The 173,412-nt window shown below is 63.8% G+C and carries 150 protein-coding genes, 1 tRNA gene, 3 pseudogenes and 1 riboswitch; of the genes and pseudogenes, 94 read left to right on the forward strand and 60 right to left on the reverse strand.

The features are described 5' to 3' along the window. The 4 genes from F3J17_RS24050 to F3J17_RS24065 form a co-directional block, all read right to left on the reverse strand. Positions 1–337, reverse strand: a 337-nt coding sequence (locus F3J17_RS24050) for an acetyl-CoA carboxylase biotin carboxyl carrier protein (RefSeq protein WP_167064826.1), incomplete at its 3' end; no start/stop codon positions are given. Positions 338–439: 102 nt separating this feature from the next. Continuing rightward, positions 440–892, reverse strand: a complete 453-nt coding sequence (gene aroQ / locus F3J17_RS24055) for a type II 3-dehydroquinate dehydratase (protein WP_167064829.1) — start codon at positions 890–892, stop codon at positions 440–442. 194 nt (positions 893–1,086) lie between these two features. Continuing rightward, the gene (locus tag F3J17_RS24060; protein WP_167064832.1) at positions 1,087–1,653 is read right to left on the reverse strand and encodes a TlpA disulfide reductase family protein; all 567 of its coding nucleotides are present in this window, start codon (positions 1,651–1,653) and stop codon (positions 1,087–1,089) included. 20 nt (positions 1,654–1,673) lie between these two features. Further along, positions 1,674–2,315, reverse strand: coding sequence for a UDP-N-acetylmuramate--alanine ligase (locus F3J17_RS24065; RefSeq protein ID WP_167064835.1), 642 nt, complete (start codon positions 2,313–2,315; stop codon positions 1,674–1,676). A 244-nt stretch (positions 2,316–2,559) separates the two neighbouring features. Here F3J17_RS24065 and mpl point away from each other — a divergent pair, with 244 nt between their 5' ends. The 5 genes from mpl (at position 2,560) to mtgA (ending at position 8,465) form a co-directional block, all read left to right on the forward strand. Continuing rightward, positions 2,560–3,951, forward strand: coding sequence for a UDP-N-acetylmuramate:L-alanyl-gamma-D-glutamyl-meso-diaminopimelate ligase (mpl, locus tag F3J17_RS24070; RefSeq protein WP_167064837.1), 1,392 nt, complete (start codon positions 2,560–2,562; stop codon positions 3,949–3,951). Beyond that, positions 3,948–4,523: a YqiA/YcfP family alpha/beta fold hydrolase gene (locus tag F3J17_RS24075; protein ID WP_167064840.1), complete on the forward strand. Its 576-nt coding sequence runs from the start codon at positions 3,948–3,950 to the stop codon at positions 4,521–4,523. The genes mpl and F3J17_RS24075 overlap by 4 nt, the downstream gene beginning before the upstream one ends. Positions 4,524–4,642: 119 nt before the next feature. Further along, positions 4,643–6,781: an RNB domain-containing ribonuclease gene (locus F3J17_RS24080; protein WP_167064843.1), complete on the forward strand. Its 2,139-nt coding sequence runs from the start codon at positions 4,643–4,645 to the stop codon at positions 6,779–6,781. Beyond that, positions 6,778–7,641 carry a shikimate dehydrogenase gene (gene aroE, locus F3J17_RS24085; RefSeq protein ID WP_167064846.1) on the forward strand — a complete coding sequence of 288 codons (864 nt, stop codon included), beginning with the start codon at positions 6,778–6,780 and terminating at the stop codon, positions 7,639–7,641. The genes F3J17_RS24080 and aroE overlap by 4 nt, the downstream gene beginning before the upstream one ends. A gap of 20 nt (positions 7,642–7,661) precedes the next feature. Beyond that, positions 7,662–8,465, forward strand: a complete 804-nt coding sequence (gene mtgA, locus F3J17_RS24090; RefSeq protein ID WP_167064848.1) for a monofunctional biosynthetic peptidoglycan transglycosylase — start codon at positions 7,662–7,664, stop codon at positions 8,463–8,465. Between the two features lie 53 nt (positions 8,466–8,518). On the opposite strand, the gene queF is transcribed toward mtgA, so the two are convergent. From queF to ilvA, 3 genes and pseudogenes are all read right to left on the reverse strand, one after another. Continuing rightward, positions 8,519–9,343: an NADPH-dependent 7-cyano-7-deazaguanine reductase QueF gene (gene queF / locus F3J17_RS24095; RefSeq protein ID WP_167064851.1), complete on the reverse strand. Its 825-nt coding sequence runs from the start codon at positions 9,341–9,343 to the stop codon at positions 8,519–8,521. Between the two features lie 110 nt (positions 9,344–9,453). Continuing rightward, positions 9,454–10,353: pseudogene (locus F3J17_RS24100) on the reverse strand (5'-nucleotidase); the annotation flags it as partial. Between the two features lie 18 nt (positions 10,354–10,371). Beyond that, the gene (gene ilvA, locus F3J17_RS24105; RefSeq protein WP_167064857.1) at positions 10,372–11,898 is read right to left on the reverse strand and encodes a threonine ammonia-lyase, biosynthetic; all 1,527 of its coding nucleotides are present in this window, start codon (positions 11,896–11,898) and stop codon (positions 10,372–10,374) included. 637 nt (positions 11,899–12,535) lie between these two features. Here ilvA and F3J17_RS24110 point away from each other — a divergent pair. The 12 genes from F3J17_RS24110 to F3J17_RS24165 all read left to right on the forward strand — a co-directional run bounded on the left by F3J17_RS24110 (position 12,536) and on the right by F3J17_RS24165 (position 26,410). Beyond that, the gene (locus F3J17_RS24110; protein WP_167064859.1) at positions 12,536–16,582 is read left to right on the forward strand and encodes an FAD/FMN-binding oxidoreductase; all 4,047 of its coding nucleotides are present in this window, start codon (positions 12,536–12,538) and stop codon (positions 16,580–16,582) included. 42 nt (positions 16,583–16,624) lie between these two features. After that, a complete protein-coding gene (locus tag F3J17_RS24115; RefSeq protein ID WP_167064862.1) occupies positions 16,625–17,074 on the forward strand; it encodes an HIT family protein in 450 nt (149 codons plus the stop codon). A 114-nt stretch (positions 17,075–17,188) separates the two neighbouring features. Next, positions 17,189–17,602 (forward strand): DUF971 domain-containing protein, encoded by a 414-nt coding sequence (locus F3J17_RS24120; RefSeq protein WP_167064865.1) that lies wholly within the window; start codon positions 17,189–17,191, stop codon positions 17,600–17,602. A gap of 101 nt (positions 17,603–17,703) precedes the next feature. Then, positions 17,704–18,435: a bifunctional demethylmenaquinone methyltransferase/2-methoxy-6-polyprenyl-1,4-benzoquinol methylase UbiE gene (gene ubiE, locus F3J17_RS24125; protein ID WP_167064868.1), complete on the forward strand. Its 732-nt coding sequence runs from the start codon at positions 17,704–17,706 to the stop codon at positions 18,433–18,435. Positions 18,436–18,471: 36 nt separating this feature from the next. Continuing rightward, positions 18,472–19,461 (forward strand): TIM44-like domain-containing protein, encoded by a 990-nt coding sequence (locus F3J17_RS24130; RefSeq protein ID WP_167064871.1) that lies wholly within the window; start codon positions 18,472–18,474, stop codon positions 19,459–19,461. A gap of 130 nt (positions 19,462–19,591) precedes the next feature. Further along, positions 19,592–20,248, forward strand: a complete 657-nt coding sequence (locus F3J17_RS24135; RefSeq protein WP_167064874.1) for an SCP2 sterol-binding domain-containing protein — start codon at positions 19,592–19,594, stop codon at positions 20,246–20,248. Positions 20,249–20,251: 3 nt separating this feature from the next. Continuing rightward, positions 20,252–21,832, forward strand: a complete 1,581-nt coding sequence (ubiB, locus tag F3J17_RS24140; protein WP_167064877.1) for a ubiquinone biosynthesis regulatory protein kinase UbiB — start codon at positions 20,252–20,254, stop codon at positions 21,830–21,832. A gap of 47 nt (positions 21,833–21,879) precedes the next feature. Beyond that, positions 21,880–22,518 carry a thiopurine S-methyltransferase gene (locus tag F3J17_RS24145; RefSeq protein WP_167064879.1) on the forward strand — a complete coding sequence of 213 codons (639 nt, stop codon included), beginning with the start codon at positions 21,880–21,882 and terminating at the stop codon, positions 22,516–22,518. A 252-nt stretch (positions 22,519–22,770) separates the two neighbouring features. Then, entirely contained in the window at positions 22,771–23,139 is a 369-nt protein-coding gene (locus F3J17_RS24150; RefSeq protein WP_167064882.1) for an FmdB family zinc ribbon protein, read from the forward strand. A gap of 80 nt (positions 23,140–23,219) precedes the next feature. Next, complete coding sequence (locus F3J17_RS24155) at positions 23,220–23,849, forward strand: DUF502 domain-containing protein (protein WP_167064885.1); 630 nt, start codon at positions 23,220–23,222, stop codon at positions 23,847–23,849. Positions 23,850–23,924: 75 nt separating this feature from the next. Beyond that, entirely contained in the window at positions 23,925–25,730 is a 1,806-nt protein-coding gene (gene aspS, locus F3J17_RS24160; RefSeq protein ID WP_167064888.1) for an aspartate--tRNA ligase, read from the forward strand. Positions 25,731–25,882: 152 nt separating this feature from the next. Further along, positions 25,883–26,410, forward strand: coding sequence for a hypothetical protein (locus F3J17_RS24165; protein ID WP_167064891.1), 528 nt, complete (start codon positions 25,883–25,885; stop codon positions 26,408–26,410). Between the two features lie 47 nt (positions 26,411–26,457). Here the strand turns inward: F3J17_RS24165 and F3J17_RS36490 are convergent, their stop codons facing one another. Continuing rightward, complete coding sequence (locus F3J17_RS36490; protein WP_275692924.1) at positions 26,458–26,580, reverse strand: hypothetical protein; 123 nt, start codon at positions 26,578–26,580, stop codon at positions 26,458–26,460. Here F3J17_RS36490 and nudB point away from each other — a divergent pair. The 7 genes and pseudogenes from nudB (at position 26,528) to F3J17_RS24200 (ending at position 35,900) form a co-directional block, all read left to right on the forward strand. Then, positions 26,528–27,037: a dihydroneopterin triphosphate diphosphatase gene (gene nudB / locus F3J17_RS24170; protein WP_167064893.1), complete on the forward strand. Its 510-nt coding sequence runs from the start codon at positions 26,528–26,530 to the stop codon at positions 27,035–27,037. The two genes, F3J17_RS36490 and nudB, sit on opposite strands and share 53 nt — an antisense overlap. 86 nt (positions 27,038–27,123) lie before the next feature. After that, positions 27,124–28,452, forward strand: a pseudogene (locus tag F3J17_RS24175) (phospholipase D-like domain-containing protein); the annotation flags it as partial. Between the two features lie 272 nt (positions 28,453–28,724). Next, positions 28,725–29,324 carry a TetR/AcrR family transcriptional regulator gene (locus F3J17_RS24180; RefSeq protein ID WP_027817932.1) on the forward strand — a complete coding sequence of 200 codons (600 nt, stop codon included), beginning with the start codon at positions 28,725–28,727 and terminating at the stop codon, positions 29,322–29,324. Between the two features lie 72 nt (positions 29,325–29,396). Next, a complete protein-coding gene (locus tag F3J17_RS24185) occupies positions 29,397–31,184 on the forward strand; it encodes an acyl-CoA dehydrogenase C-terminal domain-containing protein (protein WP_167064896.1) in 1,788 nt (595 codons plus the stop codon). Positions 31,185–31,344: 160 nt separating this feature from the next. Beyond that, positions 31,345–33,786: a 3-hydroxyacyl-CoA dehydrogenase/enoyl-CoA hydratase family protein gene (locus F3J17_RS24190; RefSeq protein ID WP_167064899.1), complete on the forward strand. Its 2,442-nt coding sequence runs from the start codon at positions 31,345–31,347 to the stop codon at positions 33,784–33,786. A 34-nt stretch (positions 33,787–33,820) separates the two neighbouring features. After that, entirely contained in the window at positions 33,821–35,020 is a 1,200-nt protein-coding gene (locus tag F3J17_RS24195) for an acetyl-CoA C-acyltransferase (RefSeq protein ID WP_167064903.1), read from the forward strand. Between the two features lie 109 nt (positions 35,021–35,129). After that, a complete protein-coding gene (locus F3J17_RS24200; protein WP_167064906.1) occupies positions 35,130–35,900 on the forward strand; it encodes an enoyl-CoA hydratase in 771 nt (256 codons plus the stop codon). Positions 35,901–35,912: 12 nt separating this feature from the next. On the opposite strand, the gene fdhD is transcribed toward F3J17_RS24200, so the two are convergent. Further along, complete coding sequence (fdhD, locus tag F3J17_RS24205; RefSeq protein WP_240161151.1) at positions 35,913–36,719, reverse strand: formate dehydrogenase accessory sulfurtransferase FdhD; 807 nt, start codon at positions 36,717–36,719, stop codon at positions 35,913–35,915. A gap of 239 nt (positions 36,720–36,958) precedes the next feature. On the opposite strand from fdhD, the gene F3J17_RS24210 reads away from it, so the two are divergent. Next, positions 36,959–37,441, forward strand: a complete 483-nt coding sequence (locus F3J17_RS24210) for a nitrate reductase associated protein (RefSeq protein ID WP_167064911.1) — start codon at positions 36,959–36,961, stop codon at positions 37,439–37,441. Between the two features lie 195 nt (positions 37,442–37,636). Beyond that, positions 37,637–41,269, forward strand: coding sequence for an EAL domain-containing protein (locus F3J17_RS24215; protein WP_240161147.1), 3,633 nt, complete (start codon positions 37,637–37,639; stop codon positions 41,267–41,269). A gap of 31 nt (positions 41,270–41,300) precedes the next feature. Here F3J17_RS24215 and F3J17_RS24220 read toward each other — a convergent pair whose 3' ends face one another. Then, positions 41,301–41,693, reverse strand: coding sequence for an acyl-CoA thioesterase (locus tag F3J17_RS24220; protein WP_167064913.1), 393 nt, complete (start codon positions 41,691–41,693; stop codon positions 41,301–41,303). Between the two features lie 257 nt (positions 41,694–41,950). On the opposite strand from F3J17_RS24220, the gene F3J17_RS24225 reads away from it, so the two are divergent. Further along, positions 41,951–43,831 (forward strand): ABC transporter ATP-binding protein/permease, encoded by a 1,881-nt coding sequence (locus tag F3J17_RS24225; RefSeq protein WP_167064915.1) that lies wholly within the window; start codon positions 41,951–41,953, stop codon positions 43,829–43,831. A 530-nt stretch (positions 43,832–44,361) separates the two neighbouring features. On the opposite strand, the gene murU is transcribed toward F3J17_RS24225, so the two are convergent. Further along, complete coding sequence (gene murU / locus F3J17_RS24230) at positions 44,362–45,075, reverse strand: N-acetylmuramate alpha-1-phosphate uridylyltransferase MurU (protein WP_240161148.1); 714 nt, start codon at positions 45,073–45,075, stop codon at positions 44,362–44,364. A 30-nt stretch (positions 45,076–45,105) separates the two neighbouring features. Continuing rightward, positions 45,106–46,155: a phosphotransferase gene (locus tag F3J17_RS24235; protein WP_167064917.1), complete on the reverse strand. Its 1,050-nt coding sequence runs from the start codon at positions 46,153–46,155 to the stop codon at positions 45,106–45,108. A 257-nt stretch (positions 46,156–46,412) separates the two neighbouring features. On the opposite strand from F3J17_RS24235, the gene F3J17_RS24240 reads away from it, so the two are divergent. From F3J17_RS24240 to rsmA, 4 genes are all read left to right on the forward strand, one after another. Beyond that, positions 46,413–48,800: an LPS-assembly protein LptD gene (locus tag F3J17_RS24240; RefSeq protein WP_167064919.1), complete on the forward strand. Its 2,388-nt coding sequence runs from the start codon at positions 46,413–46,415 to the stop codon at positions 48,798–48,800. A 110-nt stretch (positions 48,801–48,910) separates the two neighbouring features. Then, positions 48,911–50,284, forward strand: a complete 1,374-nt coding sequence (locus F3J17_RS24245) for a peptidylprolyl isomerase (RefSeq protein WP_345891242.1) — start codon at positions 48,911–48,913, stop codon at positions 50,282–50,284. Between the two features lie 22 nt (positions 50,285–50,306). Further along, positions 50,307–51,332, forward strand: a complete 1,026-nt coding sequence (pdxA, locus tag F3J17_RS24250) for a 4-hydroxythreonine-4-phosphate dehydrogenase PdxA (protein WP_167064923.1) — start codon at positions 50,307–50,309, stop codon at positions 51,330–51,332. A gap of 9 nt (positions 51,333–51,341) precedes the next feature. Then, positions 51,342–52,190: a 16S rRNA (adenine(1518)-N(6)/adenine(1519)-N(6))-dimethyltransferase RsmA gene (gene rsmA / locus F3J17_RS24255; protein ID WP_167064925.1), complete on the forward strand. Its 849-nt coding sequence runs from the start codon at positions 51,342–51,344 to the stop codon at positions 52,188–52,190. A 24-nt stretch (positions 52,191–52,214) separates the two neighbouring features. On the opposite strand, the gene panE is transcribed toward rsmA, so the two are convergent. Then, complete coding sequence (gene panE, locus F3J17_RS24260) at positions 52,215–53,162, reverse strand: 2-dehydropantoate 2-reductase (RefSeq protein WP_167064928.1); 948 nt, start codon at positions 53,160–53,162, stop codon at positions 52,215–52,217. A gap of 221 nt (positions 53,163–53,383) precedes the next feature. On the opposite strand from panE, the gene gloA reads away from it, so the two are divergent. From gloA to F3J17_RS24310, 10 genes are all read left to right on the forward strand, one after another. Beyond that, positions 53,384–53,767: a lactoylglutathione lyase gene (gloA, locus tag F3J17_RS24265; RefSeq protein ID WP_167064931.1), complete on the forward strand. Its 384-nt coding sequence runs from the start codon at positions 53,384–53,386 to the stop codon at positions 53,765–53,767. Between the two features lie 678 nt (positions 53,768–54,445). Beyond that, positions 54,446–55,855, forward strand: a complete 1,410-nt coding sequence (locus tag F3J17_RS24270) for an undecaprenyl-phosphate glucose phosphotransferase (RefSeq protein WP_167064934.1) — start codon at positions 54,446–54,448, stop codon at positions 55,853–55,855. A gap of 28 nt (positions 55,856–55,883) precedes the next feature. After that, the gene (locus F3J17_RS24275; RefSeq protein WP_240161149.1) at positions 55,884–57,092 is read left to right on the forward strand and encodes a polysaccharide biosynthesis/export family protein; all 1,209 of its coding nucleotides are present in this window, start codon (positions 55,884–55,886) and stop codon (positions 57,090–57,092) included. A gap of 49 nt (positions 57,093–57,141) precedes the next feature. Then, positions 57,142–58,767 carry a hypothetical protein gene (locus F3J17_RS24280; RefSeq protein ID WP_167064937.1) on the forward strand — a complete coding sequence of 542 codons (1,626 nt, stop codon included), beginning with the start codon at positions 57,142–57,144 and terminating at the stop codon, positions 58,765–58,767. Between the two features lie 61 nt (positions 58,768–58,828). Continuing rightward, complete coding sequence (locus tag F3J17_RS24285; protein ID WP_275692923.1) at positions 58,829–59,302, forward strand: low molecular weight phosphotyrosine protein phosphatase; 474 nt, start codon at positions 58,829–58,831, stop codon at positions 59,300–59,302. Beyond that, positions 59,299–61,545, forward strand: a complete 2,247-nt coding sequence (locus tag F3J17_RS24290) for a polysaccharide biosynthesis tyrosine autokinase (protein WP_167064943.1) — start codon at positions 59,299–59,301, stop codon at positions 61,543–61,545. Before F3J17_RS24285 ends, F3J17_RS24290 begins: the two co-directional genes overlap by 4 nt. Continuing rightward, on the forward strand, positions 61,542–63,734 hold the full coding sequence (locus F3J17_RS24295; protein WP_167064946.1) for a glycosyltransferase: 2,193 nt from the start codon (positions 61,542–61,544) through the stop codon (positions 63,732–63,734). The genes F3J17_RS24290 and F3J17_RS24295 overlap by 4 nt, the downstream gene beginning before the upstream one ends. Before the next feature lie 46 nt (positions 63,735–63,780). After that, complete coding sequence (locus F3J17_RS24300; RefSeq protein WP_167064949.1) at positions 63,781–64,821, forward strand: EpsG family protein; 1,041 nt, start codon at positions 63,781–63,783, stop codon at positions 64,819–64,821. 7 nt (positions 64,822–64,828) lie between these two features. Then, positions 64,829–66,007, forward strand: a complete 1,179-nt coding sequence (locus F3J17_RS24305) for a glycosyltransferase (protein ID WP_167064952.1) — start codon at positions 64,829–64,831, stop codon at positions 66,005–66,007. Further along, a complete protein-coding gene (locus tag F3J17_RS24310; protein ID WP_167064955.1) occupies positions 66,004–67,206 on the forward strand; it encodes a polysaccharide pyruvyl transferase family protein in 1,203 nt (400 codons plus the stop codon). Before F3J17_RS24305 ends, F3J17_RS24310 begins: the two co-directional genes overlap by 4 nt. A gap of 90 nt (positions 67,207–67,296) precedes the next feature. On the opposite strand, the gene F3J17_RS24315 is transcribed toward F3J17_RS24310, so the two are convergent. The 7 genes from F3J17_RS24315 to F3J17_RS24345 all read right to left on the reverse strand — a co-directional run bounded on the left by F3J17_RS24315 (position 67,297) and on the right by F3J17_RS24345 (position 75,823). Further along, positions 67,297–68,196: a SprT family zinc-dependent metalloprotease gene (locus F3J17_RS24315; RefSeq protein WP_167064958.1), complete on the reverse strand. Its 900-nt coding sequence runs from the start codon at positions 68,194–68,196 to the stop codon at positions 67,297–67,299. A gap of 121 nt (positions 68,197–68,317) precedes the next feature. Further along, positions 68,318–69,079: a lysophospholipid acyltransferase family protein gene (locus tag F3J17_RS24320; protein WP_167064961.1), complete on the reverse strand. Its 762-nt coding sequence runs from the start codon at positions 69,077–69,079 to the stop codon at positions 68,318–68,320. Between the two features lie 59 nt (positions 69,080–69,138). Beyond that, positions 69,139–69,702 (reverse strand): D-glycero-beta-D-manno-heptose 1,7-bisphosphate 7-phosphatase, encoded by a 564-nt coding sequence (gene gmhB / locus F3J17_RS24325; RefSeq protein ID WP_167064964.1) that lies wholly within the window; start codon positions 69,700–69,702, stop codon positions 69,139–69,141. Between the two features lie 35 nt (positions 69,703–69,737). Further along, complete coding sequence (glyS, locus tag F3J17_RS24330; protein ID WP_167064967.1) at positions 69,738–71,837, reverse strand: glycine--tRNA ligase subunit beta; 2,100 nt, start codon at positions 71,835–71,837, stop codon at positions 69,738–69,740. A gap of 17 nt (positions 71,838–71,854) precedes the next feature. Beyond that, the gene (glyQ, locus tag F3J17_RS24335) at positions 71,855–72,862 is read right to left on the reverse strand and encodes a glycine--tRNA ligase subunit alpha (RefSeq protein ID WP_167064970.1); all 1,008 of its coding nucleotides are present in this window, start codon (positions 72,860–72,862) and stop codon (positions 71,855–71,857) included. Between the two features lie 183 nt (positions 72,863–73,045). Further along, on the reverse strand, positions 73,046–74,701 hold the full coding sequence (gene lnt, locus F3J17_RS24340) for an apolipoprotein N-acyltransferase (protein WP_167064973.1): 1,656 nt from the start codon (positions 74,699–74,701) through the stop codon (positions 73,046–73,048). Between the two features lie 228 nt (positions 74,702–74,929). Beyond that, positions 74,930–75,823, reverse strand: a complete 894-nt coding sequence (locus F3J17_RS24345) for an HlyC/CorC family transporter (protein WP_167064976.1) — start codon at positions 75,821–75,823, stop codon at positions 74,930–74,932. Positions 75,824–76,108: 285 nt separating this feature from the next. Here F3J17_RS24345 and F3J17_RS24350 point away from each other — a divergent pair, with 285 nt between their 5' ends. The 3 genes from F3J17_RS24350 to F3J17_RS24360 are packed head-to-tail and all read left to right on the forward strand — an operon-like array spanning position 76,109 to position 77,903. Continuing rightward, positions 76,109–76,804 (forward strand): CsgG/HfaB family protein, encoded by a 696-nt coding sequence (locus F3J17_RS24350; protein WP_167064979.1) that lies wholly within the window; start codon positions 76,109–76,111, stop codon positions 76,802–76,804. Positions 76,805–76,848: 44 nt separating this feature from the next. Beyond that, positions 76,849–77,223: a DUF4810 domain-containing protein gene (locus F3J17_RS24355; protein ID WP_167064982.1), complete on the forward strand. Its 375-nt coding sequence runs from the start codon at positions 76,849–76,851 to the stop codon at positions 77,221–77,223. 8 nt (positions 77,224–77,231) lie between these two features. Further along, positions 77,232–77,903 carry a DUF799 domain-containing protein gene (locus tag F3J17_RS24360; protein WP_167064984.1) on the forward strand — a complete coding sequence of 224 codons (672 nt, stop codon included), beginning with the start codon at positions 77,232–77,234 and terminating at the stop codon, positions 77,901–77,903. A 68-nt stretch (positions 77,904–77,971) separates the two neighbouring features. Here F3J17_RS24360 and F3J17_RS24365 read toward each other — a convergent pair whose 3' ends face one another. The 5 genes from F3J17_RS24365 to F3J17_RS24385 form a co-directional block, all read right to left on the reverse strand. Beyond that, a complete protein-coding gene (locus tag F3J17_RS24365; RefSeq protein ID WP_167064987.1) occupies positions 77,972–78,697 on the reverse strand; it encodes a gamma-glutamylcyclotransferase in 726 nt (241 codons plus the stop codon). 45 nt (positions 78,698–78,742) lie between these two features. Then, a complete protein-coding gene (gene ybeY, locus F3J17_RS24370) occupies positions 78,743–79,204 on the reverse strand; it encodes an rRNA maturation RNase YbeY (protein WP_027817898.1) in 462 nt (153 codons plus the stop codon). 25 nt (positions 79,205–79,229) lie between these two features. After that, positions 79,230–80,309 carry a PhoH family protein gene (locus F3J17_RS24375; protein WP_167064990.1) on the reverse strand — a complete coding sequence of 360 codons (1,080 nt, stop codon included), beginning with the start codon at positions 80,307–80,309 and terminating at the stop codon, positions 79,230–79,232. Between the two features lie 53 nt (positions 80,310–80,362). Then, positions 80,363–81,736 carry a tRNA (N6-isopentenyl adenosine(37)-C2)-methylthiotransferase MiaB gene (gene miaB / locus F3J17_RS24380; protein ID WP_167064993.1) on the reverse strand — a complete coding sequence of 458 codons (1,374 nt, stop codon included), beginning with the start codon at positions 81,734–81,736 and terminating at the stop codon, positions 80,363–80,365. 241 nt (positions 81,737–81,977) lie between these two features. Further along, positions 81,978–83,006: a LysR family transcriptional regulator gene (locus F3J17_RS24385; protein WP_167064996.1), complete on the reverse strand. Its 1,029-nt coding sequence runs from the start codon at positions 83,004–83,006 to the stop codon at positions 81,978–81,980. Positions 83,007–83,145: 139 nt separating this feature from the next. Between F3J17_RS24385 and F3J17_RS24390 the strand changes: the two genes are divergently transcribed. The 4 genes from F3J17_RS24390 to ribB all read left to right on the forward strand — a co-directional run bounded on the left by F3J17_RS24390 (position 83,146) and on the right by ribB (position 86,960). After that, the gene (locus F3J17_RS24390; protein ID WP_167064999.1) at positions 83,146–83,523 is read left to right on the forward strand and encodes a VOC family protein; all 378 of its coding nucleotides are present in this window, start codon (positions 83,146–83,148) and stop codon (positions 83,521–83,523) included. Between the two features lie 46 nt (positions 83,524–83,569). Next, positions 83,570–84,763 carry an MFS transporter gene (locus F3J17_RS24395; protein WP_167065002.1) on the forward strand — a complete coding sequence of 398 codons (1,194 nt, stop codon included), beginning with the start codon at positions 83,570–83,572 and terminating at the stop codon, positions 84,761–84,763. A 279-nt stretch (positions 84,764–85,042) separates the two neighbouring features. Next, the gene (locus F3J17_RS24400; protein ID WP_345891245.1) at positions 85,043–85,765 is read left to right on the forward strand and encodes an XRE family transcriptional regulator; all 723 of its coding nucleotides are present in this window, start codon (positions 85,043–85,045) and stop codon (positions 85,763–85,765) included. 128 nt (positions 85,766–85,893) lie between these two features. Further along, positions 85,894–86,058, forward strand: a riboswitch (FMN riboswitch). 182 nt (positions 86,059–86,240) lie between these two features. Continuing rightward, positions 86,241–86,960 (forward strand): 3,4-dihydroxy-2-butanone-4-phosphate synthase, encoded by a 720-nt coding sequence (gene ribB, locus F3J17_RS24405; RefSeq protein ID WP_167065005.1) that lies wholly within the window; start codon positions 86,241–86,243, stop codon positions 86,958–86,960. Positions 86,961–87,044: 84 nt separating this feature from the next. On the opposite strand, the gene F3J17_RS24410 is transcribed toward ribB, so the two are convergent. Beyond that, positions 87,045–87,731 (reverse strand): HAD family hydrolase, encoded by a 687-nt coding sequence (locus F3J17_RS24410; protein ID WP_167065007.1) that lies wholly within the window; start codon positions 87,729–87,731, stop codon positions 87,045–87,047. 198 nt (positions 87,732–87,929) lie between these two features. On the opposite strand from F3J17_RS24410, the gene F3J17_RS24415 reads away from it, so the two are divergent. Continuing rightward, the gene (locus F3J17_RS24415; protein WP_167065010.1) at positions 87,930–88,328 is read left to right on the forward strand and encodes a hypothetical protein; all 399 of its coding nucleotides are present in this window, start codon (positions 87,930–87,932) and stop codon (positions 88,326–88,328) included. Between the two features lie 253 nt (positions 88,329–88,581). On the opposite strand, the gene F3J17_RS24420 is transcribed toward F3J17_RS24415, so the two are convergent. Continuing rightward, complete coding sequence (locus F3J17_RS24420; protein ID WP_167065013.1) at positions 88,582–88,779, reverse strand: hypothetical protein; 198 nt, start codon at positions 88,777–88,779, stop codon at positions 88,582–88,584. Between the two features lie 367 nt (positions 88,780–89,146). Between F3J17_RS24420 and F3J17_RS24425 the strand changes: the two genes are divergently transcribed. Continuing rightward, a complete protein-coding gene (locus tag F3J17_RS24425) occupies positions 89,147–89,353 on the forward strand; it encodes a hypothetical protein (RefSeq protein WP_167065016.1) in 207 nt (68 codons plus the stop codon). 349 nt (positions 89,354–89,702) lie between these two features. Beyond that, a complete protein-coding gene (locus tag F3J17_RS24430; RefSeq protein WP_167065019.1) occupies positions 89,703–90,536 on the forward strand; it encodes a ferritin-like domain-containing protein in 834 nt (277 codons plus the stop codon). 98 nt (positions 90,537–90,634) lie between these two features. Here the strand turns inward: F3J17_RS24430 and F3J17_RS24435 are convergent, their stop codons facing one another. The 5 genes from F3J17_RS24435 to F3J17_RS24455 all read right to left on the reverse strand — a co-directional run bounded on the left by F3J17_RS24435 (position 90,635) and on the right by F3J17_RS24455 (position 96,076). Further along, positions 90,635–92,290, reverse strand: coding sequence for a DEAD/DEAH box helicase (locus F3J17_RS24435; RefSeq protein ID WP_167065022.1), 1,656 nt, complete (start codon positions 92,288–92,290; stop codon positions 90,635–90,637). A gap of 263 nt (positions 92,291–92,553) precedes the next feature. Beyond that, a complete protein-coding gene (locus F3J17_RS24440) occupies positions 92,554–93,174 on the reverse strand; it encodes a hemolysin III family protein (protein ID WP_167065025.1) in 621 nt (206 codons plus the stop codon). A 289-nt stretch (positions 93,175–93,463) separates the two neighbouring features. After that, complete coding sequence (locus F3J17_RS24445) at positions 93,464–94,759, reverse strand: cytochrome c (protein ID WP_167065028.1); 1,296 nt, start codon at positions 94,757–94,759, stop codon at positions 93,464–93,466. Between the two features lie 21 nt (positions 94,760–94,780). After that, the gene (locus tag F3J17_RS24450; protein ID WP_167065031.1) at positions 94,781–95,536 is read right to left on the reverse strand and encodes a c-type cytochrome; all 756 of its coding nucleotides are present in this window, start codon (positions 95,534–95,536) and stop codon (positions 94,781–94,783) included. Between the two features lie 201 nt (positions 95,537–95,737). Next, on the reverse strand, positions 95,738–96,076 hold the full coding sequence (locus F3J17_RS24455; RefSeq protein ID WP_167065034.1) for a hypothetical protein: 339 nt from the start codon (positions 96,074–96,076) through the stop codon (positions 95,738–95,740). A gap of 28 nt (positions 96,077–96,104) precedes the next feature. Between F3J17_RS24455 and F3J17_RS24460 the strand changes: the two genes are divergently transcribed. Then, positions 96,105–97,031: a CopD family protein gene (locus F3J17_RS24460; protein ID WP_167065037.1), complete on the forward strand. Its 927-nt coding sequence runs from the start codon at positions 96,105–96,107 to the stop codon at positions 97,029–97,031. A gap of 68 nt (positions 97,032–97,099) precedes the next feature. Here F3J17_RS24460 and F3J17_RS24465 read toward each other — a convergent pair whose 3' ends face one another. Together F3J17_RS24465 and dgoD are read right to left on the reverse strand one after the other, a co-directional pair. Beyond that, positions 97,100–97,399, reverse strand: a complete 300-nt coding sequence (locus F3J17_RS24465) for a hypothetical protein (RefSeq protein WP_167065040.1) — start codon at positions 97,397–97,399, stop codon at positions 97,100–97,102. Between the two features lie 321 nt (positions 97,400–97,720). Next, positions 97,721–98,869, reverse strand: a complete 1,149-nt coding sequence (dgoD, locus tag F3J17_RS24470; RefSeq protein ID WP_167065043.1) for a galactonate dehydratase — start codon at positions 98,867–98,869, stop codon at positions 97,721–97,723. A 148-nt stretch (positions 98,870–99,017) separates the two neighbouring features. On the opposite strand from dgoD, the gene F3J17_RS24475 reads away from it, so the two are divergent. The 5 genes from F3J17_RS24475 to F3J17_RS24495 all read left to right on the forward strand — a co-directional run bounded on the left by F3J17_RS24475 (position 99,018) and on the right by F3J17_RS24495 (position 102,367). Continuing rightward, positions 99,018–99,671: an FCD domain-containing protein gene (locus tag F3J17_RS24475; RefSeq protein ID WP_167065050.1), complete on the forward strand. Its 654-nt coding sequence runs from the start codon at positions 99,018–99,020 to the stop codon at positions 99,669–99,671. Between the two features lie 168 nt (positions 99,672–99,839). Further along, positions 99,840–100,850, forward strand: coding sequence for a sensor domain-containing diguanylate cyclase (locus tag F3J17_RS24480; RefSeq protein WP_167065053.1), 1,011 nt, complete (start codon positions 99,840–99,842; stop codon positions 100,848–100,850). A gap of 242 nt (positions 100,851–101,092) precedes the next feature. Then, entirely contained in the window at positions 101,093–101,602 is a 510-nt protein-coding gene (locus tag F3J17_RS24485; RefSeq protein WP_167065056.1) for a hypothetical protein, read from the forward strand. Positions 101,603–101,663: 61 nt separating this feature from the next. Beyond that, the gene (locus F3J17_RS24490) at positions 101,664–101,945 is read left to right on the forward strand and encodes a type II toxin-antitoxin system HigB family toxin (RefSeq protein WP_167065059.1); all 282 of its coding nucleotides are present in this window, start codon (positions 101,664–101,666) and stop codon (positions 101,943–101,945) included. Further along, on the forward strand, positions 101,933–102,367 hold the full coding sequence (locus tag F3J17_RS24495) for a transcriptional regulator (RefSeq protein WP_167065062.1): 435 nt from the start codon (positions 101,933–101,935) through the stop codon (positions 102,365–102,367). The genes F3J17_RS24490 and F3J17_RS24495 overlap by 13 nt, the downstream gene beginning before the upstream one ends. A 94-nt stretch (positions 102,368–102,461) precedes the next feature. Here the strand turns inward: F3J17_RS24495 and F3J17_RS24500 are convergent. The 4 genes from F3J17_RS24500 to F3J17_RS24515 form a co-directional block, all read right to left on the reverse strand. Beyond that, positions 102,462–102,538, reverse strand: a tRNA-Met gene (locus F3J17_RS24500). Between the two features lie 104 nt (positions 102,539–102,642). Further along, complete coding sequence (locus F3J17_RS24505; protein WP_167065065.1) at positions 102,643–104,301, reverse strand: MFS transporter; 1,659 nt, start codon at positions 104,299–104,301, stop codon at positions 102,643–102,645. A gap of 284 nt (positions 104,302–104,585) precedes the next feature. Beyond that, entirely contained in the window at positions 104,586–106,130 is a 1,545-nt protein-coding gene (locus F3J17_RS24510) for a sensor histidine kinase (RefSeq protein ID WP_167065068.1), read from the reverse strand. Positions 106,131–106,139: 9 nt separating this feature from the next. Next, on the reverse strand, positions 106,140–106,904 hold the full coding sequence (locus F3J17_RS24515; RefSeq protein WP_167065071.1) for a response regulator transcription factor: 765 nt from the start codon (positions 106,902–106,904) through the stop codon (positions 106,140–106,142). A gap of 282 nt (positions 106,905–107,186) precedes the next feature. Here F3J17_RS24515 and recA point away from each other — a divergent pair, with 282 nt between their 5' ends. The 8 genes from recA to F3J17_RS24555 all read left to right on the forward strand — a co-directional run bounded on the left by recA (position 107,187) and on the right by F3J17_RS24555 (position 115,792). After that, positions 107,187–108,263 carry a recombinase RecA gene (gene recA, locus F3J17_RS24520; protein ID WP_167065074.1) on the forward strand — a complete coding sequence of 359 codons (1,077 nt, stop codon included), beginning with the start codon at positions 107,187–107,189 and terminating at the stop codon, positions 108,261–108,263. A gap of 39 nt (positions 108,264–108,302) precedes the next feature. Next, positions 108,303–109,121, forward strand: coding sequence for a recombination regulator RecX (gene recX / locus F3J17_RS24525; protein ID WP_167065077.1), 819 nt, complete (start codon positions 108,303–108,305; stop codon positions 109,119–109,121). Between the two features lie 126 nt (positions 109,122–109,247). Beyond that, positions 109,248–109,940, forward strand: coding sequence for a DUF2889 domain-containing protein (locus tag F3J17_RS24530; protein ID WP_167065080.1), 693 nt, complete (start codon positions 109,248–109,250; stop codon positions 109,938–109,940). 51 nt (positions 109,941–109,991) lie between these two features. Continuing rightward, positions 109,992–111,158 (forward strand): ADP-forming succinate--CoA ligase subunit beta, encoded by a 1,167-nt coding sequence (gene sucC / locus F3J17_RS24535; protein ID WP_167065083.1) that lies wholly within the window; start codon positions 109,992–109,994, stop codon positions 111,156–111,158. 93 nt (positions 111,159–111,251) lie between these two features. Next, the gene (gene sucD / locus F3J17_RS24540; protein ID WP_027817870.1) at positions 111,252–112,133 is read left to right on the forward strand and encodes a succinate--CoA ligase subunit alpha; all 882 of its coding nucleotides are present in this window, start codon (positions 111,252–111,254) and stop codon (positions 112,131–112,133) included. Between the two features lie 180 nt (positions 112,134–112,313). Continuing rightward, entirely contained in the window at positions 112,314–113,024 is a 711-nt protein-coding gene (locus tag F3J17_RS24545) for a TerC family protein (protein ID WP_167065086.1), read from the forward strand. A 140-nt stretch (positions 113,025–113,164) separates the two neighbouring features. Then, on the forward strand, positions 113,165–113,803 hold the full coding sequence (locus F3J17_RS24550) for a pilin (RefSeq protein WP_167065250.1): 639 nt from the start codon (positions 113,165–113,167) through the stop codon (positions 113,801–113,803). A 171-nt stretch (positions 113,804–113,974) separates the two neighbouring features. Then, positions 113,975–115,792, forward strand: coding sequence for a Wzy polymerase domain-containing protein (locus tag F3J17_RS24555; RefSeq protein ID WP_167065089.1), 1,818 nt, complete (start codon positions 113,975–113,977; stop codon positions 115,790–115,792). Between the two features lie 423 nt (positions 115,793–116,215). Here F3J17_RS24555 and F3J17_RS24560 read toward each other — a convergent pair whose 3' ends face one another. Together F3J17_RS24560 and moaC are read right to left on the reverse strand one after the other, a co-directional pair. After that, positions 116,216–117,154 carry a restriction endonuclease gene (locus tag F3J17_RS24560; protein WP_167065092.1) on the reverse strand — a complete coding sequence of 313 codons (939 nt, stop codon included), beginning with the start codon at positions 117,152–117,154 and terminating at the stop codon, positions 116,216–116,218. Between the two features lie 61 nt (positions 117,155–117,215). Further along, positions 117,216–117,695: a cyclic pyranopterin monophosphate synthase MoaC gene (gene moaC, locus F3J17_RS24565; RefSeq protein WP_167065095.1), complete on the reverse strand. Its 480-nt coding sequence runs from the start codon at positions 117,693–117,695 to the stop codon at positions 117,216–117,218. A gap of 177 nt (positions 117,696–117,872) precedes the next feature. Between moaC and F3J17_RS24570 the strand changes: the two genes are divergently transcribed. Next, entirely contained in the window at positions 117,873–119,705 is a 1,833-nt protein-coding gene (locus F3J17_RS24570) for a M48 family metalloprotease (RefSeq protein ID WP_167065098.1), read from the forward strand. Here F3J17_RS24570 and F3J17_RS24575 read toward each other — a convergent pair whose 3' ends face one another. From F3J17_RS24575 to F3J17_RS24600, 6 genes are all read right to left on the reverse strand, one after another. Next, positions 119,706–120,308, reverse strand: a complete 603-nt coding sequence (locus F3J17_RS24575; protein ID WP_167065101.1) for a DUF2946 family protein — start codon at positions 120,306–120,308, stop codon at positions 119,706–119,708. It abuts the gene before it with no gap. Further along, positions 120,301–121,362, reverse strand: a complete 1,062-nt coding sequence (locus F3J17_RS24580) for a hydrolase (RefSeq protein ID WP_167065104.1) — start codon at positions 121,360–121,362, stop codon at positions 120,301–120,303. The genes F3J17_RS24575 and F3J17_RS24580 overlap by 8 nt, the downstream gene beginning before the upstream one ends. A 99-nt stretch (positions 121,363–121,461) precedes the next feature. Beyond that, positions 121,462–121,908 carry a nuclear transport factor 2 family protein gene (locus F3J17_RS24585; RefSeq protein ID WP_167065107.1) on the reverse strand — a complete coding sequence of 149 codons (447 nt, stop codon included), beginning with the start codon at positions 121,906–121,908 and terminating at the stop codon, positions 121,462–121,464. Positions 121,909–122,177: 269 nt separating this feature from the next. Next, positions 122,178–123,203, reverse strand: a complete 1,026-nt coding sequence (waaF, locus tag F3J17_RS24590) for a lipopolysaccharide heptosyltransferase II (RefSeq protein ID WP_167065110.1) — start codon at positions 123,201–123,203, stop codon at positions 122,178–122,180. 314 nt (positions 123,204–123,517) lie between these two features. Then, a complete protein-coding gene (locus tag F3J17_RS24595; RefSeq protein ID WP_027817860.1) occupies positions 123,518–123,712 on the reverse strand; it encodes a zinc-finger domain-containing protein in 195 nt (64 codons plus the stop codon). A 54-nt stretch (positions 123,713–123,766) separates the two neighbouring features. Further along, positions 123,767–124,687: a branched-chain amino acid transaminase gene (locus F3J17_RS24600; RefSeq protein WP_167065113.1), complete on the reverse strand. Its 921-nt coding sequence runs from the start codon at positions 124,685–124,687 to the stop codon at positions 123,767–123,769. Positions 124,688–125,356: 669 nt separating this feature from the next. Here F3J17_RS24600 and F3J17_RS24605 point away from each other — a divergent pair. From F3J17_RS24605 to F3J17_RS24635, 7 genes are all read left to right on the forward strand, one after another. After that, on the forward strand, positions 125,357–126,556 hold the full coding sequence (locus tag F3J17_RS24605; protein WP_167065116.1) for a phosphoglycerate kinase: 1,200 nt from the start codon (positions 125,357–125,359) through the stop codon (positions 126,554–126,556). Positions 126,557–127,003: 447 nt separating this feature from the next. Next, the gene (gene pyk / locus F3J17_RS24610) at positions 127,004–128,440 is read left to right on the forward strand and encodes a pyruvate kinase (RefSeq protein ID WP_167065119.1); all 1,437 of its coding nucleotides are present in this window, start codon (positions 127,004–127,006) and stop codon (positions 128,438–128,440) included. A gap of 375 nt (positions 128,441–128,815) precedes the next feature. Further along, positions 128,816–129,880 (forward strand): class II fructose-bisphosphate aldolase, encoded by a 1,065-nt coding sequence (gene fba, locus F3J17_RS24615; RefSeq protein WP_167065122.1) that lies wholly within the window; start codon positions 128,816–128,818, stop codon positions 129,878–129,880. Positions 129,881–130,102: 222 nt separating this feature from the next. After that, positions 130,103–130,993, forward strand: a complete 891-nt coding sequence (locus F3J17_RS24620; protein ID WP_167065125.1) for a phosphoribosylaminoimidazolesuccinocarboxamide synthase — start codon at positions 130,103–130,105, stop codon at positions 130,991–130,993. Positions 130,994–131,034: 41 nt separating this feature from the next. Further along, entirely contained in the window at positions 131,035–131,553 is a 519-nt protein-coding gene (gene purE / locus F3J17_RS24625; protein ID WP_167065128.1) for a 5-(carboxyamino)imidazole ribonucleotide mutase, read from the forward strand. A 114-nt stretch (positions 131,554–131,667) separates the two neighbouring features. Then, the gene (locus tag F3J17_RS24630) at positions 131,668–132,885 is read left to right on the forward strand and encodes a 5-(carboxyamino)imidazole ribonucleotide synthase (protein WP_167065130.1); all 1,218 of its coding nucleotides are present in this window, start codon (positions 131,668–131,670) and stop codon (positions 132,883–132,885) included. A gap of 13 nt (positions 132,886–132,898) precedes the next feature. After that, positions 132,899–133,945 (forward strand): L-threonylcarbamoyladenylate synthase, encoded by a 1,047-nt coding sequence (locus F3J17_RS24635; RefSeq protein WP_167065133.1) that lies wholly within the window; start codon positions 132,899–132,901, stop codon positions 133,943–133,945. A gap of 101 nt (positions 133,946–134,046) precedes the next feature. Here F3J17_RS24635 and F3J17_RS24640 read toward each other — a convergent pair whose 3' ends face one another. The 3 genes from F3J17_RS24640 to dacB all read right to left on the reverse strand — a co-directional run bounded on the left by F3J17_RS24640 (position 134,047) and on the right by dacB (position 138,532). Continuing rightward, on the reverse strand, positions 134,047–135,393 hold the full coding sequence (locus F3J17_RS24640; RefSeq protein ID WP_345891243.1) for an acylhydrolase: 1,347 nt from the start codon (positions 135,391–135,393) through the stop codon (positions 134,047–134,049). A gap of 207 nt (positions 135,394–135,600) precedes the next feature. Further along, a complete protein-coding gene (locus tag F3J17_RS24645) occupies positions 135,601–136,539 on the reverse strand; it encodes a sterol desaturase family protein (protein ID WP_167065139.1) in 939 nt (312 codons plus the stop codon). A 334-nt stretch (positions 136,540–136,873) separates the two neighbouring features. Continuing rightward, positions 136,874–138,532 carry a D-alanyl-D-alanine carboxypeptidase/D-alanyl-D-alanine-endopeptidase gene (gene dacB, locus F3J17_RS24650; protein ID WP_167065142.1) on the reverse strand — a complete coding sequence of 553 codons (1,659 nt, stop codon included), beginning with the start codon at positions 138,530–138,532 and terminating at the stop codon, positions 136,874–136,876. Positions 138,533–139,012: 480 nt separating this feature from the next. Here dacB and F3J17_RS24655 point away from each other — a divergent pair, with 480 nt between their 5' ends. The 4 genes from F3J17_RS24655 (at position 139,013) to F3J17_RS24670 (ending at position 143,492) form a co-directional block, all read left to right on the forward strand. Then, positions 139,013–139,675 carry a response regulator gene (locus F3J17_RS24655; RefSeq protein ID WP_167065145.1) on the forward strand — a complete coding sequence of 221 codons (663 nt, stop codon included), beginning with the start codon at positions 139,013–139,015 and terminating at the stop codon, positions 139,673–139,675. Between the two features lie 16 nt (positions 139,676–139,691). Further along, the gene (locus tag F3J17_RS24660; protein WP_167065148.1) at positions 139,692–140,993 is read left to right on the forward strand and encodes an ATP-binding protein; all 1,302 of its coding nucleotides are present in this window, start codon (positions 139,692–139,694) and stop codon (positions 140,991–140,993) included. A 201-nt stretch (positions 140,994–141,194) separates the two neighbouring features. After that, positions 141,195–142,712 carry a DegQ family serine endoprotease gene (locus F3J17_RS24665; protein WP_167065151.1) on the forward strand — a complete coding sequence of 506 codons (1,518 nt, stop codon included), beginning with the start codon at positions 141,195–141,197 and terminating at the stop codon, positions 142,710–142,712. Positions 142,713–143,081: 369 nt separating this feature from the next. Further along, complete coding sequence (locus tag F3J17_RS24670; RefSeq protein ID WP_167065253.1) at positions 143,082–143,492, forward strand: carboxypeptidase regulatory-like domain-containing protein; 411 nt, start codon at positions 143,082–143,084, stop codon at positions 143,490–143,492. Between the two features lie 24 nt (positions 143,493–143,516). Here F3J17_RS24670 and F3J17_RS24675 read toward each other — a convergent pair whose 3' ends face one another. Next, on the reverse strand, positions 143,517–143,885 hold the full coding sequence (locus F3J17_RS24675) for a hypothetical protein (RefSeq protein ID WP_167065154.1): 369 nt from the start codon (positions 143,883–143,885) through the stop codon (positions 143,517–143,519). Between F3J17_RS24675 and F3J17_RS24680 the strand changes: the two genes are divergently transcribed. Next, positions 143,859–144,224: a DUF427 domain-containing protein gene (locus F3J17_RS24680; protein ID WP_167065157.1), complete on the forward strand. Its 366-nt coding sequence runs from the start codon at positions 143,859–143,861 to the stop codon at positions 144,222–144,224. The two genes, F3J17_RS24675 and F3J17_RS24680, sit on opposite strands and share 27 nt — an antisense overlap. A gap of 70 nt (positions 144,225–144,294) precedes the next feature. Beyond that, a complete protein-coding gene (locus F3J17_RS24685) occupies positions 144,295–145,092 on the forward strand; it encodes an SRPBCC domain-containing protein (protein WP_167065160.1) in 798 nt (265 codons plus the stop codon). 21 nt (positions 145,093–145,113) lie between these two features. On the opposite strand, the gene F3J17_RS24690 is transcribed toward F3J17_RS24685, so the two are convergent. Next, complete coding sequence (locus F3J17_RS24690; RefSeq protein ID WP_167065163.1) at positions 145,114–145,752, reverse strand: TetR family transcriptional regulator; 639 nt, start codon at positions 145,750–145,752, stop codon at positions 145,114–145,116. A gap of 429 nt (positions 145,753–146,181) precedes the next feature. Here F3J17_RS24690 and F3J17_RS24695 point away from each other — a divergent pair, with 429 nt between their 5' ends. Genes F3J17_RS24695 through F3J17_RS24705 form a run of 3 tightly spaced genes read left to right on the forward strand, consistent with a single transcriptional unit; the run spans position 146,182 to position 152,257 of the window. After that, complete coding sequence (locus F3J17_RS24695) at positions 146,182–147,465, forward strand: efflux RND transporter periplasmic adaptor subunit (RefSeq protein ID WP_167065166.1); 1,284 nt, start codon at positions 146,182–146,184, stop codon at positions 147,463–147,465. 15 nt (positions 147,466–147,480) lie between these two features. Next, positions 147,481–150,735, forward strand: a complete 3,255-nt coding sequence (locus F3J17_RS24700; RefSeq protein ID WP_167065169.1) for an efflux RND transporter permease subunit — start codon at positions 147,481–147,483, stop codon at positions 150,733–150,735. Between the two features lies 1 nt (position 150,736). After that, entirely contained in the window at positions 150,737–152,257 is a 1,521-nt protein-coding gene (locus tag F3J17_RS24705) for an efflux transporter outer membrane subunit (RefSeq protein WP_167065172.1), read from the forward strand. An 84-nt stretch (positions 152,258–152,341) separates the two neighbouring features. Here the strand turns inward: F3J17_RS24705 and F3J17_RS24710 are convergent, their stop codons facing one another. The 4 genes from F3J17_RS24710 to F3J17_RS24725 form a co-directional block, all read right to left on the reverse strand. After that, the gene (locus tag F3J17_RS24710; RefSeq protein ID WP_167065175.1) at positions 152,342–153,163 is read right to left on the reverse strand and encodes a prohibitin family protein; all 822 of its coding nucleotides are present in this window, start codon (positions 153,161–153,163) and stop codon (positions 152,342–152,344) included. Between the two features lie 35 nt (positions 153,164–153,198). Then, entirely contained in the window at positions 153,199–153,666 is a 468-nt protein-coding gene (gene yiaA, locus F3J17_RS24715; RefSeq protein WP_167065178.1) for an inner membrane protein YiaA, read from the reverse strand. Positions 153,667–153,841: 175 nt separating this feature from the next. After that, a complete protein-coding gene (locus F3J17_RS24720) occupies positions 153,842–155,284 on the reverse strand; it encodes a hypothetical protein (protein WP_167065181.1) in 1,443 nt (480 codons plus the stop codon). A gap of 345 nt (positions 155,285–155,629) precedes the next feature. Then, a complete protein-coding gene (locus tag F3J17_RS24725) occupies positions 155,630–157,087 on the reverse strand; it encodes a nucleobase:cation symporter-2 family protein (RefSeq protein WP_167065184.1) in 1,458 nt (485 codons plus the stop codon). A gap of 606 nt (positions 157,088–157,693) precedes the next feature. Here F3J17_RS24725 and F3J17_RS24730 point away from each other — a divergent pair. The 5 genes from F3J17_RS24730 to F3J17_RS24750 all read left to right on the forward strand — a co-directional run bounded on the left by F3J17_RS24730 (position 157,694) and on the right by F3J17_RS24750 (position 162,096). Further along, the gene (locus F3J17_RS24730; protein ID WP_167065187.1) at positions 157,694–159,178 is read left to right on the forward strand and encodes an FGGY family carbohydrate kinase; all 1,485 of its coding nucleotides are present in this window, start codon (positions 157,694–157,696) and stop codon (positions 159,176–159,178) included. 52 nt (positions 159,179–159,230) lie between these two features. Continuing rightward, a complete protein-coding gene (gene fghA, locus F3J17_RS24735) occupies positions 159,231–160,076 on the forward strand; it encodes an S-formylglutathione hydrolase (RefSeq protein WP_167065190.1) in 846 nt (281 codons plus the stop codon). Positions 160,077–160,185: 109 nt separating this feature from the next. After that, positions 160,186–160,569, forward strand: a complete 384-nt coding sequence (locus F3J17_RS24740) for a hypothetical protein (RefSeq protein ID WP_167065193.1) — start codon at positions 160,186–160,188, stop codon at positions 160,567–160,569. A gap of 62 nt (positions 160,570–160,631) precedes the next feature. After that, positions 160,632–161,090 carry a hypothetical protein gene (locus F3J17_RS24745; RefSeq protein WP_167065196.1) on the forward strand — a complete coding sequence of 153 codons (459 nt, stop codon included), beginning with the start codon at positions 160,632–160,634 and terminating at the stop codon, positions 161,088–161,090. Between the two features lie 4 nt (positions 161,091–161,094). Further along, positions 161,095–162,096, forward strand: a complete 1,002-nt coding sequence (locus F3J17_RS24750; protein WP_167065199.1) for a patatin-like phospholipase family protein — start codon at positions 161,095–161,097, stop codon at positions 162,094–162,096. 74 nt (positions 162,097–162,170) lie between these two features. Here the strand turns inward: F3J17_RS24750 and F3J17_RS24755 are convergent, their stop codons facing one another. The 3 genes from F3J17_RS24755 to F3J17_RS24765 are packed head-to-tail and all read right to left on the reverse strand — an operon-like array spanning position 162,171 to position 164,812. Next, a complete protein-coding gene (locus tag F3J17_RS24755) occupies positions 162,171–162,953 on the reverse strand; it encodes a metal ABC transporter permease (RefSeq protein WP_167065202.1) in 783 nt (260 codons plus the stop codon). Next, entirely contained in the window at positions 162,946–163,899 is a 954-nt protein-coding gene (locus F3J17_RS24760) for an ABC transporter ATP-binding protein (protein ID WP_167065205.1), read from the reverse strand. Before F3J17_RS24760 ends, F3J17_RS24755 begins: the two co-directional genes overlap by 8 nt. A 46-nt stretch (positions 163,900–163,945) precedes the next feature. Further along, a complete protein-coding gene (locus tag F3J17_RS24765) occupies positions 163,946–164,812 on the reverse strand; it encodes a metal ABC transporter solute-binding protein (RefSeq protein ID WP_240161153.1) in 867 nt (288 codons plus the stop codon). Between the two features lie 517 nt (positions 164,813–165,329). On the opposite strand from F3J17_RS24765, the gene F3J17_RS24770 reads away from it, so the two are divergent. From F3J17_RS24770 to F3J17_RS24800, 7 genes are all read left to right on the forward strand, one after another. Further along, positions 165,330–166,133, forward strand: coding sequence for an L-iditol 2-dehydrogenase (locus tag F3J17_RS24770; RefSeq protein ID WP_345891244.1), 804 nt, complete (start codon positions 165,330–165,332; stop codon positions 166,131–166,133). Between the two features lie 85 nt (positions 166,134–166,218). Next, the gene (locus F3J17_RS24775) at positions 166,219–167,541 is read left to right on the forward strand and encodes a sugar ABC transporter substrate-binding protein (RefSeq protein WP_167065214.1); all 1,323 of its coding nucleotides are present in this window, start codon (positions 166,219–166,221) and stop codon (positions 167,539–167,541) included. A 122-nt stretch (positions 167,542–167,663) separates the two neighbouring features. Continuing rightward, positions 167,664–168,611: a sugar ABC transporter permease gene (locus F3J17_RS24780; RefSeq protein ID WP_167065217.1), complete on the forward strand. Its 948-nt coding sequence runs from the start codon at positions 167,664–167,666 to the stop codon at positions 168,609–168,611. Then, positions 168,608–169,480, forward strand: coding sequence for a carbohydrate ABC transporter permease (locus F3J17_RS24785; RefSeq protein WP_167065220.1), 873 nt, complete (start codon positions 168,608–168,610; stop codon positions 169,478–169,480). The genes F3J17_RS24780 and F3J17_RS24785 overlap by 4 nt, the downstream gene beginning before the upstream one ends. Beyond that, entirely contained in the window at positions 169,480–170,175 is a 696-nt protein-coding gene (locus tag F3J17_RS24790; RefSeq protein WP_167065223.1) for an HAD family phosphatase, read from the forward strand. Before F3J17_RS24785 ends, F3J17_RS24790 begins: the two co-directional genes overlap by 1 nt. A 93-nt stretch (positions 170,176–170,268) precedes the next feature. Continuing rightward, positions 170,269–171,378: a sn-glycerol-3-phosphate ABC transporter ATP-binding protein UgpC gene (ugpC, locus tag F3J17_RS24795; protein ID WP_167065226.1), complete on the forward strand. Its 1,110-nt coding sequence runs from the start codon at positions 170,269–170,271 to the stop codon at positions 171,376–171,378. 173 nt (positions 171,379–171,551) lie between these two features. Further along, positions 171,552–172,181, forward strand: a complete 630-nt coding sequence (locus tag F3J17_RS24800) for a hypothetical protein (RefSeq protein ID WP_167065229.1) — start codon at positions 171,552–171,554, stop codon at positions 172,179–172,181. A 6-nt stretch (positions 172,182–172,187) separates the two neighbouring features. Here F3J17_RS24800 and F3J17_RS24805 read toward each other — a convergent pair whose 3' ends face one another. Next, complete coding sequence (locus tag F3J17_RS24805; RefSeq protein WP_167065232.1) at positions 172,188–173,141, reverse strand: sugar-binding transcriptional regulator; 954 nt, start codon at positions 173,139–173,141, stop codon at positions 172,188–172,190. A gap of 91 nt (positions 173,142–173,232) precedes the next feature. Next, positions 173,233–173,412 (reverse strand): annotated as a pseudogene (locus F3J17_RS24810) (xylulokinase); the annotation flags it as partial.

The following is a 173,412-nucleotide window of genomic DNA, read 5'->3' on the forward strand; positions in this document are numbered from 1 at the left end:
GGCCTTCCTTGACCGTGTCGCCAACCTGCACGAACGGGTCAGCGCCCGGCGACGGTGCGCGGTAGAACGTGCCGACCATCGGCGACGTCACGACGTGGCCTTGCGGCACGGCCGGCGCGGCAGCGGCGGGCGCTGCGGCTTCGCCAGCGGCGGCCGGTGCGGCGGCAACCGGTGCGCCGGCCATCGGCGCTGCGAATTGTGCTGCGGTCGGTTGTACGTAGACCGGCGGCGCGTTCTTGACGATGCGCACCTTGCCTTCGCCCTCGGTGACTTCGAGTTCCGAGATGCCCGATTCGGAGACGAGGTCGATCAGAGTCTTCAGCTTACGTAGATCCATGGTGCAGCCCCTTTGCTTGAATACGTGAGGTGCCGGGGCGCAAGCGTCCCGGCACGGGATAAGAGTTGTCTTTCAGAGTGCGTCGGTCATCCGGCGCCGAAGTTACGACGCCGACCGGGCAGCGAGCCGGTCAAGCGCGTATTCGAGCGCGTAGAGATAACCCTTCCAGCCGAGGCCGCAGATAACGCCTTCGGCCTGGTCGGAAAAATACGAGTGATGCCGGAAGGCTTCGCGGCGATGCACATTCGAGAGATGGATCTCCACGAACGGAATGCCCACGCCTGCCAGCGCATCCCGGATCGCCACGCTGGTGTGCGTGTACGCCGCCGGGTTGATCAGGATGAAATCCGTCTGTTCCGTGCGGGCCGCCTGGATGCGGTCGACCAGCGCGCCTTCGTGATTGCTCTGGAACGTTGCAAGCTCCACGCCTGCGTCGGCGGCACGGTCGGCGAGCGCCTGATCGATCTGCGGCAGCGTCACGCGCCCATAGACCTCCGGTTCCCGGGTGCCGAGAAGATTGAGGTTGGGTCCGTGCAAAACCAGCAGTCGCGTCATGGTCGCTTCTTTTTCCGTGGAATTGCGCGAACTTTAGCGCTGATTAGAGAAATTTGTCTAGTTTTCCAAACGGCTGATATGACCCCGAGATCGCGCAGTAAGGCGCGGTGAGGTCGATCTTCAGTCAATTTCGTCAAATCGAGCGGCAAAAAGTGCTCTACGGCTGTTAAGCCCCGGTCAATTGTTCAGCCGCGTCAAAGTGCGTCAAGCGTGTGGCGCAGCTCGTCCGGTTTGATTTGGCCTAATTTTGTCGCACGAACGGCGCCGTTCGCGTCGATTACGACCGTGTAAGGCAAGCCGCCGGCGGTATTGCCGAAAGCGCGCGCCACGTCTGCGCCGCCGAAACCGGCGATATAGATCGGGTAATCGACCTTGACCTTGCCGAGGAAAGTCTTGATGTTGGCCGCCGAATCCACGCCCAGACCGACAAACTGGATGCCTTTCTTCGCATACTCGCGATGCAGGGCGGACAGTTCAGGCATTTCCTCGACGCACGGGCCGCACCACGAGGCCCAGAAGTTCACCACGATCGGGTGACCTTTATAGATGGCGAGCGACTGCGGCTTGCCGTCCGGGTTGGTGACGGCGGCGGTCCAGAGCTGGTCCACCGCGCTTTGCTTACCGTTGACGGTGGCGGCGTCCGCGTTCGTGATGCCGGCGCTGCCTTCGTGTCCGCCGCTCGCAAAATGTCCTGCAAGAATGCCGCCGCAGGCTGCCACCGCCGCGACTGCGACGCCGGCCAGAATCCGCTTTGTGTTCATTGCTGCGCTATCTATATGAGTCAGGTGGTGGAGGTGGCGCCGCTCTCGTCGATCAGCGCCTGGAGTGCCTGCGCATTCGCGCGCGGCAGACGCCCGCGCGCATCGGCACGCACCGCGCCGCGCAGGTCGTCGGTATTGTAGAGCGCGACGTGAATGCCGACCGGCTCTTCGGTACGCGAGGGCTTCCACAGGAAGCTGAGCGTTTCCACGTCGCCGCGCGCGGCAAAGTGGCGGGTTTCCGAAACGTCGTACTGCACGTTCGCGTTCAGCAGCCAGATGGCGACATCCTTGGTGTTATCGCAAAAGATCTGCAGATGGATGTCCGAATGCTCGCCCGCCGTGCCGTTGAGCACCGCGCCCGTGAGGAACGGGTTGAAGGCCGCGAGCTTGAGCATCCAGTCGAGCGCGATCTCGCGCAGACGCCGCAGCACCGCCGGCTGGCTATCGCCCTGAAAAAGGGCCTGATATTCGCGGATTTCGTCTTCGATCTGGTCGTTGTCGGGCAACCAGATGCCTTCGATACGGGTGTCCCCCACCACCTGCCGCGCGGCCTTGCGCTTGGCGGTGGCGTAATCGAGGCCGTCTTCGGCAATCATTCTTGCTGCCGCGATGGCGATTTCCTCGCGCACGCGCTGGGGATCGAAATGAGCTCTGCGAATCATGCGTCCATCATACTAGAGAACGCAAGGCGCTCCCGGCGGCCGCCCCGGCGCAGCGGCGCGCTGCAATGCCGATGCGTCGCGCATGAGGCCAGCCCTGGCCCGCTGCGGCGAAAAAGGCCCAATGGCTCGGGTACAATACCGTTCTTTGCTCCGGCGGTCCCACACGAAGGCGCCGCCGTCCCGCTTCACCCATCCCAAAAAACCGATCAACCCGTTCACGACGCCCGCGCGGCGCGACAGGCTTATGCACATCCATATCCTCGGCATCTGCGGCACGTTCATGGGCGGTCTCGCCGTGCTCGCGCGCAGTGCGGGCCACACGGTCACCGGCTGCGACGCGGGCGTGTATCCGCCGATGAGCACGCAGCTCGAAGCGCAGGGTATCCGCCTGATCGAAGGTTACGACGCGAGCCAGACCGAGTTGAATCCCGATCTCTACGTGATCGGCAACGTGGTGTCGCGCGGCAATCCGCTGATGGAAGAGATCCTCAATCGCGGCCTGCCGTACACGTCGGGCCCGCAGTGGCTCGGCGAGCATGTGCTGCGCGACAAGTGGGTGCTCGCGGTGGCGGGCACGCACGGCAAGACCACCACCAGCTCCATGCTCGCGTGGCTGCTGGAAGATGCGGGCATGAACCCGGGCTTTCTGATTGGCGGCGTGCCGCTGAACTTCGGCATTTCGGCGCGTCTGACCGATTCGAGCTTCTTCGTGATCGAAGCCGATGAATACGACACAGCGTTCTTCGACAAGCGTTCGAAGTTCGTCCATTACCGTCCGCGCACGGCGCTGCTCAACAACCTCGAATTCGATCACGCCGATATCTTCCCCGATCTCGCTGCCATCGAAACGCAGTTCCATCATCTGATCCGCACGGTGCCGGGCGTGGGCCGCGTGGTCTCGAACGGCCGCAGCGACGCGCTGGAGCGCGTGCTCACGCGCGGCGTGTGGAGCGATGTCGAGCGTTTTGGCGTAGATGGCGGCTGGCAGGCGTTGCCGGCCGAAGATGGCGTGACCGTGGACGAGCGTTTCGCGGTCTATCACAACAGCGAGCGCGTGGGCGTGGTCGACTGGCAGATCCAGGGCGAGCACAACCGCCTGAACGCACTCGCGGCGATTGCCGCCGCGCGCAGCGTGGGCGTGCCGCCGGCGCAGGCCGCGCAATCGCTGGCAGGGTTCCGCAACGTGAAGCGCCGCATGGAAGTGCGCGGCAGCGTGGACGGCGTGACCGTCTATGACGATTTCGCGCACCATCCCACGGCGATCGAAACGACCATCGCGGGTCTGCGCACGCGCGTGGGCAAGGACAACACCCGCATCCTGGCCGTGCTGGAGCCGCGCTCGAACACCATGAAGCTCGGCGTGATGAAGGCGCAACTGCCTGCAAGTCTCGCCGACGCCGATCTGGTGTTCGGTTATGGCGCGCCCAGCGGCAAGGACGCGCTGGGCTGGGACCTGGCGGGCGCGCTCGCGCCGCTCGGCGAGAAAGCGCACGCGTTCCACGATCTCGACGCGCTGGTGAAGGCGGTCGCCGCCGCCGCGCGTCCGGGCGATCAGGTGCTGGTGATGAGCAACGGCGGTTTCGGCGGCGTGCATCAGAAGCTGCTCGATGCGCTCGCGGCGCGGAGCGCGGCGTGATCATCTATCTGCACGGTTTCCGCTCGTCGCCGCAGTCGTTCAAGGCGCGTTTGCTGGCGGAACGTCTGGACCAGACCGGCCGCGCAGCCGAGTGGTTGTGCCCGACGCTGCCGGTTTCGCCGTTCGAGACCGTCGCGCTGATCGAGCAGGACATCGCCGCGAAAGCCCAGCCAGGCGAGCGGATTACGCTGATCGGCAGTTCGCTGGGCGGCTACTTCGCCACGCATCTGGCTGAAAAGCACGACTGGCGCGCCGCGCTGCTGAACCCGGCGGTCGTGCCGGAACGCGATCTGTCGAAGTATCTGGGCGAGCAGCCGCTCTGGCATGGCGGCGGCAGCATCGTCGTCGAGCCGCGCCATCTCGACGAATTGCGTGCGCTGGCCGTTGCGCAGATCACGCAGCCGCAGCGCTACTATCTGCTCGCCGCTACCGGCGACGAAGTGCTCGATTACCGCGAGATGCTGGCGCACTATCCGGGTGTCGCGACGCACCTGATCGAAGGCAGTGACCACGGCATCAGCGAATTCGCCGATTACGTCGACGAAGTGATCCGGTTCTGCGACGCAGCTTAGGGAAGAACCCACGCGTCGCACGTTCGCGCCTTGGCGCGCGAGCGCCTATATGTATACAGCAGCACCGCCCGCGCGCCGCGCGCGTGGTCGGTGATAGCAAGACTGAACGAGAGTGTTGAGTGAACGTTTTCTTTGAGGAATCGGGCAGTTTCAAGGCCGGCAGCGTGCTGTCGAAGCAGGGCGACGCGTTTCAGGTCGAGTTGCCGGGCGGACGGCGCGCGAAAGTGCGCGCCAAGGACGTGCTGATCGAATTCGACAAACCCGCCGCCGGCGAACTGCTGGAACAGGCCGACGCCGCCGCGCAGGAGATCGATCTCGATTTCCTGTGGGAGTGCGCGCCCGCCGACGAATTCGCCTACACGGCGCTCGCCACCGAATACTTCGGCGCGACTTACGGCCCGGTCGAGCGCGCTGCGCTCGTGCTGCGCCTGCACGGTTCGCCCGTGTATTTCCGCCGCAAGGGCCGCGGCCAGTATCAGCGCGCGCCCGAAGAGCAGCTCAAGATGGCGCTCGCGTCGCTGGAGCGCAAGCGTCAGCAGGCGCTGGTGCAGGCGGGCTACGAAGAAGAGATGAAGGCGGGCAAGCTGCCTGAAGCGCTCAAGGACAAGGCGCTGGGCCTGCTCACCAAGCCGGACAAGAACTCGATCGAATACAAGGCGCTCGAAGCCGCCGCTGCGGCGCGCGGGATTTCGATGCCGCGCCTGATGCTCGAATGCGGCGGGATTTCGTCGCCGCGCGCGCTGCACGAAGCGCGCTTCCTGGCGGAATTCTTCCCGCACGGCACCGGCTTCCCGCCGGTCGAAGTGGGCGCGCTGCCCGAAGACCTGCCCGATGCGGGCGATCACGTGCAGGCGTTCTCGATCGACGACGTCACCACGACCGAAATCGACGATGCGTTCTCCATCGAGCATCTGGCCGATGGCCGCGTGCGCATTGGTATCCACATCGCCGCGCCGGCGCTGGGCATCGCGCGTGGCGACACGGCCGACACGATTGCGCGTACGCGCCTGTCGACGGTCTACATGCCGGGCGACAAGATCACCATGCTGCCCGACGATTTCGTCGATGCCTTCACGCTCAAGGAAGGCGGCCTGCGCCCGGCGCTGTCGCTGTACAGCATCGTGAACCGCGAGACGCAGGAAATCGTCGCCAGCGAAACGCGTGCCGAGCGCGTGTTCGTGAAGAGCAATCTGCGCCACAACACGCTCGACGAGGTCGTCACGGAAGAAACGCTGGCCGCGGGCACGGGCGACTATCCGCACAAGGACGACATCGCCGTGCTGTGGCCGTTCGCGCAGGCGCTGTTCGAAAAGCGCCAGGCGGCGCGCGCGGGCTACGGCCTGCGCCGCGAAGTGCAGCGCAACACCGACTACAACTTCTACGTGGAAGGCGAGCAGGTCAGCATCACGCCGCGCCGTCGCGGTTCGCCGCTGGACATGATCGTCGCCGAACTGGCGATTCTCGCGAACTCCACGTGGGGCGCGTTCCTCAACGATCACGGCGTGCCGGGCATCTATCGCTCGCAGCGCGCGTTCGGTGCGCCCACTGGCCCCAAGCGCACGCGCATGCAGACCAACGCCGCGCCCCACGAAGGCCTGGGCGTCGCGCAGTACGCGTGGAGCACCTCGCCGCTGCGCCGTTACGTCGACCTCGTGAACCAGTGGCAATTGCTTGCGTGCGTGGAACACGGCGTGGCGGCCAAGCTGGTCGCGCCGTTCAAGCCCAAGGACGCGGATCTGTTCGCCGTCGTGCAGGGCTTCGACGAAACCTACACGGCCTATGCCGATCACCAGCGGCGCATGGAGTACTTCTGGTGTCTGCGCTGGCTGCAGCAGGAAATGCGCGGTGACAGCGGTGAACCGCGCCGCGAATTCCCGGCTACGGTCGTCAAGGACGATCTGGTGCGCTTCGAAGAAGTGCCGCTGCTGATGCATGTGCCGGCGCTCGGCGTGCATGCGCGCGGCACGCGCCTGATGATGGAAGTGATGTCGATCGACGAACTGACCATCGAGGCGTCGGTGCGCATGCTGCGCGTGCTGGACGCGCCGGTCGTGACGAGCGGCGAGCAGCCGGAAGAAGAGGCGGGCGAAGACGAAGAACTGATCGACGCCGCCGACGAATCGGCGGAAAGCGAAGCCGAAGCGCAAGCCGAAGCCGACGCAGGCGCCGAGGCGAGCGCCGAAGGCAACGCAGCGCAGGAAGGCGGCAGCGAAGAAGTGCAGCAGTCGGAACAGCACGCCACGGAGCCGCGCGAATGAGCGCCGATCAAGCAAAGCATCGTGACCGATACGCCGTGATCGGCAACCCGATTGCGCACAGCAAGTCGCCGTCGATCCACGCGCAATTCGCCGCCGAGACCGGCGAGCCGGTCGAGTACGAGCGTCTGCTTGCGCCGCTCGATGGCTTCGTCGAACACGTGCAGGCGTTTCGCGCCGCGGGTGGACGCGGCCTGAACGTGACCGTGCCGTTCAAGCTCGAAGCGCATGCGCTCGCGCATCGACTGTCGCCGCGCGCGGCGGCGGCGGGCGCAGTCAACACGCTGCGCTTCGACGAAGACGGCATTTTCGGCGACAACACCGACGGATTTGGCCTCGTTCGCGACATCGAAGTGAATCTGGGCGTGCCGCTCAAGGGCAAGCGCGTGCTGCTGCTGGGCGCGGGCGGTGCGGCGCGCGGCGTGGTGTTGCCGATGCTGGAGCGTCATCCGCTCGAAATCACCATCGTCAATCGCACCGCGCAGAAGGCGCATGCGCTGATCGAGCAATTCGAAGGCGCGGCGCGCGAGTTCGGTTGCGCGATCAACGGCGGCGGTCCTGAAGCCGTAGACCCGAAGCCCTACGACGTGATCGTCAACGCGACAGCCGGCAGTCTCGACGCCGCGCTGCCCGAATGCGACGCACGTGCTTTCGGCGCGGGCACGCTCGCCTACGACATGATGTACGGCGCGGAACCGACGGTCTTCATGCGTCACGCCGAATCGCTCGGCGCGCGTGCATCGGACGGCCTGGGCATGCTGGTCGAGCAGGCCGCCGAGTCGTTCTTCGTCTGGCGCGGCGTGCGTCCGGACGGTGCGCCGGTGCTGGCCGGTCTGCGCGCGCAGCTGGCGGCGCAGGTCTGAGCGAGCGGGAACGCGAAGCCATGCGCAGAGATGCGGCGGGACCGCAGACCGCAAGCGAGTATGTGCGCGGCTTCGCCCAGCGCGCCGGTGCGGCGCGCGGCCAGCAGGCGGTGAAGCGGCCCGGCGCGCTGCGCTGGCTGATCTACGCGGCTTCGGTGACGGTGGTGTCGTGGCTCGCGCTGCAACTGTTCTACTTCGCGCAGATTGCGACATGGAACGTTGTCGATCCGCAGAGCACGGCGTTCATGCGCTCGGACGCCGCTTATCTGCAGGCGGATCATCCCGGTCTCGACATCCAGCATCAATGGGTGCCGTACGACCAGATTTCGCGCAATCTCAAGCGCGCGATCATCGCGTCCGAGGACGCGAACTTCGTCAACAACAACGGCTACGAAACCGACGCCATCCTGCAGGCGTGGGAGCGCAACAAGAAGCGCGGCCACATCGTGCGCGGCGGATCGACGATCACGCAGCAACTCGCGCGCAATCTGTTTCTATCGCGCGAGAAAAGCTATATCCGCAAAGGCCAGGAGCTGATTATCACGTGGATGCTGGAGACGCTGCTCGACAAGGAGCGCATCTTCGAGATCTATCTGAATTCGGTGGAGTGGGGCAACGGCGTCTACGGCGCGCAGGCCGCCGCGCAGCATTACTACAAGACGAATGCGACGAAGCTGACCGCGTGGCAATCGGCGCGGCTGGCGGTGATGCTGCCGCGTCCCAAGTTCTTCGACGATCACCGGAATTCGGCTTATCTGTCGCAGCGTTCGGGCGTGATCGCACGGCGCATGGGGGCGGCGGAGTTGCCGCAATCTTCGCAGTAAAAAGCGCCGGCAAGACCGGCGCTTTTTTCATGCAACTTCCATTTACCTGGCGCTTACTGACGCGCCAGCCGCGCGTTATCCGGCATCGGCATGTTGAAGTTGGTGCGGAACGGGTTGATGTCCAGCCCGCCGCGGCGCGTGTAGCGCGCGTAGACCGCGAGGCGGTCGGGTTTGCACTCGCGCAGGATGTCCATGAAGATGCGCTCGGCGCATTGCTCGTGGAAGCCCGTGTGGTTGCGGAACGAAATGATGTAGCGCAGCAGGCCCGCCTGGTCGATCTGCGGTCCCACGTAGTGAATCTGCACGCTGCCCCAGTCGGGCTGGCCCGTCACCGGGCAGTTCGATTTGAGCAGGTTCGACACCAGCGTTTCTTCCACCGGCGACTCTTCGTGCGCCGCCTTCAGCAGCGTCGGGTCCGGGTGATAGACCTCGGCGTCCAGATCGAGACGGTCGATCGACAGACCCTCGAATTCCTCGAACGCGATCTTGCCGAATGCGCCCGGCTGATCCAGTTTCACCGATACCGACGCGCCGCACGCCGCCGACACATCGCGCTTGAGCACGTCGCGCACTTCATCGGTGGAGTCGAACTTCGTCTGCGCGAACGAGCCGAGATACAGCTTGAACGACTTGGATTCGACGATGTTGGGCGAATCGGCGGGAATGAAGAACGTGGCGATGGCGATCTGCGGCTTGCCGCGCGCATTGAGCCACGACAGTTCGTAGGCGTTCCAGATATCGGTGCCGAAGAAGGGCAGTTGCGCGCCGATGCCGATCTGTTCGCGCGCGCCGATGCGCGGGATCGGGAACAGCAGCGTTGCGTCGTATTGCTCGGTGTAGCTCGACGCTTTGCCGAGCGGGGATTGTTCGGGAGTCATGATGCGCTGGTTTCGGAGGTTGCGTCGGTAGTTGCGTCGGTAGTTGTGTCGCTTGATGCGTCGTTCGTGGCGTTGGCGCGCGCTGCGCGCACTTCCGCCACCGGATTGGCCACGCCGCTCGCCACATGCCCGGTCGCCGTGACCGAGCGGGCCGATTCGCAGTGGCGAATCTGGTCGTCGAAGAAAAAATCGGGTTCGAACTCGCGCAGGAACGGGCCTTTGTCGAGTCCGCCCAGGAACATCGCTTCGTCGATTTCGATGTTCCAGGCCATCAGCGTGCGGATCGCGCGCTCGTGCGCCGGAGCGGAGCGGGCGGTCACGAGCGCCGTGCGGATGCGCATCTGCGCGTTGGCGTCCGCGAGTTTTTGCAGCCGGTGCAGCGCGGCGAGCAGCGGCTTGAGCGGGCCTTGCGCGAGCGGCAGTTCGCGGTTGTCGCGCTCATGGCTCACGAAGGCGGAAAGGCCGTCGCGCTGGAAGATCTGCTCGGCTTCGTCGGAAAACAGCACCGCATCGCCGTCGAACGCGATGCGAATCTCGTGCGCCGTATGCTCCGCCATTGTCGCCGATTCCGGAAACACGCGTGCGGCGGGGAAACCGGCGTCCAGCGCGCCGCGCACGTCCTCGGGATTCGCCGACAGAAACAGCGACGCGTTGAGCGGCTTGAGGTAATGCCAGGGCTCGCGGCCGCGCGTGAACACGCCGCGCTGGATATCGAGCCGATGCTCGCGGCATGAACTGAACGCGCGCAGCCCGCTGATGGGATCGCTGCGCGAGAGGATCACCACTTCCACGTGATGCGCGCCGGTGCTTTCACGCGAGTTGAGCGCGAGCAGCTTGCGGATCAGCGCGAACGCCACGCCGGGCCGCGCGGGCACGGTCAGACGCTCGCGCTGCAAGGCCTCGTAGGCGCGCAGGTCGCCGGTCTCGTAGACGCGGTTCTCTTCCTCGAAATCGAAGAGCGCGCGCGAGGAGATCGCGACGACGAGTTTGTCGGAAAGCGATACGGACACGGTGCGAGTCCCGAGTGGTTAGGAGAGGAACAGGCGATACGCCGGATTCTGCGTTTCTTCCCAATGCGGATAACCGAGCGTCGCGAGGAAGCGGCGGAACTCGGCGTCTTCAACTGCAGGCACCTGAATGCCGACCAGGATCGAGCTGTAGTCCGCGCCCTGGTTGCGGTAGTGGAACAAGCTGATGTTCCAGTTCGGCGCCATCGACGAGAGGAAGCGCATCAGCGCACCCGGACGTTCCGGGAACTCGAAGCGGAACAGGCGCTCGTCATGCGCCAGCGGCGAGCGGCCGCCCACCATATAACGGATGTGCTGCTTCGAGAGTTCGTCGCCGGTCAGATCGACGCTCGGGAAGCCGTGCTCGACAAAAGTCGAGGCGATCTGCTGCGATTCGCCGCGGTTGCGGATCTGCACGCCCACAAAAATATGCGCGCGCTCGGCGTCGTCGATGCGGTAGTTGAATTCGGTGACGCTGCGCGTGCCGACCAGTTCGCAGAAGCGCTTGAAGCTGCCGCGCTCTTCGGGAATCGTCACCGCGAAGACCGCTTCACGCGCCTCACCCACTTCGGCGCGTTCGGCCACGAAGCGCATGCGGTCGAAGTTCATGTTCGCGCCCGAGGTGATCGCAATCAGCGTCTTGCCGTCGATGCCTTCGCGTTCGGCGTACTGCTTTGCGCCCGCCACGGCCAGTGCGCCTGCGGGTTCAAGCACGCTGCGCGTGTCCTGGAAGACGTCCTTGATCGCGGCGCAGAGCGCGTCGGTGTCCACCGTGAGCACGTCATCCAGATATTCCTGGCAGAGGCGGAAGGTTTCTTCGCCCACCAGTTTCACAGCCGTGCCGTCCGAAAACAGACCAACCTCGCTCAACTCCACACGCTTGCCCGCCTTGAGCGATTGCGCCATCGCGCACGAATCGTCGGTCTGCACGCCGATCACACGGATTTCCGGGCGTATCGCCTTGACGTAAGCGGCAACGCCGGCCGCCAGACCACCGCCGCCGATCGGCACGAAGATCGCATGAATCGGGGCCTGATGCTTGCTGAGAATTTCCATCGCAACCGTGCCCTGACCGGCGATCACGTACGGATCGTCGAACGGATGCACGAAGGTCAGGCCGCGTTCTTCCTGAAGGCGCACGGCGTGGGCGTAGGCATCGCTATAGGACTCGCCGGCCTGCACGACTTCGACCATCGATCCGCCATGCGCGCGCACGGCATCGACTTTCACTTGCGGCGTCGTAATCGGCACGCAGATCACTGCCTTCACGCCCAGGCGCGCAGCCGAAAGCGCCACGCCCTGCGCATGATTGCCCGCCGAAGCGGTGATCACGCCACGCTGCAGCTGCTCAGCCGACAGATGCGCCATCTTGTTGTACGCGCCGCGCAGCTTGAACGAGAAAACCGGCTGGTTGTCCTCGCGCTTGAGCAGGACCGTGTTGCGCAAACGCGTCGAAAGATTCGGCGCGCGCTCGAGTTCGGTCTCGCGGGCAGCGTCGTAGACACGGGCGGTGAGGACTTTCTTGAGGTAATCGTCGTGGGAAGCCATGCGGAGGGCGCGCCGGGCGCGGCAGTATGATCGGGAAAGGCGGAGCGTGCGCGAAAAGCCAAAAACGCGGCAAATGACGCGAAAACGTCAATGATAGCGCCAACGGCGCACGCGCTGGCCGCAAGGGCAGGGCGGCATGGCGGACATACGTGGCGCACGCAAATGCTCATGATGAACCGATCCTGGCCATTGACCGACCTTCTGGACGGCGAATCAATTCGTCTCCGAATGACAAAAAATGAAAGTTATATGTCCGTACAGTTCCCGAGGACCGTCAGCGCGTGGGCGGATCATGCGTTAAAATCGCGTTTTGAAACAAGGATCGGAAGATGCACTGGCAACCCCGGACAGCCCATTTGATGCCCGCACGGCGCGAGACCCGCCCCGCGGCGCAGCGGCATGCCCGCCACGCACGATCGTGTCGCTAAGTCCGAGCGCCGGGGAACCATCGGCGTGAGCGCTGCCGCCATGCTTCCCCACCCCCTTCGTCCGCTATCAGCCACCGCACGCCATCCGCGAGCCACCGGCGGACTCGATTTCAGAATAGCGCCCCACGCGCCCCGTCAGCTTCCGCCATGCAGGCCGCTTGCCCACCAGGCAGCCCACTGAGCGGGACTGGCTCAAAGAGTCGTCCAACATGAACGCACCTCAAGTTTTCGATCCTCACGGCGCAGCCGCCGCCGTGGCCGCCGACATCGAACCGCGCCTGCGCGAGATTCCGTACAACTACACGTCCTTTTCGGACCGTGAAATCGTCATTCGCCTGCTGGGCGAAGAGGCGTGGAGCGCGCTGGCCGAACTGCGCGCCGAACGCCGCACCGGCCGCTCGGCACGCATGCTGTACGAAGTGCTCGGCGACATCTGGGTCGTGCGCCGCAATCCGTATCTGCAGGACGATCTGCTCGACAACCCCAAGCGCCGCGCGCTGCTGATCGAGGCGCTGAATCACCGCATCGCTGAAATCGAGAAGCGCCGCAAAGCCGACCTCGTCGAGCATAGCGATCAGGAAGGTCTGGAGCGCGCCGCGCGCGTGGGGACGCTGATCTCGTCGGCGCGCCGTGCGATCGATGCTTTCGCCGCCGAATTCGAGAAGATGGCCGATCTGCGCCGCCGCGCCACCAAGGTGCTCGGCAAGTGCACGCAGAAGGACAACATCCGCTTCGATGGCATCGCGCGCGTCTCGCACGTGACCGACGCCACCGACTGGCGCGTCGAATATCCGTTCGTGGTCCTCACGCCCGACACCGAGGCCGAAATCGCCGGTCTCATCAAGGCGTGTTTCGAACTGGGCTTGACCGTGATTCCGCGCGGAGGCGGCACGGGCTACACGGGCGGCGCGGTGCCGCTCACGCCGTTCTCGGCCGTCATCAACACCGAAAAGCTTGAACAGCTCGGCCCGGTCGAAATGACCGATCTGCCGGGCGTCGACCGCAAGGTGGCGACGATCTTCTCGGGCGCAGGTGTCGTCACGCGCCGCGTGACCGAAGCCGCGGACGCCGCGGGCTTCGTGTTCGCCGTCGATCCGACCTCGCTCGATGCCTCGTGCATCGGCGGCAACGTGGCCATGAACGCGGGCGGCAAGAAGGCCGTGCTGTGGGGCACGGCGCTCGACAATCTCGCCTGGTGGCGCATGGTCGACCCGCAGGGCAACTGGCTCGAAGTCACGCGTCTTGACCACAACATGGGCAAGATCCACGACATCGAAGTCGCGCGCTTCGAGCTGAAGTGGTTCGACGGCGAGCACGCGCCGGGCGAAAAGCTGCTGCGCACCGAATCGCTCGATATCGCCGGCCGCGTGTTCCGCAAGGAAGGTCTGGGCAAGGACGTGACGGATAAGTTCCTCGCGGGCCTGCCGGGCATCCAGAAGGAAGGTTGCGACGGTCTCATCACGTCGGCGCGCTGGGTGCTGCACAAGATGCCCGCGCACACGCGCACGGTCTGTCTGGAGTTCTTCGGTCAGGCGCGCGAAGCGATCCCGAGCATCGTCGAAATCAAGGATTACCTGTTCGAAACCTCGAAGCAGGGCGGCGCGATTCTCGCGGGTCTGGAGCATCTGGACGAGCGCTATCTGCGCGCGGTCGGCTATGCGACCAAGAGCAAGCGCAACGCGTTTCCGAAGATGGTGCTGATCGGCGATATCGTCGGTGACGATGCCGATGCGGTGGCCACCGCCACCTCGGAAGTCATCCGCATGGCCAACGGCAAGAGCGGCGAAGGCTTCGTGGCGGTGTCCGCCGAAGCGCGCAAGCGCTTCTGGCTCGACCGCAGCCGCACGGCCGCGATCGCCAAGCACACCAACGCGTTCAAGATCAACGAAGACGTCGTGATTCCGCTCAACCGCATGGGCGAGTACACCGACGGCATCGAGCGCATCAACATCGAACTGTCGATCAAGAACAAGCTGCAACTGATCGACGCGCTGGAAGCGTTCTTCAAGGAAGGCAAGCTGCCGCTCGGCAAGACCGACGACGCGAATGAAATTCCGTCGGCGGAACTGCTCGAAGACCGTGTGCAGCAGGCGCTCGATCTGCTCAAGCGCGTGCGCGAGCGCTGGACCTTCGTGGGCGACAAGCTCGACATGCCGTTGCGCGAAGCGCAGCACTATCTCGTGCAGCTGGGCTACGAAGCGCTGGCGGAAAAATTCGCCGACCGCTGCGATGTGCAGCCCGACGTCAACGTCTTCCATGTGACACAAGATCGCACCGTGCGCATCTCGTGGAAGCAGGAAATCCGCGCCGAACTGCGCCAGATTTTCAATGGCGGCGCGTTCAAGCCGATCCTCGACGAAGCCCAGGCGATCCACAAGAAGGTGCTGCGCGGCCGCGTGTTCGTGGCGCTGCACATGCACGCCGGCGACGGCAACGTGCACACCAACCTGCCGGTCAACTCGGACAACTACGAGATGCTGCAGGACGCGCACGTTGCGGTGGCGCGCATCATGAAGCTCGCGCGTTCGCTCGACGGCGTGATTTCGGGCGAGCACGGCATCGGCATTACCAAGCTCGAATTCCTCACGGAAGACGAGATCGCCGAATTCCGCGCCTACAAGCAGCGCGTCGATCCGGAAGGGCGCTTCAACAAGGGCAAGCTGCTCGAAGGCGCCGATCTGCGCAACGCCTACACGCCGTCGTTCGGCCTGATGGGCTACGAATCGCTGATCATGCAGCAGTCCGATATTGGCGCCATCGCCGAATCGGTCAAGGACTGCCTGCGCTGCGGCAAGTGCAAGCCGGTGTGCGCCACGCACGTGCCGCGCGCGAACCTGCTGTACAGCCCGCGTAACAAGATTCTCGCGACCTCGCTGCTGGTCGAAGCCTTCCTGTACGAAGAGCAGACGCGCCGCGGCGTGTCGATCAAGCACTGGGACGAGTTCAACGATGTCGCCGACCACTGCACGGTCTGCCACAAGTGCGTGACGCCGTGCCCGGTCAAGATCGACTTCGGCGATGTGACGATGAACATGCGCAATCTGCTGCGCAAGATGGGCAAGAAGAAGTTCAACGCGGGCAACGCGGCGGGCATGTTCTTCCTGAACGCCACCAATCCGCAGACCATCAACCTCGCGCGTACCGCGATGATGGGCGTGGGTTACAAGGCGCAGCGTCTGGGCAACGACGTGCTGAAGAAGTTCGTCAAGAAGCAGACGGCGCATCCGCCCGCAACCACGGGCCGTGCGCCGGTGGTCGAGCAGGTGATCCACTTCGTCAACAAGAAGATGCCGGGCAACCTGCCGAAGAAGACGGCGCGCGCGCTGCTCGACATCGAAGACAACAAGATCGTGCCGATCATCCGCAATCCGAAGACCACCAATGTGGATTCGGAAGCGGTGTTCTACTTCCCGGGTTGCGGCTCGGAGCGTCTGTTCTCGCAGGTGGGTCTGGCCACGCAAGCGATGCTCTGGGAAGCGGGCGTGCAGACCGTGCTGCCGCCGGGCTATCTGTGCTGCGGTTATCCGCAGCGCGGCTCGGGCCAGTTCGACAAGGCCGAGAAGATCGTGACGGACAACCGCGTGCTGTTCCACCGCATGGCGAACACGCTCAACTACCTCGACATCAAGACGGTCGTGGTGTCGTGCGGGACGTGTTACGACCAGCTCGCTGGTTATGAATTCGACAAGATTTTCCCGGGCTGCCGCATCATCGACATCCACGAGTTCCTGCTCGAAAAGGGCATCAAGCTCGATGGCGTGTCGGGGACGCGCTACATGTACCACGACCCGTGCCACACGCCGATCAAGACGATCGATCCGGTCAAGCTCGTCAACGAACTCATGGGTTCGGAAAAGGACGGCTACAAGATCGAGAAGAACGATCGTTGCTGCGGCGAGTCGGGCACGCTCGCGGTGACGCGTCCGGATGTGTCGACCCAGGTGCGCTTCCGCAAGGAAGAGGAAATCCGCAAGGGCGCGGCCAAGCTGCGTGACATTCCGATCATCGGCAACGGTGCGAACGGCGTGCAACCGGCGACGCAGCAGGAAGCCGGCGGCCAGGGCAAGGTGCAGGACGTGAAGATCCTGACGTCGTGCCCGTCCTGCCTGCAAGGTCTGTCGCGTTACAACGAGGATGCCAATGTGGAAGCCGATTACATCGTGGTGGAGATCGCGCGCCACGTGCTCGGCGAAAACTGGATGGCCGACTACGTGAACCGCGCGAACAATGGCGGAATCGAACGCGTGCTGGTTTAATGGCAGCGCCAAATTTTCCGTAACACGGGTTCGAGGACAACGATGGGATGCGTATTCTGTAATGAGGAAGGCGGGGAAGTGCTGTGGGAAGACGAGCGTATGCGCGTCGTTCTTGCGACCGCCGAAGCCGAATATCCCGGCTTTTGCCGCGTGATCTGGAATACGCATGTCGCCGAGTTCTCGGATCTCGCCGATGCGGATCGGGAACACCTTATGCGCGCCGTGTATGCGGTCGAGCGGGCGCTGCGCCGCATCATGCAGCCGTCGAAGGTGAACCTGGCGAGTCTCGGCAATCAGGTGCCGCATGTGCACTGGCACGTGATTCCGCGCTTCACCAACGACGCGCATTTTCCGATGTCGGTGTGGTCGCCGCGTCAGCGTACGGTGTCCGAAGCGATGCTCGGGCAGCGTCGCGCGCAGGCCACGCTGCTGCGCGAAGCGGTGAGGCAGGAAATGACGTCAGCGGGCGCAGCGGGGCAGTCGCAGGATTGAGCGCACGCGCATGAAGCGGCGAAGCCGTTCGTGCGCGTTCCTGAGCGCGCGGGCCATGAGCGACGACGCTCAAAACGCTCGCAATGCTCGCGCATTGCTCAAAAAGGGACAAACATGAGTGGACTGAAATCCGATACGCCGATTCCGACCGGCGTCGTGGTGCATGCGCTGTCGCGCGTGCTCGAACTGCAGTACGCGAACGGCGAGAGCTATCGCATTCCGTTCGAACTGATGCGCGTCTATTCGCCCTCCGCCGAGGTGCGCGGCCACGGCCCCGGCCAGGAGACGCTGCAGACCGGCAAGCGCGAAGTGACGATCACGGCGCTCGAAGGCGTCGGGCATTACGCGCTGCAGCCCACTTTCTCCGACGGCCACAATACCGGCATCTACTCCTGGGACCAGCTCTACGAGCTGGCGACGCGTCAGGACGCACTCTGGGCCGAGTATTTCGCGAAGCTCAAGGCCGCAGGCGTCGAGCGCGACGCGCCAATGGTTGCCGCGCCTGCCGCGCACGGCCACTGCCACTGACGCTTCCTGTTACGATCCAGCCGCCGCGCGAGGGGCGCGGCGCACTCCATCAAAAAGAGCCGGACACGATCCGGCTCAAGACCCGCGAAAGGACGAGCGCGATGAGCAAAACCCACTTCGGCTATCAGACAGTCGACGAACAGGACAAGGCGAAGAAGGTGGCCGGTGTGTTCCACTCGGTCGCCTCGAACTACGACCTGATGAACGATCTGATGTCGGGCGGGTTGCACCGCGCCTGGAAAGCGTTCACGATCGCGCAGGCCAATATCCGTCCGGGCGCGAAGGTGCTCGACATCGCGGGCGGCACGGGCGATCTGTCGATGGCGTTCGCGAAGAAAGCCGGCCCGACCGGCGAAGTCTGGCACACCGACATCAACGAATCGATGCTGCGCGTGGGCCGCGACCGTCTGATCGACAAGGGCGTGATTACGCCCGCGCTGCTGTGCGACGCCGAAAAGATCCCGTTCCCGGATAACTACTTCGACCTGGTGACGGTCGCTTTCGGCCTGCGCAACATGACGCACAAGGATCGCGCGCTGGCCGAAATGCGCCGCGTGATCAAGCCGGGTGGCCGCGTGATGGTGCTCGAATTCTCGAAAGTCTGGGAACCGCTCAAGAAAGCGTACGACGTCTATTCGTTCAAGGTGCTGCCGTGGCTGGGCAAGCGCTTCGCCCAGGACGCGGACAGCTACCAGTACCTGGCCGAATCGATCCGTATGCATCCGGACCAGGAAACATTGAAGACGATGATGGAACAAATCGGCCTCGACGCCGTCAAATATTACAATTTGTCAGCTGGCGTGGTAGCCTTACACGTCGGGACAAAGTACTAATGTTCCTAAATCACTGTCTTTAAAGGAAATTCCGCCATGCCTGAGACCTGCAACACAGCTTCCAAAAAGCTTTCAATGTCTTGGGCGAGGCGGATTGGCACTTTCGCAGTGATTGGCGCGATCGTGGCCGGCAGCCTGGCTTCGCTCGACGCTGAAGCAAAACGCATGGGCGGCGGCCGCAGCTTTGGCCGTCAGTCGACCACCGCTACGCAGCGCAGCACCACGCCGCCGCCGGCGCAACCCAGCCCCACGCAGCAGGCCGGCGCGCAGCGCGCGCCCGGTACGCCCGCGCCGACGCCCGCACCCGCACCGGCGCGTAACCGCTGGCTCGGGCCGATCGCGGGTCTCGCGGCCGGTCTCGGTATTGCGGCGCTGCTGTCGCACTTCGGTCTGGGCGAAGCGTTCGCCGGCATGATGGCGAACATGATCGTGATCGCGCTGATCGCGTTCATCGCCATCTGGCTGATCCGCAAGTTCATGAACCGCCGCCGCGCCGCGGAGCCCGCGTATCAAACGGGTGGGGCAAGTCTGAATCAGGGCGGCTATCGTCCTTCTGAGCCGCGTTACACCGCGCCGCCCACGGGCCAATACCTCGCGCCCGAAGCGCAGCCGCTCACCACGCCGCAGATCAACACCGCGCCGGACGTCCCGGCAGGCTTCGACACGGAATCCTTCCTGCGCAACGCCAAGGTGTACTTCGTGCGTCTGCAGGCCGCATGGGACGTGGGCAATATCGAGGACATCCGCGAATTCACCACGCCGGAGATGTTCGCCGAAGTGCGCGTGGATCTCGCGAGCCGTGGCACGCAGGCCAACCAGACCGACGTCGTGCAGCTCAACGCCGATCTGCTGGCAGTCGAGGAGCGCGGCAGCGAATACCTCGCGAGCGTGCGCTTCTCGGGCCTGATCCGCGAAGAAGCGGGCGCGGCGGCCGAGCCGTTCGTCGAAATCTGGAATCTGTCGAAGTCGCGCTCGACGGGCGAGGGCTGGTTGCTTGCGGGCATCCAGCAGGTCGAGTCGCACTGAAGGAGCTTGCGGCGCCAACGGCGCGGCAAAATAGCTCGCGCCCCGCGGCGGCGCGGCTTTGCGCCTCGAACGCTACAATAGGAACCCGCGCGAGCTCGATGCCCGCGCGGGTTTTTTTATTTCCAAGCCGATGACTCTCGCCGCCAAGCCCTTCGCCGCCGCTGTCAATCACCTGCTCGCCCGCGAATCGTGGGCTCGCGAGCGCCTCGCTCCCTACGCAGGCAAGACCGCGCGTCTGTCCTGTCCGCCCGTCGTTCTCACCTTGCTCGTGCAGCCCGATGGCTATCTCGCAGCCGTCGAGGAACAGGACGCGGGTCACGCGGACGTCGCGCTTTCGCTGCCTGCGGGTGCGCTGTCCTCATACGTGCAGGGCGGTCAGTCGGCCGTCATGAAGCACGTCAAGATCGAGGGCGACGCCGAATTCGCGCAGATCATCGGCAAGCTCGCCGAACACCTGCGCTGGGAGCCCGAAGAAGACCTCGCGAAGCTGATCGGCGACGCGCCGGCCTCGCGCATCGCCTCGTTCGCGCGCAGCCTGCACACGCAGGCGCTGCGCACGGGCCGCAACGTGCTGGGCTCCGTCACCGAGTATCTGCTCGACGAACAGCCGCAACTCGTGCGGCACGCCGAGCTGGACAGCTTCAACACCGAGCTGTCCCGCGCGCGCGATGCACTGGCGCGCGTCGAAAAGCGCATCGAGCGCCTTGAACAAAAAACACAAGCGCGCGGCGCGGGCGGGGTGCAGCACCCGGCCTCGCGCGGCCCGAGCCCGCTACAAGGCAATTAAGACATGCGTTTTCTGCGTTTCCTGAAGATTTTCTTTACGGTCATCCGCTTCGGTCTCGACGAAATGATGTTGAGCCGGATCAATGACCGGCGCGTCAGAGTATTGCTCCGCATCACCACGATTGGCCGCAAGTTCGATCAACCGCCCGGCGTGCGTCTGCGTCTCGCGCTCGAAAGCCTGGGTCCCATTTTCGTGAAGTTCGGCCAGGTGCTGTCGACGCGGCGCGATCTGCTGCCGCTCGATATCGCCAACGAACTCGCCAAGCTCCAGGATCAGGTGCCGCCGTTCGAATCGCAGGTGGCGATCGACATCATCGAAAAATCGCTGGGCGCGCCTGTCGACACGTTGTTCGACGACTTCGAGCGGGTGCCGGTGGCGAGCGCGTCGATCGCGCAGGTGCACTTCGCGAAGGTGAAGTCGGGCCAGCATGCGGGCAAGGCGGTCGCCGTGAAGGTGCTGCGCCCGAATATGCGTCCGGTGATCGATTCCGATCTGTTGCTGCTGCGCGATATCGCCGTGTGGGCCGAGCGTTTGTGGGCCGACGGCAAGCGCCTGAAGCCGCGCGAAGTGGTCGCCGAATTCGACAAATATCTGCACGACGAACTCGACCTGATGCGCGAGGCCGCCAACGGCAGCCAGCTGCGCCGCAACTTCGCGGGCCTCGATCTGCTGATGGTGCCGGAGATGTACTGGGAGTTCAGCACCGCCAACGTGCTGGTGATGGAGCGCATGGTGGGCGTGCCGATCAGCCAGGTGGACCGGCTGCGCGCGGCGGGCGTGGATATTCCCAAGCTCGCGCGCGAAGGCGTGGAAATCTTCTTCACGCAGGTGTTCCGCGACGGTTTTTTCCACGCCGACATGCACCCCGGCAACATTCAGGTGAGCCTCGATCCGGCGCATTTCGGGCGTTATATCGCGCTGGATTTCGGGATCGTCGGCGCGCTGTCGGACTTCGATAAAAACTATCTCGCGCAGAACTTCCTCGCCTTCTTCAAGCGCGACTATCACCGCGTGGCGACACTGCATATCGAATCGGGCTGGGTGCCGCCCACGACGCGCGTGGAGGAGCTGGAAAGCGCGATCCGCGCGGTCTGCGAGCCGTACTTCGACCGCGCGCTCAAGGATATTTCGCTCGGCCAGGTGCTGCTGCGCCTGTTCCAGACTTCGCGCCGCTTCAACGTGGAAATCCAGCCGCAGCTGGTGCTGCTGCAAAAGACCATGCTGAACGTGGAAGGGTTGGGGCGCTCGCTAGATCCCGAACTCGATCTCTGGAAAACGGCCAAGCCGTATCTGGAGCGCTGGATGACCGAGCAGATCGGCTTGCGCGGCTGGTTCGAGCGTCTGAAGATCGAAGCGCCGCAGTGGAGCAAGACGCTGCCGCAACTGCCGCGTCTCGTCCATCAGGCGCTGCTGCATCGGCAGGAGCCGGGTCACGCCAACGACGAGGCAATCCGACAGATTCTCGCCGAACAGCGCCGCACCAATCGTCTGCTTCAGGGCCTCGTGGTGTTTGGCGTGGCGGTGGGCGTGGGCATGGTGGCGACGCGCATGTGGCTCGCGCTGGCTTACGGATACGGCGGCTGAAGCGCTTGAGCGCGGTCGTCAGGTAGTCAGAGATCAGGAGTGAGACGATGAGCGATCCAACGGAAGGCAGCGCACCCCAGAACAACGCGCCCGAATTCGATACCCGTGACCCCGCCGCACCCGCGTTCTGGGACGAGCGTTTCGAGCGCGGCTTCACGCCGTGGGATCAGGCGGGCGTGCTGCCCGCTTTCGAGGCGTTTGCTCAGGCGCACCCCGACGCCGCCGTGCTGATTCCCGGCTGCGGCAACGCCTGGGAGGCGCGCTGGCTGGCCGGGCGCGGGCGCCAGCTGCGCGCTATCGACTTCGCGCCGTCGGCGGTTGCGCGTGCGCGCGCGCTGCTGGGCGAGCACGCAGACGTGGTGGAGGAAGCCGACTTTTACACCTACGCGCCGCCTTTTACGCCGGGATGGATTTTCGAGCGCGCCTTCCTGTGTGCGCTGCCGAAGTCGCAACGTGCGGACTACGCGCGCCGCATGGCCGAACTGCTCGCGCCGGGCGCGTTGCTGGCGGGCTATTACTTCCTCGGCGAGACGCCCAAGGGGCCGCCGTTCGGTATCGCGCGCGCCGAACTCGACGCGCTTCTGGAGCCGTATTTCACGCTGATCGACGATCAGCCTGTGGAAGGCTCGTTGCCCGTTTTTCAAGGCCGCGAACGCTGGCTGACGTGGCGGCGCAACGGTAGCTGATCGGTAAATAACGGCAACTGATCGGTAACCGCGTGAGCGCGCACGCCGCGCCGCTCGCCCGCAAAGCAGCGCAGGCCCTTGATCGGACGCAAGCCGTCCCCATCTACGCGCGAGTGCGCTGCGTTCCCCTGCCTAGACTCCGTCCCGGCAAATCCCGGGCCAGGGGAGCGTTTGCGGCTATAATTCAAGGCTTTGCAAGCATTTGTCAGGTTTTTGTGCCTGACTTTCACTCGTTTCATCAGGAAAGAGATCATGCCGATCTACGCTTACCGCTGCGAGTCGTGCGGCTTCGACAAGGACTGTCTGCAGAAGATCAGCGATGCGCCCCTGACGCAGTGCCCCAGCTGCGGCGCGGATACGTTTCGCAAGCAGGTTACCGCTGCCGGCTTCCAGCTGAAGGGCTCGGGCTGGTACGTCACCGACTTCCGTGGCGGCAATAGCAATAGCAACGGCGGCAACAACGGCGCGAGCGCCGCTGCGTCTGGCGCAAAAGCCGAAGGCGCGTCCTCCGAAGCCAGCAAGCCGGCCGCCGACAGCGCGCCTGCAGCGGCTCCCGCAGCCGCGTCGGCGTCGAGCGGCGCAAGCACGACGAGCAGCACGAGCACGGCAGGCTCGACCTGAAACCCTGCGGCCTGGGTCCGGTTTTCCGGGGCCAGGCCGCACAAGCGCCGCGCCACCCGCGCGGCCTGGATGGCGTGTACATGACGATCAAGAAAGCGACGTTAAAATCGGTATTCCTGACCGGCCTGCTCGTGCTGGTGCCGCTGGCCCTCACGCTGTGGGTCCTGAATCTCGTCATCAGCACGATGGATCAGACCTTGCTGTTGCTGCCGGAGTCGTGGCGGCCGTCGTTCCATCTGCCGGGCCTGGGCGCGGTGCTCACGCTGGCGTTCATTTTCGTGGTGGGCCTGCTCACGCATAATTTCATCGGCCAGAAGCTGGTGGAATGGTGGAATGCGCTGGTGCGCCGCATCCCGATCATCGGTCCGCTGTATGGAAGCATCCAGCAGGTTTCCGATACACTGCTTTCCAGCAACGGCAATGCCTTTCGCAAGGCGCTCCTGATCGAGTACCCGCGCAAGGGCTCGTGGACCATCGCGTTCCTCACCGGCATTCCGGGCGGCGACGTGGTGAACCATCTGCAGGAAGATCACGTGAGCGTGTATGTGCCGACCACGCCCAATCCCACCTCGGGCTTTTTCCTGATGGTGCCGAAGAGCGAAGTCGTCGAACTCGACATGACGGTCGATGCCGCGCTCAAGTATATTGTTTCGATGGGCGTTGTCGCGCCAGCCGCGACCCCGCGACGCCCCATCGATCCCCCGCTTTAAATACCGGATGCCACGTCGGGTCTCAAACACGCGTGGCCTTCCTGTTTAATTTACGCATAACGAAAGACGAACATCATGTCGATGAGATCTGAATACTGCGGTCTGGTGACCGAACAGCTGCTGGGCCAAAACGTTTCGCTGTGCGGATGGGTGCAGCGCCGCCGCGACCATGGCGGCGTTATCTTCATCGACCTGCGCGACCGCGAAGGCCTCGTTCAGGTCGTGTGCGACCCGGACCGCGCAGAGATGTTCAAGGTCGCCGAAGGCGTGCGCAACGAGTTCTGCGTGCAGGTCAAGGGCGTGGTTCGCAATCGTCCGGAAGGCACGGTCAACGCCAACCTGAAGAGCGGCAAGATCGAAGTGCTGTGCCACGAACTCGTGGTGCTGAACGCGTCGGTTACGCCGCCGTTCCAGCTCGACGACGACAACCTCTCGGAAACCACGCGCCTCACGCACCGCGTGCTGGATCTGCGTCGCCCGCAGATGCAGCACAACCTGCGCCTGCGTTACCGCGTGGCGATGGAAACGCGCAAGTATCTGGATTCGCTCGGCTTCATCGACATCGAAACGCCGATGCTCACCAAGAGCACGCCGGAAGGCGCACGCGACTACCTCGTGCCGTCGCGCACGAACGCGGGCCAGTTCTTCGCGCTGCCGCAGTCGCCGCAGCTCTTCAAGCAGCTGCTGATGGTGGCGAACTTCGATCGCTACTACCAGATCGTCAAGTGCTTCCGCGACGAAGACCTGCGCGCCGACCGTCAGCCGGAATTCACGCAGATCGACTGCGAAACGTCGTTCCTCGGCGAGCAGGAAATCCGTGACCTGTTTGAAGACATGGCGCGTCACGTGTTCAAGGAAACGATCGGCGTCGAACTCGACGCGAAGTTCCCGGTCATGCCGTACTCGGAAGCCATGAGCCGTTTCGGTTCGGACAAGCCGGACCTGCGCGTGAAGCTCGAATTCACGGAACTCACGGACGCCATGAAGGACGTGGACTTCAAGGTGTTCAGCACGCCGGCCAACAGCAAGGACGGCCGCGTGGCCGCACTGCGCGTGCCGAAGGGCGCCGAACTCTCGCGTGGCGACATCGACGGCTACACGGAATTCGTGCGCATCTACGGCGCGAAGGGCCTGGCCTGGATCAAGGTCAACGAAGTCGCGAAGGGCCGTGACGGTCTGCAAAGCCCGATCGTCAAGAACCTGCACGACGCGTCGATCGCCGCCATCCTCGAGCGCACCGGCGCACAAGACGGCGACATCATCTTCTTCGCGGCAGATCGCGCCAAGGTGGTGAACGACAGCCTGGGCGCACTGCGCCTGAAGGTCGGCCATTCGGAATTCGGCAAGGCCAACGGTCTGGTCGAGAAGGGCTGGAAGCCGCTGTGGGTGATCGACTTCCCGATGTTCGAATACGACGAGGAAGAAAACCGCTACGTGGCTGCTCACCACCCGTTCACGAGCCCGAAGGACGAGCACCTGGAATATCTGGAAACGGATCCGGGCCGCTGCCTCGCGAAGGCTTACGACATGGTGCTGAACGGCTGGGAAATCGGCGGCGGTTCGGTTCGTATCTATCAGGAAGAGGTGCAGAGCAAGGTGTTCCGCGCGCTGAAGATCGGTCCGGAAGAAGCGCGTGCGAAGTTCGGCTTCCTGCTGGACGCGCTGCAATACGGCGCGCCGCCGCACGGCGGTATCGCATTCGGTCTGGACCGCATCGTCACGATGATGGCCGGCGCCGACTCGATCCGCGACGTGATCGCGTTCCCGAAGACGCAACGCGCACAGTGTCTGCTCACGCAGGCGCCGAGCGAAGTTGACGAGCGTCAACTGAAGGAACTGCACATCCGTCTGCGTCAGCCCGAGCAGAAGACGGCGCAGTAAGGCTGCGCAGTTAGCCCGATTAAACGGTGTGAAGAAGAGGCGCGCGAGCGCCTCTTTTTTTTCGCTTGGCGTTTGCTGTTGTCATCCCGTTGAGCGTCCGATTCACGCCGATTTGCTAGACTGCGCGGCCATCGATCTGCAAAGACCCTGCCATGCCGCCACGCGTGATTCGTGCCTTGATTCTGCTTGTCGCGCTCGCCACTGCGGCGCTCGCGCACGCACAGCAAGTCGGCTTTATCTCGAACGGCGTCTACTATTCGGTGAATCCGCAACTGGCGAACGGCACGACCCTGCAGATCGTGCCAGACGTCGACCATCCCGCCGTGCAATGCTGCGCGACCATCAGCGGCCGTGCGCACGCCAATCCCAATGTCTTTGACGACCTGCGCGACCGCGCCGTGACGGCTTACGCGATCAAGCTGCCGCCCGCGCTCGATAAGGACGTTTCCGGTTTCGGCGTAACCGGCGAGGCGCATTTCGCACATGTGGGCAAGACCGCCGATGCCACGCTGGAGGGTGGCCTCATGGTGCGCCTCGCGACCTGCACGTCGGGCGAGGGCGTGCATTACCTCGGCAAGCGCATCGGCGATGGCAAAACGCTGGTGCATCTGTCCCAGCACTTTGACGCCGATTTCGAGCCAACTTGCAGCGACGCCGATCTGGAACCGTCCGCGAAATGAGCGCGGAGTGAGTGCCGGATGAGCGCAAAATCGGCGCACCAAGCGCCTCATGCCCCTTTTGCGTTAAATTCTGACAAGACCGTCGCAAACATCGCGGCCCCCACCTGTTTTATCGCCATGCCGATTTCACCGAAGCCGCCGAAGATCCCTGAATCCGTACTCGTCGTCATCCATACGCCGCCTGTGGCGGGGCAGATGGATGTGCTGATCATCGAGCGCGCCGACCGCGCCGGTTTCTGGCAATCGGTCACGGGTTCAAAGGATCGCGTCGACGAGCCGTTTCTGGAGACGGCCGTGCGCGAGGTGGCCGAGGAGACGGGCATCGCTGTCGGGACGCCGGAAGTGCCCGCGCAGGCGCTGCGCGACTGGGATCACGAAATCGACTACGAGATCTATCCGGTCTGGCGTCACCGTTACGCTGAGGGCGTCACACGCAACACCGAGCACTGGTTCAGCCTCGAAGTGCCGAAGGGCACGCCGGTGACGCTCGCGCCGCGCGAGCACACCGCGTATCTGTGGCTGCCGTTCGAAGAGGCCGCGGCGAAGTGTTTCTCGTCGTCCAATCGAGAGGCGATCCTGCAATTGCCCGCGCGCCTGGCCGCCGATCATTCGGGAGAGCGTCCGTGAGCGATACCCGCGCCGATCCCGAAGCAGAACTCGAACCGCGCCGCGTCATGCGGCTGCGCGAGGCGCTGCTGGGGCGGCGCTACCGTTCGCGCTACCGCTTCACGAGCGGCAACGAGGTGCGCCTGTTCCATTCCGGCGAGGGGCTTTTTGGCGCGATGATCGAGCGCATCGACGCCGCCCGGCGCGACGTCGCGCTCGAAACCTATATCTTCTGCAAGGACGCCACGGGCCAGGCGCTCTCCGAGGCGCTGATGCGCGCGGCGCGTCGCGGCGTGCGCGTGCGCGTCATCACCGACGGCGTGGGCACCGCGCGTCTCGATCTGTTCAACGCGTGGCCGGGCGCGGGCATCGAGCATCGCATCTATAACCCGCACATCTTCGGGCGCTTCGGTTTTTCGCGCACGCACCGCAAGCTCGCCGTGATCGACGACCAGTTCGCCTATTGCGGCGGCATCAACGTCGTCGACGACATGGAGAACGATGGCAAGCCGCTGCCGTTCGCGCGCTGGGATTTCGCGGTGGAACTGGCGGGGCCGGTGGTGGTGGATGTGCGCGAGGCGATCGAGATGCAATGGCGGCGCATCCGTCTTGGCCATCGGCCGCCGCTCGCGGGCGCCGGTGCGCCTGACGCGCTGGCCGGGCTGTCGCCGGGCGTGCCGGCGAGCGCGGGCTTTCTCGCACCGCATCCCACGGGGCACACGGTGATGCAGCCCGCCAAGGCCGTCAACGAGGTGCTGCGCGAACTCGCGCCGGTGGTCCGCACGGGCCGCGCCCAACGCATCATCGCGCGGCTGCGCGAGCGTCTGCGTGCGGGCGTGCCCGATCCGCGCACCGCGCACGTGCCCTGCGTGGCCTTCGTCGCGCGCGATAACGTGGTGAATCGTCGGGCCATCGAGAAAGCGTATCTGGACGCCATCGGCGAGGCGCGCAAGGAAGTGCTGCTCGCCAATCCCTACTTCATGCCGGGGCGGCGTCTGCGCCGCGCGCTGGTGGAGGCGGCGGCGCGCAACGTCACGGTCAAGCTTCTGATCGGACGAAAAGAGTTCAAGGTGCTCGACTACGGCACGCCGTTTCTCTATCACCAGCTGCTGAGCGCTGGCGTGCAGATTGCCGAGTACGAAAAGACCATGCTGCACGGCAAGGTGGCGGTGGTGGACGACGTGTGGGGCACGGTCGGCTCGTCGAATCTGGATGCGCTCAGTCTCGTGCTCAACAACGAAGCCAACGTGCTGCTCGTGCAGCATCCGCAGATCGGCCAACTGCGTGAAGCGATCCTGAGCGCCTTCGATGAATCTCCGAAGATCGACCGCGCCCGCTATGAGGCGCGTCCGTGGCATGTGCGCGCGGTCAACTGGCTCGCCTGGAACTCCTATCGCGTGGTCATGAAACTGCTCACCGTGGGCGGTTACGACTAGCTTTCTGATGCGCCGCAGCACGCGAAGCCGCGCGATCCGGCAAGCGGCGCGTCTGCCATATCCAGCGCCCCCTGTGCAATCGAGAAATGTTCGCTTGTGTGCTTTGCGCGAACCCCCAAAATTAGAGTACCGGTTAGAAATCGGTTTCTAATAAAGTCCTTGTTTCGCGGGCGGCTGTCCTCAACAATAGTACGGCCGTTCGATTTAATTCAGGCCGAGATGTCAGCAGATAAAGCCAACATCGCGGCCACATCGTCACGGTAAATAAAGCTATGCGTAAAGGCGAACAGACACGAGCCGCCATTCTGGATGCAGCACTCGACCTCGCGAGCCGGGACGGACTGGAAGGTCTGACCATCGGATTGCTGGCCGAGCGCATGCAGATGAGCAAGAGCGGCGTCTTCGCGCACTTCGGTTCGCGCGAAGACCTGCAGGTCGAGGTGGTGCGTGAGTACCATCGCAGATTCGAGGAAGAAGTCTTCTTTCCGAGCTTGCGCGAACCACGCGGTTTGCCTCGTCTGCGTGCGATGCTGTCGCGATGGTTCGAAAAGCGCATCCACGAAGTCACGACCGGCTGCATTTACATCAGCGGCGCGGTCGAGTACGACGACCGCGCGGACAGCCAGGTGCGCGAGCAACTGGTGGCGAGCGTGACGATGTGGCGTGCCGCGCTGCTGAGGGCCATTGCGCAGGCGATTGAAGAAGGGCATCTGCGACGCGATACCGATCCCGCGCTGATGCTGTTCGAACTGTATAGCGTGACACTCGGCCTGCATCATGACGGCCGCTTCCTGCACCTGCCGGACGCGGTCGAGCATACGTGGGCCGCGTTCGAAAAACTGATTGTTTCGTACCAGAGCGTGAGCGAATAGCGAGCGCCGCGCACAGCGTCGCGGCGGTACGCGAAAGCCCGGACTCTAATGCTCTATCAAGGGAGATAAAACATGGGACAGTACACCGCGCCGCTGCGCGACATGCAATTCGTGCTGCACGAGCTGCTGAACGTGGAAGGCGAAGTCAAGCAGATGCCGAAGCACGCTGACCTCGACGCCGACACCATCAACCAGGTGCTGGAAGAGGCGGGCAAGTTCTGCTCGGAAGTGCTGTTTCCGCTGAACCAGACCGGCGACCGTGAAGGTTGCACGTACGCCGGCGATGGCGTCGTCACCACGCCCACGGGCTTCAAGGAAGCGTACAAGCAGTACGTTGAAGCCGGCTGGCCCGCACTGGGCTGCGATCCCGAATACGGCGGCCAGGGCCTGCCCGCGTTCGTGAACAACGCGCTCTACGAAATGCTCAATTCGGCGAACCAGGCGTGGACCATGTACCCGGGTCTCTCGCACGGCGCCTACGAATGTCTGCACGCGCACGGCACGCCGGAGCTGCAGCAGACCTATCTCCCGAAGCTGGTCGAAGGCGTGTGGACCGGCACGATGTGTCTGACCGAGCCGCACTGCGGCACGGACCTGGGCATCCTGCGCACCAAGGCCGAGCCGAACAGCGACGGCTCCTACGCGATCACCGGCACGAAGATCTTCATTTCGAGCGGTGAGCACGACATGGCGGAGAACATCATCCACCTCGTGCTCGCCCGCCTGCCGGACGCGCCGCAAGGCACCAAGGGCATTTCGCTGTTCGTGGTGCCGAAATTCATCCCCAACGAATCGGGCGCGCCGGGCGCGCGCAACGGCATCAAGTGCGGCTCGATCGAGCACAAGATGGGCATCCACGGCAACGCCACCTGCGTCATGAACCTGGACGGCGCGACGGGCTGGCTCGTCGGCGAGCCGAACAAGGGCTTGAACGCCATGTTCGTGATGATGAACGCCGCGCGTCTGGGCGTCGGCATGCAAGGCCTGGGTCTCACCGAAATCGCTTACCAGAACTCGCTGACCTACGCGAAAGAGCGTCTGCAGATGCGTTCGCTGACCGGCCCGAAGGCGCCCGAAAAGGCCGCCGACCCGATCATCGTGCATCCGGACGTGCGTCGCATGCTGCTCACGCAGAAGGCCTGGGCTGAAGGCGCGCGCGCCTTCACGTACTGGTCGGCGCTGCAGATCGACAAGGAACTCTCGCACGGCGACGAAACCGAGCGCAAGGAAGCTGCGGATCTGGTCGCGCTGCTCACGCCGATCATCAAGGCCTTCCTGACCGACAACGCGTTCGAGAGCACCAACCTCGGCATGCAGGTGTACGGCGGCCACGGCTTCATCTCCGAGTGGGGCATGGAGCAATACGTGCGCGACGCGCGTATCAACCAGATCTACGAAGGCACCAACACGATCCAGTCGCTCGACCTGCTGGGCCGCAAGGTGCTGGGCGACATGGGCGCGAAGCTCAAGAAGTTCGGCAAGCTGGTGACGGATTTCGTCGAAGCCGAAGGCATCAAGACGGAAATGCAGGAGTTCGTGAATCCGCTCGCTGACATTGGCGACAAGATGCAGAAGCTGACGATGGAAATCGGCATGAAGGCGATGCAGAACCCGGACGAAGTGGGCGCGGCGGCCGTGCCGTACCTGCGCACGGCGGGTCATCTGGTGTTCGCGTACTTCTGGGCGCGCATGGCGCGCATCGCGCTGGACAAGGAAAGCTCGGGGGATCCGTTCTACAAGTCGAAGCTGGCCACGGCGCGCTTCTACTTCGCCAAGCTGCTGCCGGAAACGGCGACTGCGATCCGCCAGGCGCGTGCGGGTTCGAAGACGCTGATGGAAGTCGACGAAGCGCTGTTCTAAGCGCCTCGGTGGTGCGCTGCGCCTTCGGGCGAGCGCACCACTCAACACCGAATCTCTCAAGCGGCGCACCGGTTAGAAGAACAACACACCGGTCCGCGCCGCAAAAACATCCCGCTATTTCCCGTTTCGCTCGACATTGCATATCCGCTGGAGGAACAACGTGAGCAATCTAAATATTCGCAAGGTCGCCGTGCTCGGCGCCGGCGTGATGGGCGCGCAAATCGCCGCGCACCTGATCAACGCCCGCGTGCCCGTGCTGCTGTTCGATCTGCCCGCGAAGGAAGGTCCCAAGAACGCCATCGCGCTCAAGGCCATCGAGACGCTGAAGAAGCTGTCGCCCGCGCCGTTCGGCGTGAAGGACGACGCGCAGTACATCACGCCCGCGAACTACGAAGACGATATCGCGAAGCTGGCGGAATGCGACGTGGTGATCGAAGCGATCGCCGAGCGCATGGACTGGAAGCACGACCTGTACAAGAAGGTCGCGCCGCACCTCGGTCCGAAGGCGATTTTCGCCAGCAATACCTCGGGCCTGTCGATCACGGAACTGTCGCAAGGTTTCGACGACAACCTCAAGGCGCGCTTCTGCGGCGTGCACTTCTTCAATCCGCCGCGCTACATGCACCTGGTCGAGCTGATCCCGACCGTGCACACGCAGCCTGAAATCCTCGACCAGCTCGAATCGTTCCTCACGAGCGTGGTGGGCAAGGGCGTGGTGCGCGCGAAGGATACGCCGAACTTCATCGCCAACCGCGTCGGCATTTTCTCGATCCTCGCGGTCATCACCGAAGCGAAGAAGTTCGGACTGCGTTTCGACGAAGTCGACGATCTGACGGGCGCGCGTCTGGGCCGCGCGAAGTCGGCGACGTTCCGCACGGCGGACGTCGTGGGCCTCGACACGATGGCGCACGTCATCAAGACGATGCAGGACAACCTGAAGGACGATCCGTTCTTCGCGGTTTATGAAACGCCGGCCGTGCTGGCGGGTCTGGTGGCGAAGGGCGCGCTCGGCCAGAAGACGGGCGGCGGTTTCTATCGCAAGGAAGGCAAGGCCATCAAGGTGCTCGACGGCAACACCGGCGAGTACGTGGACGGCGGCGCGAAGGCCGACGATCTGGTGGGCCGCATCCTCAAGCGTCCGCCCGCTGAACGTCTGAAGCTGCTGCGCGAATCGCAGCACCCGCAGGCGCAGTTCCTGTGGTCGATTTTCCGCGACGTGTTCCATTACATCGGCGTGCATCTGGAATCGATCGCCGATAACGCGCGCGACGTCGATCTGGCGATCCGCTGGGGCTTCGGCTGGAACGAAGGTCCGTTCGAAGGCTGGCAGGCCGCAGGCTGGAAGCAGGTCGCGGAGTGGGTGAAGGAAGACATCGACGCGGGCAAGACGCTGTCGAGCGCGCCGCTGCCGGCCTGGGTGTTCGAAGGCCCGGTCGCCGCGAATGGCGGCGTGCACGGTGCGGAAGGTTCGTGGTCGCCTGCGGCTGCACGCTTCGAGCCGCGCTCGACGCTGCCGGTCTACGAGCGCCAGGTGTTCCGCGCCGCGCTGTTCGGCGAATCGGGTGCGCGCGATCCGAAGACCTACGGCAAGACGCTGTTCGAGAACGAGCATCTGCGCGCGTGGGTCGATGACCGCGCGGGCGAGGACGATGTCGTGATCGTCTCGTACAAGAGCAAGATGAACACGATGGGCCCGGGCGTGCTCGATTCGCTGTCCAAAGCGATCGATATCGCCGAAGACGGCTACAAGGGCGTGGTGATCTGGCAACCGACGTCGCTCAAGCTGGGCGCGCCGGGCGGCCCGTTCTCGGCGGGCGCGAACCTCGAAGAAGCCATGCCGGCCTTCATGATGGGCGGCGCGAAGGGCATCGAGCCGTTCGTGAAGAAGTTCCAGGACACGATGATGCGCGTGAAGTACGCGAACGTGCCGGTCGTGGCGGCCGTGTCGGGCATCGCGCTCGGCGGCGGTTGCGAAATCATGCTGCACAGCGCCAAGCGCGTGGCGCACATCGAAAGCTATGTGGGTCTGGTGGAAGTGGGCGTGGGCCTCGTGCCGGCGGGCGGCGGTCTGAAGGAAGCGGCCGTGCGCGCAGCCGAAGCGGCCGCACAGATCGGCGCCGTGCCCAGCGACCTGCTGCGTTTCCTGCAGAAGTCGTTCGAAAACGCGGCGATGGCCAAGGTTTCCGGTTCGGCGATCGAAGCGCGCACGATGGGTTATCTGAAGCCGTCGGACACGATCGTCTTCAACGTGTTCGAACTGCTCGACACGGCGAAGAAGGAAGTGCGTGCGTTGAACGCATCGGGCTACCGTGCGCCGCTGCGCGCGAAGCAGATTCCGGTGGCGGGCCGCTCGGCGATTTCGACCATCAAGGCGTCGCTCGTCAACATGCGCGATGGCCGCTTCATCAGCGATCACGATTACCTGATCGCGGGCCGCATCGCCGAAGCGGTGTGCGGCGGCGATGTCGAAGCGGGTAGCCTGGTCGACGAAGAATGGCTACTCACGCTGGAGCGCCGCGCCTTTGTCGATCTGCTCGGCACGCAAAAGACGCAGGAACGCATCATGGGCATGCTGCAAACCGGCAAGCCGGTGCGCAACTAAGCGGCACGACGCATACGAGATACTGGAGTCAAAGATGAGCAAACAGTTGCAGGATGCATACATCGTCGCCGCGAGTCGCACGCCCATCGGCAAGGCGCCGCGCGGCGTGTTCAAGAACACGCGCCCGGACGAGCTGCTGGTGCACGCGATCAAGTCGGCCGTGGCGCAGGTGCCTGGCCTCGACACCAGCGTGATCGAAGACGCGATCGTCGGCTGCGCGATTCCGGAAGCCGAGCAAGGCCTGAACGTGGCGCGTATTGGCGCGCTGCTCGCGGGCCTGCCGCAGAGCGTGGGCGGCGTGACCGTCAACCGCTTCTGCGCTTCGGGCCTGACGGCGCTGGCGATGGCGGCGGACCGCATTCGCGTCGGCGAATCGGACGCGATGATCGCCGCCGGCTGCGAATCGATGAGCATGGTGCCGATGATGGGCAACAAGCCGTCGCTCTCGCCGCATATCTTCGATCGCAACGAAGACGTGGGCATCGCTTACGGCATGGGTCTGACGGCGGAAAAAGTCGCTGAGCGCTGGAAGATCAGCCGCGAAGCGCAGGACGCGTTCTCGGTGGAATCGCACCGCCGCGCGCTGGCTGCGCAACAGGCGGGCGAGTTCAAGGACGAAATCGCGCCGTACATGCTCAGCGAGCGTTTCCCGGATCTCGCCACCGGCGAAGTGAAGGTGAAGGAACGCCTGATCGAGCTGGACGAAGGCCCGCGTGCGGACACCACGCTCGAAGGCCTCGCGAAGCTGCGCGCCGTGTTCGCCAACAGGGGTTCGGTGACGGCGGGCAATAGCTCGCAGACCTCGGACGGCGCGGGTGCACTGATCGTCGTCTCGGAAAAGATGCTCAAGCAGTTCAACCTCACGCCGCTCGCGCGCTTCGTGAGCTTCGCGGTGCGCGGCGTGCCGCCGGAAATCATGGGCATCGGCCCGAAGGAAGCGATTCCGGCAGCGCTGAAGGCCGCGGGCCTGAAGCAGGACGATCTGGACTGGATCGAGCTGAACGAGGCATTCGCCGCGCAATCGCTGGCGGTGATCCAGGATCTGGGCCTCGATCCGTCGAAGATCAATCCGCTGGGCGGCGCGATTGCACTGGGTCACCCGCTGGGCGCAACGGGCGCGATTCGTGCGTCGACGGTGGTGCACGGCCTGCGCCGCCGCAACTACAAGTACGGCATGGTGACGATGTGCGTCGGCACCGGCATGGGCGCGGCAGGCATCATCGAGCGGCTGTAACGCGTTCGGGCGCTGGCGCTTGAAGCAATCGACACGGTTCGCAGGCTTGACGGTCTGCGAACCGTTTTTCGTATCCGGCTGCGAAGTGGCAAAGCAAGGAGACAAGACAATGAGCAACGAAATCCTGATCGCACGCGAAAACGGCGTGCTGACGATCACCATCAACCGCCCGGAGCGCAAGAACGCGCTCACGCCCGCGATGTATCAGGCGATGGCCGATGCGCTGGCATCGGCGCAAGAAGATGGCGGCGTGCGCGCCGTGCTGCTGCGCGGCCACGCGGAAATCTTCACCGCTGGCAACGATATCGAGGATTTTCTGAAGAACCCGCCGACCGGCGGCGATTCGCCCGTGATGACGTTCCTGCATACCATCGCGGCGTTCGAGAAGCCGCTGGTCGCGGCGGTCGCGGGCGCGGCCATCGGCGTGGGCACGACGCTGCTGCTGCATTGCGATATGGTCTATGCGGCCGATACGGCGCGCTTTGCGATGCCGTTCGCGCAGCTGGGCCTGTGCCCGGAGGCGGCTTCGTCGCTGTTGCTGCCGCGCATTGCGGGCTATCAGGGCGCGGCGGAAAAGCTGCTGCTCGGCGAGAGCTTCGATGCGGCGGAAGCGCATCGCATGGGCTTCGTGAACCGCGTCGTGGCGGCAGCCGAACTGGAAGCGTTTGTTAGCGCGCAACTGGCGAAGCTGGTGTCGCTGCCGGCGTCGTCGCTGCGCGTCACCAAGTCGCTGATGAAGCGCGCAGGCGAGCACGAGATCAAGACGCAGATGAGCGAAGAGTCGGTGCACTTCGGCAAGATGCTGCTCGCGCCCGAAGCGCGCGAGGCGTTCACGGCTTTCCTGCAAAAGCGCAAGCCGGATTTCCGGCAGTTCGATTAAGCGCTAGCGCGATCAGGCGGCGCTGGTCGTCGCACTCGCCGCCGTGTCGTAATCGACGAAACCGGACTCGCGGCAAAAGCTCACCAGCCGCAGTCCGGCGCGCTTCGCGATCGTGATCGCCAGCGAGGAGGGCGCGGAAATGGTCGCCACCATCGGCATGCCCACGCGCGCGGCCTTGCGCACCAGCTCGTAGCTCGCGCGGCTGGAGAGGAACACGAAGCCCTGCTGCGTATCGGCGCGATCGAGCACCAGCTGGCCGATCAGCTTGTCGAGCGCATTGTGGCGCCCGACGTCCTCGAAGGCACGCAGGATCTGGCCATCGGCATCGCACCAGGCGGCGGCATGCAGCCCGCCGGTGAGTTTGGTGAGCGCCTGATGCTGCGGCAACTCGCGCGCGGCGCGGGCGATCGCATCGGGCGCGAGACGCGCGAGAAAGCCGGTATCGGGCACGATTTCGGGTTCGAGATCGAGCAGGTCGATGCTCTCGATACCGCACACGCCGCATCCGCTGCGTCCGGCCAGCGCGCGGCGCTTCTCTTTCAGTTCGACGAAGGCCTGCTGCACGACCGTCAGATGGACTTCGGCGTGCGGGATCTCCGCTTCGGCGTGCCAATACACCTCGATATCCTGGATATCGGCATTGCGCCCGACGATGCCTTCCGAAATCGCAAAACCCACCGCGAAGGCTTCCAGATCGCGCGGCGTGCACATCATCACCGCATGCGAGATGCCGTTGAACACCAGCGCGACGGGCCATTCCTGGCCGACGTGGTCGTCGCGCGTTTCGACGCTTTCGCCGCGATGGCGATGCACGCGCAGCGCTTGTGCGCCGGACTGCTCTTCGTTGTCTTGAGCGTGATGCGGGGGCGTGGTGGGGGAGAGCGGGGAATTCAAGCGAAACTCCAGTGAAGCTTGTGCGGCAAGGCGTGGCGCGGCGGCGGGCCGGTGGCAACCTTTGCAGGCTGGCCGGCCCCCGGCGCGGAAGGTTCTAAAATACCTCAAGCGGGCATATTTCGCATAAACCCTTCGCCCCGGCCCGCTTCGCGAGGATTAACGCCATGGCATTGACCGAAGCTCCGCTCCTGTTCCAGTTCGAGGTCGTCTCATCCGAGGATCTCACTTTCATCCCCATGTGCGTGCGCTTCAACCTGGACCGTTTCGGGCTGCGCATCTCGCTGGCGCAGTGGCAGTTGCTGCCTTACGAGGACCGCCGCCTGCTGGCGCGTTTTCCCGTCGACGAAGACACCGAAATCGAGCCGAACTTCGATCACGCGCTGTTCGAAATGCTGCGTACCCATGCCAATGTCGAGCCGGAATGGTTCTCGCCCGAGGAAGCGCCCGCGTGGCGCGACGTCAACGCCGTGCCGAACGGCATCGGCAATCAGGCGACGCTCGCGAACCTGCAGACGCCCGGCATCGAGGACTGGGCGCAGCTCGCGCCGTTCCAGCGCTACGTGCTGGCCAAGCTCGCACGCAAGCCCGAGGCCAACCACGATTTCGTTCCGGCGATGCGGGAGTTCGGCCTGGCTGTGCCGCGTTGATCGATGTCGGGGCGGCCGGTTTAGAGCGTTCACCCTAAATCCGCCCCGCGCAGACGAAATTCGGCAATTTCCCCTCAAGCCTTGCCTTTAAGTGCCGTTATCCGGAAGGGCGCATCGCGCGCCAGCCTGTAGCGCGCAGGTCGTTAGCATTCATCCCATGCCCGCCGTACGGCGACGAACGACGTTCCGGCATTCATGAACCTTCATTTTTCGAAGCGGCACCTCATCAACCTCGTGGTGGTGGTGGCAGCCGTCGGCGCAAACGCTTTCGTGGCATGGACGCAGATTGGCGGGCAACGCGAAATCGACCAGCGCGCCTCGCAGGCCGCCCGTGTGCGCCATGATCTGGACCATTTTCGTGACTTGCTGGGCGGGGGACTTGCCGCGTTAGGCCGATTCGGCTCCGATGGCGACGCCGAATCCGCCGACGCGCGCGAAGGCCGCGCCGCCGAACTCGACGATACGGCGCAGGCGCTGCACGCCGAACTGGCGAGCGATCCGGCGCTCGCGCGCCGCTTCGACGCGGTCGCGACCGAAGGCATCCTGCTTGCCCGCGAGATCGACGAGACGCTGGCGCGCGCCGAACAGCGCGTCGCCGATGCGCGTGTGCAGGCGAGTGCGGCAGCGGCATCGGCTGCGGCAGCGGCGGCAGTGCCTGCGAGTGCGGCTTCGGGTGTGGCTGCGCCCGCCGCGCCCGCACCGAACGCCAACACGGGCAACGCGCCCGCGCGCACGTTGCATCGCGGCAAGTTCATGGGCGTGGCGGCGCATATCGGCATGAGCAAAGCGCACGCACACAAGGCGCATCCGCACGATCTGTCTTCGCCGTATGCGGCGAGTTCGGGCGGGCAGCAGGCCGCAAAAAATCTCGCTGATCCGTATGCGTCGGGGACGGTGGCCAACGCGAATCTCGCCGCGCCGTATGCCAGTCCGGCCGCGCCGCTGGCCGCTGCGTCGGGTTCGCTGGCAGAACCGTACGCCGCCGCATCGGGCGCAGCGCCGAATGAAGCGAACGCACCTTCGCTCGCCGCCTCCGCAGATACGGCCAGCGCAGCCGCGGCAAACACGCCGCAGGCGTCCATCGCCATTCCATTCGGCACCGCCGCGTGGATTGCCAACGAATACATCCGCCTCGACACCCGTGTCGATCGTGTCGACGCCAAGCTCTCGGCGCTGCAAGGCGAGCAGGATCTCGCGCTGGCGGCCGCGCTGGCCGAATCGACGCGGGCGGGCAGCCGCGCCTCGATCCTGCTGATCGTGACGATGCTCGCGGGCGCGACGCTCCTCATCTACACCTTCGGCGCACGCGAAAACGCCGCGCGCGAAAAGCTGCGCGCGCTCGCCGGCATGCGCACGCGCAACGAGCGCTTCCAGGGCCTGTTCGACGCCCATCCGGTGCCGATGTACGTGTTCGACCGCGAAACGCTGCGCTTTCTCGCCGTCAACGCGGCCGCGATCCAGCAGTACGGCTATAGCGAGGAAGAATTCCTCGATATGACGATCCGCGACATCCGCCCGAACGAGGATGTCTCGCGGCTCGAACAGCATCTCGCGCGCTCGGACATGATCACGCCGAACGTGCGCACGATGGCCGGCATCTGGCATCACGCGCGCCGCGACGGCACGCTCGTCAGCGTGGATATTTCGCACCACGTGCTCACCTTCATGGGCCGTGCGGCGGTATTCGTGCTCGCCGACGACGTTACCGAGCAGATCAAGGCCGAAGTCGAAGCGCAGCGCTCGAACCAGATGCTCGAAACGGTGATCGACAACATCCCGCAGCGCATCTACTGGAAGGACGCCGAATCGCGCTATCTGGGCTGCAACATGACCTTCGCGCGCGACGCGGGGCTGTCGTATCCCGAACAGATCGTCGGCCGTACCGACGACGATCTGCCGTGGCGCGCCTATGCAAACACCATGCGCGCGCAGGATCGCGAGGTGATCGACGCCGGCTTGCCGCGCCTGAATTACGAAGAAGATCTGACGATCGACGGCCTGCACCGCACGACGATCACCAGCAAACTGCCGCTGCTCGACGGCGATGGCCGCGTGATGGGCGTGCTCGGCACGTATTCGGATACCACCGAGAGCAAGCGTGCCGACCTCGCGCTGCGTCTGCAAAGCCGCGCGCTCGACGCCTGCGTGAACGCGATTCTGATCACCGGGCCAGGACCCGGCGGCAGCAATCTGATCGAGTACGCGAATCCGGCGTTCCGCCGCATCACCGGCTACGATCCCGCCGAGGTGATTGGCCTCGACTGCCGCCTGCTGCAACGCGATGACCGCGATCAGGACGGGCTCGTCGCGATCCGCCAGGCGCTGATCGGCAACCGCGAAGTGAGCGCCGTGCTGCGCAATTACCGCAAGGACGGCGCGCTGTTCTGGAATCAACTGCTGATTGCGCCGGTGCCCGATCTCGACGGCCGCATCACGCATCACATCGGCATCATCAACGATGTGACCGAGCTGATCCGCTATCAGGAGCAGCTCGAATATCAGGCGAATTACGACAGCCTCACGCTGCTGCCCAACCGCAATCTGCTGCGCGACCGCCTGCAACAGGCGCTGGTGGCGGCGCAGCGTCACGAGCGCGGCGTGGCGGTGGTGTTCATCGACCTCGACGGTTTCAAGAACGTCAACGACAGCCTGGGCCACAGCGTGGGCGACCGGCTGCTGGGCGTGGTGGCCGAGCGCCTCACGCGCTGCACGCGCACCAGCGACACGGTGGCGCGCCACGGCGGCGACGAATTCGTGATCGTGCTCACCGACACCATCGACGAAAAATCGCTGATCGGCTGGATGGAGCGGGCGCGCGCGATGATTTCGGAGCCGGTGATGATCGACGGCACCGAGCTGTACGTGGGTTGCAGCATGGGCGCGAGCGTGTTCCCGCAGGACGGCAACGACGCCGAAGCGCTGCTCAAGAAGGCTGACGTGGCGATGTACCGCGCCAAGGAACTGGGCCGCAACACCTTCCAGTTCTATGAGCCGGAGATGAACGCCGCGGCGGGCGCGCGCATGAATCTGGAGCGGCGTCTGCGTCGCGCGCTGCGCGACAGCGAATTCCTGCTGCACTACCAGCCGCAGGTGGAAATCGAGAGCGGACGCATCGTCGGCATGGAGGCGCTGGTGCGCTGGCACGATCCGGAAGCGGGTCTGGTGTCGCCGTCGCAGTTCATTCCGGTGGCCGAAGAAAGCGGGCTGATCGGGCCGCTGTCCGACTGGGTGCTGCGCGAGGCCTGCCGACAGAATCGCGAATGGCAGGATGCGGGATTGCCGCCCGTGCGTGTGTCGGTGAATCTGTCGGCCAAGACTTTCCATCAGCGCGACATCTCGCAGCAGGTGAGCGACGTGCTGAAGGAGACGGGGCTCGACCCGTGCTGGCTCGAAGTCGAACTCACCGAAAGCACGCTGATGCGCAACACGGAAGAAGCGGTGCAGATGCTCAACGCGCTGCATGAGCAGGGCGTGGGCATTGCCATCGACGACTTCGGCACCGGCTATTCGAGCCTGAGCTATCTGAAGCGTCTGCCGGTGGATCGGCTGAAGATCGACCGTTCCTTCGTGGCCGATATCGGCACCAGCACCGACGACGAAACCATTACGGCGGCCATCATCGCGCTCGCGCACGAGTTGCGGCTGCAGGTGATCGCGGAAGGCGTGGAGACGTCGCAGCAGTTCGCATTCTTGCGCGAACGCGCGTGCGACGAGTTGCAGGGTTACTTCTTCGCGCCGCCGTTGCCGGGGCCGGAGGTAGCCGCGCTGTTGTCGGCGAGCGCGGCCTGGGAAGAGGGCGCCGGACTCGCCTGGGCGACCACCACTTGAGGTCGGGCCGCGCCGATGTCGCTGGGACGTGTTACGCGGCGGGCAGCGGGCGCGGACGGCGGTCGTTGCCGGTCGCCACGTAGGTGAGCGTCGCTTCCGTGACCTTGACGACTTCCTCCTGCAGGCGCATGCGCTGCGCGTAGACCTCGACCTGCACGGTCACCGACGTCGTGCCAGTTTTGACGATATCGGCGTAAAAGCTCAGCAGATCGCCGACGAACACCGGCTGCTTGAACAGAAACGAGTTCACCGCGACGGTCGCGACGCGGCCGTTGGCGCGGCGGCTGGCCGGGATCGAACCGGCGATGTCCACCTGCGACATGATCCAGCCGCCGAACACGTCGCCGTGGACGTTGGCGTCCGAAGGCTGCGGCACGACGCGCAGCGCCGGCGACTTCTGGGGAAGCGGATAAGAGTCGGTCATGGGGAATCCAGAAAAAGGGCAGAAGCGGGGCGGCAGTGCAGCGCGAGGCCCGCGGTTCGGGCGCGCCCAGCGGCGCATGCCGCCTTCTGCGACAATACAGCGATCAGGAATTGTACGGGAAAGCGCCATGCGCAGCGGGTAGGCCAGCAGGCCTGCGCGCTGGAGTAGACATTCACGCCTAACCCGTCATTAGCCGTTTTTTGCATCCCCCATACTCGCCGTGTCGCGCATTCGCCTGCGTGGCGCGTTCAATGCCCATGCGCCGCTTTTCAGCCTCCAACGAACCCGCGCCTGCCGCCACCGGCCCGCGCAACGACTGGCAGACCATCGTCTCGCTGCTGCCGTATATCACTGCGTACAAATGGCGTGTCGCGTTCGCGCTGACCTGCCTGATCGGCGCGAAGGTCGCCAATCTGGGTGTGCCGATCGTGATGAAGCATATCGTCGACGGTCTGGCGCCCGTGCAGCATCTCACCGCGCTCGGCCGCGCGGAGCACGCACCGGGTATCGTCCTGATGGGCGGCATCGGCCTGATGGTGGTCGCGTATGCGGCGGTGCGGCTATCGACCTCGCTGTTCACCGAACTGCGCGAAATCCTTTTTTCGAAGGTGACGGAAAGCGCGGTGCGCCAGCTTGCGCTCAAGGTGTTCCGCCATCTGCATGCGCTGTCGCTGCGCTTTCATCTGGACCGGCAGACGGGCGGCATGTCGCGCGACATCGAGCGCGGCACGCGCGGCATCACGCAGCTGATCTCGTATTCGCTTTACAGCATCTTGCCGACGCTCGTGGAAGTCGGACTCGTGCTGGGCTTTTTCACGGTGAAATACGAGGCGTACTACGCGCTCGTCACGCTGTGCGCGCTGGTGGCGTACATTGTCTTCACGGTGAAGGTGACCGAGTGGCGCACGCATTTCCGCCGCACGATGAACGAGCTGGATTCGCGCGCCAATTCACGTGCGATCGACTCGCTGCTCAATTACGAGACGGTGAAGTACTTCGGCAACGAAGAGTGGGAGACGCGCCGATACGACGAGAATCTGCATCGCTATCGGGCTGCGGCGATCAAGTCGCAGCATTCGCTGTCGGCGCTGAACTTTGGGCAGCAGGCGATTATCGGCACGGGGCTGGTGTTTATTCTCTGGCGCGCGACGCAAGGCGTGATGGCGGGCAAGCTCACGCTGGGCGATCTGGTGCTGATCAACACGTTCATGTTGCAGCTGTATATCCCGCTGAATTTTCTGGGCGTGGTGTACCGCGAACTTAAGCAAAGCCTCACCGATATGGATCGCATGTTCACGCTGCTCACCGTCGAGCGCGAAGTGCCCGATTTGCCTGATGCGCGCGCGCTTGCCGTGCGTGGCGGCGAGGTGCGGTTTTCGCATGTGAATTTCGCGTATGAGCCGGCGCGGCAGATCCTGCATGACGTGAGTTTCACGATTGCGGCGGGGACGACGACGGCTGTGGTCGGGCATAGCGGATCGGGGAAGTCGACGCTCGCGCGCCTGATGTTCCGCTTTTACGATCTCGATCGCGCATCGGGTGGCGCGATTACGATCGATGGACAGGATATTCGTGATGTGACGCAGGATTCGCTGCGCGCTTCGATCGGCATCGTGCCGCAGGATACGGTGCTGTTTAACGATTCGATTTACTACAACATTGCTTATGGGCGGCCTACGGCGAGCCGCGACGAAGTGATTGCGGCGGCGCGGGCGGCCCATATTCATGCGTTTATCGAGAGCTTGCCGAAGGGGTATGAGACGGCTGTTGGGGAGCGTGGGTTGAAGCTATCGGGTGGGGAGAAGCAGCGGGTGGCGATTGCGCGGACGCTGCTGAAGAATCCGCCTGTCTTGCTGTTTGATGAGGCTACTTCGGCGCTGGATTCGAGGTCGGAGCGGGCTATTCAGCAGGAGCTTGATCTCATTGCTCGGGAGCGGACTACGCTGGTGATCGCGCATCGGCTTTCTACTGTCGTGCATGCGCAGCAGATTATTGTGATGGATCGTGGGCGGATTGTTGAGCGTGGGACCCATGCTGAGTTGCTGTTGGTGCAGGGGCTTTATGCGCAGATGTGGGAGTTGCAGCAGCAGCGCGCTACTGTCGCGCCTGATGTTGAGCATGCTCCTGAGCGGTCCTAAGGCGGTGTTGGCATTTCCTTGATTTGATTTCGGTATGCACGCGTTGCCCCTGTGCGGGGCGGCACCCACTTTTCTTTGCAGCGGCAAAGAAAAGTGGGCAAAAGAAAGCCGCTACCACCGCCAGTGCTTCGCGGTACACCTACAGCCCCAAAACGGAGTGGCGCCCGGGCAGCGCCCGCACCACTGGCCTAATAACAGAGTGGTGCCACCCGCACATCCGGGGGCGCTTCGCGCCCCGTCGGGCATAACGCAAACCGAAGGTTTGCGCTTTCCTTCGCATACCGAACCGTTGCGAGCGGAGCGAGCAACGGGATGAATGACTGCCTTGTCACTTCGTTATTGGGCGCGTGGTGCGCGCAATGTCCAGTCACCACTCTGTTGGTGGGCGAGTGGTGGACGGCGTCACATTGGCGGTGTTAGCGGCTTTCTTTGCTTACCTTTCTTTGCCGCGGCAAAGAAAGTAAGTGCCGCCCCGCACAGGGGCAACACTGGCAGACCGAAATCAAATCAAGGAAATGCCAACCCCAGCATCAACCACCCCGAAGCTCAGCATCCAGCGCAGCCAACTGCGCCACAGTCCCCACATTCTCCCATCGCCCTTCAAAAAGCTCGCCGGTCGCACGCCGCGCGGCAATCGCGGCCTTGTAGTAGGGCGTGAGCGCCCGCCTCGTACCAGGTTCCAGATCCCGAAACATCCGCGAGTCATAAAGCCCAATACTGCCAAAGGTAAGCCGCTCATCACCTTCAGCAGAAAGCACCCCATCAGCCCCCAGCGCGAAGTCCCCACGAGGATGAAAAGCGGGATTCGGCACCATCACCAGATGCATCCCCGGCTCATCACGCGCCGCGAGTGCCGCAGCCGGCTCATCCAGCCGCGCGAAATCGAAGTCACTAAACACATCACCGGCGACAGCAAGAAACACGCACGGCGCGCCGTCCAGCTCAAGTAACGGCAACGCCTGCGCAATACCCCCAGCCGTCTCCAGCGCCTCGCGCTCAGCCGAATACAGCAATTGCACGCCATATCGCGCACCATCACCGAGCGCCGCCTCGATCTTCTCCCCCAGCCAAGCATGATTAATGACGATGTGCGTATAGCCCGCCGCAGCCAGCCTTTCGATCTGCCAGACGATCAGGGGCTTGCCGCCCGCTTCGAGCATCGGCTTGGGGCAGGTATCGGTGAGCGGTCGCATGCGCTCGCCGCGCCCGGCGGCGAAGATCATTGCCGTGCGGGCGGGCGTCATCGGTTCATCCTCGTCATGAATTGAACGCGCTCAGAAGGTATAGCCGGTTTCAGTCTGCGTGCCCCGCAGCTCGTCCAGGAAACGCGCGAACGGCGCGAGCGGCCTATAACGGTGCGCCACCTTGCTCGCGTAGTCCAGGAAGCGCGGCAGGTCGGCCATGTAATGCGGCTTGTTATCGCGATAGTTGATGCGGCAAAACAGTCCCAGTACCTTGATGTGGCGCTGCAGTCCCATCCATTCGAGCTGGCGATAAAACTCGCCGAAGTCCGGATCGACGGGCAGGCCGGCCTTTTTCGCGCGTTCCCAGTAGCTCACGAAGCAATCCAGTTCGAATTCTTCGTCCCAGCTCAGGAAGGCGTCGCGCATCAGCGAGGCGATGTCGTAGGTGATCGGCCCGTACACGGCGTCCTGGAAGTCGAGCACGCCAGGATTGGGCGTCGCGATCATCAGGTTGCGCGGCATGTAATCGCGCAGCATGAACACCTGCGGCTGCGAGCGGGCGCTCGCGATCAAAAGCGCAAAGGTGCGGTCGAGCATCGCGCGGGTGGCGTCGTCGATCTTGCGGCCCAGGTGCCGTTCCAGATACCACTCGGGCATCAGTTCCATTTCGCGGCGCAGGAAGGCTTCGTCAAAGGCCGGCAGCACGCCTTCGCGCGAGCTGGCCTGGAAGCGGATCAACGAGTCGATGGCGTCGCGCATCAGCTCGCGCGAGCGCGGGCCGGGGCCGGCTTCGACGAGCGCCTGGAGGTAGGGCGCCGTGCCCAGGTCGGTCACCAGCATGAAACCGGCGTCCAGATCGACTTCGAGCACGCGCGGCACATGCACGCCCGCAGCTTCGAGCAGGCCGGCGACTTCGACGAATTCGCGGCACTTTTCGGGCGGCGGGGCGTCCACGGCGATCAGCGTTGCGCCGTGCTGGCCCGCGCTTGCGAGGCGGAAGTAGCGCCGGAAGCTCGCGTCGGCGGAGGCCGGGGCGAGCGTGGCAAGATCCAGGGCGTAGGTGGCGGCGTGGCCGGCAAGCCAGGCGGCGAGCTGGTCGCGGCGGGCGTCGGCAGGGGAGGACGGCTCGGAGAAGGTCATGTAAACCAGAGGCAAAATCAGTGGATCAACGTCTTGCCATATAATACCCCACGACTTTTTTGACGCGACTCGCGCCAAAGCCTGCATGACGGTTCGCCTGCCGCACTTATCTTCAGTCCATCGTCCGATGAATTGTAAATAAATGCGCGCAACCTTGCCTCGATCGACGTGGTTCCGGTTTCTCGCCCGGAGCGCGCTGAACGCCGGCAAGTCAGCCATCATGGGCATCCGGCCGGGCCGATACGCCAAAACCATACATGCCGCCCAGACAGTTTTTCCAGACGATCTCCAACAGTGACGACGGCGTGCCGGGCAAGCGGCGGCTCATCGCGGCACTCGTGGCCGTGCCGGGCTTCATGCCCGCGTTCGCGCACGCCCAGCTCTCGGGCGCAGCCGCGCAGGCCGAGCGGCTGGACGACGCGTGGAGCCTGCGCCTGGCTCCCCAGCTCGGCGACACGCCCAACGCGCCAGGCCAGCATCCGGCGACCTTCGTACTCGGCGATTCGACCACCGGCACGTCGGGCACCGACGCCGCCGTCAAGGGCTCAGCCGAACTGCGCCAGGGCACCAACATCGTCAAGGGCGATGCGCTCCACTACGACGAAGACACCGACATGGCCGATGCTTACGGCCAGGTGGTGGTGGTGCAGAACGGCGCGACGTTTGCCGGCCCCGAAGCGCACCTGAAGGTCGAAGCCAATGAAGGCTTCATGACCACGCCGAAGTATCACTTTACGGTCACAGGCGGCTCGGGCAGCGCCGAGCGCGCGGACATGCTCGACAACGAGCGCTCCGTGCTCACGAACGGCACCTACACGGCCTGCCAGTGTTCGACCGATCCGGCGTGGTACATCAAAGGCACCGAGTTCGACTTCGACACCGGCGCCGACGAAGGCGTGGCGCACAACAGCGTGCTGTTCTTCCAGGGCATGCCGATCTTCGCGAGCCCGTGGATTTCGTTCCCGCTCTCGGGCGACCGCCGCAGCGGCCTGTTGCCGCCGACGTTCTCGGTGAGTTCGACCAACGGCTACGAAATCTCGCTGCCGTATTACTTCAACATCGCGCCGAACCGCGACTTCACGTTCACGCCCGAACTGATCTCGAAGCGCGGCGTGTTCCTGCAGGGCACCTACCGGTATCTGTCGAGCAATTACTCGGGCTCGATCACCGGCACGTTCCTGCCCGACGACGCGATCACGAAGACCAACCGCTACGCGCTGTTCATCCAGCACAACCAGAACTTCGGCAACGGGTTCGGCGGTTACATCTACTACAACAAGGTCTCGGACAATACCTATCCGGAAGACCTTGCGTCGCCCGCCAACCAGTTCCTGAACGGCACGCAGATGCTGTATCAGCAGGAAGCGGGCGTCACATACAACAACGGTCCGTGGTCCGTGCTCGGCCGCTGGCAGCACTGGCAGACGCTGGCGCCGTCAGTCGCGCCGTATGGCCGCGAGCCCGAACTGAACGTGAAGTACGCGAAGTACAACGTTGACGGTTTCGACTACGGCGCGGAAGCCGATTACTCGCGCTTTCGCATCACCACGGAAGACGCGACCGAAGGTGATCGCGTCGTCTTCAATCCGTATCTGTCGTACTCGCTTACGGGGCCGGGTTACTTCGTCACGCCGAAGGTGCAATGGCACTTCGCGTCGTACAACCTGAGCAATATCGGCACGCCGGGCACGACCTTCGGTTCGCCCGCGGGTACGCCCAAGAGCTTCACCGAATCGATCCCGACCTTCAGCTTCGATACGGGGCTGGTGTTCGACCGCTCGGTGCACATCTTCGGCACGGATTACATCCAGACCCTGGAGCCGCGCCTGTACTACGTGTACACGCCGTATCGCAACCAGGCGGACGCACCGTTGTTCGATACCGCAGAAGCCGACTTCGGGCTCGCGGAAATCTTCACGCCGAACACCTTCGTCGGCGACGACCGCATCGCGGACGCGAACCGCATCACCGCCGCCCTGACGACGCGCTTTATCGACGCGGCGTCGGGCGACGAGCGCGCGCGCTTCGTGCTTGCGCAGCAGTACTACTTCCGCGACCAGCGTGTCACGCTGACGGGCGATCCGTCGACCACCGGCGCGGCGCATTCGGACCTGATCGCGGGCATGTCGCTGAAGATCGGGGGCGGTTTCGCGTCGGAAACTGCGTTCCAATATAATGCGGACGACAACCAGCTGGAGAAAGCGAGCGTCGGTTTCGGCTACAGCCCGGGCCCGAGCCGCGTGCTGAATGTCGCGTACCGCTACACGCGCGAGAACAGCAGCACGCTGGACAACCAGCCGATCAACCAGATTCTGATTTCGGCTCAATGGCCGTTCTCGCATCGGGTGTTCGCGGTGGGTCGTTTCAACTACGATCTGAACGGTCACAGAATCGTCGACGGTCTGCTCGGCATGCAGTACGACGCCGATTGCTGGGCGCTCGGTATCGGCATCCAGCGCTATGCGAACGGGATCAACACGACGGGCGGCAACAACTCGGCAACGCGTTTCCTTGCGCAGCTCACGCTCAAGGGCCTGTCGAACGTGGACAACGGTCTGGTTGCAGCCTTCCGTGCCGGCGTGCCGGGCTACACGCAGCTGCCTGGTCAGCCGCCGGCGCCGTCGCGATTCACGGATTATCAATAACGCGTGATCCGGCTGATGCGGCTTTTCGACAGTTCGAATCGCCGCGCTCCGGTGCAGCGCGGGTCGGTGCTTAGAGACGGGCGAAGCTGCCCGCCAACTTTGGAGTATCTGTGGGAATCATGAAAAAGCTTCGCCTGGCAGCGTACGCTGCGAGTCTCTTCGCCGTCGCAGGCATGATGCCGGCAGCCCCGGCCTATGCGCAGCAGCTTTCGATGAGCGGCAGCGGCCAGACGGTCGATCTGATCGCCGCTGTCGTGAATGACGGCGTGATCACACAGCGTGAGCTCGACGAACGCGTCGCGCTCATCTCGCGCCGCCTGAGCCAGCAAAACGCGCCCGTTCCGCCGGCTGACCAGTTGCGCGCCCAGGTGCTCAACCAGATGGTGCTCGAACGCATCCAGCTCCAGAAAGCCAAGGAAGACGGCATCACCGTCGACGATGCGGCGGTCAACCGCACGCTTGAGCGCCTCGCGCAATCCAACGGCATGGACCTGAATACCTACCGCACGCGTATCGAAGCCGCCGGTGTGCCGTGGTCGACCTTCACGAAGGACGCACGCACGGAACTGACGCTCTCGAAGCTGCGCGAGAAGGAAGTGGACAGCAAGATTTCGGTGTCGGACGCCGAAGTCGCGAACTACATCGCCAGCCAGCGCGGCCCGAACGCCGGTCAGCAAAGCGACCTGCACTTCGAGCACATCTTCATCAAGGCGCCGCTGAACGCGTCGGAAACCGACATCGAAGCCGCGCAGAAGAAGGCTGATGCGCTGCTCAAGCAAGCGCAGTCGGGCAGCAAGTTCTCAAGCCTCGCGAAGTCGAATTCGCAGGCCGCCGACGCCAGCAAGGGCGGCGACATGGGCTTCCTGTCGCCGTCGAAGCTGCCGCCGGAATGGGTGACGGCCGCTTCCACGCTGCGTCCGGGCGAAGTGAATCCGGCCGTGATCCGCACCAACGACGGCTTTGAAATCGTCCGTCTGGTTGAGCGCCGTCAAGGGCAGGGCACGAGCGCAGCCGCGCCGCAGCTCACGCAGACGCACGTGCGCCACATCCTGCTGCGCGTGGGCGACGGCATGTCGGAACCGCAGGCGCGCCAGAAGCTGCTAGAAATCCGCCGTGAAGTGGCGGCCGGCGGCGACTTCGCCAAGTTCGCGCGTACCTACTCGCAGGACGGTTCGGCTTCGCAGGGCGGCGACCTCGGCTGGATCAGCCCGGGTGAGACGGTGCCTGAATTCGAGCGTGCCATGAACACGCTGCAGGACGGCCAGTTGAGCGAGCCGGTGCGCACCGAATACGGCTACCACCTGATCCAGGTGCTTGGCCGCCGCGAAGCGGAAGGCTCGGTGGCGCAGCAGATGGATCTCGCGCGCCAGGCCATCGGTCAGCGCAAGGCCGAACAGGCTTACGCCGACTGGCTGCGCCAGTTGCGCGACACGGCCTATGTCGACTACAAGATCAGCGGCATGACGCCGCCGCAGCAACACTGATCCGCCTGAAAGGAACCGCGCCGTGAATGTCCCCGCATCTTCGTCTTCAGCGCCGCGGGGACCGCGGCCGATCCGTATTGCCATCACGACCGGCGAGCCCGCCGGTGTCGGCCCCGAGCTGACGCTGGCGGCGCTGGCGGGCGCTTCGGCGCACTGGCCGGATGCCGAATTCGTCGTACTCGGCGACCGTGCGCTGCTCGAAGCGCGCGCAGGCGCAGTGGGCGTCGATCTGGCGGCTGTGCAGGCAGCCCAGAAGGTGAGCGTCGAACATCTGGCGCTCGCCGCGCCCGCGAAAGCTGGCAAGCTCGATGCCGCCAACGGCCCCTATGTGCTCGCGCTGCTCGACCGCGCGATCGACGGCGCCGTGGCGCAGGAATTCGACGCCATCGTCACTGCGCCCTTGCAAAAGAGCACGATCAACGACGCGGGCGTGTCCTTCACCGGCCACACCGAATACCTCGCTGAGCGCACTCACACGCCGCGCGTGGTGATGATGCTGGCGGGCACGGGCGCGCGGCCCTTGCGCGTCGCGCTGGCGACCACGCATCTGCCGCTCAAGGACGTATCCGCTGCAATCACCATCGACGGCTTGCTGGAAACGCTGCGCATCATTAATCATGATCTGCGTCAGCATTTCGGCGTGCCGACGCCGCGCATCCTTGTCACCGGTCTAAACCCGCACGCGGGCGAAAACGGCTATCTGGGCCGCGAGGAAATCGACACGATTTCGCCCGCGCTGGCCAAAGCCGCAGCCGAAGGCATCGACGCACGCGGCCCGTATCCCGCCGACACGCTGTTCCAGCCGCGTTATCTCAACGAGGCCGACTGCGTACTGGCGATGTTCCACGATCAGGGCCTGCCGGTCCTGAAATACGCGACGTTCGGCGAAGGCATCAACGTGACCTTGGGCCTGCCGATCGTGCGCACTTCGGTCGATCATGGCACCGCGCTCGACCTCGCCGGCACTGGCCGCGCGGACGCGGGCAGCCTGATTGCCGCCATCGACACCGCCGTTTCGATGGCGCGCCACCGTCGCGCCATTCAATAGAAGATCAAGATGTCCAATAGCAGCAAAGCCAGCAGCAAACATCAGGGCCACTTCGCGCGCAAGCGCTTTGGCCAGAACTTCCTCGTCGATACGCATATTATCGACTCGATCGTCGACATCATTCGCCCGCAGCGCGGCGAACGCATGGTCGAGATCGGCCCGGGTCTGGGCGCGCTCACCGAGCCGCTGATCGGGCGTCTGTCCACGCCTGAAGCGCCGCTGCACGCGGTGGAACTCGACCGCGACCTGATCGGACGTCTGACGAAGAAGTTCGGGCCGTTGCTCGAACTGCATGCGGGCGACGCGCTCGCGTTCGACTTCGGCTCGCTGGCGGCGCCGGGCGACAAGCCGTCGCTGCGCATCGTCGGCAACCTGCCGTACAACATTTCCAGCCCGCTGCTGTTTCACCTCGCCACTTTCGCGGAACGTGTGATCGACCAGCATTTCATGCTGCAGAACGAAGTGGTCGAGCGCATGATCGCGGAGCCGGGCACCAAGGCGTTCAGCCGCCTGACGGTGATGCTCCAGTACCGCTACGTGATGGACAAGGTGCTGGACGTGCCGCCGGAGTCGTTCCAGCCGCCGCCGAAGGTGGATTCGGCGATCGTGCGGATGATTCCGTTCGCGCCGCATGAGTTGCCGAAGGTGGACGAGAAGATTCTCGGCGAGATGGTGACGGCGGCGTTCTCGCAGCGCCGCAAGATGCTGCGCAACACGCTGGCCGACTACCGCGAGCGCGTGGATTTCGACGCGCTGGGTTTCGATCTCCAGCGTCGCGCGGAGGATGTGCCGGTCGAGGAATACGTGCGCGTCGCGCAAGCGCTGGGCGCAGCGGCAGGAGAGGCGGCGCCGCAGTGAGCGCCGCTTTCCTTGGGGCAAGGCTTAGGCGGCGCGCTGCGCCTCGTAAGCCTTGAGCTGGCTGTAGACGATGCGCAGCACCGACAGCTCGCTCGACGCGCGTTGCGCCGCGCCGCCACGGCGGATCAGATCGCCAAGGATGTGATCCGCCTCGATGCGCGAACCGTTCTGGACATCGCGCAGCATCGACGCCGTGAGCGTCGAACCCGTTGCGAACAGCATCGAGCGCGAACGTTCGAGAAAACTGTCTCGCACCGCATGACCGTGTTCGGCGGCCACGGCGCGGCATTCCGCGAATAGACGCTCGACCGTTGCCGCGCCGTCTGGCGTAGCGACGATGACGCCCACCGGCGCGCGGAAGAGGCACGTGCTGCCCGCGAGCGATGCCAGAAACACCCACTTTTCCCACATCTCCTGCAGGATGCGCTCGCTCGCCTTCAGGTTGAAGCCGGCGTTGCTGAACGCCGCGCTGATCGCTTCCACACGCGCTGAGACGCCGCCGCCGAGTTCGCCGAAGGTGATCGCATGGGCGTCATTCAGATGGACGATCTCGCGCTTCTCATTGAGCGTCGAGGCGATCAGACAGACGCCGCCGAGCACCGCCTGGGTGCCGAAGCGCGCCTGCAGGATATCCAGATGGCGCATGCCGTTGAGCAGGGGCAGGATCACCGTTTCAGGACCGACGGCGGCGGCGAAGGATTCGATCGCGTCGTCGAGGTCATAGGCCTTGCAGCTCAGCAGCACGAGATCGAAGGGCTGCACGCCGGGCGCGGCGAGCGCTTCGCGCGTGAGCGTCTGCGGATCGCGCAGCGTCAGATCGCCGCCGGCCGGACTGCGGATCACGAGACCATCGGCGCGCAATTGCGCCGCGCGCGCCTCGCGCACCAGAAACGTGACGTCGCGCCCAACGGCGGCAAGCCGCCCGCCGAAATAGCCGCCCGTCGCGCCTGCACCCACTACCAGAATCCGCATGTCCACTCCTATGTTTTCTGTCGTCGTTCGCAAAACTGGCTGCACGGCGTTGCCTGTTGCGTGGCTGCGCGCACGGCCATTTCGGGATGGCGATCATCCTAGAACAAATCGGGCCGGTTTGCCGGAGACGGCTCGCGCGCGCCAGCGGCCCGGCGTCGGCAGGGCAGGAAAGATTTTGGTAGAGTCCCGCTTTTGACGATGGCAAAAAACTGGAGTCCCCCATGCGCCTTTTGCACACGATGATCCGGGTCGGCGACCTGGACCGCTCGATCAAGTTCTACACCGAATTGCTCGGCATGAAGCTGCTGCGCCGCGAAGACTATCCCGATGGCAAGTTCACGCTGGCTTTCGTCGGCTACACCGATGAGCGTGACGGTGCGGTGATCGAGCTTACGCACAACTGGGATACGCCTTCGTATGACCTCGGTACGGGCTTCGGCCATCTGGCTGTCGAGGTGGAAGACGCTTACGCGGCTTGCGCGAAGATCAAGGAGCAGGGCGGCACGGTAGTGCGCGAAGCCGGCCCGATGAAGCACGGCACGACGGTGATCGCGTTCGTGACCGACCCGGATGGGTACAAGATCGAGTTTATTCAGAAGAAGTAAGGCGGTTTTTAGGGGCGGGATGGGAGAGATCCGATGCCGCTCGCAATGAACGTTGCCAAGTCGACGAAAAATTCCGGATGGGCCGAAAATAGAATGAGAATATTGGCCTGATCTGAAGAAATTTAATATTTGATTTAAGAAGTTAAAATCTGGATTTGTAGATTCAACACCCATATCAGAGCGTGTTGAGCTTGTCGCGAGGCAGCCCAGGCCGCTGATGACGACTTTCTCTGACTTTTTCTAAAACTTTTCGGCATCCTTATTTATAGATAGTGCGCGTGTTCGCCATTCTCGATGGCTACACATCGAATCAATATTTGAGATATCTCGATTGAATCCGAAGGTAATTCGGAGTCGTCCTATATACGTGAAATCGGTGGAAGACGAGAATTGCCCTTTCAGTATGCGAGCAGAAGGGCACTTAATGATGTCATCACTTTCCCAGCCATCGTGTTGCGCAGCGCTTAAGAATCATTTTGTGTTTCGGGAGATTAATGGCGCAACGTTGAACGGTCAGTCCGTGCCATATCTGGCTGGTGAGATCTCTGCGAATCGTGCGAAGCAGGATACGTCATCTAGCGTTCATGTCTGCCCTGGCTTGACCCGCATGATCGCCTGAATCAGACCAGCGCAATTTCTACGGATATGCCGCGACTTTATCTCTCAGAAAAAAATCGTATGCACCTGGCAACTCCCGGTAATGCTTCTGTCTTCGTCCGAAATGGCGGCATGTTTGCGCGCCTGTCGGATGTGATGGCGATCGCGGGCGGCGCATTCATTGCGACGCATACACCTAGTTTTGACGGTGGCGACGGATATGACAGCGCGCTCGTTGCAATCGCGATGTTGCTGGCGCTCATGATCTGTCCGTCACTCGGTCTGTATCAAATCGGCCGTCGTCATCTCTTCTGGCGCTGCGTGTGCCTGCCCGTCTTGGTTTGGCTGTCTGTGCTCGCCGCAGCATGCGCATGCGTCGTGGTCCTTCACAAGCCATATCGGTTCAATTGGGGATGGCTTGGAGAATGGGCGATCCTCACTAGCGCTGGCGTGGTCGGCTGCAGGCTCGCGGCGCACGCGTTCTGTCTACGCCTTGGCGGTCTGGATGTAGAAACCAGGGGCGTTGCTGTGGTGGGAAGCGCGGCGTATTGCAGAAATCTTATACGCAAGGTGGACACGACATCCGGCTCCGTCTACCGGGTTTCCGCCGTTTTCAACACGAAACCGGCAACAGACGCGCTCGCGACTGGTTTGCCGACATTCAGGGATCGCGAAGCGTTTGCCTCGTACATCCGCAAACTTCAGATCGCCGAGATCTGGCTGGCGCTTCCGCTTTCGGAAGAGCAAACGATGCTCGAATTCATCGAGTTGTTCCGCAATGACCTGATCAACATCCGCTTCATTCCGGATGTCAGCGCGCTGGTTCCGTTCGACTCCGGAATGGCGGATCTCGATGGTACGTCGGCGATCAACTTGGTGGCATCGCCTATCGCGGCACATTCTCTATTGGGCAAGGAAGTATTCGACCGCCTGTTCGCGCTGTGCGTAGTGTGTGGGCTTTCGCCGATCCTGCTGGTGATCGCTCTTGCGGTGAAGCTGACGTCGCATGGGCCGGTGTTTTTCAAGCAGCGTCGCAAGGGCGCGAATGGGAAGATTTTTAATATCTACAAGTTTCGGAGCATGCGCGTGCATACCGAGGTCGCCGGCATGGTCAGGCAGGCGACGCGAAATGATCCGCGCGTGACGCGAGTAGGTGCGTTCCTGCGTCGCACGAGTCTGGATGAATTGCCTCAATTTCTGAATGTGCTGCGGGGCGAAATGTCGGTGGTCGGGCCTCGTCCTCACGCTATCGAGCACGACAAGCTGTATCAGGACATCGTGGATGGATATATCCATCGCTATCGCATTAAGCCGGGCATTACGGGCTGGGCGCAAGTCAACGGTTTTCGTGGCGAGACTGACCGCATCGAGAAGATGCAAGGGCGTGTCGCGCACGATCTTTATTACCTCAGCAACTGGTCTTTCTGGCTCGATATGCGAATTGTTGCGGCGACGATCTACAAAGGGCTCATACATCGCAATGCTTATTGATTGCTGAAATGTGGAATTGGTGAAGCAAATGAAAAGGTTGTTTACTCAGTCGGCAAGCAACACGGTAAGCCTTGGCGCGCGTCGGATCGTCGTTCCGGGTGTGGCTATCGCGCTGAGCGCAATGCTGGCAGCATGCTCGGTCGCTCCGGGAATGCGCATGTCAACGTCCGCCCGGTCGGAGTCTGATACTGCAAAAGTCGCTGGCACGGCCGGCGCGACGCGCGTGGTCGATGCGAGCAAATCCACGCCCGAAGTGCCGATTACCGAACTCGACGTCGAGATGGTGCGGCGGATGCAGGAAGCACGGTCTAGTGAGCAACAAGCTCAGCTAACGCTTCTGACTACCGCGCCACAGGCCTACACCATTGGAGTGGGTGATGTATTGCAGATTGTCGTATGGGATCATCCCGAGATTGCGGCGGCGCTAGGAGGAGCGCAGTCGCAGGCATCGACGCGACCCGGCGACCCGTATTCGGGCTTCGTGGTGGATCAGTCCGGCAATCTCAATTTCCCTTACGCGGGAACGATGCATGTCGCCGGACTACGCACAGAGGAAGTGCAGGTACGGTTTGCAAACGCATTGGCGAAGTATTTCGTCAAACCACAAGTGACGGTGCGAATGGCTTCGTACCGTGCACATGAGGTTTATGTCGATGGTGAAGTGCGCAACCCGGGTGTCGTGGCGGTCAACGATGTGCCGATGTCGCTATATGAGGCAATCGCGCGTGCCGGTGGTTTCGCTGAAACCGCCGACCAGAGCGATCTCGTGCTGGTGCGCAAAAATGTCACTTCGCACATAAACTTGACGCAAATGCTGGCGCGCGGTGTCAGCCCGTCGCACCTTTATCTTCGTCCAGGCGACGTGCTGCGCGTGACCGCGCGCGACGAGAACGACGTGTACGTGATGGGTGAGGTCAACAAGCCCGTTTCGGCCAGTCCGCGCCGTAGCGGACGCATTACCCTGGCCGACGCCATTGCGCAGGCAGGCAGCGTAAATTCTTCAACCGCTGATGCTGCGCAAATGTTCGTCATTCGCGGCACGCTTAGCGGGACGCCGCAGGTCTTCCACCTTGACGGGCGATCGCCTGTGGCTATGCTCGTCGCCAAGGAGTTCGACTTGCAGCCTAAGGACATCGTCTATGTCGATGGCAACGGTCTTGTTCGCTTCAATCGCGTCCTGACGCTGCTCATTCCAGCCATCAATGCAGGGTTAACTGCGGGGTTGGTTGCGAAATGAGCACAAGTACTTCCGAAGTCAGCTGCGTCGCTGAACAGGGTGGGATGGTATGAAGCGTCGTCGCCTGCTCGCATCGACAGTTGGCGCATTTGCGGGTGTGGGCGTACTGGGTTGCCATCATTCAGTTGCCGAGCCAGTCGTTGCGCGTGGTAGTGGACCCAATTTCTATTGGATCCACGACTTCGCAAAGACCGGCGACGATGACGCCACGATGCTGCAACGAGCGATCGATTTCGTTCGCGACATCGCAATTCGAGCGAGCGATACCTCACACTTGCCTGCATTGTTCTTGCGCGCTGGGCGTTACGATTTGGCTCACACCATTGAGACCGCGCCATGGATCAAGCTGTGTTCAGTCGGGTCGGTGTTGTTCGACTTTACGCATCTGGCACCGGATAACGATGGCTTCGTCTGTCGCAACGAAACTTCGTTGCCTGCCACGCTGCTGAGATATCCCGGTGATCGCTCGCCTTTTCTGGACGGCACAGGCGGAACGATTTCAATACTCGGACCTGGCGTCGATCGATCCGGAGGCTGGGGTGTCGTGATGGGTAACCGGGGCACGAGCTTTCCCGGCGCCGTACGCGACGCGGGTGGGCGAAACGTGGTCATCAGCGGCTGGCGTGGCGCATTGCGCCTCGATCCGATCAATATGTATCTGAGCAGCTGGTTCTCCTCGAGATTCGAACAGAACAGGGAAGAGGGCATTTACGCCTCGCATTCGACTGCGCTTCGGGCTGTGAACAGCGGAGAGCGCCTTACGTTCATCGACTGTGCGTTTGCAGGTTCGAACTGTGCAGTGCGTGTCGACAGCGACAGCATGGATTTCGTGTTCGACAGTTGCTCATTCGATTTCAACGGCGACGTGATCAAGCTCGATCGGGGCGCTTCCTCCGGGACGGTTTCGCTCCATCACTGCCATGTGGAAGGTATCGACAACCTGCTGGTTAATGCTACCCATGCTGGCGACCATCTGCGCGTCGTGATCGAAAACTCAATCGTGTTGCCTCGCTACTGGAAGAAAAAAACACTGTGCAACGCGCCTCGCCTGCTTGTTGCGGGTAACACGCGTTTCGCTGCGTCAGCAGTCGAGTGGCGTTTTGAGGCTCTCTCCATTGCACCGATCGTCGCGCTGATCGGAGACGAGGTGCATGTCGAGCACCTGAGCGGGCAATCATTCCAGAGAATTGCAGCGTTGCCGTGGCGCGGCTCGGTGCGCAATGCTGATAGCGACTTTCAGTGTGATCCGTTGCAGACCGCTGCCGATGTGCTGACGCATTGGACGATATCGGGTGCCAAAGGCAAGTTGGCGCGTCCGTCGCCGTCCTTTTCGACGCTCGACGCCGGCGCACGACGGCAGTTGCTGTTGCTTGATGTGCCTCCTGGAAAGGCCCCAATTGAATTGAGCACCAAGACTCCGTTTTCGGTTCGGTCTGGGGAGCAACTGGTTGCTCAATGCACGATCGCTGGCGTCGCTGAGGTCAGCATTCAATACCGTTTCACGGATGAAGCTGGGAACGTCATGAATGCACGCTCCTTTCCCAACGGAGACAGAAAATTTCCTGTTGTGCGTGCAACGGTTCCATCAGGGGCAACGCGTTGCCAGATCTTACTTGCACTCACGGCCGACGGATCAGCGCTTGAGGTTGCGAGTGCGGCTGTATGGGGCGTTTGACGTTCAGGAATGGTGGGTATGCGTGGCATCCAGATCAGTAAAAAATCGAGAAGAGACGTCGATGTTTTCTAACGTAATCATCCTTTGCCACGCCAATGTGTGTCGAAGTCCCATGGCAGAAGCGCTCTTCAAACAAATTTTCCCGTCTATTCGAGTCACCTCGGCAGGCTTCGCGGTTGAGACGGGGAGACTGGCAGCACCGTTTTCGGTTGATGCGATCAAGGAATGGGGTATTGATATCAGTGGGCACAAGGCAACGCGGATCACGCGCAATCTGGTTCGTGACGCTGATCTGATCTTAACGATGAGCCGCAAGCAGGTAGAGGATCTGCATCGGATGTTTCCTTTTTCGCATGGACGGGTCTTTCGGATTGGACATTTCCTTGACGCAGATATCGAGGATCCGGTCGATTGTGATTTCGAGAAATTTCGCGCGTGCCGGGATCTGCTGGAAGGTGCCATTGCGCGATGGTCAATGTATCTTGGGGAAGAAGCGATTCATTTCTCGAGTTCTAAAACTGGGAATGGGAAATGAACGTGGAAAATCATTTGCGCTCGCCCGAATCGGGCGAGCAGGAATTTAATTTAGCCGCTTTACTAGACGTCTTTGTCATCTATCGGCGCATGATGCTTTGGGTGTTCAGCGTCGTCTTGGTGTTGGGGCTTGGCGCCGTCTTCCTTTCAAACCCTGTCTACGAAGCAGACATCCTCACGCAAGTGGACGAGAGCGACGCCAGCACGACGGCGTCGTCATTGCTCGGCCAGGATATTGCGGCGATGTTCAATGTGAAATCGTCGACCGATACGGAAACACAGATCCTCCAGTCACGGCTGATTGTTGTCGCGGCGGTCGATAGCCTTAGACTTTTCATCGATGCCGAGCCGGTACGCCTGCCGGTCATCGGGAATGCCATTGCGCGCAACACTAAAGGGCTCTCGAAACCGGGTCTGTTCGGTTTCGGAGGCTTCACGTGGGGTCAGGAAAAAATCGATATCGCGCGTTTCGATGTGCCGGACGATTATGAAGGTGAGGTTTTCAATCTGACTCTTCTCGAACAGGGCAAGTATCGCCTCTCCGGTTCCGGCCTCGACAGGGACGCCGTTGGTCAGGTTGGACGAAGTGATACGTTTCTCACCGAGAGTGGCCCCATCACCCTGAACGTTGGGGCGGTGGCTGGACAAGTGGGTGCCAGGTTCAAGATCAGCCGCGAATCGAGGCTGGACGCGATCAACCAGCTTCAGCGCCAAATCTCAGTCAGCCAGCAGGGAAAGGACTCAAATATTCTCCGGGTTCGTCTTTGCGGTACCGATGCCGCGCGAATCACAGCCATCCTGAATGACATTGCTGGCCAATACGTCGAGCAAGACGAAGCACGCAAAAGAGAAGACGCGGAGCGCTCGCTCAAGTTTCTTTCCGGACAGGTTCTGGTGCTGCGCGAAAAGCTGGACACATCGGAGCGCAACTACGCCACGGCGCGACGTGCATTGGGTTCGGTCAATGTCGATGCAGAAGCCGCAAGCGCGCTTCAACGATCTGCTGACACTGACGCCGCATTGGCGCAACTGCAGCAAAAGCGGGCAGCAACGGCCGAACTTTACACTCCGAGTCACCCGAGCGTCGTTGCGCTGGATCGGGAGATCTCTGTTCTTCGGGTAGAGTCTGCAGTATTGTCCCAACGCATCAGTCGGTTACCGGATACTGAGCGACAGATTGTTCAGGCGGCCAGGGATGTCAAGGTTAACAATGAACTTTATGTAGGTTTGCTTAATAATATAGAGCAACTACAGTTGTTGCGTGCCGGGCGTATGGCGAACGTTCGCATACTCGATGTCGCCGTGATGCCGGATCATCCGATGCGCTTCCGACGTGCGATCCTTGCTCTTGCCGCGACCGCTTTCGCTGCGTTGCTTGCGATATGCGCGGCATGGATCAGGGATAAATTGCTTGGCGGGATCTCTGATTCATACGAGATTCAGCGGGAAACCGATCTCAAGGTGGCGTCGATCGTACCGCTTAGTCGTGCGCCGCGTTCAGGGGTATTGCGCCGAATCATCAAGGCGCGAAATGCGCGGATCCTTGCGCTTGCAGATCCGACCGATCCTGCAGTCGAGAGCCTGAGAAGCTTTCGGACTGCACTTCAGTTTTCGATGGCGGACGCGTCGAACAACATCGTCATGTTTATTGGTTCATCGCCTGCGCTTGGAAAATCGTTCGTTTCGTCGAACGTCGCGGCGTTGCTGGCAAACGCGGGAAAACGCGTCCTGCTGGTTGATTGCGATTTGAGGCGTTCAACGCTAAGCGCCGCTTTCGGCGTACACGAAGGAAAGGGGCTCAGCGACCTGATTGTAGGGGTGGCGAGTGTCGAGCAATGCGTGACGAAGATAGGCCATACGAATCTGGAATTCTTGGGTTCGGGAATGCCGAAGGAGAACGCTGGTGATCTTCTGACCCACCCGAACCTGTCTGACCTATTCAGGAAACTGTCGGCGACCTTCGACGTCGTGATTCTTGATACGGCGCCTGTGCTGGCCGTTCCGGACGCGGAGATTCTGGCCCCTTTGGCGAAGGGCAACGTGTTTGTGGTGGCGCGTGCCGGTGTGACCAGAATCGCTGCGCTGGAAGAGTGCGCGCGCAGGCTAGAAATGGTGGGCGTCGACGTGAACGGCGTGATCTTGAACGGTATCGATCCGCGAGCAGGTCAATTCCGCTACGGCGTTAAATACGGCAACTATCGATATGGGCGCGCCGAGCAGCGAGCGGCAGGTGAGAGTCGATGAGCAGGAAAGTTCGCGATGCATGGAGTGTCTCCCTGCTGACAGCTAGCGCGCTTGCATCGGCCGTATGTGCATTTGCTGTACAGGCGGCGCTTGCCCGAAACTTGACGCCAATGGAGTTCGGCAACTTCACGTCCGCGATGGCTGTTCTTGCGCTTATCGCGCCTGCTGTCGGATTCGGCCTCCCTGCGTACTGGCTCAAATTGTTCGGAACAGAAGGGTGGGCGGCGTTCCGATGGATGACTGCGTCACTGCGATTTGTGCTTTGCACCTCCCTGTCGTGTATTGCTGCGGCGATCGTCTGGGCATACGTACAAAGCACGGGAGTGAGAAACGACATCTTCATGATGTTGCCAGTCGTGCTGGCTCAAGCCGCCATTGAAATGGCAGCGGCGCGATTTCAGATCGAGGAACGATTTGGGTATGTGGCGATCTGGCAGGTTTTGCAGAATGGCAGTCGGATTGCTTTACTCATTGTATGCAGTTTCGTCTTCGTACGTAGTGAGTTCATTGCGCTGGGATTCGGTGCAATTGCAGCGATTACCACAGCTGGCGCATGGTTTTCGCTCGTTCCTTTGTTGAATGGAAAGGCGAATATCGTTGGTCACGGGGTTCGGCCTGCGTCCAGCGCCGCACCTTGTACAGGCGCCGAGCCGTCGATGTCCGTAGTGTGGCGCGGTGCCATGCCGTTCGGTGTCGCCAGTCTGCTTTTCTTTGCGTATGGACAGAGTGGAATCATCGTGCTTACGCATCTGGGGACCGCACGCGAGGTTGCGTCGTATAGCGTGGCCGTCACAATACTGTCGGGCCTCTATCTTGGACCGAACGTGCTGTTTCAGAAGTTGCTGATGCCGAGATTGCACCGGTGGGCGGCGCTTGGGGATGAAAAGCTGATGATTGCGTGGCGCAGAGGAAATATCTGGATGCTCGTTTTAGGCGTTCTGCTTGCCGTCATAACAGCTTTGGCAGCGCCATTTTATGTACCGGTGATATTCGGGGGAAAGTATTTTTCCTCCGTTCCTGTAGTTATCCTGATGGCTGTATGTGTGCCGTTTCGCTTCCTTACCACCAGTACGTCTTCGATTATGACCACGTCGAATTTGCTAAAGGTCAGAAATCTATGCGCGTTGGCGGCAATTGCCGCGAGTATCGCAGCGGCGTTTGCACTCATTCCATTTTGCGGAGTAAAGGGCGCGGCGTGGTCAGCCGTCATCGGTGAGGCCGTTTGGTCCATCTTGTCTATCTCAACCGCGCGTTATTACTTGCCGAGAATGATCATTAAGAACGCAATGATGCGACAACGTAGCATCGACAAAACTCTCGACCAGTCAGTCATCGCGCCGTCCGTGGATGCATGCGCTGGCTTCGTGGCAACGGCGGTTGACGCTATGGCTTCGGTGAGCGTAATCATTCCTTGCTTCAACTGCAGTTCGACGATCGAGCGTGCGCTCGAGTCACTTGCGCATCAGCGGCTTCGTCCGAAGGAGGTGATTCTCGTCGATGATTGCAGCACCGACGACACGCCTGAACAACTGAAAAAGCTGGCCGGATGCTACGAGGCGGGTTGGGTTCGTGTCATTGAACTGGAGCGAAATAGCGGCCCCGGACGGGCACGAAACATCGGTTGGGAAAACGCTTCGCAGCCCTACATCGCATTCCTGGACTCGGATGACGCGTGGGATCTCGAAAAGCTGGAAATCCAGTATGGCTGGATGATTCGCCACCCACACGTGGCTATCACCGGTCATCCTGTCGCTCAAATTGATGAAGCGGCTGGAGTCGTCGCTCGAGTTCTTCCGAAGGTCGATGAGCCCAAGCCCACGTCTCGCTGGCGAGTGCTCTTCTCTAACCGTTTCACTCCGTCGAGCATCGTGATGCGATCAGACTGTGTTGCGCGCTTTGATGAATCGAAGCGCCATGCTGAGGACTATTTCATGCTGCTTGAAGTGTTCTTGGTTGATGAGGGAATCGGCTATCTGTTCTCGACGCCGCTGTCCTATGTATTCAAGGCGCAGTTCGGCGCAGAAACGGGACTGAGTGCGCAGCTCTGGAAAATTCAGAAAGGTGAGCAGGATAACTATCGTCGCTTCTGGAAATCCGGCGCAATCAACTGGGCGGAGTGGGTGTGCTTTTCGCTGTTGAGCGCCGCAAAGTATCTACGACGATGTGCCGTGGCGCGAAAGATCGCATAGCAGAAACGGCAATCATTGGACGTGCCTGCATCAGGCGGGCGGTTATATGGCTTACTATATTTTCCCTCTTCTGTGTTTTTACCTGGGCGTCGCGCTCTGCATCAGCTATGGCGGGACCAGCGCGATCGTTATCGCGATCGCGTCAATTCCTATGGTGGCTCTCGTAGTATTGCGCGGTCATAGCGGAACAGATACTGCGGCTTATTACGACGCTTTCAGAGCACTTGGTGACGGCGGCGGCTATGGGGGCGAGCCACTCTTCAATGGCTACGCGTCGCTTTTGTGGGCAATTGATCCAAACCCCAGGTTTGTCGTAAATGGAATATCGCTCACGACATGCGTGCTGCTTCTGTGGACTATATACACGGATCGATATGGTGCATGGTTCGGTGGGCTATTGCTCGTTCCGGCGATGTTCTACGAATTGACGATGAATGTCATGAGGTTCGGACTCGCAACGTCGATATTTCTCATTGCTACGCGAGTGGCACCAGAAAAGCGTCCGGTGCGCTACGTGGTATTCGCGATGATCGGTACCGGTATGCATTTCTCTTCGATTCTGCTGTTTCTGATTTTCGTTGCTGTGACGCAACGAGGTAAAACGTTACTCATTGTTGGTTTTTCGTTTATTGCCGCTGTCGCGTCGCTTCTTCTTCCTGCCTATCTGGGTGACAAAGCGGGTCTCTACGGTGAAATGTCCGCGCCTAATGCATCGTCCGGATTAATGTTCCTGATTCTGCAGGGAATGATTCTGTGTGCGATGTTTTTAAATCGTCGTGATTTCGAGATTCCGAAGGCGGGATGGTGGATCTGTGGAATTCTTTGCATGGTCTTCTATGCGTTGACCCAGATCACCTACGCCGGAATTCGTTTTCAGTTACTGGATGTCGTTCTTCTGGTTGCGGTTATGTGGCGACAGTATCGACCTCGAACAGGACGAGTTAGTGCACGCATGATGGGGTGGGTGCTCTTGATCGGGATGGTCGCGTTGGCGGGGCGTATGCACAACATGCTGGATGAGGCGGGACGAACGGAGTCACCGTTTTTACCGTACCGATTTTCCCCAGCATTGGAAGAAATGGAGTAAGGGAATTATGCGACAGACCATTCTGCACGTGACAGAGGCGCTCGGAGGCGGCGTGCTTTATTGCATTGCACTGCTGGCCAATCGACAGGTCAGCGCGGGGGACGACGTGACAATCGTTCACTCGATACGGGTAGACACGCCATCAGAAGCGGAACTAGACAGGATTTTCGACAAGCGGATTCGTCGACGTGTAATCGATATGAAGACCAGCGTGGGACTTCATGATGCAGTGTCGATAGTTCGATTATTTCAGGAGATCCTGAAGGGTAGGCCCGACGTCATCCACCTGCATTCATCTAAAGCTGCGGCGCTCGGAAGAGTGGTTGCGCGCGTAATGGGCCTGTGTGACCGAACGATCTATTCGCCGCACGGATTCTCTTTCCTGAAGCAGGATATCCCCAGAAGAACGGCAAAGTTTTATCTGCTGGTTGAGCGTTTGCTGCATGCCATCGGCGGGAATATTGTGACCTGTTCGCGAAGCGAGCGCCAATACGCAAGCCGGCTATTGGGGCATACCAGGCGAATCGGCATGGTTGAGAACGCAGTCGATACGGCAGGCCTCGTGGCGCGGAAAGTGGCTGCAAACAAGCAGATAACAACGATATGTACATCAGGACGTGTGACCTATCAGAAAGCACCTTGGCGTTTTTCGAAGCTTGCCCAATCGGCTGCTCGTGAGAGTGGTGTTGACGCGCAGCGGAAATTCATCTGGTTTGGGGATGGTGACGCCGATTCGGTGAATACGTGGGTTGATAGGGGCGTGGTCGAATTGACAGGATGGGTCAAGACGGAGGAATTGCATCATCGACTTGCTGCGTGTGACCTGTTTGTTATTCCCTCGCTGTGGGAAGGCATGCCGATCGCCTTAATCGAAGCTCAGGCATTGGGGCTGCCTGCGATCGGAAGCCGCGTCGTTGGCAATCGGGATGTCATTCAACACGGTGTGACCGGTTTTTTGGCCAACAGCGACGACGAGCTGGCCGCGTACGTCAAGCGATTGGTCAATGATCCGCCGTTGCGGGCGCGTATGGGATCGGCTGCGCGGGAGAAAGCGCTCGAGCGATTCAGCAGCGACCGCCTGTTTCGTTCCTACGTGAGAATTTATCGCAATCTGATCAGCGCTGGGGTGCCGGAGACGCAAGCGCCAGCGTTTAGCAACTTGGTTCCAGGTGGAAGATTGAAATGAGTACTGGTGAAGTGAAGGAAGGGGCGCGTGAAATGCAATCCGTCGATGTCGCGGTACTGGAAAGCAGTGAGCAGGCGATGCGCAAGAAGGGGGGGGATAGAACATTCAGGATTTCCTTTCTTGGATTCTATGGCCGCAACAATTTTGGCGACGATCTATTCGGATTTATCCTTCAGGCGATTTGCGCTTCGCGGCGAGGTCTCGTCGCGCAAATTGTGGGTGCATCTGCCAAGCGGGAGCTGAAGGGCGCGTTCCGCCTGCCTGTCGTCCATCGATTCTGGATAGCAAGTGGCGTTGGCGGTGCGCTCGCTCGATGCCTGACATATGCTGTGGCAATTGTTCGCGCTGACGCCGTGGTCTTTGGCGGGGGAACGTTATTTGGCGCCGGCGCGTCGATTGGCTTTGCTCGATTCGCCACCCGTGTCAGTGGCGCGTTGGGGCGATCCGTTGCGGCGCTGGGCGTTTCCGTCGGGCCATTTAGCTCGGATGAGCGGCGTTCCGCATTCGCCGCCGTCATCAAGCGGCTGTCCTGCATTGCGGTTCGTGATAAATCGTCGGTAGAAGCCGTGCTTGAACTCGACGGGCGGCGGCCTGCGAATCTCTGTGATCTGGCTTTTTCTCTGCCGGCGATTTACACCCCTGCGTTAAATCGTGAACGCACGCGCACGTTGCTGGTATCGATACATCTGGACGACTATACCGACGCCGTGCTGGAAATATTGGGAGCGGTCGATCGCGCGGGCCTCGTGGACGAGGTGATGTTCGTGTCCCTCGATGGGGAAAGCGTGGCAGCCACCGGAGACATTGCGAGGCTCTTCAAACCGGAGCGAGTGCGTGTTAGCCGTTATCGCTACGACGGGTCAATCACAGAGGTCATCGACCTTCTCGCAAATGCTTCGTGCGTGGTGACGTCGAAACTACACGGGGCGATTACAAGCTACGTCTATCACGTTCCGGCGCTGCTTTTTTGCTATCAGCGCAAGTGCGTCGAGTTTTTGGACGATCGCGGTTTGCCGGGGCCGAGGGAGCCGTCGCCCACAGCAACCGACTGCGTGACCACGGTGACCAGCATGTTGACGGGGCAATGCGAGGCGCCTCGATTCGGCGGCGCAGCAGATCACCTCGAGGCATTCGGGCGCTTTCTCGACGACCTGAAAAGTGATCGTGCTGGCGAGGATGAGCGAGTCGGGGCTGCATGACGTTGGAATACAGCTGGACCGTGCCGGAAACGCATCAATGGGCTGACAGGTGCAAACTTGGTGCGGAAGGGAGACGTTGCTCCGCTGCGATTACATCCCCGGCACCATCTCCACCTGCTGCTCCTTCAACCGCTTCCTCGCATCGCGATACTCCGGAAAAATCGACTCCACAGTCTGCCAGAACCTCGGACTATGGTTCATCTCCCGCAGATGCGCGAGCTCATGCGCGACCACATAGTCAACGACCGAAAGCGGAAAGTGGATCAACCGCCAGTTCAACCGAATCCGCCCTTCGCTCGAACAACTCCCCCACCGAGTCATAGCCGAAGAAAGCGCATACGACCGAAACGTCACGCCCAGCCGCGCAGCATAAACCTGAAGCCTTTCCCCAAAGATCCGCGTAGCCTCACCCTGAAGCCACCCGGTCACGCGATCCTTGATCTGCTGCGCGTCCGCGTGAGGCGGCAGCGGTAAAGAAAGCACGCGTGCCTCAGCATCAAACGACAAAGACACAGCCCCCAGCCTTACCCGCATCGGCTTACCGAGATAGGGCAGCTGAGCCCCATCCCGCCACTCGACCTTAGGCAAAGCACGCTGCTCAACCCGCGTTTGCCATTCAATCAGCTTCGAAAAAATCCACCGCTGTTTCTCGGCAATCGCGTTCTCAATATCCGCAATCGTGACCCAGCGCGGCGCGGTAATCGTGAGCCCGCTCGCATCGATAGCAAACCCAATCGACTTCCGCGAAGAACGCTTCAACCGATACTGCAGCGTCCGCGCACCCAGTTCGAGCGTGCGCATGCGCGAGCCATCCGGCGCGAGCGGCGCAATCGGGGCCTTACGCGCCTTACCAGGCGTTGAACCAGAGGGAGGAGAGGATTCAGCGGACGGTGTCGCCACCGGCACCGCTACCGGCTCAGCAAAGAGCGGCAGATCAAGTTGCTGATGGTCAAGCGCCGCGGCATGGCGCGGCGTGGGGGACTTCTGCATCGTCAGGCCTGGAGCGGGAGGGCGTGTGCGGCCCGCGCGTCGGATGGTCGACCAGACGGCCTGGATAAACCGGATCAACCGGATAAACCGGCTCGATCCGGCGGGCCACCGGCCCCGGCCGTCAGATCTTCGCGGTGTTGGCCGAGGTGCCATCCGTTTCGCGGTACGCGTCCGGATCGATGCGGCGCATTTCGGCTTCGATCCAGGTTTCCACGCGCGTATTCACTTCGTCGGGCGTCAGCCCCTTGGTATCGATGGGCTTGCCGATCGACACCGTGACTATACCCGCATATTTGATGAACGAGTTACGGGGCCAGACGTGGCCGGCGTTGTGCGCGATCGGCACCACCGGCGCGCCCGTTTCGATGGCGAAGCGCGGGCCGCCCGTCTTGTACTTGCCGGTCTTGCCCACCGGAATGCGCGTGCCTTCCGGGAACATGATGACCCACGCGCCTTCGGCCATGCGCTGCTTGCCCTGGCGAATCACGGAAGTGAACGCGTTCTTGCCTTCCTTGCGGTTGATGTGAACCATCTTCAGCATGCCCAGCGCCCAGCCGAAGAACGGCACGAACAGCAGTTCACGCTTGAACACGTAGCACAGCGGGCGCGGCATCAGCGCGGGGAACGCCAGCGTTTCCCATGCCGATTGATGCTTGGAGAGCAGCACGGCCGGGCCGTTGGGCAGATTCTCCATGCCTTCGATGCGATAGCGGATGCCCACCAGCCAGCGCGACACGAACAGCGTCGAGCGGCACCAGCCCGCCGCCATCCAGTAACGTCGCGTGGGGTTCAGGAACGGAAACGCGATGAAGCACGCGGTCGCGTACGGCATCGTGTACACGATCAGGTAGATGAACAGCAGCAGGGAGCGGATGAAGCGCATCGGGGGAACCGTTCGGGGAAGCGGGGCGGCGGGGCGGCCTGAATCGGCGCGACGTAACGTCAGGCCGGGGCGTTGGAAAGAAAGTCCAGCGCGAAGGCGCGCAGGTCGTTGTGGATCTGCGTGCCTTCGGGCAGGCCGCCCGCCGCGAGCGTTTTCTGGCCTTTGCCGGTCAGCACCAGGTGCGGGCGGCAGCCCAGCGCAGCGCCCGCTTCGAGGTCGCGCAGCGAATCGCCCACCACGGGCGTTTCAGCGGGATCGATCTCGAACCGGTCGGCGATCATCTTCAACATGCCGGGCTTGGGCTTGCGGCAGTCGCAGTGATCCTGCGAGGTGTGCGGGCAGAAAAACACGGCGTCGATGCGTGCACCCACGGCCGCAGCCTGGCGGTGCATCTTCGCGTGCATTTCGTTGAGCGCGGTCGTGTCGAACAGGCCCCGGCCGATGCCGGACTGGTTCGTTGCGACCGCGACGCGATAACCCGCCTGGTTCAGGCGGGCGATCGCTTCGAGGCTGCCCGGCAGTGCGACCCATTCGTCCGGCGACTTGATGAAGGCGTCGGAATCGACGTTGATCACGCCGTCGCGGTCGAGGATCACGAGCTTGCGGCTGGAGCTTGTCGGCATGGTGTCGTGTCAGTGTTGTCGTGTCACGACGGCCATTACGCCGCGAGGCGCGAGATGTCGGCCACGCTGTTCATCTGGCGATGCAGTGCCTTGAGCAGCGCGAGGCGGTTGGCCCGCAGCGCCGGATCTTCGGCATTGACCATCACGTCGTTGAAGAACGTGTCCACGGTCTCGCGCAGCGCCGCGAGTGCGGTGAGCGCGCCCGTGTAATCGCGTGCGGCCAGTTGCGACTCGACACGCGGCGCGACCTGTTCGAGCTGGGCGTAGAGCGCTTTTTCGGCGTTTTCCGTCAGCAGGGCGATCTGCACGCCGCCGTCTTCGGCACCCTCGGACTTCTTGAGGATGTTCGAAATACGCTTGTTGGCCGCGGCCAGCGCCGCTGCTTCGTTGAGCGCGGCGAATTCGCGCACGGCGTCCAGACGCGCGATCACGTCGTCGAAGCGCGTGGGGTTCAGGGCCAGCACGGCGTCCACTTCCTGCGCCGCATAGCCGCGCTCGCGCAGCTGGCCGCGCAGACGGTCCATGCAGAACTCGTAGATCGCCTGCGTCGATTCAGCGACTGCCGTGTTGCCCGCGAATTGCGCGTAGGTGGTGCGCAGCAGTTCGACGAGGTCGAGCGGCAACTGCTTTTCGACGAGGATACGCAGCACGCCCAGCGAGTGGCGGCGCAGCGCGAACGGGTCTTTCTCGCCCGTAGGCGCAAGTCCGATACCCCAGATGCCGACCAGCGTTTCCAGCTTGTCCGCGAGCGCGACGATGGTGCCCGTGGGCGTGCCCGGCAACTCATCCCCGGAGAACCGCGGCTGGTAGTGCTCGGAGCACGCGATGGCCACTTCTTCCGCTTCGCCGTCGTGGCGTGCGTAGTAGGTGCCCATCGTGCCTTGCAGTTCCGGGAACTCGCCGACCATGTCGGTCAGCAAGTCGGCCTTCGCGAGGCGTGCGCCGCGTTTTGCCAGCGCGACATCCGCGCCGCACATGTCGGCGATCGCGCCGGCGATGGCTTCGAGGCGTTCCACGCGCTGCAGCGTCGAGCCGAGCTTGTTGTGATAGACCACGTTCGCGAGCAGGGGCACGCGGTCGGCCAGCGTCTTCTTCTTGTCCTGCTCGAAGAAGAACTTGGCGTCGGCCAGACGCGGGCGCACGACGCGCTCGTTGCCTTCGACGATCTCGACGGGCGTGGCCGTTTCGATGTTCGAGACGATCAGGAAGCGCGAACGCAGGCGGCCTTGATCGTCGGTCAGCGCGAAATACTTCTGGTTCGTCTGCATCGTGAGGATCAGGCATTCCTGCGGCACTTGCAGGAATTCGTCCTCGAACTTGCAGGCGTAGACCACCGGCCATTCGACCAGCGAATTCACTTCGTCGAGCAGCGATTCGGGCATGACGACGCGGTCAGCGCCCGCCTGCTCGGTGAGTTGCGACTGGATTGCCGCGCGGCGCTCAGCGTAGCTCGCGATCACGCGGCCCTTGTGCTGGAGCGTGTGGGCGTAGTCGTCGGCGTGCGTGATGGCGATCAGGCCTTCCGAGAGGAAGCGATGGCCGCGCGTGGTATCGCCGGCGTCGACGCCGAACGCGCTCACCGGCACGATCTGTTCGCCGTGCAGCGCGATCAGTCGATGCACCGGGCGCACGAACTGCACGTCGCTGCCGTCCGGGCGCTGGTACTTCATGACCTTGGGAATCGGCAGCTTGGCGAGCGCTTCGTCGAGCACGGCTTGCAGGCCATCGGCGAGCGTGGCGCCCGGCGCCGAGTAGCGCAGGAAGAACGCTTCGTTCTTGCCGTCGCTGGCGCGTTCGAGATCGCCCACCGGGAAGTCGGGGAAGCCCAGCGCCGCGAGTTTCTTCGCGAGCGGTGCGGTGGGCTGGCCGTTGGCGTCGAGCGCGACCGACACCGGCAGCACTTTTTCGCGCACCTGCTTTTCAGGCGCGACGGCGCGCACGTTCTTGATCGTGACGGCCAGGCGGCGCGGGGTGGCGAAGCGTTCGAACGACAGGTCGCCTTCAATCAGGTCGCGCGCGGCGAGGCGCTGCGCAATGCCTTCGGCGAATGCGTCGCCCAGGCGCGCGAGGGCCTTGGGCGGCAGTTCCTCGGTCAGCAGTTCGACGAGGAGGGTGGCTTGATGAGCTTGGGTCATTGTTGTCGGAGATCCGGTCATTCCTCGCCGAACTTGCGTTCGACCTTCAGCGGCGGCGCCCACGCGGGCATCGCAGCGTCCTGTTCGTCGGTGGTCAGGCCCGGCACGCCGTGCACGGGATTGCCGAGCATCGGGAAGCCGAGCTTTTCACGCGACTCGTAGTACGACTGCGCCACGCTGCGCGAGAGCGTGCGGATGCGGCCGATATACGCCGCGCGTTCCGTCACGGAGATGGCACCGCGTGCGTCGAGCAGGTTGAAGGTGTGACCGGCCTTGAGCACCAGCTCATAGGCGGGCAGCGCGAGCTGCTGTTCCATCATGCGCTTCGCTTCGCTTTCGTACGCGTTGAAGAACGTGAACAGCAGGTCGACGTTCGCGTGCTCGAAGTTGTAGGTCGATTGCTCGACTTCGTTCTGGTGATACACGTCGCCGTAAGTGAGGCGGCGAATCTCGGGGCCGTTCGGGCCTTGCTCTTCCCACTCGGTCCATACGAGGTCGTAGACGTTCTCGACCTTCTGCAGATACATCGCGAGACGTTCCAGACCGTAGGTGATTTCGCCGAGCACCGGTTTGCAGTCGATGCCGCCCACTTGCTGGAAGTAGGTGAACTGCGTCACTTCCATGCCGTTGAGCCACACTTCCCAGCCCAGACCCCAGGCGCCGAGCGTGGGGTTTTCCCAGTCGTCTTCCACGAAGCGCACGTCGTTCTGCTTCAGATCGAAGCCGAGTGCTTCGAGCGAGCCGAGGTACAGGTCGAGGATGTTTTCCGGCGCGGGCTTGAGCACCACCTGGTACTGGTAGTAGTGCTGCAGACGGTTGGGGTTCTCGCCATAGCGGCCGTCCTTCGGGCGGCGCGACGGCTGAACATAGGCGGCTCGCCACGGCTCGGGGCCGATTGCGCGCAGGAAGGTATGGACGTGCGAGGTGCCCGCGCCGACTTCCATGTCGATCGGCTGGAGCAGCGCGCAGCCCTGCTTGTCCCAGTAGGACTGGAGCGTCAGGATGATTTGCTGAAACGTGAGCATGTGTGCCTGCAGTGTCTGCGGTGTCTTTTAGGGCGGGAGACGCGGGTTGCGGCGGCAGGCGTAGCCCGCGCGGCGACCGGTGCGTGGCGGCCAGGTGCTGAAACGTTGAATTTTACCGGATTGGCGCGGCCTTGAGACCGGCGCGGGGTTGGCGCGCCGGTTTTGCAGCTTGTTTGCAGCCGATCAGTTCTTCTTCCGGCCGGCGTTGCGTCCAGCGCGCGCCGGACCGAACGCAAAGCCGAACGCCAGCATCAGCAGCGAAATGGCGATCACCGTGTTGTTGCCGCTCGTCACGTAGGGCGTGAAACCTTGCGTGCCCGCGATGCGCACGTCGAGCGAGCCCACCGTGAACGTCGGCAGGCGCGCGATCACATTGCCATGCGCGTCGATGGCGGCGGTCGCGCCGGTGTTGGTCGCGCGCAGCATCGGCCGGCCGGTTTCGAGCGAGCGCATGCGGGCGATCTGCAGATGCTGGTCGAGCGCGATGGTGTCGCCGAACCACGCCAGATTGGTCGAATTCACGAGGATGCCAGGCGAAACCGGGTTCTCGCGCACGGTGCGGGCGATTTCCTCGCCGAAGATGTCCTCGTAGCAGATATCGACGGCCACCGGCTGGTTATGCACGAGGAACGGCGGCTGCACCGGGCCGCCGCGCGCGAAATCGCCCAGCGGAATGTTCATCAGGTTCACGAACCAGCGGAAGCCCCACGGCACGAACTCGCCGAACGGCACGAGATGGTGTTTGTCGTAGCGGTACAGGCCGTTCTGGCCCGGCGTCACGCCGAACAGGCTGTTGGTGTAATCGACCACGCGGCCTTCGGGCGTGATCGTGCCGCCCACTGCGCCAAAGAGGATCGACGTGTGCGTGCCGTCGGCGAAGGCGCGGATGTCGCGGCCGAACTTCTCCGGGATCTCCTGCACCAGCACCGGCACGGCGGTTTCGGGCGTGACGACCAGATCGGCGGGCTTTTCGGTGATGAGCTTCTGGAATTCGTTGAGTGCGTCCTGCGTGCCGGCCTCGGAGAACTTCATGTCCTGCTTGACGTTGCCTTGCAGCAGGCGCACGTCGAGCATGGCGTTTTCCGGATGCGTCCAGTTCACGCGCGGCAGCAGCAGCCCGGCGACGATCACAACCACCGCCATGCCGAGCGCCGTCAGCGCACTTTTGCGCGTCGCGCGCAGGCTCACGAGTGTCTGTACGAGCAGCGCCGCGACCAGCGCCAGCACCCAGCCCACGCCATACACGCCGACGATCGGCGCGAAACCGGCCAGCGGCCCGTCAACCTGCGCGTAGCCGCTGGAGAGCCACGGAAAGCCCGTGAAGATGTAACCGCGCGCCCATTCGCCGAGCGCCCAGGCGCTGGCGAACGCGAAGGCGCCGTGCCACGTCGGCGAAAACGGTTGGGCGTCGATGCAGGCGTCGCGGTTCTTGCGCGCGTGTCCGGCGCAGAAAGACCAGAGCAGCGCGGCCAGCGCCGGATAAAGGCCGAGGTAAAGCGAGAACAGCCCGAGCGCCGCGCCCGCGAGCGGAGCGGGCATGCCGCCGTAGAAGTGCATGCTCACATACAGCCACCAGACGCCGGTGACGAAATTGCCGAAGCCGAACGCCCAGCCCGTGAACAGTGCGCTTTTCCAGCCCGTCGTGCGCGTGAGCCAGAAGTAGAAAACGGCGAAGATCGCGATTTCGAGCCAGCCGCCATGCGGCGTCGGCGCGAAGGAAAGCGTGTTGAGCGCGCCCAGCGCGAGCGCGGCGAGGTAATGCCACGCGGGCACGCTGCGGCTGGCGGGGAGGACGGCGCGCGCGGCGTCGCGCGTGCGGGAATCGATTGGTTCGGCCATGAGTATGCTGTGACTGCGGTGCGGCTGCAGGCGCGCTCGGGGCGCGGTTGTGTTGCGTTTCGAAGGCTCGCTGCACGCACGGCGCACAGCGAGCGCAACGATAGCATTTTCGCGCGACAGGAATTTGCGGTGTCGGCGCGGTATCGGATGAATCGTCCTGGGGATCGATCGCCAGAAGCAAAAACGCCGGCGCAAAGGCCGGCGTTTTTTACAGTGCAGGGCGCGAAATCAGGTGCCCGGCGGCGCCAGCAAGGCTTCGCGCTGACCGGCCATCGGGTCGCGGCGCACCAGCAGCATGTGCACCTGACGGGCGTCGGCGCGCAGCACTTCGAAGATCAGATCGTCGATGCGCACTTTCTCGCCGCGATGCGGCACGTGCCCGAAATGATTCGTGACGAAGCCGCCGATCGTATCCACTTCCTCGTCCGAATAATGGGTGCCGAACGACTCGTTGAACTGCTCGATCTCGGTCAGCGCGCGCACGCGGAAGCGTCCGTCCGGCGAGGCGATGATGTTGCCGCTTTCCTCGTCGAAGTCGTACTCGTCCTCGATATCGCCGACGATCTGCTCCAGCACGTCTTCGATCGTGATGAGACCGGCCACGCCGCCGTACTCGTCCACGACGATGGCGATGTGATTGCGGTTCTGGCGGAAGTCGTGCAGCAGCACGTTCAGGCGTTTCGACTCGGGGATGAAGACGGCCGGGCGCAGCATGCCGCGCACGTCGAATTCCTCTTCGGCGTAGTAGCGCAGCAGGTCTTTCGCCAGCAACACGCCGATCACGTTGTCGCGGTTGCCCTCGTAGACCGGATAGCGCGAGTGCGCCTTTTCCAGCACGAAGGGGATGAAATCGTCGGGGCTCTCGGCGATGTTGATCGCGTCCATCTGGGCGCGCGGCACCATGATGTCGCGTGCGCACAGCTCGGAGACCTGGAACACGCCTTCGATCATCGACAGCGAATCCGCGTCGATCAGATTGCGCGCGTGGGCGTCCTGGAGGATTTCGAGAAGCTCGCTGCGCGAGTCGGGCTCGGGCGAGATGAGGTCGGTCAGCCGCTCAAGAAGTGAGCGCTTTTCCTGCGGTTTGTCGGTCAATCGTCGACTGGGATAGGAGTCGTTCATGGTGGTGCGCCCTTGGCCTGTCGAGGCCGGACGCGCTGTTGCGGAAGGGAAAGGATACATCATGCGTGTGGCGCGGCCATGTATGGCACGTCACGCAGGTCATCGTATCGCAGATGTCGCGCGCTCGCCCCCTGGAAAAAAACGCCAATGGGTGCGGTGACGAAAAGACAGTTCCCTCCCTTTTTGATGGATTTTTTGTTGGTCGTCAAACTCTACGTGGCTTGCTGGCGTTGGGCTTTCCGCGATGCGGCTTAATGGCCGCGGAGTTAAGACACAGGAGATCCAATGTCCAATTCATCGTTCAGGCACGTGGCCTGGTGCGTCCCGGCGTTGCTCGCCGTATTGGCCGGGTGTGCGACGGAAGCGTCGCGAACCTTGCCCGTTCCGCAGGTGGCAGTGGCTTCCACACCCTACGCGGGCAAGCCGGTGGCCGTAGCGGTCGGTAAATTCGACAACCGGTCAAGCTACATGCGCGGCATTTTCACCGACGGCGTTGATCGTCTGGGCAGTCAGTCGAAGACCATTCTCATCACGTCGCTGCAGCAGAGCGGCCGCTTTAACGTGCTCGATCGCGACAACCTCGATGAAATCCGCCAGGAAGCGGGCCTAACGAAGCAGGCGCAGGCGCTCAAGGGTGCGCGCTTCGTGCTAACCGGCGACGTCACCGAATTTGGCCGCAAGGAAGTCGGCGACCAGCAGCTGTTCGGCATTCTCGGCAGCGGCAAGAGCCAGGTCGCGTACGCCAAGGTCAGCGTGAACGTGGTGGACACGATCACCTCCGAAGTCGTGCTGTCCGCCCAGGGCGCTGGCGAATACAGCCTGTCGAGCCGCGAGGTGATTGGTTTTGGTGGTACCCAGGGCTACGACTCGACGCTCAACGGCAAGGTGCTCGACATGGCGATTCAGGAAGCGGTCAACCGTCTTGCCGAACGCGTTGATCGCGGCGCGCTTGGCGCCGTCGCCGTCCCTGTGCAGCCATGAGCGTCACCGCACGTCACGTTACGACACGCAAAGAGACTCCATCCATGAAACACCGATCGAACCGCATTCGCGCGGCGGCGCTCGTCTGCCTCACCGTTGCGGTGGGCGCGCTGACGGGCGGCTGCGCCACGCAATCCGCGCCGCCGCTGTACGGCTGGGACGGCTATCAACAGCAGGTCTACGACTATCTGCAAGGCAAATCGACTCCTGAAACGCAGATCGACGCGCTCGAAAAGAGCCAGCAGCAGATGCGCAGCCAGGGTCAGCACATACCGCCCGGCTTCAACGCGCATCTCGGCGCGCTCTACGCGAGCCAGGGCAAGGCTGCGCAGGCCCAGCAGGCCTTGCTGGCCGAAAAGGAAACCTTTCCCGAGTCGTCCACTTACATGGACTTTTTGCTGAAGAACCTCAAGAAATAGGAGCGTGTATGTCGATCTATTCCACACTCCGCGCGGCGCTCGTTGTAGCGATGTCCGCCGTGCTGGCTGCGTGCGCGGGCGCGCCGAAGCACGATACCGACTACACCGCGTTGCGCGCAGCCAGGCCGAAGTCGATCGTGGTGTTGCCGCCGCTGAACGAAACCACTGACGTGAACGCCACGAACGGCATGCTTTCGCAGATGACGATGCCGTTGGCGGAAGCCGGTTACTACGTGCTGCCGGTTGCCGAAGTCGCCGAGACGTTCCGCCAGAACGGACTGACCACGCCCGCCGACATCCAGGATGTCTCGCCGGCCAAGCTGCGTCAGATCTTCGGTGCGGATGCCGTGCTTTACACGAAGGTGACGCAGTACGGCTCGGTTTATCAGGTGGTGGATGCCAACACGTATGTGTCGGCGTCCGCGAAACTCGTCAATCTCGCAAACGGCGACACGCTTTGGCAAGGCATGGCGAGCGCGAGCGGCAAGGAGCTCGGCAACGCGTCGGTCGGCGGCAGTTTGATCGTCGCACTGGTGCAGGCGGCGGTGAAACAGGTCGCGCACTCGTTGAGCGACGAAAGCCAGAAGGTGGCCGGACTGACGAGCCGCAAACTGTTGTCGGCGGGACAGCCGGATGGCTTGCTGTATGGTCCGCGTTCGCCGAAATACGGCACCGACTGAAGCGGCTCGTAACGATCAGAACGCAACAGGCCGCGGCGTGCCGCGGCCTTTTTACGTCTGCGCAGATTTCAGCCGTGTTCCCCACCACACCGCGCTAGCAGCCGCTCCAGCGCGCGGTCCGGCATGCCGCTCTCGCGCAGTGCTTCCACGGTGCGGCGCACGTAGTCTAGCGTAGTGCCGTAGCGCCCGCTCGCGCAGCCAAACACCGTGCGCACGGTGTCTTCGCCGAGCTTGCCGGTGTAGGTGGCCGCGTCCCGCCGCATAACGAAAGCGAGCGCCGAAACGCGCCGGCCGTCCGCGAGCACGCAGGGCAGCCAGGCCGGGCGATACGAACCCATCGGCATTTCGCGACGCCACAGCGCTTCCATATGCGGCATCACTCCAACGGCTGAGAGGCGAAATGCCACGCCCGCGCATGAGCCGCCGCGATCAAGCGCCAGCACGAGGCCCGGTTGTTCGGGCGTGCCGCGGTTCACACGCGACCAGAGATACAGCCCGCGATGGTAGCCATGCACGCGCGAGCGCACGTTCTCGACGGTCGGCAGACCGGGATTCCAGATCAGCGAGCCATAGCCGAATAGCCAGATATCGCTCTTGCCGTCCCATTGCTGGAGCGTGCAGTCGAGCGAGGCGCGCAGTTCGTCTTCGGTGAGGAGTTTCGATTCGCCGAGAAACGGCGGATAGCCCGGACAAGGCGCTGGACCCGGCGCCGCGCTCTCCACCAACTCCTCAATTTCAGAGCAGTTCACTTCACCAGAAACGTTCGCGCGCTTGTCGTTCCGCTTGTCGTTCATATTCGGGCTGGGCAGGAGAGCGGGGCGGATCGTGCGATCGCGCCCTTACTTGTACGGATCGGGAAAGCCGAGCGAGGCGAGGACTTCGGTTTCGATGCCTTCCATCTCTTCCGCTTCGGCGTCGTCCTCGTGGTCGTAGCCTTGCGCGTGCAGCGCGCCGTGCACCAGCAGATGCGCGTAATGCGACGACAGCGGCTTGCCCTGCTCGGCGGCTTCCTTCGCCACCACCGGGCAGCAGAGGATCAGATCGCCGGTGACGGGATCGTCCTCGCTCTGCGCGTAGGCGAAGGTGAGGACGTTGGTGGCGTAGTCCTTGCCGCGATAGGTGCGGTTGAGCGTGCGGCCTTCTTCGGCGTCGACGAAGCGCACGGTCAGTTCCGCATCCGCGAAAAGCGCCGCCTTGATCCACGCGGCCAGCGTTGCGCGGGGCAGCGCGGCCTTGTGTTCAGGAAACGCCTTCGCGGCGGGGAACTGCACGTTCAGTTTGAGTTTCGGTGCGCGTGCCATGGTGTGCTTTCGGCTCAAGAGCGCGTTAGCGCGCGTCCGCCGCGTTGCCGTCCTTCTTCGCGTGCGCGTCGTAGGCTTCGACGATACGTGCAACCAGCGGATGGCGCACCACGTCCGCGCTCGTGAAGTGCGTGACGGCGATGCCGCGCACGTTATTGAGCACGTGTTGCGCCTCGATCAGGCCGCTCTTGTGGCCGCGCGGCAAGTCGATCTGCGTGGTGTCGCCCGTCACGACCGCCTTCGAACCAAAGCCAATACGCGTGAGGAACATTTTCATCTGCTCGGGCGTGGTGTTCTGCGCCTCGTCCAGGATGATGAACGCGTGATTGAGCGTGCGGCCGCGCATATAGGCGAGCGGCGCGATTTCGATCATCTGGCGCTCGAACATCTTCGCCGTCTTGTCGAAACCGAGCAGGTCGTACAGCGCGTCGTAGAGCGGGCGCAGATACGGATCGACCTTCTGCGACAGATCGCCGGGCAGGAAGCCCAGACGCTCGCCCGCTTCAACAGCCGGACGCGTGAGCACGATGCGCTTGACCTGATCGCGCTCCAGCGCGTCGACGGCGCAGGCCACCGCGAGATAGGTCTTGCCCGTGCCCGCCGGCCCGATGCCGAAGGTCACATCATGCGAAATGATCTGCTTGAGGTACTCGCGCTGCGCGGGCGTGCGGCCGCGCAGGTCGGCGCGACGCGTGTAAAGCTTCGGGCCTTGTTCCTCGATGTCGATATCGAGGCCAGCCGGCTCGTCGAACGGATGATCGGGATCGCCGCGAAAACGCGGATCGATTTCCGTTTCACCGTTGCCATTGCCGTTGCCGCCGTTGCTACCCATCGCCGCCGGATGACGCGCTTCCACCAGCGCGAGCTGGATATCGTCCACGGACAGCGGATCGCGCGCCTTGTTGTAGAAGTTTTCGAGCGCGGCGAGCGCGAGCTTCGCGCCGCGGCCGCGGATCGTGATGCGATGGCCGCGGCGCGCGAGCGTGACGTCGAGCGCCTGCTCGATTTGCCGCAGATTCTCGTCGAGCGGACCGCAGAGGTTGGCCAGGCGCGCGTTGTCTTCGCGCGGCGCGGTGAATTCCAGATGCTGCTGATTCGGCTTCAAGGTGTCTCTGAACTCCCGTGTTCCGTGGATCTTGGGTTTGCCTGATGCGTTGCTTAGTGCGAAACGGCGGCGTTGCCTTCGTGCGCCATCAGCAATTCGCCGCGCAGCGAGTGCGGGTACGCGTGATTGATCTTCACATCAATCATCTGGCCGATCAGGCGGGCGTGCGAAGCGAGCGGCGCCGGGAAGTTCACCACACGGTTGTTTTCCGTGCGGCCCGACAGTTCGCTCGGGTCCTTGCGCGACGGGCCTTCGACCAGAATGCGCTCGACCTTGCCGACCATCGACGCGCTGATGCGCTGCACGTTCTCTTCAATCGTGGCCTGCAGATGCTGCAGGCGCTTGAGCTTCACTTCGCGCGGCGTGTCGTCTTCCAGATTCGCGGCGGGCGTACCCGGGCGCGGGCTGTAGATGAACGAGAAGCTGGTGTCGTAGCTCATGTCTTCGACGAGCTTCATGGTCTTTTCGAAGTCTTCTTCCGTCTCGCCGGGGAAGCCGACGATGATGTCCGTCGACAGCGACAGGTCCGGACGGATCGCGCGCAGCTTGCGGATCACCGACTTGTATTCGAGCACCGTGTAGCCGCGCTTCATCGCCATCAGCACGCGGTCCGAACCGTGCTGCACCGGCAGGTGCAGGTGGCTCACGAGCTTGGGCACCTTGGCGTAGGCGTCGATCAGGCGCTGCGTGAATTCCTTCGGGTGCGAAGTGGTGTAGCGGATGCGCTCGATGCCAGGGATTTCCGCGACGTATTCGATCAGCGTGGCGAAGTCGGCCACGTCGGTCGCGCCTTGCGTCAGCGCGCCCAGATAGGCGTTCACGTTCTGACCGAGCAGCGTGACTTCACGCACGCCCTGGTCGGCGAGACCCGCGACTTCCGTCAGCACGTCATCCAGCGGACGCGAGACTTCTTCGCCGCGCGTGTAGGGCACGACGCAGTAGCTGCAGTACTTCGAGCAGCCTTCCATGATCGAGACGAACGCGCTCGGGCCTTCCACGCGCGCGGGCGGCAGATGGTCGAACTTTTCGATTTCGGGGAAGGTGATGTCGACCTGCGCGCGGCCCGAGGCGCGGCGCGCGTCGATCATCTGCGGCAGGCGGTGCAGGGTTTGCGGGCCGAACACCAGATCCACGTACGGTGCGCGTTGCACGATGGCCGCGCCTTCCTGGCTCGCCACGCAGCCGCCCACGCCGATCAGTAGGTTCGGGTTTGCTTCCTTCAGTTCGCGCACGCGGCCGAGCTCGGAGAAGACTTTTTCCTGGGCCTTTTCGCGCACCGAGCAGGTGTTGAACAGAATCACGTCCGCATCTTCGGGCGTGTCGGTCTTCACGAGTCCTTCAGCCGCGCCGAGTACGTCGACCATCTTGTCGGAGTCGTACTCGTTCATCTGGCAGCCATAGGTCTTTACATAAACTTTCTTGGTCATCGGGTTTCGCCGTTCGCAGTGGTTCACCTGGGGGCGTCGTCCGGTTGATGCACGAAATGCACGTCGGGACTACGGTGAAAAATGAGGGCTGAAGCAGGTGGCCTCGCCGCGAAGGCTGGGGGCGCACGGTGGGGCGGTTCGCTGGCGGCGTTTTGCTGATGCGTTTGAGGACGCTTTTGCGTTCTTTTTGCCGCGGGTTTGCTACACGAACCATCGTTCAGCTGAATCCGACATTATAGCCTTATGCGTTCACGGCTTTGCGACGCCGCGCGCGGGGTGTGGCGTGGTCTGCCACAGCCTTTGCATCGTCCGCCGCGCCTGATTTCGGCTCGCAGCAGGGCACCAGCGAATCGAGTTCGTCCGCCGTCTGCGCGAAGCGCTCGGTCAGAAAGTCCAGCAGCGCCCGCACGCGCGGCGCCAGATAGCGGTTGCGGTGATAGATCGCGTGCACGGGCTGTTCGGCGTAGCGCCACTCCGGCATGACGATCTGCAGCCGTCCCGCGCGCAGATCGTCGGCCACGTCCCAGATCGATTTCACCGATAGTCCATAGCCGCACAGCGTCCACTGGCGCACGACCTCGCCATCCGAGCTTTCCAGCGCGTTTTCAAGCGGCACGACGTAGGTTTGCGTCGCGGTGTGCGTCCCGCCGCCGCGCGTGAAGCGCCACTCGTTCACGGGCCCCGCCGGCGAGCCGATCACGATGCAATCGAAGCGGGCCAGATCGGCGGGCTCGCGCGGCTCGCCGTGCTGCGCGAGGTAGCCGGGCGCGGCGCACAGCACGCGCGGGTTCGGCGCGAGCCGCCGCGCGATCAGCGAACTGTCCGCCGGCGTGCCGAAGCGGATCGCCAGATCGATATCTTCCTGCAGGAGATTCGAGATCGAATCGGTGAGGGTGAGCGCGAACCGCACCTCGGGATAGCGCGCGCGGAATTCATCGAGCCACTTCATCAGCAGATTGCGGCCGAAGTCGGAAGTCGCCGAAATCCGCACCTTGCCGCGCACGGCGTTCTGACCCTCCTGCAGCGCGGCCTTGGCGTCGTCGAGCGAGCGCAGCGCGTGCTCGCTGCAGGTGAGATAGCTGCGGCCTTCGTCGGTGAGCCGCAGCTGGCGGGTCGTGCGGTCGAACAGGCGCGCACGCAATTCGGCTTCGAGCCGCGCGAGGCGGGCGCTGGCCGCGGCGGGCGTGAGGCCCAGCTTGCGCCCCGCCGCCGAGAGGCTGCCAAGCCGCGCCGCTTCCACGAAAAGCCGCACGTCGCCGAGATTGTCCATACGCGATGATTATTCGATAACGATTGAAAATGCTTCAAATGCTACGCCAATTATCAAAAAGGCGTGCAGCGCCGACAATGCGCGTGTTTTCTGGATTTTGCTCATGTTTTTGCTCATTTCAAGGTCCGCTGGAGCCGCCATGCAACTCGATCACGTCACGCTCGTCACGCCCGATCTGGAAGGCGCGCGGCGCTTTTTCTGCGAGATCGCCGGGCTGGAAAACGGCCCGCGTCCGCCGTTTTCGGTCGGCGGCTACTGGCTCTACGCCGATGGGCGGCCGGTGGTCCATCTGGTCGAATCGACCGCGCCCGGCGCGCGGCCCGCTCGCGTCACGCCGCGTTTCGATCACGTGGCGTTTCGCGTCGCGCCCGGCGACGAGTGGCAGGCGCTGCTCGCGCGCCTCGCAACGCACGACGTGCCGTACCAGAACGCGGACGTGCCCCTGAGCGGCGAGCGCCAGTTGTTCGTGGCGCTGGCGCCCGGCGTCGTCGTCGAGTTCGTGACCTCGGCGGCCTGAAACCCCGCACCTCATCTCAACACCTCAGGCCATCAGGAGAATGTCGATGCCTATCCCCTTGCTTGCGCTGGCGATCAGCGCCTTTGCCATCGGCACCACCGAGTTCCTCATCATGGGCCTGTTGCCCGACGTCGCGCGCGATCTGGGCGTGACGATTCCCGCCGCCGGTCTGCTGGTGAGCGGCTACGCGCTGGGCGTGGCCGTGGGCGCGCCGGTGCTCGCCGTGCTCACCAGCCGCATGCCGCGCAAGCTCGCGCTGCAACTGCTGATGGGCGTGTTCATCGTCGGCAACGTGATGTGCGCGGTCGCCGATAACTACTCGCTGCTGATGGTCGCACGCGTCGTGGCCTCGTTTGCGCACGGCTCGTTCTTCGGCATCGGCGCGGTGGTGGCGGCCTCGCTCGTGCCGCAGGAAAAGCGCGCGTCGGCGATTGCGCTGATGTTCACCGGCCTCACGCTCGCCACGGTGCTGGGCGTGCCGTTCGGCACGGCGATTGGCCAGCAGTTCGGCTGGCGCGTGGCGTTCTGGATCGTGAGCGCGCTCGGCGTGATTTCGCTGATCGGCGTAACCGTGCTGGTGCCGAACAAACATGACAGCGGCCCGGTGAGCCTCGGTCACGAAGTGCGCGTGCTGCGCGATCCGCAGGTGTGGATGGCGCTTGGCATGACGGTGCTGGGTTTTGGCGGCGTATTCGTGGTGTTCACCTATATCGCGCCGATTCTCGAACAGGTGAGCGGCTTCTCGCCGCGCGGCGTCACGCTGATGCTGGTGCTGTTCGGCGTGGGGCTGACATTGGGCAACACGCTGGGCGGCAAGCTGGCGGACCGCGCGCTGATGCCTTCGCTGATGGGCATACTCGTCGCGCTGGCCGTGGTCATGGCGATCTTCACGAAGACCAGCCATTCGAGCGTGGCCGCTGCGATCACGCTGTTCGTGTGGGGCATCGCCGCGTTCGCCACCGTGCCGCCGCTGCAGATGCGCGTGGTGGCGAAGGCCGCCGCCGCGCCCAATCTCGCCTCGACGCTCAATATCGGCGCGTTCAACATGGGCAATGCGCTGGGCGCGTGGCTGGGCGGTCTGGCGATCGAGCGCGGCGTGGCGCTCGACGCGCTGCCGTGGGTGGCGGCCGGGGTGGCGATTGCGGCGCTCGTGCTGACGTGGTTGGCGGCGCGGCTGGATGCGCGTGGTACGCCCGCTACCCATACGGTCAACGTGGCCGTGCAGCAGGACGCCTGCTGAAGCGCCCGCGCATATCGTCAGGATGCGAAAGCATTCCCGAAATCGCGCTCTGCAATGCTGATATCAGTGTGAAGATAACTTCGTTGGGCGCGGCGGGGCGCGATGCTAGTCTTGCCTCCATTCAAGCTCTAGCGCCAATAACGGCGCGCCTGGGAGGCAGCCATGCATTCACCGCTCGCGCTCGTGAGGGACGCGCAAACCGATCGATCGACTGTGCATCGCAGTACTACACATCGGAGTTCGGATTCGCAGCATTCGCAACAGGATCTCGCTGACGATGTGTCTTTGCAGACGTCCGCTCAGGGCGTCGACACGCCGGGCGTCGATACGCCGGGCGCAGCGCGCGGCGAAGGCCCGTTCGACGCACTCGAATATCTGGTCGGCGTGAATCTCGCCCGCCTGCGCGCCGAACGTCAGCTTTCGCTCGACGCCCTGGCCCGCGCTTCGGGCGTTTCGCGTGCCATGCTTGCGCAGGTCGAATCGGCGCGCAGCGTGCCGTCGATCAAGGTGCTGTGCAAGGTGGCAGCGGCGCTCAAGGTTTCGGTATCGGCGTTCCTGCGCCGCCATGCCGTGAGCGGCTTCGAGCATCTGCCCGCCGATCGCGCCGCGCGCCGCGTGAGCGCCGATGGCCGCTACTCGGCGCGTGCGCTCTATCCCGAAGACGGCCCGGCTACCGCCGAATTCCACGAACTGCGCATTGCGCCGCTGCACACCGAGCCCGGCACCCGCCGCGCGCCGGGCACCACGGTCAATCTGGTGGTGAGCGAAGGCACGCTGGAAGTGAGCGTGCACGACCGCCGCCAGTTGCTGGCGACCGGCGACGCCATCGTGTTCGACGCCGATCAGCCGCATAGCCTGCGCAATCCCGGCGACACCGAAGCGCGTGTGTTTCGCGTCACGCTGAACGCCGAAACGCCGCCGCGCTGGGATGTGCCGCAAGGCGCGCAAGGCGTGGGCACGCCCGGCAGCAGCGAAGCGCTGGCCGCGCAGCAGCCGGCATGACGTCAGTGCAAAACGGTTTGGTGCAGTGCACAAGCGATTTGTCTACTGGTTTTTTACCGCGCTGCACGATTGCGCGGCCTGTTGTATCCTTTGCCCGCCGGTTAATTGAGATATCAATCCGGTGATCAGTGCGTCTTCAGGGCGGGGTGAAATTCCCCACCGGCGGTAAGCCGGCCGCGCCGAAAGGCAAGGTCAGCAAGCCCGCGAGCGCCCGCGTGAAGTTGTGTGCGGGGTCAGCAGATCTGGTGCGATGCCAGAGCCGACGGTCATAGTCCGGATGGAAGAAGATGTGCAGATGGTCATGTTTGCCCATCCGCCGCGGCTTTCCGGCCTGCGCGCGTGTTGTCGTCGATTGGCGTTGTGGAGCCGATTTTCGAAATACGTGGCGTGCGCCGGACGACGCGCGACGGGGATTCCTGTCTGTTTGCAATGCCCTGAAACGTTTTTCGCCCAACTCTCGCGAGGAGCGTTTCACATGTCCTTTATCAGCAATGCTGTTTCCGCCGATGCGCCGTTCGACGCCATCGACGATCTTCCCCTGCTCGAAACCGAAGCCGTTCCGCCGCGCATCGCCGCCGCGCTGCAAGCCATGCGCGAAGGCCGCCCCGTGGTGCTGCAGGACGACCACGATCGCGAAGACGAAGCCGATCTCGTCTGCGCCGCTCAAAACCTGACCAACGAGACGATGGCGCTGTTCATCCGCGAATGCAGCGGCATCGTCTGCCTGTGTCTGTCGGACGAGAAAGTGCGCGCGCTCGAACTGCCGCCGATGGTCTCGCACAACGAAAGCCGCAACCGCACCGCCTTCACGGTGTCGATCGAGGCGCGCGACGGCGTGAGCACGGGCGTGTCGGCGGCCGACCGCGTGACGACGATCCGCGCCGCCATCGCCGCCGACGCGAAGCCGGAGCACATCGTGCGTCCCGGCCACGTGTTCCCGCTGCGCGCGCAGCCGGGCGGCGTGCTCACGCGCCGCGGCCACACCGAAGGCACGGTCGATCTGGCCGCGCTGGCGGGTCTGGAACCGGCCGGCGTGCTCTGCGAACTGATGAACCCGGACGGCACGATGGCGCGCGGCCAGCAGGTCGACGACTTCGCGAAGCTGCACAACCTGCCGATGCTGACGATCGCCGAGCTGGTCGAATTCCGCGAATCGCTGGCGCTGGCCCGCGAGCGTAACGCCGAGCTGGTGTAACCCCTCAGCGCATCGACAGACGAAAACGGCGCGTGCGGCCTGTATGGCCCACGCGCCGTTTTAGTTTTCAGGCGATCTTGCGTATTACGACTGCACGTCGCCGAACTCGCCGCGCACGCCGGCCTCCACCAGCGCGGGCAATTCGTCCATGTGTTCCATGATCCGCGTGATGCCCATTTCGCGCAGCACGTCGGCATAACCCGACGGGATGTGGCTCGCGCCCACGAAGGCGATGGTCTTCATGCCCGCCGCGCGCGCGGCGTTCAGCCCCGAAATGCTGTCTTCAACCACCAGACAACGCGACGGCTCGACGCCAAGCGTCTGCGCCGCATGCAGATAGACATCCGGATAAGGCTTGGGACGCGCGACCATTTCGGCGCTAAAGACGCGCTCGCCAAAGATCGTGTCGAGCCCGGCGCGCCGCACCGAGGCGTGCACGCGCGTCAGGCGGCTGTTCGACACCACGGCGGCGGGCAGCGTCACGCGGCGCAGCGCGTCGCGCACGCCGTTGATCGGGCTCACGGATTCGGCGATGGCGACTTCGCAGTTGTGGTCGATGGTGTCGAGAAAATTCTCGGGCATCGTCAGATCGAAGCGCGAGGCGACGTCGGCGAGAAAGCGCGAGGTCTGCTGGCCGAACGCGCCGGCGACGGCGGCGCGGAAATCGACGCCGGGAAAGGTGCGGCTGAGGGTTTCGAAGATGACGTGGTCGGCAATGACTTCGCTGTCGACGAGCACGCCGTCACAGTCGCAGATGAGATGGTCGATCATGCGCAAGACGAAAAAAGCGGGGAAGCACGCGGCCGGAACCCGGCGGCGAGCCCGCGTGGGCCGGCAAGGCGGGACGTTGAAGGCCTAATGATACGTGCTTTTGCGGGCGCGGCGGCGGCTTGGGAGCCTGGCGGTTCGGCCTGACCTGGGCGCCGGGCGATGCGACAATGAGCCATCCATTGAACAACGGGGATTGCGATGCGTGGACTTGCGGTGATCGGCGCGGCGGTGCTGATGGCGGGCGTGACGGGCGTGGTGGGCATGACGGCCGGATGCGCGAATACGTCGGGGCTGGTCGGTGGATGGCGTGCGCCGGCCTTCGCCGATCTGCAGCAGATGTGCGGCGCCGGGCAGCGCGATTACGGCGCGGACACGCACGCGGTCTATTCGGCGGTCTATGACGCGTATGTCGCGAACCGCCACGGCAAGCTGACGCAGGATCAGTTCTGCGGTTTCCAGGCGGGTCTTGCACAGCACTACTCCGCGCCGGGCGGCGACGCGCAGGCGCGTAATGCGTGGATCACCTATCTCAATGCGCAGCGTGCGCAGGCTGTGACGTGGCGCGCGTCGGCAGACCCGACTCTGCGCGGCGGGTGATCAAGCGATGAGCGAATTTTGAGCGAGCGCGAGAGCGCACTCACTGCGGGAAAAAAATGGTCACGCGGGCATGAAGCGCGCGGGTCCGCGTGACCATGCACTGCAGGCGCGAACGTCTACAGCCGTGCGCCTGCATCGGGGATGGGCTCGACACCGCGTTCTGACAGACGATCCCGGCGTCCGTGCAGGTCGAGAGAATTCAGCAAACAGCAATCGTCGATGAGTAGCGGACAAATCGGACAGGTCGCCCGATTCAGGAGCACCGTTTAATCGCGCGCAACGCAGAGTCGCCGATTTCGGTCAGTCGCCATTGCTGGAGGCCGGAGGCGAGGCGTTCCAGTTGGACGAGCTGGTGTTCGAGGAGGGCGTCCAGTTCTTCGCGTTCCATGTCGATCTGGTTGGGCGCGTCCTTCACTAGCAGCAGGGTGGCGAATTCATGCGGACTCAGCATCTTTCTCTCCGTGTTGCCGCATCAGAGGTCAACGAACGCGGCCGGGCTGGGGCGGCGTGCTGACAGTCATGCGGTGGGCGTGCGTGAAAGCCTGCGACGGCGCGATGCGCGTGCCGGATGGGCGGACCGTTTGCAGTGGTTGTTTCCTGTCGTTTGCTGTCGTGCATCATCACCATGGCAAGGCGAAGTGACGAAGCAGCGACGAATCAACCGAAATAACAAAACGGCATCCAGCCTGGATCGGCGCCGGGGAACTGCAGTGTAGGCAAACGCGCTGCGTTGTACAAACCACACCCCAAAAATATTCCATTTGACAATCGCTGCCTCCCGCGGCGGTCGAGGCGTGCGCGCAGATCCTTGATTTCACTTGAAGTTCGTGCCGCGACGCAAGAATGCGCAATGGTTCGCGCCGTCTCGTGAGGGCAGGTTCGATGCGATGCGCCATGCGTCGTTGCCGATGTTCATCGACGCGTACGTCATGCTTCGCGAGCATCGAAAGCGCGGGGTGCACATCGTCAAGGCGCAAATGTGGAAGGATTCCTCAGTTATGCGTTTTGGTGCGACATCGGCTTAACGCCAGCTTTCAGGCGCGCAGATTGCGCAGGATTGCAAACTGATGCGCGCCTGCAGCCGTCGGGCATAGCGCGAAACGTGACCCCGAAGCGATTGAAAGGCCGCTCGAAATCCGCTGTCCAAAGCAGATTGCATAAGTCTGGCTACCCGCTCACGAGGGGCTTACAGGTCGAACCTTCCCGGAACTGTGGGGATCGGGATCGGTCTGTGCTCTCAGACTGCAGCTTTGCGAAACAGCAGCTAAGATGAAGTAAAAAGGGCTGGTACCTTTCGCTACGCGGCCTGGGCGCAAGACCGGGTGGCGAGGACCGGTGCAGCATGGGCCGATACCGCTTTGGGAGCACGACACAATGCGCAATGAAAACGAGCCAGGTCATGTGATGCCTTGGCGCATCGAAGACATCGACCTCACGCGGATCGACCGCAAGCGTGCCGCCGCCAACGAAGACCTGATGGTGCTGTTGTGCGCCTCATCGTTTATCGAAAGCGGCTCGGATCTGTACACGAGCAATCTGAGCGTGTTCTTCAACGGCGATCCGGAAGTCTCCGACTGGCTCAACAACGAGTGGGAACACGAGGAGATGCAGCACGGTCGCGCGCTGAAGACCTACATCAACTACGTGTGGCCGGAATTCGACTGGGACACCGCGTTCCACAACTTCTTCGAGGAATATTCGAAGACCTGTTCGTTCGAAGAATTCGAGAAAACGCGTGCGCTGGAGATGGTCGCGCGCTGCGTGGTGGAGACGGGTACGGCCACGCTCTATCGCGCGATCGGCGAATGCTCGGACGAGCCGGTGCTCAAGGAAATTACCGACAACATCCGCAGTGACGAAGTGCGCCACTACAAGCACTTTTTCAAGTATTTCAAGAAGTACAACAAGGTGGAAGGGCAGGGTCGTCTGGCCGTGCTCGGTGCGCTGATGCGTCGCGTGATGGAGATCAAGAACGAGGACTCGGAGATCGCGCTGCGTCACGTGTTCGCCGTGCGTTATCCCGATCGCGCGAAGGATGTCGCCTATAACCGCGAGCTGACGGCGCGCGTGAACAAGCTGGTGCGGCACAACCTCTCTGCGGAGATGTGCGTGAAGATGCTGCTCAAGCCGCTCGACCTGCCCGCGCGCATCCAGCCGAGCGTGCATTACCCGCTCACGAAGATCACGCAGCACGTGTTTTTCCGCTGATCTTTCCGCTGGTTTTTCAGCGCCGATCAAGAGATCAAAACAAAAGGCCCGCTAACTAGCGGGCCTTTGTTCATCTGGCTGACGTGCTGTCGTGCAGCTTAACGATCGCGCTGACCGTTGCCGTCGCGACGCGAGCCGCCCGGACGGCCGCCGAGCAGGGCGCCGGGGTTCGACTGCGGCTTGCGCTGCGGACGGCCCAGTGCGCTCTCGTGCGACACGCCGCGCTGGCTTTCGCGGCGCGTGTGCTCGCCACGGTTGCCCTGGTTTGCGCCGGGGTTGGCGCCGTGGTTCGCTGCGCCTTGCTGCTTCACCGGCTTGGCGGTGCGGATGCCGTTCGACGCGGGCTTGGCGGCGCGCTGGCCACCGTTGCCGCCATTGCCACCGTTACCACCACTACCAGCCGAAGCGCGATTGCCGTCACGGCCACCCTCGCGGCCGCCTTCACGGTTCCCGCCACGCGACTCGCCGCGACCCTGCGCAGGCTTCGCGCCGCCACCGTTGCCACCTTGCGAGGCACCGCGCCCCTGGCCTTGCTGCTGGCCGCGTCCCTGACCTTGCTGCTGACCACGGCCTTGCGGCTGGCCACGACGCTGGATCGGTTCCGGCTTGGCGTTCGGATCCGGCTCGAAGCCCGGAATGACTTCCTGCGGCACCGGACGCTTGATGAGGCGCTCGATATCCTTGAGCAGCTGGTGTTCGTCGACGCAAACGAGCGACACCGCTTCGCCCGTCGCACCCGCGCGGCCCGTGCGGCCGATGCGGTGCACGTAGTCTTCCGGCACGTTCGGCAGATCGAAGTTGACCACGTGCGGCAGTTGATCGATGTCGATGCCGCGCGCGGCGATGTCGGTTGCCACCAGCACCTGCAGCGTGCCGTCCTTGAACTCGCTCAGGGCGCGCGTACGCGCCGACTGGCTCTTGTTGCCGTGGATCGCCAGCGCGCTGATGTCGTCCTTCGTCAGCTGTTCGGCCAGACGGTTCGCGCCGTGCTTGGTGCGCGTGAACACCAGCACCTGGAACCAGTTGTGCTGGCGGATCAGATGCGTGAGCAGTTCGCGCTTGCGATCGCGATCGACCGGGTAGACCTTCTGCGCCACGGTTTCCGCCGTGGTGTTGCGGCGCGCGACTTCGATCAGCGCGGGCGAGTCGAGCAGGCTGTCGGCGAGCGCCTTGATTTCGTCGGCGAAAGTAGCCGAGAACAGCAGGTTCTGGCGCTTGGGCGGCAGCTTGGCGAGCACGCGCTTGATGTCGTGGATGAAGCCCATGTCGAGCATGCGGTCGGCTTCGTCGAGCACGAGGATTTCGAGCTGCGAGAGGTCGATCGTCTTTTGCTGCATGTGGTCGAGCAGACGGCCGGGCGTGGCCACCACGATATCGACGCCGCGCTTGAGCGCGTCGATCTGCGGATTGATGCCAACACCGCCGAACATCACCGTCGACTTGATCTTCAGGTACTTGCCGTAGGCGCGCACGCTTTCTTCCACCTGGGCGGCGAGCTCGCGCGTGGGCGTGAGGATCAGCGCGCGCACGACGCGCTTGCCGCTGGCGTGGGGCGCCATGTCGGTCAGGCGTTGCAGGATCGGCAGCGTGAAGCCGGCGGTCTTGCCGGTGCCGGTCTGCGCGCCGGCGAGCAGGTCGCCGCCGCCGAGCACGGCCGGAATAGCTTGCGTCTGGATGGGCGTGGGCGTGGTGTAGCCCAGTTCGTTGACAGCGCGGACCAGCGGTTCGGACAAGCCGAGAGAATCAAAAGACATAAACACCTGTTGTATTGCAGTATCGCGGGCGGCGGGCGCAGCCGTCATCCGGCGCGCTGCACGGCGCGGCTTGCTGTCTACGCAAACCCGGCGCGCGCATCCGCTCGCGTTTTTTCGGACGGCGCGCCAGTGCGCGCGCCGCTTGTCGACGCTCCCGGGGAGCATCGGCTGGCATAGGGTTGCATCGCACGGCAGCGGACACTGCGGCCGCCGCGCGATGGGCTTCGTGTGGATTCCCGGGGGACGTTTCCCGAGGCGACGCGTCAGGCGACGTAGCCCGCGACGCTCACGAATTGACAGACGCTCCCGGCGAGCACGAACAGATGCCAGATTCCATGTCCGTGCCGGATGCGTTCGTCATTGACGAAAAAATAAATGCCGACGCTGTAGATGATGCCGCCGGCCAGCAACCACGCGGTGCCGGCGGGCGGCAGCGTGCTGATGAGCGGTTTGACCGCGACCAGCGCGAGCCAGCCCATCACCACGTACAGCACCATCGACAACATTCGCGTTCGGCGCCCGAGCGTAAGCTCCTGCACAATGCCGAGCGCGGCAAGCCCCCAGCTCACGCCGAAGAGCGACCAGCCCCACGGCCCGCGCAGCGTAACGAGCGAGAACGGAGTATAGCTGCCCGCGATCAGCAGATAGATCGCGGCATGATCGCACTTCTGCAGCACGGCCTTGATGCGCGGACCGCGCACACCGTGATACAGCGTGGAAATCGTGTACAGCGCGCACAGCATCGCGCCATAGACGGCGAAGCTCACGACCTTGTACGCGTCGTGATCGAGCGCGCCGAGCGTCACGAGCGAAACCAGCCCCGCGATCGACAACATTGCGCCCACGAGGTGAGTAATGCTGTTCAGACGCTCACCAGCGTGCATGACGACAACTCCTTGTTCTTCTTGCCCCGTGGCGTCGGCATGTCGATCCCGGTCGTCATGCCGATCCGGCACCGGAAACGCAGCAAACCCGCTTTGCCGTGGCTTCCGTGCGCCTGTCGCGCCGTGCTTAAAAAACTGTTCGTTCAACTGTTCTGGGCGTTTTATAGCTAAAAATCGCCCGAAAACTGCCTGAAAACACACCTGGACCGCTAAATAGCGAAGGGCGCAGCCGACGGCGTTTTGCCGGCTGCGCCCTTATCAGGCAAGCATCACTATAGCAGGGCGAACCCTAGTCGAGCGGCGCGGAGCGCAGATCGGCCACCTGCTGTGGAGACACCGGCGTGCCCTTGTTGCCCCACGACATGCGAATAAAGGTCACGACCGCTGCCACTTCCTGATTCGACAGCGCTTGCGCGAACGGCGGCATGCCATACGGGCGCGGATTGCCCTGCGTGCTGGGCGGATAGCCGCCATTGAGCACCATGCGGATCGGATTCACAGCCGAGTGCATCTGGATCGACTGGTTGTTCGCGAGCGGCGGGAAATTCGGCGGCATGCCGAGGCCGTTCTCCGCGTGACACTTTGCACACTGGTCATGGTAGATCTTCTGACCTTGCTGTAAGAGTTCGCCGCCGAACGTATCCGAGGTTTCCATCTGCATGTTCTCGGGCGCTTCCTTCTTCTGCGGAATCGTCTTGAGATAGGTCGCCATCGCCTGGATGTCGTCGTCGGAGACGTATTGCAGACTGTTGTGGATCACGTCCGCCATCGGGCCGAATACCGCGCCGCGCTCGGACACGCCAGTCTTGAGCAGGCTCGCAATGTCCTTCATGTCCCAGTCGCCCAGACCGCCTTCGCTCGACGTGAGCGAGGGCGCGTACCAGTTCTGCAGCGGAATCAGCCCGCCCGCGAACGCCGAGGAATTCACCGGCGCGCCCATCATGTTGATCGACGTATGGCACATGCCGCAGTGGCCCAGCCCTTCGACCAGATACGCGCCGCGGTTCCACTCGACCGACTTGGTGGGATCGGGCTTGTACTCGCCTTCACGGAAGAACAGCGTGCGCCAGCCGATCAGCAGATTGCGGTTGTTGAACGGGAATTTCAGCTCGTGCGGACGGCTCGGCACGTTCACCGGCGGCACCGAGCGCAGATAGGCGTAGATCGCGTCTGAATCCGCGCGTGAGACCTTCGTGTAGCTCGTGAACGGGAAGGCCGGATAGAGCAGGCTGCCGTCCTTCGAGCGGCCCGTGTGCATGGCGCGGTAGAAGTCGTCGGCGCTCCATTTGCCGATGCCGGCTTTGTCGTCGGGCGTGATGTTCGGCGTGTAGAGCGTGCCGAACGGCGTCGCCATCGGCAGGCCGCCCGCGAAGATCTTGCCGCCGCGCACCGTGTGGCAGGCGATACAGTCGCCGGCGCGGGCGAGATACTCGCCCTTCTTGATGAGATCGGACTGATCGGCGGGCGTGGCCGCTTGCGCCGAGCTGTTGTGCAGATAGGTGTTGCCGGTCCACAGCACGGGCACGAGCGCCGCGGCGGCGGCGAACACGACTGCGGACAGGGCGAACAGGGACTTGCGGTTCATATGGCTGTCTCCCCCGGCGCGTTATTGCGGTTCGCTGCCGCAGGCAAGCGGCGTCTTCAACGAGCCAGCCGCTGCCGGCACGGGATTTTGCGGCGCATTTTGCGTCGAGAGCCAGGCCGCCACCGCGTTCACATCGTCGTCGGTGAGGCGTGTGGCGATCTCGTGCATGCAGTCGGGCGCCTTGGCATGACGCGAACCCGAACGCCATGCGCCGATCTGCGCGCTCATGTAGTCCGCATGCAGCCCGACCAGCCCCGGAATCGCCGGCTCCATGCCGGTGAGCTTGCCGCCGTGACAGGCGACGCACGCGGGCACCTGCCGCGCCGCATCGCCGTGCATCACGATGGCCTCGCCGCGCGCGAGCACGCTGTCGCCGACGTTCGGCTTCGCAGGCGGGGGATAGGGCGGCCGCTGCTGCGAGAAGTACGTGGCGATCTCGTGCAGATATTCGTCGGAGAGATAGGTGACCAGGTAATTCATCGGAGGGTACTTGCGGCGCCCGTCACGAAAATTCATCAACTGGTTGTAGAGATACTCGGCGGGTTTGCCGGCCAGGCGCGGGAAGTAGTCGTTGTCCGTTCCCTGGCCGTGCGAGCCGTGACAGGCGGTGCAGCCCTGCACGCGCGATTCGATCGTGTCGGGGGCTTTCGGTTGCGGGGTCTGTGCGGACGCTGCGCTGAAGATTCCGGTCGTGCCGAATAGCAGTGCGGCTCCCAGCGGCGCGACGAGGGCAATGAGCGGTCGGAGGATACGTCTTGGGGACACGCGTGACTCCATTCTTTATCGTGGACCTGACCAGGCTTCGTGCGGCCCGGCTTGAGGCTGCGCGCGATGAAAGCGAAGAGACCGTGCGCGCTGCGGCGACGCAGCCAACTTGATCATCGCGACCCGATAGAGACTTTTTGCCACAACTGCCGAGGGGCCGCCAACGCGGGCTTGCCCGAACTCGAACGCGGCGGATGGTCGCAACGACGCCGGTTATGATTCTGCACCTGTTAGCCGATCCGTGACTCGGGATTGTCCCTGCCTTTTGCGATGATTTTTCGCGTCGGCCATCCCAACTTTCGAGATAACGATGATGCCGACGTTGAACCGATCGGTGCTTCGGCTATCGAAGCAGGCGCGTCCCGAAAAGGCGCGCCGCTTGCCCTGAACCTTGCCCACGACTGCCTGGCCTGCCTGGCTGCTGAATCCTTGTTGTTTCCTTGCCACTTGTCTCGATGACTCCAATTGCACTTTCCACGCTTCCCGTTTCGATCTCGCAAGCGCGCCTTGATGAGCGCGCGTGCTGCGTTTCGCCCGCTCGATCGCGTCCATGCCTCCAGCCGCGGGAGGACGCCGCGCGATGAAAGCTGACTGGCTCTGGATCGGGCAGGTCGCGATGGCCGCCCTCGTGAATCTCGCCTATGCCTTCGCGCTGGGCTCCGCGCTATATGGCGCCTGGCTGGAGAAGGACGCCCGCAGCGCCGTCGCGCCCGCGCGCCTGGCCTGGCTGCGCGCGCAACGCTCGCTGCGTGCGGCCTCGCTCGTGCTGGTCGTCGCGCTCGCCATGTGGCTGCTGTACGAAAGCGCGTCGATCAGCGGCGAAACACTGCCGGGCGCATTCGGCGTGATCTCGACCGTGCTCACGCAGACGCACGTGGGCCATGCGTGGAGCATCGCGTTTGCCGGCGCGCTCGTGCTGCTGGCAACGGCGCTCGCATCGAACAGTCCGCTGCGTGACGGCGTGATGTGGCTGGCGATCATCGTGGTGGCGGCGGGGCGCGCGGGTCTCGGTCATGCGGCCGACGCGGGCTTCGCCTCGGCGGCGCTGGGTCTGCACACGCTGCACGTGTTGAGCGCGAGCGCCTGGAGCGGCATCGTGATGGCGGGCGGGCTGGCGGTGCTGCCCGCGCTGGGCGCATCGACGGCGCGCGGCGTGCTGATCCGCACGGCCGGGCAGGTGTCGAACGTGGCGCTGTTCGCCGTCGGCCTCGTGCTGGCGACGGGCGTGTTCAACGGCATTCGCGGCACCGGTGGCTCGATCGAGGCGCTGGAGGTCAGCACGTGGGGTCACGTACTGCTCGCCAAACTTGCGCTCGTGGCGCTGGCGCTGCTGCTAGGCGGCTTCAACCGCATGGTGGCGATGCCCGAACTGCGCCGTGCGGCCTCGACCGGCGCGGCCCGGCGCTTCGTCAACGTGCTGCATCTCGAAGCGCTCGTGATGATGGCCGTGCTGGTGGTGGCGGCCGCGCTCGCGCACAGCGTGCCGGGCTACGTGTTGCAGGGCTGAAACGTCGCCTGGAAAGCGTGGCGCTGAGCTAACGTTGCGCGCTCACGCGTCTTGCTTAAACCCAGCCGTCACTCATAGCCCAGCCGGTGGCTGAGAATCGGCGAGAAGAACAGGGCCATCGCGCAGCCGATGGCCTTGCCTTCGAGTTCCGCAAGTGCCGCCACCGACGACGGATGCGCGATCAGATCGATCAGTTGCGGCGCGCACCAGAGAATCGCCACGCCGATAAAGCTTTGTTCGAGTACCGCGATGCGCCAGCCGCGCGTGCAGGCGACGGCGGCGGCAATGATGCGCGTCAGGCCAAAGACGACGAGTGCGAGCACGGCGGCCTGTTCACGGATCAGGTAGTCCGGGAGCATGGTGTCCATGTTGTTATCCCCTGTAGCTTTTTGTGTTGGTCTCACAGGGGATTCAGCAAGGAGCAGGCCAGCGGCGCGTGTGCCGCGCCAGGCAAGGCGTACAGCGGTTTCGATGTAGCGCGAAAGCCTTATGCCACGCGGCTTCGCGCGAGAAATCGTTATGTGCGGAAACGACACAGGCCGCGAGCGCCCAGGGGCACTACGCGGCCTGCAAGCCAAAAAACGGCCTGAAACGTTACGACGCTGAAACGTGGCCCGCGAGGGCCGTCACGTAACGCCGTAACATTGCGCGGACTTTGTTGCGCGCATCACCACTCGATCACCATCCGGTCACCACTCGGCGACGCTGCCGTCCTCGTGGCGCCAGACCGGATTGCGCCAGCGGTGGCCGGTCTTCGCCATCTCGCGCACCTTCTCCTCGTTCACCTCGATACCGAGACCCGGACCCTGCGGAATCGACACGAAGCCGTCTTCATACTTGAACACTTCCGGATTCTTGATGTAGTCGAGCAGATCGTTGCCCTTGTTGTAGTGGATGCCCAGGCTCTGCTCCTGGATGAACGCGTTGTAGCTCACCGCGTCGATCTGCAGACAGGTGGCGAGCGCGATCGGCCCAAGCGGGCAGTGCAGCGCCACGGCCACGTCGTAGGCTTCGGCCATCGACGCGATCTTGCGGCATTCGGTGATACCGCCCGCGTGCGAAGCGTCCGGCTGGATGATGTCGACGAAACCGTTCGCCAGAATGTGCTTGAAGTCCCAGCGCGAGTACAGACGCTCGCCCAGCGCGATCGGCGTGCTGGTCTGGTTGACGATGTCGCGCAGCGCCTCGACGTTCTCCGAGAGCACCGGCTCCTCGATGAACATCAGCTTGTACGGATCGAGTTCCTTCGCCAGCACCTTGGCCATCGGCTTGTGCACACGGCCATGGAAGTCCACGCCGATACCCACATTCGGCCCGACCGCCTCGCGCACGGCCGCGACGTTGTCGATCACGCCCTGCACCTTGTCCCACGTATCGATGATCTGCAGCTCTTCCGAACCGTTCATCTTGACGGCCTTGAAGCCGCGATCGACCACGGCGCGCGCATTGTTCGCGACATCGCTCGGACGGTCGCCGCCAATCCACGAATAGACCTTGATCTTGTCGCGCACCTGACCGCCGAGCAGTGCGTGCACGGGCACGCCGTGATGCTTGCCCTTGATGTCCCACAAAGCCTGATCGACGCCTGCAATCGCGCTCATCGTGATCGGGCCGCCGCGATAGAAGCCCGCGCGATACATCACCTGCCAGTGGTCTTCGATCAGCAGCGGGTCCTTGCCGATGAGGTAATCGGCGAGTTCCTGCACGGCGGCCTCGACCGTGTGGGCGCGGCCTTCGACGATCGGCTCGCCCCAACCGACGATGCCTTCGTCCGTTTCGATCTTGAGAAACAGCCAGCGCGGCGGCACGACGAAGGTTTCGAGCTTGGTGATTTTCATGCGGTGTCTCCAGTTACTTGGGCGGTAGTGATCGGTAGTGACGCACATGCTACTGCAAAACTCGCGTTAAAGTGCTATTAATAGTATTATTTCGCATCGATTCCCAATATCCAGGAGAATAGCCATTCAGCGCGATCTGCACGGCACGGTGGCCTTCGAACTCGGCAGCGCGATCCTGCGCGGCGACCATGCGCCCGGCGAAATCCTGCCGCGCGAAGCCGAACTCATGGAGCGCTTCGACGTGAGCCGCACGGTGCTGCGCGAGGCGCTGCGCACGCTGACGTCGAAAGGACTCGTCGAATCGCGGCCCAAGGTGGGCACGCGCGTGCGCGAGCGCGCCGCGTGGAACCTGCTCGACGCCGATCTGCTCGACTGGTACGCGCGCGTCGCGCCGCCGCTCGCGTTCGCGCTCAAGCTCCAGGAAATGCGCGAGATGATCGAGCCGTACGCGGCGGGACTGGCCGCGAGCGCGCACGACGCCGCTGCGCTTGCGCGCATCGACGAAGCGCATAACGCGATGGCCGCCGCGCGCAATGTCGACGAATGGGTGCGCGCCGATCTGCGCTTTCATCTGGCCGTGCTGGGCGCGTGCCGCAACGAATTGCTGGTGCCGCTGGGCGTGCTGATCGGGCGCACGCTCGAAGGGCAGTTGCGCGTGAACGCAAAACGCGCCGACGTCTTCAACGCCGCGTTGCCCGACCACACCCTCGTCGCCGATGCGATTGCCCGCCGCGACGCCAGCGCCGCGCGCGACGCAATGGCCGCGCTGCTGCGCGTGACGCGCGAACGCATCGAAGGCTAGCTAGCCAGGGAATCTCCCCGACAAATCTTCCCGATCACGCTTATCGGCGAGGTGCGCGAGTTTGCTATGCTTCTGCGCGCACATCGCGTGCCGCGCCTTACGACACCGTAGGCAACGAATCCAGCGCTTTTCGCCGCTGATCCCTTTCCGCAAACGTTTGACACGAACATGAACGCACCTGGCGGCCCGCAACTCGACAACGCAACGCTCCTCGAAATCATCCGCGCGCAATCGGACATCGCGCGCCTTGGCCTCGACCTGGGCGGCGTGATGTCTTTCGTGGCGGAGCGCGCCGAATTGCTCACGGGCGCGCAGGGCGCCGTGGTCGAACTCGCCGAAGGCGACGACATGGTTTATCGCGCGGCCTCGGGCAGCGTGGCGAGCATGCTGGGTCTGCGCCTCGCGCGTGGTTCGAGTCTTTCGGGGCTGTGTGTGAGCACGGGAGAAATACTGCGCTGCGACGATTCCGAAGACGACCCGCGTGTGGATCGTGAAGCCTGCCGCCGCGCGGGACTGCGATCGATGATCGTGACGCCGCTCAAGCACATGGAAACGACGGTGGGCGTGCTGAAAGTGGTCGCGCCCGAAGTGAGCGCCTTCAGCGACGACGATATCGCGGCGCTGTCGCTCATGTCGGGGCTGATCGCGGCGGCGATGTTCCACGCTGCGCGACATGAAACCAGCGAGCTTTATATGCGCGCGACGCACGATGCGCTGACCGGCTTGCCGAACCGCGCGCTGTTCTATGACCGCCTGCGTCAATCGGTGGATCTGGCGGTGCGTTCGGCGGGCGGGCTGGGTGTGCTGAATCTCGACATGGATGGCTTGAAGCCGATCAACGACCGCTACGGCCATCGCGCCGGCGACGCGGCGATCAAGGAAACGGCGCAGCGCATCGCGAGCAGCAGCCGGCGCGTGGATACCGCGGCGCGGGTGGGCGGCGATGAGTTCGCGATGATTCTGCCGGGCATCGAAGACCGGCTCGACGCGCAGGCGTATTCGCAAAGAATTACCGACAAGGTGAGCGAGCCGTTCGAGTTCGAAGGACAGACGATCGAACTGGGTGTGAGCGTGGGGGTTGCCGTGCTGCCTGAGGATGGCGTGGACATGACCGAACTCATCGATCTCGCCGATAAGGCCATGTATGTGGCGAAGCGGGGGAGGAAGGTGGTGGGGTGAGGGGGACGTGAGGTAAAGCGAGCTGGGTTTGCGCTGAAGCGAACAAAGCTTGAATTTCACGGTTAATTTTTCCGGTGGCTGCCATCCTGATACGTGCTGCGCAATCAAGCGCCAGTCGTTCAGTGAGGAGTCAGGAAATGGCACGAGCCTCGAAGCGTCGCCCTAGTCGTCGAGCTGAAATCCTTGAGTTGATCCGGCAGCGACCTGGAGCAACCTCCGCCCAGATTGCGGAGCACCTCGGGATGGCTGATCCGGGCAGAGTCACTGCCGATATGTGGCCGCTTATCCGCAGCGGCCGCGTCTTGACCGAGCGCGTGTTGCAGGGAGCCCGTCATGTCAACGCATATTACCTACCCGATCAAATAAACGGCGATTCGGTTACGCGAGTCAATCAACGTGTCGTTGATGCGAGTGAAGTGATTGCGCCTGCTTTGGGCGTTACCGCCCAAACGAGCGTTTTCGGTGGTCCGGTCAAGAAGGCGTCGAAAAAGGCGAGACGCAAGCCTGTTGCGAGGCGAGCAGCAAATTCCGTCGGTCCGGTTGAGGCTGTTGTGAGCGGCGAGACTGGGCAGGTAGCCGCAGGTGCGGGTGCAGGGAGCGTCACCTGCGCGCTCGGCGATGGTGGCCAGCTGTTTCTGATTCGAGGCGGTCAGATTCTGGTGTCGCTAACCGAAGCGGAGGCCGCGTCGCTTCAAAAAGTTCTGATCAGGCAAAAGCTCGTGGGTTTCTTTGCGGGAATGTCTTCGGCGTAGCTAAGTGATTGTTTTGTAACAATGCTTGGGTGAAAATCTCAAATTGAGATAATGTTCGAATATGCGAGTGATCTCCAATAAAGCCTTGACCGACTTTGCCGCTGAGCAGCCTGATGCGGGCGTTCCGTTGCAGATCTGGCGCAAGACGATTGAGGCTGGAGTATTCGCTAATTTCGCGGAATTGAAGCGCGCCTTCAATGCTACTGATAAGGTCGGCGCGTTTTACGTGTTCGATATCGGTGGCAACAAATTCAGACTGGTAGCTGCGGTACATTTCAACGCCCAGAAGCTATACGTGCGCCATGTTTTTACGCACAAGGAGTACGACAAATGGAAGCCTTGAGTTTTTCACGGAACGATATCGAGGAGCTGGCCGTGCATTTCGAGGCTATCTCGGAGAAAGTGCCGCTCCATCCGATCCATTCGGACGTTGAATATGATTTCGCGGTTCGTGCGCTCAACGCTTTGTTGGACGCCGGTGCAGCCGATGAAGGCCATCGGTTGGCTTCCCTTGTCGATACGCTGGGCGACTTCATCAGCGAGTACGATGATGTGCACTATCGACTGCCCGATGCATCGCCGGCTGTTGTATTGAAGGAGTTGATGCTGGCGAATGATGTCAAGCAATCTGATTTGCCTGAGATTGGCAGCCAGGGAGTCGTGTCAGAAATACTGAGTGGAAAGCGGGAGCTGAACGCACGCCAAATTGGTGAGTTATCTCGCCGCTTTCATGTGAGTCCTGCCGCTTTCTTTCCGGCCTACTGAGACTATCATCGCCGCGTGTCGCGAAGAGATTCACGCGATGCGCACGAGAAATAGAAAAAGCCGCTGTTTCTTTCGAAACAGCGGCTTTCGCATTTGGTGGCGAATCAGGGATTCGAACCCCGGACCTGCGGATTATGATTCCGTCGCTCTAACCGGCTGAGCTAATTCGCCTTGAGAAGAAAGATTATGTATGGTCCCCGACACCCTGTCAAGCGCTTTCGCAAAACTTTTTCAGGACGCCGGGACCATCGCCGGAACCGCGCGTTGCCAGATCGCTAATCCTGCGCGTAGATATCCGAGTCCTTGGTCTCCTTCACGAACAGCATGCCGATCACAAACGTCGCCAGCGCGATGATGATCGGATACCAGAGCCCCGAGTAGATATCGCCGCGCGCCGCCACGATCGCGAACGCCGTCGCGGGCAGGAAGCCGCCGAACCAGCCATTGCCGATGTGATAGGGCAGCGACATCGACGTATAGCGGATCCGCGTCGGGAACATTTCGACCAGCATCGCCGCGATCGGCCCGTACACCATCGTCACGAAGATCACGAGGATGGTGAGGATCACCACCGTCATCGGCCAGTTGAGTTGAGCGGGGTCGGCCTTGAGCGGATAACCCGCGCTCTTCAATGCGCCCGAGAGCGTCTTGTCGAACGCCGCGCCCGCCTCCTTCGCGCCTGGCGCCTTGCCGTTATAGGTGTCGATGGTCGTGTCGCCCACCTTGATCTGCGCGAGCGTGCCCGCCGGGGCGGCCACGTTCGAGTAGTTCAGACCGGCCTTCGACAGCGCGCTCTTGGCGATATCGCACGACGACGTGAACTTCGAGGTGCCCACCGGGTTGAACTGGAACGAGCATTCGTCGGGATTCGCGATCACGACGATCGGCGCACGCGCGGTCGCGGCTTCGAGCGCCGGGTTCGCGTAGTGCGTGAGCGCCTTGAAGAGCGGGAAGTAGGTGAGCGCCGCGATCAGGCAGCCGGCCATGATGATCGGTTTGCGGCCGATCTTGTCCGACAGCGAGCCGAAGAACAGGAAGAACGGCGTGCCGATCAACAGCGCCAGCGCGATCAGGATGTTGGCGCTGGCGCCGTCCACCTTGAGCGTCTGCGTCAGGAAGAACAGCGCGTAGAACTGGCCCGTGTACCAGACCACGGCCTGGCCTGCCGTCACGCCGATCAGCGCGAGAATCACGATCTTGAGGTTCATCCACTGACCGAACGCTTCCTTGAGCGGCGCCTTCGACACCTTGCCTTCGGCCTTGATGCGCTCGAAAGCCGGGGATTCATGGAGTTGCAGGCGAATCCACACGGACACCGCAAGCAGCAGGATCGAGGCGATGAACGGCACGCGCCAGGCCCATGCGCCGAACGCTTCTTCGCCCACCGTCGTGCGCACGCCCAGAATCACGAGCAGCGACAGGAACAGGCCGAGCGTGGCGGTCGTCTGGATCCACGCGGTGTAGAAGCCGCGGCGTCCGGGCGGTGCGTGTTCCGCGACATAGGTGGCCGCGCCGCCGTACTCACCGCCGAGCGCGAGGCCTTGCAGCAGGCGCATCAGGATGAAGATCACTGGCGCGGCAATGCCGATCGACGCATAACCCGGCAGGAAGCCGACCACGAAAGTCGACAGACCCATGATGACGATGGTGACGAGGAACGTATGTTTGCGGCCCACCAGATCGCCCAGGCGGCCAAACACGATTGCGCCGAACGGGCGCACCGCGAAGCCCGCCGCGAAGCCGAGCAGCGTGAAGATGAAGCCCGCAGTGGGATTGACGCCGGAGAAGAAGCTCTTGCTGATGAAGGCCGCGAGCGAGCCGGCCAGATAGAAGTCGTACCACTCGAACACGGTGCCGAGCGACGACGCGAAGATCACGCGTTTTTCGTCGCGGGTCATCGGCGCGTGCGAGACTTGTCCGCCAACGGTTGCCATATGTGTCTCCAGTTTTGATGTGCGTGTGGGCCCGCGTTCGAGGCGGTCCTGCGCAGCATTATTGGAATGGAAACTTACGGGGTTCTGACGTTTGAGGGCACGTTCGGGTAACGGCGAACAACGTGCGTGATGCTTCCAAGTGTGCGCAACGTGATGCCTATGTTGCTCAATATTGGTCTAATTGTCTTGATCGAGTTTGTTCGCTGGCGATTGGCGGCGCGCCGCTAAGGGAAAGTCCCATGCCGGTTTCTGACGCTCTTGGCGTCAGGTTTGGCCCATGCGTGTCAGTTTGAAGGGCGCAGGCGCAACGTCACGCGCACCAGCGTTCCTGCCAGGCGCGGCGTTTCCTGATAGACGTGATCGTCGATGGCGAGCGTGCCGCCGTGCATCGTCGCGATCTCGCGCACGATGGCCAGACCCAGACCGCTGCCTTCGCCATCGCGGCCCAGAATGCGGTAGAAGCGCTCCTGCACGCGCTCGCGCTCGGCCACCGGAATGCCGATGCCCGTGTCTTCCACTTCCAGATGCACCGCGCGCGCAAGGGGCTCGGGCCGCACGCGCACGGTGATGCGGCCGCCCGGCGGCGTGTAGCGGATCGCGTTGTCGATCAGGTTCGACAGCAGCTCGCGCAGCATCACCGGATTGCCGTCGACGAACACGGCCGCTGACGGGGCGTCGGCGTTTTCCGCATTATCCGGGTGGGTTTCGTCCGGGCCTTCATAGCCCAGGTCCATCTGCCGCGCGAGCGCGGGCTGCACCCAGTCGCGCACCGCATGACGCGCGACTTCGGTGACATCGACGGGCGTGAAGACCTGCCCCGACATGCGGTTCTCCGCGCGTGCGAGCGCCAGCAGTTGCGTCACCAGCCGCGCCGCGTGTTCGGAACTCATCGCGATCTGTTCGAGCGAGCGATGCACCTCGGGCGACGCGTCCTGGCGCAGCGCAAGTTCGGCCTGGGTGCGCAGGCCCGCGAGCGGCGTCTTCATCTGATGCGCGGCATCGGCGATAAAGCGCTTTTGCAGTTCCATGTTCTGTTCGAGCCGCGTAAGCAGATCGTTGAACGAGGTCACAAGCGGCTCGATTTCGGGCGGCGCGCGGCGCGCTTCCAGCGGCGAAAGATCGTCGGGGCGGCGCATGCGCATGTTCGATTGCAGCGCATGCAGCGGCGCGAGCCCGCGCGAGAGGCCGAACCACACCAGCAGGATCGCGAGCGGCAAGATCACGAACTGCGGCAGGATCACGCCTTTGATGATGTCGTTGGCGAGCGCGCGGCGCTTGTCGAGCGTTTCCGCAACCTGCACCAGTACGGCCTGCGAGCCGGCAAGGTGCGGCGGCTCGACCGTCGTATAGGCCACGCGGATGTCGATGCCGTGCAGCGTATCGTCGCGGAATTCGACGAGGCCGGGCGAGGGGCGATCGTCGTCGCGCGGCAGCGGCATGTCGCGGTCGCCGCCCACCAGTTCCCCGCGGCTGCCGAGCACCTGGTAATAGACGCTGTCGACGTTATCGGCGCGCAGGAAGTCGCGTGTGGAGTCGGGCAGCGTCAGTTCGGCCACGCCGTTGACTGGGTGGATCTGGCGCGCGAGCACGTAGGCGTCGGTTTCTAGCGCGCGGTCGAACGGGCCGTTGGCGATCGATTTGGCAACCAGATACGTGACCGCGATGCTCATTGGCCAGAGCAGCAGCAGCGGCGCGAGCATCCAGTCGAGGATTTCGCCGAAGAGGGAGCGCGGGCGCGCCGCGGCGGTGGCTTCGGCTTCGTCGGGCGGGGCGAACGGATTGGCGTAGCGGGCGTCGCGCGCTTCGTCGTCGAGAGCCGGATCGGCCATCGTGCCTGCTTATTTGAAGTAGTGGCTGGACGGCATGACGGGCGCGGCGGTCTGAGGCTCCGCATGCGCCGGTTTCGCGGGCGCGACCGCGGCAGGCGAGGCGGCTTCCTTCTCTTTTTCCAGGCAATAACCGAGACCGCGCACGGTCACGATCTGCACGCCGCCCGTCTCCAGCTTCTTGCGCAGGCGGTGCACATAGACCTCGATCGCGTTATTGCTGACTTCTTCGCCCCATTCGCACAGGTGATCGACCAGTTGTTCCTTCGACACCAGTCGCCCGAGCCGCTGCAGCAGCACTTCGAGCACACCGAGTTCGCGCGCCGACAGATCGAGCACCTGCTCATGGATGCGCGCGACGCGCCCCACCTGATCGAACGACAGCGCGCCGTGACGCACGACCGTCGGGCCGCCGCCCGCGCCGCGCCGGGTGAGGGCGCGCACGCGCGCTTCCAGTTCGTTGAGCGCGAAGGGCTTGGCCATGTAGTCGTCGGCGCCCAGATCGAGCCCTTTGACGCGCTCGTCCACGCTGTCGGCGGCGGTGAGGATCAGAACGGGGAGGTTGGAATTGCGCGCGCGCAAACGTCGCAGCACTTCCAGACCGGGCATTTTTGGCAGGCCCAGATCGAGGATCAGCAGGTCGAAAGTCTGCATCGACAAGGCGGTATCGGCATCCACGCCGGTACGCACGTGATCAACGGCATAGCCCGATTGGCGGAGTGATCGGACCAGACCGTCCGCGAGTATGCTGTCGTCTTCGGCAATGAGGATTCGCATGGTGCGCAAGCGTTGCCTTCGAAGCGTCCCGGGAGCTGGCTGGGCGCGCTTCGCAGCACCGGCGCCGCGTTCGCAGGCTTGGGGCCTGACAGGGCGGCGTACGGCGGTCTCCGAAATTCGCGGTTTCGGCACGCGCGTTAGTTGAAAACGTGCTTGCCAAAACTACTGTTTTTTTATACAGTGTCTGGGTTCGTTAGCACCGCTCGCCATCCGCCACTCAAGTGCCGCCGGCGGCCGCGTGCATCGTCATCAGACGCCGTTCATCATAGCAAAGGACGATTCATGGAAGATAGCAAGAAAGGCTCGGCTGGGCTGACTGCTGAGAAGAGCAAGGCGCTGGCCGCCGCGCTCGCGCAGATCGAAAAGCAGTTCGGCAAAGGGTCGATCATGCGACTCGGCGACGGCGAAGCGGTCGAGGACATCCAGGTGGTCTCCACCGGCTCGCTCGGCCTCGACATCGCACTCGGCGTGGGCGGTCTGCCGCGCGGCCGTGTGGTCGAGATCTACGGTCCGGAATCGTCGGGCAAGACCACGCTCACGCTGCAGGTGATCGCCGAACTGCAAAAGATCGGCGGCACGGCAGCGTTCATCGACGCGGAACACGCGCTCGACGTGCAATACGCTTCCAAGCTTGGCGTGAACGTGCCGGAACTGCTCATTTCGCAGCCGGACACGGGCGAACAGGCGCTCGAAATCGTCGACGCACTGGTGCGCTCGGGCTCGATCGACATGATCGTGGTCGACTCGGTCGCGGCACTGGTGCCGAAGGCCGAAATCGAAGGCGAAATGGGCGACTCGCTGCCGGGTCTGCAGGCGCGTCTGATGTCGCAGGCGCTGCGCAAGCTCACCGGCTCGATCAAGAAGACGAACTGCATGGTGATTTTCATCAACCAGATTCGTATGAAGATCGGCGTGATGTTCGGCAACCCGGAAACCACCACGGGCGGTAACGCGCTGAAGTTCTACGCCTCGGTGCGTCTGGACATCCGCCGTATCGGCTCGATCAAGAAGAACGACGAAGTCATCGGCAGCGAAACGCGCGTGAAGGTCGTCAAGAACAAGGTCTCGCCGCCGTTCCGCGAAGCCGTGTTCGACATTCTTTACGGCGAAGGCATTTCGCGTCAGGGCGAAGTCATCGACCTGGGCGTGCAGGCCAAGATCGTCGACAAGGCAGGTGCGTGGTACAGCTATAACGGCGAACGCATTGGCCAGGGCAAGGACAACGCACGCGAATTCCTGCGTGAAAACGCCGATATCGCCCGCGAAATCGAAAACCGTATTCGCGAATCGCTTGGCGTGAGCGCCATGCCGGCTGGCGCCAACGCCACTGGCGAAATCGAAGTCGCAGACGAAGAATAAAGTCTGCGAGCGTGCCGGTCAGTCCGGCCTCACGATGCCATGATGCATAAACGCGGTTCCGCTCCGGTGCCGCCGCAAGCGGCTCCATCCTCGTCTACGGGCGAGGAGGAGCGGTCGTTTGCATCATCGCCTGCATCACAGATTTCATCGTCTGAACACAGTACCCCAAGCCGCGACGCCGCTACAGGCGCTCGCGGCTTTTTGCATTCTGCGGCCCGAAACATGCATCACCACGATTTCGACGATGACGAATCGTTCGACGCGCACGATCTCGCCCGTACTGCCGCGCAAGGCGGCAAAGACGCTAGCGAAGACGCGCCACCCGAAGCCGACCGCTACGAGCGCTCGTCCGCCACCCGCGCCGCGCGCAAGGCGGCCAGCGCGTCCACCAGCCGACAGCGCCCCGAACGCTCGCTCAAGGGCCGCGCGCTCGGTTATCTCTCACGTCGCGAATACAGCCGTGCGGAACTCTCGCGCAAGCTGATGACCTATACCGAAGACGCCGATCAACTCGAAGCGCTGCTCGACGCGCTTGAGCGCGACGGCTGGCTCTCGGACGCGCGTTTCGCGGAAAGCGTCGTGTATCGCCGCGCTTCGCGGCTGGGCGCGGGGCGCATCGTCAGCGAACTCAAGCGCCATGCCGTAGGCGAAGCGTTGATCGAAGAGCTGAATTCGCAACTGCGCGAGACGGAACTCACGCGCGCCCGCGCAGTCTGGCAAAAGAAGTACGGCACGTTGCCGGAGACCCCCGCCGAGCGCGCGCGTCAGGCCCGATTTCTCGCCGCGCGTGGTTTTTCGATGTCGATCATCGGCAAGATCCTCAAAGGCATCGAAGACAGTTTTGAGGGTGATTTTTAGGAATTTTGATCCTCGTGGATCAAAAAACGTCTGGAAACAAGCCTCTACAGGGGGTGCGGAATCGTGGCTGTCTCAAATAACCGGTATGCTAAAATCGAGAAGTTTTCCAAACCGGTCTGACCTAGCATGCCGCTCTCTCCGCCTGCGCCTCGCCAGTTGCGTCATCAGCGCGCTATCCGGGCGGTCGCCTATGAGCGTGAAGACGGCCTGTGGGACATCGACGCATGCCTGACGGATCACAAGCCGCGCGATGTGCCGCTGGCCTCCGGTATCCGCCCCAATGGTTTGCCGATCCATGAACTCTGGCTTCGTATCACGATCGATCGAAAGCTCAACGTCGTCGACGCCGAAGCGTCGTCCGACTGGGTGCCTTACGACGGTCAGTGCCAGAACGCCAATCCCGCCTATCGGGCCCTTATCGGCCTCAATCTCCTACGGAATTTCCGCCGCGAAGCGGGCCGGCTCCTCGCCGGCACGCAGGGCTGCACGCATCTCACAGAAATGTTGGGCGTGTTGCCGACGGTCGCCATCCAGGCGTTCGTGGGAGCCGTGTGGGAGTCATCGAATGGCAATCCGGGCGACGCGTCCGGACCGGATCTCGGCAAGACCGCCGGCGACGAAGCCGCCGGTGACACACCGCCTTTCCAGCTCGGCCGCTGCCACGCGCTGCGGTTCGACGGAGAAGCGGTCAAGCAGTTTTATCCGCGCTGGTATGCCCAGGCGCCGCATTCGCAAGAGCGCGGCCAGCAGCCTGCCAGCGTGCGCGAAGACACTGGACCGTGCCAGGATGGCAAGGCCGACGCCGTCGCGCATGAATAACAACAGCGGAAACGAAGTTCACTCCAACTCTCAGACTGAAGGGAATCACGCATGAAGATTCACGAGTACCAGGGTAAGGAAATCCTGCGGAAATTCGGCGTCGCGGTACCGCGCGGCAAGCCGGTGTTTTCGGTGGATGACGCGGTCAAGGCCGCTGAAGAGCTGGGCGGTCCGGTGTGGGTCGTCAAGGCCCAGATTCACGCGGGCGGCCGCGGCAAGGGCGGCGGCGTGAAAGTGGCGAAGACGCTGGAACAGGTCCGCGAATACGCGAACCAGATCCTCGGCATGCAGCTCGTCACGCACCAGACCGGTCCGGAAGGCCAGAAGGTGAACCGTCTGCTGATCGAAGAAGGCGCCGACATCAAGCAGGAACTGTATGTCAGCCTGGTCGTTGACCGCGTGACCCAGAAGATCGTGCTGATGGGTTCGAGCGAAGGCGGCATGGACATCGAAGAAGTCGCCGAAAAGCATCCGGAACTGATCCACCACATCGTCGTCGATCCGAACACCGGTCTGCTCGATTCGCAGGCTGACGACCTCGCCGCGAAAATCGGCGTGCCGGCCGCTTCGATTCCGCAAGCGCGCACGATCCTGCAAGGTCTGTACAAGGCTTTCTGGGAAACCGACGCATCGCTGGCCGAAATCAACCCGCTGAACGTCACCGGCGACGGCAAGGTCATCGCCCTCGACGCGAAGTTCAACTTCGACGCGAACGCGCTGTTCCGTCATCCGGAAATCGTCGCTTACCGCGATCTGGACGAAGAAGATCCGGCTGAAATCGAAGCCTCGAAGTTCGACCTCGCGTACATCTCGCTCGACGGCAACATCGGCTGTCTGGTGAACGGTGCAGGCCTGGCGATGGCGACGATGGACACCATCAAGCTGTTCGGCGGCGAACCGGCGAACTTCCTGGACGTTGGCGGCGGCGCCACGACCGAGAAGGTCACGGAAGCGTTCAAGCTGATGCTGAAGAATCCGGAGCTGAAGGCGATCCTCGTCAACATCTTCGGCGGCATCATGCGCTGCGACGTGATCGCGGAAGGCGTGATCGCGGCTTCGAAGGCCGTTGACCTGAAGGTGCCGCTCGTCGTGCGCATGAAGGGCACGAACGAGGACCTCGGCAAGAAGATGCTGGCCGATTCGGGCCTGCCGATCATCTCGGCGGACAGCATGGAAGAGGCTGCGCAGAAGGTTGTCGCGGCTGCCGAAGGCAAGTAATTTTCAGCGGATACGAATGACGACGTATCGGCGCGAATTCCGCATGCAAGCGGGGGACGCGACGTATGTCGTCAAGCGAACAGAGGTCAATACATGTCGATTCTGATTAACAAAGACACCAAGGTCATCACGCAGGGCATTACCGGCAAGACCGGTCAGTTCCACACCCGTGCCTGCCGTGAATACGCCAACGGCCGCGAAGCGTTTGTCGCGGGCGTGAACCCGAAGAAGGCCGGCGAAGACTTCGAAGGCATCCCCATTTACGCCAACGTGCGTGAAGCCAAGGACGCCACCGGCGCGACCGTTTCGGTCATTTACGTGCCGCCGGCAGGCGCTGCTGCTGCGATCTGGGAAGCCGTCGAGGCCGACCTCGATCTGGCGATCTGTATCACGGAAGGCATTCCCGTCCGCGACATGATCGAAGTCAAGGATCGTATGCGCCGCGAAGGCCGCAAGACGCTGCTCCTCGGCCCGAACTGCCCCGGCACGATCACGCCGGACGAGCTGAAGATCGGCATCATGCCGGGTCACATCCACCGCAAGGGCCGCATCGGCGTCGTGTCGCGTTCGGGCACGCTGACGTATGAAGCGGTTGCGCAGCTGACGGCGCTGGGCCTTGGCCAGTCGTCGGCAGTCGGTATCGGCGGCGACCCGATCAACGGTCTGAAGCACATCGACGTCATGAAGATGTTCAACGACGATCCGGATACGGACGCCGTCATCATGATCGGCGAAATCGGCGGTCCGGACGAAGCCACGGCAGCCGAGTGGATCAAGGGCAACATGAAGAAGCCGGTGGTCGGCTTCATCGCTGGCGTCACGGCGCCTCCGGGCAAGCGCATGGGCCACGCTGGCGCGCTGATCTCGGGCGGTGCGGATACGGCCGAAGCGAAGCTGGAAATCATGGACGCGTGCGGCATCAAGGTCACGCGCAACCCGTCGGAAATGGGCCGTCTGCTGAAGTCGGTGCTGTAATTTCAAGACCGTCGGTCGCTCGTCGCATCATGGATGCGTGAGCGCCCAGCGTTTTTTGATATGCTTGCGGAATCCTTTCACGAGGTTTCCGAACAAAAGCGAGGGAGCCAGTCATGGCTGCCTCGCTTTTTTATTTGGCGCGCTTTTTAACGGATGCGCGCAGCTCAACTTCCCGACTTCATGCTCGAGTTCTTCACGACGCTCCATTGGGGCGCAGTCATCCAGATCATCGTCATCGATATCCTGCTTGGCGGCGATAACGCCGTGGTGATCGCGCTCGCCTGCCGCGACCTGCCCGCGCAGCAGCGTCTGCGCGGCATTCTTTGGGGCACGGTGGGCGCGATCGTGCTGCGCGTCGTGCTGATCGCCTTTGCCGTGGTGCTGCTCAATGTGCCGCTGCTCAAGTTCGCGGGTGGCCTGCTGCTGCTGTGGATCGGCGTTCGGCTGCTCGCGCCCGCGCATGCCGAACACGCCGACGTGAAGCCTTCCGACAAACTGCTGGGCGCGATCAAGACGATCATCGTCGCGGACGCGGTGATGAGCCTCGATAACGTTGTGGCTATCGCGGGCGCGGCCGAAGCCGCCGACCCGCAGCACCGCATCGCGCTGGTGATCTTCGGGCTGATGGTGAGCATTCCGCTGATCGTGTGGGGCAGCCAGCTCGTGCTGCGGCTGCTCGACCGTTATCCGGTGATCGTGACGCTGGGCGCGGCGCTGCTCGGCTGGATCGCGGGTGGGCTGATCGTCAACGATCCCGCGGGCGATCGCTGGCCGCTGCTCGACACGCCAATTGCCGAGTACGGCATGTGTGTGGCGGGCGCGCTCTTCGTGGTGGTGGTCGGGCATCTGCTCAAGCGTCGCCATGCGGCGCGCGCGCAGGGTTCGCATTGACGGCGTGTTGACAGAGCCGTTCTGACAGCGCCACGCCTAAGCCATCTGGCCGACTGCCCCGCAAACCGGGCCGCCGATACGATCGAAACGCCTGTTCACCCTCCGGTGGGCAGGCGTTTTTCGTTTCAGGAGCCCAGATGATGACCGTATCCCTCACTGTTTCAAGCCCAGCTTCACAAAACGACGCAAGCCCGCGCGCCGTTCGCTCGTTGTCCAGTCGCGCCGCGTCGATCGTGCGCTCTTGCCGCGCGATACTGCGCTGGGCCTCACCCGGATTCACCCTCATTGAACTGATGATCGTGCTGGCGATCGTCGGCGTGATCGCCGCTTATGCCATTCCCGCGTATCAGGACTATCTGGCGCGCAGCCGGGTGGGCGAGGGCTTGTCGCTGGCATCGGCGGCACGGCTCTCCGTCGCGGAAAACGCCGCGAGCGGCAATGCCTTCGGCGCGGGCTACACCGCGCCGCCGGGCACCCGCAATGTTTCCTCGGTGCAGATCGACGACGCGACCGGGCAGATCACCGTGGCTTTCACCACACGCATCGCGCCGGAGGGCAGCAATACGCTGGTGCTCGTGCCGTCGGTGCCCGATAACGCGGAAGCGCCTACCGCACGCGTCGCGCTCGCGCAGGGCTCGGTGCAAGGCGGCACGCTCACCTGGGAGTGTTTCGCGGGCGGCAAGACCGCTTCGTCGCTGGGCGCGCCAGGCTCGGGACCGTCTCCGGCCGAGGCGGCGACGCTGCCGTCCAATCTCGCGCCGCCCGAATGCCGCGCGTAAGCGTGAGCTGACGGATTGCGCCTAAGGCAGGCGCCAAGGTTGAGCGCCAAGTGAAGGCATGGGGTGTGCGCGCGGATTTAGTCCGGTTTTAGACCTGATTTAGTCCCCACGCTGCCGCACAGGGAGGGAAAAGTTTTGTATAGTGCGCCGTTGCCGACGCCCCCCATTCCCATGCCTTCTCCATTTGCGCGTTACCTTACGTTCGTCCTGCTGGCCCTTGCGCTGATCCTGCCGTATGCGGTCGTCAACCACACGTATCCGATCCCGACGTTCTATGCCGAATTCACGGCGCTCGCGCTCTACCTGATGGTGGGGGCGGGCGTCTGGCTGCTGGTGCGCTCCGCGCGCCCGGTGGTGGAGTTTGCTTCGCCCGTAGTCGCGCTCGTCCCGCTTGCTTTCGGGCTGCTGCTCGTCGTGCAGACGATTGCGCTGCCGGTTGCGCAGCCTTCGATGAACTGGCTCGGCGCGGGGTATCTGCTGGCGGCCTTCATGGCCGTGCATGCGGGCTACGGCATCGCGCGCGCCCAACTCGTGCGCACGGCGATGGTGTGGGGCGCCTGGGCGCTGGTGATCGGCGGGTTGTTCGCGGTGTTCTGCCAGGTCATCCAGTTGCTGCACCTCGAAGTGAAGGTGACGCCGCTCGTGGTGGCCTATAACGTGCAATTCGACCGCCGTCCGTTCGGCAATATGGCGCAGGCCAATCACCTGGCCACCTACATCGCCTTCGCAACGGCAGCCGCGCTCTATCTGGTGCAGACGCGCCGTCTGAACCTGCTGTTGTGGGTCGTACTGTCGGCGGTCTATTCGGGCGGTCTGGCGCTGACGGTGTCGCGCGGCCCGTGGCTGCAGATGGCGGTGATTACGGTGGCGGGCCTGTGGATGGCGCTGTCGGCGGCGCGCGGCGTGCGCGGCGAGGCGGAAAGCGGCGACAGTGGCCTCGCGGTGAAGGCCGGCCTGCGCGACTGGCTGGTGCCGTTGGTGCTGTTCGCGATCTTCGTGGCGGTGAACGCCTTCGTGCGCTGGGCCAACGTGCATTACCAGTTGCAGCTCGACCAGTCGGCCGCGGACCGCTTCAAGGACGCCGGGCAGATCGCGCCGCGTATCGCGCTGTGGCGCTACGGCTGGACGATGTTCAAGGAACATCCGCTGCTGGGCGTGGGCTGGGGCGATTTCCCGATCCACCAGTTCGAACTCGCGCGCACGCTGGGCGGCGTCGAGATCGCCAACAATTCGCACGACATCTTCCTGGACCTGCTCGCCAAGACCGGCGTGGTGGGCTGCGGCATCGTGCTGATCGGCCTGCTTGCGTGGTTCGTGCGCCAGCTGCGTGCGCGCCACACGGCCGAGCGCATTTTCGGCTTCGCGCTGATTGGCGCGCTGGTGATGCACGCGCTCGTCGAGTATCCGCAGCAGTACATGTTCTTCCTGCTGCCGGCGATGTTCGTGTTCGGCCTGCTGGAAACGAAGCCGCTGCGTTTCGTGCCGTCGCGCGCGGCGTTCGCGGCTTATACGCTGATCGTGTTCGGCGGCATCGCGTCGCTGTGGCCGGTGCTGCGCGACTACAACCGCTCCGAAGTCCTGTACTACGGCTCGCACCCGGCGCAGCAATACGCCGAAGCGCCGTCGTTCCTCTTCCGCGCATGGGGCGACTACGGCATGGCCACGCTCATGCCGATGAACGCCGCAAGCCTCACGACCAAGCTGGCGGCGCACGAGCGCGCAATCGCGCTGCTGCCGGGCGAAACGGTGCTGCGTCGCTATGCGGTGTTGCAGGCGCTGGCGGGGAATACCGATGGCGCGGCCGATACGGTGGCGCGTCTGAAGATCTTCGCGCAGGAACTGCACGACTGGCCGACGCAACTGGCGGCGCTTTACGGCCTGCTCGACAACGAGCCGACGCTCGCGGGGTTCAAGGCCGAGCTGGTGAAGCAGTACGGCAATCCGCCGGCCTCGGCCAGCGACGATGATGATGACGATTCGGATGATTGAAAGTCGAATCTTCTAGGAAGCTGTTTAGACCTGCTCACGTATCAAAGATCAATATTATGAGATCGCAAGTACTTGATATTTGCGTTTAGTATCGGTCAACTTGATACGTGATTAGGAGATTGGGAGCATGGCGTTAGACAGTGCGTATGAATATATCGTCGTTGAGACCTATATTCCCAGTTCCACTTCCGGGAGACACGGCAAGATACATGTGCGCCCGGTAGCGGGAGGAAAATACCCCACAACGTTGCACGTAGAGTGTTCAAAAAGATTGCGACGAGACTATCCCGTTGGAACCAAATTCAGACTTCTAGCGAAATTGACAGATCGCGAGGGCCTTGGACAATACCTTTACAGTAACTTTAACTGGGACTACGAAGTCGTGCGATAAATCGGATTTGTCGTGGATGTACCAACAGTTGTTCACGACGCGTCGCCTTCAAAGTAGTCAGAGTCGACCTTTTTCACATGGAAACTGGTTACCGTCGAAACCCCAACGTTGTGATCCACCATAAGCTTTACCAATTGATCGCCGTCGACGAGGATGATCTTTGAGGCGATAAAGCCGGCGTAATCCTTCGCTTCCCGCGTAAAAGTCGATGTGGTTATGAAAACGCCTTTGTTCGCCCGTTGACCCTGCAATGCCCCGGCGAATTTTTGAATTTCTGGTCGACCGACTGCACCTTCCCACTTCTTGGCTTGGATGTGGATGACATCAAGGCCCAATTTGTCTTCTTTGATCGTCCCGTCGATGCCGCCGTCGCCGCTACGCCCCAAGACACTTCCTGCGTCTTGCCGGGAGCCACCGTAACCCATAGCCACGAGCAGATCGACCACCAATCGCTCAAAAAAAGCAGGTGTTGAAGATTTGACCTGATCGAGCAGCTCGACTTCTAGATTGGCCCTTAATCGCTGATACGCCAGTGCGAAGGCTTCTTCAGGCGTAGACTCGTCATTCTCCGGAGCGTGATCGCCAGATTGCTGCATCGGCATGACCGCCGATCGTGTTTCACTAGATCTTCTCTGTCGAAACGCAATGAATTCTGGGTATACATCGAGAGATTTGTTATCGATTCGGCAGGGATTTTGCGCGAGAAGTGTTTTTCCGCGCTCAGTGATATTGACGTAGCCACGTCGTTGGGACTCAACTATACCTGCTTGCTTCAAGTACGTTCGCGCCCAGCCCACTCGATTATCGAATACCGGTGCAGTGCCGCTAGGAAGAAGCGTATTCCGCTTTTCGTCAGATAGTTGATGCTCATTCGCAAGCAATTCCACAACTTCTCTGAATCGATGCTCTTGACCATTTGCGATCGCTCTTAAGAACGGAAGCATCAGGGATTGGTAGTCCGGTATCGACATGGCTCTATTCAGTTGTTTCGGGTTCACGTTGCATGTACTTATGGATGTCAATCGCAGTGACTCACGCTTGCGCCACCCAATCTCCCGACTTCCCGCCGTGCTTCTCCAGCACGCGCACATCGGTGATGGTCATGCCGCGGTCGACTGCCTTGCACATGTCGTAGACCGTCAGCAGGCCGACCTGCACGGCGGTCAGCGCTTCCATCTCCACACCCGTGCGGCCCAGCGTTTCCACCTGCGCCGAGCAATGCACGCCCGGCAGCGCCTCGTCGAGCACGAAATCCACTTTCACGCGCGTGATGGCGAGCGGATGGCACAGCGGAATCAGATCCGAGGTGCGCTTGGCGCCCTGGATCGCGGCGATGCGCGCGACGCCGATCACGTCGCCTTTTTTCGCATTGCCGTCGCGGATCAGCGCGAAGGTCTCGGGCAGCATGCGGATCGTGCCGCTCGCCACGGCGATGCGTTTGGTCTCGGCCTTGTCGCCGACGTCGACCATGTGCGCGTCGCCTGCGGCGTCGAAATGTGTGAGTTCGGGCATGGGGATTCTCCGCTGCTTCATGGGGGCGCTTATCTTAACAGCGCGGCGAGCGGGCGCATCGCACGGTGCAAGCAGGGCGCAAGCCAGGTGCAAGCGCGGGGCGCGATCGAAGTCCAGCTACTACAATCGGCCCGTTCGTCGTCTTTATCTTACGTTCGCTTTCCCGATCCGACTTCGATGCCTCCGAAACGGCTGCTGGCTGCCTGGCTGTGCGTCGCGCTTGCCGTTCCGCCGCAAGCCTGGGCGCAGGCGTCGGGCGGCGGGGCGGGGACGCTCGCGCATGCAACTCAGTCCGCGTCCAGCAAGCTCACGCTGGGCGCGGCCCGGCCTGTCGTGCCTGCATCCGCGACCGGCTCGCGTTCCGCCTCGCTCAATTCCAGCGCGCCCGCGCTCGTCAGCGGTGCGCTCGACGATGCCGCCGAACCCGTGATCCCCGCTTCGATCGCGCAGGGCGTGTTCGGCACCTACGGCGGCGCGCAAAGCCGCTTCGCCCAGTCGTGGACCAGCGAGACCGGAGCGGGCGCGGCGCACGGCAGTCCTGGCGCGCGCACGCCTGCCTGGGTGCCGCAACTGCCCGACCTGGGCGACGGCTCGGGCGGCGCGCTCACGCCACAGGCCGAACGGCGCATCGGCGAGCGCGTGATGCGCGAAATCCGCCGCGATCCCGACTACATCGGCGACTGGCTCGTGCTCGACTATCTCAATGCGGTGGCCGCACGGCTGTCGGCGTCGGCGGCGGCGCAGTTCATCGGCGGTTATCGGCCTGACTTCGATCTCTTCGCGATGCGCGATGGCCAGATCAACGCGTTCTCGCTGCCGGGCGGGTTTATCGGCGTGAATACTGGGCTGATCGTGACGACGCAGACCGAATCGGAGCTGGCTTCCGTGCTCGGTCACGAGATGGGCCATGTGCTGCAACGGCATATCGCGCGCATGCTCGCGCAAAGCGAGCGCACCGGTTACACGGCGCTGGCGGGCATCCTGTTCGGCATTCTCGCGGGCGTGCTGGCGCGCAGCGGCGATCTGGGCAGCGCGATCGCGATGGGCAGTCAGGCGTATGTCGTCGATACCCAACTGCGTTTTTCGCGCGCCGCCGAGCACGAGGCGGATCGTGTGGGTTTCCAGCTGCTCGCGGGCGCGGGCTACGATCCCTGGGGCATGGTGGCGTTCTTCGAGCGGCTCGAACGCGCGTCGATGGGCGACGCCGGCGCGCCGGCCTATGCGCGCACGCACCCGCTCACCGGCGAGCGCATCGCCGACATGCAGGATCGCGCCCGCCGCGCGCCTTACCGGCAGCCGCGCCAGGCGGCGGAATACGGCTTCGTGCGGGCGCGAGTGCGTGTTTTGCAAGACCGCACGCGCGGCGAATATATCGATGAGATCGCGCGGCTGCGCGCGGAAATCGACGACCGTATCGCGCTCAATGTGGCCGCGAACTGGTACGGCATCGCCTTCGCCCAGTTGCAGCTCGAACGTTACGACGAGGCGCAGGCGTCGCTGGTGACGGCGCGCGCGGCCTTCGCGCAGTTCGAAGCGGGGGACGGCAGCAAGCAGCGCAGTTCGCCGAGCCTCGACGTGCTCGCCGCCGATATCGCCCGCAGCGCCGGACGCAGCGACGACGCCGTGCGTCTGGCGCAGGCCGCGCATGCGGCGTGGCCCGCTTCGCACGCAGCCACCGACAGCCTGTTGCAGGCCTTGCTCGTCGCACGCCGATTCAAGGAAGCGCAGACGCTGGCGCGCCGCGAGACCGAATCCGAGCCGCAGCAGGGCGCGTGGTGGCAGTATCTCGCGCAGTCGAGCGCGGGTCTGGGCGATCAGCTCACGCAGCGCCGCGCGCTGGCGGAGAAGTTCGCGATCGACGGCGCGTGGCCATCGGCGATCCGGCAGTTGAAGGAGGCGCGCGATATGAAATCGGTGGGCTTTTACGATCTATCGACGATTGACGCGCGTCTGCACGAGTTCGAAGCGCGCTACCAGCAGGAGCGCGCGGACGAGAAAGACCGCGGTTGATCAGGCCTGGGTCTTTTCTGCTTTTGCTTTCTTCTCGGGACTCTGAACGAAGTCAAAGCGTGCAGGCACGTCGGCGCGCGCGATGGCTTGAAGCGGCAGATCGGCGTTGGCGCGCCAGTGGAACGTGCCGCTCTCGCCCTCGTCGTCGAGCGTGGCGTGTTCCGAAAACGCGTCGAGATCGTGGTCGTGCAGCAGCGCCACATCGCTTTGCGTTTGATTCGACGAAGCCGCCGCGAACAGCACGCTGCCTTGCTCATCGAGATAAACAGCGGCGGGTTCGAACGCGTTGCCGGTTTGATCGGTGAGCTTGAGCGCGCCGTCCTGCGTTTTGGCGAGCCGCACGACCCACGGCGTGTATTCCAGCTCGACATAGACGCGCTGCGGCCCGTTCTGGAAATACCACTGCCCATCCGCGCCGCGCTCGTAATTGCGGCTGATGAAGGCGTTCAGCGCTTCGTGACGCACCGGCGTGCCGGGCGCGCTTTGCGCCTGATCGGCTTCGTCGCGCAGACGCCAGTGGCCGCGCGCATCGAGACGCAGCCAGCCGCTGCAATGGGGAACGTTGGGCCAGCGCGCGAGCGCCTGCTTGACGATGTCATCCATGAGAAGGTAGGTGAGGCGAAAGATAGTCGGTCACGCGCTGCGCGAGCCACATGCTGCGGCCCGGGAACGGCCCCGTCATAAAGCCGACGTGGCCGCCGTCTTCAGGCTGGTCCAGCTCGACGGCGGCGCTCACTTCGTGACGCGCGGGCAGCACTTCGCTGGGCAGGAACGGGTCGTTGCGGGCGTTGAGCAGCAGCGTCGGCACGGCAATCTCGCCGAGCTTCGGTCGCACTGTCGCCTGGGTGTAGTAGTCGTGTGCGCTCTGGAAACCGTGCAGCGGCGCGGTCACCACATCGTCGAATTCGTACATGTTGCGCGTGGCCAGCACGGCGTTGGCGTCGAACAGACCGGGAAACTGGTCGAGCTTTTGCAGCGCCTTGACCTTGAGCGTCTTGAGGAAGCTGCGCGTATAGATCATGCCGAAGCCGCTCGCGAGCATCTTGCCGCCCGCATGCACGTCGAGCGGCGCGGAAATCGCCGCGGCGGCGCTGACGATGCGCGCGTCCTCGCGCTGCTGCGCGAGCCAGTGCAGCAGCACATTGCCCCCCAGCGACACGCCGGCCGCGATGAGCGGGCCGCCATGCTGCGCGGCGAGACGGCGCAGCACCCAGTCGACTTCGGCGGCGTCAGCGAGATGGTAGAAGCGCGGCAGCAGGTTCATCGGCCCGCTGCAGCTGCGAAAGTGCGGGATCACGGCGTGCCAGCCGCGTGCGGTCGCGGCGGCGGCCAGCGCCCGTGCGTAGTGCGAGCCCGAACTCCCTTCGAGGCCGTGGAACAGCACGAAGAGGGGCGCGTTGGCGGCGTTCGAGGCGCTCGCGTCGACCCAGTCGAGTTCGATGAAATCGCCGTCGGGCGTGTCCCAGCGCTCACGCCGGTAGACCGGCATCGGCAGACGCGAAAACAGCGAGGGGACGATCGTCTGGATGTGTGCGCCGGGCAGCCAGAACGGCGCGCGGTAGGTGGTGTCGGACAGCGTGGGGAAGGGCGCGGCGGCATCGTGTGTGACATGTCCTGCCGCGTCGAATCTGGATGCTTCGTCGCCTGTCGTGCTCATGGCCGTCCCCTTCTTGCAACTGCGTGACTTCTTGTTCCTGCTATGCGGCTCGATTCACCTGCACGCCGGGCCGCATTCGAGCGGCCCACGCGTTTTACCTCAATGCAGGGCGCCCTGGCCGTGGCGCAGCTTGGCCGAGAACTGGCTGGCTGCATCGTCGGGCATCCTGCTCGCGTGAATGTGCGCGATGCGCCATTCGCCGCGTTCGTGGACCATCACGTAGGTCGTGAAGACCATCGCCGGGATCGCGTTCGGATCGACCGGGCGGTGCGCTTCGACGATCGCATAGACCACGGTGCCAAGGCTGTCGTACACGCGGATGTCGAGTGGTTCGATCGACACCGGCGCCGCTTCCAGCTGCGAGGCCAGACCCGCGCGGATCTCGGCCAGGCCGTGCAGGTGCGGGCCTTCGGCGGTGATGCAGCTAACGAACTCCTCGTCGATCCACAGGCCCATCAATGCGTCGACGTTGACCTCCGCGACGGCCTGGTAGTACGCGTTGAGAGTGTCCGCGGCGGCTTCGAAGATGTGGGCAAAACGTGGCATGGCTCGTTGATCTGATGCGCTTCGCGCGCGGGTTGGCGTTGGCTTCGGTTTGCTATGCCGCGACTGGCTTGCGTCCTGCGCGCTCCCTACGTCTTGCCCGGCGGGCTTTCCCGCGTATTCCCCCGCGCTGTCCCTCTCACTTTCCCCCGCGCTTTCCCTGATTGGGCGCGCGAGCCGGGTGCGGCGTCGGTGGCGTGCCGCACATCCACGTTGCCGGACACGTCAAACCGTGGCTCGTGCGCAACGTGGAGGTAGCGGGCAGACGTAATTCAGCGCTGGGCGACCAGCATGCCGCGCAAATCGTCGAAGACCTGTTCTGCGCTGAGATCGCGCAGGCACTTCTGATGCCCGAGCGGACACTCGCGCGCAAAGCAGGGGCTGCAATCGAGATGCAGCCATTGTACCTTTGCAAGCTCCGACAAGGGCGGCGTGTGGCGCGGATCCGTCGATCCGTAAAGCGCCACCAGCGGGCGGCGCAGCGCGGCCGCCACGTGCATCAGGCCCGAATCGTTGGTGACCACGGCGCTTGCGCGCGAGATCAGCGCACAGGCCTCGCCGAGCGCGGTCTGGCCGCACAGATTGCGGACATTGGGCGCCTGGTCGGCGATTGCCTGGGCGAGCGGTGCGTCCTTGGGCGAGCCCAGCGCGATGATCTGCGTGTACGGGAACGACTGGCCGACCATGCGCGCAAGCGCCGCGAAATGCTCGGGCGGCCAGCGCTTGGCCGGGCCGTACTCCGCGCCGGGGCAGAACACCAGCAGCGGCACGCGCGTGTCCAGGTTGAAGCGCGCGGACACCCGCGAGGCTTCGTTCGGGTCCGATTCGAGGCGCGGCAGCGGCAGATCGTCGGGCACCTTGGCGCCGGGCGCCCAGGCGAGCGCGGCGTAGTGCTTGACCATCGGCGGACGCTCGTCCTTGGGCGGATTGGCGTGGCGCACGTTGAGCAGGCCGTAGCGGCTCTCGCCCGTATAGCCGATCCGCAGCGGAATGTTCGCGAGCCACGGAATCAGCGCGGATTTGAGCGAATTCGGCAGCACATAGGCCGCGTCGTAGTGTTCGGCGCGCAGATCGCTCGCCAGTTGCCAGCGGCGCAGCAGTTGCAGCTTGCCGTGGGCGAGGTCGGTGGCGTAGACGTCGCGTATCTCGGGCATGCGCTCGAGGACGGGCGCAACCCAGGTAGGCGCAATCGCGTCGATTTCGATACGCGGATGCAGTTTTACGAGCCGCGAAAGAAGCGGCTGCGCCATCAGTGCGTCACCGATCCAGTTCGGTGCAATTACCAGCGCGCGGCGCATCGGGATTCAAAGTCCGGAAAAAGGCATAGGTTTCGGGCGCGGGCGGCCCCAAGCTAAAGGGCCAGCGACGTCGCGCGCGAAACGCGGTTAGGAAAAGACGCGCCAAAGCGCGTCGGGATCTGTGCAAAGCACGTGGCGTGCCGCGCAATGACCGCGTTAAAGGGCGTTAAAGGGCCGTTAAAGGCACGCGGTAATGTCGGGAATGCCAGGTTTTTAAAGCGCCAGGTTTGAAAAGCGCGCAGATGCCGCAAAGCGGTCAGGCGCGTCCACTTCGTCAATAACGCAGGGACACGCCCACCGCTTCGCGCCGGCCATCAGTGGCCGTGTACGACCTCGCCTTCCTTCAGCTTGTAGCGCGTGCTGCAGTACGGGCACTTGGCTTCGCCATGCGTCACGTCGATAAAGACGCGCGGATGGTTGCTCCAGCGCGGCATCGACGGGTTGGGGCAATACGCCGGCAGATCCTTGGCCTTCAGTTCGACCAGCGGCATTTCCTTGATTTCGCTCATGGGGATAATTCTCTGTGTAGCAGTGGGGCGCAAATTTCGTGGGACGCCGGGTCGTCAGACCTTGGCGAGCCAGTGCGCGTATTTCTCGTTTTTGCCGGACACGACGTCGAAGAAGGCCGATTGCAGCTTCTCCGTGATCGGGCCGCGCGAACCGGAACCGATGGTGCGGTTGTCCAGTTCGCGGATCGGCGTGACTTCGGCGGCGGTGCCGGTGAAGAACGCTTCGTCGCAGGTGTAGACCTCGTCGCGCGTGATGCGCTTCTCGATCACGGGGATGTTCATGTCGCGCGCGAGCGTGATGACGGTGTCGCGCGTGATGCCGTCGAGGCAGGACGCGAGATCCGGCGTGTAGAGCTTGCCGTTGTTGACGAGGAAGAAGTTCTCGCCTGAGCCTTCCGAGACGTAGCCGTCGACGTCGAGCAGCAGCGCTTCGTCGTAGCCGTCGGCGGTCGCTTCCTGGTTGGCGAGGATCGAGTTCACATACCAGCCGGAGGCCTTGGCGCGCACCATCGAAACATTCACATGATGGCGCGTGAACGACGAGGTCTTCACGCGGATGCCCTTGGCCAGGCCGTCTTCGCCCAGATAGGCGCCCCACGGCCACGCGGCGATCGCCACGTGAATGGTGTTGCCCTTGGCCGAAACACCGAGCTTTTCCGAGCCGACCCAGATGATCGGGCGGATATAGCACGACTCCAGCTTGTTCTCGCGCACCACTTCAAGCTGCGCGTCAGCCAGCGTTTTCGCGTCGAACGGCACGTCCATCTGGAAGATCTTGGCCGAATTGAGCAGACGTTTCGTATGCTCCGCGAGGCGGAAGATGGCGGTCCCGTTGGTGGTCTTGTAGGCGCGTACGCCTTCGAAGACGCCCATGCCGTAATGCAGCGTGTGGGTCAGCACGTGGATGTTGGCGTCGCGCCAGTCCACCAGCTTGCCGTCCATCCAGATCTTGCCGTCGCGGTCGGCCATTGACATACGATTCTCCAGGCGAGTGCAGTGAAAACGGTGATTAACGGTGCTTCAGCGAGCAAAAACGGAGCAAAAACGCTGAAAAACGGCACGCTATGCGCTGCGCATCACGGACGAAAAATCGCAACGAACAGCGATTCGTCCTGCATGTCGCGCCGATGTTCAGGCACGCTGCGCGAGCGTTTGGCAAATAGTTTGGCAAAGAGAACCATTCTAACGTCATTTATGCACCGTTAGCGCGCTCGCGGGCGCGCGCGGCGGGCGTTTGGGCGGTTTCAGGCGGGCTGCCAGGGCGCTTCGCGCCGAATTAGAGCGCGTTGCCCAGCGATTTCATCGGCAGGCTTCGGCACGCCGCGCGTTGAATGTCATGCTGCGTTGCACAATCGTAAGCTTCGCACTCAGCGTTCTCCCAAATACGGGACATTCGCCGAAGCACGCCTCAGATCATCCTGGCTATCGGCTAAAATACCGATCTCGCAATTCGATGCCGGCTCGTGCCGAGCGCCGAGCAAGCGACCCGCGCTGGCGCCTGGAGACGGCAGCCGCGTGGATCCCGCGCCGCGCCCGTCGCGCATTTCGCCGCCCTGGCTGCCTGAGGACACGCACACGCGTCCTCGCGGCCCGCGGACCTGCATCGTCTTGTCACCGCCTTCCCACCATCAAGATGACATGTCCATGAACAAGGTTCTGCGTCTTTCCGATCTGATCTCCGAAGGCAAGCTCAAGGGCAAGCGGGTGTTCATCCGCGCCGACCTGAACGTGCCGCAGGACGACCACGGCAACATCACCGAAGACACCCGCGTGCGCGCTTCCGTGCCGGCCATCAAGGCCGCGCTGGATGCGGGCGCGGCTGTCATGGTCACGTCCCACCTGGGCCGCCCGACCGAAGGTGAATTCAAACCCGAAGACTCGCTCGCGCCGGTTGCGAAGCGTCTGGCCGAACTGCTCGGCCGCGACGTGCCGCTGGTCGCCAACTGGGTCGAAAACGGCGTGAACGTGGAGCCGGGCAACGTCGTGCTGCTCGAAAACTGCCGCGTCAACAAGGGCGAAAAGAAGAATTCCGACGAACTCGCGCAGAAGATGGCCAAGCTGTGCGATGTCTACGTGAATGACGCTTTCGGCACCGCGCACCGCGCCGAAGCCACCACGCACGGCATCGCGAAGTACGCGCCGATCGCCTGTGCCGGTCCGCTGCTGGCGGCCGAACTGGACGCGCTCGGCAAGGCGCTGGGCGCACCGAAGCGTCCGCTGGTGGCGATCGTCGCCGGTTCGAAGGTCTCGACCAAGCTCACCATCCTCAAGTCGCTGGCCGAAAAGGTCGATCAGTTGATCGTCGGCGGCGGCATCGCCAACACGTTCATGCTGGCCGCGGGCCTGAAGATCGGCAAGTCGCTGGCTGAAGTCGATCTGATCGACGACGCCAAGGCGATCATCGACGCCGCGCGCGCTCGCGGCGCTTCGGTGCCGATCCCGACGGACGTGGTCACGGCCAAGGAATTCGCGCCGACGGCCAAGGCCGAAACCAAGAACGTCGCTGACGTTGCCGACGACGACATGATCCTCGACATCGGCCCGGTCACGGCCAATGCACTGGCCGCGCAGCTCGCGCAGGCCGGCACGATCGTGTGGAACGGCCCGGTTGGCGTGTTCGAATTCGACCAGTTCGGCAACGGCACGAAGACGCTGGCGGACGCCATCGCGAATTCGGGCGCGTTCTCGATCGCCGGCGGCGGCGACACGCTCGCGGCCATCGCGAAGTACAACATCGCGGACAAGGTCAGCTACATCTCGACTGGTGGCGGTGCGTTCCTGGAATTCCTGGAAGGCAAGAAGCTGCCGGCAGTGGAAGTGCTCGAAACCCGGGCGGCTTCCTAAGTGGCGCCGCGCGCCCCGGCCGGGAAGGCCACGAACAAGTTTCCTCGTGCGAGCGCGCAAAAGCGCGCCGCAGCCGGGGCTGCGCAACCCGCCGCACAGCAGGGGCTCGCGCCCCTGCAAGCCGCGACAGAAAAGGCACGGGCGGACGCGACCGACGTTGCCGTTCTCGACGCGGTGCCTGAAAACGAATTGAACCCGTCTGGCGCAGCGACCGCTGAATCGCTCGCGACAACGGTGCCGCCGCAAGCCGATGCTTCGCAGGCGCAAACGCATACCAGTAACGCCACCGCGGCCGAACCCATCGTATCGGCCAAGGAAGCGCCCTCAAAGAAAGCGACGCCGGGTATCACCGGTGCGCGTCACGGCAGCACTGCACCCGCAGCGCCGCCGGCCAGCACTTCTCGCAGTAACGGTTTTCCCAGCGATCCTATCCAGACGAGGAGACTCATGCATCGCGCCACCAAGATTGTTGCCACCATCGGTCCGGCTTCCAGCACGCCGGACGTCCTGCTGAAAATGATCCACGCAGGGTTGGACGTGGTGCGCCTCAACTTCTCGCACGGCACCGCCGACGATCACCGTCAGCGTGCCGAGAACGTGCGGGCGTGCGCCCGTCAGGCCGGCCGTGAAGTCGCGATCATGGCCGATCTGCAAGGCCCGAAGATCCGCGTCGGCAAATTCGAGAACGGCAAGACGCTGCTCGAAGTGGGCCAGCCCTTCATCCTCGACGCCGAATGCGAACTCGGCAATGACGAGCGCGTCGGTCTCGACTACAAGGACCTGCCGCGCGACCTGAAGCCGGGCGACGTGCTGTTGCTCAACGACGGCCTGATCGTGCTCGACGTCTCGCGCGTGATCGGCAGCGAAATTCACACGACCGTGAAGGTCGGCGGCGAACTGTCCAATAACAAGGGCATCAACCGTCAGGGCGGCGGCCTCACGGCGCCGGCGCTGACCGCGAAGGACATGGAAGACATCCGCACCGCGATGTCGATCGGCGTGGACTTCGTGGCCGTGTCGTTCCCCAAGAACGCCACCGACATGGAAATGGCGCGCCAGCTCGCCAACATCGCGGGTGCTCCGTTCGGCATCAAGCCGAAGATGATCGCCAAAATCGAGCGCGCCGAAGCGATTCCGGCACTCCAGGAAATCCTCGATTCGTCGGACGGCATCATGGTCGCGCGTGGCGATCTGGCCGTGGAAGTGGGCAACGCGGCGGTGCCGGCGCTGCAAAAGCGCATGATCCGCATGGCGCGCGAGTCGAACAAGCTCGTCATCACGGCCACGCAGATGATGGAGTCGATGATCCACGCGCCGGTGCCGACGCGCGCCGAAGTCTCGGACGTCGCCAATGCGGTGCTCGACGGCACGGACGCGGTGATGCTTTCGGCGGAATCGGCGGCGGGCAAGTATCCGGTTCAAACCATCGAAGCGATGGCCGCGATCTGCCTGGAAGCGGAAAAGTCGGAACAATCCGAGCTGGACAAGGATTTCCTCGACCGCACTTTCACGCGCATCGACCAGTCGATCGCCATGGGCGCGCTGTTCACGGCCTATCACCTGGGCGCGAAGGCGATTGTCGCACTGACGGAATCGGGCTCGACCGCGCTGTGGATGTCGCGTCACTGGACCCACGTGCCGATCTTCGCGCTCACGCCGCGCGAAGGCAGCGAGCGCGCGATGTCGCTGTACCGCAATGTCACGCCGCTGCATCTGGACACCAGCAGCGACCGCGACACGGCGCTGCAGCAGGCGATCGAAGTGGTGGTGAGCAAGGGCTATGCGTCGCGCGGCGACATGGTCGTGCTGACGGTCGGCGAGCCGATGGGCCAGCCGGGCGGCACCAACACGCTGAAGATCGTGCGCGTTGGCGACGTTCTGTAACGCGGCTTGACGCCATCGTAGCGAGTTAACACCATTAGCGCCGACTGGTATCACATTGGTATCAGATCGGCGCTCAATGTCTGCAAGATCGCAGTGAAATCGCCGTAAATCCCCGCAATTCCGGCTTGCGCACAGGTAAGGCACCGCGTGGGCTGTCAATCCTTTTTGCATCTTCTCGCGGAATTGACGTTTCGATACGCCAATTTCATGCCAGTTGCGCGTTTCGGCGCGGGAATTGCAGTCGCTTCGCGATAAAATCACGCTATTGAGCCCGCGACGAGCACGCGGGAGGCGGCCGCCAGGCCGCCCTCGACCGGCTGCGCAAGACGGCCGGCGGCACGAAGCAATTCGTTTCAAATCAAAGGAGTAGCAACAATGCCTCTCGTTTCAATGCGTCAATTGCTCGACCACGCGGCCGAAAACAGCTACGGTCTGCCCGCGTTCAACGTGAACAACCTCGAACAGGTTCAGGCGATCATGGAAGCGGCCAGCCAGGTCGGTTCGCCCGTGATCATGCAGGCATCGGCCGGCGCGCGTAAGTACGCGGGCGAGCCGTTCCTGCGCCACCTGATCGAAGCGGCGGTCGAGTCGTATCCGCATATTCCGGTCGTGATGCACCAGGATCACGGTCAATCGCCGGCAGTCTGCATGGCCGCGATCCGCAGCGGCTTCACCAGCGTGATGATGGACGGCTCGCTCGAAGCCGACGGCAAGACGGTGGCATCGTACGAATACAACGTCGATGTATCGCGCAAGGTCGTGGAAATGGCGCACTCGATCGGCGTCACGGTCGAAGCGGAACTGGGCGTGCTCGGTTCGCTGGAAACCCTGATGGGCGACAAGGAAGACGGTCATGGCGCGGAAGGCACCATGACGCGCGAGCAACTCCTGACCGATCCGGAACAAGCCGCCGACTTCGTCAAGCTCACGCAATGCGACGCGCTGGCCATCGCCATCGGCACCTCGCATGGCGCGTACAAGTTCTCCAAGAAGCCCACGGGCGACATCCTGTCGATCCAGCGCATCAAGGAAATCCACGCACGCATCCCGAATACGCACCTGGTCATGCACGGTTCGTCGTCGGTGCCGCAGGAACTGCTGGCTGAAATCCGCGAATTCGGCGGCGATATGAAGGAAACGTACGGCGTGCCGGTGGAGGAGATCCAGGAAGGCATTCGTCACGGCGTGCGCAAGATCAATATCGACACCGACCTGCGTCTGGCCATCACGGGCGCGATCCGTCGCTATATGTACGAAAACCCGTCGAAGTTCGACCCGCGCGACTACCTGAAGCCGGCTCGCGAAGCCGCGAAGAAGGTCTGCGTGGACCGCTTCCTCGCGTTCGGCTGCGAAGGTCAGGCTGGCAAGATCAAGCCGATCTCGCTCGACAAGATCGCCGAGAAGTACAAGTCGGGCGAACTCGCGCAGATCGTGCGCTAAGTCCGGCTGAACTGACTTCATCTGCGGGCGGGTGCGGTTCAGGCGCCAAGCCCGCAGCAGGATGAAAACGTCGCCGTTTCCGCCAGTTTCGGGGGAACGGCGATGAGCTTTTTAGCGGTTTTTGGTTTACCCTCGCGGTTTACCTTCGCAGTACTTTCCGGATTCCGGCCGTCCGCGCCGGTCCCGCTTCCGTTTCGATTGTTCTTTTAGCGAATCACGACGATGTCTACCCTCTACGAATCCACGCTCCGCTCGCTGCCGCTTCTCGGTCGCGGCAAGGTCCGCGACAACTATGCCGTGGGCACCGACCAGCTGCTGATCGTCACGACCGACCGCCTGTCGGCTTTCGACGTGATCATGGGCGAGCCGATTCCGCGCAAGGGCGAGGTGCTCAACCAGATGGCTGACTTCTGGTTCGAAAAGCTCAAGCACGTCGTGCCGAACCACCTCACGGGCGTCGCGCCGGAAACCGTCGTATCCGCCGACGAAGTCGAACAGGTCAAGGGCCGCGCCGTGGTGGTGAAGCGCCTTGAGCCGATCCTCGTCGAAGCCGTGGTGCGCGGCTATCTGGCCGGCAGCGGCTGGAAGGACTATCAGGCCACCGGCGCGGTGTGCGGCGTCGAACTGCCCGAAGGCCTTCAGAACGCCCAAAAGCTGCCCGAGCCGATCTTCACGCCGGCCGCCAAGGCCGAAATGGGCCACCACGACGAGAACATCACGTACGAAGAGATGGAGCGCCGCATCGGCACCGAACTCTCGCGCACGATCAAGGACATCTCGATCAAGCTGTACAAGGAAGCCGCCGATTACGCCGCCACGCGCGGCATCATCATCGCCGACACCAAGTTCGAATTCGGTCTGGACAACCATGGCCAGCTGTTCCTGATGGACGAGGCGCTGACGGCCGACTCGTCGCGTTTCTGGCCGGCTGACCAGTACCAGGTGGGCTCGAACCCGCCGTCGTTCGACAAGCAGTTCGTGCGCGACTGGCTCGAAACCCAGGACTGGGCGAAAGAGCCGCCGGCGCCGAAGCTGCCGGATGAAGTGATCGAAAAGACCTCGGCGAAGTATCAGGAAGCGCTCGAGCGCCTCACGGGTCAAAAGCTCGCCTAAGCGGGCACGCGTCAAGCATTTAGAGGGAAGAAGGAAGCACAATGAGCGAAGTTCAGACGGCTCACCAGCACGCTGCGCCCCTGGTGGGCGTGTTGATGGGTTCCAGCTCCGACTGGGATGTGATGAAGCATGCAGTCGCGATCCTGCAGGAGTTCGGCGTTGCGTACGAGGCCAAGGTGGTTTCGGCGCACCGCATGCCCGACGAGATGTTCGAGTACGCAGAGAAGGCGCGCGAGCGCGGCCTGCGCGCGATCATCGCGGGCGCGGGCGGCGCGGCGCACCTGCCGGGCATGCTGGCGGCCAAGACCACGGTGCCGGTGCTCGGCGTGCCGGCGGTCAGCAAGTACCTCAAGGGTGTGGATTCGCTCCACTCGATCGTGCAGATGCCCAAGGGCGTGCCGGTCGCGACCTTCGCCATTGGCGAGGCGGGCGCGGCCAATGCAGCGCTCTTCGCTGTTTCGATGCTGAGCGGTACGGATCCCGAATACGCGAACAAGCTCGCGGCTTTCCGCGTGCGCCAGAACGAAGCGGCGCACGCGATGGTGTTGCCGGCGCTGTAAGCGCCCCCGTCGGCGCGGGCGCTCGCACTGTGCGCGTCCCGCCGACGTTAAACCCCGGTCTGGTCCGTGCGACGCACCCCCACGCGCCGCGGCCAGCCGTGACCGACCACGAAGATGACTCCTGACAATTCTCCGGTTTCACCGATCCTGCCCGGCGCCTGGCTGGGCATGGTGGGTGGCGGCCAGCTCGGCCGCATGTTCTGTTTTGCCGCCCAGGCGATGGGCTACCGCGTCGCCGTGCTCGATCCCGACGCGACCAGCCCCGCGGGCGCCGTGGCCGACCGCCACATCTGCGCCGCCTACGACGACGAGGCCGGCCTGACCGAACTCGCGCGTCTGTGCGCAGCCATCTCGACCGAATTCGAGAACGTGCCTGCCGCGAGCCTCGACGCGCTCGCCAGATCGACCTTCGTGAGTCCCGCCGGCCGCTGCGTGGCCATCGCGCAGGACCGCATCGCCGAAAAGCGCTTTATCGCGTCGTCGGGCGTGCCGGTTGCGCCGCACGTGGTGATCGAATCGTCGCAGGCGCTGGCCGCCATCGACGATAAGACGCTCGCGGATGTCCTGCCGGGCATTCTCAAGACCGCGCGCATGGGCTACGACGGCAAAGGCCAGATCCGCGTCACCAACGCTGAAGAAGTGCGCGAAGCGCATGCGTCGCTGGGCGGTGTGCCGTGCGTGCTGGAAAAGCGCCTGCCGCTCAAGTTCGAAGTGAGCGCGCTGATCGCACGCGGCGCGAACGGTGCGGCGGTGGTCTATCCGCTCGCGCAGAACACGCACCGCAATGGCGTGCTCTCGCACACCATCGTGCCCGCGCCCGATGCCAGCGAAGCGCTCGTCCAGCAGGCCCAGCAGTCCGCGCTGCAGATCGCCGCGAAGCTGGGCTACGTGGGCGTGCTGTGCGTGGAGTTCTTCATCCTCGAAGACGGGACGATGGTCGCCAACGAAATGGCGCCGCGTCCGCACAACTCGGGTCACTACACGACCGATGCGTGCGCCACCAGCCAGTTCGAACAGCAGGTACGCGCGATGACCGGCATGCCGCTGGGCGATCCGCGCCAGCATTCGCCGGCCGTGATGCTCAACATCCTCGGCGATGTGTGGTTCCCGTCGGGCGCCGGTGAAGCGAAGGCGCAGAAGGGCGCCGCGCCTGTCACGCCGCCGTGGGATCAGGTTGCGGCGATGCCGGCTGCACGCCTGCATCTGTACGGCAAGGAAGAGGCACGCGAGGGCCGCAAGATGGGCCACGTGAACTTCACCGCACCGACGCTCGACGAAGCGCGCACGGCCGCACGCGAATGCGCGCGCCTGCTGCACATCGTCACGAGCTGAGTTGGACCGCACCATGTCTGACCAGCAGAACGCGTCGCAGCCCGCGTCACATCTGACCGACGCTGAAATCGACCAGGCCGCCGCGCTCCTCGACGCAGGCGAACTGGTCGCGTTTCCGACCGAAACCGTCTACGGCCTGGGCGGCGACGCGGCTTCGCCCGACGCCGTCGCGCGCATCTACGCGGCCAAGGGCCGGCCCGCCAACCATCCGGTGATCGTGCATCTGCCGCCGGGCGGCGACCCCACGTACTGGGCCGCCGAGTGGCCGGAGGCGGCGCAGAAACTCGTCGATGCCTTCTGGCCCGGCCCGCTCACGCTGATCGTCAAGCGCCATGCGCGCATTGACGCTGCGGTGAGCGGCGGTCAGGATTCGGTGGGCCTGCGCTGCCCGTCGCATCCGGTTGCGCAGCGTCTGCTGGCGGCGTTCTCGCAGCGTCGTGGCGGACATGGCGGCGTGGCTGCGCCTTCCGCCAACCGCTTCGGTCATGTGAGCCCGACCACCGCGCAGCACGTGCGCGACGAGTTCGGCGCGCAGGTTCATGTGCTCGATGGCGGTGCATGCGACGTCGGCATCGAATCGACGATTCTCGATCTCTCGCGCGGCTTCCCGGCGCTGCTGCGCCCCGGCCACGTGAGTCCGCAGGACATCGCACGCGTGCTGGGCGAAGCGCCGCGTCTGCCGGACGGCTCGGACGCCACCGCGCCGCGCGCTTCGGGCACGCTTAAGGCGCACTACGCGCCGCGCACGCCGCTGGCGCTGCTGCCGTTCGACGCGCTGGAGCCGATGCTCACCGCCGCGCGCGATGCGGGCGAGACCGTCGCGCTGGTGGCGCGCGTGTCGCGTGCGCAGGCGTGGGCGAGTGCGCCGAACGTGCATTTCGTCGCCGCGCCCGAAGAGCCGCAGATCTACGCACGCGAGCTTTACAGCCTGCTGCGCGCGCTCGATCGCGCGAACGTGTCGCGCATTCTCATCGAGAAGCTGCCGGAAACCATCGAGTGGATCGCCGTGAACGACCGGCTTGGTCGTGCGGCGGCGGCGTTCGAGCAGCAGCAGGACTAAACCGCTCGACGCTTAGGCTTCAAGCATGAAAAAACACCCCACGGCCGCGAGGCGCGTGGGGTGTTTTGTTTTGCAGCGTCGGAAGCAGGCGGATTACCTGATTACGGCGCCTTGCCGATGCCAGCCGCCGCCAGTTGCGTCTCGACGTAGGTGGCGAACTGCGCGTGCAGGGCCGTGGTCGGGTGCACCAGATCCGCGAACATGTAGGTCGTGGGCGCGTCCGCCGTCGTGAGCGTCTGCGGCGAGCAGAACAGCGACGACGCGAATTGCGCGCCATACACGGCCGCAGCGGCGTTGATGACCGTCTGCGACGTGCCCGACGGCAGACCCAGCACGGAAGGATGCGCCAGCGCGTAGTTGGTCGCGTTCTGCTGCATCGCCGACAGGTTGCACGCCGTGCCGGTGTTCGTCACGCTGAAGCCCAGGCTCGACGCGTTCGCGATCGACGAATCGAGCCACGAGAACGTATCGACCAGCACGACCTTCTTCGCGGCGATCGAGGTCGACAGACCCTGGATCAGCGTCAGGTTGTAGGCCGCCGTAATGAGCGAAAGCGCCTGATCGGGCGCGCCCGTCGAGCCCGGCGTGACCTTCGCTGCGGCGTCGACGGCGAGCGCGGCCGGCGTCTTGCCGATGTCCGGCACCGTCACGACCGCGACCTTCGGCGTACCGGCGATCTGCGTGTTGACGAGGTTGGACAGTTCCGTGGCGGCTTCGAGGATCGGCATGATCGAGGCGAAGTCGGTGGCGGCGTTCGTATCGGCCTTGATCACCTGCAGCAGCACGGCCGCCGGCACGAGCGCCGTTGCCTGTGCGGTGCTGAAGCCTTGCTGCACGAGCGAGGCGGCCACTTGCTGCTGGACCGTGGTGTTGCTCACGAGCGTCGCATAGGAACTGGCGGCGAGCGCCGTGCCGAACGCCGTCAGGCCCGCTGCGCTGTTGTCGACCAGACCGAGGATTTCGTTCGCGCCGCCTTCGACCAGCACGAGCTGGCTCGCGTTGAAGCTGCCGTGCTGCGCCAGATATTGCTGAAGCTGCCACGTGACCGGCTGCTCGCTGGCGGCCGGAATCGCCGCGCTGGTGTTGCTCACGCCGCCGGTGAAGACGAGTGCGCCGCCCTGGGCGTAGTCGAGACCGCCCGTGGCCGTGAGCGGCAGGCCGAAGCCGCCTTCGAAGGCCGGGCTCAGCGTATTGCCGAAGTATTCGGAGACCTTCTGCGTCCAGACTTCGCCCGGGTTGGTCGTGAAGCGGCCGCCGCCGAAGCCCGGCGTGATCTGTTCGGAATAGGTGCCTGCGTCGGAGAGGCTGGTGCCGAAGGCCACGACCTGCAGCTTGGTGCCCGAAGGCGGCGTGGCGCTCGAATTGTTGTCGCCGCTGCTGCCGCCGCCACAGGCGGCGAGGAGCGCGAACGCCGCGCTCGCGAGGGCGATCTGGGTGGTGCGCAGCATCGTACGGTGTCTCGGTGCTTGTTGCTTCATATTCACTTCATCTCCTCTGTGTGTGGCTGGTGTTGCCACTGCCTTGGTGCCGCTTCCAGCGTCTATCCGGTACGGGTAAATCGTGATCCACGCCAACTGCATCGCGCGGCCGGCCTCGCCGCGCTTTTTGTGTTTTGCGTCGTTCCCCGGGCTGTGGCCAACAGCCTACGCAATCTCTCAGGTCTTGCGCGACCCGAGGTCACCCTCGGTGTTGTTTTCCGTCACCGCAGATGGGGTTCCTGGCTGCATGCGCTGTGCGTCGTTCGTCGCGTCCCAGCGCGCGCACCAGTCGGGCGGCGCGAACAGCGCAGCAAGCCGCGTGCGCCAGTCGGGCATGCGGGCGCAGTCGCGCGCCATCGCTATCCATTCGTGAAAACTCGCCTTGAGCGGGTTGTAGCTGTCGAGCGGCTTGACGATGCCGTACACCGGCGGCTCGTGCGCGTCTTCCTCGACATAGCTGCCGAACAGGCGGTCCCAGATCGCCAGCACGCCCGCGTAGTTGCGGTCGATATAGCGGTCGTTGCGCGCGTGATGGACGCGATGCATCGACGGCGTGTTGATGACGTATTCGAGCCAGCCCAATTTGCTGATGGCCTGCGTGTGCACGAAGAACTGGAAGGCGAGATTGACGAGCACGATGCCGACGATCTGCATCGGCGGGAAGCCGAGCACGGCGAGCGGAATCCAGAACACCCACATGCCCGCGATGGGATACATGAGGCTCTGGCGAAATGCCGTCGAAAGATTCAGGCGTCCCGACGAATGATGGACGACGTGTGCGGCCCACAGCCAGCGCACGCGATGGCTCGCGCGGTGGAACACGTAGTAGAGCAGGTCCTGCGCGACGAACAGCGCGAACCAGGCGAGGAAACCCGGCTGCCAGTTGAAGATGCGCCAGTGGTGATAGACCCACGCATAAACGGGAATGGCGACGAGCCAGGCGAGCTTGTCGGCGCCTTGATGCATGAGCGCGAGGGCGGCGTTGCAGAGCGTATCGGGCCAGCTGTAGAGGGCGGCGCCGGGGCGCGTGCGGGCGAGATGCCAGGCCTCCCAGCCGATGCAGGCGAGGAACACGGGCGCGAGCGCGAGCAGCAGCCATTCAGCGTCGAACTGCACGAACGTCGTCCTCCTTGTCCCGTGGGCGGCGCTGGTCTGCCAGCGCGGCGGTGTTGTCTCTGTTGTCTTGTGTCTTATGGTCCGTCTGATGCGGACGTCCGGTGCGCGTAGGTGTTGTATGTCGCGCTACTCAGACTGTGCCCGTCAGAGTACACGCCTCGCGCACGCGACGCTCGGGGCTTTGCTAGAGGAAAACTTCGAAGGGAGACGCCGCGATTCGATCCGTCGCGGCGGTTTTGCGCGCCCCTCGAGCGCCCCGGATGAGGATTCCGGGTGTCGAGGGCGGCAGCAGGAAATGCGCGGCGGGCACGCGCCCGCCAGGTGCTTCAGGGGATCAATGCGCGGCGTGCTTCTTCTTTTTGGGCGTCGCCTTTGCGCTCGCCTTTTCAGCCGGCTTTGCCTTGTAATCGACACGCTCGACATGGCCCACCGGCTTCGAAGCATGACCGGCGCGCGAGGCTTTGGTCGAGCGCTTCGGATGCGGATCGACATAGACCGGCGCTTCTTCGGGCATGCCCTTGTAGACCCATTCGAGCAGCGAATCGTGCGCGGCGCGTGCGGCTTCGGCGCGCGGATCGTTGATGAGACTCACGACGATCCACGTCGTGCCGTTCTCGGCGGCCACGTAGCCGGCGATGGCGCGCACGTCGCGCAGCGTGCCGGTCTTGATGTGCGCGTTGCCGCCCACGCCCGCGTTGGTGAGACGGTTGCGCATGGTGCCGTCCACGCCGACGATCGGCAGCGAGTCGATGAACACCTGCGCCACCGGGCTGGCGTTGGCCGTCTGCAGCAGATTCGCCAGCGACAGCGCGCTGATGTGCTCTTCGCGCGACAGGCCGCAGCCGTTGTCGAGCACGAGTTCCGGCATGTTCAGGCCGCTGCGGCGCAGGAAGGTGGTGACCGCTGCGGCCGCCTTCTGCGTGGTCGCGGGCGGCTTGTTCTCGACCGCGCCGAGCGTGAGGAACAGATTGCGCGCCATCACGTTATTGCTGAACTTGTTGATGTCGTGCACGACATCGCCGAGCGGCGGGCTCTGATGCACGCCCAGCAGACGCGCGCGCGGCGGCACGACGCCTTCGCGCGTGGTGCCCGCGAAGGTGCCGCCGGCCTGTTGCCAGAGCGCGAGGAAACCGTCCGCGAAGAACGTGGAGTGATCGACGGGCGCGGCCATATTGAGCGTGCGTTCGCCGCAGCGCATCGCGTAATTGCCCGCAAAGCTGGCGGTCACGAGACCGTTCGCGCCCGGCGTGACCTGGGGGCTCGGCAGCAGGCCGCCGCACGCGCCGCCGCGCTCGTGAATCTGGTTGTCGATCTGCCATTGCGCGACGGGCGGCACGATGTCGATCGACACGCCTTCGCGCGACGGCGAGAACGTGAACGACAGCGCCTTGAAGGCGTACATCAGCGGATCGGGGCCGACGTTGTAGGGCGCGCTTTCGTCGCCGTCGAACGAGGGCAGGTCGCGCGTGGACGGATCGAACTCGCTCTTGTCGAGCACCAGCGAACCTTCGATGCGCGTCACGCCGCTCTGACGGATCTTCTGCACCAGATCGACGAGTTCTTCGGGGACCAGCTTCGGATCGCCCGTGCCCTTGATGTAGAGATTGCCGTGCAGCGTGCCGCTCGCGTCGACTTCGCCATCGGTGTAGGCACTGGTCTTCCAGCGATAGTCGGCGCCGAGCATCGCCAGGCCGCTCCAGGTGGTGACGAGCTTCATCGTCGAGGCGGGCATCATCGGCTGGCCCGCGTTGACGGCGAGGCTGGGCTGGCGGTCGCCGACCTTCTCGATCACCACGCTCACTGACGACAGCGGCACGTGCGCTTTGGCGAGGCCCGCCATCACGCTCGGCGGCAGGTCGGTGCTGACGTTGACGGCCGGCAGGCGCGGTGCGCCTTCAGGCTGCGCGTGGGCCGCAGGTACGCCGGCGAAGGCCGTGGCGAACGCGGCGCACGTGAGCGCGAGCGCAAGAGCGCGCGGACGGGGCGCGCGCATCGGACGGAGGAAAGTGCGTAGTCGGGACAGCAAAACGGGCGGCATGAAAAACGTTGGCAACGTTGGAATTGGGCGGGCAGTGCAGGGACCGCGCGCGGTGCGCACGGACGCGGAAATTAGCGGCGAATACAGCAGAGACAGCAAAATTCGCGGTCGCGCTGTGGTGGCGATGTGCGCGCCGCCGACAGATCCAGGAGCGGCTTGAAAGGGCGCAATCAGCATCGCAGCGTGGTGCGCCGCAAAAGCGCCCATTGTAAAGACCTCGCGCGGCGTGCGTGCGTCGCGGACATGAAATCCGCGCAAGTTCGGCGCGAGTTCCGCAAAAAGGTGGACAAACGTTACGCGAGCGCAGGGTTGTCGCAAGGTTCGCGCGTCCGGACTGACTGCGCTTTGAAAGGGAAGGCCGTGGCGAGGCGCTAGAATGCAGCATCGCTATCAACGAAGCGCGGGCCTCAAGCGCCGCGCTGTCCATTCATCAAGATGCGCATACTGCTAGTCGAAGATGACCGCATGATCGCCGAAGGCGTGCGCAAGGCGCTGCGCGGCGAAGGCTTTGCGGTCGATTGGGTCGAGGACGGCGAAGCCGCGCTGTCGGCCGCCAGTGGCGAAAGCTACGATCTGATGCTGCTCGATCTCGGGCTGCCCAAGCGCGACGGGCTCGACGTGCTGCGCACGTTGCGCGCGCGCGGCAACGCGCTGCCCGTGCTGATCCTCACCGCGCGCGACGCCATTGCGGATCGCGTGAAGGGGCTCGACGCGGGCGCCGACGATTACCTCATCAAGCCGTTCGATCTCGACGAACTCGGCGCGCGCATGCGTGCGCTGATCCGCCGTCAGTCGGGCCGCAGCGATTCCACCATCCGTCACGGCTCGATCACGCTCGATCCGGCCTCGCATCAGGTGACTCAGGACGGCACGCCCGTCGCGCTGTCGGCACGCGAATTCGCGCTGCTCGAAGCGCTGCTCGCGCGGCCGGGCGCAGTGCTTTCCAAGACCCAGCTCGAAGAAAAAATGTACGGCTGGGGCGAGGAGATCGGCAGCAATACCGTCGAGGTCTATATCCACGCGCTGCGCAAGAAGCTGGGCGCCGATCTGATCCGCAATGTGCGCGGCCTTGGTTACATGATCGCGAAGGAAGCCTGAGGACGCCGCGCAACGCATGAGTTCAATACGAAGACAATTGCTGTTCTGGCTGCTCGCGATCGTGGTCGCGGGCGTGTGCCTCGCGGGCTGGCTGATCTACCGCCAGGCGCTCGCGGAAGCCAACGAGCTGTTCGACTACCAGTTGCAGGAAATCGCCGAGGCCTTGCCCTCCGAGCCGTTCAACGAGATCCTCAGTTCGCGCGACACCGGCGACGAGGGCATCGTGCTGCAGATCTGGAATCGCAACGGTGTCCTGATGTATTACTCGCATCCGCGTGCGCCGCTCGCGCCGCGTGCGGAACTGGGCTTTTCGACCGAGAAAACCGATCGCGGCGACTGGCGCGTGTACGGTGCGATCGTCGGCGATAACGTCGTGCAGCTGGCGCAGCCGGTGTCGGTGCGCAACCGTCTCGCGGCGAACGTTGCCTTGCGCACGCTCTGGCCGCTGATCGTGCTGCTGCCGTTTCTCGGCCTCGCGGTGTGGATGGTGGTGGGGCGCGGGCTCAAGCCGCTCTCGCGTGTGGCGCGCGCGCTCGATACGCGTCATCCCGAGGCGCTCGATCCGCTGCCCGAAGAGCGTTTGCCGCGCGAAGTGATGCCGCTCGTGCATGCGCTGAACGCGCTGCTCGAACGTCTCGCGCAGGCGCTCGACACGCAAAAGGCCTTTGTCGCCGATGCCGCGCATGAACTGCGCACGCCGCTCGCGGCCGTGCAGATCCAGGCGCAACTGGTTGCGCGCGCAAGGGATGACGAGACGCGCCGCGAAGCGCTCGGCGATCTGCAGGCAGGCGTCACGCGCGCGACGCGCCTCGCCGAACAGCTGCTGGCACTCGCGCGTTCCGAACCCGATGGTCACGCCCGTGCGCAAAGCGTCGATCTGCATGCGCTGCTCGATGATTGCGTGCTCAACTATGCGCCGCTCGCGCAGCAGCGCGGCGTGGATCTTGGCATCGAAGAAAGTGTGGCGGCGCAGGTGGACGGCGACGCGCATGCCTTGCGCGTGATGTTCAACAATCTGCTCGACAACGCCACCAAGTACACGCCTGCGGGCGGGCGCGTGGACGTGAGCCTGCTGGTGCAGGACGGCCACCCGCTGGTGCGCATCGCCGATAGCGGGCCCGGCATTCCGATGGAAGAGCGCGCGCGCGTGTTCGATCGCTTCTATCGCGTGGGCGCGGGTGCGAACCGCGCGCGTACCGATGTGGCCGGCACCGGCCTCGGTCTCGCGATCGTGCGCCGTATTGCGGATCAGCACGACGCAACGATCACCCTCGACGATTCGCCCGCGGGCGGCTTGCAGGTGGACGTGAGGTTTTAATTCTTTCGTTGTGCTTTCGCTTTTATTCGACAGCCTGACGCCCCCATATCGATGCGCACGCATCGATCCCTGATTCAAGGCGCATCACCGCGAAGGCCCGCCACACGGGCCTTCGCGGATTAGTTCCTGAATTAAGACTCCTTTAAGTGACGCGGCTTAACCTTCGTTACGTCGTGATCGCATCCGCGCAAGGAGTCCAACATGAATACCAAAGTCATTACCCGCAGTGCCGTGGCCATCGCCGTTGCCGTCGCCTTGTCGGCGGGTTACGTGGCCGGGCGCCGCGATGTGCCGCCGCCGCAGGTCATCACGCCGGCGCAGGCCGCGATGATGCCCGCCGAAGCCGCGGCCAAGACCGGCATTCCTGACTTCTCGGGCCTTGTGGAAACCTACGGTCCGGCGGTCGTCAACATCAGCGCGAAGCACGTCGTGAAGCAGACGGCGCTGCGCGGCGGTAACGGTGGCGGTGGCGGCGGTTCGCAGCAACTGCCGATCGACCCGAGCGATCCGTTCTATCAATTCTTCAAGCACTTCTACGGCGGCATGCCTGGCATGGGCGGCGACGGCAGCGGTGGCGCCCAGCCGGATACGCCGAGCGCGAGCCTGGGTTCGGGCTTCATCATCAGCCCGGACGGCTACATCCTCACCAACGCGCACGTTGTCGACGGCGCGAACGTCGTGACGGTGAAGCTCACCGACAAGCGCGAATTCAAGGCCAAGGTGGTCGGCGCGGACAAGCAGTCGGACGTCGCCGTGCTCAAGATCGACGCCAAAGATCTGCCGACCGTGAAGATCGGCGACCCGCGCCAGAGCAAGGTCGGCCAGTGGGTGGTGGCGATCGGCTCGCCGTACGGTTTCGACAACACCGTGACCTCGGGCATCATCAGCGCGAAATCGCGCTCGCTGCCCGATGAGAACTACACGCCGTTCATCCAGACCGACGTGCCGGTGAACCCGGGCAATTCGGGCGGCCCGCTGTTCAATCTGCAGGGCGAAGTGATCGGCATCAACTCGATGATCTACTCGCAGACGGGCGGCTTCCAGGGTCTGTCGTTCGCGATCCCGATCACCGAGGCCATGAAGGTCAAGGACGATCTCGTCAAGACCGGCCACGTGAGCCGCGGACGCCTGGGCGTCGCGGTGCAGTCGATGAACCAGACGCTGGCGAATTCGTTCGGCATGGACAAGCCGCATGGCGCGCTGATCAGCTCGGTGGACGCCAGCGGCCCGGCCGCCAAGGCGGGTCTGAAGCCCGGCGACGTGATCGTGGCCGTGAACGGCGAGCAGGTGGGCGATTCGTCCGATCTGCCCTCGTTGATCGCGGGCATGAAGCCGGGCACCAAGGCCGACATCCAGATCTGGCGCGACAAGGGCACCAAGGATCTGACGGCCACCATCGGTTCGCTGTCGGACAGCAAGGTTGCGTCGAACGACACGCAGCAGTCGCAGATGCAGGGTCGTCTGGGTGTGGCGGTGCGCCCGCTCACGCCGGAAGAGAAGAGCAATAGCTCGCTCGATCACGGTCTGCTGGTCGAGCAGACGGGCGGCGCGGCGGAGAGCGCCGGCATCCAGCAGGGCGACGTGATTCTCGCTGTGAACGGCCGTCCGGTGACCAGCGCCGATCAGCTCAAGCAGATGATCGCGCAGGCCGGCAACAGCATCGCCCTCCTGATCCAGCGCGACGACGCGCAGATCTTCGTGCCGGTCGATCTGGGCTGATTTTGGCGGGCTACGCTAACGGTTCTATCGGCTTCAACAGTTCGCTCCAGCGGTCTGCTGCGCTTCATTGACCGATTTCTGACAGACCGCTTTTCACTGCCGTCCGGGCCTCGTGCCCCGACGGCAGTTTTCTTTTGGGCGTCAGAATGGCGGCATAGGATATGGGCATGAGCCTTGCTGCAAGCATCGAACCGGCAACCTGTATGAGGAGCAGCCACGATGAAGATGTTTGATAACACACGTCCCGTCCTTTCGGCCGCCGCACTGGCGACCACCCTGGCGATCGGTGCAGTCGGCTTCGCGGGCAGTGCCAGCGTTGCATTCGCGCAGCAGGCCATGCCGCCTGGCGGCAACGCCGGCACCGACAACATGAACGGCACGACGGGCAACGCCACGGTCGGCGGTTCGAGCAGCGACGATTCCAGCGCCGGCAACACCAATGGCGGCGGCATGCCTCAAGTGCAGCAGCAAGGCGACGTCTCGTATGTCTCGGGCGGCGTCGGTCAGGACGAGTCGAAGGCGCTGCAGGCGGCGCAGCACTCGTGGCCGCTCGCGCTGCGCTTCACGGGTCGCAAGGCCGAATTTCTCGCCGACGTCCACGTGCAGATCACCGATGCGCATGGCGCGAGCGTTCTCGACGCCACCTCGCGCGGGCCGTACATGCTCGTGCGCGTGCGCCCGGGTCGCTATACCGTGCACGTGAGCCATGCGGGCGTCGACAAAACCAGCGCCGTGACGGTGGGCTCGAACGGCAGCGCCCGCGCGTCATTCGTCTGGTGATACCGACGAAGCGGCGCATCGCGGTCAGGGCAGGGCGGCAGACGACGCGCTGCCGCCTTTAACTGTCTGATAGCGCACATAAAAAGGCAGCTTGTTGCGCACCTGTGGCCGGCCCGCATCGAAGTCGCGCAAGCCGGCAAAGTTTGGCCGATAATGAAGCCACGGGTCCGCCGTGGCTTTTTTATGTCGTTGGTTTGAACGCATGCGCGCCGGTTTTACGACGGTGTCACGCACCCAGACGACAATGCCCGGCTGCGCGCCCGCCAGGGAGCAGCAAAGATCAGCCTGAACCGGCCGCGCCGGCATTCGGGCACACCAGCGGCGATGCGCCAGCCAGCGGCGGCGCACATCGATCAGGAGCGGACCATGGCGGTCGAACCGGATGCCGGCCATCGCATCGACATCATCGTGAACCGTCATCGCGTGCGCGTGATCCACGGCGGCATCACGATCGCCGACACGCTCGCGGCCCTCACCGTCTGCGAAACCGGTTACCCCGACGTCTTCTATTTCCCGCGCGCCGACGTGAACATGGCGCGCCTGGAACGCTCGCAGCGCACCGCGCCGTGCCCGCACAAGGGCCAGGCGGCGTATTTCCATCTGCGCACCGAAGACGGTCGAATCGAAGATGCCGCCTGGAGCTACGAGTCGCCGCACGAGACCGTGCGCGATATCGGCGGCTATCTGGCTTTCGACGCCGAACGCGTGGACCGCATCGACCAGACGTCCTGAATTTTCTGAGCGACGCCTGGCATCCTTAAACAACTATTCGACCTTCTCGCACCGCTACCGGGGAGCCGCCATGGAACTGAACGACGCGTTGAGGATTCCGCTCGAGCCGTCTGCCGTCTGGCAGGCGCTGCAGGATGCCGCGCTCGTGCGAGCGAGCCTGGAGCACTGCGAGTCGTTCCGCAGGCTCGGTCCCGGCGAATATGCGATCACGCTGACCGTGCCGCTCGGGCCGCTGCGTGCGCGTTACGAAGTGCGTGCTCACATCGCCAATGACGTCGCCGAGGTGCCGCTCAAGCCGCGCCGCGTGCTGAGCTTTCGCGCGCGCGCCGACGGCATCGGCTCGCTGCGTGGGCAGATCGACGTGGCATTGAGAGAAGAGGAGCGGGCGGTGTCGGCGGGTTTGCCGGGTTTGCCTTCTACGCCGGTTTCATCCGAGCGAGAGCGCAGCCTGAGCACGCGCATCGATTATTCGGTGTGGGCCACGCTGACCGGGCCGCTGGGCGAACTGCCGCCGCGCCAGATCGAAAACGCGCTGCACGAGCTGGCCGATGAGTTTTTCACCGAGTTTTGCGCGGTGGTGGCGGCCAAGCACGGCCGCGCGCCCAATCGCGTGCGCGGGAAGGAGCCGCGTCGCCAGCATGTGTTCCTGCGGCCGATCAATCTGGCGGCGGTCGCGCGCCGTGCGCATCTGCTGCCGCAGCACGGACAGCACGGGCAACGCGAGGAGGGCGGCACGCTGTCCGGCCGCGCGGCGAGCACCCTGCGCCACGAACCCACGCCGCACGCGATGCCGGTCTGGGCCTGGGCCGCGATGATTGTCTTCGTGGCGATCCTGTTCTACGTGGCGCGTCGTTTCGCCGAGAGTTGACGGCGGCGCGTGGATTGCCGCTCAGCTATCCACACGCAGCGCCGGGCTATGGCGCAGTGCGTCGAGCATGGCCTCGACGTGCCGCTGCGCATACTTCGCCACATCGAACATATCCGGCAGGATCGCCATATCGTGCAGCGCGCCGGTGATGAAGGAGTGCAGCACGCGCGCCGCGCGCGCGGCGTCGAGATCGGTGGGCAACTGACCTTTCGACATCGCGTTGCGCAGGCCTTCTTCGATGCGCATCAGCCCCTCGCGCATATTGTCCTGATGGCGCGCCATCACGGGCCCCATCTCTTCGACGAATTCGCACTTCAGGAACAGGATTTCGAACACCCGGCGGCGGCGCGCGTCGGTGGCGGTGTCCTGCAGACAGAGCGTGCAGAGATCCTTGATACGGCCGAGCGGATCGGGTTCGCTGGGATCGACGGAGGCCGCCTTGAGTTCGTCGAGCGGCAGGATCACACGGTCGAACATCGCCGTGAACAGATCGCCCTTGTTCTCGAAATGCCAGTAGATCGCGCCGCGCGTGACGCCTGCGGCCTGGGCGATATCGGCGAGCGAACTGCGCGAGACGCCCTTCTCGAAGAAGACGTGTTCGGCGGCGTCGAGAATGCGGTTGCGCGTCTCCAGCGCTTCCTCTTTCGTACGTCGGACCATGATGGATTAGCGCCCTGAGGGCGAATTAATGGGGTGGCCAGGCATCTGGGGGTCCGACGAGCAAAGTATTGATTTGTAATATGGATGTCATGCGCGGAATCTTCTTCAAGCCGGCTTCAGGGGGTTGAAGCGTTCTTAAACATTCATTCGCGAATGTATCTATAATACCACCCCACCACCTGGATACCTTGAGAAGTGATGTCCGGTTAATATCCGTCACTGGCCAAGCGGTCGTAGAAACCCCAATGCGCGACGCCCCCCGCGGTGGCGCGCGAAGAAAGCCCGGATGGATGTTGCTGACCGGTATCGCGCCTTTCCTGAAGTACCGGGTTATCCGTCAGGTATTGCCAGATGCTGGCGTGCGTCGTCGTCCTCCTCCATGAGGACGCCGCACGCTTTTAATTGTCAGTTATAGACAGAGGTCGCTCCATGCGCGTCGAACGGGTTCCATTCCGCCTAATCAGCTTCGCGACGGCTGCAGTAGTGCTCGCAGCGTGCGGGCAAAAGCAGTCGGCGCCGCCGCCGCAAACCCCCGAAGTGGGTGTTGTCACCGTCCAGACCAGCACCGTGCCGGTCGTCACCGAACTCCCCGGCCGTACCAACGCCTTCCTCGTCGCGCAGGTTCGCGCGCGGGTCGACGGCATCGTGCTGCGCCGCGAGTTCACCGAAGGCTCGGTCGTGAAGGCCGGTCAGCGCCTGTACAAGATCGATCCGGCGCCGTACATCGCCACGCTCAATAACGCCAAGGCGACGCTCGCCAAGGCAAAGGCGAATCTCGTCACGCAGAACGCGCTGGTTTCGCGCTACAAGGTGCTCGTCTCGGCCAACGCGGTCAGCAAGCAGGACTACGACAACGCCGTGGCCGCACAAGGCCAGGCGCAAGCCGATGTCGATGCCGGCAAGGCCGCGGTCGACACTGCCCAGATCAACCTGGGCTACACCGACGTGCTCTCGCCGATCACCGGCAAGGTCGGCATTTCGCAGGTCACGCCGGGCGCCTACGTGCAGGCGAGCGCCGCCACGCTGCTCTCGACCGTGCAGCAGATGACGCCGATGTACGTCGACCTCACGCAGTCGAGCCTCGACGGCCTGCGTCTGCGCCGCGAAGTCGAAGAAGGGCGTCTGAAGACCAACGGCCCCGACGCCGCCAAGGTCTCGCTGGTGCTCGAAGACGGCCGCACGTACTCGCAGCAGGGCAAGCTCCAGTTCACTGACGTCACGGTCGACCAGACCACCGGCTCGGTGACGATCCGCGCACTGTTCCCGAATCCGGACAATGTGTTGCTGCCGGGCATGTTCGTGCGCGCGCGCATCGACGAAGGCACCAACGACCACGCGATCCTCGTGCCGCAAGTGGGCGTCCAGCACGACCAGAAGGGTCAGGCAACGGTGATGGTCGTCAACGCGCAGAACAAGGTCGAACTGCATCCGGTCGTTACGTCCGCGTCGATCGGCCAGGACTGGGTCGTGGACAGCGGCCTGAATGCGGGCGACCGCGTGATCGTGCAAGGCACGGAAAAGGTCAAGCCGGGCGCCGAGGTCAAGGCCGTGGACGCCCATCTGCCGCCGCCGCCCCCGCCGGGCGCGCCTTCGGCAGACCAGGCGACGGCTTCGGGCTACGCGAACGCAGGCGCGGCATCGGGCGCTTCGGGCGCTGCCGGCGCTTCGGGCGCCGCTGCTGCATCCGCACCCGCCGCTTCCGCTGCGCAATAACAGGGAGCCTGCTTCATGGCAAAGTTCTTTATCGATCGCCCGATTTTTGCGTGGGTGATCGCCATCATTCTGATGCTGGCGGGTGTGGCGTCGGTGTTCACGCTGCCGGTCGCGCAGTATCCGACCATTGCGCCGCCGTCGATCCAGATCAGCGCGACCTACCCGGGCGCGTCGGCGAAGACGGTGGAAGACACGGTCACCCAGGTGATCGAGCAGCAGATGAGCGGTCTCGATCACCTGCTGTATCTGTCGTCCACGTCCGATGACTCGGGCACGGCCACTATCACGCTGACGTTCGCGGCGGGCACCAACCCGGACATCGCGCAGGTGCAGGTGCAGAACAAGCTGCAGCTCGCCACGCCGATTCTGCCGCAGGTGGTGCAGCAGCTCGGCATCAAGGTGACGAAGTCGAGCAGCAGCTTCCTGCTGGTGATGGCGTTCGTCTCCGAAGACGGCAGCATGACCAAGTACGACCTCGCGAACTACGTGGCGTCGAACATCGAAGATCCGGTCAGCCGTATCGACGGTGTGGGTACGGTCACGCTGTTCGGTTCGCAGTACGCGATGCGCGTCTGGCTCGATCCGAACAAGCTGAACAACTTCAGCCTCACGCCAAGCGACGTGACGGCCGCGATCACCGCACAGAACGTGCAGATTGCGGGCGGGCAGCTGGGCGGCACGCCGTCGGTGGCGGGTCAGTCGTTCCAGGCGACCATCACCGAATCGACGCTGCTGCATACGCCTGAAGAGTTCGGCAACATCCTGCTGAAGGTGAATCAGGACGGCTCGCAGGTGCGCCTGAAGGACGTGGCGCGTATCGGTCTGGGTGGCGAAAACTACAACTTCGACACCAAGTACAACGGTGCGCCGACGGCCGGTCTCGGTATTCAGCTGGCAACGGGCGCGAACGCGCTGCAGACCGCCAAGCTGGTGCGCCAGAAGATCGACGATCTGTCGAAGTACTTCCCGCACGGTCTGGTCGTGAAGTACCCGTATGACACGACGCCGTTCGTGCGCCTGTCGATCGAGGAAGTGATCAAGACGCTGCTGGAAGGCATCGTGCTGGTGTTCCTCGTGATGTACCTGTTCCTGCAGAACCTGCGCGCCACGCTGATCCCGACGATCGCCGTGCCGGTGGTGCTGCTGGGTACGTTCGCGATCATGGCGGCGGTGGGCTTCTCCATCAACACGCTGTCGATGTTCGGTCTCGTGCTGGCCATCGGTCTGCTGGTGGACGATGCGATCGTGGTGGTGGAAAACGTCGAGCGGGTGATGGTGGAGGAGGGCTTAGGCCCGAAGGAAGCCACCCGCAAGGCCATGGGCCAGATCACCGGCGCACTGGTGGGCGTGGCGCTGGTGCTGTCGGCGGTGTTCGTGCCGGTGGCGTTCTCGGGCGGTTCGGTCGGCGCCATCTATCGTCAGTTCTCGCTGACGATCGTGGCGGCGATGGTGCTGTCCGTGCTCGTCGCGCTGATTCTGACGCCGGCGCTGTGCGCGACCATCCTCAAGCCGATCCCGCAGGGCCATCACGAAGAGAAGAAGGGCTTCTTCGGCTGGTTCAACCGTACGTTCGACAAGAGCCGCGACAAGTATCACAGCGGCGTGCACCACGTCATCAAGCGTTCGGGCCGCTGGCTCATCATCTATCTGGCCGTGATCGTCGCGGTGGGCTTCCTGTTCGTGCGCCTGCCCAAGTCGTTCCTGCCCGATGAAGACCAGGGCACGATGTTCGTGATCGTCCAGACGCCTTCGGGCTCGACGCAGGAAACCACGGCGCGCACGCTGGCCAACATCCAGAACTATCTGCTCAACGACGAGAAGTCGATCGTCGAGTCGACGTTCACGGTGAACGGCTTCAGCTTCGCGGGTCGCGGCCAGAACTCGGGTCTCGTGTTCGTGCGTATGCGCGACTACAAGGAACGTCAGCACGCTGACCAGAAGGTCCAGGCGCTGGTGGGCCGGGTGTTCCAGCACTACGCGGGCTACAAGGACGCGATGGTGATTCCGGTGAATCCGCCTTCGATTCCTGAACTCGGCACGGCCTCGGGCTTCGACTTCGAACTCCAGGATCGCGGCGGCGTCGGCCACGAAAAGCTGATGGAAGCGCGCAACATGCTGCTCGGCATGTCCGCGAAGGATCCGACGCTGGCGCTGGTGCGTCCGAACGGCCTGAACGACACGCCGCAGTACCAGATCAACATCGACCGCCAGAAGGCAGAAGCGCTCGGTGTGACGGCGGCATCGGTCGACCAGACGTTCTCGATCGGCTGGGCGTCGTCGTACGTGAACAACTTCCTCGACGTCGATGGCCGGATCAAGAAGGTCTACGTGATGTCCGACGCGCCGTTCCGCATGACGCCGAACGACCTGAACACCTGGTACGTGCGCAACACGTCGGGCGGGATGGTGCCGTTCAGCTCGTTCGCGACCGGCCAGTGGACCTACGGTTCGCCGAAGCTTGAGCGTTACAACGGTATTTCGGCGGTGGAAATCCAGGGTCAGGCGGGTGCGGGCAAGTCGACCGGCCAGGCCATGACGGCGATGGAGCAGATCGCGGCGAAGCTGCCCGCGGGTATCGGCTACGAGTGGACCGGTCTGTCGTTCCAGGAACGCCAGTCGGGCTCGCAGGCGCCGATCCTCTACGGCATCTCGATCCTCGTGGTGTTCCTGTGTCTCGCGGCGCTGTATGAAAGCTGGTCGATTCCGTTCGCGGTCATCATGGTGGTGCCGCTCGGCGTGCTCGGCGCGCTGCTCGCGGTGACGCTGCGCGGGCTGGAAAACGACGTGTTCTTCCAGGTGGGTCTGTTGACCACCGTGGGTCTGTCGGCGAAAAACGCGATTCTGATCGTGGAGTTCGCCCGCGACCTGCAGGCGGAAGGCACCATGGGCCCGGTCGAAGCGGCGCTCGAAGCCGCCCGACTGCGTCTGCGCCCGATTCTGATGACCTCGCTTGCGTTCATTCTGGGCGTGCTGCCGCTGGCCATCAGTAACGGTGCGGGTTCGGCTTCGCAGCACGCGATCGGTACTGGCGTGATCGGCGGGATGCTGACCGCGACGTTCCTCGCGATCTTCATGATCCCGATGTTCTTCGTGGTGATCCGCGCGAAGTTCGCCGGCGAGAAGGAAGACCCGGATGTGGCGCTCCAGCACTACGAAGAGCACCACGCGCACGACCATGACGCCGACAACAACGGCGCTCAGGGTGGTCAAGGCGGCAACGGCGGTGGCTCGAATGGCGGCAACGACGGCCCGGGCAAGGAAGGACACTGAGATGCATAAACTATCCGTAATTGCAGGGGCGGCCGCGCTGCTCGCGGGCTGCACGATGGCGCCGTGGTATCACCGTCCGGACGCGCCGGTTTCGCAGAGCTTCCCGCAAGGCGGCGTCTACGCGACGCAGCCGGCCGCGGAGAACGGCCACAGCGCCAACGGCGCGAACGCCACCGAGATCGGCTGGCGCGACTTCTTCGTCGATCAGCGTCTGCAGGAGCTGGTCACGATCGCGCTGAAGAACAATCGCGACCTGCGGGTTTCGGTGCTCAACGTCGAAGCGGCGCGCGCGCAGTATCAGATCACGCGCGCCGATCTGTTCCCCGCCATCAATGGCGTGGGCACGGACACGCGCACACGCGCGCCGCAGGCACTGGCGTCGAGCTATCCGACCAATCCGTACAGCATCTACAACGTCGGTCTGCAGGCGTCCTGGGAAATCGACTTCTGGGGGCGTATCCGCAGCCTGAAGGACCAGGCGCTGGCTCAGTACCTGTCCACGGCGCAGGCGCGCAAGGCGGCGGAAATCTCGCTCGTCTCGCAGGTCGCGGACCAGTACCTGACGATGCTCTCCGACGACGACCTGCTGAAGGTCACGCAGGAGACGCTGAAGACGGCGCAGGACTCCTTCAACATCACGAAGGCGCAGTTCGACACCGGCACCGGCACCGAACTCGATCTGCGTCAGGCGCAGACCGTGGTCGAGAACGCGCAGGCCAACCTGCAGGCGCAACTGCGCGCCCGCGCGCAGGCCGAAAACGCGCTCGTGCTGCTGATAGGCGAGCCGCTGCCAGCGGATCTGCCGCAAGGCCTGCCGCTCGACGGCCAGAGCCTGCTCGCCGATATCCCGGCCGGTCTGCCGTCCGACCTGCTCACGCGGCGTCCGGACATCATGGAAGCCGAGGAAACGCTGCTGGCGGCGAATGCCAACATCGGCGCGGCGCGGGCGGCGTTCTTCCCGAAGATCTCGCTGACGGCGGCCTTCGGCACTGAAAGCCTGTCGCTTGGCGGGCTCTTCAAGGCGGGCACGGCGGCGTGGAGTTTCGTGCCGCAGGTGACGCTGCCGATCTTCGAGGGCGGCAAGAACATCGCCAACCTGGAAGTGGCGAACGTGCAGAAGCGCATCGAGATCGCCAACTACGAGAAGGCGATCCAGTCGGCGTTCCGCGAAGTGGCCGATGGCCTCGCCGCGCGCGGCACCTACGATCAGCAGATCGGGGCGCTGGAGCGCAGCACCTTCGCGAACCAGCGAGGTCTCGATCTGTCGGAACTGCGCTACAAGAACGGCGTGGACAGCTATCTGCCGGTGCTCACCGCACAGACCAGCCTGTACACGGCGCAGCAGGCGCTCATCACGGCGCGTCTGGCGCGTCTGACCAACCTCGTCGATCTGTATCGCGCGCTCGGCGGCGGCTGGATCGAGCACGCCGGCGAGACCCCGCGTCCGGCCGATGCGCCGGTCGACTACGGCGCGGCCAGCGCACCGGCGGCGGCTTCAGCGCCGGTTGCGAAGGCAGGCTGAGCGGTTCTTCAGCAAGTCTCGAAACAAAAACGCCACGGAGTTTTCTCCGTGGCGTTTTTTTTATGCGCTCGCGCTACCAGCGCATCAACGCGCCGCCTGCTGCGGCGAAGCGAAGTTCACGAACGGAATCGCCGCGCCTGACCATTGCTGCGGCAGATGCCCGTCCCACTTCTTCACCGCCTCAAGCGCCACGTACTCCGAACCACCTTGCTGCTGGATCGCCTGCGCCTGGATGGCGATGGCCTTCGCCTGGCCTTCGGCTTCCACGATCTTCTGCTGCGCGGTGACCTTCGCGGTTTCGAGCTGCTGCTCGGCGGTCAAACGGTTCTGTCCCGCCACCACCTTTTGGCGCACCGCATTGGCGAACTGCTCGTCGAAGTGGAAGTTCTGCACGTTGATGTCGCTCACGATGATGCGGTACTTCGCGAGCTTCGCCTGCAACACCTTGACGATGTCCTGCGAGACCTCCGCGCGCCGCGTGACCAGTTGCTCGGCGGTGTATTGCGAGGTCACGGCCTTGAACGATTCGTACAGCGCCGGCACGATGAATTTCGCTTCGATATCCGAATCGTTGCCGAAGTTGTTGTAGACGTAAGGCGCGTGATCCGGGTCGTATTCGTAGTTGAGCGTGATGTCTTCGAACACTTCCTGGAGGTCGGCGGTGCCGCCTTCGGCCTTGGTCGCGGTGGCGCTCTGGAAGCGCACGTTGAAATCCACGACCTGCGCGAGCGGGTTGAGGATATGCAGGCCTTCGGCGAGCGGCTTGTCCTGCACGTCGCCGAAAATCTTGACGACGCCGCGATGCCCCGCCGGCACCACATGCAGGCTCATGAACAGCAGGAGGAGGACGGCCGCGATTGCGCCGCCGATCGCCACGGTCTTCGGGTTCGAAGGGAGTTTGAACATGGATGGCAGGCCGGGTTTGGTGTTGCGTCCGTCGCTCAATTGGAACCCTCGGCATCGCGCGGCGGGAAGGCCGTCACATCGGGATTCGGCGCGCTATTCAACGGACGCGCTGCCTGGATATCGCGCGTGTTCTTCTGCACCGTGACCGAGCCGAACAGCGCGAGCACGAACGACATCGCGTAAAAGCCCTTTTCGCTGAGCGCGAGCGTGGCGTTGAAGAGGCCGACGGCGAGCAGCAGGATCGACAGCACCAGCGCAACCCAGCTCAGGAAGTAGTAGATGCCGGTGACGGGCAGACCTTCGGCGCGATCGCGCACGCTCTTTTGCAGCGAGATTGCCGCGTAAAGGCCAAACACGAGCACGGTGAAGTAATAGCCCTTTTCGTTGAGCTGCATGGTCGCGTTGAACAGGCCGACCAGATAGGCGATAAAGCCCGCGAACAGGGCGGCCCACGAAGCGGCGATAAAGGCGAAAGAAGGTTGTTGAATTGTGCTGTCGGTCATCGGAATCCCCCTGTTTTTTGAGTGGCCGTTGCAGTCAAGTAGTCGTAAGCCACGGAGAGGCCGAATATAGCGCAGGGCGTGAAATCGCAGCTCGACGATGTCTGCAAACAGGTGGCGTTTGAGGGGATTTGACGTAACTTTATGCGTGATGACTGAATGAAGCATGCACGACGAATCAGGCGGTGGTTTTCTGCCCCGCATCGTAGGCGCGTTGCGGGAAGCTGTTTTTCGCGAGATAGCTCGGCGAGTGGATGTGATGCTGAAGGTGCAGCAGTGTGTCCGCGGCCTGCTGCAACAACGGTTTGATCTGCTCCTTGCTGATGCCGTCAAAGCGCAGCGAGCGCCGATGGATCACCTCCACGAGTTCGGCCACGGTGTCGCCCACGAAGCGCGCGCATTCACGCTCTTGCGCGGTCTGGTCGTCGGGCGTCATCACGCGCACGACGGCGCGCGATCCCGCATCGATGGCAATCCCGTGCACCGACGGATAACCCGGGTCCATGAGGGCTTCGATCGCATCGAATCGCTGCGCCGTGGTTGAGGCTTCCATGATCGCGTGAAAGCCATAGCGCTCGCGCGCCTCGATCTCCTGCGCGCTCAAGAGCGTTTTATGCGTGGTGAACAGGGTGACGAGCGGCACGGCGATGTCCGCCCGCGCGCAGAATTGTCCGACGCTGCGTCCCGTGCTGACCACATCGACGACGGCGCTGTGCGGCGTGATGCGCGAGCGGAATCCGCTATCAGCCTGACCGGACGTCAGCAGACGGCGATTGAAGTCGATGGTCTCGCTATCGAAGCCCGGCATCAGCGCCCGGAACACGGCGGACAGATGAACGCCTTCTCTTGCTGCGAACAGATAGTGGCGGATATCGTGTTCCTGCGCGTGCAGACGCAGAAAGAGCGCATAGAGCAGGAGCAGCCCAAGCAATTCGCCGGTCACGGCATGTTCGAACGCGACCGCGCGCGCAGGCGTGCAACGCAGGCGCACCTCGCGCAGCGCCAGTGCGACGTCCTTCAAATTGGCCTGCAGCAAGGTGTTTTCCCACGGCGTCACGCCGGTATCCGTCACATGCTGTGTATGGATGTGAAAGCGCTGGGGCAGGGCAATGTCGGCGTGCCGGTTGTCGCCGTGATGGCGGCGCACGATGTAGTGCTGCAGGATGAGCGGCCAGACCGTGCCGGTGCTCTTGCCCCAGTTGCCCACCACTGGCGGAAAGCGGTTGTGCCGAAGCCCGCAGATGCGCTGGAGGATGTCGGTGATGATGTCTTCGGGCATGTACATGTCCGAAACGATCAGGTCGCCGCGTGCGACCTGCGAGATTTGCGCCTGCACGGGAATGAGCTGATCGAGTTCGGTTGCGACTTCGAGCGCAAAGAGCGCCGGCGCGGTCGTGCGCGCATCGGCTCCTGTGGTGCGGCAGAACTGCCGGTAGATTTCGCGCAGATCGTAAGGCTTGCCGATGGCGTCCAGATCGCGCTGTGCCTGAAGGCGCGCATTCTTGAAGCCTTGCAGGCCGGTTTTGGGCGCCATCAGTTCGAAGATGCTGTCGGGCAGGATGTGAAAGCGTCCCACCAGCGTATCGAAGAGATCCCAAGAATCGACGGTTTTCCTGAACATGCGCGCCTCTGTTCGATGATGCGCGGGCGGTGCGCCCACCTGCATTGATCCGCAAGGAGCCGACGCGTCGCGATGACTTTGATGAGGTCGCATCTTAGGCAGGCGATCAGGTCGTCGCCATCGAATAGGTTCGATTCTTTGATGCGGGAGCAGGAACGCGCGCTTTTCGCGCTCGACGCGGCAGGCGGCAGGCGGCCAGACGCTGCGCGAGGCGCAAATAAAAAAGGCGTCACGGTTTCCCGTGACGCCAAACCAGCAAAAGGCCCCGGCTCGCGCCCTATGCGCGATCGGGGCACCTCTCGCGTCGACTCAGTACGTCATTGCGTGCATGACTGGGCGCATGGCTCAGTGCGCTGCCGTGCGCTGCATTTCGTGACCGGCTTCCGGGCCGCCTTGTGCGTGGCTGCCTTCGAGATCGTGACCGGCGCGGCGGATGTCACGCTCGGCGGCGCGTTCGCTTTTCACGCCGTTGAAGATGATGTTCAGGATCACTGCCGACACCGAAGCCAGCAGAATGCCGCTATGCAGGATCGGCGAAAGAGCCGGCGGCAGTTGCGCGAAGAAGTGCGGCGACACCACCGGCACGAGGCCAAAGCCCACGCTCACCGCGACGATGAACAGGTTGTGCTGGTTCTTCACGAAATCGACCTTCGAGAGCACCTTGATGCCGTTCGCGGCCACCATGCCGAACATCACCAGGCCCGCGCCGCCCAGTACGAACGGCGGCACCGACGCGACCATCTGCGCCATCTTCGGGAACAGGCCGAGCAGCACGAGGATCACGCCGCCCATCGCGCAGACGTAACGGCTCTTCACGCCCGTCACGCCGATCAGGCCGACGTTCTGCGAGAACGAGGTGTGCGGGAACGAGTTGAAGATGCCGCCGATCATCGTGCCCAGACCGTCGACGCGCAGGCCGCGCACGAGCGTCGCCTGATCGACCGGACGATCCACCATGTCGCCCACAGCGAGGAACATGCCGGTCGATTCGATGAAGGTCACGAACATCACGATCACCATGGTCGCGATCGGCAGGACATGGAACTTCGGCAGGCCGAAGTGGAACGGCATGACGAAGCCGACCCACGGTGCGTGCGTGACGCCGTCGAGGCTCACGCGGCCGAGCGCCAGCGCAATCGCGAAGCCCGCGACGATGCCGAGCAGCACCGAAATATTGGCGACGAAGCCGCGACCAAACTTGTTGATGAGCAGGATCAGCATCAGCACGAGCAGCGAGAGGCCGAGGTAAATCGGGTCGCCGTAATGCGGGTTGCCCACGCCGCCCGCGGCCCAGTTGATGCCCACTTCCATCAGCGAGAGGCCGATCACGGCGATCACCGTGCCCACCACGACGGGCGGGAAAAAGCGCAGCAGCTTGCCGATCAGCGGCGCAATCACGATGCCGATCGCGCCCGCCGCAATGGTCGAGCCGAAGATGTCGAGAATGCCCAGCGACGGATTGGTGCCGATGGCGATCATCGGGCCGACGGAGGCGAACGTGCAGCCCATGATGACGGGCAGGCGAATGCCGAAGATCCACAGGCCGAGCGTCTGGATCAGCGTGGCGATGCCGCAGGCGAACAGGTCGGCGCTGATGAGGAAAGCCACCTGATCTTTCGGCAGACCAATGGCGCCGCCGATGATGAGCGGCACCGCAACCGCGCCCGCATACATCACGAGCACGTGCTGGATGCCGAGCGTGAGAAGCTGGCCGAACGGCAGGCGCTCGTCGCACGGGTGAACCTGGTCGCGGCCACTCTGTCGGGACTGGGCCTGCTCCCTTTCGATACCCTGGGGATGCATGTCGTCTCTCTCCATCTTCGTTTGGGAATATGGCCTCCAAGGTATGCGGGACGAAAATAAGCAACAAGACCGCTGGGGACTATTCCGTGCTTTCCGGGGGCGATATGCGCGCGGCTCGCCAGAGGCGCGTTATTGGGGGGAGATTACGCGTCGAGATGGGCGCGCGACGATGTTGCGGCGCGTTGCAATGGGGCGCGCGAGACGCCGAAAGACGGCGTTGGGGCTGCTTTTCAAGCGCTGTAAAGGATTCCGATGGATTCGGGCGAGGGCGCAAGACGTGATGGCCGCGCGAGATTGGCGGATGGGTCATGCAGGGAAAAAGGCGCGGCGGGGCGGACTACCTATGGTCTCGCCGTTATGATCTCTATTTCGCCTGGCGCATGTGAGCCATTTTGCATCGCGCGACAAGCCACCGGGTTAACCCGCGAACAGGCCGCGAACGCGTGCGAAATGGGTCGAACTGGCGCTGATCCATCCGTCGGCGGATCGCGGTGTTCGCATCGCTCGCGACTGACAAATGGTACCGCTATCATGGCTCTTTTCGCCGCGGCGATCCAGCCCTCGATTGCATCGCGGCGCTCCTCTTCCTCTCTTCATTAATCTCGCATGAACGCATCGCTCACGCGCTTTCTCGGCATCGATCTTGGCACCGGTTCGCTCAAAGTAGCGCTCGTCGATGAGGCGGGCGTCGAGCGCGCCGTCGCGAGCGTCGCCTATACGCTGGAGACGCCGCAGCCCGGCTGGGCGGAAATCGATGTCGAGCGCTGGTGGCGTGCGCTGGTCGATGCCTGCGCGCGCCTGCCCGAAGACGAACGCGCGGCGGTGCGCGGCATCGGCTTTTCCGGACAGATGCACGGCGTCGTGCTCACCGATGCGACGGGCCGCGCGCTGCGTCCTGCGATGCTGTGGCCGGATACGCGCGCGCACGCGTTGCTCGATGCGTGGCAAGACGATGCGCAGAACAGCGAAGGCGCGGCGTCGAATCCCGTCGCGCCGGGTATGGCCGGCCCGCTGCTGCGCTGGGTGTTGCAGCACGAACGCGCGATCGCCGATGCCGCGCAGTGGGCGCTGCAGCCGAAGGACTGGCTGCGTGTGCATCTGGCGGGCGCGGCACAGGACGCCTTCGTCGCCGATCCGTCCGATGCCTGCGCGACCGCGCTCGCCGCGCCCGACGGCGCATGGGATCTCGCCTTGATCGAGCGGCTGGGGTTGCCCGCGCGCTGGTTCGCGCCGCTCGCGGCTTCGGGTGCGGTGAGCGGCACGCTGCACGCCGACGCCGCGCGTGCGCTCGGTGTGCCTGAGGGCGTCGTGCTCGCAACGGGCGCGGGCGATACGCCGTGCGCGGCGCTCGGCAGCGGCCTGCATGAAGACGGCGACGCCTTGCTCACCACCGGCACGGGCGGCCAGATTCTCGTCACCGCGCGCACGGCGCCGCCCGCGCGTCGCGGTCTGCATCGTTATCGATCGGCGAGCGGCGGCTGGTATGCGATGGCCGCGATGCAGAACGTGGGCGTCGCGCTCGAAGCGGCGCGCGGCTGGCTCGCCTACGATTGGGCGCAGGCGTATGAAGACGCGTTCGCCGCGCTGCCTTCGCCCACGCTGACCTTCCTGCCGTATCTGAGCGGCGAGCGTTCGCCGTGGCTCGATCCGGCGGCGCGCGGCGGTTGGCTGGGCGCGGGCATCGGCGATACGCGCGGCGTGCTGATGCGCGCCGCCTTCGAAGGCGTGGCCTTTGCGCTGCGTGCCGGTCTCGACGCCTTGCGGGAAGCGAATCGCGCCGAAGGCAGCGAAGCGCCGATTGCAACGCTGAAGCTTGCGGGCGGCGGTTCGGTCGATCCGCGCTGGCGGCAACTGCTGGCGGATACGCTTGGCGCGCGGCTCGATGCCATCGACTGTCCGAACGCGGCCACGCGCGGTGCGGCCTTGCTGGGCGGCGTGGCAGCCGGACATTGGCGTATCGGCGAACTCGCGGCGCTCGCGCCCGCCGCCACGCGCGTGGCCGAGCCGCGCGAGGACGCCGCGCTCGCACAACGCTATGCACGCTTTATCGATCTCTATGGCCGCGTGCGGACGTGGTTTCCCACGCCCTGAAAACCGGCCTGAACACCATCGGATTCAAAACAACGCGAACATCGGAGCCACCATGCTGATCCTGATTGAAGAACACGCCTGCTACGACGGCGTGCAGCGCATCTACAAACACGATTCCGAAACCATCGGCCTGCCGATGCGGTTCTCGGTCTATCTGCCGCCGCAGGCGCGCACGCAGAAAGTGCCGGGGCTGTTCTATCTTGCGGGCCTGACCTGCACCGAAGAAACCTTCCCGATCAAGGCGGGTGCGCAGCGCTTCGCGGCCCAGCACGGCATCGCGCTGATCGCGCCGGACACCAGCCCGCGCGGCGCGAACGTGCCGGGCGAAGCCGATGCGTGGGACTTCGGCGTCGGCGCGGGTTTCTATCTCGACGCCACGCGCGAGCCGTGGGCCAAACACTGGCGCATGGGCAGCTACGTGCGCGATGAACTGCGCGAAGCGGTCACCACGAACCTGCCCATCGACGGCGCGCGCCTGGGCATCTTCGGCCATTCGATGGGCGGTCACGGCGCACTCACGCTGGCGCTGAAGAATCCGGACATTTATCGCTCGGTGTCGGCATTTGCGCCGATCGCCGCGCCCACGCGCTGCCCGTGGGGCGAGAAGGCGTTCTCGGGCTATCTGGGCGACGACCGCGAAGCGTGGAAGCAATACGACGCCAGCGAACTCGTTGGCCAGGCCGCGCGCAAGTTCGAGGAGGGCATCCTCGTCGATCAAGGTCTCGCGGACGCTTTCCTGCCGAACCAGCTGAACCCGGACGTGTTCGAAGCCGCCTGCGAGGCCGCTGGCCAGCCGCTCACGCTGCGCCGTCACGAGGGCTACGATCACGGCTATTTCTTCATCCAGAGCTTTATCGAAGACCATCTGGCGCACCACGCGCGGGTGCTGCTGAAGTAAGCGCGGAAGGGCGCTGCGGGCATGGCTTCCGACCCCGTGTGAAACTTTGATATCTGGTCAACTTGGTACTATCATCTGGTCAGGTTGATCTTTTTCTGGAGTACCGGCCATGCCCGCATCCCTTCTCGATCCGAAAGCCAGCAAGGAAACCGCCGAGCGACGCAAGGTCGATTTCCAGGCAGCCGTGAAGGCGATCGCCGCGCGCGTGGGCGCGACCAACGTGGACACGGCCGGCACGCCTATTTCGGCGTTCAAGACCAATTATTCGAGCGTGCTCAAGCGCGTGAAGTCGGGTTCGGTCGAGATCGTCAATCAAGGCCCGGAGCCGTTCATCATCCTCGGCCTCGATCAGGCCGTCGCGCTCATGTCCAACACGGTGAGCGACCGCACCGTGGCGGAAGTGTTCGCCGGACTGCCCTCGGTGCCCGCCACCGGCAAGCTGCCGCGCGACGTGTCCATCGACGCCGAAGATCACTACCGCGTGCCGCGCTAGAACACCTGACGGCGCGGCACCCGTAAAACGAAGACCAATAACGCAAACAACGCAGGCCGTTCATGCCGAGATTCCTGTTGGGCACCAATACGCTCATCGACATGTGTATCGAAGACACCGCCTCGCGCAAATGGATCGAAGGCGGGGTGAAGGCGCGCGACATCAATCTGAGCGTCATCAGCGTGGCGGCCGCCCGTCAGGTGATCGCCCAGCACAAGACCAGCGAGCCGCGTCGCGCGGCGTTCAAGAAGGCGCTCGAAGCGCGTCTGGCCGCGCTGCTCGACGATGGCTCCGTGATGCTGCCGTTCGCGGAAAACGAGGCCGCCGAGTGGGAACAGTGGCGCGGCCATCATCCGCTCGAAATTGAGAAAAGCGGCCAGCGTCATGCGGTCGGCCAGGATACGCGCATGGTGATCGCCACCGCCGTTGCCAACGGCTGCACGCTGGTCGAACCCGAAGAGACGTACCACCGCGAGCTGCGCAAGCTTCAGGTGGAAGTCGTGTCCCTGCTAGAGGTCTAAGCCCTTGGACGACCAGTTCCGGGTGCCCGACGGCCGGCTCACCCCGGCGCCCGCCTGCACGCGCGTGCTGAGCCTGTCGGGCGGCGGCTATCGCGGGCTTTATACGGCGCGGCTGCTGGCGCGCATCGAAGAGAGCGAGCGCTTTGGCGATGGGTTGGACAAAGGCGGTACGCCGATCGGCACGCGTTTCGATCTGATCGCGGGCACGTCGGTCGGCGGCATTCTGGCGGCGGGTCTGGCCGCGGGCGTGAGCGCGCGCGATCTCTACGCGATGCTCGCGCAGTGGGGGCCGACGATCTTCCCGAAGCTCTCGCTGCGCACCTTGCGCAAGCTCTTCAGCGAAAAGGTCTATGCGGCGGAGCCGCTCGAACGTGCCATCGTCGCGTGTCTGGACGGCTGGGCGGGCAAGCGTCTGGCCGAGATCGACACGCCGCTCATGCTCACGACCGTGAGCTGGTCGCTCGGCGAGTTGCGTCTGCTGCGCAGCAAGGGCCTGGCGGGCGATGACGCGGATACCTGCACGCTGCTCGAAGCCACTCGCGCCACCTCGGCCGCGCCCGCGCATTTTCCGGCGATGCTGCTCGACGACGACTGGCATGTCGATGGCGGTCTCGCCGCGAATTGCCCCGATGCGCACGCGTTGAACCAGGCCCAGCGGCGCGGCGTGCCGGTGCGCATGCTGAGCGTCGGCACCACGGGCGTGCGCCATCGCAGCGTGCCGAGCCGCCTGCCGCTGCGCGGTCTCGCCTGGGCGCAGCCGGCGCTCGCGCTGAGCATGGAGGCGCAGGAGCGCATGGCGCAGGCCACCTGCGAGCGCGAACTACGCGAGCGCTATCTGCATCTGAACAGCGACGCAGGCGCCGATCAGGAGGTGCTGCGCGGTCTCGACATCGCTACGCCCGACGCCACGGCGGCGCTCACGCGGCTGGCGGATCAGCGCTTCGAAGACCTGCTCGCGAGCGCCGATGAATCGCGCAGGCTGCGTCTCATCATGGGCGACGGCTGAGGTCTCTTCGGGCAATAAAAAACGGCGTTGACCCGCAAAGGGCAACGCCGTTTTTCATGGCCGAACGGATGCGCTCAGCGCCGCCGGATCAAGCTCGCGCCGTACACGACAGCGGCGAGGGCGGTGATCCAGAAGCTGGTCGGCCAGTCGGTGTAATAGGCGAGCGTCACGCCGATCCACGCCTGCGCCAGCGCGAACAGCGCCGCAAGCACGATCCCGGCCGACAAACGCGTGGTGAGGTTCTGCGCGGCGGCGGCGGGGCCGACCATCAGCGTGAACACCAGCAGCACGCCGACGATCTGCGTGCAGGCCGCGACAGCCAGCGCCGCGATGGCGAGAAACAGCACCGACACCAGACGCAGCGACACGCCCTTGGCCTCGGCCAGTTCAGGCTGCAGCGAGGCGAACAGCAGCGGGCGCATGATTGCCGCGAGCGCCGCGAGGCTGGCCACGGCCAGCGCCGCGAGCGCGCCGAGCGTATCGCGGTTCACGCCCAGCACATTGCCGAACAGCAGCGACGTGACCTGGGTGGCGTACGCCGTGAAGAAGTGCAGAAACAGCAGGCCGAAGCCCAGCGCCAGCGAAAGAATCACGCCGATGGCCACATCGCGGCCCGCGAGCTTTTCGCCGAGCGCGCCCATCGACACGCCCGCGACCAGCGTGAAGCCCACCATGCCCCACATCGGCGAAATGCCGAGCAAGACCGCGCCCGTTGCGCCGGTAAAGCCGACGTGCGAGAGCGCGTGACCCGCGAAGGTCTGCCCGCGCATCACGAGGAAATAGCCGACGATGCCCGCGAGCACCGCCACGATGCCCGACGCCGCGAAGGCGTTCACCATGAAATCGTAATCAAGCATCGTGCGAATGGCCGTGGGCGTTGTCGTTATGGTCGTGTGAGTGTGAGTGCGCGTGGCTGTGGGTATGACCGTGATCGTGGTCATGCTCGTGTTCGTGGTCGTGCTTTTCGACCTCGACATCGCCCGACATCACGAAAATGCGGCCCTTCATGCGCATCACCTCGATGGGCGAGCCATAGAGGCGCGAGAGCACCGGCGCGGTGATGACCTCGTCGACGCTGCCGAGCGCCGCCACGCCATTGCCCAGATACAGCACGCGGTCGAGCGCGTTGAGCAGGGGATTGAGTTCGTGCGCCGAGAACAGCACGGCGATGCCCAGCTCCCGCTGCACGCGTCGCACCAGTTCGACCACGCCGCGCTGATGATGCGGATCGAGGCTGATGAGCGGTTCGTCGAGCAGCAGCAGCTTCGGATCGCCGAGCAGGCATTGCGCGAGCAGCAGACGCTGGCGCTCGCCGCCCGACAGCTCCGACAGCGGGCGATCCGCAAGCGCGGTTGCGCCCACCAGATCGAGCACGCGCGAGACATCGGCGCGCGTGGCGGCGTCGGCGCGCGGCAGGCCCCAGCGGTGACCGTCGGCGGCCATCGCCACGAAGTCGCGCCCGCGAATGCGGCGGCTCGCCAGCGCCGTGCGCGTCTGCGGCATATAGCCGATCTTCGGATTACCGCGCGCCACCGGCTCGCCGAGCACGCGGATCGCGCCGTGCGAGGCGGGCACGAGGCCGAGGATCGAGCGCATCAGCGTGGTCTTGCCCGCGCCGTTGGGCCCGAGCACGCCGATGAACTCGCCCTGGTTCACGGCGAAGTTCGCCTCGCGCAGGATGGTGCGCTCGCCGAGCGTGAGCGTCACGCCCGCGACCGTGAGCACCGGCTGCGGCGCGCGGTGGTTGTTCTGCTGAGACGCCTGTTGAGACGCGTGCTGTGAAGCGGGCGCGGCTTCGGTCATTGCTTCTGTTCCCTGCTGACTGCGTTTATCTGTGTTGATGCGGCGTTTATCTCGTCGCGAGCGCCTTGCCCAGCGAATCGAGCTGCGCCAGCATCCATTGCTGGAAGTTCACGCCCGCGGGCTGCGTCTCGGTCACGCTGACCGTCGGCAGCTTCGACTTCTGCGCGAGGCCGAGCATGCGGCGCGTGAGCGCTTCGGTCGCCTGGCTGTTATAGATCAGCACGCGCACGCGGTGCTCGCGCAGATCGCGCTCGAAGGCGGCGATATCCGATGCGCTGGCCTCGGTGTCGTTCATCGCCGCCAACTGGAAGCGCAGGTTGCGCATATCCAGGCCGATCGCATCCGACATATAGCCAAACACCGGTTCCGTCGCCGTCACCGGCTGGCCTTTGTACTGCGCGCGCAGCGCCGCGACCTTCGCGTCGATCGGCTTGAGCGATGCGAGAAACGTCGCAAGGTTGGCATCGTACACGCTCTTGTGCGCGGGGTCTGCGGCGTCGAGCGCCGCGCCCACCGCGCGCGCCACGGCGGGCATGGTCTGCGGGTCGTACCAGAGGTGCGGATTGTCGCCCGGCTTCTTGCCGACGAGGTCCGCCGCCACGATCACGGCGCGCTGGCTGCTTTGCGCGGCGGTCGCGCCCAGCAGTTTGGTCATCCACGGGTCGTAGTCCGCGCCGTTGTACACCACCACGCGGGCGTGCTGGAGCGCGCGTGCGGTCTTCGGGCTGGCTTCGAAGAGGTGCGGGTCCTGGTCGGGATTGCTCAGGATGCTCGTCACATTCACATTGGCGCCGCCGATCTGCTTCACCACATCGCCGTAAAAGTTCTCGGCTGCCACCACGGTGATCGCCGTATCCGCGGCGTGCGCCGCTGCCGGACCGAACAGCGCGCTCGCGGCGAGCGCCGCAGTCATGGCCGAACGGACGACGGACGTGAGCGAAACGCCGCCGGCGAGGCGGGCGCGCGTGCGCAACGTCGCGCGGGTGAATGCGAACATGGTTCTATCCTTGACGAGAGCGAGGTCAGCGAACGGGTTCCGGACGACGACCGGTCAGTGTCAGCTAAGGGCCGGATCGTACGGAGAAGGCAAAAATCCGTGAAGACGCGATGATATAACGTAACGCGAAGCAAGGCGAGCGACGCCAGCAGTCGCACGGTTACGCCATATTGAAATCGCGCTGACATCGTGCGCGAGCGGGCGCAGGAAATGCGCGCGAAGAAGCGTTGAGCGGGCGGCTTGCGCGCCGCACCATCGAAATCCCCTGCGATGGCGTTTGTCCGCCTTGACATGTGTGCGTGCGTATCCGATCATTCGACCACCAAGAGAGCAAATGCTCATGCAGTGAGCGAGTGTTCAGGCCGGGAGCCTGACGTCGACGTGGTTCAAGACCACGCGGCTCACCGGCATGAAAGACATTGGAGACAAACCTGTGGCACATCCCGCGTACCCGGCGGCAGGACGTTTGCAGGACAAGGTGGCCGTGCTGACCGGCGCGGCAAGCGGCATCGGCGAGGCGGTCGCGCGTCGCTATCTGGACGAGGGCGCGCGCTGCGTGCTCGTCGACGTGAAGCCGGCCGACGCCATCGCGCCCGCGCTCAAAGCGGCTTTCCCCGACCGTGTGCTCGCGCTCAGCGCCGATGTCACGCGCCGCGAGGACATCGATCGCATCGTCAGCGACACCGTTGGCCATTTCGGCCGCATCGACATACTCTTCAACAACGCGGCGCTGTTCGATATGCGTCCGCTGCTCGACGAATCCTGGGAAATCTACGACCGGCTCTTCTCGGTCAACGTGAAGGGCATGTTCTTCCTGATGCAGGCCGTGGCGCGCCGCATGGTGGAGCAGGGCCACGGCGGCAAGATCATCAATATGTCCTCGCAGGCGGGACGGCGCGGCGAGGCGCTTGTTTCGCACTACTGTGCAACCAAGGCGGCGGTGCTCAGCTATACGCAGTCGGCGGCGCTGGCGCTCGCGCCGCACAAGATCAACGTGAACGGCATCGCGCCGGGCGTGGTGGACACGCCGATGTGGGAGCAGGTGGACGCGCTGTTCGCGCGCTACGAGCATCGGCCGCTGGGCGAGAAGAAGCGGCTCGTCGGCGAGGAGGTGCCGCTCGGACGTATGGGCCTGCCCGAAGACCTCACGGGCGCCGCGCTCTTTCTCGCCTCGAACGACGCCGATTACATCACCGCGCAGACGCTCAACGTGGACGGCGGCAACTGGATGAGTTGAATCCGCGCTTGCAACGCGGGCAGTACATAGAGCAGTAACCTCGGTGGCAGCACGACATAACGTAACGAACAAAGGAGACAACGCCATGAAACCCGCTTTCCAGACCGTGCTGCGCACCATTAGCGCGGGCGCGCTGATCGCCGCGGCCGGTGCCGCGCACGCGCAGACCGTCACCGTCGCGATGTTGAACAACCCGGACATGATCGAGCTGAAGAAGCTCTCGCCGGCCTTCGAGAAAGCGAATCCGGGCATCAAGCTGAACTGGGTGATTCTCGAAGAAAACGTGCTGCGCCAGCGCGCCACCACCGACATCACGACCAATAGCGGCCAGTTCGACGTGATGATGATCGGTACTTATGAAGCGCCGCAATGGGGGAAGCGCGGCTGGCTCGCGCCGATGACGGGCCTGCCCGCCGACTACGATCTCAACGACGTCGTGAAGACGGCGCGCGATGGTCTCTCGTACAACGGCACGCTCTATGCGCTGCCGTTCTACGTCGAAAGCTCGATGACGTATTACCGCAAGGACCTGTTTGCGGCCAAGGGCCTGAAGATGCCCGACCAGCCGACCTACGACCAGATCCGCGATTTCGCCGACAAGCTCACCGACAAATCGGCGGGCACCTATGGCATCTGTCTGCGCGGCAAGGCGGGCTGGGGCGAGAACATGGCCTACGTGACGACGGTGGTGAACACCTTCGGCGGCCGCTGGTTCGACGAGAAGTGGCACGCGCAACTGACCACGCCGGAATGGAAGAAGGCGGTGAACTTCTATGTCGACATGCTCAAGAAGGACGGCCCTCCGGGAGCCAGCTCGAACGGCTTCAACGAAAACCTCACGCTGATGTCCTCGGGCAAGTGCGCGATGTGGATCGACGCCACGGTGGCGGCCGGCATTCTCTACAACAAGTCGCAGTCGCAGGTGGCGGACAAGATCGGCTTCGCCGCCGCGCCGACCGCCGTGACGCCGAACGGCGCGCACTGGCTGTGGTCGTGGGCGCTGGCGGTGCCGAAGTCGTCGAAGTCGCAGGACGCGGCGAAGAAGTTCATCGAATGGGCCACCTCGAAGCAGTACATCGAAATGGTCGCGAAGGATGAAGGCTGGGCCTCGGTGCCGTCGGGCACGCGCGTGTCGACCTATCAGCGTCCGGAGTACAAGCAGGCCGCGCCGTTCTCGGACTTCGTGCTGAAGGCGATCCAGACCGCCGATCCGAACCATCCGACCGCCAAGCCGGTGCCGTACACGGGTGTGCAGTTCGTCGGGATTCCTGAGTTCCAGTCGTTCGGCACGGTGGTGGGTCAGAGCATTGCCGGTGCGGTGGCGGGCCAGATGAGCGTCGATCAGGCGCTGACGGCGGGTAACGCCGCTGCCGATCGCGCAGTCGCTCAAGCCGGGTATCAGAAGTAAGCGAGAAATAAGCAGCCTCAACGCTGAACGCGCACGCGAGTCCTCGGGCCGCGTGCGCCCCCAGCGAAGCAAGACGCGGCGCCGTGCCCCCGCGCGGCGCGCAACAGAGAAGGGTGGTCCTCATGCGTCATCTCCATCTCCCCATGCCTCTATTCAATAAAGCCCGAGCGCCCAAGCCCAACACGCAGCAAGTGGAAACGCGCCGCTCGGCGTCGCGCTGGCTCGTCTCGCCGTCGGTGGCCGTCCTGCTGCTGTGGATGACGATTCCGCTGGCGATGACGATCTGGTATTCGTTCACGCGCTATAACCTGCTGAATCCCGATCTCAAGGGTTTCGCGGGCCTCGACAACTACAAGTTCCTCGCCACCGATCCCTCGTTCATCCCGTCGATCGTGCACACCATCGTGCTGATCGTGTCGGTGCTGGCGATCACCGTGATCGGCGGCGTGCTGATGGCGGTGCTGTTCGACCGCAAGTTCGTCGGCATGGGCGTGGCGCGTCTCTTTGCGATTGCGCCGTTCTTCGTGATGCCTACCGTGAGCGCGCTGATCTGGAAGAACATGATCCTGCATCCGGTGTACGGCCTCGTTGCGATCGCGATGCGCTCGCTGGGCATGACGCCGATCGACTGGTTCGCGGAATATCCGCTGTTCGCCGTCATCCTGATCGTGGCGTGGCAATGGCTGCCGTTCGCGTTCCTGATTCTATTCACGGCGATTCAATCGCTCGACCAGGAGCAGAAGGAAGCCGCGAAGATCGACGGCGCGGGCGCGATCTCGCTGTTCTTCTACATCACGCTGCCGCACCTGCGCCGCGCGATTGCGGTCGTTGTGATGATGGAGTCGATCTTCCTGCTGTCGATCTTCGCCGAAATCTATACGACCACCGGCGGCGGTCCTGGCAACGCCACGACCAACCTCACTTACCTGATCTACTCGATGGGCCTGCAACAGTTCGACGTGGGCATCGCATCGGCGGGCGGCATTCTGGCTGTCGTGCTGGCGAACATCGTGTCGTTCTTCCTCGTGCGCATGCTCGCGCGCAACCTCAAAGGGGAGTACGAAAAATGAGTCAAGTTACCGCTACACCGGTGCCGCAGTCGCCGCACGCGGTCAACCGCTCGTCGCCGCTGCAGTTCATCGGCCGCGTGGTGCCGGGGCTGCTGGCGTGGGTGATCGCCATCGCCTTGTTCTTCCCGATCTTCTGGATGACGATCACGGCGTTCAAGACTGAGCAGCAGGCCTACATCCCGTCGATTTTCTTCATGCCGACGCTCGACAGCTTCCGCGAGGTGTTCGCACGCAGCAATTACTTTGCGTTCGCGTGGAATTCGGTGCTGATCTCGGCGGGCGTGACGATCGTGTGCCTGATCCTGGCTGTGCCCGCCGCCTATGCGATGGCGTTTTTCCCGAACCATCGCACGCAGAAAATTCTGCTGTGGATGCTGTCGACCAAGATGATGCCTTCGGTGGGCGTGCTGGTGCCGATCTACCTGCTGTGGAAGAACACCGGCCTGCTGGATACGGTGAGCGGGCTGATCATCGTCTACACGCTCATCAACCTGCCGATTGCGGTGTGGATGGCCTACACCTACTTCAACGAGATTCCCCGCGACATTCTGGAAGCCGGGCGCATGGACGGCGCGGCCACCTGGCAGGAAATCGTCTATTTGCTCATGCCGATGGCGGTGCCGGGTCTCGCGTCTACCGCGCTGCTGCTGATCATCCTGTCGTGGAACGAAGCATTCTGGAGCATCAATCTGTCGAGTTCGAACGCCGCGCCGCTGACGGTGTTCATCGCTTCGTATTCGAGTCCTGAAGGGCTGTTCTGGGCCAAGCTGTCTGCCGCTTCGCTGCTGGCGGTGGCGCCGGTGCTGATCGTCGGCTGGCTCTCGCAGAAGCAACTGGTGCGCGGTCTTACTTTCGGAGCGGTCAAGTAATGTCGAATGTCGCTATTCAGGCACTGATCTGCGACTGCGATGGCGTGCTGATCGACAGCGAAGCGGTGGCGGCCAGCGTGCTGGTGCGCGAACTCGAAGCGCGCTGGCCTGGCGCGGCGGTGGCGCCCGTGCTGATGCCGCTGCTGGGACAGCGCATCGAGCGCGTGCTGGGCGGCACGGGTGATGCGCTCGGGCGCAGTCTCACCGCCGCCGATGTCGATGCGATCCGCGCCGTGGCCGAACGCGAAGCCGCCGAAGCGCCGCTGTTTCCAGGCGTGACGGACGCGCTCGACGCGATCGCGCTGCCCAAGGCCTGCGCAAGCAACAGCTATACGGCGGTGGTGCGCCGCGTGCTGGCGCGCACGGGCCTCGCGCGCTTCTTCGGCGACCGCATTTATTGCGCCGATATCGTCGCGAAACCCAAGCCCGCGCCCGATGTGTATCTGGCCGCCGCGCAAGGGCTGGGTGTCGCCCCGCAGGCGTGCATCGTGGTGGAAGACAGCGTGACCGGCGTGAGCGCGGCGCGCGCCGCGGGCATGACGGTGCTGGGTTTTATCGGCGGCGCGCACGTGGGCGGCGACGCGCATGCGCTCGAACTGCGCGAAGTCGGCGCGCAGGCCATCTTCGACGATATGCGCATGTTGCCGGGACTGGTGGCGGACTGGATGCAGAAGGCCGAGGCGCGCGCGCTGTGACGCGCCGCGCATCGCTCGACAAAACTTGCTGAAAACGCGGTGCAGGCGACCACGTCGCGCCGCAAACGCAATACAAGGAATGGGAGACACATCATGGCAAGCGTGATCCTGAGAAACGTGCACAAGCGCTACGACGAAACCGAAGTCCTGCGCGACGTGAACCTCGATATCGGCGATGGCGAGTTCGTCGTGTTCGTCGGCCCCAGCGGCTGCGGCAAGACCACGCTGATGCGGATGATCGCGGGTCTGGAAGACATCAGCGGCGGCGATCTGATGATCGATGGCACGCGCATGAACGACGTGCCGCCCGCCAAGCGCGGCATCGCGATGGTGTTCCAGTCGTACGCGCTGTATCCGCACATGACGCTGTACGACAACATGGCGTTTGGCCTGAAGCTCGCGGGCGCGAAGAAGCCCGAGATCGACGCGGCCGTGAAGAATGCCGCGAAGATCCTGCATATCGACCATCTGCTCGACCGCAAGCCCAAGCAGTTGTCGGGAGGCCAGCGCCAGCGCGTGGCAATCGGGCGCGCGATCACGCGCAAGCCCAAGGTATTCCTGTTCGACGAGCCGCTTTCGAACCTGGACGCCGCGCTGCGCGTGAAGATGCGTCTGGAATTCGCGCGCCTGCACGACGAACTCAAGACCACCATGATTTACGTGACGCACGATCAGGTCGAAGCGATGACGCTGGCGGACAAGATCGTCGTGTTGTCGGCGGGCAATGTCGAGCAGGTCGGGAGTCCGAACCGTCTTTATCACGCGCCGGCAAACCGCTTTGTCGCGGGCTTTATCGGCTCGCCGAAGATGAACTTCCTCGACGGCCAGATCCAGCAGGTCGATAGCGACGGCATTGTCGTGCGCTATGCGACCGGCGAAACGCAGAAGGTCTCGGTGGAACCGCGCGGCGCGCGCGAAGGCGACAAGGTGACGGTGGGCATCCGACCCGAGCATCTGAACGTCAATGCGGGCGAATACGGCGTGAGCGCGAAGGCCATGACGGTCGAGTCGCTTGGCGATGCCGCCTATCTGTACGCCGAATCGGCGGTCGCGCCCGATGGCCTGATCGCGCGCATCCCGCCGCTGGAAAAGCACGAACGCGGCGAGCCCCTGAAGGTCGGCGCGACGCCCGATCATTGCCATCTGTTCGACGCGCAAGGGCTGGCGTTCGAGCGGCGCTTCGCGCAGGAGATGGCGGCATGAGGGCGGCGTGAAATTTTGGAGTTGTCGTTAGTCGTTGTCTGAGGTTGCCTTGCCCCAACGAGGGACGCCCGCTTTCGAGCGGGCTTTTTTTTGCGCGCCGATTTGCACAGCGGGCGACGTCGAAACGGAATCGGGCGCTATGATCCTGCGTCCACGTTCCACAGCACGACATCATGATTCGCAAGATCGCGTCGATCGCGAGCGCGCTGGCCACCGCGCTATCCGCCTTGGTCGCCCACGCCGCCGATGTTCCCGCAAGCGTCGTGCAGCAGGTGGAGTCGCGGCTGGACAATGAGCATGAATTGCAGCCGCCGATCATCGACGCGAGTCCGGTCATGCCGGGTTCGTGGGTCTATTTCACCGATAACCTCACGAAGCGCCCAGGTCTGCCCGACGGCAATCGACCCTACACGCTGGACGCGCATCTGATTTACGAGGACGCCGATCATGTCTGGCACGACCAGCTATTCGACCGCTATCAGGAAAACGGCGGCATTCCGAAAATCGCCTCGGTGTTCTTCGCGCACGCGGATCAGACGGCGCGCAGCAAGAGCCTGGTCGTGCTCGTGCAGACGCCGCAGCAGCACGTCGATTTCGGCGGCGACTTCTACGATGGTTATGTGTACAGGCTGACGGGTTCGGCAGCGCAGGGCGCGGTGTTCGTGGGCTTGCAGAACGACGCGAGTGCGCCTTTCCAGGACCAGTGTCAGTGCGGCTTCCGCGACGGCCACACGGAGCACGCGCGCTATCCGAACGCCGATGGGATCCGCAAGGCGCTGGCGATCACGTATCCGGTGAAATAGCGCGCCTCAGGCCGCTTCGCCGAGCGCCGCGCGGGCACATGCTTCATCGGTGACAAGGCCCGAGAGCCAGCCGCCCTTGAGCGCCGCGATCAGCGCTTCGCGCTTGCGCGCGCCACCCGCGAAGCCGATGGTTGGGCGCTTCGGCGGCGAATCCAGATGCAGACTCGTCACGCGGCGACCCGTCGGAGAATCGACGCGCTTGCCATTGGCGTCGATCGGCAGGCCGAGCATTTCGGCGATCGCGCCCAGGCGCATGAGTTCGTGCACTTCATCCGTGGTCAGAAAGCCGTCCTCGTGCAGCGGACAGTGCTCGCCGATATTGCCGATGCCGACGAACGCCACATCGGCCTCACCCGACAGCGATTCGACGATGCGATAGAGACGGTGATTGCACCATTGCGCGCGCTCGGCTTCGTTATCGGCGATCAACGGCGCGGGCAGCAGGAAGTGCTTGCCGCCGGTTTTTTCGGAGATATGCAGCGCCACGTCGTAGCGGTTCGATGAGCCATCCTGCGCAATCGCGCCCACCATCGACACCAGCCGATGCTGCGGCCGCTCGATCTGCGCGATCTGGTCGACGGCGGCCTTGAGCGTGCGCCCGCTGCTCACCGCCACGACCATCGGACGTTCTTCGTTCAGATAGCGCTCCATCACCTGCGCGCCCGCCACGGCGAGCTTGCGGTCGATCGCGTCCTGCGTGTCGCCGTCGACGGGCACCACCTCGCACATCGCCAGGCCGTAGCGCTTCGAGAGCCGGTCCGCGAGCGCGAGACAGTCGGCCAGTTGATGATCGACGCGCACGCGGATCAGGTTCTTCTCGACCGCGAAGGCGACAAGGCGCTGTGCGACCGGGCGCGAGACCTGGAGCTTTTCGGCGATCTCGTTCTGGGTGTTGCCGGCCACGTAGTAGAGCCACGCGGCGCGGGTGGCGAGATCGAGTTTTTCGGTGGACTTGGGCACGGTGAGATCGATTAAAAGCGGCTGGAAGCGGCGCGGGCGTGGTTGGAGCGTTGCTGGATGGCGTGCGGAGTTTACGCGAAACCGGCCGCGCTTACGCGAGCCTTTCGCGCGCCGGGTCGAACAGCGGCCGCACATGCCGATACAGCGCGCGATACGACTCCAGCCGCTCGCGCAGCGCCGCGTGGCGCGCGGCGTCGGGCGTGTATTCGGCGGTGACGGGCGCTTTGGCGAGCACCGCATCGAAGTTGCCGCCCGCCGCGAGCCAGCCGAG

The organism is Burkholderia sp. Ax-1719, from assembly GCF_011753055.1.
In the GTDB taxonomy this organism is placed as follows: Bacteria; Pseudomonadota; Gammaproteobacteria; order Burkholderiales; family Burkholderiaceae; genus Paraburkholderia.

Bases quoted from the DNA above. Each gene is read 5' to 3' on its own strand.
- aroQ (WP_167064829.1), bottom strand. From the start codon at position 892: ATGACGCGACTGCTGGTTTTGCACGGACCCAACCTCAATCTTCTCGGC.
- F3J17_RS24060 (WP_167064832.1), bottom strand. From the start codon at position 1,653: ATGAACACAAAGCGGATTCTGGCCGGCGTCGCAGTCGCGGCGGTGGCA.
- F3J17_RS24065 (WP_167064835.1), bottom strand. From the start codon at position 2,315: ATGATTCGCAGAGCTCATTTCGATCCCCAGCGCGTGCGCGAGGAAATC.
- mpl (WP_167064837.1), top strand. From the start codon at position 2,560: ATGCACATCCATATCCTCGGCATCTGCGGCACGTTCATGGGCGGTCTC.
- aroE (WP_167064846.1), top strand. From the start codon at position 6,778: ATGAGCGCCGATCAAGCAAAGCATCGTGACCGATACGCCGTGATCGGC.
- mtgA (WP_167064848.1), top strand. From the start codon at position 7,662: ATGCGCAGAGATGCGGCGGGACCGCAGACCGCAAGCGAGTATGTGCGC.
- queF (WP_167064851.1), bottom strand. From the start codon at position 9,343: ATGACTCCCGAACAATCCCCGCTCGGCAAAGCGTCGAGCTACACCGAG.
- ilvA (WP_167064857.1), bottom strand. From the start codon at position 11,898: ATGGCTTCCCACGACGATTACCTCAAGAAAGTCCTCACCGCCCGTGTC.
- F3J17_RS24110 (WP_167064859.1), top strand. From the start codon at position 12,536: ATGAACGCACCTCAAGTTTTCGATCCTCACGGCGCAGCCGCCGCCGTG.
- F3J17_RS24115 (WP_167064862.1), top strand. From the start codon at position 16,625: ATGGGATGCGTATTCTGTAATGAGGAAGGCGGGGAAGTGCTGTGGGAA.
- F3J17_RS24120 (WP_167064865.1), top strand. From the start codon at position 17,189: ATGAGTGGACTGAAATCCGATACGCCGATTCCGACCGGCGTCGTGGTG.
- ubiE (WP_167064868.1), top strand. From the start codon at position 17,704: ATGAGCAAAACCCACTTCGGCTATCAGACAGTCGACGAACAGGACAAG.
- F3J17_RS24130 (WP_167064871.1), top strand. From the start codon at position 18,472: ATGCCTGAGACCTGCAACACAGCTTCCAAAAAGCTTTCAATGTCTTGG.
- F3J17_RS24135 (WP_167064874.1), top strand. From the start codon at position 19,592: ATGACTCTCGCCGCCAAGCCCTTCGCCGCCGCTGTCAATCACCTGCTC.
- ubiB (WP_167064877.1), top strand. From the start codon at position 20,252: ATGCGTTTTCTGCGTTTCCTGAAGATTTTCTTTACGGTCATCCGCTTC.
- F3J17_RS24145 (WP_167064879.1), top strand. From the start codon at position 21,880: ATGAGCGATCCAACGGAAGGCAGCGCACCCCAGAACAACGCGCCCGAA.
- F3J17_RS24150 (WP_167064882.1), top strand. From the start codon at position 22,771: ATGCCGATCTACGCTTACCGCTGCGAGTCGTGCGGCTTCGACAAGGAC.
- F3J17_RS24155 (WP_167064885.1), top strand. From the start codon at position 23,220: ATGACGATCAAGAAAGCGACGTTAAAATCGGTATTCCTGACCGGCCTG.
- aspS (WP_167064888.1), top strand. From the start codon at position 23,925: ATGTCGATGAGATCTGAATACTGCGGTCTGGTGACCGAACAGCTGCTG.
- F3J17_RS24165 (WP_167064891.1), top strand. From the start codon at position 25,883: ATGCCGCCACGCGTGATTCGTGCCTTGATTCTGCTTGTCGCGCTCGCC.
- nudB (WP_167064893.1), top strand. From the start codon at position 26,528: ATGCCGATTTCACCGAAGCCGCCGAAGATCCCTGAATCCGTACTCGTC.
- F3J17_RS36490 (WP_275692924.1), bottom strand. From the start codon at position 26,580: ATGACGACGAGTACGGATTCAGGGATCTTCGGCGGCTTCGGTGAAATC.
- F3J17_RS24180 (WP_027817932.1), top strand. From the start codon at position 28,725: ATGCGTAAAGGCGAACAGACACGAGCCGCCATTCTGGATGCAGCACTC.
- F3J17_RS24185 (WP_167064896.1), top strand. From the start codon at position 29,397: ATGGGACAGTACACCGCGCCGCTGCGCGACATGCAATTCGTGCTGCAC.
- F3J17_RS24195 (WP_167064903.1), top strand. From the start codon at position 33,821: ATGAGCAAACAGTTGCAGGATGCATACATCGTCGCCGCGAGTCGCACG.
- F3J17_RS24200 (WP_167064906.1), top strand. From the start codon at position 35,130: ATGAGCAACGAAATCCTGATCGCACGCGAAAACGGCGTGCTGACGATC.
- F3J17_RS24210 (WP_167064911.1), top strand. From the start codon at position 36,959: ATGGCATTGACCGAAGCTCCGCTCCTGTTCCAGTTCGAGGTCGTCTCA.
- F3J17_RS24215 (WP_240161147.1), top strand. From the start codon at position 37,637: ATGAACCTTCATTTTTCGAAGCGGCACCTCATCAACCTCGTGGTGGTG.
- F3J17_RS24220 (WP_167064913.1), bottom strand. From the start codon at position 41,693: ATGACCGACTCTTATCCGCTTCCCCAGAAGTCGCCGGCGCTGCGCGTC.
- F3J17_RS24225 (WP_167064915.1), top strand. From the start codon at position 41,951: ATGCGCCGCTTTTCAGCCTCCAACGAACCCGCGCCTGCCGCCACCGGC.
- murU (WP_240161148.1), bottom strand. From the start codon at position 45,075: ATGACGCCCGCCCGCACGGCAATGATCTTCGCCGCCGGGCGCGGCGAG.
- F3J17_RS24235 (WP_167064917.1), bottom strand. From the start codon at position 46,155: ATGACCTTCTCCGAGCCGTCCTCCCCTGCCGACGCCCGCCGCGACCAG.
- F3J17_RS24240 (WP_167064919.1), top strand. From the start codon at position 46,413: ATGCCGCCCAGACAGTTTTTCCAGACGATCTCCAACAGTGACGACGGC.
- rsmA (WP_167064925.1), top strand. From the start codon at position 51,342: ATGTCCAATAGCAGCAAAGCCAGCAGCAAACATCAGGGCCACTTCGCG.
- panE (WP_167064928.1), bottom strand. From the start codon at position 53,162: ATGCGGATTCTGGTAGTGGGTGCAGGCGCGACGGGCGGCTATTTCGGC.
- gloA (WP_167064931.1), top strand. From the start codon at position 53,384: ATGCGCCTTTTGCACACGATGATCCGGGTCGGCGACCTGGACCGCTCG.
- F3J17_RS24270 (WP_167064934.1), top strand. From the start codon at position 54,446: ATGCACCTGGCAACTCCCGGTAATGCTTCTGTCTTCGTCCGAAATGGC.
- F3J17_RS24275 (WP_240161149.1), top strand. From the start codon at position 55,884: ATGAAAAGGTTGTTTACTCAGTCGGCAAGCAACACGGTAAGCCTTGGC.
- F3J17_RS24280 (WP_167064937.1), top strand. From the start codon at position 57,142: ATGAAGCGTCGTCGCCTGCTCGCATCGACAGTTGGCGCATTTGCGGGT.
- F3J17_RS24285 (WP_275692923.1), top strand. From the start codon at position 58,829: ATGTTTTCTAACGTAATCATCCTTTGCCACGCCAATGTGTGTCGAAGT.
- F3J17_RS24290 (WP_167064943.1), top strand. From the start codon at position 59,299: ATGAACGTGGAAAATCATTTGCGCTCGCCCGAATCGGGCGAGCAGGAA.
- F3J17_RS24295 (WP_167064946.1), top strand. From the start codon at position 61,542: ATGAGCAGGAAAGTTCGCGATGCATGGAGTGTCTCCCTGCTGACAGCT.
- F3J17_RS24300 (WP_167064949.1), top strand. From the start codon at position 63,781: ATGGCTTACTATATTTTCCCTCTTCTGTGTTTTTACCTGGGCGTCGCG.
- F3J17_RS24305 (WP_167064952.1), top strand. From the start codon at position 64,829: ATGCGACAGACCATTCTGCACGTGACAGAGGCGCTCGGAGGCGGCGTG.
- F3J17_RS24310 (WP_167064955.1), top strand. From the start codon at position 66,004: ATGAGTACTGGTGAAGTGAAGGAAGGGGCGCGTGAAATGCAATCCGTC.
- F3J17_RS24315 (WP_167064958.1), bottom strand. From the start codon at position 68,196: ATGCAGAAGTCCCCCACGCCGCGCCATGCCGCGGCGCTTGACCATCAG.
- F3J17_RS24320 (WP_167064961.1), bottom strand. From the start codon at position 69,079: ATGCGCTTCATCCGCTCCCTGCTGCTGTTCATCTACCTGATCGTGTAC.
- gmhB (WP_167064964.1), bottom strand. From the start codon at position 69,702: ATGCCGACAAGCTCCAGCCGCAAGCTCGTGATCCTCGACCGCGACGGC.
- glyS (WP_167064967.1), bottom strand. From the start codon at position 71,837: ATGACCCAAGCTCATCAAGCCACCCTCCTCGTCGAACTGCTGACCGAG.
- glyQ (WP_167064970.1), bottom strand. From the start codon at position 72,862: ATGCTCACGTTTCAGCAAATCATCCTGACGCTCCAGTCCTACTGGGAC.
- lnt (WP_167064973.1), bottom strand. From the start codon at position 74,701: ATGGCCGAACCAATCGATTCCCGCACGCGCGACGCCGCGCGCGCCGTC.
- F3J17_RS24345 (WP_167064976.1), bottom strand. From the start codon at position 75,823: ATGAACGACTCCTATCCCAGTCGACGATTGACCGACAAACCGCAGGAA.
- F3J17_RS24350 (WP_167064979.1), top strand. From the start codon at position 76,109: ATGTCCAATTCATCGTTCAGGCACGTGGCCTGGTGCGTCCCGGCGTTG.
- F3J17_RS24355 (WP_167064982.1), top strand. From the start codon at position 76,849: ATGAAACACCGATCGAACCGCATTCGCGCGGCGGCGCTCGTCTGCCTC.
- F3J17_RS24360 (WP_167064984.1), top strand. From the start codon at position 77,232: ATGTCGATCTATTCCACACTCCGCGCGGCGCTCGTTGTAGCGATGTCC.
- F3J17_RS24365 (WP_167064987.1), bottom strand. From the start codon at position 78,697: ATGAACGACAAGCGGAACGACAAGCGCGCGAACGTTTCTGGTGAAGTG.
- ybeY (WP_027817898.1), bottom strand. From the start codon at position 79,204: ATGGCACGCGCACCGAAACTCAAACTGAACGTGCAGTTCCCCGCCGCG.
- miaB (WP_167064993.1), bottom strand. From the start codon at position 81,736: ATGACCAAGAAAGTTTATGTAAAGACCTATGGCTGCCAGATGAACGAG.
- F3J17_RS24385 (WP_167064996.1), bottom strand. From the start codon at position 83,006: ATGGACAATCTCGGCGACGTGCGGCTTTTCGTGGAAGCGGCGCGGCTT.
- F3J17_RS24390 (WP_167064999.1), top strand. From the start codon at position 83,146: ATGCAACTCGATCACGTCACGCTCGTCACGCCCGATCTGGAAGGCGCG.
- F3J17_RS24395 (WP_167065002.1), top strand. From the start codon at position 83,570: ATGCCTATCCCCTTGCTTGCGCTGGCGATCAGCGCCTTTGCCATCGGC.
- ribB (WP_167065005.1), top strand. From the start codon at position 86,241: ATGTCCTTTATCAGCAATGCTGTTTCCGCCGATGCGCCGTTCGACGCC.
- F3J17_RS24410 (WP_167065007.1), bottom strand. From the start codon at position 87,731: ATGATCGACCATCTCATCTGCGACTGTGACGGCGTGCTCGTCGACAGC.
- F3J17_RS24415 (WP_167065010.1), top strand. From the start codon at position 87,930: ATGCGTGGACTTGCGGTGATCGGCGCGGCGGTGCTGATGGCGGGCGTG.
- F3J17_RS24420 (WP_167065013.1), bottom strand. From the start codon at position 88,779: ATGCTGAGTCCGCATGAATTCGCCACCCTGCTGCTAGTGAAGGACGCG.
- F3J17_RS24430 (WP_167065019.1), top strand. From the start codon at position 89,703: ATGCGCAATGAAAACGAGCCAGGTCATGTGATGCCTTGGCGCATCGAA.
- F3J17_RS24435 (WP_167065022.1), bottom strand. From the start codon at position 92,290: ATGTCTTTTGATTCTCTCGGCTTGTCCGAACCGCTGGTCCGCGCTGTC.
- F3J17_RS24440 (WP_167065025.1), bottom strand. From the start codon at position 93,174: ATGCACGCTGGTGAGCGTCTGAACAGCATTACTCACCTCGTGGGCGCA.
- F3J17_RS24445 (WP_167065028.1), bottom strand. From the start codon at position 94,759: ATGAACCGCAAGTCCCTGTTCGCCCTGTCCGCAGTCGTGTTCGCCGCC.
- F3J17_RS24450 (WP_167065031.1), bottom strand. From the start codon at position 95,536: ATGGAGTCACGCGTGTCCCCAAGACGTATCCTCCGACCGCTCATTGCC.
- F3J17_RS24455 (WP_167065034.1), bottom strand. From the start codon at position 96,076: ATGGACGCGATCGAGCGGGCGAAACGCAGCACGCGCGCTCATCAAGGC.
- F3J17_RS24460 (WP_167065037.1), top strand. From the start codon at position 96,105: ATGAAAGCTGACTGGCTCTGGATCGGGCAGGTCGCGATGGCCGCCCTC.
- F3J17_RS24465 (WP_167065040.1), bottom strand. From the start codon at position 97,399: ATGGACACCATGCTCCCGGACTACCTGATCCGTGAACAGGCCGCCGTG.
- dgoD (WP_167065043.1), bottom strand. From the start codon at position 98,869: ATGAAAATCACCAAGCTCGAAACCTTCGTCGTGCCGCCGCGCTGGCTG.
- F3J17_RS24480 (WP_167065053.1), top strand. From the start codon at position 99,840: ATGAACGCACCTGGCGGCCCGCAACTCGACAACGCAACGCTCCTCGAA.
- F3J17_RS24485 (WP_167065056.1), top strand. From the start codon at position 101,093: ATGGCTGATCCGGGCAGAGTCACTGCCGATATGTGGCCGCTTATCCGC.
- F3J17_RS24490 (WP_167065059.1), top strand. From the start codon at position 101,664: ATGCGAGTGATCTCCAATAAAGCCTTGACCGACTTTGCCGCTGAGCAG.
- F3J17_RS24495 (WP_167065062.1), top strand. From the start codon at position 101,933: ATGGAAGCCTTGAGTTTTTCACGGAACGATATCGAGGAGCTGGCCGTG.
- F3J17_RS24505 (WP_167065065.1), bottom strand. From the start codon at position 104,301: ATGGCAACCGTTGGCGGACAAGTCTCGCACGCGCCGATGACCCGCGAC.
- F3J17_RS24510 (WP_167065068.1), bottom strand. From the start codon at position 106,130: ATGGCCGATCCGGCTCTCGACGACGAAGCGCGCGACGCCCGCTACGCC.
- F3J17_RS24515 (WP_167065071.1), bottom strand. From the start codon at position 106,904: ATGCGAATCCTCATTGCCGAAGACGACAGCATACTCGCGGACGGTCTG.
- recA (WP_167065074.1), top strand. From the start codon at position 107,187: ATGGAAGATAGCAAGAAAGGCTCGGCTGGGCTGACTGCTGAGAAGAGC.
- recX (WP_167065077.1), top strand. From the start codon at position 108,303: ATGATGCATAAACGCGGTTCCGCTCCGGTGCCGCCGCAAGCGGCTCCA.
- F3J17_RS24530 (WP_167065080.1), top strand. From the start codon at position 109,248: ATGCCGCTCTCTCCGCCTGCGCCTCGCCAGTTGCGTCATCAGCGCGCT.
- sucC (WP_167065083.1), top strand. From the start codon at position 109,992: ATGAAGATTCACGAGTACCAGGGTAAGGAAATCCTGCGGAAATTCGGC.
- sucD (WP_027817870.1), top strand. From the start codon at position 111,252: ATGTCGATTCTGATTAACAAAGACACCAAGGTCATCACGCAGGGCATT.
- F3J17_RS24545 (WP_167065086.1), top strand. From the start codon at position 112,314: ATGCTCGAGTTCTTCACGACGCTCCATTGGGGCGCAGTCATCCAGATC.
- F3J17_RS24550 (WP_167065250.1), top strand. From the start codon at position 113,165: ATGACCGTATCCCTCACTGTTTCAAGCCCAGCTTCACAAAACGACGCA.
- F3J17_RS24555 (WP_167065089.1), top strand. From the start codon at position 113,975: ATGCCTTCTCCATTTGCGCGTTACCTTACGTTCGTCCTGCTGGCCCTT.
- F3J17_RS24560 (WP_167065092.1), bottom strand. From the start codon at position 117,154: ATGTCGATACCGGACTACCAATCCCTGATGCTTCCGTTCTTAAGAGCG.
- moaC (WP_167065095.1), bottom strand. From the start codon at position 117,695: ATGCCCGAACTCACACATTTCGACGCCGCAGGCGACGCGCACATGGTC.
- F3J17_RS24570 (WP_167065098.1), top strand. From the start codon at position 117,873: ATGCCTCCGAAACGGCTGCTGGCTGCCTGGCTGTGCGTCGCGCTTGCC.
- F3J17_RS24575 (WP_167065101.1), bottom strand. From the start codon at position 120,308: ATGGATGACATCGTCAAGCAGGCGCTCGCGCGCTGGCCCAACGTTCCC.
- F3J17_RS24580 (WP_167065104.1), bottom strand. From the start codon at position 121,362: ATGAGCACGACAGGCGACGAAGCATCCAGATTCGACGCGGCAGGACAT.
- F3J17_RS24585 (WP_167065107.1), bottom strand. From the start codon at position 121,908: ATGCCACGTTTTGCCCACATCTTCGAAGCCGCCGCGGACACTCTCAAC.
- waaF (WP_167065110.1), bottom strand. From the start codon at position 123,203: ATGCGCCGCGCGCTGGTAATTGCACCGAACTGGATCGGTGACGCACTG.
- F3J17_RS24595 (WP_027817860.1), bottom strand. From the start codon at position 123,712: ATGAGCGAAATCAAGGAAATGCCGCTGGTCGAACTGAAGGCCAAGGAT.
- F3J17_RS24600 (WP_167065113.1), bottom strand. From the start codon at position 124,687: ATGTCAATGGCCGACCGCGACGGCAAGATCTGGATGGACGGCAAGCTG.
- F3J17_RS24605 (WP_167065116.1), top strand. From the start codon at position 125,357: ATGAACAAGGTTCTGCGTCTTTCCGATCTGATCTCCGAAGGCAAGCTC.
- pyk (WP_167065119.1), top strand. From the start codon at position 127,004: ATGCATCGCGCCACCAAGATTGTTGCCACCATCGGTCCGGCTTCCAGC.
- fba (WP_167065122.1), top strand. From the start codon at position 128,816: ATGCCTCTCGTTTCAATGCGTCAATTGCTCGACCACGCGGCCGAAAAC.
- F3J17_RS24620 (WP_167065125.1), top strand. From the start codon at position 130,103: ATGTCTACCCTCTACGAATCCACGCTCCGCTCGCTGCCGCTTCTCGGT.
- purE (WP_167065128.1), top strand. From the start codon at position 131,035: ATGAGCGAAGTTCAGACGGCTCACCAGCACGCTGCGCCCCTGGTGGGC.
- F3J17_RS24630 (WP_167065130.1), top strand. From the start codon at position 131,668: ATGACTCCTGACAATTCTCCGGTTTCACCGATCCTGCCCGGCGCCTGG.
- F3J17_RS24635 (WP_167065133.1), top strand. From the start codon at position 132,899: ATGTCTGACCAGCAGAACGCGTCGCAGCCCGCGTCACATCTGACCGAC.
- F3J17_RS24640 (WP_345891243.1), bottom strand. From the start codon at position 135,393: ATGCTGCGCACCACCCAGATCGCCCTCGCGAGCGCGGCGTTCGCGCTC.
- dacB (WP_167065142.1), bottom strand. From the start codon at position 138,532: ATGCGCGCGCCCCGTCCGCGCGCTCTTGCGCTCGCGCTCACGTGCGCC.
- F3J17_RS24655 (WP_167065145.1), top strand. From the start codon at position 139,013: ATGCGCATACTGCTAGTCGAAGATGACCGCATGATCGCCGAAGGCGTG.
- F3J17_RS24660 (WP_167065148.1), top strand. From the start codon at position 139,692: ATGAGTTCAATACGAAGACAATTGCTGTTCTGGCTGCTCGCGATCGTG.
- F3J17_RS24665 (WP_167065151.1), top strand. From the start codon at position 141,195: ATGAATACCAAAGTCATTACCCGCAGTGCCGTGGCCATCGCCGTTGCC.
- F3J17_RS24670 (WP_167065253.1), top strand. From the start codon at position 143,082: ATGAACGGCACGACGGGCAACGCCACGGTCGGCGGTTCGAGCAGCGAC.
- F3J17_RS24680 (WP_167065157.1), top strand. From the start codon at position 143,859: ATGGCGGTCGAACCGGATGCCGGCCATCGCATCGACATCATCGTGAAC.
- F3J17_RS24675 (WP_167065154.1), bottom strand. From the start codon at position 143,885: ATGGCCGGCATCCGGTTCGACCGCCATGGTCCGCTCCTGATCGATGTG.
- F3J17_RS24685 (WP_167065160.1), top strand. From the start codon at position 144,295: ATGGAACTGAACGACGCGTTGAGGATTCCGCTCGAGCCGTCTGCCGTC.
- F3J17_RS24690 (WP_167065163.1), bottom strand. From the start codon at position 145,752: ATGGTCCGACGTACGAAAGAGGAAGCGCTGGAGACGCGCAACCGCATT.
- F3J17_RS24695 (WP_167065166.1), top strand. From the start codon at position 146,182: ATGCGCGTCGAACGGGTTCCATTCCGCCTAATCAGCTTCGCGACGGCT.
- F3J17_RS24700 (WP_167065169.1), top strand. From the start codon at position 147,481: ATGGCAAAGTTCTTTATCGATCGCCCGATTTTTGCGTGGGTGATCGCC.
- F3J17_RS24705 (WP_167065172.1), top strand. From the start codon at position 150,737: ATGCATAAACTATCCGTAATTGCAGGGGCGGCCGCGCTGCTCGCGGGC.
- F3J17_RS24710 (WP_167065175.1), bottom strand. From the start codon at position 153,163: ATGTTCAAACTCCCTTCGAACCCGAAGACCGTGGCGATCGGCGGCGCA.
- yiaA (WP_167065178.1), bottom strand. From the start codon at position 153,666: ATGACCGACAGCACAATTCAACAACCTTCTTTCGCCTTTATCGCCGCT.
- F3J17_RS24720 (WP_167065181.1), bottom strand. From the start codon at position 155,284: ATGTTCAGGAAAACCGTCGATTCTTGGGATCTCTTCGATACGCTGGTG.
- F3J17_RS24725 (WP_167065184.1), bottom strand. From the start codon at position 157,087: ATGCATCCCCAGGGTATCGAAAGGGAGCAGGCCCAGTCCCGACAGAGT.
- F3J17_RS24730 (WP_167065187.1), top strand. From the start codon at position 157,694: ATGAACGCATCGCTCACGCGCTTTCTCGGCATCGATCTTGGCACCGGT.
- fghA (WP_167065190.1), top strand. From the start codon at position 159,231: ATGCTGATCCTGATTGAAGAACACGCCTGCTACGACGGCGTGCAGCGC.
- F3J17_RS24740 (WP_167065193.1), top strand. From the start codon at position 160,186: ATGCCCGCATCCCTTCTCGATCCGAAAGCCAGCAAGGAAACCGCCGAG.
- F3J17_RS24745 (WP_167065196.1), top strand. From the start codon at position 160,632: ATGCCGAGATTCCTGTTGGGCACCAATACGCTCATCGACATGTGTATC.
- F3J17_RS24755 (WP_167065202.1), bottom strand. From the start codon at position 162,953: ATGCTTGATTACGATTTCATGGTGAACGCCTTCGCGGCGTCGGGCATC.
- F3J17_RS24760 (WP_167065205.1), bottom strand. From the start codon at position 163,899: ATGACCGAAGCCGCGCCCGCTTCACAGCACGCGTCTCAACAGGCGTCT.
- F3J17_RS24765 (WP_240161153.1), bottom strand. From the start codon at position 164,812: ATGACTGCGGCGCTCGCCGCGAGCGCGCTGTTCGGTCCGGCAGCGGCG.
- F3J17_RS24775 (WP_167065214.1), top strand. From the start codon at position 166,219: ATGAAACCCGCTTTCCAGACCGTGCTGCGCACCATTAGCGCGGGCGCG.
- F3J17_RS24780 (WP_167065217.1), top strand. From the start codon at position 167,664: ATGCGTCATCTCCATCTCCCCATGCCTCTATTCAATAAAGCCCGAGCG.
- F3J17_RS24785 (WP_167065220.1), top strand. From the start codon at position 168,608: ATGAGTCAAGTTACCGCTACACCGGTGCCGCAGTCGCCGCACGCGGTC.
- F3J17_RS24790 (WP_167065223.1), top strand. From the start codon at position 169,480: ATGTCGAATGTCGCTATTCAGGCACTGATCTGCGACTGCGATGGCGTG.
- ugpC (WP_167065226.1), top strand. From the start codon at position 170,269: ATGGCAAGCGTGATCCTGAGAAACGTGCACAAGCGCTACGACGAAACC.
- F3J17_RS24800 (WP_167065229.1), top strand. From the start codon at position 171,552: ATGATTCGCAAGATCGCGTCGATCGCGAGCGCGCTGGCCACCGCGCTA.